General features: G+C 63.4%; 204 protein-coding genes, 3 tRNA genes and 1 riboswitch (2 of these 208 only partly in view). Of the genes, 147 read left to right on the forward strand and 60 right to left on the reverse strand.

Going from position 1 to position 230686, the window contains the following annotated elements:
* On the reverse strand, positions 1-225 hold the 5' portion of the coding sequence (locus AYX22_RS07615) for an acyl-CoA carboxylase subunit beta (protein WP_207596893.1). It extends 1359 nt beyond the left edge of the window; the window shows 225 of its 1584 coding nt (coding positions 1-225); its start codon is at positions 223-225; its stop codon lies off the left edge, out of view.
* Positions 226-437: 212 nt separating this feature from the next.
* Here AYX22_RS07615 and AYX22_RS07620 point away from each other — a divergent pair, with 212 nt between their 5' ends.
* From AYX22_RS07620 to AYX22_RS07710, 19 genes are all read left to right on the forward strand, one after another.
* A complete protein-coding gene (locus tag AYX22_RS07620; protein ID WP_207596894.1) occupies positions 438-1316 on the forward strand; it encodes an NAD(P)-dependent oxidoreductase in 879 nt (292 codons plus the stop codon).
* A gap of 67 nt (positions 1317-1383) precedes the next feature.
* Positions 1384-2307: a biotin--[acetyl-CoA-carboxylase] ligase gene (locus AYX22_RS07625; protein ID WP_207596895.1), complete on the forward strand. Its 924-nt coding sequence runs from the start codon at positions 1384-1386 to the stop codon at positions 2305-2307.
* On the forward strand, positions 2300-2893 hold the full coding sequence (locus tag AYX22_RS07630; RefSeq protein WP_207596896.1) for a PH domain-containing protein: 594 nt from the start codon (positions 2300-2302) through the stop codon (positions 2891-2893). Before AYX22_RS07625 ends, AYX22_RS07630 begins: the two co-directional genes overlap by 8 nt.
* Positions 2883-4061 carry an adenylate/guanylate cyclase domain-containing protein gene (locus tag AYX22_RS07635; RefSeq protein WP_207596897.1) on the forward strand — a complete coding sequence of 393 codons (1179 nt, stop codon included), beginning with the start codon at positions 2883-2885 and terminating at the stop codon, positions 4059-4061. The genes AYX22_RS07630 and AYX22_RS07635 overlap by 11 nt, the downstream gene beginning before the upstream one ends.
* Before the next feature lie 266 nt (positions 4062-4327).
* Positions 4328-10444: an Ig-like domain-containing protein gene (locus AYX22_RS07640; protein ID WP_207596898.1), complete on the forward strand. Its 6117-nt coding sequence runs from the start codon at positions 4328-4330 to the stop codon at positions 10442-10444.
* Positions 10445-10601: 157 nt separating this feature from the next.
* Positions 10602-16802 (forward strand): Ig-like domain-containing protein, encoded by a 6201-nt coding sequence (locus AYX22_RS07645; protein WP_242703563.1) that lies wholly within the window; start codon positions 10602-10604, stop codon positions 16800-16802.
* Positions 16803-16859: 57 nt separating this feature from the next.
* A complete protein-coding gene (locus tag AYX22_RS07650; RefSeq protein ID WP_207596900.1) occupies positions 16860-17831 on the forward strand; it encodes a MoxR family ATPase in 972 nt (323 codons plus the stop codon).
* Positions 17832-17903: 72 nt separating this feature from the next.
* Positions 17904-19307: a DUF58 domain-containing protein gene (locus AYX22_RS07655; RefSeq protein ID WP_207596901.1), complete on the forward strand. Its 1404-nt coding sequence runs from the start codon at positions 17904-17906 to the stop codon at positions 19305-19307.
* Positions 19304-21799 (forward strand): transglutaminase domain-containing protein, encoded by a 2496-nt coding sequence (locus tag AYX22_RS07660; RefSeq protein WP_207596902.1) that lies wholly within the window; start codon positions 19304-19306, stop codon positions 21797-21799. The genes AYX22_RS07655 and AYX22_RS07660 overlap by 4 nt, the downstream gene beginning before the upstream one ends.
* On the forward strand, positions 21792-23378 hold the full coding sequence (locus AYX22_RS07665) for an RDD family protein (RefSeq protein ID WP_207596903.1): 1587 nt from the start codon (positions 21792-21794) through the stop codon (positions 23376-23378). The genes AYX22_RS07660 and AYX22_RS07665 overlap by 8 nt, the downstream gene beginning before the upstream one ends.
* Positions 23375-24301 carry a protein phosphatase 2C domain-containing protein gene (locus tag AYX22_RS07670; RefSeq protein WP_207596904.1) on the forward strand — a complete coding sequence of 309 codons (927 nt, stop codon included), beginning with the start codon at positions 23375-23377 and terminating at the stop codon, positions 24299-24301. The genes AYX22_RS07665 and AYX22_RS07670 overlap by 4 nt, the downstream gene beginning before the upstream one ends.
* A complete protein-coding gene (locus AYX22_RS07675) occupies positions 24288-26297 on the forward strand; it encodes an FHA domain-containing protein (protein WP_207596905.1) in 2010 nt (669 codons plus the stop codon). The genes AYX22_RS07670 and AYX22_RS07675 overlap by 14 nt, the downstream gene beginning before the upstream one ends.
* Positions 26294-27997, forward strand: coding sequence for a serine/threonine-protein kinase (locus AYX22_RS07680; protein WP_207596906.1), 1704 nt, complete (start codon positions 26294-26296; stop codon positions 27995-27997). Before AYX22_RS07675 ends, AYX22_RS07680 begins: the two co-directional genes overlap by 4 nt.
* Positions 27998-28042: 45 nt before the next feature.
* The gene (locus tag AYX22_RS07685; protein ID WP_026541428.1) at positions 28043-28747 is read left to right on the forward strand and encodes a hypothetical protein; all 705 of its coding nucleotides are present in this window, start codon (positions 28043-28045) and stop codon (positions 28745-28747) included.
* Positions 28744-33198, forward strand: coding sequence for an FtsK/SpoIIIE domain-containing protein (locus AYX22_RS07690; RefSeq protein ID WP_207596907.1), 4455 nt, complete (start codon positions 28744-28746; stop codon positions 33196-33198). The genes AYX22_RS07685 and AYX22_RS07690 overlap by 4 nt, the downstream gene beginning before the upstream one ends.
* 96 nt (positions 33199-33294) lie before the next feature.
* Positions 33295-33903, forward strand: coding sequence for a hypothetical protein (locus AYX22_RS07695; protein WP_207596908.1), 609 nt, complete (start codon positions 33295-33297; stop codon positions 33901-33903).
* 42 nt (positions 33904-33945) lie between these two features.
* The gene (ligA, locus tag AYX22_RS07700; protein WP_207596909.1) at positions 33946-36240 is read left to right on the forward strand and encodes an NAD-dependent DNA ligase LigA; all 2295 of its coding nucleotides are present in this window, start codon (positions 33946-33948) and stop codon (positions 36238-36240) included.
* Positions 36237-37061, forward strand: a complete 825-nt coding sequence (locus tag AYX22_RS07705; RefSeq protein ID WP_207596910.1) for an inositol monophosphatase family protein — start codon at positions 36237-36239, stop codon at positions 37059-37061. Before ligA ends, AYX22_RS07705 begins: the two co-directional genes overlap by 4 nt.
* A gap of 10 nt (positions 37062-37071) precedes the next feature.
* Complete coding sequence (locus AYX22_RS07710) at positions 37072-38280, forward strand: AAA family ATPase (protein WP_207596911.1); 1209 nt, start codon at positions 37072-37074, stop codon at positions 38278-38280.
* Positions 38281-38308: 28 nt separating this feature from the next.
* On the opposite strand, the gene AYX22_RS07715 is transcribed toward AYX22_RS07710, so the two are convergent.
* Complete coding sequence (locus tag AYX22_RS07715; protein ID WP_207596912.1) at positions 38309-39676, reverse strand: LLM class flavin-dependent oxidoreductase; 1368 nt, start codon at positions 39674-39676, stop codon at positions 38309-38311.
* A 296-nt stretch (positions 39677-39972) separates the two neighbouring features.
* Between AYX22_RS07715 and AYX22_RS07720 the strand changes: the two genes are divergently transcribed.
* Complete coding sequence (locus tag AYX22_RS07720; protein WP_207596913.1) at positions 39973-40485, forward strand: GNAT family N-acetyltransferase; 513 nt, start codon at positions 39973-39975, stop codon at positions 40483-40485.
* A gap of 56 nt (positions 40486-40541) precedes the next feature.
* The gene (locus AYX22_RS07725; RefSeq protein WP_207596914.1) at positions 40542-40922 is read left to right on the forward strand and encodes a RidA family protein; all 381 of its coding nucleotides are present in this window, start codon (positions 40542-40544) and stop codon (positions 40920-40922) included.
* Positions 40923-40992: 70 nt separating this feature from the next.
* Here AYX22_RS07725 and AYX22_RS07730 read toward each other — a convergent pair whose 3' ends face one another.
* Together AYX22_RS07730 and AYX22_RS07735 are read right to left on the reverse strand one after the other, a co-directional pair.
* Positions 40993-41652 (reverse strand): response regulator, encoded by a 660-nt coding sequence (locus tag AYX22_RS07730; protein WP_207596915.1) that lies wholly within the window; start codon positions 41650-41652, stop codon positions 40993-40995.
* Positions 41645-43345, reverse strand: coding sequence for an ATP-binding protein (locus AYX22_RS07735; RefSeq protein ID WP_207596916.1), 1701 nt, complete (start codon positions 43343-43345; stop codon positions 41645-41647). The genes AYX22_RS07730 and AYX22_RS07735 overlap by 8 nt, the downstream gene beginning before the upstream one ends.
* 156 nt (positions 43346-43501) lie before the next feature.
* On the opposite strand from AYX22_RS07735, the gene AYX22_RS07740 reads away from it, so the two are divergent.
* The 5 genes from AYX22_RS07740 to AYX22_RS07760 all read left to right on the forward strand — a co-directional run bounded on the left by AYX22_RS07740 (position 43502) and on the right by AYX22_RS07760 (position 49245).
* Positions 43502-45004 (forward strand): CitMHS family transporter, encoded by a 1503-nt coding sequence (locus AYX22_RS07740; RefSeq protein WP_207596917.1) that lies wholly within the window; start codon positions 43502-43504, stop codon positions 45002-45004.
* A 238-nt stretch (positions 45005-45242) separates the two neighbouring features.
* Positions 45243-45539 (forward strand): Asp-tRNA(Asn)/Glu-tRNA(Gln) amidotransferase subunit GatC, encoded by a 297-nt coding sequence (gene gatC / locus AYX22_RS07745; RefSeq protein ID WP_017199363.1) that lies wholly within the window; start codon positions 45243-45245, stop codon positions 45537-45539.
* A 5-nt stretch (positions 45540-45544) separates the two neighbouring features.
* Positions 45545-47107 carry an Asp-tRNA(Asn)/Glu-tRNA(Gln) amidotransferase subunit GatA gene (gene gatA / locus AYX22_RS07750; protein ID WP_207596918.1) on the forward strand — a complete coding sequence of 521 codons (1563 nt, stop codon included), beginning with the start codon at positions 45545-45547 and terminating at the stop codon, positions 47105-47107.
* Positions 47107-48615, forward strand: a complete 1509-nt coding sequence (gene gatB / locus AYX22_RS07755) for an Asp-tRNA(Asn)/Glu-tRNA(Gln) amidotransferase subunit GatB (protein ID WP_207596919.1) — start codon at positions 47107-47109, stop codon at positions 48613-48615. Before gatA ends, gatB begins: the two co-directional genes overlap by 1 nt.
* A 75-nt stretch (positions 48616-48690) precedes the next feature.
* On the forward strand, positions 48691-49245 hold the full coding sequence (locus AYX22_RS07760; RefSeq protein ID WP_207596920.1) for a DUF5666 domain-containing protein: 555 nt from the start codon (positions 48691-48693) through the stop codon (positions 49243-49245).
* Here AYX22_RS07760 and AYX22_RS07765 read toward each other — a convergent pair whose 3' ends face one another.
* Positions 49246-50241, reverse strand: a complete 996-nt coding sequence (locus AYX22_RS07765) for a formylglycine-generating enzyme family protein (protein ID WP_207597513.1) — start codon at positions 50239-50241, stop codon at positions 49246-49248.
* 292 nt (positions 50242-50533) lie between these two features.
* Between AYX22_RS07765 and AYX22_RS07770 the strand changes: the two genes are divergently transcribed.
* The 5 genes from AYX22_RS07770 to AYX22_RS07790 all read left to right on the forward strand — a co-directional run bounded on the left by AYX22_RS07770 (position 50534) and on the right by AYX22_RS07790 (position 56588).
* On the forward strand, positions 50534-51568 hold the full coding sequence (locus tag AYX22_RS07770) for an ABC transporter permease subunit (protein ID WP_207596921.1): 1035 nt from the start codon (positions 50534-50536) through the stop codon (positions 51566-51568).
* Positions 51569-51610: 42 nt separating this feature from the next.
* The gene (locus AYX22_RS07775) at positions 51611-52534 is read left to right on the forward strand and encodes a carbohydrate ABC transporter permease (protein WP_207596922.1); all 924 of its coding nucleotides are present in this window, start codon (positions 51611-51613) and stop codon (positions 52532-52534) included.
* 75 nt (positions 52535-52609) lie between these two features.
* The gene (locus tag AYX22_RS07780) at positions 52610-54268 is read left to right on the forward strand and encodes a sugar ABC transporter substrate-binding protein (RefSeq protein WP_207596923.1); all 1659 of its coding nucleotides are present in this window, start codon (positions 52610-52612) and stop codon (positions 54266-54268) included.
* Between the two features lie 56 nt (positions 54269-54324).
* Positions 54325-55377: a LacI family DNA-binding transcriptional regulator gene (locus tag AYX22_RS07785; protein ID WP_207596924.1), complete on the forward strand. Its 1053-nt coding sequence runs from the start codon at positions 54325-54327 to the stop codon at positions 55375-55377.
* Between the two features lie 17 nt (positions 55378-55394).
* Positions 55395-56588: a Gfo/Idh/MocA family oxidoreductase gene (locus AYX22_RS07790; RefSeq protein ID WP_207596925.1), complete on the forward strand. Its 1194-nt coding sequence runs from the start codon at positions 55395-55397 to the stop codon at positions 56586-56588.
* Between the two features lie 24 nt (positions 56589-56612).
* Here AYX22_RS07790 and AYX22_RS07795 read toward each other — a convergent pair whose 3' ends face one another.
* Complete coding sequence (locus tag AYX22_RS07795; RefSeq protein ID WP_207596926.1) at positions 56613-57551, reverse strand: LysR family transcriptional regulator; 939 nt, start codon at positions 57549-57551, stop codon at positions 56613-56615.
* A 107-nt stretch (positions 57552-57658) separates the two neighbouring features.
* Between AYX22_RS07795 and tdh the strand changes: the two genes are divergently transcribed.
* Both tdh and AYX22_RS07805 read left to right on the forward strand, forming a co-directional pair.
* Positions 57659-58705, forward strand: coding sequence for an L-threonine 3-dehydrogenase (gene tdh / locus AYX22_RS07800; RefSeq protein WP_207596927.1), 1047 nt, complete (start codon positions 57659-57661; stop codon positions 58703-58705).
* A gap of 47 nt (positions 58706-58752) precedes the next feature.
* The gene (locus AYX22_RS07805) at positions 58753-59946 is read left to right on the forward strand and encodes a glycine C-acetyltransferase (RefSeq protein ID WP_207596928.1); all 1194 of its coding nucleotides are present in this window, start codon (positions 58753-58755) and stop codon (positions 59944-59946) included.
* Positions 59947-60087: 141 nt separating this feature from the next.
* On the opposite strand, the gene AYX22_RS07810 is transcribed toward AYX22_RS07805, so the two are convergent.
* Positions 60088-60804, reverse strand: coding sequence for an AAA family ATPase (locus AYX22_RS07810; protein ID WP_207596929.1), 717 nt, complete (start codon positions 60802-60804; stop codon positions 60088-60090).
* Between the two features lie 165 nt (positions 60805-60969).
* Between AYX22_RS07810 and AYX22_RS07815 the strand changes: the two genes are divergently transcribed.
* Positions 60970-62067 carry an FAD-dependent oxidoreductase gene (locus tag AYX22_RS07815; protein WP_207596930.1) on the forward strand — a complete coding sequence of 366 codons (1098 nt, stop codon included), beginning with the start codon at positions 60970-60972 and terminating at the stop codon, positions 62065-62067.
* Positions 62068-62087: 20 nt separating this feature from the next.
* Entirely contained in the window at positions 62088-63317 is a 1230-nt protein-coding gene (gene hutI / locus AYX22_RS07820) for an imidazolonepropionase (RefSeq protein WP_207597514.1), read from the forward strand.
* A gap of 63 nt (positions 63318-63380) precedes the next feature.
* Here hutI and AYX22_RS07825 read toward each other — a convergent pair whose 3' ends face one another.
* Entirely contained in the window at positions 63381-67787 is a 4407-nt protein-coding gene (locus tag AYX22_RS07825; protein WP_207596931.1) for an endo-alpha-N-acetylgalactosaminidase family protein, read from the reverse strand.
* Positions 67788-68061: 274 nt separating this feature from the next.
* Between AYX22_RS07825 and AYX22_RS07830 the strand changes: the two genes are divergently transcribed.
* The 5 genes from AYX22_RS07830 to AYX22_RS07850 are packed head-to-tail and all read left to right on the forward strand — an operon-like array spanning position 68062 to position 72541.
* Positions 68062-68979, forward strand: coding sequence for an SIS domain-containing protein (locus AYX22_RS07830; RefSeq protein WP_207596932.1), 918 nt, complete (start codon positions 68062-68064; stop codon positions 68977-68979).
* Positions 68980-68988: 9 nt separating this feature from the next.
* Positions 68989-69924, forward strand: coding sequence for an ROK family protein (locus AYX22_RS07835; RefSeq protein ID WP_207596933.1), 936 nt, complete (start codon positions 68989-68991; stop codon positions 69922-69924).
* Complete coding sequence (locus tag AYX22_RS07840; RefSeq protein WP_207596934.1) at positions 69921-70889, forward strand: hexose kinase; 969 nt, start codon at positions 69921-69923, stop codon at positions 70887-70889. The genes AYX22_RS07835 and AYX22_RS07840 overlap by 4 nt, the downstream gene beginning before the upstream one ends.
* A complete protein-coding gene (locus tag AYX22_RS07845; protein ID WP_207596935.1) occupies positions 70871-71725 on the forward strand; it encodes a class II fructose-bisphosphate aldolase in 855 nt (284 codons plus the stop codon). Before AYX22_RS07840 ends, AYX22_RS07845 begins: the two co-directional genes overlap by 19 nt.
* A gap of 24 nt (positions 71726-71749) precedes the next feature.
* Entirely contained in the window at positions 71750-72541 is a 792-nt protein-coding gene (locus tag AYX22_RS07850) for a DeoR/GlpR family DNA-binding transcription regulator (RefSeq protein WP_089594303.1), read from the forward strand.
* A 24-nt stretch (positions 72542-72565) separates the two neighbouring features.
* On the opposite strand, the gene AYX22_RS07855 is transcribed toward AYX22_RS07850, so the two are convergent.
* A complete protein-coding gene (locus AYX22_RS07855; protein ID WP_242703564.1) occupies positions 72566-73246 on the reverse strand; it encodes a histidine phosphatase family protein in 681 nt (226 codons plus the stop codon).
* 23 nt (positions 73247-73269) lie between these two features.
* Between AYX22_RS07855 and AYX22_RS07860 the strand changes: the two genes are divergently transcribed.
* On the forward strand, positions 73270-74043 hold the full coding sequence (locus tag AYX22_RS07860) for a type II CAAX endopeptidase family protein (protein WP_207596936.1): 774 nt from the start codon (positions 73270-73272) through the stop codon (positions 74041-74043).
* A gap of 120 nt (positions 74044-74163) precedes the next feature.
* On the opposite strand, the gene AYX22_RS07865 is transcribed toward AYX22_RS07860, so the two are convergent.
* Positions 74164-74802 carry a VOC family protein gene (locus AYX22_RS07865; RefSeq protein ID WP_089594306.1) on the reverse strand — a complete coding sequence of 213 codons (639 nt, stop codon included), beginning with the start codon at positions 74800-74802 and terminating at the stop codon, positions 74164-74166.
* Positions 74803-75027: 225 nt separating this feature from the next.
* Between AYX22_RS07865 and AYX22_RS07870 the strand changes: the two genes are divergently transcribed.
* Positions 75028-76344: a bifunctional o-acetylhomoserine/o-acetylserine sulfhydrylase gene (locus AYX22_RS07870; protein ID WP_207597516.1), complete on the forward strand. Its 1317-nt coding sequence runs from the start codon at positions 75028-75030 to the stop codon at positions 76342-76344.
* Between the two features lie 182 nt (positions 76345-76526).
* A riboswitch (SAM riboswitch) is annotated at positions 76527-76643 on the forward strand.
* Between the two features lie 15 nt (positions 76644-76658).
* Positions 76659-77780, forward strand: a complete 1122-nt coding sequence (locus tag AYX22_RS07875; protein ID WP_207596937.1) for a homoserine O-acetyltransferase — start codon at positions 76659-76661, stop codon at positions 77778-77780.
* Between the two features lie 61 nt (positions 77781-77841).
* Here AYX22_RS07875 and AYX22_RS07880 read toward each other — a convergent pair whose 3' ends face one another.
* From AYX22_RS07880 to AYX22_RS07890, 3 genes are all read right to left on the reverse strand, one after another.
* The gene (locus AYX22_RS07880; RefSeq protein WP_207596938.1) at positions 77842-78249 is read right to left on the reverse strand and encodes a hypothetical protein; all 408 of its coding nucleotides are present in this window, start codon (positions 78247-78249) and stop codon (positions 77842-77844) included.
* Between the two features lie 75 nt (positions 78250-78324).
* Positions 78325-79512 (reverse strand): winged helix DNA-binding domain-containing protein, encoded by a 1188-nt coding sequence (locus AYX22_RS07885; RefSeq protein WP_207596939.1) that lies wholly within the window; start codon positions 79510-79512, stop codon positions 78325-78327.
* Positions 79513-79546: 34 nt separating this feature from the next.
* Positions 79547-80389, reverse strand: a complete 843-nt coding sequence (locus AYX22_RS07890) for an SGNH/GDSL hydrolase family protein (protein WP_207596940.1) — start codon at positions 80387-80389, stop codon at positions 79547-79549.
* A gap of 70 nt (positions 80390-80459) precedes the next feature.
* On the opposite strand from AYX22_RS07890, the gene AYX22_RS07895 reads away from it, so the two are divergent.
* Complete coding sequence (locus AYX22_RS07895; RefSeq protein WP_207596941.1) at positions 80460-81110, forward strand: phospholipase; 651 nt, start codon at positions 80460-80462, stop codon at positions 81108-81110.
* 11 nt (positions 81111-81121) lie between these two features.
* On the opposite strand, the gene AYX22_RS07900 is transcribed toward AYX22_RS07895, so the two are convergent.
* Positions 81122-81349 carry an RNA-binding S4 domain-containing protein gene (locus tag AYX22_RS07900; protein WP_207596942.1) on the reverse strand — a complete coding sequence of 76 codons (228 nt, stop codon included), beginning with the start codon at positions 81347-81349 and terminating at the stop codon, positions 81122-81124.
* 23 nt (positions 81350-81372) lie between these two features.
* Between AYX22_RS07900 and AYX22_RS07905 the strand changes: the two genes are divergently transcribed.
* The 9 genes from AYX22_RS07905 (at position 81373) to AYX22_RS07945 (ending at position 91463) form a co-directional block, all read left to right on the forward strand.
* Entirely contained in the window at positions 81373-82377 is a 1005-nt protein-coding gene (locus AYX22_RS07905) for a DMT family transporter (RefSeq protein WP_207596943.1), read from the forward strand.
* Positions 82378-82517: 140 nt separating this feature from the next.
* The gene (locus AYX22_RS07910) at positions 82518-83903 is read left to right on the forward strand and encodes a glycine--tRNA ligase (RefSeq protein ID WP_207596944.1); all 1386 of its coding nucleotides are present in this window, start codon (positions 82518-82520) and stop codon (positions 83901-83903) included.
* A gap of 2 nt (positions 83904-83905) precedes the next feature.
* Positions 83906-84868: a GNAT family N-acetyltransferase gene (locus AYX22_RS07915; RefSeq protein ID WP_207596945.1), complete on the forward strand. Its 963-nt coding sequence runs from the start codon at positions 83906-83908 to the stop codon at positions 84866-84868.
* A gap of 128 nt (positions 84869-84996) precedes the next feature.
* Positions 84997-86514 carry a YibE/F family protein gene (locus AYX22_RS07920; protein WP_207596946.1) on the forward strand — a complete coding sequence of 506 codons (1518 nt, stop codon included), beginning with the start codon at positions 84997-84999 and terminating at the stop codon, positions 86512-86514.
* 122 nt (positions 86515-86636) lie between these two features.
* Positions 86637-87818: a tRNA dihydrouridine synthase DusB gene (gene dusB, locus AYX22_RS07925; RefSeq protein WP_014921229.1), complete on the forward strand. Its 1182-nt coding sequence runs from the start codon at positions 86637-86639 to the stop codon at positions 87816-87818.
* A 64-nt stretch (positions 87819-87882) separates the two neighbouring features.
* A complete protein-coding gene (locus AYX22_RS07930) occupies positions 87883-89199 on the forward strand; it encodes a deoxyguanosinetriphosphate triphosphohydrolase (RefSeq protein WP_207596947.1) in 1317 nt (438 codons plus the stop codon).
* 59 nt (positions 89200-89258) lie between these two features.
* Entirely contained in the window at positions 89259-91148 is a 1890-nt protein-coding gene (gene dnaG / locus AYX22_RS07935) for a DNA primase (RefSeq protein WP_207596948.1), read from the forward strand.
* A 53-nt stretch (positions 91149-91201) separates the two neighbouring features.
* Positions 91202-91274, forward strand: a tRNA-Asn gene (locus AYX22_RS07940).
* 116 nt (positions 91275-91390) lie between these two features.
* Positions 91391-91463 (forward strand) — tRNA-Asn (locus AYX22_RS07945).
* A gap of 48 nt (positions 91464-91511) precedes the next feature.
* Here AYX22_RS07945 and AYX22_RS07950 read toward each other — a convergent pair.
* The 5 genes from AYX22_RS07950 to AYX22_RS07970 form a co-directional block, all read right to left on the reverse strand.
* Positions 91512-91919 (reverse strand): hypothetical protein, encoded by a 408-nt coding sequence (locus AYX22_RS07950; RefSeq protein WP_207596949.1) that lies wholly within the window; start codon positions 91917-91919, stop codon positions 91512-91514.
* A gap of 44 nt (positions 91920-91963) precedes the next feature.
* Positions 91964-93247, reverse strand: coding sequence for an alpha/beta hydrolase-fold protein (locus tag AYX22_RS07955; protein ID WP_207596950.1), 1284 nt, complete (start codon positions 93245-93247; stop codon positions 91964-91966).
* A 22-nt stretch (positions 93248-93269) separates the two neighbouring features.
* Entirely contained in the window at positions 93270-95768 is a 2499-nt protein-coding gene (locus AYX22_RS07960; protein WP_207596951.1) for a phosphatidylglycerol lysyltransferase domain-containing protein, read from the reverse strand.
* Between the two features lie 125 nt (positions 95769-95893).
* Positions 95894-96073, reverse strand: coding sequence for a glycine zipper domain-containing protein (locus tag AYX22_RS07965; RefSeq protein WP_207596952.1), 180 nt, complete (start codon positions 96071-96073; stop codon positions 95894-95896).
* 23 nt (positions 96074-96096) lie between these two features.
* Positions 96097-97326 (reverse strand): multidrug effflux MFS transporter, encoded by a 1230-nt coding sequence (locus AYX22_RS07970; protein ID WP_207596953.1) that lies wholly within the window; start codon positions 97324-97326, stop codon positions 96097-96099.
* Positions 97327-97501: 175 nt separating this feature from the next.
* Here AYX22_RS07970 and AYX22_RS07975 point away from each other — a divergent pair, with 175 nt between their 5' ends.
* The 6 genes from AYX22_RS07975 (at position 97502) to AYX22_RS08000 (ending at position 102715) form a co-directional block, all read left to right on the forward strand.
* Positions 97502-98350 carry a phage holin family protein gene (locus AYX22_RS07975; RefSeq protein ID WP_207596954.1) on the forward strand — a complete coding sequence of 283 codons (849 nt, stop codon included), beginning with the start codon at positions 97502-97504 and terminating at the stop codon, positions 98348-98350.
* Positions 98351-98398: 48 nt separating this feature from the next.
* A complete protein-coding gene (locus AYX22_RS07980; protein WP_207596955.1) occupies positions 98399-99022 on the forward strand; it encodes a CDP-alcohol phosphatidyltransferase family protein in 624 nt (207 codons plus the stop codon).
* On the forward strand, positions 99022-99927 hold the full coding sequence (locus AYX22_RS07985; protein WP_207596956.1) for a DMT family transporter: 906 nt from the start codon (positions 99022-99024) through the stop codon (positions 99925-99927). Before AYX22_RS07980 ends, AYX22_RS07985 begins: the two co-directional genes overlap by 1 nt.
* A 109-nt stretch (positions 99928-100036) precedes the next feature.
* Positions 100037-101233, forward strand: a complete 1197-nt coding sequence (locus AYX22_RS07990) for a glycosyltransferase (protein WP_207596957.1) — start codon at positions 100037-100039, stop codon at positions 101231-101233.
* 83 nt (positions 101234-101316) lie between these two features.
* Positions 101317-101390, forward strand: a tRNA-Ile gene (locus AYX22_RS07995).
* Positions 101391-101524: 134 nt separating this feature from the next.
* Positions 101525-102715: an acyl-CoA dehydrogenase family protein gene (locus AYX22_RS08000; protein ID WP_207596958.1), complete on the forward strand. Its 1191-nt coding sequence runs from the start codon at positions 101525-101527 to the stop codon at positions 102713-102715.
* Between the two features lie 41 nt (positions 102716-102756).
* On the opposite strand, the gene AYX22_RS08005 is transcribed toward AYX22_RS08000, so the two are convergent.
* A complete protein-coding gene (locus AYX22_RS08005; RefSeq protein WP_242703620.1) occupies positions 102757-103221 on the reverse strand; it encodes a M23 family metallopeptidase in 465 nt (154 codons plus the stop codon).
* 452 nt (positions 103222-103673) lie between these two features.
* Here AYX22_RS08005 and rpsB point away from each other — a divergent pair, with 452 nt between their 5' ends.
* The 6 genes from rpsB to AYX22_RS08035 all read left to right on the forward strand — a co-directional run bounded on the left by rpsB (position 103674) and on the right by AYX22_RS08035 (position 108561).
* Positions 103674-104546: a 30S ribosomal protein S2 gene (gene rpsB, locus AYX22_RS08010; RefSeq protein WP_207596960.1), complete on the forward strand. Its 873-nt coding sequence runs from the start codon at positions 103674-103676 to the stop codon at positions 104544-104546.
* Between the two features lie 120 nt (positions 104547-104666).
* Positions 104667-105503, forward strand: coding sequence for a translation elongation factor Ts (gene tsf, locus AYX22_RS08015; RefSeq protein WP_026541489.1), 837 nt, complete (start codon positions 104667-104669; stop codon positions 105501-105503).
* A gap of 120 nt (positions 105504-105623) precedes the next feature.
* Positions 105624-106361, forward strand: a complete 738-nt coding sequence (gene pyrH, locus AYX22_RS08020; protein WP_207596961.1) for a UMP kinase — start codon at positions 105624-105626, stop codon at positions 106359-106361.
* Between the two features lie 102 nt (positions 106362-106463).
* Positions 106464-107021 carry a ribosome recycling factor gene (gene frr, locus AYX22_RS08025; RefSeq protein ID WP_207596962.1) on the forward strand — a complete coding sequence of 186 codons (558 nt, stop codon included), beginning with the start codon at positions 106464-106466 and terminating at the stop codon, positions 107019-107021.
* Positions 107021-107956, forward strand: a complete 936-nt coding sequence (locus tag AYX22_RS08030) for a phosphatidate cytidylyltransferase (protein WP_089594331.1) — start codon at positions 107021-107023, stop codon at positions 107954-107956. Before frr ends, AYX22_RS08030 begins: the two co-directional genes overlap by 1 nt.
* A gap of 20 nt (positions 107957-107976) precedes the next feature.
* Entirely contained in the window at positions 107977-108561 is a 585-nt protein-coding gene (locus AYX22_RS08035) for a DivIVA domain-containing protein (RefSeq protein WP_089594332.1), read from the forward strand.
* Positions 108562-108585: 24 nt separating this feature from the next.
* Here AYX22_RS08035 and AYX22_RS08040 read toward each other — a convergent pair whose 3' ends face one another.
* Genes AYX22_RS08040 through AYX22_RS08060 form a run of 5 tightly spaced genes read right to left on the reverse strand, consistent with a single transcriptional unit; the run spans position 108586 to position 113089 of the window.
* Entirely contained in the window at positions 108586-109278 is a 693-nt protein-coding gene (locus AYX22_RS08040) for a hypothetical protein (RefSeq protein WP_207596963.1), read from the reverse strand.
* A gap of 45 nt (positions 109279-109323) precedes the next feature.
* A complete protein-coding gene (locus tag AYX22_RS08045; RefSeq protein ID WP_207596964.1) occupies positions 109324-110790 on the reverse strand; it encodes a cation acetate symporter in 1467 nt (488 codons plus the stop codon).
* The gene (locus AYX22_RS08050) at positions 110787-111149 is read right to left on the reverse strand and encodes a hypothetical protein (RefSeq protein ID WP_207596965.1); all 363 of its coding nucleotides are present in this window, start codon (positions 111147-111149) and stop codon (positions 110787-110789) included. Before AYX22_RS08050 ends, AYX22_RS08045 begins: the two co-directional genes overlap by 4 nt.
* On the reverse strand, positions 111146-111865 hold the full coding sequence (locus AYX22_RS08055; RefSeq protein ID WP_207596966.1) for a LytTR family DNA-binding domain-containing protein: 720 nt from the start codon (positions 111863-111865) through the stop codon (positions 111146-111148). Before AYX22_RS08055 ends, AYX22_RS08050 begins: the two co-directional genes overlap by 4 nt.
* Before the next feature lie 21 nt (positions 111866-111886).
* On the reverse strand, positions 111887-113089 hold the full coding sequence (locus tag AYX22_RS08060; RefSeq protein ID WP_207596967.1) for a histidine kinase: 1203 nt from the start codon (positions 113087-113089) through the stop codon (positions 111887-111889).
* A 207-nt stretch (positions 113090-113296) separates the two neighbouring features.
* Here AYX22_RS08060 and AYX22_RS08065 point away from each other — a divergent pair, with 207 nt between their 5' ends.
* Positions 113297-113677 (forward strand): DUF485 domain-containing protein, encoded by a 381-nt coding sequence (locus AYX22_RS08065; RefSeq protein WP_207596968.1) that lies wholly within the window; start codon positions 113297-113299, stop codon positions 113675-113677.
* Positions 113674-115293 (forward strand): sodium/solute symporter, encoded by a 1620-nt coding sequence (locus AYX22_RS08070; RefSeq protein WP_172322137.1) that lies wholly within the window; start codon positions 113674-113676, stop codon positions 115291-115293. The genes AYX22_RS08065 and AYX22_RS08070 overlap by 4 nt, the downstream gene beginning before the upstream one ends.
* Before the next feature lie 85 nt (positions 115294-115378).
* On the opposite strand, the gene AYX22_RS08075 is transcribed toward AYX22_RS08070, so the two are convergent.
* The 5 genes from AYX22_RS08075 to AYX22_RS08095 form a co-directional block, all read right to left on the reverse strand.
* The gene (locus AYX22_RS08075) at positions 115379-116398 is read right to left on the reverse strand and encodes a PHP domain-containing protein (RefSeq protein WP_207596969.1); all 1020 of its coding nucleotides are present in this window, start codon (positions 116396-116398) and stop codon (positions 115379-115381) included.
* A gap of 76 nt (positions 116399-116474) precedes the next feature.
* A complete protein-coding gene (locus tag AYX22_RS08080; RefSeq protein WP_207596970.1) occupies positions 116475-117080 on the reverse strand; it encodes a hypothetical protein in 606 nt (201 codons plus the stop codon).
* Positions 117081-117124: 44 nt separating this feature from the next.
* The gene (locus AYX22_RS08085; protein ID WP_207596971.1) at positions 117125-117532 is read right to left on the reverse strand and encodes a DUF4383 domain-containing protein; all 408 of its coding nucleotides are present in this window, start codon (positions 117530-117532) and stop codon (positions 117125-117127) included.
* Between the two features lie 128 nt (positions 117533-117660).
* On the reverse strand, positions 117661-118368 hold the full coding sequence (locus tag AYX22_RS08090; protein ID WP_242703565.1) for a hypothetical protein: 708 nt from the start codon (positions 118366-118368) through the stop codon (positions 117661-117663).
* A 147-nt stretch (positions 118369-118515) separates the two neighbouring features.
* Positions 118516-118986 carry an Lrp/AsnC family transcriptional regulator gene (locus AYX22_RS08095; RefSeq protein WP_207596972.1) on the reverse strand — a complete coding sequence of 157 codons (471 nt, stop codon included), beginning with the start codon at positions 118984-118986 and terminating at the stop codon, positions 118516-118518.
* A 195-nt stretch (positions 118987-119181) separates the two neighbouring features.
* Between AYX22_RS08095 and pdhA the strand changes: the two genes are divergently transcribed.
* The 3 genes from pdhA to AYX22_RS08110 are packed head-to-tail and all read left to right on the forward strand — an operon-like array spanning position 119182 to position 122797.
* Entirely contained in the window at positions 119182-120351 is a 1170-nt protein-coding gene (gene pdhA, locus AYX22_RS08100) for a pyruvate dehydrogenase (acetyl-transferring) E1 component subunit alpha (protein WP_207596973.1), read from the forward strand.
* Positions 120351-121361 carry an alpha-ketoacid dehydrogenase subunit beta gene (locus AYX22_RS08105; RefSeq protein WP_207596974.1) on the forward strand — a complete coding sequence of 337 codons (1011 nt, stop codon included), beginning with the start codon at positions 120351-120353 and terminating at the stop codon, positions 121359-121361. Before pdhA ends, AYX22_RS08105 begins: the two co-directional genes overlap by 1 nt.
* Positions 121358-122797, forward strand: coding sequence for a dihydrolipoamide acetyltransferase family protein (locus AYX22_RS08110; RefSeq protein WP_207596975.1), 1440 nt, complete (start codon positions 121358-121360; stop codon positions 122795-122797). Before AYX22_RS08105 ends, AYX22_RS08110 begins: the two co-directional genes overlap by 4 nt.
* Positions 122798-122892: 95 nt before the next feature.
* Here AYX22_RS08110 and AYX22_RS08115 read toward each other — a convergent pair whose 3' ends face one another.
* The 3 genes from AYX22_RS08115 to AYX22_RS08125 form a co-directional block, all read right to left on the reverse strand.
* Entirely contained in the window at positions 122893-123765 is an 873-nt protein-coding gene (locus AYX22_RS08115; RefSeq protein WP_207596976.1) for an NAD(P)-dependent oxidoreductase, read from the reverse strand.
* A 421-nt stretch (positions 123766-124186) separates the two neighbouring features.
* Positions 124187-126277 carry an HNH endonuclease signature motif containing protein gene (locus AYX22_RS08120; protein ID WP_207596977.1) on the reverse strand — a complete coding sequence of 697 codons (2091 nt, stop codon included), beginning with the start codon at positions 126275-126277 and terminating at the stop codon, positions 124187-124189.
* Between the two features lie 79 nt (positions 126278-126356).
* Positions 126357-126989, reverse strand: coding sequence for a TetR/AcrR family transcriptional regulator (locus AYX22_RS08125; protein ID WP_207596978.1), 633 nt, complete (start codon positions 126987-126989; stop codon positions 126357-126359).
* A gap of 140 nt (positions 126990-127129) precedes the next feature.
* Between AYX22_RS08125 and AYX22_RS08130 the strand changes: the two genes are divergently transcribed.
* From AYX22_RS08130 to AYX22_RS08160, 7 genes are all read left to right on the forward strand, one after another.
* On the forward strand, positions 127130-128740 hold the full coding sequence (locus AYX22_RS08130; protein WP_207596979.1) for a carboxyl transferase domain-containing protein: 1611 nt from the start codon (positions 127130-127132) through the stop codon (positions 128738-128740).
* Positions 128741-128742: 2 nt separating this feature from the next.
* Positions 128743-130917 (forward strand): biotin carboxylase N-terminal domain-containing protein, encoded by a 2175-nt coding sequence (locus AYX22_RS08135; RefSeq protein ID WP_207596980.1) that lies wholly within the window; start codon positions 128743-128745, stop codon positions 130915-130917.
* Positions 130914-132077: an acyl-CoA dehydrogenase family protein gene (locus AYX22_RS08140; RefSeq protein ID WP_207596981.1), complete on the forward strand. Its 1164-nt coding sequence runs from the start codon at positions 130914-130916 to the stop codon at positions 132075-132077. Before AYX22_RS08135 ends, AYX22_RS08140 begins: the two co-directional genes overlap by 4 nt.
* A 20-nt stretch (positions 132078-132097) precedes the next feature.
* Complete coding sequence (locus AYX22_RS08145; protein ID WP_207596982.1) at positions 132098-132916, forward strand: CoA transferase subunit A; 819 nt, start codon at positions 132098-132100, stop codon at positions 132914-132916.
* Complete coding sequence (locus tag AYX22_RS08150; RefSeq protein ID WP_242703566.1) at positions 132913-133665, forward strand: CoA transferase subunit B; 753 nt, start codon at positions 132913-132915, stop codon at positions 133663-133665. Before AYX22_RS08145 ends, AYX22_RS08150 begins: the two co-directional genes overlap by 4 nt.
* Positions 133662-134147 carry a MaoC family dehydratase gene (locus tag AYX22_RS08155; protein ID WP_207596983.1) on the forward strand — a complete coding sequence of 162 codons (486 nt, stop codon included), beginning with the start codon at positions 133662-133664 and terminating at the stop codon, positions 134145-134147. Before AYX22_RS08150 ends, AYX22_RS08155 begins: the two co-directional genes overlap by 4 nt.
* 112 nt (positions 134148-134259) lie before the next feature.
* Positions 134260-135129 carry a CoA ester lyase gene (locus AYX22_RS08160; protein ID WP_207596984.1) on the forward strand — a complete coding sequence of 290 codons (870 nt, stop codon included), beginning with the start codon at positions 134260-134262 and terminating at the stop codon, positions 135127-135129.
* 79 nt (positions 135130-135208) lie between these two features.
* Here AYX22_RS08160 and AYX22_RS08165 read toward each other — a convergent pair whose 3' ends face one another.
* The 6 genes from AYX22_RS08165 to AYX22_RS08190 all read right to left on the reverse strand — a co-directional run bounded on the left by AYX22_RS08165 (position 135209) and on the right by AYX22_RS08190 (position 141444).
* On the reverse strand, positions 135209-136348 hold the full coding sequence (locus AYX22_RS08165; protein ID WP_207596985.1) for a Gfo/Idh/MocA family oxidoreductase: 1140 nt from the start codon (positions 136346-136348) through the stop codon (positions 135209-135211).
* Positions 136333-137034: a ThuA domain-containing protein gene (locus AYX22_RS08170; protein ID WP_207596986.1), complete on the reverse strand. Its 702-nt coding sequence runs from the start codon at positions 137032-137034 to the stop codon at positions 136333-136335. The genes AYX22_RS08165 and AYX22_RS08170 overlap by 16 nt, the downstream gene beginning before the upstream one ends.
* A 9-nt stretch (positions 137035-137043) precedes the next feature.
* A complete protein-coding gene (locus AYX22_RS08175; RefSeq protein ID WP_207596987.1) occupies positions 137044-138264 on the reverse strand; it encodes a Gfo/Idh/MocA family oxidoreductase in 1221 nt (406 codons plus the stop codon).
* 30 nt (positions 138265-138294) lie between these two features.
* Positions 138295-139194, reverse strand: a complete 900-nt coding sequence (locus AYX22_RS08180) for a carbohydrate ABC transporter permease (RefSeq protein WP_207596988.1) — start codon at positions 139192-139194, stop codon at positions 138295-138297.
* A complete protein-coding gene (locus tag AYX22_RS08185) occupies positions 139194-140012 on the reverse strand; it encodes a sugar ABC transporter permease (protein WP_242703621.1) in 819 nt (272 codons plus the stop codon). Before AYX22_RS08185 ends, AYX22_RS08180 begins: the two co-directional genes overlap by 1 nt.
* A gap of 112 nt (positions 140013-140124) precedes the next feature.
* Positions 140125-141444: an extracellular solute-binding protein gene (locus AYX22_RS08190; protein ID WP_207596990.1), complete on the reverse strand. Its 1320-nt coding sequence runs from the start codon at positions 141442-141444 to the stop codon at positions 140125-140127.
* A 282-nt stretch (positions 141445-141726) separates the two neighbouring features.
* On the opposite strand from AYX22_RS08190, the gene AYX22_RS08195 reads away from it, so the two are divergent.
* Positions 141727-142794 (forward strand): LacI family DNA-binding transcriptional regulator, encoded by a 1068-nt coding sequence (locus tag AYX22_RS08195; RefSeq protein WP_207596991.1) that lies wholly within the window; start codon positions 141727-141729, stop codon positions 142792-142794.
* Here the strand turns inward: AYX22_RS08195 and AYX22_RS08200 are convergent.
* Positions 142765-144225 carry a lipase maturation factor family protein gene (locus AYX22_RS08200; RefSeq protein WP_207596992.1) on the reverse strand — a complete coding sequence of 487 codons (1461 nt, stop codon included), beginning with the start codon at positions 144223-144225 and terminating at the stop codon, positions 142765-142767. The two genes, AYX22_RS08195 and AYX22_RS08200, sit on opposite strands and share 30 nt — an antisense overlap.
* A 105-nt stretch (positions 144226-144330) precedes the next feature.
* Here AYX22_RS08200 and dxr point away from each other — a divergent pair, with 105 nt between their 5' ends.
* The 8 genes from dxr to AYX22_RS08240 all read left to right on the forward strand — a co-directional run bounded on the left by dxr (position 144331) and on the right by AYX22_RS08240 (position 153103).
* Positions 144331-145515, forward strand: a complete 1185-nt coding sequence (gene dxr / locus AYX22_RS08205; protein WP_207596993.1) for a 1-deoxy-D-xylulose-5-phosphate reductoisomerase — start codon at positions 144331-144333, stop codon at positions 145513-145515.
* Between the two features lie 32 nt (positions 145516-145547).
* A complete protein-coding gene (locus AYX22_RS08210; protein WP_207596994.1) occupies positions 145548-146879 on the forward strand; it encodes a site-2 protease family protein in 1332 nt (443 codons plus the stop codon).
* 63 nt (positions 146880-146942) lie between these two features.
* Positions 146943-147236: a YciI family protein gene (locus tag AYX22_RS08215; protein WP_207596995.1), complete on the forward strand. Its 294-nt coding sequence runs from the start codon at positions 146943-146945 to the stop codon at positions 147234-147236.
* 47 nt (positions 147237-147283) lie between these two features.
* Entirely contained in the window at positions 147284-148450 is a 1167-nt protein-coding gene (gene ispG, locus AYX22_RS08220) for a flavodoxin-dependent (E)-4-hydroxy-3-methylbut-2-enyl-diphosphate synthase (RefSeq protein ID WP_024820317.1), read from the forward strand.
* A complete protein-coding gene (locus AYX22_RS08225; protein ID WP_207597519.1) occupies positions 148413-149291 on the forward strand; it encodes a DUF4081 domain-containing GNAT family N-acetyltransferase in 879 nt (292 codons plus the stop codon). The genes ispG and AYX22_RS08225 overlap by 38 nt, the downstream gene beginning before the upstream one ends.
* Positions 149292-149365: 74 nt before the next feature.
* Positions 149366-150097 carry a hypothetical protein gene (locus tag AYX22_RS08230; protein WP_207596996.1) on the forward strand — a complete coding sequence of 244 codons (732 nt, stop codon included), beginning with the start codon at positions 149366-149368 and terminating at the stop codon, positions 150095-150097.
* A 400-nt stretch (positions 150098-150497) separates the two neighbouring features.
* On the forward strand, positions 150498-152309 hold the full coding sequence (locus tag AYX22_RS08235; protein WP_207596997.1) for a proline--tRNA ligase: 1812 nt from the start codon (positions 150498-150500) through the stop codon (positions 152307-152309).
* A complete protein-coding gene (locus AYX22_RS08240; protein ID WP_207596998.1) occupies positions 152306-153103 on the forward strand; it encodes a TSUP family transporter in 798 nt (265 codons plus the stop codon). The genes AYX22_RS08235 and AYX22_RS08240 overlap by 4 nt, the downstream gene beginning before the upstream one ends.
* Before the next feature lie 14 nt (positions 153104-153117).
* Here the strand turns inward: AYX22_RS08240 and AYX22_RS08245 are convergent, their stop codons facing one another.
* Genes AYX22_RS08245 through AYX22_RS08260 form a run of 4 tightly spaced genes read right to left on the reverse strand, consistent with a single transcriptional unit; the run spans position 153118 to position 156898 of the window.
* Positions 153118-153894: an aspartate dehydrogenase domain-containing protein gene (locus AYX22_RS08245; protein WP_207596999.1), complete on the reverse strand. Its 777-nt coding sequence runs from the start codon at positions 153892-153894 to the stop codon at positions 153118-153120.
* Positions 153895-153897: 3 nt separating this feature from the next.
* A complete protein-coding gene (locus AYX22_RS08250; RefSeq protein WP_242703567.1) occupies positions 153898-154920 on the reverse strand; it encodes an aminoglycoside phosphotransferase family protein in 1023 nt (340 codons plus the stop codon).
* Positions 154921-154954: 34 nt separating this feature from the next.
* Positions 154955-155683: a VIT family protein gene (locus AYX22_RS08255; protein WP_207597000.1), complete on the reverse strand. Its 729-nt coding sequence runs from the start codon at positions 155681-155683 to the stop codon at positions 154955-154957.
* 51 nt (positions 155684-155734) lie between these two features.
* Positions 155735-156898 (reverse strand): DUF4439 domain-containing protein, encoded by a 1164-nt coding sequence (locus tag AYX22_RS08260; RefSeq protein ID WP_242703568.1) that lies wholly within the window; start codon positions 156896-156898, stop codon positions 155735-155737.
* 105 nt (positions 156899-157003) lie between these two features.
* On the opposite strand from AYX22_RS08260, the gene rimP reads away from it, so the two are divergent.
* From rimP to AYX22_RS08290, 6 genes are all read left to right on the forward strand, one after another.
* Complete coding sequence (gene rimP, locus AYX22_RS08265) at positions 157004-157615, forward strand: ribosome maturation factor RimP (protein ID WP_089594373.1); 612 nt, start codon at positions 157004-157006, stop codon at positions 157613-157615.
* Positions 157615-158595: a transcription termination factor NusA gene (nusA, locus tag AYX22_RS08270; RefSeq protein ID WP_089594374.1), complete on the forward strand. Its 981-nt coding sequence runs from the start codon at positions 157615-157617 to the stop codon at positions 158593-158595. Before rimP ends, nusA begins: the two co-directional genes overlap by 1 nt.
* A 196-nt stretch (positions 158596-158791) precedes the next feature.
* On the forward strand, positions 158792-159133 hold the full coding sequence (locus AYX22_RS08275; RefSeq protein ID WP_242703569.1) for a YlxR family protein: 342 nt from the start codon (positions 158792-158794) through the stop codon (positions 159131-159133).
* Between the two features lie 152 nt (positions 159134-159285).
* Positions 159286-162153 (forward strand): translation initiation factor IF-2, encoded by a 2868-nt coding sequence (infB, locus tag AYX22_RS08280; RefSeq protein ID WP_207597003.1) that lies wholly within the window; start codon positions 159286-159288, stop codon positions 162151-162153.
* A gap of 78 nt (positions 162154-162231) precedes the next feature.
* Positions 162232-162735, forward strand: coding sequence for a 30S ribosome-binding factor RbfA (gene rbfA, locus AYX22_RS08285; RefSeq protein ID WP_207597004.1), 504 nt, complete (start codon positions 162232-162234; stop codon positions 162733-162735).
* 85 nt (positions 162736-162820) lie between these two features.
* Positions 162821-163303: a nucleoside deaminase gene (locus AYX22_RS08290; protein ID WP_207597005.1), complete on the forward strand. Its 483-nt coding sequence runs from the start codon at positions 162821-162823 to the stop codon at positions 163301-163303.
* Between the two features lie 46 nt (positions 163304-163349).
* Here the strand turns inward: AYX22_RS08290 and AYX22_RS08295 are convergent, their stop codons facing one another.
* Positions 163350-164504: a pyridoxal phosphate-dependent aminotransferase gene (locus tag AYX22_RS08295; protein ID WP_207597006.1), complete on the reverse strand. Its 1155-nt coding sequence runs from the start codon at positions 164502-164504 to the stop codon at positions 163350-163352.
* Positions 164505-164538: 34 nt separating this feature from the next.
* On the opposite strand from AYX22_RS08295, the gene truB reads away from it, so the two are divergent.
* The 8 genes from truB to AYX22_RS08335 all read left to right on the forward strand — a co-directional run bounded on the left by truB (position 164539) and on the right by AYX22_RS08335 (position 172238).
* Entirely contained in the window at positions 164539-165468 is a 930-nt protein-coding gene (truB, locus tag AYX22_RS08300; protein ID WP_207597007.1) for a tRNA pseudouridine(55) synthase TruB, read from the forward strand.
* A gap of 2 nt (positions 165469-165470) precedes the next feature.
* Positions 165471-165824: a hypothetical protein gene (locus AYX22_RS08305; protein ID WP_089594379.1), complete on the forward strand. Its 354-nt coding sequence runs from the start codon at positions 165471-165473 to the stop codon at positions 165822-165824.
* Positions 165825-165826: 2 nt separating this feature from the next.
* On the forward strand, positions 165827-166273 hold the full coding sequence (locus AYX22_RS08310; protein WP_207597008.1) for a hypothetical protein: 447 nt from the start codon (positions 165827-165829) through the stop codon (positions 166271-166273).
* Between the two features lie 88 nt (positions 166274-166361).
* Positions 166362-167345, forward strand: coding sequence for a bifunctional riboflavin kinase/FAD synthetase (locus AYX22_RS08315; RefSeq protein WP_207597009.1), 984 nt, complete (start codon positions 166362-166364; stop codon positions 167343-167345).
* 159 nt (positions 167346-167504) lie between these two features.
* Entirely contained in the window at positions 167505-167774 is a 270-nt protein-coding gene (rpsO, locus tag AYX22_RS08320; protein WP_089594382.1) for a 30S ribosomal protein S15, read from the forward strand.
* A gap of 238 nt (positions 167775-168012) precedes the next feature.
* Positions 168013-170265: a polyribonucleotide nucleotidyltransferase gene (locus tag AYX22_RS08325; protein ID WP_207597010.1), complete on the forward strand. Its 2253-nt coding sequence runs from the start codon at positions 168013-168015 to the stop codon at positions 170263-170265.
* Between the two features lie 89 nt (positions 170266-170354).
* On the forward strand, positions 170355-171698 hold the full coding sequence (locus tag AYX22_RS08330; protein ID WP_207597011.1) for a pitrilysin family protein: 1344 nt from the start codon (positions 170355-170357) through the stop codon (positions 171696-171698).
* A 78-nt stretch (positions 171699-171776) separates the two neighbouring features.
* Positions 171777-172238 (forward strand): DUF1579 family protein, encoded by a 462-nt coding sequence (locus AYX22_RS08335; protein ID WP_207597521.1) that lies wholly within the window; start codon positions 171777-171779, stop codon positions 172236-172238.
* Positions 172239-172241: 3 nt separating this feature from the next.
* On the opposite strand, the gene AYX22_RS08340 is transcribed toward AYX22_RS08335, so the two are convergent.
* Complete coding sequence (locus tag AYX22_RS08340; protein WP_089594386.1) at positions 172242-172508, reverse strand: MoaD/ThiS family protein; 267 nt, start codon at positions 172506-172508, stop codon at positions 172242-172244.
* A gap of 4 nt (positions 172509-172512) precedes the next feature.
* Positions 172513-173652, reverse strand: coding sequence for a GTP 3',8-cyclase MoaA (gene moaA, locus AYX22_RS08345; protein WP_207597012.1), 1140 nt, complete (start codon positions 173650-173652; stop codon positions 172513-172515).
* A 134-nt stretch (positions 173653-173786) separates the two neighbouring features.
* Between moaA and AYX22_RS08350 the strand changes: the two genes are divergently transcribed.
* From AYX22_RS08350 to AYX22_RS08390, 9 genes are read left to right on the forward strand one after another with little or no spacing between them, the layout of a single operon-like run.
* Positions 173787-174554 (forward strand): response regulator transcription factor, encoded by a 768-nt coding sequence (locus tag AYX22_RS08350; protein WP_207597013.1) that lies wholly within the window; start codon positions 173787-173789, stop codon positions 174552-174554.
* Positions 174541-175761 (forward strand): HAMP domain-containing sensor histidine kinase, encoded by a 1221-nt coding sequence (locus AYX22_RS08355; protein WP_207597014.1) that lies wholly within the window; start codon positions 174541-174543, stop codon positions 175759-175761. Before AYX22_RS08350 ends, AYX22_RS08355 begins: the two co-directional genes overlap by 14 nt.
* Positions 175758-177365 carry a molybdopterin-dependent oxidoreductase gene (locus tag AYX22_RS08360; protein WP_207597015.1) on the forward strand — a complete coding sequence of 536 codons (1608 nt, stop codon included), beginning with the start codon at positions 175758-175760 and terminating at the stop codon, positions 177363-177365. The genes AYX22_RS08355 and AYX22_RS08360 overlap by 4 nt, the downstream gene beginning before the upstream one ends.
* A gap of 58 nt (positions 177366-177423) precedes the next feature.
* Entirely contained in the window at positions 177424-178650 is a 1227-nt protein-coding gene (gene glp, locus AYX22_RS08365) for a gephyrin-like molybdotransferase Glp (protein ID WP_242703570.1), read from the forward strand.
* Complete coding sequence (gene moaC, locus AYX22_RS08370) at positions 178638-179174, forward strand: cyclic pyranopterin monophosphate synthase MoaC (RefSeq protein ID WP_207597017.1); 537 nt, start codon at positions 178638-178640, stop codon at positions 179172-179174. Before glp ends, moaC begins: the two co-directional genes overlap by 13 nt.
* Complete coding sequence (locus AYX22_RS08375; RefSeq protein WP_207597018.1) at positions 179171-179668, forward strand: MogA/MoaB family molybdenum cofactor biosynthesis protein; 498 nt, start codon at positions 179171-179173, stop codon at positions 179666-179668. Before moaC ends, AYX22_RS08375 begins: the two co-directional genes overlap by 4 nt.
* Entirely contained in the window at positions 179658-180113 is a 456-nt protein-coding gene (locus tag AYX22_RS08380; RefSeq protein ID WP_207597019.1) for a molybdenum cofactor biosynthesis protein MoaE, read from the forward strand. Before AYX22_RS08375 ends, AYX22_RS08380 begins: the two co-directional genes overlap by 11 nt.
* 51 nt (positions 180114-180164) lie before the next feature.
* Positions 180165-180923: a 4-hydroxy-tetrahydrodipicolinate reductase gene (gene dapB, locus AYX22_RS08385; protein ID WP_207597020.1), complete on the forward strand. Its 759-nt coding sequence runs from the start codon at positions 180165-180167 to the stop codon at positions 180921-180923.
* Between the two features lie 4 nt (positions 180924-180927).
* Positions 180928-181416, forward strand: a complete 489-nt coding sequence (locus tag AYX22_RS08390) for a hypothetical protein (RefSeq protein ID WP_207597021.1) — start codon at positions 180928-180930, stop codon at positions 181414-181416.
* Here AYX22_RS08390 and AYX22_RS08395 read toward each other — a convergent pair.
* On the reverse strand, positions 181392-182627 hold the full coding sequence (locus AYX22_RS08395; RefSeq protein ID WP_207597022.1) for a heparan-alpha-glucosaminide N-acetyltransferase domain-containing protein: 1236 nt from the start codon (positions 182625-182627) through the stop codon (positions 181392-181394). The two genes, AYX22_RS08390 and AYX22_RS08395, sit on opposite strands and share 25 nt — an antisense overlap.
* Before the next feature lie 89 nt (positions 182628-182716).
* Between AYX22_RS08395 and AYX22_RS08400 the strand changes: the two genes are divergently transcribed.
* The 8 genes from AYX22_RS08400 to AYX22_RS08435 all read left to right on the forward strand — a co-directional run bounded on the left by AYX22_RS08400 (position 182717) and on the right by AYX22_RS08435 (position 191453).
* Complete coding sequence (locus AYX22_RS08400; RefSeq protein ID WP_207597023.1) at positions 182717-183052, forward strand: hypothetical protein; 336 nt, start codon at positions 182717-182719, stop codon at positions 183050-183052.
* A 96-nt stretch (positions 183053-183148) separates the two neighbouring features.
* On the forward strand, positions 183149-184105 hold the full coding sequence (locus tag AYX22_RS08405; RefSeq protein ID WP_242703571.1) for a carbon-nitrogen hydrolase family protein: 957 nt from the start codon (positions 183149-183151) through the stop codon (positions 184103-184105).
* 58 nt (positions 184106-184163) lie between these two features.
* Entirely contained in the window at positions 184164-185075 is a 912-nt protein-coding gene (gene dapA, locus AYX22_RS08410; RefSeq protein ID WP_089594395.1) for a 4-hydroxy-tetrahydrodipicolinate synthase, read from the forward strand.
* A gap of 27 nt (positions 185076-185102) precedes the next feature.
* Positions 185103-186794 (forward strand): ribonuclease J, encoded by a 1692-nt coding sequence (locus AYX22_RS08415; RefSeq protein WP_207597024.1) that lies wholly within the window; start codon positions 185103-185105, stop codon positions 186792-186794.
* Positions 186795-186869: 75 nt separating this feature from the next.
* On the forward strand, positions 186870-189731 hold the full coding sequence (locus AYX22_RS08420) for a DNA translocase FtsK (RefSeq protein WP_207597025.1): 2862 nt from the start codon (positions 186870-186872) through the stop codon (positions 189729-189731).
* Between the two features lie 38 nt (positions 189732-189769).
* Positions 189770-190372 carry a CDP-diacylglycerol--glycerol-3-phosphate 3-phosphatidyltransferase gene (gene pgsA, locus AYX22_RS08425; RefSeq protein ID WP_207597026.1) on the forward strand — a complete coding sequence of 201 codons (603 nt, stop codon included), beginning with the start codon at positions 189770-189772 and terminating at the stop codon, positions 190370-190372.
* Positions 190369-190881 carry a nicotinamide-nucleotide amidohydrolase family protein gene (locus AYX22_RS08430; protein ID WP_207597027.1) on the forward strand — a complete coding sequence of 171 codons (513 nt, stop codon included), beginning with the start codon at positions 190369-190371 and terminating at the stop codon, positions 190879-190881. Before pgsA ends, AYX22_RS08430 begins: the two co-directional genes overlap by 4 nt.
* A gap of 137 nt (positions 190882-191018) precedes the next feature.
* Positions 191019-191453 (forward strand): helix-turn-helix transcriptional regulator, encoded by a 435-nt coding sequence (locus AYX22_RS08435; protein WP_024820363.1) that lies wholly within the window; start codon positions 191019-191021, stop codon positions 191451-191453.
* 90 nt (positions 191454-191543) lie between these two features.
* Here AYX22_RS08435 and AYX22_RS08440 read toward each other — a convergent pair whose 3' ends face one another.
* Positions 191544-192095, reverse strand: coding sequence for a MarR family transcriptional regulator (locus tag AYX22_RS08440; protein ID WP_207597028.1), 552 nt, complete (start codon positions 192093-192095; stop codon positions 191544-191546).
* Between the two features lie 41 nt (positions 192096-192136).
* Here AYX22_RS08440 and AYX22_RS08445 point away from each other — a divergent pair, with 41 nt between their 5' ends.
* From AYX22_RS08445 to dapF, 6 genes are all read left to right on the forward strand, one after another.
* Complete coding sequence (locus AYX22_RS08445; protein ID WP_207597029.1) at positions 192137-192361, forward strand: DUF3046 domain-containing protein; 225 nt, start codon at positions 192137-192139, stop codon at positions 192359-192361.
* 248 nt (positions 192362-192609) lie between these two features.
* Positions 192610-193650, forward strand: coding sequence for a recombinase RecA (gene recA, locus AYX22_RS08450; RefSeq protein ID WP_089594401.1), 1041 nt, complete (start codon positions 192610-192612; stop codon positions 193648-193650).
* Positions 193640-194182, forward strand: a complete 543-nt coding sequence (locus AYX22_RS08455) for a regulatory protein RecX (protein WP_207597030.1) — start codon at positions 193640-193642, stop codon at positions 194180-194182. Before recA ends, AYX22_RS08455 begins: the two co-directional genes overlap by 11 nt.
* The gene (gene miaB / locus AYX22_RS08460; RefSeq protein ID WP_207597031.1) at positions 194182-195711 is read left to right on the forward strand and encodes a tRNA (N6-isopentenyl adenosine(37)-C2)-methylthiotransferase MiaB; all 1530 of its coding nucleotides are present in this window, start codon (positions 194182-194184) and stop codon (positions 195709-195711) included. The genes AYX22_RS08455 and miaB overlap by 1 nt, the downstream gene beginning before the upstream one ends.
* An 18-nt stretch (positions 195712-195729) precedes the next feature.
* Positions 195730-196656, forward strand: coding sequence for a tRNA (adenosine(37)-N6)-dimethylallyltransferase MiaA (miaA, locus tag AYX22_RS08465; protein ID WP_207597032.1), 927 nt, complete (start codon positions 195730-195732; stop codon positions 196654-196656).
* Between the two features lie 37 nt (positions 196657-196693).
* Complete coding sequence (gene dapF / locus AYX22_RS08470; RefSeq protein WP_207597033.1) at positions 196694-197662, forward strand: diaminopimelate epimerase; 969 nt, start codon at positions 196694-196696, stop codon at positions 197660-197662.
* Here dapF and AYX22_RS08475 read toward each other — a convergent pair.
* Entirely contained in the window at positions 197643-198257 is a 615-nt protein-coding gene (locus AYX22_RS08475) for a methyltransferase (protein ID WP_207597034.1), read from the reverse strand. The genes dapF and AYX22_RS08475 overlap by 20 nt on opposite strands.
* Positions 198258-198774: 517 nt before the next feature.
* Here AYX22_RS08475 and hflX point away from each other — a divergent pair.
* Positions 198775-200337, forward strand: a complete 1563-nt coding sequence (gene hflX, locus AYX22_RS08480; protein ID WP_207597035.1) for a GTPase HflX — start codon at positions 198775-198777, stop codon at positions 200335-200337.
* On the forward strand, positions 200330-202390 hold the full coding sequence (locus tag AYX22_RS08485) for an ATP-dependent DNA helicase (protein WP_207597523.1): 2061 nt from the start codon (positions 200330-200332) through the stop codon (positions 202388-202390). The genes hflX and AYX22_RS08485 overlap by 8 nt, the downstream gene beginning before the upstream one ends.
* On the opposite strand, the gene lexA is transcribed toward AYX22_RS08485, so the two are convergent.
* Positions 202387-203130, reverse strand: coding sequence for a transcriptional repressor LexA (gene lexA, locus AYX22_RS08490; protein ID WP_207597036.1), 744 nt, complete (start codon positions 203128-203130; stop codon positions 202387-202389). The genes AYX22_RS08485 and lexA overlap by 4 nt on opposite strands.
* Before the next feature lie 345 nt (positions 203131-203475).
* Here lexA and AYX22_RS08495 point away from each other — a divergent pair, with 345 nt between their 5' ends.
* From AYX22_RS08495 to AYX22_RS08535, 9 genes are all read left to right on the forward strand, one after another.
* On the forward strand, positions 203476-203835 hold the full coding sequence (locus AYX22_RS08495; protein WP_207597037.1) for a LysM peptidoglycan-binding domain-containing protein: 360 nt from the start codon (positions 203476-203478) through the stop codon (positions 203833-203835).
* Between the two features lie 78 nt (positions 203836-203913).
* The gene (locus AYX22_RS08500) at positions 203914-205032 is read left to right on the forward strand and encodes a histidinol-phosphate transaminase (protein ID WP_207597038.1); all 1119 of its coding nucleotides are present in this window, start codon (positions 203914-203916) and stop codon (positions 205030-205032) included.
* 46 nt (positions 205033-205078) lie between these two features.
* Positions 205079-205705, forward strand: a complete 627-nt coding sequence (gene hisB, locus AYX22_RS08505; protein WP_089594411.1) for an imidazoleglycerol-phosphate dehydratase HisB — start codon at positions 205079-205081, stop codon at positions 205703-205705.
* On the forward strand, positions 205702-206454 hold the full coding sequence (gene hisH, locus AYX22_RS08510; protein ID WP_207597039.1) for an imidazole glycerol phosphate synthase subunit HisH: 753 nt from the start codon (positions 205702-205704) through the stop codon (positions 206452-206454). The genes hisB and hisH overlap by 4 nt, the downstream gene beginning before the upstream one ends.
* Entirely contained in the window at positions 206455-206613 is a 159-nt protein-coding gene (locus AYX22_RS08515) for a hypothetical protein (RefSeq protein WP_198318392.1), read from the forward strand.
* 47 nt (positions 206614-206660) lie between these two features.
* Positions 206661-207404 carry a bifunctional 1-(5-phosphoribosyl)-5-((5-phosphoribosylamino)methylideneamino)imidazole-4-carboxamide isomerase/phosphoribosylanthranilate isomerase PriA gene (priA, locus tag AYX22_RS08520; protein ID WP_207597040.1) on the forward strand — a complete coding sequence of 248 codons (744 nt, stop codon included), beginning with the start codon at positions 206661-206663 and terminating at the stop codon, positions 207402-207404.
* The gene (locus AYX22_RS08525; RefSeq protein WP_207597041.1) at positions 207404-208324 is read left to right on the forward strand and encodes an SseB family protein; all 921 of its coding nucleotides are present in this window, start codon (positions 207404-207406) and stop codon (positions 208322-208324) included. Before priA ends, AYX22_RS08525 begins: the two co-directional genes overlap by 1 nt.
* Before the next feature lie 49 nt (positions 208325-208373).
* Positions 208374-209678 carry an MFS transporter gene (locus AYX22_RS08530; RefSeq protein WP_207597042.1) on the forward strand — a complete coding sequence of 435 codons (1305 nt, stop codon included), beginning with the start codon at positions 208374-208376 and terminating at the stop codon, positions 209676-209678.
* Positions 209679-210155: 477 nt separating this feature from the next.
* Positions 210156-211352: an IS30 family transposase gene (locus tag AYX22_RS08535; RefSeq protein ID WP_207597452.1), complete on the forward strand. Its 1197-nt coding sequence runs from the start codon at positions 210156-210158 to the stop codon at positions 211350-211352.
* Positions 211353-211430: 78 nt separating this feature from the next.
* Here AYX22_RS08535 and AYX22_RS08540 read toward each other — a convergent pair whose 3' ends face one another.
* Positions 211431-211832, reverse strand: a complete 402-nt coding sequence (locus AYX22_RS08540; protein ID WP_089597300.1) for a DUF1844 domain-containing protein — start codon at positions 211830-211832, stop codon at positions 211431-211433.
* A 392-nt stretch (positions 211833-212224) separates the two neighbouring features.
* On the opposite strand from AYX22_RS08540, the gene infC reads away from it, so the two are divergent.
* From infC to AYX22_RS08560, 4 genes are all read left to right on the forward strand, one after another.
* Complete coding sequence (infC, locus tag AYX22_RS08545) at positions 212225-213265, forward strand: translation initiation factor IF-3 (protein WP_242703572.1); 1041 nt, start codon at positions 212225-212227, stop codon at positions 213263-213265.
* A 121-nt stretch (positions 213266-213386) separates the two neighbouring features.
* Positions 213387-213581: a 50S ribosomal protein L35 gene (rpmI, locus tag AYX22_RS08550; RefSeq protein WP_011774324.1), complete on the forward strand. Its 195-nt coding sequence runs from the start codon at positions 213387-213389 to the stop codon at positions 213579-213581.
* Between the two features lie 119 nt (positions 213582-213700).
* Positions 213701-214375, forward strand: a complete 675-nt coding sequence (gene rplT, locus AYX22_RS08555) for a 50S ribosomal protein L20 (protein ID WP_207597043.1) — start codon at positions 213701-213703, stop codon at positions 214373-214375.
* A gap of 26 nt (positions 214376-214401) precedes the next feature.
* Complete coding sequence (locus AYX22_RS08560) at positions 214402-215328, forward strand: RNA methyltransferase (RefSeq protein WP_207597044.1); 927 nt, start codon at positions 214402-214404, stop codon at positions 215326-215328.
* A 27-nt stretch (positions 215329-215355) separates the two neighbouring features.
* Here AYX22_RS08560 and AYX22_RS08565 read toward each other — a convergent pair whose 3' ends face one another.
* A complete protein-coding gene (locus tag AYX22_RS08565; protein WP_207597045.1) occupies positions 215356-216564 on the reverse strand; it encodes an MFS transporter in 1209 nt (402 codons plus the stop codon).
* Between the two features lie 133 nt (positions 216565-216697).
* Here AYX22_RS08565 and AYX22_RS08570 point away from each other — a divergent pair, with 133 nt between their 5' ends.
* The gene (locus AYX22_RS08570) at positions 216698-217132 is read left to right on the forward strand and encodes a (deoxy)nucleoside triphosphate pyrophosphohydrolase (protein WP_207597046.1); all 435 of its coding nucleotides are present in this window, start codon (positions 216698-216700) and stop codon (positions 217130-217132) included.
* Positions 217133-217142: 10 nt separating this feature from the next.
* Here AYX22_RS08570 and AYX22_RS08575 read toward each other — a convergent pair whose 3' ends face one another.
* A complete protein-coding gene (locus tag AYX22_RS08575) occupies positions 217143-218231 on the reverse strand; it encodes an Rv2578c family radical SAM protein (protein ID WP_207597047.1) in 1089 nt (362 codons plus the stop codon).
* A gap of 92 nt (positions 218232-218323) precedes the next feature.
* Between AYX22_RS08575 and pcp the strand changes: the two genes are divergently transcribed.
* On the forward strand, positions 218324-218965 hold the full coding sequence (pcp, locus tag AYX22_RS08580; protein ID WP_207597048.1) for a pyroglutamyl-peptidase I: 642 nt from the start codon (positions 218324-218326) through the stop codon (positions 218963-218965).
* Here pcp and AYX22_RS08585 read toward each other — a convergent pair.
* Together AYX22_RS08585 and AYX22_RS08590 are read right to left on the reverse strand one after the other, a co-directional pair.
* Entirely contained in the window at positions 218962-219591 is a 630-nt protein-coding gene (locus AYX22_RS08585; RefSeq protein ID WP_207597049.1) for an SIMPL domain-containing protein, read from the reverse strand. The genes pcp and AYX22_RS08585 overlap by 4 nt on opposite strands.
* Positions 219592-219593: 2 nt before the next feature.
* The gene (locus AYX22_RS08590; RefSeq protein WP_207597050.1) at positions 219594-220037 is read right to left on the reverse strand and encodes a hypothetical protein; all 444 of its coding nucleotides are present in this window, start codon (positions 220035-220037) and stop codon (positions 219594-219596) included.
* Positions 220038-220138: 101 nt separating this feature from the next.
* Between AYX22_RS08590 and AYX22_RS08595 the strand changes: the two genes are divergently transcribed.
* From AYX22_RS08595 to AYX22_RS08610, 4 genes are all read left to right on the forward strand, one after another.
* Entirely contained in the window at positions 220139-221092 is a 954-nt protein-coding gene (locus AYX22_RS08595; protein WP_207597051.1) for a hypothetical protein, read from the forward strand.
* A gap of 192 nt (positions 221093-221284) precedes the next feature.
* A complete protein-coding gene (pheS, locus tag AYX22_RS08600) occupies positions 221285-222346 on the forward strand; it encodes a phenylalanine--tRNA ligase subunit alpha (protein WP_207597052.1) in 1062 nt (353 codons plus the stop codon).
* Positions 222347-222348: 2 nt separating this feature from the next.
* Positions 222349-224892, forward strand: a complete 2544-nt coding sequence (pheT, locus tag AYX22_RS08605) for a phenylalanine--tRNA ligase subunit beta (RefSeq protein WP_207597053.1) — start codon at positions 222349-222351, stop codon at positions 224890-224892.
* 185 nt (positions 224893-225077) lie between these two features.
* Complete coding sequence (locus AYX22_RS08610) at positions 225078-225944, forward strand: serine protease (RefSeq protein ID WP_207597054.1); 867 nt, start codon at positions 225078-225080, stop codon at positions 225942-225944.
* Between the two features lie 293 nt (positions 225945-226237).
* Here the strand turns inward: AYX22_RS08610 and AYX22_RS08615 are convergent, their stop codons facing one another.
* Both AYX22_RS08615 and AYX22_RS08620 read right to left on the reverse strand, forming a co-directional pair.
* Positions 226238-226627: a hypothetical protein gene (locus AYX22_RS08615; protein WP_207597055.1), complete on the reverse strand. Its 390-nt coding sequence runs from the start codon at positions 226625-226627 to the stop codon at positions 226238-226240.
* A gap of 33 nt (positions 226628-226660) precedes the next feature.
* On the reverse strand, positions 226661-227053 hold the full coding sequence (locus AYX22_RS08620; protein ID WP_207597056.1) for a hypothetical protein: 393 nt from the start codon (positions 227051-227053) through the stop codon (positions 226661-226663).
* 560 nt (positions 227054-227613) lie between these two features.
* Between AYX22_RS08620 and AYX22_RS08625 the strand changes: the two genes are divergently transcribed.
* The 3 genes from AYX22_RS08625 (at position 227614) to AYX22_RS08635 (ending at position 229127) form a co-directional block, all read left to right on the forward strand.
* Positions 227614-227892, forward strand: a complete 279-nt coding sequence (locus AYX22_RS08625; protein ID WP_207597057.1) for a hypothetical protein — start codon at positions 227614-227616, stop codon at positions 227890-227892.
* Entirely contained in the window at positions 227893-228123 is a 231-nt protein-coding gene (locus AYX22_RS08630; protein WP_207597058.1) for a hypothetical protein, read from the forward strand. It begins immediately after the preceding gene.
* 350 nt (positions 228124-228473) lie between these two features.
* Positions 228474-229127, forward strand: coding sequence for a 4'-phosphopantetheinyl transferase superfamily protein (locus AYX22_RS08635; protein ID WP_242703573.1), 654 nt, complete (start codon positions 228474-228476; stop codon positions 229125-229127).
* On the opposite strand, the gene AYX22_RS08640 is transcribed toward AYX22_RS08635, so the two are convergent.
* Both AYX22_RS08640 and AYX22_RS08645 read right to left on the reverse strand, forming a co-directional pair.
* Positions 229124-230467, reverse strand: a complete 1344-nt coding sequence (locus AYX22_RS08640) for a M1 family metallopeptidase (protein WP_207597059.1) — start codon at positions 230465-230467, stop codon at positions 229124-229126. The two genes, AYX22_RS08635 and AYX22_RS08640, sit on opposite strands and share 4 nt — an antisense overlap.
* Positions 230468-230479: 12 nt before the next feature.
* Positions 230480-230686, reverse strand: the 3' end of a protein-coding gene (locus tag AYX22_RS08645) for a Pls/PosA family non-ribosomal peptide synthetase (protein WP_207597526.1). Its footprint extends 3708 nt past the window's final position; the window shows 207 of its 3915 coding nt (coding positions 3709-3915); its start codon lies off the right edge, out of view — the gene reads right to left on this strand; the stop codon is at positions 230480-230482.

The following is a 230686-nucleotide window of genomic DNA, read 5'->3' on the forward strand; positions in this document are numbered from 1 at the left end:
CTTCTTCTTCTCCATGCCGAAGGCAGTGGAGCGGTGGACTGCCAGGGCGTCGAACTCGACGAACGAGCCCGGATCAACCAAGAGGTCAATGCGTTCGCGGGCCGTGTTCTTGCCCCGTGCGTGCTGCTTCTCAATCGCTTCCGGGCCGGAAGGTTGCTCTGCACGGGCCTGGCGGTCGCGGAAGTCGGCAATCTTTCCCGCTGTCGTTGTCAGATCGTGGCTCATCAAGTGTCTCCGGCTCTGTAGCTGATTTTCGCTGGCGCAGTTCGGTGTTGGTCCCGAAGCTTAAGTAGCTTCCGTACAAAGAACAGGCCCCGCAGGCCAGTCTAGTGACGCCTTTGCCGCGAACCGCTGTAGAAACCCTACAATTTTCCGCGTCCAAGCCAAAGCCATCGCTATGTTACCCGTCAGTAACATAGTTGCGTTAGAGTGTCCCCATGACTTCAAGCAACGACGCTTCCCGCGCACTTGCGCCGGCGCAGACTCCCTACGTGGCCACCGGTTCGCTCAAGGGCCGGACCATCCTCATGTCCGGCGGCAGCCGGGGCATCGGCTTGGCCATAGCCGCCCGCGCAGCCCGCGATGGCGCCAACATTGTGCTCATGGCCAAGACCGGCGATCCCCATCCCAAGCTCGAGGGGACTGTCTTCACCGCCGCTGAACAACTGGTCGCGGCCGGTGGCCAAGCGCTGCCGCTGGTCGGGGACGTTCGCAATGACGACGACGTCGCCGCAGCGGTCGCCGCCGCCGTCGAGCGTTTCGGAGGGATCGACGTCGTGGTTAACAACGCCTCGGCGATCGACCTGTCCCGCACCGACGCCGTAGACATGAAGCGCTACGACCTCATGCAGGACATCAACGTCCGTGGAACGTTCCTGCTCTCCAAGCTGGCGCTTCCTGCGTTGAGGGAATCCAGCGACGCCCACATCCTCACACTGTCTCCGCCGCTGAACCTGGACCCCAAATGGGCCGGCATGCATCTGGCCTACACCATGGCCAAATACGGGATGAGCCTCACCACGCTGGGGCTGGCGGAAGAGTTGAAGGACGACGGCGTTTCGGTCAATTCGCTCTGGCCGTGCACCCTGATCGATACCGCCGCCATCCGGAACATGCCCGGCGGGCAGCAAATCGTCCAGGCCGCACGCGGCCCGGAAATCATGGCCGACGCCGCGCATGCCGTCCTGACGGGTGCGGGGGCAACGGGCAATTTCTTCACCGATGAAGAAGTCCTGCGCGCGGCTGGTGTGTCAGACTTTTCGCCGTACAGCCTGGGTGCGCCCGAAGACCGCCTGGTTCCGGACATTTTTCTCTAGGCGGATTCCCAGCCGCTTTCCTGCTCACGGGCCATCCCTGGACGCCGCAACTGGATAGGATTCAGCTATGGATGCCGAACAGCCAGAGAGCAGCGAACCCCACATCCCGACCAGCGGTCCGGAGCGGGCTGCCTTGGATCGTGAAGCATTGCTGCAGCCGGACTTCCTTTCAGCCACGGGCATTTCGCAACTGACCATCGTCGAGTCCACAGGGTCCACCAACCAGGACTTGGTGCGGGCTGTCACCGTTGAGCCCAAAAAGTGGGCCGACCTCGCCGTTCTGACAGCTGAGCACCAGACGGCTGCGCGTGGTCGGTTGGACCGGCACTGGGAATCGCCCGAGCGATCGGCTGTCTCCGTGTCAATAGTGCTTCGTCCCGTCACGGCAGAAGGCATGCCGGTACCAACGCAGAGCTATTCCTGGCTGTCCCTGCTAGCTGCCGTTGCCCTGCGGGAGGCATTGCAGGAAACCGCCGGTGTGACAGCAGACATCAAGTGGCCCAATGACGTCTTGGTCAACGGGCGCAAAATCGCTGGGATCCTAGCCCAGATGACAGCCGTGGGCGATGGCTCTGTTCCCGCCGTCATCCTCGGCGTGGGCCTCAACGTCACGCTGGCCGAGGAAGAGCTGCCGGTCACGACGGCCACGTCGCTGGCTCTGGAAGGGGCCACGACGACGGACCGCACCGCGCTGCTGAAGAGCTACCTTTCGCGCTTCGCCCGGCTCTACCGCAGCTTCTGCAATTCCGAGGGGGACCCGGCCGCAGGATTGGCGGGAGGACCTTCCCTGCACAAGCGGGTTGAGTCCGCCATGGTGACCTTGGGGCGGGAAGTGCGGGCGCACCTGCCTGGCGATCACGAACTGGTGGGACATGCCTCGCGGTTGGACGAGCACGGCTCGTTGCTGGTGGTGGACCATGGGGGCAGGGAACACGTGGTGACAGCTGGTGACGTGGTGCACTTGCGCGCCACGGAAAGTGGTTATGCGTAAAGAGTTGCTTCCGGGGGAGCAGGTCATCACCATCACACGTCAACAGGCCCGATCCCTCTTCTTCCCGGTGCTGGCATTCCTCATTGCTCCGGCTCTGACGGGATATGCCTGCGCTTGGATTGTCAAAGGCAATGCCCAGCGCCTTGCTCCGTTCATTACAGTGGAATGGACGCCGTGGCTGATGGGTGTCAGTGTGGGACTCGCAGCCTGGCTGTTGATTGGTTACAGCATTCGTCGGGTGATGCGCTGGCATTCCATCCGGTACATCCTGACCAGCAGGCGGATACTTGCCAAATACGGAATGTTTCGACGCCGCGACTGGCAGGTATCGCTCATGGCGGTCCGCAATGTGGGCGTTCATCAAAGCCTGCTCCAACGGACATTGCACTCCGGGAATATATCCTTGGATACCGGGCACTCCGGAACGGCCATCCTGGCGGATGTTCCGGACGTCGCGAAGTTCCGGGGATTCATTCTTGACGCGATGGACGAACTCCCGCAAGGTGAGGTTTTTGAGGGCCAAGTATTGACGGACTATGACCAGTTGCCATGGGAGCTGAGAGAAGGTGGAAGAGATGAGCGTTGAGGATCAGCAGTCCGGCGAGGACTTGGACCAGGAGTTCGACGCCGTCCCCGAACCTTCAGTCGACGAGGACACCGATTCGGGGCCTGCTCCGGTTGCGGTGCAGGCTGGACCACCCACCGGTGTAATGTCCGCCGAGCGCCTGGCTATCAAAGCATTGGAATCAAAGCTGCTGGGCGGCGAACGAAAGCTCCGTCGTCGTGAAGTAGCCGCAGGGGCAGGCGTATCCATTCTGTCCGCCCGCAAAATCTGGCGTGCCCTGGGATTCCCGAACTTCGGCGACGAAGACGTTGCCTTTACGGAACGGGATCAAGCGGCACTGTCCACCATCCTGGACCTTGTCCGGGCCGGCGTCCTGACCGAGGAAGCGGCCATCTCCGTCACCCGGTCCATCGGGCAGATGACGGATCGCATGGTGGTTTGGCAGATCGAAGCCTTGGTGGAAGACATGGTGTCTGAGCAGGGGATTCCGGATGCTGTGGCCCGTAAGCAACTGGTAGGTCAGTTGCCCGGCCTGGTGGACTCGCTCGAAGAGATCCTGGTCTACTCCTATCGCCGTCAACTCAACGCAGGTGTGCAACGCCTGGCGGTTCGCGCGGAAGCCGGGCTGCAGGCCAGTGAAGAAGGCCGCGAGGGCGACGAAGACGATTCGCCGTTGCCCTTGGCACGGGCCGTGGGTTTCGCCGACCTCGTCTCCTACACCAGCCTTTCGCGTCGGATGAACGAAAAGACGCTCGCCCAGTTGGTGCAGCGCTTTGAGAACAAGTGCGCCGAAATTATTTCCGTGGGTGGCGGCCGGTTGGTCAAGACCGTGGGCGACGAAGTCCTCTACATCGCCGAGACACCCGCGGCCGGGGCCGAGATTTCCCTGGCGTTGGCGCAGGCCTTCACCGAAGACGAAATTCTGCCGCAATGCCGAGTCTCCATGGTCTGGGGCCGCATCCTGTCCAGGCTGGGCGACATCTATGGACCCACCGTCAACCTGGCTGCCCGGCTGACAACCCTTGCCCAGCCTGGAACCGTCTTGGTGGATGCCATGACAGCCGCTGCTCTGGGGCAGGATGACAGGTTCGTCCTGGTTCCGCAGAAATCGGAGAACGTCCGTGGCTTCGGTGAAATCCATCCCGTGATGCTGGCCCGTGGCCGCGGCAAGGGACTGGTGCTGGACTAGTCGCCTGTTGACGGCCCGCCTTCCAAAGCGCACGCTCTCTCACGTCCCTCGGGCTTGAGCCGAACGCTCGCTCACTTTCCTGAAGAAAGTGAGCGAGCGTTCGGCTTTAAGGGCTGTTATGTGAGAGAGCGTGGTGGATGCGATTCATGTCACGACTTAGCTAATCGATGGAGTAACCCGGTATGCTGTGCGTTGAATGTGTCGTGTTTCGCCGTGGGGGTCGGCGCCGGCTGCTTCGTGCTGCCTGAACTGTGGGGGAATATGGGATGGCTCTGTCTGATGGGTCCGGAAAACGCCGTGCCAATAACAGCCGGCGTAAGGTCATCGCAGCCACTGCCTTCACTGCGGCAGCGGCCGTCCTAATCACAGGTGCCATCCTCTATCCAGGGTTCAAGACCACCGAGGTGGAACTGAACGACGGCGGCGTCTGGGTGGTCAGTAAGACCAAGAATGCGGCCGGTCGCCTGAACTACCCCTCCAAATCGCTGGATGGGGCAGTGACTCCGGCCAGCACCAACTTCGACATCCTTCAGCAGGCCGGCGACATCTTCATCGATGACGCAGATGGCGGGACCATCAACCCTGTCAGCGCCGCCAACATGCGCCTGGGCGGCGACCAAAAACTTCCGGGCTCCGCGGAAGTGAGCTTCGGCAACAAAGTACTGGCTGTCACTGACCCGTCCCAGGGCAAGGTCTGGGCTGTTTCGCCCACCTCCATTGGCGGTTTCAGCGACGAATCGGAACCCTTGTTCGAGCAGTCACCCGGTGTTGTCTCGGTGGTGGGCGTTGACGACACCATCCACACACTGGACCCGAAAACAGGAACACTGACGGCAACAAAGGTGGATCTCGACGGTAAGGCCGTGGATTCCCGGGTCCGGAGCGATGACGCTTTGAAGGCCGACGGCGAAGTCCAGCTGGCAACTGTGGGCGACAAAGCCGTGGTACTCAACGCGGCCACGGGCGACATCGTGCTGCCCGGGGGCAACAAAGTACACCTGGACGACGCCAGGGAAGCCAAATTGCAACAGAGCGGCCCGGAGGCCGATTTTATTGCCATCGCCACACCGAAGGCATTGCTCCTGCAACCCCTGGACGGCGGGACCGCCAAGACGGTCCAAGCGGACGGTCAGGGCATTCCGGCCGCGCCGGTCCATCTGGGATCCTGCACGTACGCAGCGTGGTCCGGTGCCAACAAATACGTCCGGGAATGCACCAACGAGGCAGATAACAAACGGTCCGACGTTCCCAAGGCGAGTGCGTCGCCGTCGTACGTTTTCCGTGTCAACCGCGATCTTGTGGTGCTGAACGACGTCAACTCAGGCAACGTCTGGATGGTCAACCAGAACATGCAGTTGGTCAACAACTGGGACGACGTCATCCCGCCCCAGCAGACCTCGGACGACGCCGACAAGGACTCCGCGGACGAAGTCCAGCAGACAGTCCTTCCGGACCGCAGCAAACCCAACACCGTGCCGGTGGCCAAACCCGATGCCTTCGGGGTCAGGGCCGGAAAGACCACTGTCTTGCCCGTGCTGGACAACGACGCCGATGCCGACGGCGATGTCCTCACGGTCAGCACCAGCGAGCCACTGAAGTCCGGCGCCTTGTCCGCCGTCTACGGTGGCACCGGCTTCCAGATCGCAGTCCCCGCCGGAACCACGGGCTCCGAAACGTTCAAGTACTCGGTGGAAGACGGCCGTGGCGGTACAGGCGGCGCGGACGTCGACCTGCGGGTTGTGCCCGCGGCGGAAAACAACGCCCCCCAACCCAAACCCAACCGGAACAACGCCTTGGTGGTCCAGTCCGGGAAGATCGCCAGCCAGTTTGTCCTCACCGATTGGCTGGACCCCGACGGCGATGACATCTTTGCCGTCGCCGTCTCCAGCAGCGATCCAGCGGACCAAGTCCGGATCAGGCCGGACGGCTTGCTCACCTTCCAGGACGCAGGGGCTGGCCCGGGCCGTAAAACCCTGACCGTCAGTGTCTCGGACGGGTCCCTGACCACCCAAGGGCAGATCAGCGTTGACGTCCGTGCTCCGGGTGCGCTGCCGCCCATCGCGAATGCGGATCACGTGGTTGCGGTGGCGGGCCAGGATACGGTGATCGCGCCGCTCAAGAATGACACCGACCCGCAGGGCGGGACGCTAAGACTTGCGCAGGCACAGCCGGACGCGCAGTCGACCGCCGTGGTGGGTCCGGACCAGCAGACGTTTACTTTCAACTCGACCTCGGTGGGTCCCCACTATGTGACGTACATGGTGACCAACGGACCGGCGAGTGCCCAGCAACTGGTGCGGGTGGACGTCGTGTCCGGAAACAGCGACGGCGCACCGGTGGCGGTCCGCGATATTGCCCTCCTGCCCAGTGGCGGCAGCACCGTGGTTGACGTGTTGGGCAACGACTCAGACCCCAGTGGGGGCGTCCGGGTGGTCCAATCGGTCACGGCGGCCGACGGGCTCCCGGTATCGGTCGCGGTCCTTGACCACTCGGTCGTCAAAATCACCGACATCCGGGCCCAGGGACAGTTGTCGTTGAAATACACGATCTCCAACGGCAAGGCCTCGGCCACAGGGGATATTTCTGTCCAGGTTGTGCCGGCGCCCACCAAACTTCAGGCACCGCAGGCCAAGCCGGACGAGGTCTCCGTGCGTGCCGGCGACGTCGTGACCATCCCGGTCCTGGAGAACGACACGGACCCCAACGGCGGAGAGCTCACACTGGACCCCGTCCTGGCACAGCAGCCCGACGAGGCCGCGGGCAGGATCTTTGTTGCGGGGAACACCCTGCGCTACATCGCAGGCCAGGAACCCACCACCGTTTATGCCATCTACAAGGTCAGCAATGCCTCGGGCCAAACTGACTCGCAGCAAGTCACCATCCGCATCCGAGCCCGCGATGACGCCACCAACACCAGGCCAGAGCCGCGGAATCTGACAGCCCGCGTGGTTGCGGGGATGACGGTTAGAATCCCTGTTCCCCTGGATGGTATCGATGCCGATGGCGACTCGGTGCAGCTGATGGGCATCGATAAAGCTCCCCAACTGGGGACAGCCATCCTGCGGGACGGATATTTGGAGTTCACGGCCGGGGGTACGTCCGCCGGTACTGACACTTTCAGCTACCGGGTGCGGGACCGTATTGGTGCGGAGAACACCGGCACGGTGATCGTGGGCATTGCGCCGGCCGAAGCCGACAACCAGAAGCCCATTGCGGTGGACGACGTCATTGATGTCCGGCCCGGACGACGGGTCGCGGTGAACGCACTGAAAAACGACTCAGACCCCGACGGCGACCCCATCGCTTTGGTGTCGGCGTTCGAGGCCAAACCGGAACTGCAGGTTGAAGCCGCCGCAGGAAAGGTGGTCCTCACGGCGCCGGGTGCGGCCGGCACGGACAGCATCAGCTACCGGATCCAGGACGACAAGAAGGCAGAAGCTGCCGCGGTCATCCGCGTCCAGACCAGCCCGACCGCGCCGCTCCATGCCCCCGTGGCAGTGGACGACCGGATCACGTTGGCCGAGACCCTGGGTAAAACTGCGGTTGACGTTCCGGTGGTGAAGAACGATTCCGATCCCGACGGCGTGGCGGAGGACCTCACCATTTCCCTGCCGGACGGGAACCCGAATGTGCGCGTAGGGACAGCCGGCAACGTAGTGGTGACACTCCTGCCCGAAGATCAGTTGATTCCCTATACCGTCACGGACATCGATGGGCAGTCAGCCACCGCGGTCATGTGGATTCCAGGCCAGGGCCTCCAGTACCCCACGCTTTCCACCACTGAGATCGTGGAGGTCACCGCGGGGGAGGAAGTTACTCTGGCCCTTCAGGATCACGTCAAGGTCAGGGACGGCCGTCAACCCCGCATAACGGTGGCGGACAAGATCCGTGTCCTTGGCGGTGACTCCACCAACGTTATTGCTGGTGATGGTACGGCGTTGAGGTATGCGGCCCAGCCTGAGTATGTGGGGCCCGGGTCCATCACCTTCGAAGTGACTGACGGCAGTGGTCCGGACGATGCCGAGGGCTTGAAGTCCACTCTGACCATCCAGACCAAGGTGCTCCCGAACCCCAACGCCAATCACGCCCCCACCTTCAGCGGAGCTGCGATTGAAGCGCCAAAGGGGGACACTACCGAACTGGACCTGGCCAACCTTGCCGCGGACGTTGATGAGCAGGACCAAGGCAAGCTCACGTTCAGCGTGGACGGTGACCTGCCCGGCGGTTTCGACGCGCGGGTGGAGGGTACGGTCCTGAAAATCACCCCCGGGGGTTCACTCAACCCCGGCGCCCGCGGGACCGTGCCGCTCAAGGTGACCGATGGCCGCTCGGAGCCTGCGAAGGCAGCCGTCACCGTTTCCGTAGTCTCATCGAACCGACCCAAACCGGCAGCAAACGATGATGTCCTCGACAAGGCCAACGCCGGCAAGTCCGAAACCATCAATGTGCTGGGCAACGACTTCAACCCCTTCAGCGAACCCTTGACGGTGCTTTCGGCCGTGGTGGAGACCGGATCCGCATCAGGCGAGCCTGCCATAGGAGGCGACTCCATCACGGTGACGCCCGCCGACGGCTTCAAGGGGGTCCTGGTAGTCAGGTACACCATCAAGGACAAGACCGATGATCCCAGCCGGCAAGCCGTGGGTCGTGTCCGCATCACGGTGCGGGACAAGCCCGATGCTCCTTCGGCCCCGGTTGCTACGGACGTCCGCAGTAAAACTGCCGTCCTCAAGTGGGCGCCGCCGTCGGACAATGGCGCAGCCATCACCAAGTACACGGTGACAGCGGCCGGGTTCCAGCAGGAATGCCCCACGACGACGTGTACGTTGACTGGACTGACCAACAACGTCAAGTATGTCTTCACCGTGGTTGCCACCAATGAGGTAGGCGAATCCCAGCCCTCAGTGCCCTCCAACGAGATCACTCCGGATGAGAAGCCATCGCCCCCGGACGTCCCCACGGTCCAAGCCGGCGATAAGGACCTGGCCATCACCTGGACTCCCGCCAAGACCGAAGGTTCCCCGGTAAAGCACTACAACCTGGAGATCTCTCCGCCGCCCGCCAACGGCATTGCCGTCAAGAACGAGGTCACTGGCCTCAGCTACACCTGGCCAGGCCTGACCAACGGTGTGAAATACAAGGTCCGTGCCCAGGCTGTCAATGACCTAGGCCCGTCGGATTGGGGGCTGTACTCCGCAGAGGACCATCCTGCCGGTATCCCCGCAACACCGGCGCCGCCCAGCACCACAGTGGTGTCCGCCGTTGGTTCGCAGAACCAGCTCCGCGTCGACTGGGCCGAGCCTGGCATCAACGGCGACCCCATCAAGAATTACTACGTCACCATGAGCGGCGGCAGCGGAACCACCCAGACTCAGACCATTCCGGGGAATGTCCGAACAGCCACCTTCAAGGTTTCCACCAACGAGTCGGCGTACACGTTCACAGTTCAGGCTGAGAACAAGGCAGGAAAGAGCCTGGTCAGCGCGGCCTCACCTCCGCGCAGGGCCACGGGAAAGCTGGGCACTGTTCAAAACGTCAGTGCCACGCCGGCCAACACCGGTGCCGCCGGTGGTCAGCTCACCATCAATTTCTCTGCGCTCGGCGACACCCAGCGCAACGGCTCCAAGGCCAACGAAGTCAGCTATACCTACTCCGCAGGCGGACGCTCCGGTGCCATCCAGCCCGGGCAGACCGTAGGCGGCTTCGCCAACGGCCAGGCGACCACTGTGACAGTGAGGGCACATTCGACGGTGGCGCCCAGTTCGGATGCCGCTGCCGCGCCATCCGCCACACCATTTGGTGCGCCGGGTACGCCGTCGGCGTCGGGTTCCAACGGGGCCGTGAACCAGAAATCTGTGACCTTCAACTGGTCTTCCCCGTCAACCGCTACGAACGATGTGAAGACCACGAAGATCCGCATCGACAACGGCGGCTGGGAGACCGTGGGCGCCTCGGGCAGCCGGACCATCAACACTGCCGGGTGGGAAGAGTCCCACAGCATCACTGTGCAGACGTTCAACTCGCTCGGCACGGGCGGCGGCCTAGCGTCGGCCAGCGCCAAGTCGGGACGCCAGGGGGAGTGGACCACCACCATGAACCCGGGAGCGGTTGTGCGGTCGTGCAGCTTTACAGCAGGAGGGGCCAACTACGATCCGAACAGGAAAACGTGTGACGGGCAAAGCAACAACACCCCGCCATGGATGGCTTCCGCCGATCAAGGCCCCATTGTGGTGCGTTGTTACATCGACCAAACAGATAACTGGACCGGTATGCACCGCTGGTGGCGGATCGAATCAGGCTCCTACCGCAACGTGGGCCGGTACATCATCGCAGGTCACACCCACCTTCCAGACCCCGCAGGCATCGGAGCGCCCCCGTGCTGAACATGACAAAACCACGGGACGGGGCACTTCTCCCCATCGCGCGCCCAGTGCTTAAGGCCGTAGTCTGTCAAAGCCAATGGATAGCCCGGTCTCGGGTGTCCTCAATTGGCCGTGGGGTGCGTGGGATAGTCTTAGGGACTGAAAATTCCGCCGCCGTATGGGGGTACTGCGGAATGCACGGCTGCCGGCATGTGTCGGTTGGCCCGGAAGTCGCTGGGGGGCGGCTGAACATCAAAGGAATTTTGGGGCTGTGAGAAATTTCTTCGGCAAGCTGGGGCTGACAAGGCGTCAAGACAAGAAGTTCATAGCGGGAACTGCTGCCACCGCGGCGGGCGCGTTGTTGATCACCGGGGCTGTACTTTACCCGGGCTTCAAGACCACGGAGGTGGACTTGAACGACGGCGGCGTATGGGTTGTGAGCAAAACCAAGAACGCTGTGGGGCGGTTGAACTACCCGTCGCGCGTTCTTGATGGGGCCGTAACTCCCGCCACCACCACTTTCGATGTCCTGCAGCATGACGGCAACGTTTTTGTCGACGACGAATCCGGTTCCACCATCAACCAGGTCTCTGCCGCGAACCTGAAGCTCGGCGGCGACAAGCAACTGCCGTCGTCGTCGCAAGTCAGCTATGGTTCCACCGTCCTTTCGGTGACCGATCCCGCCCGTGGCAAGGTGTGGGCGCTGTCTCCCTCCACGGTCAACGGCTTCGATGAAGAAGGTACCGAGCCTGTCCTGACCGGGGACCAAGGCATGGTCTCCGCAGTAGGCGCCGATAACCGCATCTACACAGCGGATCCGGGCAAGGGCGAGATCACCGTTACCACGGTGGACGCCAATGGTGAACGGACAGACTCGCAGGTCACCAAAGTGGATGAGCTCAAGGGGGCCGGCGACCTTCAGATTGCCGTCGTCGGTGATAAGCCCGTAGTCCTCGACGCCGGCTCAGGAAACCTGTTCCTGCCCGGCGGACGCAAGCTCCAGCTGCAGGATGCACGGGAAGCCAAGCTGCAGCAGAGTGGCGAGGACAGCAGCTTTGTTGCCGTTGCCACCCGCAAAGCCCTCTTGAAGCAGCCCTTGGACGGATCCACCGCTGCAACACTCAATGCCGACGGAGAAGGCGTCCCCGCAGCACCGGTGCAGGTGAGCAAGTGCGTTCACGCTGCCTGGTCCGGAGCCAACAAGTACGTCCGAGACTGCGAGAACGACGCCGACGACAAGAAGAATGACGTCCCCAAGGCCAGTGCCTCGCCCAGTTACGTTTTCCGCGTCAACCGCGACCTCGTAGTCCTCAACGATGTGAATTCCGGCAGCGTGTGGCTGGTCAACCAGAACATGCAGCTCGTCAACAACTGGGACGATGTTGTCCCGCCCAAGAACCAGTCCGACGACCAGGACCAGGAGTCCGCGGACAACAACACCATCAACGTCCTGCCGGACCGCACCAAGCCCAACCGTGCGCCTGAAACCAAACCGGACGAGTTCGGTGTCCGGCCGGGCCGGACCTCCATCCTCAGCATCCTGGACAATGATTCAGACCCCGACGGCGATGTCCTCACCGCTGCGGTAGGCGCCAACGGGCCAAAATCCGGGGCGCTGGAGAACATCTACGGTGGCTCAGCGTTCCAGATCAAGGTCCCCGCTGACGCCAAGCCGGGAACGGAAACCTTCGACTACAACGCCTCGGACGGACGCGGTTTGTCCGCCGGTGGACAGGTCACGCTGCGCGTCGTGGCTCCGGAGGAAAACAAGCCTCCCTTCTTCAAACGCGGCGAGCCCACCACCATGCTGGTGGAGCAGGGCAAGTCCGTCAGTCAGAACATCCTGACCGACTGGATGGATCCCGACGGCGACGACCTCGTCCTCCTGGACGCCAAGACGGACAACGACCAGGACCAGGTCAAGGTCCGTCGCGACGGCCTGCTCACGTACCAGGACTCTGGTGCAGCACCGGGCAAGAAGAACGTCACCATCACGGTGTGGGACGGCCGGGCCACCACGACGGGCCGGATCGTTGTCAACGTGCAGCCCCCGGGCGCCTTGGCGCCGGTGGTCAACGCCGACCACGTCACGGCCGTGGTTGGCCAGGACCTGGTCATTGCGCCCCTCAAGAACGACGTCGACCCCAATGGCGGTGCCCTCCGGGTAGCGCACGTCGAGGCTGCCGGACCGGCAGAGCTGGGTCCAGTGACCGACGGCGGTACGTTCACCTTCCGGAGCACCACACCGGGCCCGATCTACTTGACGTACATCGCCAGCAACGGGCCCCAAAGCAGCCAAGGCTTGATCCGTGTTGACGTCGAGTCCGGCAAGGACGCTGGAGCGCCCGTTGCGGTTCACGACGTCGCACTGCTCCCTGTGGGCGGCAGTGTGCTGGTGGATCCCTTGGCCAACGACTCCGATCCTTCCGGCGGCGTGCTGGTCCTCCAGTCCGTCACCGTCCCCGACGGCTCGTCAGCTTCGGTCAGCGTGATCGACCACAGCGTCCTGCGCGTTACCGATGTGCTCGGCGCGAAAGAGCCGTTCGTGTTCAGTTACACCATGTCCAACGGCCGCGGCTCGGCCACAGGCACCGTTGGCGTCGTTCCGGTGCCGGCCCCCGCCGTCGTCGAGGCCCCCCAGCCGAAACCCGACGAAGTCAACGTCCGCGTCAACGACGTCGTGACCATTCCGGTCCTGGACAACGACACGCACCCGCAAGGTGAAGAGCTCTCTGTCGATCCTGTCCTGGCACAGAGCGTCCCTGAAGAAGACGGTAAGGCCTTTATCTCCGAGAAGACCCTGCGCTTCATCGCCGGACCCACACCCAAGACCGTGCGTGCCATCTACAACGCGGTGGACCCCCAGGGCCAGAAGAGCGCAGCGGCCGTCACCATCCACATCCTGCCGCTGGAAGGCGCGCAGAACTCCCGTCCGCAGCCGCAGAACCTGACCGCGCGCGTGGTCGCCGGCGGCAGCGTCCGGATCCCGGTGCCGCTGGACGGCATCGACCCCGACGGCGACTCGGTCCAGCTCACCGGCATCGACAGCACGCCCACCATGGGAACCGCGACGGCGGGAAGCAGCTTCATCGATTTCGTCGCCGCCGGCGATGGCGCAGGAACCGACACGTTCCGCTACAAGGTGATTGACCGCCAAGGAGCGGTCAACACCGGAACGGTGACCGTCGGCGTCGCACCCCGTGGTGAAGACAACCAGAAGCCTGCCCCGGTAGACGACGAAGTGCAGGTCCGTCCTGGGCGTCAGATCGCCGTGGATGCCACCGCCAACGACACCGATCCCGACGGCGACATCATCCGCATCCTGACGGACAGCATCGAAGCCGACGCTGGCCTCGAAGCCCAGGTCAGCAAGACCAGCGGCCGCGTCCTGGTCACCGCTCCGGCCGCCGAGGGTACGGTCAACGTCCGTTACTCCGTGGCTGACGACAGGGACGCCGTGGGCCAGGCCAGCATCAGGGTGAACGTCAAGAACGACATTCCGCTGCAAGCTCCCATCGCCCGCGATGACCGCGTTACATCAGCCCAGACGCTGGGCAAGACCGCCGTCGACGTTCCGGTCCTCAAGAACGACGAGGATCCGGACGGCGTGGGGGAGAACCTCAAGGTCACCACAGGCTTGGAAACGGCTCGTCCGGGTTCTGAAGGCAACGTGGTGGTGGACCTCACCGAGCAGCCGCAGCTGGTGCCTTACACCGTTGAGGATGTAGACGGCCAGAAGTCCACGGCCATCATCTGGGTGCCGGGTATCGGGCAGCAGGTTCCGACGCTCGCCAAGGATGAAGTGGTGGAGATGGTTTCTGGCCAGTCCGTCACCGTGAACCTGGCCGAATGGGTCAAGGTCCGCGAGGGTAAGTCGCCGCGGCTCACCCAGGCGGACCGCATCAAACTCATCGGTGCCGACGGCAGCGACCCCGTAGCGGGCAATGGAACGGCCCTGAAGTACACGGCCGGCGCTGAATACGTTGGTCCCGGCTCCATCAGCTTCGAAGTCACTGATGGAAGCGGACCCGACGACCCCAACGGCTTGAAGTCGACACTGAGCATCCGCACCAAGGTGCTGCCGGATCCGAACAAGAACAACCCGCCGGTGCTGCTGGGCAGCGACGTGGACGTTCCCAAGGGTGACTCGGCCAGCCTGGACCTGGAAAAGCTCGCATCCGATCCCGATTCCGACGACGTCCAGAACATGAAGTATGAGTTGGCCGGAGCAGCACCGGGTGGATTCAGGGTGAGCATCGATGGCAAGACCCTGAAGGTCTCCGCCGAAGACTCGGTGCAGATCGGCCAGGGCGGCACGGTCCAGGTGAAAGCGAAGGACCCGCGGGGTCTTGAAGCGGTCGCGACGTACAAACTGTCACTGACGGCATCCAACCGACCCAAACCGGTGGCCAACGACGACCTTGAACCGGATGCGAAATCCGGGAATTCCGTGACGGTCAATGCGTTGGCGAACGACTCCAACCCGTTCCCGGATACGCCGCTGAAGATCATCTCGGCGGTCACTGAGACGGGCGAAGGCACAGCAGAGGTCAACGGCGGTAACGTGACCGTCACGCCGTCGTCGGGTTTCACCGGGACCATGGTTGTTGCCTACGTAGTGGGCGACAAGACGGGTGAAACCTCACGTTATGCCACGGCCCGTATCCGACTCACCGTCAAGGACAAGCCGGCCGCGCCCACCACGCCTCTGGCTCAAAGCGTGGGCGACCAGACAGCGTTGCTGACATGGAACGCGCCGGCAGATCGTGGCTCACCGATCACCAAGTACACGGTGTACGGAGAGAACGGCTTTAAGCAGGACTGCCCTGCGAACACGTGCACATTGACCGGGTTGACCAACAACGTGAAGTACCACTTTGCTGTCACCGCCACCAATGCGATCAATGAATCCGAGCGTTCTCCGGTTTCCGCCGAGGTCCGTCCGGATGTCAAGCCTGATACCCCGGTTGCTCCCACACTGAAGTTTGGTGACAAGCAACTTTCGGTTGCCTGGGTTCCCCCGGCCAGCAAGGGCTCGCCCATCAAGTCCTACGACCTTGAGATCTCGCCGGCTCCGGCCGGGCAGAATCCCCAGATCCAGAACCTCACTGGCAACAGCCATGTCTGGTCCGGACTGACTAACGGCGTGGCCTACAAGGTCCGCGTCCTGGCCCGGAACGATGCCAAGGAGCCGTCCGAGTGGAGCCCCTACTCGGCGGCGGAAACTCCTGCTGGTGTGCCGGCGACGCCTGCTGCGCCTTCCGTAGCCGGCGCTGGGTCGGTGGGTGACCAGAGCCAGCTGCAGGTCAGCTGGGCCGCGCCAAACAACAACGGCGACGCCGTGTCCGCCTACACGTTGACCACGTACCGGGGCGGGGCCGTAGTGACCACGCAGTCGGTCGGGGCGACCTCGCAAAACGTCACGGTTGCCAACAGTGAAGCCGACTACACCTTTACTGTCTCGGCAACGAACAAGGCCGGCGTCAGCGGTGTCAGCCAGCAGTCAGCGGCTATCCGCGCGGCAGGAAAGCCAGGCATCGTCGCTGCGCCCACAGCAGCCCTGATGGAGACCAACGCGGCCGGTGGCAAGATCCGCGTGGCCTTCAACCCGCTGTCACAGAAGGAACGCAACGGGGCCAACGCCAACGAGATCAGCTACCGGTATGCCCTGACGTCCGGCGCCGGCAGCGGAGCGATCCCCGCCGGCGGTGGCGTTATCGCGGCACCGAACGGCCAGGACACGGCTGTGGTGGTGTGGGCAGTATCCTCACGAAACCCCACACCTGGCGACAGGAGTGCCGCATCAAACACCGTCAATCCCTACGGTGTGGCGGCTGCCCCTAGCGTTACCGGCAGCAAGAGCAGCGGCGTCGGCGACAAGACAGTGTCCTGGACGTGGAACCAGCCCAACGGCAACGGCAGGCCCGTCACCGGCTACCAGTACAGCCTCGATAACGGCGGGTGGACAGACACAACGCAGAGAAGTTTCTCTACGACCGTGGGCTTCAGCGAAACAAAAACGTTGAGAGTCCGTGCCATCAGTGGTGGCCAGGCCGGCAACATCGGCAGCGACACCTCCCGGAGCGGATCTGCGCCGCCGCCCCCGGACCCGCCGGCATCAGAGATACAGGTGGACGCCAGCAGCGTGCGGACATGCCCCGGTAAGCCCGGTCAGACGGACAGCTACACACCTGGCAGTCCCGCGAAATGTGGTGTGGGCTGGGTAGAACGCTCCTGGGGCAGGATCACCATCAACTGCACCAAGGACATCTATAACAACGGCACGCCGTGGTACCGGCTCCAGGGTTCCCCGAAGGACGGCTGGTTCGTGAAGTCCACGACAGTGGACCTCTACGGGCCGCGCCCCGGCGGCTGCTAGTCCCATGGCAACAACAACGTCAAACCCCTACCGATACATGAGGAACAGGATTAACCGATGACCATGACAAGCGAGCAGGCCGCGTGGTTTGCAGAAACGTTCGAGAAGCTCGTGGCCAATGTGGGCAAGGCGGTGCTCGGCAAGGAGCACGTCATCCGGCTGACCTTCACGGCGATGTTGGCCGAGGGACATATCCTGTTTGAAGATGCACCGGGCACGGGTAAGACCTCGTTGGCCCGCGCCCTGGCTGCAACAGTCCAGGGTTCGCACAACCGTATCCAGTTCACGCCTGACCTCCTGCCGTCGGACGTGACGGGTGTGACCATCTATGACCAGAAGACCCAGAAGTTTGAATTCCACAAGGGCCCGGTGTTCAACAACATCGTCCTGGCTGATGAAATCAACCGTGCGTCGCCGAAGACCCAGTCCGCGTTGCTGGAAGTCATGGAAGAATCCCGGGTGACCGTGGATGGAACCACCTATGAGGCAGGCCGGCCGTTCATGGTGTTGGCAACCCAGAACCCGATCGAGCAGGCGGGCACGTACCGCCTGCCGGAAGCACAGCTGGACCGCTTCCTGATCAAGACGTCCATCGGCTACCCGGACCACGCCTCAACGGTGCGGTTGCTGGGCGGGGCCAACCTCAAGGACCGGTCCAAGGAGCTCACGGCGCTCATCACCACCCAGGCCGTGGCCGATATGGCAGACCTTGCGGCCACCACCCACGTGGATACGGCTGTGCTGGAGTACATCTCACGCTTGTGCGAGGAAACCCGTAACGCCTCCGAGACCCGCCTTGGTGTTTCCGTGCGTGGTGCACTTGCCATGGTTCGTGCCGCCAAGGTGTGGGCCGCGGGCCAAGGCCGCAACTTCGTGCTCCCGGACGACATTAAGGAACTGGCACCTGTGGTGTGGACCCACCGTCTGGTCATGGATCCTGAGGCGGAATTCTCCGGTGCAACACCGGACGTTGTCCTCACCCGCGTCCTGGCGGATGTCGCCGCCCCGCAGCAACGCGCCACCGCTTAGTCCGCGGCACCGCACGAGCCAGACCGGCTCATCGCACCCCACCTGCTCCCCAGCTCAAACAAAGGCCTCCACATGTCCTCCAGCACACCCCTGACCAGGGCTGCTGACTCGTTCAAACGCGCAACGGCCGCTGTGAGCGGCAAGATTCGCGACGCCCGTTCACCCCGCAACGAACCAGGGAACCGCCCCGGCCGCAACGGGAAACCGGGCAAGCCCAGTTCCTTGCACCCGGCCGCCGTGTGGGCCGAAGCCGCGGGAACAGCCGGCGAGTTCCTCTCACCTGCTTGGCGCAACGTCCGGGCAGTGTGGCTGAAGTTCGTGTGGCCGGTCCTCGCCGTGGTGAGCCTGCTGGGCTGGGTGGTCCTCGCTGCTGCCATCGGGCTCTGGTGGGCAGGGCAGGCCTGGGGCTGGCAGGAAGCGAAGTCCGCGGCGATGGTTGCTTTCCTGCTGTTTGTCCTGGCCATTGCGTTCATTGTGGGCCGCTCGGCGTACGGCGTGGTCCTGGACCTCGCCCGCACGCGGGTAGCTGTGGGCGACGACGCTGTAGGCAGCATTGCCGTGTCCAACGTCTCCACCAGGCCGTTGTTGCCCGCAGCACTGGAGCTTCCGGTGGGCTCCAACACCGCCGTTTTCCACCTGCCGCGCATGAAGCCGGCGCAGGTGCACGAGGACCTCTTCACCATTCCAACGGCCCGGCGCGCTGTGATCGTGGTTGGTCCGGTTCGCTCGGTCCGCGCCGACCCCCTCCACCTTCTCCGCCGCCGCGTGATGTGGACCGAACCTGTGGACCTCTTTGTCCATCCCCGCACGGTGTCCTTGGGCAGCTCGGCCGCGGGCTTCATCCGCGACCTTGAAGGCATGCCCACCACTGAGTTGTCCAGCGCCGACGTCTCTTTCCATGCCCTGCGTGACTATGTTCCGGGGGACGATCGCCGCCACATCCACTGGAAGACTACAGCCCGGACCAACAAGCTCATGGTCCGCCAGTTCGAGGAAACCCGCCGTGCACACCTGGCCATTGCGCTCTCCATCAACACTGACGAATACGACTCCGAACCGGAGTTCGAAATGGCCATCTCAGTAGCGGCATCCATTGGCCGCCAGGCCATCAGCGAACAGCGCGATTTGGACGTCCTGACTCAAAAGGGACCACTCCGCTGTGAAACCGGCCGCAACCTGCTGGACGACGCCACAAGGATTGTCGGGGCGCCGATGCGGAAGAACGCCGTCGACCTCGCCAGGAACCTGTCCGACGCTGTCCCGAACGCCTCCGTGGTGTTCTTCGTCGTGGGCAGTCACGTCACCGCAACCCAGCTCCGTACTTGTGCCGCATCCGTGCCCCCTGGCGTTCGCAGCCTGGCAGTGCGGGTCCAACCCGGCGCGGCGCCGACGAGGGCCAACATCGCTGACCTGACGGTCCTCACTGTCGGCGACCTTGACGATCTGGCCATTGTTCTTCGAAAGGCGGCAGCATGAGCACCGCACCGAATCTCCGTGTGCGTCCCCGTGCCGCGAAAGGATCCAGGTCAACAGGCCGCGCCAACCGCGCGGGCGGAGGGTCGATCTTTGCGGACGGCCGCCCGCTGTGGCACTTCGCCGTGGACTGCGGCGCCTTGGTGGTGTTGCTGTTCCTGGGAGTCCTCGGATTCAGCCTGAGTTTCGGGGGAGACCCCCACTATCTGATCGCCGGCCTGGGCGGTGTGCTCCTTGGACTGGGTATCGCGGTCCTGAACGCCCATCTTCGCCTGGGCCTGCTGATTACTGCCGCCGTGGCCTTCGGTGCCTACATGCTGTTTGGCTCCGCCCTCGCCGTTCCTGATTCAGCGGTCTTCGGCGTCCTTCCCAGCCTCGATTCGTTGCGGACACTGCTGCTGGGCGTGGTGTTTGCCTGGAAGGACATGCTGACGGTCGGCGTTCCCGTGGGCACTGCCAACGGCATGCTCATCGTGCCGTTCCTCAGCTCGCTGCTGACCGCCTTGGCCGCTGGCCTGCTGACCTGGCGGCTGAAGAGCCCGTACTGGCCTTTGCTGCCTGTGTTGGTGTTGTTCGTAACGGGTATCGCCTTCAGCACCAGCGCCGGCTTCCTCAATGTGGAGCGCGGCGTCTCCCTCACCATTGTCTCGATCGTGTGGGCGACGTTCCGCCGCGATGTCCTTCGGCAGCGGAGCACCAAGACTGTCTCGGCCAACAGGCCGGATTCCGACGCCGGTGCAGCGCGCCGCGGCCAGCTCCGCCGGTTGGGGACTGCTGCAGCCGTGATCGCCGTCGCCGTCGGCGTCACCGCCATCGCGTCGCCGATTGTCACCGCCAGCGACGACCGGAAGGTGCTGCGCAACACGATCGTCCCGCCGTTCGATCCCCGCGACTACATCACTCCTTTGGCGAGCTTCCGGAACTTCGTCAAGGACGAAAAGGACAGCACGCTGTTCACGGTTAAGGGCTTGCCGAAGGACGCTCGTGTGCGCCTGGCCGCCCTGGATGCCTTCAACGGCCTGAACTACACCATGGATCCCAACAGCTCCGGGAACTTCAGCAAGGTGGGAGACGCCCGCTCCCTCAATACGCTGGCTGACACCGGGAGCCCCGTCAAGGGCACCAACTACACGCTGGACATCACCATCGAGGACTACCAGGGGTACTTCGTTCCGGGCGGCCGGCACACCACCGGCATGAGTTTCGCGGACACGTCCGGTGCGGCGTCGGGTCTATACTTCAACGCCGGCACGGACACCGCAGTCACCACCAAGGGCCTGTCCAAAGGCGAGAACTACACGGTCCAGGTCTCCGACCCCGGCACCTTGGAGCACGGCCAGCTGACGCAGTACGACTTCGCGAAGCTGACGCTGCCGGAGGCCCAGGAGGTGCCGCCGATCATTGCCTCGCAGGCCAATGAACTGTCCGCCGATGCGCCAACGGCCATTGACCGTGTGCGGCAGATCGAAGCGCATTTCCAGAAGAGCGGTGCTTTCAGCAACGGCCTGGTGACGGAAGGACAGCTTCCCAGCCTCCCCGGCCACAGCGCCGCACGTGTACGCAACATGCTCTCCGCCAAGCAGATGCTGGGCGACGACGAACAATACGCCGTCTCCATGTCCCTCATGCTCCGGCACCTCGGCATCCCGTCGCGCATCGTGATGGGCTTCTACCCGGATCCCAAGAGCCCCGAAAACGGTGCGGGCGACATCAAGATCACGGGCAAGGACGTCCACGCCTGGGTTGAGGTGGCCTTCGACCGCGTCGGTTGGGTTGCGTTCGATCCCACCCCGCCCAAGGACAACGTGCCCATCCCGCCGGACCCGGAGAACAAGTCCAAGCCCAAGCCACAGGTGCTGCAGCCGCCGCCCCCGCCGCAGGAACCCGCGGACCTGCCGCCGGACTCCACACCGGATGCCCTGGACGCTGACGAGAAGAAAAACAACCCCTGGCTCTTCTGGGGCCCGTTGTTGGCAGCCATCGGTGTCGCGCTGATCCCGTTGGGGATACTCGCCTTGCCGCTGCTGCTCATCCTTCTGTTGAAAGCGCGACGCCGGAAGGCACGTTTCCGTGACGGCCATCCTGCCCAGCGGGTCGGCGGTGGGTGGAACGAAGTGATCAGCCTTGCCACCGACATGGGCGCCTCGATCAACACCAAGTCAACGCGGCGTGAATCGGCCACCGTTATCGCGGAGGCGTTCCCGAACGCCGGCGGCACCACCACGATGCTTGCCCACCGCGCAGACGCCGCCGTCTTTGGCGCCGGCCAGCCAAGCGAGGACGAGGTCAAGCACTATTGGGAGATCGTCGATTCGTCCTTGACCGACATCACGGGAAGCGTCGGTTTCTGGAAGCGGCAGCAGGCCCGGTTCTCGCCGCGGTCCTTGCTGTCCGATGGGCGGGCTGCCCTCCGGCGCCGGGATCAGGCGACCACCGATCCCTCGACGCGCCGTCGCTTCACCTTGCCGTTCAAGAAGGACACTACGAATGAATAATGAGGCCGAACTTTGCCCGGCCTGCAGGCATGCGGTCCTTCCAGGGGCCACGTTCTGCACGCAGTGCGGATCGCCGTTGAGCAACCGTGGAGCCCGCAAGGAAGGGAACATCAACCACGCCCAAAAGGCGGCTTTGGAGTTCGCGACCCGGCAGGGCATGCCCGATCCCGGTAGTATCTCGGTAGTGTCGGCGCCGGCGTCGCCGACGCACCCGGCGCCTCCGGGAACCACCACGGCGCCGGACCGTATCACTGGGCCAGGGGGAGGGACCACCATGACCACCAAGCTCCACTTGGTGCCCGCGTCTGCAGGCAGGAGGCTTGGCGCGGCTGTGCTGGACTGGCTTGGCCCCATTGCAGTCCTGGCCACCACTTTCGCCATCGGCATCGCAGGCATCACGCAAACCCGCAAAAACGGCTTCATTGTCTATGACACGGGCCTGTTGGTCCTCCTGGGCAGCATCGGCCTGGGTGTGACGGTGGTCTACATTTTTGTGCTGCTTGCACTCGAAGCCAAGTCCGGCAACACCATCGGCAATCAGCTCATGGGAATCCGCAGCTCCGATGCCGAGGGCTACGCCCCCGGTGCCGGTGCCGTTTTTGTACGGGGCATCATCACCGGCGGCGTACTGCTCCTCGGCGGAATCACCTCGGTGGTTCTTTCTGCCCTTGGCCTGATTACCCTGGTGCTGTGGATCGGGCTTCCACTGCTGCTCCTGGGTGTTGTGTGGGCCGTCCTCGTGGTGGTCTCCAATGCCTGGGACAAGGACGGCAAGCTCCGCGGCTGGCAGGACAAGGCCGCGAAGTCTTTGGTGTTCGACGTCAACGCAGGACGCAATCCCGTGGCCACGGGTGGCATCCAGGGCCCCTACAGTTTCGCGCCGATGGATCTCCCGCCCGTGCAACCGGTGGCTTCTCCAGTCCCCTCCGGCGCAACGACTGGTGCCAGGGGATCCGGTGTCGCTCAGGCTGCTGCCGCTTCCTCTGCGGCCACTCCGTCCGGTTTCGGGCAGTCCGCACCTGCGCCGGTGACTCCAGTGGTGCCCGCAGCCCAGCAGCCCTCACATGACCCCAACCAGTGGCGTCCGCCGTCGGCGCCACGGCCTGCGACGGCTGCACAACAGCTGCCTCCCGTGACGCCGCAACCCCACGTTATCCAGCAACCGTCCGCGCCGCTTACCGGCTTTGCCGGCCACCCCGACGACGACGTGGAGCGCACCCAGATGCGCCCCGGCACTGCGCGGGCACAAGCGGTCCTGCGGATCCGGATTGATGACGGCCAGGACGTCCAACTCGGCGGCTCGGTCCTGCTGGGGAGGAACCCGGCTGCGCAGCCCGGGGAAGCGGTAGAGCAACTTTTGCCGGTTGCCGATCCCGGCCGGTCCATCTCCAAAACCCACCTGCATCTGAGGGTGGATGGCGATGGCGTCTGGGTCACCGACCGAAACTCCACCAACGGCAGTGCCGTCACCACGCCCGACGGTCTCCAGACGCGGCTCCATCCGGGCCAGGCAGTCTTGGTCCGTCCCGGTTCCACCGTTCACTTCGGGGACCGTTCCTTCCACCTAGGACAAGCATGAATTCACAGCCGGCCACCCCTGCCAATGCCGAAGCCGGCGCTCCTGCAGGCGGGTCTTCCTTTGGCCTGAGTTACGGGTACGGGACGGACCGCGGACTGCGCCGTGAACTGAACGAGGATTCGTTCATCGCTGCAGACCCCGTCTTTGCGGTAGCAGACGGCATGGGCGGACATGAGGCCGGTGAAATTGCCAGCGGCATGTGTGTCCGGGCCCTGGGCAGTGCCCCCGAACTTGCAGCTGGCGTGCGTACCGCATCTGCAGCCGACTTGCAGGCCTGCCTGTTGAGGGCTGACGCAGCCATCCGCAACGCCACGGGAGCCCGCGCCGGAACCACGCTGTCCGGCGTGGTGGTGGTGGAACAGATGGGCCTGCCCTATTGGCTGGTGATGAACATCGGAGATTCCAGGACGTACCGCCTCAGCCAAGGGGAGTTCACGCAGGTCAGCGTGGACCACTCCGAGGTGCAGGAACTGGTGGATTCCGGGGACATCACCGCAGAGCAGGCAACGGTTCATCCCCGCCGCCACGTAGTGACCCGTGCCTTGGGCACCGGCGATGAGACCGAGGCCGATTTCTGGTTGCTTCCCATCCAGGAAGGTGACCGGATCATGGTCTGCTCCGACGGTCTCAATGGTGAGCTGGGCGACGACCACATGTTCCGCATCCTCAGCACCGTCGCCCATCCGCAGGATGCCGTGGATGCTCTGATCCAGGCTGCCTTGCGAAGCGGCGGCCGGGACAACGTCACCGTCATCGTGGTGGACGCCAAGAACGTCATGAACGACGCCGGCATCGCCACCACTGCGCCCCGTCCAGAGGTTGATTCCGAGGTTGAAGAGGACACCCTTCCACGGGCCTGGGTTAATGGCGCGGACGAGGTATCCGCAGCTGACCAGGAGGAAGGCGTCGATGGCAAGCAGTAACCTTTCGCTGACCCGCTACCAGCAAGGCGACTGGTTTGGCGTTGTGCGGAACGGGACCGTGGTTCTCCTTGGCCCGGATACACCGCATGCGCTGATCGACGCTGTCTGGGAGTTGCTGGCATCGGCTCCCGAGGCCCACGAGGTCCTTCACGAGGTGACGGATGCCTTTGGTGTTTCGTTGAGCCGGATCCCTCCGTTCGGGATCATTGACGCCAAGGACGCGCTCCGCGTGTTCCTCCGTGGTGATCTCGAATTGCTGGTCCAGGTGGAATCGGGCACCGAACAGCTCACAGGCCGTGACGTCACCACATGGACAGAACGCAGGCTCGCGGGCGCATCCTCCTACAGCCTTCGGATCGGGGGCGGTTCCGCCTCCGGCATGCCGTTGAACAGCCTGCCCCTGACGGAGGGCGTGGTGCTGTTGTCAGTTCTCGAAGCTGAACCCGGCCAACCCGGCCGCGATGTGGGGCCGGCGATCCATGCAGCAGCCGTTCCTTTGGAGGAGCCGGCAAACGACGGAAAAAACCAGCACCCTGTCCCGGACAAGGTTTCCGACGAAACCATGATCGGCTACACCGAAGCGGACCTTGGCCTGACCATCGCACCCGGCCACTTGGGGCTGGGGCAGGAATCAAATCCTGGCGATGAACCTGCCAGTGAACCTGCGGCGGATGGGCGTGCCGGAGAACCTGCTTCCCGACAAGCCTCTGCCGACGAAACCTCCCATGGCGAAACAGCCACCGCCGAGCCCGTCGTCGCCGAAACCGCCACCGCCCAGCCCGCCGCCGGCCCGCCTTCGGAGGATGGAGCTGCTTCACCGGCACGTGTTTTGGCAGGGGAGACCGCTCAAGAACCAGTCGCGACGGACGGCCTCGAAGTGGCCGGTGAACCCGTCCACACCAGCACCACTGATCCTTTGGTCCCCACGTTGGAAAACACCACCAACTACGATCACCTGTGGGATAAGACGGTGATGCGCACCATCGAAGATGCCGCCGTACGGGTGGATGACGACTCCGACGACCACGATGCCCCGGTGTCCAAGACGCCGGGTGCTCCGGTGGCCCCTGCGCCCATGCCTGCAGCACCTGCTGCAGAACCGCAGGATCCGCTATCGTCAGTTCCGGCGCAAGTGACCCCAGCACCGGCAGAGCAGCCTTCGGCAGAGCAACCTTCGGCAGGGCAACCTGCGGCTGTGCAACTCCCTTCCGACCAGGGAACGGGTCTGATTGATTCCGTACCCTGGCTGCGGACCGGTCCTGCCGCGTCGGATGCAGGCAGTGCCGCCCCCGCGTCTTCAAGCCTGCCCGCTGCTCCGGCCATCGGGTCCGCGCCGTCGCCAGGCCCGGCCCAGTCACAGCCCACTGCGGGCCCTGCCCCGCAGCTTCCGGGCGGCTGGCCACCTGCACCGCCCGCAGGCGTCGTCGACGAAGATGCGGACCATGACGGCCAGACCATCATGAAAAGCAGCCTGGCTGCAGGGAATGACGATGCGGCCAAACCGGCACCGGCTGCCCTGGACGCTGCGGTTGCCAATGGGCCAAGCGTGCTGGCACGGGTGTGTTCGCAGGGGCACGCGAATCCACCTACGTATCCGCAGTGTTCTGTCTGTGGCACGGCACTGTCCGGGGATGCCGAGCAGGTCCAGCGGCCGCGACTTGGCCGCATGCGCCTTTCCACGGGCGAGTTGATCGATCTTGACCAGTCGCTGATCGTTGGACGGCAACCTTCCGTTTCCCGTGTCCAAGGTGGCACCATGCCCAAGTTGGTGCAGGTGGAGAGTCCCGGAGGGGACATTTCCCGCTCCCACGTCGAGGTCAGGCTGGAGGGCTGGCACGTCATGTTGTGCGACCTGAAGGCAACCAACGGAACAGTGTTGATCAGGGAAGGCCAGGCCCCCCGCCGCCTTGCCCAAAACGAAATGGCCATTCTGCTGGACGGCGATATCGCCGAGCTGGGTGACGACATTTCATTGCGTTTCGAGGAGATTCTTTGAGTTCCAAGAGGCCCCCCGCGCCGCCTCCACCCATTCCGGGATTCCAGTATGTGAGCCTGCTGGGCTCCGGCGGATTCTCGGATGTTTACCTGTATGAGCAAGACCGGCCGCGCCGTAAAGTGGCCGTCAAAGTGCTGCTGTCAGACCTGAAGACTGAGGGCGCACGCCGACGCTTCGAGTCCGAAGCGAACCTGATGGCGCAATTGTCATCGCACCCGTACATCGTGACGATCTTCGAAGCCGAGATTACGGAGAGCGGCCACTCCTACCTCGCCATGGAGTACTGCTCCCGGCCAAGCCTTGATGTGCGGTACCGCCGTCAGCGCTTCAGCGTGGACGAGGTCCTGGCCGTCGGCATCCAGGTGGCGTCCGCCGTCGAGACCGCGCACCGGGCCGGCATCGTCCACCGGGACATCAAACCGGCCAACATCCTGGTCACCGACTACAACCGTCCCGCACTGACGGACTTTGGTATCTCCGGCACCATTGGCGCCGACACCGAGGACGACGCCGGCATGTCCATTCCGTGGTCGCCGCCCGAGCAGTTCCGGGGTGGCGCGGTGGACGGGGTTCCCGTTGACATCTGGGCGTTGGGAGCCACGCTCTACACCCTCCTGGCAGGCCGTTCGCCCTTCGTCTTGCCCGGGCAGGACAATTCCCAGCGCGAGCTGATTTCGCGCATCACCAACTCGCCCCTTCCCAGGCTTGGGCGGGCGGACGTACCGGAGTCCCTGGAACTCGTCCTGGCCACCGCCATGGCAAAGTCTCCAGGGTCCCGCTACTCGTCTGCGCATGCTTTTGCCCTGGCGCTCCAGCGGATCCAGACAGAGTTGAACCTGTCCCAGACACCGTTTGAAGTGCTTGAAGAACCCGGGCACGGCGACGACCAGCATCCGGACGACAACTTCGAGGAAACCCGGGTCCGGAGCATTGCTGCGATTGATCCCGACGCTTCCGGGACAGCCACCACGGGATCGGCGCCCACCTTCCCCGCCCGGACCTTCCCGTCCACGGTTCCCGGCGCCACGCAAGCTCCTGCACACGTTTCCCCGCCACAAACGCATAAGGGCGCCGCCCAGCAAACCCCACCGCAATTTCACGCGCCGGTCCGGGATCAAAGCGCGGTGGAGGCACCCGAGGTCGCGGAATCCACGGTCCTTCGAGGCTGGCAGGCTTCGCCGGCTGCGGTGGATGTTGATGCAACGGTCAGCCGCTCCGCTGCGTCCGCAGGGGCATCGGCAACGGAAGATAACGTCCAGGCAGCCGACCACAGCAAGCGCAACCTGTGGCTCGCCGCCACCGGGGCGGCAGTGCTGGTGGTCGCCGTCGTGGTGGGCATGGTCCTGGGTTCGTCGGCACAACCCAAAGTTGCCCCGACGGAAACAGCCAGCAAGGCCCCGGCCGATGCCTTGGACAGTGGCAGCGTCCCGGACGTCGAGGCACTGGCCGCGGCGCGGGATACCAAGGACCCGAATATCATCGTTTTTTCCTGGAAGAACCCGCAGCCTAAAGAGGGCGATACCTACAAGTGGCGCACCAAATCGGCCAAGGCTGACGGCGCCTATGAGACAACGCAGACGGAGAAGGCCTTCGTTTCAGGCTTTGGCGAACCGCCCATTTGCGTGCAGGTCATCATTGTCCGGTCGGACGGCAGCGCGTCGCCTGAGGGGCCGGGCTCCATCGCTTGCCTGGACGGGTAGCCGGCATATGACACTTACTTACCGCCGACTGAGGAGGCACAGATCATGGGGGATCTAGCAATAGATTTCTGTGGGGAATGGTACGAACCATCCGACGAAGACGTCTTTGACATTGGTCGCGAAGGTGACCTGGAGGTCGACGACAACCCGTATCTGCACCGACGCTTCCTGCAGATCGCCCGTTACGACGGCATGTGGTGGCTCAGCAACGTGGGCAGCATGTTGTCTGCCACCATCGCCGATGGTTCCGGCGGCATGCAGGCCTGGCTTGCGCCGGGTGCAAGGATCCCGTTGGTCTTCAGCCACACCAACGTGATCTTCACTGCCGGGCCCACAACGTATGAATTCGCCGTCCATTTGAAGACGCCGTCGTTCCGGCATGAGGCCCGCGAAGAGGACCAGGCGGGGGACACCACCATTGGCCCCGTGGTCTTCACGGACTCACAGAAGGCCCTGATCGTGGCCTTGGCTGAGCCCATGCTGCGCCGCGAAGGCACTGGCTTCAGCGCCATTCCCTCCTCAGCAGAGGCTGCGAAGCGGCTGGGTTGGGCCCTGACACGGTTCAACCGCAAGCTGGACAACGTGTGCGACAAACTGGACCGCGTTGGAGTCGTTGGTTTGCGCGGTGGCGCAGGGAAACTCGCCACCAACCGCCGCGCCCGCCTGGTGGAGCACGCGGTGACCTCGCATCTGGTGACCCCGGCTGATTTGCACCTCCTTGAAAAAATGACTGGAGTCGACGAAGGATGAAGTTTCGCCTGACCTTGCGGCGTGATCCTGCCGAAGCAAAGGACCTCGCCGTGACGGTGGATGGTCGCGCCACCGTGGCGGACATAGCCACCGAACTCTGGGTCGCCGACCCCGTACGCAAGGGGACCGAACCGCCGTCGAACCTGTCCATCAGCGTGGACGAAGCGTTCGTTGGCGGTGGCCTGTCCGGACACGTGCTCCGCCCCACCGACAACTTGCTGGAGTCCGGGTTGCGGCCCGGATCCAAGGTCTCGCTCGCGCAGGTCAGCGAACAGTTTGCCTCGAACGGCCACGCCAACGGCACCAACAGGGGACCGGCAGCGGCGACGTTGCGCGTCATGTCAGGGCCCGACGTCGGGCGCGAGTTTTCGCTGCCTTTCGGCACCAGCTACATCGGCCGGGACAGGGACGCCGACATCAGGCTTTCCGACCCGCTGACGTCCAAGCGCCATGCCCGCGTCACGGTGGGCGAGACGGTGGAGATCGTGGATACGAACTCTGCCAACGGGCTGCTCATGGACGGCTTGCCCGTCACGCGGGCAACACTGCAATCCTCGGACACGGTTACGTTGGGCGATACCACTGTAGGAGTGGTGGCGTTGTCCCGGAACCACAGTGGTGGCCCGTCATCGCCCTTGGTGGACTTCAACCGGTCACCGCGGGTCCTGCCGAGGTTCGAGTCACCCAAGCGGGTGCCGCCGGCCGGTCCCAAGCGCCCCGAGCACCAGCCGTTCCCCTACATCATGCTGGTGGCGCCGCTGCTGATGGGCGGCGTGCTTTTTGCCGTCACCCAGAACCTGCTCTCTGTCCTCTTCATGGCCATGATGCCGCTGTTCATCGTGGGGCATTACGTAGACCACAAGATGCAGAGCAAGCGCCAGGCCAAGGAAGGCCACAAGCAGTTCAAGGCCGCCATGCTGGCTTTCCGCGAGGACATCGACCGGCAGCAGAACATCGAGCGCGCCGTCAGGCTCCAGGAAGCGCCTTCGGTCAGCGATACCGTGGACGCGATCTACAAACTTGGCCCCTTGCTGTGGACCAACCGTCCCGAGCACCAGCACTTCCTGGGCGTCCGTTTCGGGCTGGGCTCCGCGCCGTCGCGCATCCCCTTTGACGAGCCAAGCGCCAACGAAACCGAACCGCAGTACATGCGGGAAATCCAGGAATGCCTTCAGCAGGTCCGGGTGATCGAGGGCGTGCCCATTGTTTCCCAACTGCGGACCTCCGGATCGTTCGGCGTGGCGGGGGACCGCAGCGTGGTGGACGATGTTGCCCGCGGGATGGTGCTTCAACTGGTAGGCCTCCACTCGCCTGCAGAAGTGGTCCTGACCTCGCTGACCTCGGCGCGCTCCCGTGAACGTTGGGACTGGCTGCAATGGCTTCCGCATGTCGGTTCAGGCCACAGCCCGCTGTCCGGTGACCACCTCGCCGCAGGCCCTGGCGCCGGTGCTGCCTTGTTGTCCCGCTTGGAAAGCCTCGTGGAAGAGCGCGAGTCCATGGCCAAGGAGCCAGGGCCGCAGCATCGCCCCGGGCTCAAGAACGAGCACGAAGAAATCCCAGCCCCCGTTGTGCCCGCTGTCCTGGTGATCGTGGAAGACGATGCTCCCGTGGACCGTGGACGCCTCACGCGCCTGGTGGAGCGCGGCCCTGACCATGGCGTGCACGTCATGTGGGTAGCAGCCAACGTGCAGTCCCTCCCTGCAGCGTGCCGGGACTTCCTCTCCGTTGACGGCGATCACGGCACCACAACAGGCCAGGTCCGCCTGGGCAGGCACACCTATCCTGTGAGCTGCGAAAGCCTCGATGCGGACCTTGCTACGCAACTGGCCCGCATGATGTCGCCGTTGGTGGACGTCGGAAACCCGCTCGACGACGACTCCGACCTCCCGCGCGCCGTGTCCTACGCCACGTTGATCGGCAAGGAACTGATGGACAACCCGCAGGCCGTTGCTGAACGTTGGCAGGAGAACAATTCTGTCCACGCCACCGCCGTGCCCAACCGCAAGGACAACGGCAGCCTCCGCGCGCTGGTTGGTTCCAAAGGCGTGGAGCCGTTCTACCTCGATCTCAAGAACGAAGGTCCGCACGCACTGGTGGGCGGAACCACCGGCGCCGGCAAGTCAGAATTCCTCCAGTCCTGGGTGATGGGCATGGCCGCGGCCTACAGCCCGGACCGTGTCAGCTTCCTTTTCGTGGACTATAAGGGCGGCGCAGCATTCGCGGACTGCCTCCACCTGCCCCACACCGTGGGACTGGTGACGGACTTGTCCCCGCACCTTGTCCGCCGTGCACTGACCTCCCTGCGCGCTGAACTGCACTACCGGGAACGGCTCCTGAACCGCAAGAAGGCCAAGGACCTGCTGGCGTTGCAACGTGAAGCCGATCCCGAGGCACCGCCGTACCTGATCATCATCGTGGACGAATTCGCGGCACTGGCTACGGAAGTTCCGGAGTTCGTGGACGGCGTGGTGGACGTCGCTGCCCGTGGCCGTTCCCTGGGCCTGCACCTGATCCTGGCCACCCAGCGGCCTGCCGGCGTCATCAAGGACAACCTGCGTGCCAACACCAACCTCCGTGTCGCTTTGCGCATGGCTGATGAAGTGGATGCCGTGGACATTCTTGGTGTTCCCACTGCCGCCTATTTTGATCCCTCCATCCCGGGCCGTGGCGCCGCGAAGACCGGCCCCGGGCGGATCCAGGGCTTCCAGACCGGATATGCCGGTGGCTGGACCACCGAGAAACCGCAACGTCCGCGGATCGACATCGTGGAGATGGCCTTCGGCTCCGGGCCCACCTGGGAACCGCCGTTGGTGGCCCAAGTGGAGGAAGAACCCGCAGGGCCGAACGACATCGCCCGGATGACGGAAAACATCATCCGTGCCGCGGACGTCCTCTCGATCGAGCCTCCCCGGAAACCGTGGCTTAACGAACTGGCCACCACGTACGACTTCTCCAAGCTCCCGAACCCGCGCACGGATGAGCGGCTCCTGCTGGGCGTCGCAGACGATCCCGCCCACCAGGACCAGCCCACCGTGTTCTACGAACCGGACAAGGACGGCAACATGGCCGTCTACGGCACGGGCGGATCCGGAAAGTCGGCTGCGTTGCGCAGTATCGCCATCGCTGCAGCCGTCACACCCCGCGGTGGCCCGGTGCATATTTACGGCATCGACTGTGGTTCCTCCGGACTGAAGATGCTGGACGGACTCCCGCACGTTGGTGAAATCATCAATGGAGACGACGTTGAACGCGTTGGCCGCCTGCTGCGCTGGCTCAAGGAAGTAGCCGACGACCGTGCTGCCCGGTTCGCCGAGGTCAGGGCCTCCACGATCGTGGAATACCGGCAGTTGGCCAACAGGCCGGACGAGAAGCGCATCTTCATCCTGGTCGATGGCATGTCCTCTTTCCGGGAAGGATACGAGTACAGCAAGCTGTCCGCGCTCTGGGACATCTTCCTGACGCTGGCCACCGACGGACGTCCCTTGGGCATCCACCTGGTAGTCAGCGGTGACCGCACCAACTCTGTTCCGGCGTCGCTTCTTGCTTCCATCCAGAAGCGGTTGGTCCTGCGCCTCAGCTCCGAAGACGACTACATGACCTTGGACGTCCCCAAAGATGTCCTCAACGCCGCATCCCCTCCCGGGCGCGGATTGCTGGATGGTCTTGAAGTCCAGCTCGCCGTCCTGGGTGGCAACTCGAACCTGGCACTGCAAGCACGCGAAGTTGCCAAGCTCAGCCAGGCCATGGTCCGTCAAGGACTGGAGCAGGCACCGCAAATCCAGCGCCTCCCGGAGTTGGTGGACCTGGACATCCTGCCCACCGGCGCTCCGGACAATCCCGTTATTGGTGTCGACGACGAGACACTGGGTTCGGCGGCCATCGCTGCCAAGGGCTCGCTCCTCCTCGCTGGCCCTCCGGGTGCCGGACGGACGGTCGCGCTGGTGACCCTGGCGTACGCCTTGCGTCGCTCCAATCCGCGGACAGACCTGATCTACATCGGCTCGCGCCGGTCCGCCGTGGCGTCGCTGAACATCTGGAGCCGCTCGTTGGTGGGTCCGGATGAAGTGTCCGACGTCGTGGATGACCTGATCGACAAGGCCTCGGACAACCCGGGCAGCATGGCCATTTTCATCGAGGGCCTGACCGAGTTCACGGACACCTTGGCTGAATCGGGGGTCGGCCGCCTGGTCACGGCGGCCATCAAGGCCGATCAATGGGTGGTGGGCGAATCTGAAACATCCACCTGGTCCCAGGCCTGGTCCTTGGCACAGCCGTTCAAGTCCGGGCGCCGTGGGCTGTTGCTCAACCCGGGAGACGTGGAAGGCGACAGCCTGCTCAACACCTCCCTCGGCAGGATCAGCACCGACTTCATTCCCGGCCGCGGATACATTGTTGGACGCGGCAAAGTACGCAAACTGCAGATCGCCATGCCGCCGGAGAACCGAAGCTAGGATTTGCCGCAGCGCGGGGGATATAGGAGGATTTCACAAAACACCCGAACTTCTTGAAAACCGGTGGCACCCCAACGCCCCGGCTGAGGTTACTTCATGCGACACTCCGTTGTCCCTGCCGTTCTTCTGACCGCTGGTCTGCTGTTGGCGCCAGCTGCCGCCGTCCACGCTGCTCCATGCGACGGGAAGTTATCCTGCGCACCCAGTGAGGGAGTCCAGGACCCCTTGCCGACGCAGCCTGCGCTGGCCCCGGAACCGGACAAGAGGCCCACGCCCAAACCGGAACCGACCCGTGTCCGCGAGACACAGAAGGCACCTGCACCTGCACCAGCCGCTCCCGAGCCGCCTGTCCAGGCACCACAGCCCGTAGTGACGCAGTTCGTTACCGTGGCGCCCCGGGTGACCAGTCCGGCGTCGGGCCCGTCCGAACCCGCGCCCACGCCCGAGGCGACCGTGGCGTCTGCAACGCCGTCGGCCTCGCCTTCTGCGACACCCAGCTCAGCCAGCCCCAGCCCGTCCAAGTCGTCCAACTGGAACACCCCCGTGGACAAGGGCAAGGAGACGCAGGCCGCCGCCATGGCCAGCACGTCCATCTCCGGCCCCAACGTGCTGGGCCTCTTCGGTATCCTGGGTGCCGTTCTCCTGGTGGGCCTGGGCGGCCTGGCGTTCGCCCTGTGGAGCAAGAACCGGCTCTCTTCGCACTAGCCGCGCCGCATAAATGTCGTTGGCTTGCGGCAAGATAGACGTGTGAGCACACCAGAAACTGCGAATCCGGTAGAAACCACAGGTGAACAGGCGGCTGCAACCGTCGTGGAAGCAGAGGGGACCCCACCTTCGGAGTCCTTGCGCGATGAGTACGAGCAACTGGCCGATCTCGTCCGCAAATACCGGTATGCCTATTACCAGGAAGACTCACCTACGGTATCCGACGCCGAGTTTGATGAACTGTACCGGCGCCTGGAGGAGATGGAAGCCCTCCACCCGGAGCTTGTCTCGAACGATTCCCCCACGCAGGAAGTGGGCGGCGAGGTCTCCTCGGCATTCGCTGCCGTGGAGCACCTGCAACGCATGTACAGCCTGGATGACGTTTTCTCCCTGGACGAGCTTGAGGCCTGGGTGCGGAAGGCGGAAGCTTCGGTGGCCAAGCTCGGAGACTCCGTTCCGCCCATTGCCTGGCTGACAGAGTTGAAGATCGACGGCCTCGCTGTGAACCTCCTCTACCGCGACGGCAAGCTCGTCCGTGCGGCCACGCGCGGCGATGGCACAACTGGTGAAGACATCACCCACAACGTCCTGACCATCAAGGAAATCCCACGCGAACTCACCGGATCCGGGTATCCCTCTGAGGTCGAAATCAGGGGTGAGGTATTTATCCCCTCCAAGGCCTTCGTTGAGTTCAACGAAACCCTCGTCGCCGCCGGCAAAGCACCGCTCGCCAACCCGCGCAATGCTGCCGCTGGCTCGCTGCGACAAAAGGATCCTGCGGAAACCGCCAAGCGGCCCCTGAGCATGTACGTCCACGGCATCGGCGCCCGCGAAGGATTGGAAGCCAAGAGCCAGTCCGAAACGTACAAGCTTCTTGAAGCCTGGGGGCTGCCCACCAGTCCGTACCTCAAGGTCCTGGACTCGTTTGACGAGGTCCTTGAGTTCATTGGGCACTACGGCGAGCACCGGCACGACCTCGCACATGAGATCGACGGCATTGTGGTCAAGATCGACGACTTCGCCACCCAACGGGCCCTCGGTTACACCTCCCGGGTTCCGAGGTGGGCTGCTGCGTACAAATACCCTCCCGAGGAAGTCCACACCAAGCTCCTGGACATTGCCGTCAACGTAGGCCGTACCGGCCGGGTGACTCCGTTCGGATTGATGGAACCAGTAAAAGTGGCCGGCTCCACGGTGGGCATGGCGACGCTGCACAACCAGGACGTGGTCAAGGCCAAGGGCGTCATGATCGGTGACATCGTGATCCTTCGAAAAGCCGGCGATGTCATCCCCGAAATCGTGGGCCCTGTACTGGCCCTGCGTGACAAACAGGATCCACCGGTCCGGGAATTCGTGATGCCCACCGAATGCCCGTCGTGCGGCACCCCGCTTGCGCCGGCGAAGGACGGCGACGTCGACATCCGTTGCCCCAATGCGAAGTCGTGCCCGTCGCAACTGCGTGAGCGCGTGTTCCACCTCGCGGGCCGTGGTGCATTCGATATTGAGGCGTTGGGGTGGGAAGCGGCCATAGCGCTCACGCAGCCCGCGGAGCCGGAGATCCCGCCGCTGACCAGTGAGGCGGGCCTGTTCAGCCTGACCCGCGAGGACCTGGCCGATGTCCTGATCCGCAGGGAGAAGCGTTCCAAGGGTGTGGGCACGGGCGAGTATGAGCTGGTTCCGTACTTCTATACCAAGGGCACGGCCAAGTCCCCCTCCAAGCCAACGGCCACCACCGAGAAACTGTTTGTGGAGTTGGAGAAAGCCAAGAAGCAGCCGCTCTGGCGTGTTTTGGTAGCGCTCTCCATCAGGCATGTGGGCCCCACCGCTTCGCGGGCTCTGGCTACCGCCTTCGGCAGCATGGACGCCATCCGGAACGCCACGGAGGAGCAAATGGCCCATGTGGATGGTGTGGGCCCCACCATTGCAGTGGCACTCCAAGAGTGGTTCGCCGTGGACTGGCACAACGAGATCGTGGACAGCTGGGCAGCGGCCGGTGTGCGGATGGAAGACGAGCGGGACACGTCCGTGCCGCGCACCCTTGAAGGGCTCACCATCGTTGTTACCGGTACTTTGCCCAACTTCAGCCGGGACGAAGCCAAGGAAGCCATCATCATTCGTGGCGGGAAGGCGTCTGGTTCCGTTTCCAAGAAGACCAGCTACCTGGTGGCCGGCGAAAGCGCCGGCACCAAGCTGGACAAGGCGGAGCAGCTGGGTGTTCCCGTGCTGGACGAAGATGGTTTCCGTGAGCTGCTTGCCAACGGGCCCGCGGCTGCGGCAGACGAGCCTGCGGACAACGAAACGGGGCAGGGCGACGCCACGGAAGCAGTCTCCGAATGACGGAGGTGAACGGGCTCCTGGCAGTAGCCAAACGTGCCGCTGCGGCGGGTGCTGCTGTGCTCGCGCAGCGGTCCGTCAGCGGCACAGGCGGCGATGGCCTCGACACCACCAACAAGGGTGAGGACGGCGACTGGGTCACGGCCTTTGATGTCGCGGCTGAGAATGCCGTCCGCGAAGCCATCCTTGCAGAGCGGCCCCACGACACCATCACTGGCGAGGAGCACGGCACCACCAGGCCGGACATGCCTTCTGGATACCGCTGGTCCATTGACCCCTTGGACGGGACCACCAACTTCATCCGAAACATCGCCTACTACGCCACCTCTGTGGCCGTAGCCGACTCCGACGGCGTATGGCTGGCCGGGGTGGTCCACGCACCTGCCCTGGGTCGCGTCTACTCGGCCGCCCGTGGACAAGGAGCCTGGTTGGAGGTCGGTGGAGAGACCACCCGCTTGGCAGGTCCTGTCCAGGGACGAAGGGGACTCATCCTGGCTACGGGATTCAGCTACGATCCCGCTACCCGCGCAGACCAGTCTGCCGGCCTCGCTGAGCTTATGGACGGTTTTGCCGACGTCCGGCGCCTGGGTTCTGCGGCCTTGGATCTCTGTTTGGTGGCCGACGGTACTTTTGACGCTTACGGCGAGCGTGGCCTGAACGAGCACGATTTCTCTGCCGGTGCGCTGATCGCCGAAGAGGCGGGCTGCTGGGTGCGCAGACCACGGTTGGAGAGCCCTTTGAACGGTGGGCCAAGCACCGAAGACCGTTTGGCGGCCTGGATGTGCGCCGGCGCCTTGGAACTGTCCGGCAAGTTTCCTTTGTGACCACCAATCCGTGATCAAAACCCTCGCCATCGCCAACTACCGATCCATCCGGGACCTCGCCATGGAGTTGCATGGCCTGGACATCGTGACCGGTGCCAACGGCAGCGGAAAGTCCTCGCTGTACCGGGCGCTTCGGCTGTTGGCAGAGTGTGCCGGGGGCGACTCCGGCAACGTGGTGGGTTCGCTTGCCCGCGACGGCGGTTTGCCCTCCACACTGTGGGCAGGCCCGGAGTCCATCAGCAAGGCCATGCGCAGTGGTGACGTGCCTGTCCAGGGAACGGTACGGCGTGAGTCCGTAAGCCTGAAGCTGGGTTACTCCGGGGACGATTTTGGATACTTGGTGGACCTGGGGATGCCAACGCCCGGCGGTGCCGGATTCGACCAGGAAACCGGCAGGCCCCGGCCCTCCGCCTTCAGCTTGGATCCCGAAATAAAACGGGAGCAGATCTTCTCCGGCCCTGTAGCACGGCCAGGCTCACTGTTGGTCGACCGGAAGGGAAGCCTGGCCAAGCTGCGCGGACCCGGCAGCGAGTGGACAGAGTTATCCAGGCGGCTGGACACTTTCCAGAGCATGCTGACGGAGGTTTCGGACCAGGACAGGGCGCCGGAGGTTCTGCGGGTTCGTGACTCGGTCCGTTCATGGCGGTTCTACGATCACTTCCGCACGGATGCCGACGCTCCCGCCCGCCAGGCGCAGCTCGGAACCCGCACACCCGTGCTTCATCACAGCGGCAAGGATCTTGCGGCTGCTCTGCAAACACTGCGCGAGGTGGGCTTCGAGCGGCAGTTGGATGCCGCCGTCGGCCATGCCTTTCCCGGAAGCCGCTTGGAGATTGCCGTCAACGACGGCCGGTTCAGCGTGGAACTCAGTCAGCCCGGCATGTTGCGGCCCATGAAGGCCGCAGAGCTCTCGGACGGAACCCTGCGGTTCCTGTTGCTGACCGCGGCGTTGCTGACCCCGCGGCCCCCCGAGCTCATGGTCCTCAACGAACCCGAGACCAGCCTCCACGTTGACCTGATGCCGGCACTGGCCGGACTGATTGTCCAGGCCAGTGCCAACAGCCAGATGATCGTGGTAACCCACTCGGAAGCGTTGCTCAAGGCGCTGCGCGAGAGCGGTGCCGCCCACGAGCATGAGCTCTACAAGGACCTCGGCGAGACCCGGATCGAGGGTCTGGGATCGCTGGAAGGTCCCTCGTGGAGCTGGCCCAAGCGCTGAGGGCCGCCCGCGTGACGCGGCATGGGTCCTAGAACGCTGATCCGATGGACGTGAGCTGCTGCGCCGCGGAGCCTGCGAAGCGGTTCTCCGGCCGGGCCAGTCCGTAGTGTCCGCGGAGCGTGGACTCGGTGTACTCCGTACGGAACAGCCCGCGCTGCTGGAGGATCGGTACTACGTGGTCCACGAACACCTCCAGTCCTGAGGGGAGGACCGGCGGCATGATGTTGAAGCCATCCGCGGCGCCGGCAAAGAACCAGTCCTGGATGGCGTCAGCAACCTGTTCAGGTGTTCCGGAGAAGGTACGGTGCCCGCGTCCTCCACCCAGCCGGCCGATCAGCTGGCGAACGGTGAGCTGCTCCCGGCGGGCCAGCTCCACGATCAGCGTGTAGCGGCTCTTGGCACCCTCAATGTCGTCCTCGGACGGCAGGTCGGCAGGGAGTTGGCGGTCCAGGGGGAGGTCCTCAGGCTTCAGGCGCAACGTCTTGGCCAGTTGCTCCCGGGCGTATTCGGGCTTGATGAGCTCGTCCAGTTCACGCTCAAGCTTGAGGGCTTCGGCTTCAGTGGATCCGATGACCGGGACGATCCCCGGCAGGATCTTGATGCCTTCCGGGTTGCGGCCCACCGCTGCGGTGCGTGACTTCAGGTCAGAGTAGAAGGCTTGGGCGTCGGCCAGGGTCTGGTGGGCGGTGAAGACGGCTTCGGCATACTGCGCCGCCAGCTTCTTGCCGTCTTCGGAAGAGCCGGCCTGGACGATCAGCGGGTGGCCCTGGGGTGAACGGGGAACATTGAGGGGGCCACGAACGCGGAAGTGTTTCCCCTCGTGCTCGATGACCCGGATCTTGTTGTCATCGCCCCAGACGCCCTCGGCCTTGTCCGCGAGGATGGCGTCATCTTCCCAGCTGTCCCAGAGTTTCTGTGCCACCTCGATGAACTCAGCGGCCCGCTCGTACCGGACGGCATGGGCCGGCTGGTCATCCACACCGAAGTTGCGCGCGGCGTCCGGTCCCGCCGTCGTGACGACGTTCCAGCCTGCACGTCCACCACTGACCCAGTCCACCGAAGCGAAACGGCGCGCAAGGTTGAAGGGGTCGTTGTAGGTGGTGGAGGCGGTCGCGATCAGGCCGATCCTTTGTGTTGCGGCAGCGATGGCCGTCAGCAGCACGGTTGGTTCCAGTTTTCCGGCAGGACGGCGGCCCACCTCGCCAAAGAGGACGGGGGAGTCAGCGAAGAAGATGGAATCGAGCTTTCCGCGTTCGGCCGTGCGGGCCAGGTGCTGGTAGTGCTCCACTTTGGTAGAGGCAAGGGGGTCGCTTTCGGGCAGGCGCCATGATGCTTCGTGGTGCCCTGTGCTCATCAGGAACGCGTTGAGGTGCAATGTGCGGTCTGGCGGGGTCATGGTTTCTCCTCGGGTCAGGACAGTTGGGGCCGGTGTGTGGCAACTCAAGCACGGGTCCAAAGCCCTCCGCCAGCGTTTCGACATGTCCCCGCAACAGCACGAAACCGGGGTTCACGGCAGGCAACGCGGCTCCATCCGACGCCACGGGAGGCAACACAAAAGCAGCCCAGCAGTTGTCCACCCGATCAACAAAGCACGGGCCGCCGTCGTCGTGTGTTCCGTTCGTGACTGATAGTTCCATCACGGAAAGGCCCTTTTGGCGTCTTTGGTGCGACCGGCACGACTACCATTGGTAGGTGCTTTCGCCGATTACCGTCCGTCCCGCCCTGCCCGAAGACTACGACGCCGTTGCCCGCATTACGCAGGACTCCTACGTCACTGCGGGGTACTACGGCGACGCCGACCACCCGTACCTGCAGAAGCTCCAGGATGTGGCAGGCCGTGCGGAGCACGCCGACATCCTTGTGGCAGAGCGCAACGGCGAGGTGATCGGTTCGGTCACCGCGGCTCCTGCGGGCGGCGGCTTCTCGGACATCGGCCTGGAGGATGAGCTGGAACTGCGGACCCTCGTGGTGGATCCGGCTGTGCAGCGCTCCGGTGCCGGCCGCGCCCTGGTGCAGGCCGTCGTCGATCAGGCCAAGGCCATGGACGGCATCAAGGCCGTTTCGCTGACCACCGGCGCGACGTGGGAAAGTGCCAACGCCCTGTATGCACGCACCGGCTTTGACCGCGCGCCGCACCGCGACTGGTTCGTTCCCGGCACCGACATAAAGCTGTTCGTTTACCGGCTGGACCTCCCGCAGTCATAAAGTTTCCTTCGTAAACGCCGGTCACCGGACCGTGCGAAACGACAGGAAGGCGCGGCATGCGCAAGACATTCGGCACGGGTTCGGTCTGGGAGCAGACCCTTGGATACTCCCGCGCAGTCCAGGTGGACAACACCCTCTTCATTTCTGCGACGGCAGCCAGTGGGCCCGATGGCATTGTTGGCGAAGACTTCTACTCGCAGACCAAGTACATTCTCGAAAAGCTCGGCACCGTTCTGGAAGAAGCCGGGTTCTCCTACGAGGACGTTGTGCAGTCCAAGCTGTACCTGACGGACATCAGCAAATGGGAAGATGCCGGCCGTGCGCATGGTGAGGTCTTCGGCGAGATCCGCCCCACGCTTGCCCTGGTCCACGTCCTGCCGTTCCTCGATCCCGCGATGCTGGTGGAGATCGAGCTCGTGGCGCAGAAGAGCGCGTAACGCACCCAACTGAGTCGCATTAGTGGTTGTTCTGAATGCTCAGAACAACCACTAATGCCAGCTGGTTGGGCTAGCTCGGGACGCCGTAACGGTGTTCCGGCCGGCCCGTGGTCCCGTAGCGCAGTTGGATTTCGACGGCGCCATCGTCCGCGAGCGAGGACAGGTACCGTTGCGCCGTGGCCCGGGAAACGCCAACGCGTTCCGCCACCTCGGCAGCTGAATACTGCTCGCCAGGGATCAACGATTCCAGGACCGCCGCTTCGGTCGCCGAGCGGGGTTTGGCGGCCGGCGTGACGTCACCGGGAATCAGGGAGCGCTTTGCGCGTTCAATGGTGGTCTGGTCCACGGCGCTCTGCTGGCCCAAAATCCTCCGGTACCTGGCGTAGGACCGGAGTTGCTGGGACAGGGACTCGGCCGTGAAGGGTTTGAGCATGTACCCCAGCGCGCCGCGACGCAGGGCAACCTTGATGGACTGCGCATCCGAGGCTGCGGTGAGCATCACGGCGTCGACGTCCAACTGGCCCAGCAGGTCCAAGCCGGAGCCATCCGGCAGGTACACGTCCAGCAGCACCAGGTCCGGGCGGAGGCTGTGGATCGCCTGCAGCGCTTGGGACACGGAGCCCGCCGGCGCCAAGGCCATGAAGCCGGCCACGGAATCCACATAGGCAGCGTGGAGCCTTGCCACGTGGAAGTCGTCATCCACGATCAGCACCCTCAAATCCTCAGCCACTGCTGTCCTCCCTCAAGGTAGAGTCGGCACCTGCATCCACAGTGCCGGAAAAGTCCATGACACCGGGGATGGTTGCCATGAACACCGCCCCCGGACCGCCATGGCTGCCGGGCTCCAGAACGCGGACGTCGCCGCTGCGCCTTCGCGCCAGCTGCCGCACCAACGCCAACCCCAAACCTTGTCCAGCCCCCGAGCGTACCGGTTGTTCCGACGTCGTAAATCCTTCTGCGAAGACCTCTTCGGGTTCAAGGCTCCCCAAACCGTCGCCCGAGTCTCCCACCACGATATGCAAGGTGCCGCCCGTTGTGGTGGCGTCGTCCAGCAGTTCAACCTCCACCCAGCGGTCCGCGGCGGACCCGGCGACGGCGGCACTCACCGCGTTGTCGATCAGGTTGCCGAGCACCGTGGTCACGTCCTGGGGATCGGCCACGTGCCCGCGGACCAATGTTTCGGGCCCGACGCGGAGGGCCACGCCGCGCTCCGAAGCCTCCACGCCCTTGGCGCCAACGAACGCCTGCAAGTACGGGTCCTGCAGGAGTTCAGCCTGCTCCACCGGGAACTTCAACGGGCCCGTTGCGGAGATCCGGGCCAAGTATGCCTTGGCCGATTCGTACTGGCCGATGCTCATGAAACCCGCGATCGTGTGGAGCTGGTTGGCGAACTCGTGGCGCTGGGCGCGGAGGGCTGTGGACATGGTACCCACGGCGTCGAGTTGGCGGGTGAGTTGCTGCAATTCCGTTCGATCACGCAGCATGACCACCCAGCCAAGGTCCTCCTTGCGATGCCAGGCCTTGCGTGCACTCACCACCAGAACGCGCCCACCTGCAACAATCTCCACGGCCTCCGCATCACGTGCCGCGGGCTGCGTGAGCTGCTTGAGTTGCTCGGGAACGGCGGCGGACGCCCAGTCCTGCCCGGTGGCATCGGGCATGTCCAGGAGCCTGGCGGCTGCTGCGTTGAACACGGAGATGCGCCCGTCCGCCGCGATACCGATCACGCCGTCATCCACGCCTTGGAGTACCGCTACCTGGTCGTGGACGAGGGTGCTGATTTCTTCGGGCTCAAGACCGAGGGTGAGCCGCTGCAGCCTGCGGCGGAGCAAGAACGACGCCAGGACGCCGGCAAGCAATGCTCCGCCAGCAGTGAGGGCAATGGGTACGATGTCGCGGGCCAGGCTGTTGCCAAGAGACTCCACGGAGTAGCCCACGCTGACTTCGCCCACGATTGCGCCGGGCGTTTCCGGCGAGTACACCGGCACCTTGGCCCCGGCCGATGGTCCCAACGTTCCGGTGTTGCGGGTAGTGATTTCCTCACCGCCCAATGCCACCGAGGGGTCCGTGCTGACGCGTTCACCCAGCCGCGCCGTCTCCGGGTGGGCCAGCCTGAGGCCGGTTTCGTCCGTGATGACCACGAACAAGGCGCCGGTGCGCGCCCGTACCGCCTCGGCAGCTTCTTGCAGGGGCCCGACGGCGAGTACTTCCGAGGGAGGCGTTCCCTCTTCCCTGCTGATGAGCTGCACGTTGGTCCTGATATCCGGATCCGCCGCGACCGTCCTGGCAAGGGTGAGGGCTTGGTGCTCGGCTTCGGTGCCGATCCGTTCGTACACCAGCCAGGCATGGACTGTTCCGCTGAGCAGGACCACCAGCAGGACAACCCCCAGTTGTAGGAGGAGGGTCTGGGTGGAAAACCGCATGATCCATTGAATCACTGAGCACAATGCGCAAAACGTTCGCAACGAGCAGTATTCCCAACAATTCCCGGAAACCCCCCGCCGTGATCGGCGCCACCCTATCGTCTGTAGTGCGCATCACACCGACGTGGCGCCATTCACAGTAGTAAGGAGCCGGCCGTGCTGGTTTTGCTTGGATTCGCAATGATTGCGGTATTCATGGTCCTGATCATGACCAAAAAATTGACGCCAGTACTGGCGCTGATCATCGTCCCCACCGTCTTCGGCCTTTTCGCCGGGGCGGGCCTCGGCATTGGCGACATGGTGATGGACTCGATGAAGTCCATGACATCCACGGCCGCGCTCCTCATGTTCGCCATCATCTACTTCGGCCTGATGATCGACGTCGGACTGTTCGACCCCCTGGTGAAGTTCATCCTGCGCAAGCTGGGCAACGACCCCGCCAAGGTTGTCCTCGGCACCGCGATCCTCGCCGCAGCAGTCTCCCTGGACGGGGACGGCTCCACCACCTTCATCCTCACTACTGCCGCCATGCTCCCGGTGTACCTGCGGCTCAAGATGAGCCCCGTGGTCCTCACCTGCGTGGCGGGCCTGGCCAACGGCACCATGAACATCCTGCCGTGGGGCGGGCCCACCGCCCGCGCTGCGACCGCCCTGAACCTTGATGTCAACGACGTCTTCGTCCCCATGGTTCCGTCCCTCATCGTTGGCCTCATCGTTGTCCTGGTCTTCGCCTGGCTGCTGGGCCTGCAGGAACGCAACCGCCTCCGCACCACTGCGCCCGAAATTTGGAGCGACGTCGCCGATCCTTCTGAAGCGTTCGACGGCGGCGCCGGCCGCGGCGGTTCCGTCGCCGCAGGTTCGGGCCTGGGTGCAGGCTTCGGCGCCGGCCGTTTCGGATTTGGCCGCAACGGTTCAACCGCAGGTAAGCCGGGAACCGGCGGAGGTTCCGGCGTCGCGGTCCTCGAAGACCCTGCCACGCTGGTGGACGATCACGACACCGCCATGGCGGACACCGCGCTGGACCCCAACCGCTCCACCCTGCGTCCCAAGCTGTTCTGGTTCAACCTGGGCTTGACCGTCGCCGTGATGGTGGTCCTGGTGGCCAACATCGTTCCGCTGCCGTTCGTGTTCATGGTGGGATCCGCGATCGCCCTGCTGGTCAACTTTCCCAAGGTCAAAGACCAAGGCGCCCAGCTGATCGCCCACGCACCGTCCATCGTCGCCGTCGTCAGCATGGTCATGGCCGCCGCCGTCCTCACAGGCGTCCTCAACGGCACCGGCATGGTCAAGGCTATGTCCGAGTGGCTGGTCCAGATCATCCCCGCGGACATGGGTCCGTTCATGGCGATCATCACCGGACTGCTCAGCATCCCCATGACCTTCTTCATGAGCAATGACGCCTTCTACTTCGGTGTCCTTCCGGTCCTCTCCGAAACGGCCGCGCACTATGGCGTCGATGCAGTGGACATGGCCCGTGCCTCCATCACCGGGCAGCCCTTCCACCTGCAGAGCCCCTTGGTGCCGGCTATCCTCCTCCTGGTGTCCCTCGCCAAGGTAGACCTGGGTGACCACCACAAGAAGGTCCTCTGGCGCACGGCAGTGGTCTCAGTCGTCATGCTGGCAGTCGGAGTCGTGACCGGAGCCATCGGCATCGGCTGACCCGCTGTTCCCAGCGCAACCGTCTGCACCTGAGGTGCAAGACCGGGCCAGACATCCTCCGCGTGCTGCTCCTTCGTCGCTTTGACGCACGCATCCGGATGCCTGGCCCGGTCTGCGTAGGAGGCCCACCGGCCGAAGGCGACAACCCCCACCGAGCGGGCCGCAGCCCGCGTACGGCGGCGCACCCAAGCCAAGTAGACTGGTTCCGAAAACCATTTGAACTTTGCAGGGGAGATCCATGGCTGCGATCAACCGTGACGACGTCGCGCATCTTGCGCGTCTGGCTCACATTGAAATGAGTGCCGAAGAACTGGACAGGATGGCTGTTGAGCTTGCTGTCATCGTGGATTCGGTGAAGAGCGTGAGCGAAGCTGCGGGGGAGGATGTCCCGGCGACGTCGCACCCGATTCCGTTGACCAATGTGTTCCGTGAGGACGTTGTGGGCCACACGTTCACGGCTGAGCAGGCATTGTCCGGCGCTCCGGATGCTTACGAGAACCGTTTCAAGGTCCCGGCAATCCTGGATGAGGACTAATCACTATGACTGAATCGAAGAACGAGCTCATCCGCCACTCCGCTGCCGATCTCGCTGCGAAGCTGGCTGCCCGTGAGGTGACCGCCGTCGAGGTGACGCAGGCGCACCTTGACCGCATCGCCCTTGTTGATGGCGGAGCCGACGGTATCCACGCATTTTTGCACGTTAACACCGAAGAGGCTTTGGCTGTCGCAGCCGAGGTTGACGCCGCCCGTGCCGCCGGCGGTGCCGCTGCCGCGGAGCTGCACGCCCTCGCTGGTGTGCCGATTGCCGTCAAGGACCTCATCGTCACGATTGGCCAGCCGACGACGGCTGGTTCGAAGATCCTCGAGGGTTGGCACAGCCCGTATGACGCCACCGTGGTGAAGAAGCTGCGCGCGGCGAAGATGCCCATCCTGGGTAAGACCAACCTGGATGAATTCGCCATGGGTTCCTCCACGGAGCACTCGGCGTACGGCCCCACCCGCAACCCGTGGGACCTGGACCGCATTCCCGGCGGTTCGGGCGGTGGCTCCGCGGCCGCCGTCGCCGCTTTCGAAGCGCCGCTGGCGCTCGGCACCGATACTGGTGGCTCGATCCGCCAGCCGGGTGCCGTCACCGGAACTGTGGGCGTGAAGCCGACGTACGGTGCTGTTTCCCGTTATGGTGCCATTGCCATGGCGTCATCCCTGGACCAGATCGGCCCGGTTTCCCGTACGGTTCTGGACTCGGCGTTGCTGCAGGAAGTCATCGGCGGCCACGACCCCTATGACTCCACGTCGCTGACCGATCCGTTCAACGATCTTGTTGCTGCTGCCCGCGTGGGCAATGTTGCGGGCATGAAGATCGGCATCGTCAAGGAACTTCACGGCGAGGGCTACCAGGCAGGCGTCGAGAACCGGTTCAACGAGTCCCTTCAGCTGCTGAAGGATGCCGGTGCTGAAATCGTTGAGGTTTCCTGCCCCAACCTGAAGTACGCCCTGGGCGCTTACTACCTGATCATGCCGTCCGAGGTGTCCAGCAACCTGGCCAAGTTCGACGGTGTCCGCTTCGGCATGCGAGTGCTGCCCAAGGATGGTCCGATGACCATCGAGCGCGTCATGGGGGCTACCCGTGCCGCAGGCTTCGGTGACGAAGTGAAGCGCCGTATCATCCTCGGCACTTACGCTTTGAGCGCCGGTTACTACGACGCTTACTACGGCTCCGCACAGAAGGTCCGTACGCTGATCCAGCGTGACTTCGACGCAGCTTTTGCGAAGGCCGATGTCCTGATCTCGCCCACGGCGCCCACCACGGCGTTCAAGCTGGGGGAGAAGCTGGATGATCCCCTGGCGATGTACCTGAACGACGTCGCCACCATCCCCGCCAACCTCGCTGGCATCCCGGGGTTGTCCCTGCCGGGTGGCCTGGCTGACGAAGACGGCCTGCCTGTTGGCATCCAGCTGCTGGCTCCTGCCCGCCAGGATGCCCGCCTGTACCGCGTTGGTGCGGTCCTCGAATCCATGCTCGAAGAGAAGTGGGGCGGTCCGATGCTTGCCCAGGCGCCTGCTCTCGGTGCAGTATCCAACACCGCCGGAGGTTCCAACTAATGTCCGTCGACGCAACCCTGAGCTTCGAAGAGGCCATGGAGAAGTACGATCCCGTCCTGGGGTTTGAGGTCCACGTGGAACTCAACACCAAGACCAAGATGTTCTCCTCCGCACCGAATGTCTTCGGAGACGAGCCGAACACCAATGTCAACGAGGTTGACCTGGGCCTGCCCGGCGTCCTGCCGGTGGTGAACAAGACGGCTGTGGAGTCCTCCATCAAGATCGGCCTTGCTTTGAACTGCAAGATCGCCGAGTCCTGCCGCTTCGCCCGGAAGAACTACTTCTACCCGGACACCCCCAAGAACTTCCAGACTTCCCAGTACGACGAACCGATCGCCTACGACGGTTACCTCGACATCGAGCTTGAGGACGGCACGGTCTTCCGCGTGGAAATCGAACGCGCCCACATGGAGGAAGATGCCGGCAAGCTGACCCACATGGGTGGCGCGGCAGGCCGCATCCAGGGTGCCGACTACTCGCTGGTGGACTACAACCGTTCCGGTGTGCCGCTGGTGGAAATTGTCACCAAGCCCATCGAGGGCGCGGGCAGCCGTGCACCCGAGCTGGCCAAGGCATACGTTGCTGCTGTTCGCGAGATCGTGAAGAACCTTGGTGTTTCCGATGCCAAGATGGAGCGCGGCAATGTCCGCTGCGACGCCAACGTTTCCTTGCGCCCGCATGGCCGGGAACGCTTCGGTATCCGTTCGGAAACCAAGAACGTAAACTCGCTGCGCGCCGTCGAGCACGCTGTCCGCTACGAGATCCAGCGCCACGCTGCCGTCCTGGACTCCGGCGAGCCGGTCATCCAGGAGACGCGCCACTGGCATGAGGACACGCGTTCGACGACGTCCGGCCGGCCCAAGTCCGACGCCGACGATTACCGCTATTTCCCGGAGCCGGACCTGGTTCCCGTCGTCGCTTCCCGCGAGTGGGTGGAGGAACTCCGTGCCACCCTTCCCGAGCCGCCGGCCGAGCGTCGCAAGCGCCTCAAGGAGGCCTGGGGCTACTCGGACCTGGAATTCCGCGATGTGGTGAACGCCGGTGTCATGGACTCCATCGAGGAAACCATCGCTGCTGGTGCATCCGCAGATGTTGCCCGTAAGTGGTGGATGGGTGAGATCGTTGGCCGCGCCAAGGTTGCCGACGTCGATCCTTCCGAGCTCGGTGTCACGCCGCAGGTCATCGTGGAGCTGAACAAGCTGGTAGAAGACGGCAAGATCAACAACAAGATGGCTACCCAGGTCCTGGACGGCGTCCTCGCCGGCGAAGGAACCCCGGCGGAGATCGTGGAGAAGCGTGGCCTTGCGGTGGTGTCCGACGACGGTCCCCTTCTGGAAGCCATCGACGCAGCACTGGCAGCACAGCCGGACGTCGCGGAGAAGATCCGAGGCGGCAAGGTTCAAGCGATCGGTGCGATTGTTGGCGGCGTCATGAAGGCCACCCGCGGCCAGGCCGACGCTGGACGAGTCCGTGAACTCATCCTGGAGAAGCTCGGCGTCGAGGGCTGACACCCGTTTTTCCCATCAAAGTAGGCCGCAGTTTTTGCTGCGGCCTACTTTGCTTTTTGGGCGCACAATGGATGCATGGCCACACTCTCACCGGGCCTTCGGAAGGCCGTCCTTGCCGGCGGGATCGCCGTCACCCTGACAGGTGGCGGGGCCGCCGCTGTCTGGGCAGGCACGCAAGCCAGCCCCCCGCCGTCGAGCGCTTTTCCGTCCAACAGCCCTTCCGCGTCCGCGAACGCCAAGTCCACTGAAGGCCGCGGCCAGGCAATTCATGGCGAGCACGTGGTGAAGCAGCGGGACGGGACGTACCGCACGGTGGTCACGCAGACCGGAACCATCGAAGCGGCCAGTGATTCAGAGGTGACCGTGAAGAGCGACGACGGCTTCACACAGCGCTACGCAATCACCGCGGACACCCGGATCTCCATGGTTCCTGCTGTTCCCGGGCCCAGGAACGGCAGGGGTAAGCCATTCCTGCCCACAGCTGCAGCAGCGGACCTCAAGGCCGGCGATACGGTGCGCATCAGCGGTACTCGGGAGGGCGATACGGTGACCGCCACGAGGGTATTGGCAGGCCAACTGCCGGCCGGCCTCAAGGGTGGGCCCGGGCACAAGGGCCACGGCCCCAAATAGTTACGCGGCTACAGTCCTGAAGCCCAGATTGCCGCTGGCTGAGTCCGGGGTGTTCGAGCTCCGCGCTGCCAGGCGATACCGGTTGCAGTAGGACTCGTGGCAGAGGTATGAGCCACCGCGCATCACCCTGCCCCGGCCGATGGTGGGCCCCTGCGGGTCCTCGACCGTTCCCTGCGCCAGGCAGGTTTTGTAGTACTTGGGCAGGAACCAGTCGCTGCACCATTCCCACACATTCCCGCTGGTTTGGTAGAGCCCGTAACCGTTGGGGCTGAAGGACCTGGCGGGTGCGGTGGTGAGGTAGCCGTCGTCTTCGGTGTTGCGGGACGGGAAATCGCCTTGCCAGATGTTGCAATTGTGTGCGGCGGTGCCTGATGGGTTGTTGTGGAGCTCGTCGCCCCACGGGTATCGCCGTCCCGGCACCCCGCCGCGGGCCGCGTATTCCCATTCGGCTTCCGTCGGCAGTCGTCGGCCGGCCCATTCGCAGTACGCGAGGGCGTCGTTGTGCGACACGTGGGTCACCGGGTGGTCCGGGATGTTTTCCCAGTTCGAGAGGGGCCCGGCCGGGTGCGCCCAGTCGGCGCCGCGGACGTTAAGCCACCACGGGACGTTGTTGACCCGGTTGAGAATGTCATGCGGACTGGCTTTCACGGCGAGGTGGAACACCGCTGATGTACCAAAGATCTCCGACTCGGTGCGGTGGCCGGTGGCGTCGATAAACTGTGCGAACTCCTGGTTGGTCACTGTTGTGGCGCTGATCCGGAATGGTGAGATGGCGACCTCGTGCAGCGGTGATTCGCCGTCGCCTTCATAGCCCTCGTTGAAACGATCGCCCATGGTGAACGTCCCGCCGGGGATGTCGACGTCGTTGGTCTGGTGCATATGGTTGGTCCCGGGTGTGCCGCTGGTCGGGTGTCCGCCCACCGCGCGCAGGGGGAGCGCCAGCCCCGGCGTCGAGTGTTCCCGGGCGCCGGCACCCGGGCTGCAGCAGTCTGCCATGTCCACCTTCTGTCTATAAACCAACTGCTTGTACTTTAGCGGGGTCCGGTGGCCTGCCACACGCTCCTTCCCAAACCCCACGGGTGGACCACTTTCCGCTGCGCACTCCGGCGTCACACCCCGACTCCACGCAAACCCGCGGCCTTCCCGAAGTGACGAAATGTGATTTCTGCACTCAGTTTCGATCATGATCTTGCAAAAAGAGATGCGGGTCACTTATGGTTTGTTAAACGGTTAACGAGCGTGGCTTGGATCACATTGGTGGTTCCGGCTCGGCACTTGAGGAGACACCATGAACTCGACGACGGAACAGGCTCCGGCATTGCCCGAAGCCCGCCGGGTCGCGGCGCCGGCACGGGGGAGCGCCCCTGGGGTCGGATCAAAGAAGCGGAAACGGAGCAAGCCTCCGCAGCAGAGCTTCCGGTCCCGCCTGCGACGCGACAAGCAGATGCTGCTCATGATGGTCCCGGGTGTGGCCTTCCTGCTGCTCTTCTTCTACATCCCCATCCTGGGCAACGTCATCGCGTTCCAGGACTACCAGCCGTACTTGGGCATCGGCGACAGCTTGTGGGTTGGCTGGCAGAACTTCGTGGATCTGTTCGGGAATCCGGATTTCATCCATGCGTTCTGGAACACCCTGTATCTGGCCGCCTGGCAGTTGGTCTTCCTTTTCCCGGTGCCGCTGGTGCTGGCGCTGATTGTTGATTCACTCATCAGCACGCGGGTCCGTCGCATCTTCCAGAGCATCGCCTACCTGCCGCACTTCCTTTCCTGGGTGCTTGTCATCGCGTTCTTCCAGCAGATGTTGGGCGGCGCTGGTTTCGTCAACAACCTGCTGAGGGACTGGGGCATGGATCCCATTCCCTTCATGACCAACCCGGAAACCTTCCCCGTCATGGTGGTCGTCCAGATGATCTGGAAAGACGCCGGCTGGGCAATGATCATCTTCCTGGCAGCCCTGGCAAGCATCGACGCTTCGCTCTACGAAGCTGCGGCGGCTGATGGCGCCGGGCGCTGGCGCCGGATGTGGCACATCACCCTTCCCGGGTTGAGGCCCGTGATCGTGCTCCTGTTGATCCTGCGCATCGGCGACATCCTCTCTGTCGGATTTGAACAGTTCATCCTCCAGCGCGACGCTGTGGGCGCCGGGGCGGCAGAAGTGCTGGACACCTTCACCTACTACACCGGCGTAGTAGGAGGCGGCTGGAGCTCAGGTGCTGCAGCCGGCCTCGCCAAGGGCGTGGTCAGCGCGCTGCTGATCTATGGCGCCAACAAACTTGCCCACCGCTTCGGCGAAGACGGAATCTTCGCAAAACAAGTGCGCTGACAGCCACGCTGACCCGCGCGCCTGCCGCACAAGGAGAACCCCATGGCAACAACACTTTTCACCAGGAAACCCCGGGAGCTTAGCTACAACCCCAAGCGCCCGGTGTGGAAGGAGAAGCCTTCCGCCCTATACCAAACGATCAAAGCGATAGTCCTGGTCGTCTTCAGCTTGTCCATCCTCACGCCCATCCTGCTGGTGGTGTCGACATCCCTCGCTGACACCGAACAACTGGTGAAGGCAGGCGGTTTCGTCCTCTGGCCCGAGCGTCCCACGCTGGAGGCCTACGCCACTATCTTCAAAGGGCCCATGGTGCTGCAATCGCTCGGCGTCAGCATGCTGGTCACCGCGGTGGGCACCATCCTGGCCCTGTTCGTGACCATCACCATGGCCTACGCCACCAGCCGCACCGTGCTCTTTGGCCGTCCCGTGATTCTCGCTGTGCTGTTTACGCTCCTGTTTGCGCCTGGCCTGATCCCGTCGTTCCTGATGATCCGTCAACTCGGGCTGCTCGATTCTTTGTGGTCGCTGATCCTCCCGGGCATCTTTGGAGCCTTCAACTTTGTGGTGATGCGATCGTTCTTCATGAACATCCCGGGCGAACTGATCGAAAGCGCCAGGATCGATGGCGCCAACGACTGGCAAATTCTGTGGCGCATCGTGATGCCACTGTCCAAAGCAGTGATCGCCGTCGTCGGACTGTTCTACGCCGTCGGGTTCTGGAACTCCTTCTTCAACGCCCTGCTCTACATCAACGACCACAGCAAGTGGCCCATCCAATTGCTGCTCCGCAACTTCGTGGTCCAGGGCAGTGGCGCGGCGGACCAACTGGGAATCACCACCACTCCGCCGCCGCAGTCCATCCAAATGGCCGTCGTTGTCGTGGCATTGGTCCCGATCCTGATGGTCTACCCGTTCCTCCAGAAGCACTTTGCCAAGGGCGTCATCACCGGCGCAGTCAAGGGCTAGCTCCCTCCCAGGATCCAGAAAAACCCAACGCACTCAAACCTCAGAGAAAAGCAAGTAACCAGAAAGGGTTATGCCATGACAAGCACTACCTCCCAGGCTGGATTCAGCCGCCGCGGTTTCCTTGGCCTCGCTGGCTTGGCCGTGACCGCCGCAGGCTTGTCCGCATGCGGTGGTGGCGGAACCGCGAGCAACGGTGGCGCCGCTGCCTCCGCGTCGGTCAAGTTGCCCACGTACAAGGAATTCACCGGCGTCACCCCGGACATCGCGGGCAACGCCAAAGGCCTCCAAGCCGGCTACTTCAAGCTGCCCACCGCTGTGCAGTCCGTGAAGACGCCGCCGCTCAAGGGCAAGGTGACCGGCCTGACCGAAACCTTCGACACTATGAGCCCCGGCCTGAAGGACAACCCCTTCTGGCAGAGGCTCAATGCCAAGCTCGGCGGGGACCTGGAGCTCCAGATCGCCGAAGACATCGGAGACGGCTACCCGGCCAAATTCGCCACCGTTCTGGCCAGCAACGATCTCCCCGACATGATGTGGGTTCCACCAAACCAGGGCATCCCCAACGTGGGCCCCATGCTGGAGGCCAAGTTCCAGGACCTGACGCCGTACCTCTCCGGTGACGCCGTGCTGGAGTACCCCAACCTGGCTGCACTGAAGCCCGATTCCTGGAAGACCGCCGTCGTGAACGGCAAGATCTGGGGAGCTCCCATCCCCAGTACCCCGTTCGGCCAGGTGTACCTGGGCAACCACGACATGTGGTCCAAGGTTGGCGGATTTGAAGCTTCCAGCGCCGAGGAATTCCTGGAGAAGGCCAAGGAGCTGACCCGTCCCGGCGACCAGCAATATGCGCTGGAGCCGGCCTACATCAACGCCCTTCATATGGTCACGGAGTGGTTTGGCGCCCCCAACAGCTGGGCCGTCAACAAGGACCGCACCCTGACCCACCTGTATGAAACCGACGAATACCTGGCCGGTGTGGAGTTCACTGCCAAGATGTTCGCAGCGGGCGTCTTCTACCCGGACTCCAAGGCCACGGACATCCGCTCCCGCGTGGCAAACGGCAGTGTGGCCGCGCAGGTTGTGGTGGGCCCGCACGATATCCGCAGCTACCGTGCCCTGAACAAGACTGCCCGGTTTGATGTCCTCATTCCCTTCAGTGCCGACGGCAAGGTCAAGCCGGTGTACGACATGGGCTACGGCACGGTGGGTTTCACGCCGTTCAAGAAGGCCGAAGAGGGCAAGATCCGTGAACTGCTGGCGCTCATCAACTACCTGTCGGCGCCCTTTGGAACGGTGGAGTACCTGCAGAAGAACTTTGGTGAACTCGGCGAGGACTACACCATCGACGCCTCCGGGAACCCGGCGCGCACCGAAACGGGAACCACCAACGCACCAGGCCTGGTTTCGGCGTTGAACATCATGTCCAGTCCGGAGAACGTCATCTTCAACCCGGGATTCGACGACGACACCCGGTACGTCAGCCAGCAGGAGGAGAAGCTCCTTGAATTCGCGTGGCGCAACCCCACCAACGGTTCCTATTCGGACACCAACGCCAAGGTGGGAGCGAAGATCACCAAGCAGCTTCGCGACAAGGTGGTGGACATCATCACCGGCCGCGCCAAGATCGATGAGCTCAAGGATGTCGTCAAGCGCTGGAAGAGCGAAGGCGGCGACAAGATGCGCGATGAGTACCAGGCCGCGTTGGACCCCAACGCTCCGGTGTTCAGAAGCTAGCCTCAAACCAACAACGAACCAACGCGCCAAGACAGAGAAGATCAGCAGGGGGAACCATGGCAAAAGCAAGCACCACCGGAGTCCGGCCCACCATCCGCATGGTGGCCGAGCTGGCGGGAGTGTCCACGGCCACGGTTTCCTACGTGCTGTCCGGCCGTCGCGGTGACGGCGGACCGGGAGTTTCGGATCCGACGGCGGAAAAGGTCAAGGCGGCTGCGGAGCGGTTGGGATACCGCCCCAACCAAGCGGCCCGGGCCATCCGGACGGGCCGCACCAACACCGTGATTCTGTCGCTGACCATGCTGTCCGATCCATGGTCCCTGTCCGTGATCGAGGCCGTGCAAAAGGCGGCCGGTCCTTTGGGAATCACACCGATGATCCTTGGAGACGCCGACTGGGTCAAAGTGCTCGGCACGCACAACGCCGATGCGGTGTTCGTTGACGCCGTCCGTCCTGACCAGCGGGACGCGCTGCGCAAGTTGGCCGAACATGGAACCACGCTGGTGGTCTTTGATGAAGAGGTGGAAGCGGAGGGCTTCGATGTCATCCGCTCCATCGCCGGGCCGGGCTGCCGCATGGCCGTGGAGCACCTGCTCCACGGCCACCGCCAGATCGCGTGCCTGACACCGGCAACCGCCGCAGGCACCTCCGGTGGGACCCGATACCGGGCGTACTCCGACGCCCTGGCCAACGCCGGCATTCCGGAGCGGGACGATTACGTGGGACTGTTCGATGGCACCAGCGCTGGGGCCTACGCTGCGGCAACCCGGGTGCTCAGCATGGCGGACCGGCCCACTGCCATCTATGCCACCACGGATTACGCAGCCGTCGCCGCTATCAATGCTGCCCAGCGTTTGGGTCTTTCCGTGGGCACCGATGTGGACATCATCGGTGTGGGCAACACCGTGGAGGGTGAACGGATGTCCCCCTCTCTCAGCACCGTAGGTCCCGTGGATTTCTTCGACAAGCTGGCCCGGCTGCTTCTGCGGCGGGCAACTGGCCCTGCTGACACCACCACAGCAGAGGAACCCGACGTCCTGGACTTCCCGTGGCACTTGTTCGTGCGTGAATCGGCGCCGCACCGCAGCGCCGCAACCAGACTTTACTAAGAAACAGAAGAAGGAAATTGCACACCATGGAAAAGGATTTGAAGGTTGGCATCGTAGGTTTCGGCCTGCGTTCAGGGCTATGGAAACACGCCCACAAGCCAGGCCAGGGCTCTGAGGTCACCATTGTCTGCGACCTCAGCGAACGAGGCCGGGCAGATGCTGCGGACCGGATCCCCACCGCCCGCGTCACCGGGGATCTGGAAGAACTCCTGAGCAGTGGGATTGACGCCGTCCTGGTCCTGACCCCCGATAACCAGCACGCCGCCGTCGCGGTCCGTACGCTCAAGGCGGGCATCCCCACTTTCTGTGAGAAGCCGCTGGACATCACCATTGACGCTGCGGACCGGATTTTGGCAACGGCCTACGAAACCGGCACGCGCTTGTACGTGGGCCACAACATGCGGCACATGCCCGTTGTAGTACAGATGCGCCAACTCATCGAGGACGGCAGGATCGGCGAGGTCAAGGCGGTCTGGTGCCGCCACTTCGTGGGCCACGGTGGTGACTACTACTTCAAGGATTGGCATGCACAACGGGCCAACGTCACCTCACTGCTGCTCCAAAAAGGTGCCCACGACATCGACGTGATCCACTGGCTTGCCGGGGGCTACACCAAGAGGGTTGCCGCCGTCGGCGACCTCGCGGTCTACGGCGACGTCGCGAACCGCAGCAACAACGCCGGAAAGCGCATGGGTGATTGGTTCTCCATGGACAACTGGCCGCCCACAGAGCAGAAGGACCTGGCTGAAGTGATCGACGTCGAGGACATCTCCATGATGAACATGGTGCTGGACAACGGCGTGCTCGCCTCCTACCAGCAGTGCCACTTCACCCCTGACTACTGGCGCAACTACACCGTCATCGGCACCAAGGGCCGCATCGAAAACCTCGGCGACGGACCCGGCGAGACCATTAACGTGTGGACCAGCCGGTCATCCGGCTACGCGGCACCGGACGAGGTCATAACCATCCAGGACGGCGAAGGCGGCCACGGTGGCGCGGATCCCCGTTTGATCGAGGAGTTCCTGCGGTTCGCTTCCCAAGGCGGCCAAACACAGACCAGTCCCATTGCGGCCCGGCAGGCGGTCGTGGCGGGCATCCTTGCCGCGGAATCACTCCGCGGTGACGGCTCTGCGCGCGAGGTTCCGGAGCTCCCCGCCGAGCTGGTGGAGTACTTCGACGCCGGCCAGCCCTCCCTGGTCCGCGACTGACCGACCGCGGTCAGCCCGCTTGGGTCAGCCCGGGCCGGAGAGCTCCACAAGCTCGGTCATGACGGTTTGAAGTGACTCGCAAACCGTCATGACCGATTTCCGTTTGAGTGTCTCCGGCCTGGCCAGGATGTCGATCTTGCGCACCGAATTCACGCCGGACAGCGGACGCAGCACCACTCCGGCATCCAACACGCGGCGTGCAGTGAACCTCGGCAACAGCCCGATCGCCCCGCCCGCGGAAACCAACGCCGCGACGGTCGAATAATCGTTGATCCGGTGCAGCACCTCGGCCGGTCTGCCGCTCACGGCAACGACGGCGGCCAACACGTCCGCGGGGGAGTAGCCGTCGCGGCTGGTCACCCAGGATTCACCCACGACGTCGGATGGCTCCAGTTCCGGCCGGACCGCCAGGGGATGGTCCGCCGGGAGAGCGATGTCCAAGGGCTCGTCTGCGAGTGGAATCACCGCTACCTTGTCCTCCGGCCACTGCGGGCTGTTGTCCATCCGGTGTGCCAACACGAGGTCGTACCGCGCGGCCAACCCCGGGAAATCCTCCTGTGCCACATCCTCATCGGACAGTCGCAGGCGCGGCGACTTCCCGCCGTCGGACGCTGTTCCGGACGCCAGCAGCGCCGCCAACGGCGCGAACAGAGCCTGCCCGGCGCTGTGGAACGCACTCACGCTGACCGGCGCGTCCGGAGCATCGTGGTAGGCGCCGATTGCTGCCCGCGCATCTGCCATGGCGTTCACGACGGCGGCACCGGCCTCGGCGAGGACGCGGCCGGCGTCCGTCAGCACCAAGGCCCTGCCTTCTTTGCGCGTCAAGGGCACGTCCACCGATTTCTGCAGCAGGGCGAGCTGCTGGGAAACAGCCGATGGAGTGACCATGAGCGTCTCGGCCACCGCTTTGACACTGCCGAGGTCGCCGAGCTCACGAAGCATCTGCAACTGGTGTATTTCCATTAGCAAATTCTAAATCGTTGATTGAGAAGAACCTAGTTGTGCTAAATCGTTGACGGGGCTCTAATGGACTCAGCAGCAGCGAAGCAGCCCCGGCAGTGAGGAATCCCATGAAGGCTCTCTACAAATCCGGACCCCACGCAGGGTTCGAACTCGTCGAACGTCCTGAGCCCGAAGCGGGCCCCAGCGACGTCAAGATCCGTGTGATGACCACCGGTATCTGCGGCACCGACCTGCACATCCAGAGCTGGGACGCCTGGGCCCAGAGCATCATCGAAGCGCCGCTGATCGCCGGCCACGAGTTCTATGGCGAAGTAGTGGAAATCGGCGAAGACGTCCGCGACGTCAAAGTAGGGGACCGGGTCTCCGGCGAAGGCCATGTGGTCTGCGGAATCTGCCGCAACTGCCGCGCCGGCCGCCGCCAGATGTGCATCCATACCGTCTCCGTCGGCGTGCAGCGCGATGGTGCCTTTGCTGAATACGTCGTCATTCCGGAAACCAACGTCTGGGTTCACCATGATGAATCCGTCACCCCGGAACTCGGTGCCATCTTCGATCCCTTCGGCAACGCCGTCCACACTGCGCTGAGCTTCCCGCTGGTCGGCGAAGATGTGCTGATTACCGGTGCCGGTCCCATTGGGCTCATGGCCATCGCCGTCGCCCGCCATGCCGGCGCCCGCAAGATCGCCATCACGGACGTCTCTGCTCCGCGACTGGAACTGGCCCGCCGGATGGGCGTTGACCTGGCCGTCGACGTCTCCAAGATGCGCGTCCGCGATGCCCAGCAGGAACTGGGGATGCGCGAAGGGTTTGATATTGGCCTGGAAATGTCGGGACACCCCACCGCGCTGCCTGAGATGATCGACAACATGAACCACGGCGGCCGCATCGCCATGCTCGGTCTCCCCAGCCAATCCATCGACATCGACTGGGGCAAGGTCGTCACGCACATGCTTACGCTCAAGGGCATTTACGGCCGCGAGATGTTTGAGACCTGGTACGCCATGAGCGCCATGCTGTCCTCCAACCCCGTGCTGCACCGCAACATCTCCGCGGTAGTCACCGACAAGCTCTCTGCCAAGGACTGGGAGAAGGGCTTCGAAATCGCCCGCAACGGCACCGGCGGCAAAGTGGTCCTCGACTGGACTGAACTGTAGCTGAACCTGAACTGCACCCGGCCCCCTCACCTTTAGGAGCACCCCTTATGTACTCAGCCATCAAAGACCAGCTGCAAGGCGAATTGGACGAGATCCGCAACGCTGGCCTCTTCAAGACCGAACGCCACATCGACTCCCCGCAGGCCAGCCACATCGCCGCAGGCCAGCTCGGCGAGCCCGCCAACAAAGTCCTGAACTTCTGCGCCAACAACTACCTGGGCCTGGCTGACCACCCGGACATCATCGCTGCAGCAAAGACCGCCATGGACGAGCGCGGCTTCGGCATGGCGTCTGTGCGGTTCATCTGCGGAACCCAGGACCTGCACCTGGAACTGGAGACTCGTGTCTCGAAGTTCCTGGGGACCGAAGACACCATCCTGTTCTCCAGCTGCTTCGACGCCAACGGCGGTGTGTTCGAGTCGCTCTTTGGCCCCGAAGACGCCATCATCTCGGACTCCCTGAACCACGCCTCCATCATTGACGGCATCCGCCTGAGCAAGGCCAAGCGCTTCCGCTATGCCAACCAGGACATGGCGGACCTCGAGGCAAAGCTGGTCGAAGCCGAAGGGGCCCGTCGGAAGATCATCGTTACCGACGGTGTGTTCTCCATGGACGGGTACCTCGCACCGCTCGAGGCCATTTGCGACCTCGCCGACAAGCACGACGCCTTGGTCATGGTGGACGACTCCCACGCTGTCGGTTTCATGGGACCCACCGGTGCAGGCACCCCCGAGCACGCCGGCGTCTCCGAGCGTGTGGACATCTACACCGGCACCTTCGGTAAGGCCCTCGGCGGTGCTTCGGGCGGTTACGTTTCCGGCCGCGGCGAGATTGTGGCCATGCTCCGCCAGAAGGCGCGCCCGTACCTGTTCTCCAACTCGCTTGCCCCGGCCATCGTTGCGGCCACCATCAAGGCGATCGAACTGGTCCAGGAATCCGGCGAACTCCGTACCCGACTGTTCCAGAACGCTGCACTGTTCCGCCGCCGCATGAGCGAGGAAGGCTTCGATCTCCTGGACGGCGAGCACGCCATCATCCCCGTCATGTTCGGTGACGCCGTGGTTGCTGCCAAGGTAGCCGACGAGATGCTCAACAACGGCGTCTTCGTCACGGCCTTCAGTTTCCCCGTAGTGCCGAAGGGCGTGGCCCGGATCCGCGTGCAGCTGTCCGCTGCGCACAGCGCGGACGACGTCGAAGCGTGTGTTCAGGCGTTCGTCAAGAGTCGCGCCGCGGTCGCCTAAGACCGATGCTCTCTCACGTCCCGCGGGTTTCGGGCCGACGCTCTCTCACGTCCCTCGGGTTTAAGACCGACGCTCTCTCATGTCCCTCGGGTTTAAGACCGACGCTCTCTCACTTTCTTCACGAAGTGCGAGAGCGTCGGCCTATAGGTGCCGAAGGTATCGTTCCGGGGCGTCCAAGAATGATCGCCAGCTGGTGACCAGGTCCAAGTCGGCCCATTGCCTGGGACGTAAGCCCCACTGCCCGACTTCAAGTATTTGGGCGCCCGGAAGGGCGGCAAGCAGGGGCGAGTGCGTAGACATAATGACTTGGGACTTGCCTCCAACCAACAACTCCTTGAGAACTGACAGCAGGCTGAGGCAACCATTGAAGGACAAAGCTGACTCCGGCTCATCCAGTACCCATAGTCCGGGCCCGCGGAACCGGTCAACAGCGAGCTCAAGGAACGATTCGCCATGTGACATGTCGTGGAAGGGCAAGTCGCCGAACGTGCTGGGGTTCTTCTCCAGATAGGTGAAAAAACCATGCATGGTCTCAGCACGGAGGAAGTAACCACGCCTGCTGCTGCCGGCGTTGCGGATGAGTTGCAGGTGGTTTCCCAGCTCGGATTCCGTAGACCTTGTGGTGTGACGGGCTCCCGTTGATCCGCCCTCCGGGGACAAACCGTAGGCCAAGGCGATGGCCTCCACAACTGTTGACTTACCAGAACCGTTTTCGCCCACGAGGATGGTTGCAGGAGGCAGATCCAGACCTTGTTCCAGAAGCTGGGTTACCGGAGGCAGGCTGGCTGGCCACTTGTGGCGGTCCAGTGCATTGGCGGGATCTTCCATCACCCGCCGAATGGGATGGTTGCGGTGCATGCCGTCATTGTTGCAGTCCTGGCAGACGTTAAGGCCACAAGTACCGGCGCGCATCACAAACGCGGGATGTGAGAGAGGGTTGCGTTGAAGGGTGCGGGATGTGAGAGAGGGTTGCGTTGAAGGGCGCGGGATGTGAGAGAGCATCGGTTCTGACAGGATGGAGCCATGGCTTCGAATTATGACGTGGTAATCGTAGGCGGCGGCATCGGGGGACTGTCCTTGGCTGCGGCCCTCGCGGGCAAGTGCACGGTTGCACTTGTTGAGGCCGAGCAGTCCTTGGCCTTCCACACGTCGTCACGTTCAGCCCGGCAACTTATCCCCAGTTACGGTCCGGCAGTCGTGCAGGAGCTGACCATTCGAACCCTGGAAATGTTGGCAGCGCGCGATGCCCAGGCTGACGAACCCATCCTCACGCCACGCGGTTTCATGCTGGTAGGCGACGAAGAAACAGTCCACGCCGAGGCCAGCGGCAACATGCATGCCATCACCCACGACGAAGCCATGCGACTTTGCCCGGTGCTCGACCCCGACTCATTTACAGCCGCAGGACTGGATAACGGCTCCTTCGGCTGCAACGCTCCGCTCCTGCTTGAGGAACACCGCCGCACAGCGGAAGCTGCGGGAGTGGACATCATCACTGGAGCCAAGGTCCATTCCGTCCAACGATTGGGGAGCGGCTGGCAGGTGGGCGCGGGAACCGAAGGGTTCCAGTCCGGCGTCGTGGTTAACGCGGCAGGCGCGTGGGCGGACGAGCTGGCCGTCATCAGCGGGGTGGAGAAGCTGGGACTGCAGCCGTACCGACGGACGGCTGCCATCGTCAATGTTGATAGCCCCTTGACGCCGGAAACACCCATGGTGTGTGCCGCTGACGACACGTTCTATTTCCGCGCCGAGGGCAACCAGGTGCTGATTTCGCCGTCTGAATCTGTGCCGAGCGGAGCCGAGGACGCCAAGCCCTACGCGGGTGATGTGGAGGCCTTGATCAGCAAACTCAACACCGTGACCTCCTTGGGAATCCATTCAGTGGACCGGGCATGGACTGGCCTCCGGACAGAAGCTGCGGACGGGATACCAGTGGTGGGCTTCGACGCCGAAGCGCCGGGCTTCTTCTGGCTCGCAGGGCAAGGCGGCTACGGCTTCCAGACTTCGTCCGCCATCGCGGAGCTGGCAGCCGCGCTGATCCTGGGCACGGTAGTTGACGACAGTCCGGAATCCCGGACAGCGGAGCAGCTGGCGGCCGTGCGCTGGTCCATCCGGCGCTGAACAATAGGGACATGAGCGGAATCAGGAACGGGAACAGCGGCAGCACTGTCATCACCAACATCGGGGAACTGATGACCCAGGACCTTGAACACAGGGTCCTGAAGAACGCCGCGTTGGTCATTGAAGGAGAACGGATTTCCTGGATCGGCGCTGCCAAAGACGCTCCCGCTGCTGACGAAATGATCGACGTCGAAGGCCGCGCCGTCCTGCCGGGCTGGGTGGATTCTCATTCCCATCTTGTTTTCGCAGGGGACCGCACTGCCGAGTTCGAAGCCCGCATGGCCGGGGAAAGCTACAGCGCAGGCGGGATCGCGGTCACCACGGGCGCTACGCGCAGCGTCAGCGATGACGAACTCACCCGCCTCGTCCGGGATCGCGTGGCCGAGGCAGTCTCACAAGGGACCACGTACCTGGAGAGCAAGACCGGCTACGGGTTGGACGTCGAGAACGAGGCCCGCAGTGCCCGCATCGCCGCAGCCGAAGTGGACGAGGTCACCTTCCTGGGCGCGCACCTGGTCCCGAAGGGCTCCGATCCCGAGGAGTACACGGACCTGGTGTGTGGGCCCATGCTCGACGCCGTCCTCCCGCACGTTCGCTGGGCCGACGTCTTCTGCGAGCGGGGCGCGTTCACGGAGGACCAGTCCCGTCGGGTCCTGACTGCAGCGCGCGCGGCCGGTCTGGGCTTGAGGGTCCACGGCAACCAGTTGGGCGAGGGGCCAGGTGTTGCCCTGGCCGTAGAGTTCGCCGCAGCGAGTGTTGACCATGTCAACTACTTGTCGGACAAAGACATCCGGGACCTCGCGGGAACCTGGGCGGGCTGGGACCCGGCAACCGGAACGGGCACCAGGGGCACTGTTGCAACCTGCCTTCCCGCCTGCGACCTCTCCACCCGTCAGCCCCTGGCACCAGGCCGTGAATTGATCGACGCCGGCGTGCAGATCGCGCTGGCTGCCAACTGCAATCCGGGGACCTCATACACCAGCTCCATGGCCTTCTGCGTCACCACTGCTGTGTTGCAGATGCACTTGAGCGTCCACGAAGCGGTCCGGGCTGCGACGTACGGCGGCGCGTTGGCTTTGGGCCGGGAGTCAGGGAACGACGTCGACGGCGAACGGGCGGTGGGTTCGCTCGCCGTCGGACATCGGGCAGACTTGCACCTGCTCAAGGCGCCGTCGGCCACGCACCTGGCTTACCGACCGGGGATCCCGCTGACTCATTCCGTGTGGCGGGCCGGCGTACGGGCCGTGTAAGCAACGCACAGAGGGGCGGTGTTCCGGTAGGAACACCGCCCCTCTTCGTGGGGGATGAAGGGACTACGCGCAGCTGAACTTCGCGTCGGCCCAGTCGGCCCAGTCATCGCCGGCGTCGTCGCCGTTCTTGTCAGCGATCAGCTCGACGTTGCGGACACCGGTGATGTCCACGGTGAGGGGGAGCGCGGCGGAGTCTGCGCTCAGGACAGGGGTCCGCAACAGTTCGCGCCCATCGCCCTTGACAATAAACACCACGGAACCGTGCAGGCCCTTGTTGAGCTTGGCGTCGTCCACTCCCACCACGGCGGTGAAGGCGTCGCACTTGGCCTCCGTGGCGATGCTGATCTTCGAGTCGGCATGGACGCCGATGCCCTTGGAGTACACGACGCCGTCCAGCCGCAGCGCGGGTCCATCGCCGGCGTTCTGCTCACCGTTGGCCCGGTCCCGTTCTGCAGGTCCCCAGCCGTTGGTACTGCCGATCCAGGGCAGGTCGGAAGCGAAGACGGTGCCCGACAACACCGGCGCCGGGGGCTGCTGGGAGGTTGAGGAACAGGTGAACCTGGCATCTGCCCAGTCAGCGTGGTCGTTGCCGTTGGAGTCGCCGGCGTCGTTGGCCACCAGTTCCACGTACTGGGCGCCGGTGACGTCCACAGTGAGTGGCAGGGGAGCGCTCGCAGCGCCCAGAACCGGTGTGGTCACCTTGGTGGTCCCATCAGCCACCACGGAGAACTTCACGCTTCCCCGCGTCGGTTGGGCGTCGTCGATGCCCACGGTCGCGGTGAAGGCGGTGCAGTAGCCGCCCAGGTAGTAGCGGACGGTACCGTTGGCGTGGGCTCCCAAGCCTTTGGCATAGACCGTCCCGTTCAGGGTCAGCGGAGTGCCGTCACCGGCTCCGGTTCCACCATTGGACTGGTCCTTTTCCACGGGACCCCAGCCATTGGTGGCGCTGACCCACGGGTGGTCGCTGGCGAACACGGTGGCCTGCGGAGGCTTGGGCAGCGTTCGGACGGCCGTGGTGGTGCTGATGGTGCGGCTGCCTGCGGGCTGCGAGGTCGTGCTGTAGTTGGCCGTCGCCGTGATGGGGTAGTCGCCGTCAGCCGAAGCCGGCGCGGTGACCTTCCACGTGGTGGTCAAGGTGCCCCCGGCGGGCAGCGTCGAGGCCGTTGCGGGCGTGGATGGTGTTGCCGTCCACCCCTCGGGCAGTTTCAGCGACACGGTCAGATCATTGATGGCTGCCGGTTCATCGGAAACAAACGTGGTGACGAAGTCCTGGGCCTTGCCCTGCTGGACCACATCGCCCTGGAGCGCCGCCGAGAGCTGCGCGCAGGCCGGGACGGATTCGGACGCGCCGAGATCCTCCACCAGGAAGTTGTCCAGGGTGAAGTCCGAACCATTGGCACTGCCCGTGCGCTGCAGTCCCACAAAGTAGTCTCCGCAGAATCCGGTATCCAGGGTCTGCTCGAACCGTGTGGTGGACGTCGCGGCCTCGACCGCCTGGCTGCCCGTCACTGCGGGTCCGGCTTGGGAGTCGTAGCCGGAAACCCAGGCGTATTGGCCGTCCTTGGAGTTTTGGTAGTCGAAGGAAATCTTGTACTTGTGGCCCGCCTGGAACGGAACTGTTGCCTCCGTGGTCCGGTACACCATGCCCGGTCCGCCGTCGGGTGCGCGGTTTTCGTCGTGCGCGATCAGCGACCAGGTTCCGTCCAGTACTTCGTCGATCACGTTGGTGTGCCAGCCCTTTTGGGTGAAGGGTTCGTTACGTTCGGTGATGTGCGTGCGCGGGTCCGTGGAGCCGCCGGCATCGCCCTTCACGAAGGGTCCCCAGCCTTGGTCCACGTTTTCGAAGTCCTCGCTGAGCACGCCGGTAGTGGCCACCCTGGCGGTTTTCACCGCCCGGAAGTCGTCGACGCGCACTGTTGCGTCGCCGTCGGCCGCTGTGACGGTGACCTTGGCCTTGGTGTTCTTGTGGGGAACGTCCACCACAACGCGGATGCGCTGGAAGGCTGTCCCGTGTTTCTCGTCGCCGGCCACGAAATTCTCTGCGTTGGAAGAATCAATGGTGACGCTTTCGGTCTTGCCGCTGATGTCCACGGAGAGTGTGGTGGGACGGGTCCTGCCGGGCTGGATTTCCACCCAGGCGCTCACTGATTGGGTTCCGGCGTCCAGCTTCACTTCCTGGCTGATGGACGACGGCGTTGCCCCCAATTCGGCGAAGCGGCGGCCCTTGTCATCGCGGACCTGCGTGACGGTACCGGCGGGGTTCCATGGGGAGAGGTCTGCGCTGTTGAAGCCGGGATCGTTGAAGGCCGTTCCTTCGCCGAAGTTGGCCTTCTTGGGCAGCTCAGCCTTGTTGTTCTTTGGAGCCAGGACATAGGGCTGTTTGGCGTCGGCTATCAGGGCAACCTGTCCGTTGACCACGGGGACGTCGGCGACCTTCACGCGGCCGTTGTCCGTCAGTTTGAAGAGCTCCAAGGAGCCGGCCCTGGCGAACTCCTGGGTGAGCGTCCACGTGGTGGCGCCACCGGCAGGGTTGTAGTGGTAGAGCTTGTCTGCCGTGCCGTTTTCCTTGGAGGACCACGGGAGCAAGTAGGTTCCACCCTGCAGGACGGAAATGCCGCCTACGGTGATGTTGCGTTCTGCAGCCGTGTTTCCGGTGACGGACACGCCATCGGCGAGTTCGATCCGGTCGGCCGTCCACTTGGTGATCTGGTGGTGCTGCAGGAATTTGGCAGGCACGTTGGCCGTCCACACGTTCTCGCTGAACGCATTGAAGTCGTTCTGCCCGGTCCAGCCTTCGAACTCCACGATATGGCTCACCCCGAGCTTGGGATCTGGGTTCCAGACGTCCGACTGGGTGTTGTTGATGAAACGCAGGATCTGGGAGTTGATGCCCTTGTTGGTGGAACCGCCGTACTTCTCATCGTTGGCCCAATGGGACCAGGTGTTGTTCCGGGAGAGGTGGTCTGCCCATTCGGAGCCCACCCGGAAGCCGTTCTTGACCAGTTCCTGCTGCAGGCGCTCGGCGAGCCAACCGAACTCGTAGTAGACGTCCACGTACACGAAGTCCAGGTTCTTGTCCGTGGCTTCGCGTAGTTCCTTGATGCGCTGGGCGAGCTTGCCGGAATTAATGTCCGCACGCTGGTTCATATAGTAGGACTGGTCCAGCCAGTTCCATCCCAGGCCCTTGTCTGCGCGCAACAGGTCCTCGCTGAAGGACTTGGCTTCCGGATAGATCTCCGTGGCATTGATGTGGACGCCGAAACTGGCGTTCCAGTCCTTGCCTTCCTTCACCAGCGTGTTGAGGTCCTCCAGTCCGCCAGCACGGGTGTTGAAGTTGTTGCCGTAGTCCGTGTTGGCGGAGTCGTGCCCCTCGCTGGTGTAGCCCTTGAGCATGGCCACCTGCCCCAGTCCGTCGGTGGCCAGGGCGATGCGCTTGACGTCATCCAGGGTCCTCAGGAACGGGTGGGTTGCCTGCGAAGCAAAGTTGAACGGGATGTGCGTGATCACGTTGTCCGGCGTTTGTTCGGCCTTATTGGGGCTGACCTGGATGGACCTCATGGCGATCGCCGCGTCCTGCCAGTCCACGCCGCCGTCGGCATTGGCATCGCTGGTGATGGCCACCCGGGTCCACGGAAGTTCCTCGGTGGTCGCGGAGCCTTCTGCACGGTACAGCCACTGGCCGCTGGCGATACCCATGGATACGCCGCCGGCTCCGTCGCTGACGGCTTGGCGCCAGAAGCGCCCGCGGTCCTTCGCGCCCGGACCCGACGACGTGTCGTACAGGGCATTGGACTCCACAGCGGCGCCCAAGGTGGCGGTATTTGCCAGTGCGTAGGCGGAGCTCTTGGCGGTGGCGTCGAGGGGAGTCGCCGGGGTGATGGGCGTGAATTCGTCACCGGTGACGCTGCGGTCCACGGACAGGTTCGCAGTGGAGACCTGGGCCCCGGGCTGGGTGGATCCGACGGTCACCAGGTTCAGCCGGGGGAGTTGCAAGGTCTTGACCTGATGATCAGCGGAGTCCCTGATCTCTGTGACATTGAAAGAGACCACGTTCTTCTTGACCGAGAGCCGGGCCTTGATGAGGGTATTGCCGAATTCCGGGACGGTCAGCACGTACTCGCGGGCGTCGTCTCCGGAGCCGGTGGAGGAACCGGTCACCGTGTATTCCACGCCATTGAGCATGATGGTGCTGAGCCGGGTGACGGTGCCGTCCAAGCGCGCCCTGGTGGCGGCATCGATGTAGCCGAGGACCTGCGGGAAGGTGGTGGAGACCTCCACTCCCAGTTGGCCGGAGGTGATGACGGCAGCATCGGTAGCATCGGCGATGTCTGCTTGCGGGACGATTGGGGCGAAAGGGGAGTATGGGGCTGCGGTGGCAGGCTGAAGTGCCATGAGGCCGAGCGAGGATGAGGCGACGACGCAGGCCAAACTCAGCGATGCGAGGCGTCTGGTGGATGACAAGCGGGGCATTATGCTCCTTCTTGATTTTTCCGTGCGAATAACGATCATGTTCTTGCGGACTGTCTAAGACTGCTCCACAGGACAGAAGTTGACAAGAGTTAACAGCTAGTTAACTTAAAAGCACATCCCGGCACACGCTTTCCGCGGTCCGGCGTACATTCCGGCCGTGCGCACTTGGTGAGCGGAGTTCCCCCGCGAATGATCCTTGTGAGATCGAAAATGATCGTTTAGTGTTTCTATAGATCAGAAAACGTCATTAAGCTGAGCGGGAGCGGAACACACGATGAGCGAGAACACACTGGGCGCCTTCATGGAGGAAGAGCTGGTTTCCCAGCCCGACGTATGGCAGCGGGCTGTTGAGCAAGCCCGTGCCGAGGACGTGCTTCCGGCTGACGGAAAGCGCGTCGCCGTGATCGGTTGCGGGACCTCCTGGTTCATGGCGCAGAGCTACGCGGCCGCCCGCGAATCCGCCGGGAAGGGCGTCACCGATGCCTTCGCCGCGTCCGAAGCTTTCCTTAACAGCAACAGCGCCGATCGCCAGTACGACGCCGTTGTGGCCATTACGCGGTCAGGCACCACCACTGAGGTACTCGAGATCCTGGCCGAGCTTCAGGGGATCGTCCCCACCGTGGCAATCATCGGTGACACCACCTCCCCGATCATCGAACTGGCAGATGCCGTGATCGGACTGCAGTACGCCGACGAGCGTTCGGTAGTTCAGACCCGTTTTGCCACCACAGCGCTGGTGTACCTGCTGACCAGCCTTGACATCGATGTGCAGCAGGCCATCGATGATGCCCGCGACGCCGTGAGCGCGCCGGTCCCGCAGGAACTCCTGGACGCCGAGCAGTTCACCTTCCTCGGCACTGGATGGACGGTTGGACTGGCACACGAGGCAGGCCTGAAAATGCGGGAGGCAGTACAGGGCTGGACAGAGTCCTACCCCGCCATGGAGTACCGGCACGGTCCCATCTCCATCGCAGCTCCGGGCCGCGTCACTTGGCTGTTCGGTGCCCAGCCTGAAGGGCTGGACGGCGACATGGCCGTTACCGGCGCCCTCTACATCCACACCGACAAGCACCCGTTGGCTGAGCTGGCCAGGGTTCACAAGGTCACCTTGGAGCGTGCGCGCGTCCGTGGCCTGAATCCGGATCTGCCCCGCAACCTGACGCGCTCCGTCATTCTCGACGCCTCCGCCTAGGCTTCGGTCATGGTTCTCGGAGCCGCAGAATCACCGGTCCTCTCCTTCGATGTTGGCGGGACTGACATCAAGGCCGGCTTGGTGGATGCCCGGGGGACAGTCCTGGGCATGCGCCGGGTTCCTACACCATTGGATCCTGCCCGTCCCGGCGAGGCGGTCCTGGACAGGCTGGCCCAACTCAAAACCGAGTTGGCTGCCGAATTCCCGGACGTCCCCGCCAAAGCGGCCGGCATCATCGTCCCGGGCATCGTGGACTCCGTGGCCGGCGTCGGTGTCTACTCTGCCAATCTCGGCTGGCGTAATTTCCCTTTCACGGCCGAAGCCGAAAAGCGCCTGGGGATTCCGGTGGCGTTTGATCATGATGTCCGGTCCGCTGCCGCTGTGGAACACACCTTTGGTGGTTCCAAAGAGTTCAAGGACGTTGTGGTGATGGTGGTGGGGACCGGCATCGCCGCAGCCGTTTTCTCCGGTGGCAAGGCGCTCACCGCTGGCGGCTTCGCCGGTGAGCTTGGCCATGCCCAGGTCCCGGACCCCGACGCCGGACCTGGCTCCCCGGGTTCCACCATCCTGGAAGCAGTCGGTTCGGCCGGTGCCATCGCCAAGCGTTACTACAAGGCGTCCGGGAACAGGGTGAACGGTGCCCGCGGAGTCTTGCTCAGGGCCGGAGATGGCGATGAACTGGCCGCGCGCATCTGGGCCGATGCCGTGGATGCCCTCGCCTTTACCATCTGCCAGTGCGTCAACATCGTGGGAACCGAAGCGGTGGTTATCGGCGGTGGCCTGGCTGAAGCCGGTGACGACCTGCTGGAACCCCTCCGGGCCAAGGTGGACGGCATCCTTGACTTCCAACGACGCCCACAGCTGATCCGGGCCGAACTGGGGCAAGACGCCGGCCTGCTGGGTGCAGCCCTGAATGCGCGGGCACTCCTGGGAGCAGCACAATGAAGCGAGCCAACGTGAACCGCATCATCACCGTCACCGCCAATCCGGCCATCGACATGACCTATGCCGTGCAGGGAATCACCGAGGGCGCCAGCCACCGTGTGCCCACCCCTCTGAGCCGGGCCGGCGGCAAGGGCATCAACGTTGCCCGTGTGACACACCAGCTGGGCTACCCTGTCCTGGCCATCGCACCCACCGGCGGCGCCGCCGGGCAGACCCTTGCAGCTGAGCTCTGGACCAGCGGCGTTCCCCACACCCTGGTAGGAGTCGCTGCCGAGACCCGCCGCAGCATCGCCCTGGTCGACACGGTCGCCGGCGAAACGTCCATCTTCAACGAGGAAGGCCAGGCGCTCCTGCCGGACGACTGGCGCTCACTCAGGATTGCGGTGGTTGAGGCCGTCAGCGGAAACCGAAACCTGCCGGCCTCCGTCCTGGTCGGTTCGGGAAGCCTGCCGCCGGGTGCTCCAGGAGATTTCTACCCGGAACTGGTGCGCCTGGCCCACGATGCCGGCATTCCGGCCATCATCGATACCTCCGGCCCCGGAATCATCGCCGCAGCCAAAGCGGGTGCGGACATCCTCAAACCGAATCACCACGAGTTGGCCGAAGCGACCGGGGAGTCCAGCCTTGAAGCAGCCGCGCTCGCCCTGATCGACATGGGCGCCCGGACGGTACTCGTCAGTGCCGGCGCGGACGGCATGCTCGCCTTTGATCACGCCGCTCCCGGTGGCTACTGGAGCGCGCGCCTGCCTGAAGCGCTGAGCGGCAACCCCACAGGGGCGGGCGACGCCGGTGTGGCGGCTGCCGCCGTCGCACTCGCCGAAGGCATCACGGAACCACGCGAAATACTCCGCCGGGCCACCGCGTGGTCCGCCGCTGCCGTGCTCATGCCGGCCGCCGGCGAAATTTCACCGCGGTACCAGGAACTTCAAGACCAACTGATCGTGACATGGAAGGAGACCCGGTGACCCTGGTCAACACACGGGAACTCATGGACAGGGCCGCGGCTTCCGGCACAGGCCAAGGCGCGTTCAACATCATCCACATCGAAACAGCCGAGGGCCTGGTGGCCGGCGCCGAAGCGGCAGGTGTTCCGTTGATCCTGCAGATCTCCGAGAACTGCGCCAAGTACCACGGCGGGCTCGAACCGATTGCGTCAGCCGCCCTGGCGATCGCCCGCTCCGCCGCCGTCCCGGTGGCACTGCACCTGGACCATGCGGAGTCCGAGGACCTCGCTCTGGCTGCGGTCGACCTTGGATTCGGCTCCGTCATGTACGACGGCGCGCATTTGCCGTACGAGTGGAACGTCGAAGTCACCCAACGTGTCGCCGCCTACGCCCACCAGCGCGGTGTCTACGTGGAGGCCGAGCTCGGGAAAGTGGGAGGCAAAGACGGTGCCCATGCCCCGGGCGTCCGGACCGACCCCGTCGAGGCCCAGGATTTCGTTGAGGCCACCGGTGTGGACGCGCTCGCCGTGGCCGTTGGTTCCTCCCACGCCATGACCGAACGAAGCGCTTCACTGGACCTCCACCTGATCACTCGCCTGAAGTCCGCGGTCGGAAAACCGTTGGTCCTTCACGGCTCCTCAGGCGTCACAGATGAGATGCTCGTAGCCGCTATCGGCGCGGGTATGACTAAAATCAACGTATCCACACATTTGAACGGGTTCTTTACCCGCGCCGTCCGTGAGTACCTCGATGCCAACCCTGCCGTGGTGGATTCCCGGAAGTACCTCAAGGCCGGCCGGGATGCCCTTGTGCTGGAGTCCGCACGTATGCTGACGCTGTTCGCCAAAGCGAAATAGCTCCGAACCCGCGAAAGGCTCGTCATGACGCGCACCGATCGGCTGACTGCCATCCTCGATCTCCTGGCCGAGTCCGGCCATGTGGAAGTCGAGGACATCGTGACGCGTCTGGGCGTGTCACCGGCCACGGCCCGTCGAGACCTGGACAGCCTCGCCAAGCAGAGGTTGCTCAGCCGGACCCGGGGTGGGGCCACCACCGGATCGGTGGCTTATGACCTCCCGGGCCGCTACAACCGTGACGACCACGCCCAAGCCAAGCAGGATATTGCCCAGGCTGCGTCCGCGCTGATCCGCCCCGGTGCTGTGATAGGCCTCAGCGGTGGCACCACCAACACCGCTCTGGCCCAGTTGCTCTCCACCCGCGAGGACCTCAACGCCCCGTCCAACAGGCCCACGCTGACGGTGGTGACCAACGCCATCAACATTGCCTCGCAACTGGCGGTCCGGCCCAACATCAAGATCATGGTCACCGGTGGCATCCTGAATCCGCGCTCCTACGAGCTCGTGGGTCCCTACACGGATGTCATCATGCAGAAAGTTGCTTTGGACATTGCGTTCATCGGCGTCAATGGCGTGGACCCGGACCTCGGTCCTACCATCACCGACGAGGGCGAGGCCATGGTCAACACTGTGATGGCACGGCGCGCCACGGAGTCCTACGTGGTGGCTGACTCCTCCAAAGTGGGCCGCCGCTCCTTCGCAGCCATGGCGGGCTACGACTTCAGGCACCTCATCACCGATGCCGGAATCAGCGCAGAGGACAAGGCTGCCTTCGAAGCCAAGGGCACGGAAGTCATCGTCGCATCAGCCGGCTAGCCACCGGCAAGCCGGGTGCGTTGCCTAAAACCGCATTCTGGGTGCGTGCAGCACCGAATCGTCAACATCCCTGGGCACCCACTGGCTGAACGGTGAATCGAGGCTGTACTGGCCGTCGTCGTTCCTGACCAGTGTGCGCAACTCAGCGTTGTCCGGGTTGTTGAGGGATTCGAAGTATTCAACCGTCCAATGGAACCAGCGCATGCAGAACAGCCGCATGGTCAGTCCGTGCGTCACCAGGAGAGCGTTCGGCGCGTAGGTGGGCTTTTGCCAATGGCGGTAGAGCGTCTCCATGAAGGACGACACGCGGTCGTACACATCGGAACCCGATTCGCCCTCGCGGAACCGGTAGAAGAAGTGGCCGTAGAGATTGCGGAGCTCCTTTTGATCCTCGATCTCCCCGGCAATCTGGAAGTTGGCCCAGTCCTGCTCGCGAAGCCTGGGTTCCTCAATGACGCGTTCTATCAACGAGCCCAGATTCAACGCCTCCAAGGTCTGGTAGGCCCTCAAATACGGTGAGACGTAGACGCAGACCTGTTGCCCGTCGAGCCTGCGGCGAAGGTCTTCACCGGCAATGCGGGCTTGCTCCACACCGAGTTCCGTGAGGGGGATCCGGTAGTCCGGCACACGGTTGTAGATGGACGTGTCGGCGTTTGCGGCGGACTGGCCATGCCGGATCATGAAAATTCTTGCTGGGGCACCCATCCCACCAAGCATAGGGTGGGTACATGTTCCTTGCTTCCCGCCGACGGCTGCGCGCCGAAGTACTTATTGTGCTGGGCCTGTCCCTGGGCCAGTCGGCCGTCTATTCCGTGGTGCAACTTCTGGACAAGATGACGCGGGCTCCCTTGGCCGACGCCACCTCAACCCTGAACCGGTCCCAAAGCACCCGCGAGTACTTTGACCTTACCTACCAACTGTTGGACATCGTCTTCGCCCTGGTGCCTGTGGCTCTGGTGTTCTACTTCCTCTCCGCGCATATCCAGGCAAACCGCGACGGCGACAACGGCTCGGCGTTCGCCCGGCTCGGCTTCAACTTCGCCCGGCCGGGCAAGGACCTGCTCCACGGTGTGGGCCTTGCTGCCGTGATCGGAATTCCGTCTCTGGGCCTCTACGCCGCCGGCCGGGCCCTCGGCATCACCACGGCGATTGTTCCCAGCGGTCTGGACGCCTACTGGTGGACCGTGCCAGTGCTCATCCTCTCTGCCATGCGGCATGCGGTCGTGGAAGAAGTGATCGTGGTGGGGTACCTCATGGACCGTTTCGGCAAATTCGGTTGGAGCATGCCCGTGGCCATTGTGGTCAGCGCGGTCCTGCGGGGGAGTTACCACCTGTACCAAGGTTTTGGGCCGTTCATCGGCAACGTGGTCATGGGTCTGGTGTTCGCGTGGATCTATACCAGGACCAAGCGGGTGATGCCCTTGGTGATTGCCCACGCATTGCTGGACATCGTGGCGTTTGTGGGTTTCAGCCTGTTCGGCAAAGCGATCGGCCTGGGGTAGGACGCTTAAAAATATCCGGCCGCCATCGGTGGGTGACGTCATTGGCACCCGCTGATGGCGGCCGAAGTTTTACCGGACAGGGATGACCGGTGCCGGGACGTGCCCGGATGGACGGGGCGGTCAGATGGTGACTGCTCCTGAGGCGGTTTCGAAAGTTACTGACATGATTCCCGGAGTGCCGTGCGGTGCCATCCACTGGACAGCAACGTCCTCAAGCGGCTTTTCCACCGGTTCTCCGAGCCATTCGGTGACGCGTTCCGCCGAGCCCGCAATGGTGAGGCTGGACATCTTGACGTCGCTTTCGTAGATCCTGGACGGGTGCAGTGACGGGTCGCCCTCCCACTTGAGCAAGTACGGGACCTGGGGATCTGCGATCAGCCCCAGGATGCCGATCTGCTGCCACACCAGTTCGCGGCCGTCAGGGAACTTGCGGTTGCCCGGAACAGCGGAGCGGCCAAGGCGGTCCTCAAACGGTGCCAGGTCATCAACAGCGACGCACCAGCCCATCCAGCCACCACCGGCGGCCGAGCGGGCACGAACTGCCTGGCCAAAGGGTGCTTTGTCGGAAGCGGGGTGGTCCAGGACCTCCACCACTTCCAGGTACTTGTTATCCGCAAGGGGAATGATCATGTTCCGGGTACCGAAGCGCGGGTGCACTCCGCCCCGGACAGCGTCCACTCCCAGTGCCGCGGAAATTCGTTCGGTAGTGGCCAGAAGGCCATCTCGTTCACAGGCGTAAGAGACGTGATCCATGCGCATGGCTTCATCTTGGCACTTTGTGATCGGGGTCTCAGCTAAGTCAAGCCTAACTAAGGTGGGATGTGCATAACCGGTGCCGTACCGCGTCATGCGGCGACGCTGAAAGACCGAAAGATTCCACCGGCGTCACAAAGCTGTCCAAGGCTCCGGACACTTCCTAGACTGGCCCCAGCTCACATGCAGCACGTTTCCACAGAACCCATGCGCCACGAACAGGAGAACTCCATGTCCCAAGGATGGTCTTTCGAAACCCGCCAGATCCACGCAGGCCAGGAGCCTGACTCTGCCACGGGAGCACGGGCACTGCCGATCTACCAGACCACGTCCTTTGTGTTCCCCAGCGCCGAGAGCGCAGCCAACCGGTTTGCCCTGGCCGAGCTCGCGCCCATCTACACGCGGATCGGCAACCCGACGCAGGATGCCGTGGAGCAGCGGATCGCGAGCCTCGAAGGCGGCTTGGGCGCCCTCCTGCTGAGCTCCGGCCAGGCTGCGGAGACCTTCGCCATCCTCAACATCGCGGAGGCCGGCGACCACATCGTGGCCAGCCCCAGCCTGTATGGCGGTACGTACAACCTGCTGGCGCACACCCTGAAGAAGTTCGGCATCTCGGTGACCTTCGTGGAGGACCCGGACAACCTGGAGCAGTGGCGTGATGCCGTCCAGCCGAACACCAAACTGTTCTTCGGCGAGGTTGTTTCCAACCCGCGCCAGGACGTACTGGACATCGAGGGCGTCGCCCGCACCGCCCACGAGGCCGGCGTGCCACTCATCGTCGACAACACACTGTCCACTCCCTACCTCATCCGTCCCATCGAGTGGGGCGCCGATATCGTGGTCCACTCCGCCACCAAGTACCTCGGTGGCCACGGTTCCGCGATCGCCGGCGTGATCGTGGACTCAGGCAACTTCGACTTCGGCAAGGACCCGGAGCGCTTCCCGGGTTTCAACACCCCGGACCCCAGCTACAACGGTTTGGTCTACGCCCGGGATCTTGGCAAGGATGGGGCGCTCGGCGCCAACCTCTCCTACGTCCTGAAGGCACGCGTCCAGCTTCTTCGCGACCTCGGTTCCGCTGTGTCCCCGTTCAACGCCTTCCTGATTGCCCAGGGACTGGAGACGCTGAGCCTGCGCGTCGAGCGTCACGTAGCCAACGCCACCAAAGTGGCCCAGTGGCTGGAAGCCCACGACGACGTCGAATCGGTTGCCTACGCGGGTCTGCCGTCCAGTCCGTGGTACGACCGTGGCCGGAAGTATGGTCCGCAAGGCACCGGCGCCATTGTTGCGTTCAACATCAAAGGTGGCGTTGAAGCGGGCAAGCGCTTCGTGGACGGACTGGAACTGCACTCGCATGTGGCCAACATCGGCGATGTCCGCTCGCTGGTCATTCACCCGGCGTCCACTACGCACAGCCAGCTGACAATTGAACAGCAGCTGGCGGCCGGTGTTAACCCCGGCCTGGTTCGCTTGTCCGTGGGAATTGAGCACGTGGATGACATCATCGCCGACCTCGAAGCCGGATTCCGGGCCGCCAAGGGAGCCTGAATCCGGACCTGGACAATACGGCGCGACCACGCCCGCCACCTTCCGGGAGGCCGCCCGGACCGACGATTATTCGCCGGGCGGCGTCCCGGAGTGCTGCTTCGTGAACGAAAACGCCCTAAAGCGTCACACTGATGTCACATTCTTCGCCATACCCGCCCTGTATTTCCTAGACTCTTCGTATAGGTCATGAGTGCCAGCGCATAGCCCCGGCTTGCTGGCCGGCAACCCTCCTCCGCGGTGGGGTGCCCCGGGTGAAGACCTGGCCTGTTCGCACCCAAGGCGACGGGCAAGCGCGAGTTTAAGGTGTCAAAGGAATGACCATCACTGCTGCAGCCCTTCCAAAATCCGGAGAAGAAGACGGAACCGTCAAGTACGCCGCCATTGGGCCGCTGGACCTTGAAGCCGGTGGATTCCTTCCCGACGTCGTCCTCGCTTATGAGACCTGGGGGCAGCTGAACGCCGATGCCTCCAATGCCGTGCTCATCCAGCATGCCCTCACGGGCAGCACACACGTAGCCCGGGGAACTACGGACGAAGAAGGATGGTGGGAGCAGTTGGTAGGCCCCGGTGCCACCATCGACACCACCAGGTTCTTTGTCATCTCCATCAACATCGTGGGTGGCTGCTACGGCAGCACTGGACCGTCCTCGGAGGCGCCGGACGGCCGTCCTTGGGGCTCCCGGTTCCCCTTGGTCACCCTGCGCGACAGCACCGAGGCGGAGGCGCGCCTGGCCGAAGCCCTGGGAATCGAGGCCTGGCATGCCGTGCTGGGCGGTTCCATGGGTGGCGCCCGGGCGTTGGAGTGGGCAGTGACCTTCCCGGAGCGGGTGAAACGCTGTGCCGTGATATCCGTGGGTGCCTACAGCACGGCCGAGCAGATCGCCTTTGCGCAGGCCCAAACCCTGGCCATCCGTCAGGACCCGAATTTCAACAACGGCGACTACTACGGTGGCACTGCCCCTGAACACGGGCTCGCCTTGGCCCGGCGCATCGCCCACATCACCTACCGCTCCGCACTGGAGTTGGACTTCCGCTTTGGCCGTGAAGCCCAGCACCGGGAGACACCTCTTGCCGCTGCGGTCCTGGGGGAGCGTGGCCGCTATCAGGTGGAGAGCTACCTGGACCACCAGGGAACAAAGCTCGTCCGACGATTTGACGCCAACAGCTACATCGCCCTCACCGAAGCCCTGATGTCCCACGACGTCGCACGCGGCCGTGGATCGCTGGAGGCAGCCTTGTCGCGTACCACTGCGGAGTTCTTCGTTGCGGCGGTGGACAGCGACAGGTTGTATTTCCCGGCGCAATCCCGGGAATTGGCGGCAGCCTTGCCGGGTGATGTTCCGGTTCATATCATTGAGGCGCCGATCGGCCACGACGGGTTCCTGACGGAAATCGGCCAGCTCTCAGCACAGCTCCGCGGAGCCTTCTTCGCCTAAGTTGAGTGGCCGTTGCAGGACAGTTGAGTAGCGGCTGCAGGACGCCGGGTTGGCCGCCAGGCTAGCCGTTCATGATGTCGCCGCGCTGCTTCATGTAGTCCTCCATGGCGATCTCCCCGTTGCTGAATTTTGCGTCCAGCTCTGCCAGCTTGCGGGCGCGGTAGCCTTGCGGCTCCGATCCGTTGGTGGCCGGGAAAGGCGTGGGGGAGGAAGTGTTCGACGGCGGCCCGGGCTGCGGCGCGTCATCCACAGGGCGGATGACGGTCGGTTCAGACGGATAGCCGGGGTAGTTCTGCGGCGGGTAATTCTGTGCAGGGTAACCGGGGCCGGGCAGGTTCTGCTGCGGGGGATAACCGGGGCTGCGGAAGGTTCCGTTCTGGATCCGGCGCGCGCGGGATCGGTTGTACATGCGGATTCCGAGCGGAATCAGCCACGAGCAGACGATGATCCAGAAGATCAGATTGTTCACAGTGCAGGCCTCCTAGGTCGTATCCCAGCTTAGCCCGGTCGCACGGCGTGAACTCCGGCGCCTGCAGCGAGGACTTCAGAGGAGGCGGGCCTCCATGCCCAGGAACTGCCCATAGCGTTCCACTTCGGCGTCGAGGGCCATCTGTTCGGGAGGGCTTGTGGGCCGGTTCATGCGGACATCCAGGTGGCAGGCTCCGCCGGAGAACCCATGGCGCCACCATCCGGCCAACCTGCCATCCATCAGGACCACGTGCATGGGCCCGTTGTCTTCGGGGAAGTACGGTGCTGTCCCACCCAGATAGTGCCGGGACTGCGAATAGCCCATGACGTATTCGTCGTAGCACTGGATGAGGTCGATGCGGGGGAGTCCTGCGTCAGGCAGACGCGAAGGGCCCCCGGGGTTGGTGAGCTCGACGGCATCTTCCGGGGCCAGGTAAAACTCCAGGCCGTCCATGGCGAGTGATGCCAGGGCGCCCGGCGATAGCTTGCCAGCCACGTGGATGCCCAGCTTTACGTCCTTCATGGTCAGCCCGGACCACGCGGCGCAGTCCTTGATAGTGGCGGGTCCGCGGCTGCCGAAGTATCGGAGAACCAGCGTGCCCAGGGCCTCTTCACGGTCCTCCCCGGTCAACGGCGTACGGACGAAACCCGGCACACGCTCCTCGAAGAGGGCATACGTCTGTTTCAGGGCGCCCCCGGACGAGCGCACGGGGGAACCGCTCACGAGGATGCGACTGACCTCGGCGTGCATGAGGTGGTAGATAAACCCCAGGCCCTTGCTGGGTAAGCCGGCCTGTCCCAGGACTTCAGCCAGCTCTTCGCGCGTCTTGTGGGCCCCGTCGGCGACTGCTGAGGCCAGGATCCGGCCACTGAGTGCGGACGTTTTTTCATCCACCCCTGTTTGGCGGTACATGCCTTTGTTTCCCTGATGCAGCCGGTCCGCGGAGAGTCCCATCAGCCAGCCGAGGTCGTCCCGGTGCACAAAATGCCACGTGGGCCGCAGGATGTGCGTCCGCAGGATGGTTCCATCGGCAACGGCTTGTTCCACATCGGAGGATGTGGAAGCGGATGTCCTTTGTGCAAGGGTCCACCGCGCATACGGAAATTCCTGGGACTGGACTGCCAACAGGTTGCGGACCACGTCTCCGGCGGTCCCGGACAAAGGAGCCCGCAGTTGCTGCCGTCGCAGTCGCAGGCGCCGGACCCTCTCCGCGAAGAGGTCCGCCTTATCCGCCACTGTGGCCACCCGAAAGTCCGGCCCCATGAAACCCTGCTGGCACCATCACCTGAACGTCGCCCTAGCTCCGCGGCAGCAAGGTGCCGCTGGGGCCGAAGACAGGACCCGGCGTCGGACGCTTTGGCGTGATGCCGTCACCGGAGGACTGGTGCCGGAGCCTTCGGATAACCCACGGGACAAAGTACTCGCGCGCCCAGACGAGATCCGAGGAGCGGGCCTCACGCCAGGTCCGCGGAGGCAGCGGCTTGGGCATCAGTGGTTCAAGGGTGTGCTGGACGTTGAGGGAGTCCAGGACCATCATGGCGATGGTGTGGTGTCCCAGGGGCGAGAAGTGCAGGCGGTCTGCATCCCACATTTGGTGATCTGCCAGCTGCCGCAAAGACCACATGTCCGCTATCACGGCGTCGTGGCGTGCAGCCACTGTCCTGAGGTTCTCGTTGTAGATGGCCACTTTTCCACGGATGCGCCCCAGCACCGAGGCGGCGGTGTCGGGGCCGTTGAAAAGCACCACGGTGGCGCCGCCGGAACCCAGCTCGCCAACCGCGGCATCGAGTTTTTCGGCCAGCAGGTCGGGGTCGCCGCCGGGCCGGATGAGGTCGTTGCCGCCGGCTGAAATGGACACGAGGTCAGGCTGCAGCTCGAGGCAGGGCCCCACTTGTTCATCGATGATCTGCTGGAGCAGCCGGCCCCGGATGGCGAGGTTGGCGTAGGCGAAGTCGTCCTGGCCACGGCCCAGTTCCTCGGCAACCCGGTCCGCCCAGCCGCGGTGGCCGCCGGGGTTCATCGGCTCGGGATCGCCGATCCCTTCGGTGAACGAGTCACCCAGTGCCACGTAACGGCTCCACGGGTGTCTCTGAACAGGATCGTCGGGTTTCAACAAATGGTTGTTCTCACTCACGTTCATATCCTGCCCCCTGACGGCAAACCTACGCCACCGTAGGTTGTTACTGGCGGGTAACTGCAAGAATGGATCCATGACTGAAGCCCCCGCCTTCCCCGCGCCCGTTGTCCTGTGGTCCCACGAAGAAGCTGAGCGTGCCGGCAAACCCCTCTTGGTCCTGCTGCATGGGTACGGCTCCAACGAGGACGATCTCTTCAGCCTGGCCGGACTGCTCCCTGACGGATTTGTGGTGGCGGCCCTCCGGGCACCGATGCCCATGGGACCTGGCTTCACGTGGTTCCCGCTCACGGCCTCCATCGACTACTCCTTGGATGCCGTGAAACTGGCGGCCGAGTACGCCCTTGAGTGGCTGGACACGGTCAAGGCCAATCACTCTTCGGTCACCCTGCTCGGCTTCTCCATGGGTATGGCCATGGCGACCACCATGGTCCGCTACCGTCCCGCGGACTTTGCCGCCGTCGTCGGGCTTTCAGGCTTTGTGATCGACGCCGATGGCGACGCCGCGTTCAAGGACGACGAGCTGGACGGATCGATGCCGATGTTCTGGGGCCGTGACCAGCAGGATCCTGTCATTACGCCGGACAAGATCGACTACACCATGGGCTGGGTCCGCAAGCACGTGGACCTGACCAAGGTCCTGTACACGGGCATGTGGCACGGCATCAACCAGCAGGAAATCGGGCACGTAGGGGAGTTCCTTACCCACAAGGTCCTCGCCCCCTAAGGGGCGTTGTTTCAGGCGGCAGCGATCCGCACGGTCTGGCCGTTGACCGTCACAGTGTCCCCCACGTGGAGTTGGCGGCCGCGGCGGTCGTCGATCTCGCCGTTGACCTTGACCAAGCCGTTCTTGATGAGCTCAGCGGCCTCAACTCCGTCCTCCACAAGGTTGGCAAGCTTCAGCAGCTGGCCCAGGCGGATCATGTCGTCGCGGATGGTGATGTCTTCGATTTCCGGAGTGCTCATACAGCAATGATGCCTGAAGTAGTGTGGTGACGGTGCCGCAGCCTTCTCCCCGTCCCGTCCTTCCGCTCGCCGTTGGCCTCCCTGTCGCAGTAGCAACAGGGCTGGTCATCCCGCTCCAGGGAAGGATCAACGGGGCCCTCGGCGCCACACTCGACGACGGCATCGCCGCAGCAGTGGTGAGCTTCACCACTGGCCTTCTGCTGATAACGGCCATTTCACTGGCAACGCCCAAGGGCAGGGCAGGCCTCCAACGCATCATCCCTGCAGTCCGGAACCGAAGTTTTCCGCGCTTCTACGTCATGGCCGGGGCCATCGGTGCGCTGTTCGTTTTTGCCCAGTCGTTCACGGTCGCGCTGTTGGGTGTAGCGCTGTTTACCGTCGCCGCCGTGACGGGACAGACCCTCAGCGGTCTGCTCGTGGACCGCATGGGCATTGGCCCGGGCGGTAAACGCTCCATCACAGGCGTCCGCGTCATCGGCAGTGTCCTGACCGTAGCCGCCGTCGCCTGGGCGGTTTCACCCCGCTTCGGCGGCGACGCCGACATTGCCTCGCTGGTGCTGCCGGTCCTCCTGCCGCTGGCGGCCGGATTCTTCATGAGCTTCCAGCAGGCCATGAACGGAACGGCCACCGTCCACTACGGAACACCCATCGCAGCCACCTTGGTCAACTTCATTGCGGGGTCGGCCATTCTCTGGATCGCCTGGCTTATCAAGCTGGCCGTCGCCGGACCCGGCAACCCGCTTCCCTCCGAGTGGTGGTACTACCTCGGCGGTCCCATGGGCTGCCTGTTCATCGGTTTGGCAGCGCTCTTGGTCCGCAGCCTGGGCGTGCTGATCACGGGCTTGGGCATGATCGCCGGCCAGTTGGTGGGGTCGTTGGTGCTCGACGTCGTGATCCCCAGTCCCGGTGCGGTAGTCGCCTTGCCCACGGTGCTGGGCACGATTCTCACGCTGGCCGCGATCATCGTGGCCACGCTGCCGTGGCCCAAAGGCTCCTTTGCACGGAGGGGCCCTGCCAAAGGCCGGTAGGGTAGAAGGCAGGTAGATTCAAGTATCTTTGAGTACTTGTCCATACCTTCCCCAGCACCCCGCCGGACAACCTCGTCCGGGATCCGGGGCCACCACCGCGGACCGCACCCAGCGGCCCTGTAGAACAAATGGAGTTACCCATGGCAGCAAAATCCGTCCTTGACCAGGTCATTTCCCTCTCCAAGCGGAGGGGCTTTGTCTTCCAGGCCGGTGAAATCTATGGTGGCTCGCGTTCCGCCTGGGATTACGGTCCCCTCGGTGCTGAACTGAAGGAAAACATCAAGCGCCAGTGGTGGCAGAGCATGGTCCGCGGCCGCGAGGACGTTGTCGGCCTGGATTCATCCGTCATCCTTCCCCGCCAGGTATGGGAAGCATCCGGCCACGTGGAGGTCTTCTCCGACCCCCTGGTGGAGTGCCTTTCCTGCCATAAGCGCTACCGCGCAGACCACCTCGAAGAAGAGTACGAGGAAAAGAAGGGCCGTCCGGCAGAAAACGGCCTGGCGGACATCGTCTGCGCCAACTGCGGTACCCGCGGCCAATGGACTGAACCCCAGGAATTCTCCGGCCTCCTGAAGACCTTCCTCGGCCCGGTGGCCAGCGAGGAAGGCATGCACTACCTGCGTCCGGAAACCGCCCAGGGCATCTTCGTGAACTTCAACAACGTGCTCACCACGTCCCGGAAGAAACCGCCGTTCGGCATTGGCCAGATCGGCAAGTCCTTCCGCAACGAAATCACGCCGGGCAACTTCATTTTCCGTACGCGCGAATTCGAACAGATGGAGATGGAATTCTTCGTCGAGCCCGGCACCGACGTTGAGTGGCACCAGTACTGGATGAAGGAACGCATGTCCTGGTACACGGACCTTGGCATCCGCGAGGACAACCTCCGCTTCTTCGAACACCCGCTGGAGAAGCTCAGCCACTACTCCAAGGGCACCACGGACATCGAATACCGCTTCGGTTTCCAAGGCTCCGAGTGGGGCGAGCTCGAAGGCATCGCCAACCGCACCGATTTTGACCTGTCAACGCACGCCAAGGCATCCGGCACGGACCTGAGCTACTTCAACCAGGCCACCAACGAGCGCTACACCCCGTACGTGATCGAGCCCGCGGCAGGCCTGACCCGCTCCTTCATGGCCTTCCTGATCGATGCCTACACCGAGGACGAGGCACCCAATGCCAAGGGCGGCGTCGACGTCCGTACCGTCCTGAAGCTGGATCCGCGCCTTGCGCCGGTCAAGGCTGCCGTGCTGCCGTTGAGCCGCAACGAGGACCTGTCCCCGAAGGCCAAGGCGCTGGGTGCCCAGCTGCGCAAGAACTGGAACATCGACTTCGACGACGCCGGTGCGATCGGCCGCCGCTACCGTCGCCAGGATGAAATCGGTACGCCGTTCTGCATCACCGTGGACTTCGACACCCTGGAAGACCAGGCCGTCACCATCCGTGAACGCGACACCATGAGCCAGGAACGTGTGTCCCTGGACAAGGTTGAGGGCTACCTTGCAGCACGCCTGATCGGCGCCTAGCCATGGCTCTGGAGTATCGCGAATGGAAGGAGGGCGACGACCTCGCCCTCCTGGAAATCTGGGGCGGCCCGGAGACCCTTCCCGCTGAGCAGTTCCGTGCGGCCCTGGCGCCGTCCAGCAACCACCCTTGGCGCCGCTGCATCGTGGCCGAAGACGTGGTGGACGGGGTACGGATCCCTGTGGCCGCCGGCGTGGTTCACGAGGCATCCCTGCACCCCGAACGGCTCTGGGCGTATATCGAGGTTGCCAGGGACCACAGGCGTGAAGGTGTGGGCGCCACCCTGCTGACCATGCTTCGCCGCGAAGCCGGGAATTCGCCGTCGGGCGTTTCCAAGCTGCGCAGCAAGGTGGAGCCGGACACAGCCGGTGCGGCGTTCGCCGCGGCAGCGGGACTTGCGCCCATCCAGCGGTCGCAACTGGTGGTGGTGGAGCCGGAGCCCCTGTCCTTGCCGCGGTTCGGTGACGGTTCCGAGGAAGCCGCGTCCGAGCGAGTGGAGGACCTGGCGACAGGTTCGGTTGAGTTGAGTGACGTTGTGGGCAAGTACTACTCGCACGTCCACCAATGGGACAGCCCCGGGGAGCTCAGCATCGCCACAGTGCAGCGGTTGTTCCTGCATGACCTGACCGGAGCCCATGGCGCGATCGTGCTGCGCGCGCCCAAAGCCAGTGCCTTTGGCCAAGGCGTTCCAGCAACCCGCAAGGGCAAAATCCAGGCCTTCGCCATCAGCTACGCCCAGGGCAACCCGGACGAACCGTCGGATGTCTTCCTGGGGCATGACCCCCAGCTGTCAGCCGACGACGCAGCCGCGGCGGTACGTGATCTCTTGGCGCTCATCGCTTACCAGCACCCGGTACTGCTGGAAGTGGACGAATCCATGACGGCCCTTCGGACGGTTCTGGAGCCACTGCTGGGATCGGGCAAGGCCCATGTGCGCGGCGCGGATACGTTGATCGTCAGCGACTGAGCAGTGTTGATCGGCTGGATCCCGTGCTGCCTGCATTCTGCGGGCGGCACGGGATCTTGTGCTTTATGGCTGAACTCTGCAGTGGGCCTGGTCCCGCGTAGGGTTAAGGGCATGAGGTTTTGCTGCTGATGGGCCACGGTCACTCCCACGGACATTCTGAAAGTTCCGAGCCAACACCGCAGGCCCTTGCCTCGCGAAAGAGGGCCAACTGGATTCTGGCGGCCATACTGGTTCCGCTGGGCGTCCTGACGCTCGTGGCCATGATGGTCATGTGGCCTTCCGGAAGCCGGGAGGGAATCACATTCTCGAGCCCCTACCAGGCTGCCCCGGGTGTTACCTTCGATACCGGGCGGATCCAGAGCGTCGTGGTGGAAAGCTGCACGCAAACGGGCCAAACTGACACGGGACAGCCCAACACGGGACAGCCCAGCACTGGCCAACCCGACTCCAACCAGGGTGGGCAGGCCGGCGGTTCCCAGTGCACCTTCGCCTTCACGGAGCCGGACAAGGGCGGGGACGTGGTCAAGGTGGTCATCAACCCTGATGTGGCAATGTCCCACGGTGTGGACGTGGGGGATTCCATCAGGTACCTGAACCTTTCAGCAGTCCAAGGCGCCAACGCGGGCAGCGGCGCTCCGGCCTTCGTCTTCGTCGACTTCGTCCGCAGCATTCCCATCGCCCTCCTGGCCGTCTTGTACGCAGCGGTGGTCATAGCTGTGGCACGCTGGCGTGGTTTCCGGGCGCTGCTTGGCTTGGTGGGCGCCTATTTCGTCCTGGTGAGCTTCATCCTGCCGGGTCTGGTGGAAGGCAAGCCACCGCTGCTTTTGGCGTTGGTGGGGTCCACGGTGATCATGATCGGGGTCCTGTACTTCGCGCACGGATTCTCGGCGCGAACATCCACGGCATTGCTGGGCACCATTTTTGGGCTCAGCATTACCGCGCTGTTGGCGGCCTGGGCTACGGACGCCGCCAACCTGGCGGGTGTGGGAAACCACGATGCCTCCACTTTGGTGAACATGTCACCCCAGATCTCCATCTCCGGGATCATCCTCTGCGGCCTCATCATTTCCGGCCTTGGCGTGCTCAACGACGTCACCATCACCCAGTCATCTGCCGTGTGGGAATTGTATGAACTGGCGCCCAACACCACGGCCCGGAAACTGTTCACCTCGGCCATGAGGATCGGTCGGGACCATATCGCCTCCACGGTGTACACCATCGCTTTTGCCTATGCGGGCGCCGCCCTGCCGATCCTCATCATCGTGATGCTGTACGACCGCCCGCTGGCCGAAGCCCTGACCAGCGCCGAGCTGTCCGAGGAAGTCATCCGGACCCTGGTGGGATCCATCGGCCTGGTCCTCGCGATCCCCGTCACCACACTGATCGCTGTCCTGGTGGTCAAGGCCACCGGTATGAAGCGCCTCGCCGCCGCTGGTGGGCCGTCAGTGACTGCCGACGAGCTGAACGATACCGGTGCGCTGGCAGCAGCCGCCGCCGTCGTGGGTTCGGCCCCCCACGACAAGCAAAAGACGCAGGAAGCGCACGACGCCGGTACGGGCCAGGGCGCTTCCGGCCGTCCGGCGCGTCCAGGGAGCCGCCGCGCCCAGCGGGAAGCGGAGCGGCATGGCAGGGACGAAACAAGGTAGCGCGTGATCGTGCCGGTCTTTGCTCCGCCCGCTGGACTGCGCGGAGATTGGCGAACACGGTGTATTGCCCAACTATGTGGCGGGATTCCGGCCGATTTGCCTCGCTTTGCAACAATGGATAGGTGACTGTAGTAGCAACGCCCCCCGCACCAAAGCTCGAGCTCCCGCCCTTGAAGCTCGGCGGGATCACCGTGGACACCCCGGTGATCCTTGCCCCCATGGCGGGCATCACCAACTCGGCCTTCCGCAGGCTCTGCCGTGAATACGGCGGCGGCATGTACGTGGCCGAGATGGTCACTTCCCGTGCCCTGGTGGAACGGACGCCGGAATCGTTGCGCATCATCTCCCACGATGAGGACGAGAAAGTCCGTTCCGTGCAGCTCTACGGTGTGGATCCGGTGACGGTGGGTGCCGCGGTTCGAATGCTCGTGGAAGAAGACCGTGCGGATCACATCGACCTGAACTTCGGCTGCCCCGTACCCAAGGTCACCCGGCGCGGTGGCGGCTCGGCGCTCCCGTGGAAGATCGATCTCTTTACGTCCATCGTGCAGACGGCGGTCAAGGAAGCGTCCAAGGGCGGAATCCCGCTGACCATTAAGATGCGCAAGGGTATCGACGAAGACCATTTGACGTACCTCGACGCGGGCCGCATCGCCCGCGACGCAGGCGTGGCCGCCGTCGCCCTTCATGGACGCACGGCCGCCCAGTTCTACTCCGGGCAGGCCGACTGGTCCGCCATCGCACGTCTTCGCGAAGCGCTTCCGGATATCCCCGTGTTGGGCAACGGCGACATCTGGTCCGCTGAGGATGCGGTCCGCATGGTGCGGGAAACGGGTGTGGACGGCGTCGTGGTTGGCCGCGGTTGCCAGGGCCGTCCGTGGTTGTTCGGGGACCTGCAGGCAGCTTTCGAAGGCAGTGACCAGCGGCACCGCCCCGGACTCCGGGAAGTGGCTGAGGGGGTTTACCGGCACGCCGAGCTCATGGTGGAGACCTTCGGCAACGACGAATACAAGGCGCTTCGCGAAATCCGCAAGCACATGGCCTGGTACTTCAAGGGCTACGTGGTGGGCGGCGAGCTCCGCGCCAAACTGGCTACGGTCCCCACCCTCGAGGTGCTGCGCGAATACCTCGATGAACTGGACATGGACTCGCCCTACCCGGGTGTCGATTCAGAAGGTCCCCGGGGCCGCGCCGGCTCGCCCAAGAAGCCGGCCTTGCCGAAAGACTGGCTGGTGAGCCGTCAGCTGAACGCTGAACAGAGCGCGGATATCTCGGCTGCGGAGCTGGACGTTTCGGGCGGCTAGCCTCACACGTGTAAGACTGACTCAAGAAGCTCCACACCCCGGCGCTTGAAGGAGGCAGATACCCATGGGAACCGAAGCGATACTTGGCCACGACGGGACGGCCCACGATTTTGTGCTGGCCATCCCCGGTTACGCCGAGGCAGATTCCGCGCGGTGGGTTGAAGAGCCGCGCAAGAGCAACTATCGCTCCGATTTTGAACGGGACCGCGCCAGGGTCCTGCACTCTTCGGCCCTGCGCAGGCTCGGTGCAAAAACACAGGTTGTTGCCCCGGACACTGATGACTTTGTCCGGACCAGGCTGACCCACAGCTTGGAAGTGGCCCAGGTGGGCCGTGAACTGGGACGTTCCCTTGGCTGCGATCCGGACGTGGTGGACACCGCATGCCTGAGCCACGACCTCGGCCACCCGCCCTTCGGCCACAACGGCGAGTCCGCGCTGAATGAAGTGGCGCACACCATTGGTGGATTCGAAGGCAACGCCCAAACACTGCGCCTGCTGACCCGGCTCGAACCCAAAGTGCTCGCCGAGGACGGACGGCCGGCAGGGCTCAACCTGACCCGCGCCAGTCTCGATGCTGCGTCCAAATACCCGTGGTCCGCCGTCGACGCTCCCGTCATCCATGGCCACCGCACCAGCAAGTTCGGCGCCTACGAGGACGATCTTCCGGTCTTTGAATGGCTGCGCGAGGGTGCCCCCGGGAACCGGTCCTGCATCGAGGCCCAGGTGATGGACCTGGCGGACGACATTTCCTACTCGGTCCACGACGTCGAGGACGCGATCGTAGCGGGTCATTTCCAGCTCAAATGGATGGACAACCCGGACCATCGGGCGCGCGTGGTGGGTTACACCAAACAGTGGTACCTGCCGCACAACGACCCCGCCGAAATCGACGCCGCCCTGGCTCGGCTGGAAGCCACCGAGGTCTGGGTCCGCGAGGCGGATGGCAGCCGTAAATCGATGGCTGCCCTGAAGGATATGACCAGCCAGTTGATCGGCCGGTTCTGCCAAAGCGCCATGGAAACCACGCGGGCGCACTTTGGCCCGGCCAACCTGACCCGCTATGACGCAGAGCTCATGGTTCCTGAGGACACCGTTACCGAAATCGCGGTGCTCAAGGGTCTGGCCACCACGTTTGTCATCTCCACCGACCACCGCCAGCCCGTTTACGAACGCCAGCGCGAAGTGCTGCACGCGCTCGTGGGTGTTTTGAACGCCTCCGGCGACCGCCATCTGGAGCCAATGTTCGCCGCGGACTGGCGTGACGCCGCCGACGACGGTGCCCGGTTGCGCGTAGTGATCGACCAGGTCGCTTCGCTGACGGATGTCTCCGCGCTGGCCGTGTACGAACGCCTCGTGGGCAGTCTTCCATCCCTCTGGTAACTCCGGAGCCGCAGACGTTAACGGCGGGGTCATTGGGGGCAAGCGACTAGGATGGTGACGTGGCTGGCCTGATCAAACGTGAAGATATCGACGAAGTACGCCAGCGCACGGATATCAAGGAAGTCGTTGACGGTTACGTCACCCTCAAGGGCGCCGGGCTGGGCAGCTTCAAGGGCTTGTGCCCCTTCCACGACGAACGCTCGCCCTCCTTCACTGTTCGCCCGCAAGTGGGCAGGTACCACTGCTTCGGCTGCGGGGAGGACGGGGATGCCATCTCCTTCGTCCAGAAGATGGACCACAGCTCCTTCCACGAAGCTGTTGAGAAGCTGGCCGCCAGGATCGGCTACGAGCTGCGTTACGAGGACGGCGGCACCGGGCCCAGCCGCGAGGAAGTGGGAAAGCGCCAGCGCCTGCTGGACGCTCACAAGATCGCCGACGAGTTCTTCCGCGCCCAGCTGCTGACCCCCGGCGCGGCCGAAGGGCGCAACTTCCTCGATGGACGCGGCTTCGACCGCGCCGCTGCCGAGCATTTTGGCGTGGGCTATGCCCCCCAAGGCTGGGACTCGTTGCTCAAGCACCTCCGCGGGCGCGGGTTCACGGATGCTGAATTGAAACTCACCGGGATGTTCTCCGAAGGAAACCGGGGCATCTATGACCGCTTCCGGGGGAGGCTCATCTGGCCCATCCGCGACATCGCCGGGGACACGATCGGATTCGGCGCCCGCAAGCTCTACGAGGACGATCAAGGCCCCAAGTACCTGAACACTCCGGAGACCACGCTCTACAAAAAGTCACAGGTCCTCTACGGGATCGACATCGCCAAGCGGAACATCGCCAAGGAACGGCAACTGGTGGTGGTGGAAGGGTACACGGACGTCATGGCCTGCCATCTGGCAGGAGTCACGACGGCGGTGGCCACCTGCGGTACTGCGTTCGGCACCGAACACATCAAGGTGGCCCGGCGGCTGCTTTCGGACGACGGCAGCGGCGGTGAGGTCATCTTCACCTTCGACGGCGACGCCGCAGGACAGAAAGCCGCCCTGAGGGCCTTCGAGGAAGACCAGCGCTTCACTGCCCAGACGTACGTCGCCGTGGAGCCCTCCGGCGCGGATCCTTGCGATCTTCGCCAGCTCAAGGGCGACGCCGCGGTGCGCGACCTCATCGGTACCCGAAAGCCCCTCTTTGAGTTCGCCATCCGGGCCACGCTTCGCCGGCACAACCTGGACACGGTGGAAGGCCGTGTGGCGGCACTGCGCGAGGCCGCCCCAGTGGTGGCGCAAATCAGGGACTCCGCCACGAGGCCCGGCTACACGCGCAACCTGGCCGGCTGGCTGGGTATGCCTATCGAGGAAGTCAGCAGCTACGTTGGGGCGGCCGCCAAGCGCGCCGCATCCGGTGGCAATGCGTCAGCTCCGGCCGGTCCGGGCGGGCAATCGGCCGCCGCAGCCCCGCCGTCGGGCAGTCCTGTCTTCCAACGGCCCGATCCCAGGGACCCCATTGCGGGTATGGAACGCCAGGCATTGGAAGTTGTCCTCCAGGAGCCGGGGGTGTTGGGCGGGGGCGCCTGGGAGCGTTTCGAGGCCTCGCACTTCGCCACCCCTGCGTATGCGGCGGTCCACACGGCCGTGCGGGCTGCCGGACTTGCCCACTCGGCTGATCCGGTGGCGTGGGTGGAGCAGGTCCGCCAGGAAGTTCCCGAGCCTTTGCGGCCCTTGGTGTCCGAGTTGGCAGTGACACCCTTGCCCGCCAGTACACCGGAGGCCATGCAGCGGTACTGCCGCGATATCCTGGCCCGCCTCTTCGAGCTGCAGATCACCCGTATCAAGGCAGACAAGATGGGCCAGCTGCAACGCCTGGATGCGGGAGCCAATCCGGAAGAATTCCAGCGGCTGAACCGTGAGTTGATGGTGTTGGAAATGGAGCGCCGATCCTTGCGATCGGACGGGTGAGAACCTCGATTTCGTTTTCCGGCGGGCCCCTGTTAAGCTAGTAACCGCTTCATTCCTCCGTAGCTCAATTGGCAGAGCATTCGACTGTTAATCGAAGGGTTACTGGTTCAAGTCCAGTCGGAGGAGCGCACAATACCCCCGTTCCGAGCTTTCGGAGCGGGGGTATTTTTATACCCCTCAGGGGTATCCGGAGTCGATTTCGCATTCCGGTAGAACCTTTGCTAAAGTCATAACCGCTTCATTCCTCCGTAGCTCAATTGGCAGAGCATTCGACTGTTAATCGAAGGGTTACTGGTTCAAGTCCAGTCGGAGGAGCATAAGAACCCCGCATCGGCGTCACGCCGGTGCGGGGTTCGTCTTTTCCTAGACGAAATCCATCTCCACTTGCAGGAACCGGGCGGCCTCGGCAACAGCTGCAAGGAACGAATCCTGCTCAGTGGGCGGGGTCCTGGGTTCGCGCGGATGCCACTCGTGCGGGGCTGAATAGACGCGGGTGAATCCGCCACCGGGCGGGGCATAGAAGATTCCGAATCGCTGGACCGGCCACTCAGGGGAAGTCTCCGGCGCAACCAGCAGGGCGGCGTCGGCCTGGGGGTTGTACCACTGGGCGATGGGCCGGCGGCGGTCATCCGTGAAGAGGCCCGCGGCGTAAAGGGCGGCCGACTGCGGGCTGGTCACCGAGCACAGACGGTCCCACCACAGCGGCAGGATGCGTTCATCCCGACGCTGCCACGGTGCCGGAAGCGGCTGCAGCTCTTGCCCATGTGGCACACCCCAACTTTATCGCCGGTTCGGGGCCTGCAACAGGGGGAGCCCTAGCGGGAGAGCCCCAGCCGGGGATACAGCACCTCGAAGCCTTTGGCCAGGCCCGCATTGAGGGCCAGTCCCACGTGGCCGCCGTTGGGGACCTCGTAATAGGTCACCGTCATGCCCGCCGCCTGTGCAGCGGCGGAGACAGCTTTCGCCGCGGCTACATACGTCACGTCGTCGGATCCGACAGTGAAGACGGCTGTCGTATCAGGGAACTGCTTGCCCTTCATGATGTTGATGGGCTTCTGGGCGTCGTAGTCGGCCTGGTTGCCGCCGAAGATGGTTGCGAGGTTGCCTGCGGGGTCCTCGGCTCCCGGGAACTCTTCGCCGGAGATGTCCACCACGTTGCCCCACATTTTCGGGTACTTAACGGCGAAGGAGATGGCGCACTGGCCGCCGTTGGAGTAACCGGCGATGGTCCAATGCTCCCGGTCCGGGAGGATGGTGAGGTTGGCTTTGGCCCAGTTCACTACGTCCTCATTGATGTACTTCTCTACGTTGCCGTACTTGGTGGTGTCCAAACAGAGGGTGTCGTTCTCATCCGGGCCGATCTGGTCAGCCACGATCGCAATCGGCGCCAGGCCGTTGTTCTTCGCCGCGAAGTCATCCAGTGCCGCCGAGACGTACTGGGGGTCGGGTAGGCCTGGTTGGCCCATCATGAGGACGAACAGGGGAAGCCGGGGAGGATTGTCCGTCAGGGCCGCGGGAGGCAGGTAGATGCCGGCGGGCCTGGCCTCAAATCCGGAGGCCGTCGGCGGTATCACCTGGGTGCCCACCTTGCCCTTGGATGGCATGGTGGCCGGGGGTTTCCAGCTTTGCCACAGTGGTCCTGCCGGTATGGAGGCGTCCGGGTTGGGCTTGTTCAACTGGATGGCGCCTTCGGTGGAAATCCCCAGGGCCGAGCCCAAGGTCTTGTTCAGCCCGAACTCGGTGTTGATGCCCAGCCCCGCGACGAGGACAAAAACGGGGATGGAGACTGCAGCCACCACTTTCCGCCAAGCACGGCTGTGGCGGAAGCTGACCACCGACAGTCCCAGCGCGGCGAAGCAGGAGATGGCCCAGAACCATACGCGGGGAGTCAGGCCAACATGGAAGACGTCCATGACGTCCTCGATGATCCACACCGTCAGCCACCCCAGCAGGGCAGCGGAAACAATGGCAATGATCGCGGTCAGCGCCCACCGGGCTGACGGCCTGAGGAAAAGCACCAGAAAGAACACGACGCCGATCGCCCCGGCAATGGTCATGACTACAGGGCCGCTGATCTCAAGTTTCAGGAGGTCGTCCATGGCTGGGAACACCGCCTGCCCCTCATGCTGCGGGCTCCCTGGCGACCATTTGCCGCAGGAGGCCGGCACTCTGCGCGGGGGAGAGGCCCGGCAGGTAGGCAGAACCAACAGCGATACCAATGGATGGCAAGGCCAAGGGGTCCTGGTAGTACATGTACAGGGTCCGGTGCTCGGGCTGGAACCGTGACTTGAAGGCTGCCAGGGACTTGAATCCGTACATCGGCTCCAGGGCATTGCCGAGCAGCGCCAGGACGCGGTCCAGGGAGCTTCGGTCCCCTTCGGCGCCGTCAGCCCCGGCGTTGGCCAAGGGCGAGCCGGACAGCGAGATTTGCGGGACTTCTTCCTTGAAGTGGGTCACGGCCGAGGCGATCAGGAATTCCATGACGCCCTTGAACCCGGTGGTGCGTCTTCGCATGAAATCCAAAGTCCATCCCGAGATGACGCCGTTGCGGAACACGGGCAACCAACTCGTGACTCCATGGACCAAGCCCTCATCGTCCACGGCCACGCAACAGAGGACTTCGGGATCTTTCAGCTCATTGAGGCCTCCCAGGGTGAATCCCATTTCCGGCAGGGCTTTGTCCGCGACCCACTCCTCGGAGATCTCTGGAAGTTGGGCCCTGACTCCCGGCGGCATCCCCTGGTAGGGATACCAGTGGTCCTTGATGGACAACTTCTCTGCTCGGTTCAGGGCGGTGCGCACGTTCTGCCATTCCTTGCCCTTGAAGGTCATGGCCTGGACGTTCAAAAGGGTTTCTTCCGCCACTTCCAGCTTGCGGAATCCCCGTGGTTCGAGAGGGGCGTCGAGCTCTTCGGTGGCCGAATAAAAGCATGGGATGAGTCCCAGGCCGGCGCAGTGCTTCAGGAACCCCGTGGCTGCATCCGCGTGGTGCTCTTCAGCCCCGAAGGGGCCCGCAACCGTCAACGCCACGCCGTTGTGCACCTGATAGGCGACGCCGGCCTTCCGGTCCGGCGTGAACCAGTACTGGTTGTTGTCCCACAACGCCATCCAGGACAGGGTGCCGCCACCATCATGGAGCAACTCGCGGGTGTGGCCGAGGTCTGCGGCCGGATCGGTGGCCAGCATCCTGAACCGTCGGAAGTTGTTCAGGACCAGTACCAGGATGCAAAGCCAGATGATGTCCCCGCCAAGCCCGTACACCACCGTGCTCAACAGGCCTTGGGGGAGGGCCACCACAAAGGGGACAGGGAAAGGAACCAGGATGTGGGTCAGCTGCCCCGCAAGGTCCCACAGCGTGGAACGTCCCGGGTTGCCTTCGACAAACCAGAACGCCACATAGAGAACAATCGCGGCGACGGCCAGGATCAGGGAGGTCCTGCCCAGGACCCGGTATCCGGCGTCGCTGGACTCCACCCGGAACTTGTGGCGGTTGGCCAACAGCAAGGCCACGATGATCACCGGTGCTAGGACCGCCGGGACTGCATAAAGCAGGAGGTAGCCGAAATCGTCATCGCCCAGGGCGACGTCCGGATCAGTGATGTACTGGATGATCGACAGGACCGTCACCGCTGCCAGGTACGCCTGGATCACGAGTGTCAGGCGGTAGGCGAGCCGGCGGCCACGGCGGAGACCCTCGGCGCAAACCAGCAGCAGGAGGACCGGAATCAGCGTCAGAATGGCTGCGCCGAAGCTCTGAACACCCACGATGCTTTGCAGCGTGACGCAATTGGTGTCGTTGTTACAGGCTTCCTTGACTTCGTCGGCGTCGGGACTGGCCTGGAGCATCACCTCGGAAACGACCGAGAGTGGCCCGATTTCCCACGTGCCGGTGAGTTGTGTGAGCAAAGGTCCTACTGCGAAGACACCCACCACCGTGCCCACCAGGAAGCGCGTCTCGCGGAGAGATGAAGAATGCAATGATCCTGCCCGGCGCCGGAGGACCAGCGACTGGACGGCCCAGCCGGCCAGTATGCCGATTACCGCTCCAGCCAGTGCCTGGAGTGTTTGGGCGACGCCGACGAACAGGGCGAACATCAGCGTGGCGGCCAGCAACCACGTCCGCAGTCTCCGTCGCCACAGCGCGTCAAGTGCCGCCGTCGCGCATCCCAAAGTGGCGGCAGCGCCGCCGTAGGCTCCCACAACGTATTCGCCGCCCAGGAAACTCAGCCACTGGTCGCTGGCGTCGGTCCCGAAAGCAACCAGCGCCACCAGAACCAGGGCACTGAGGGCTGAGCCCGCAATGAAGGCAACGAGGGCGAGCCACTGGCCCATGACCCGCTCGGCGATGCCCACGCCCACCAGGATCGCGGCCGTGCAGGCAAGGTAGTCCAAGAGGGAAGAAGCAAAGAACGCCGACGTGAAAATCGACCACCATGGCCCTGGCTCCACGGCCAATCCCAGACCTACTTGGTCCAGCAACGCCTCGCTGGGCCCATTCAACAGGCTCCCTGTCGCAGCCCCCAGGATCCACAGCAGTACTGCCAGGCCCAGTGCCAGGGGCAGCCGGCGCACCGTGGCCAAGCCGCGGATACCGCCCCGCAATCCACCAGCCGCGCTCATGTGATGTCCCCTTCACCGGTCCGGCACCGGTTAGCCCGGCTGGCCACCATTCTGCCTTGCGGGACGCTGTAAGGGGAGAGGTTGGACAGTCCCGACGGCGGCGGGCCGCGTTTGGTTCGGTGGGCCTAGTCCCGTTTCCAGGGGCCGGGGTTCACCCGGTAAAGGATGGCGGCGCCAATCACGGCACCGAGAATCGCGCCGAACAGGGCACTTCCTGCGGCACGGCCGATGAGCGCGCCGGCAGTGGCGCCAAGCAGGGCGCCGAGAAAGAGGCCCCTGCCGTTGCGGTGCGGTTTCCTGGTCATGGTGTCAGCCTACGGGTGGTTTCCTAATGGATGGAGGGCACGGTGCGGGGCCGGACCACAATCCAGAGTGCGGCGATGGCCCCCGTGATGCACACCGCCATGACGGAGCCCATGGGAACAGCGGAACTGACGCCCAGCCAACCCACTACCGGCGGGACAATTCCGGCCATCATGAACTGTGATGCCCCGAGGAGGGACGCAGCGGTGCCTGCCTGGGCGCCGTGATTGGCGAGTGACAGGACCTGGACGCAGGGGAACATGAACCCGGTGGCACAGATATAGAACCACAACGGAATGAGGATGCCCCAGAGGCCGGCGTGCAAGAGGTCAAGCACCACGATGAGGAGGGCAGCGAAGAGCATGAACAATGTTGCCCCGGCAACAATCCACTGCGGGGCCACCCGCCTGATCAAGCGTGAACTGATCTGTACACCCGCAACAATGCCCAGCGAATTGATGCCGAACAGGAGCCCGTATTGCTGCGGCGAGAATCCGTAGACGTCCTGGAACAGGAAAGTGGACGCGGAAAGGTAAGCGAACAAACCACCGAAGTTCAGGCTTCCCACCAGCACCATGCCCACGAAGATCCGGTCCGTAAGGACCGATTTGTAGCGCTGTCCCACCGTGATGGTGGATTTGCCGCGCTGGGCTGCGGGCAGCGTCTCCCGGATGAAGAAGATGGAGGCAAGGATCACCAGCAGCCCGTAGGCGGCCAGGAAGTAGAAAATACCGGGCCATGGGAAGACCAACAGCAACTGGGATCCGATAACGGGGGCAAGGATGGGAGCCAGGCCGTTGACCAGTGACATCCTCGAAAACATGCGGACCATGGAATAGCCGTGGAAGAGGTCCCTGACCATGGCCATGGCCACTACACCGCCGCCTGCGGCGCCGATGCCCATGAGGACGCGGAACAGGGACAGCATCCCGATGTCTGTTGCCAGCGCTGCACCGAACGAGGAACCGATGTGGAGGGCGGTGGCCAGTATCAGCGGAAGCCGGCGCCCCACTTTGTCGCTGAAGGGACCCACCACCAGTTGGCCAAGCCCGAAGCCTACGGTGGTTCCCGTCAGGGTGAGCTGGATGGCCGCAGCCGAAACGTCGAAACTCTCCTCCAGCGCCGGGAACGCCGGGAGGTAAAGGTCGATCGTGAAGGGACCCAGCGCAGTCAGTGCACCCAGCAGGAGAATGTAGACAAGTTTTTCGCGTCGGCTCAGGGAGTCGCCCGGAGCAATGGGAGAGGTCACGATCATCTATCCTATGGCCCGGATCATATTTATTGGGCGTATGACGGGCGCGCCGCAGTGTGGCCCCGAAAGTTCAGCAGGAACCTGAATGATAGCTTTGAGAACAGGTGTCCGCGGTGAGAGATTTCAGTCCGCGTTCGCCCCAACACGATGCCCAGAGGAAAGCAGTTAGGCGGAACCCATGAGTGGACGTCACACCGGCCGGACCAGTCAAGGACCTGCCATTCGTACTTTGCCGAAGACCCTCAAGCTCGTTGCACGGTTGGCCCCACGGCAAATCAACGACGAAATTGCCTTGGCCAAGGTGGAACTCAAACGCAAGGCCACCCAGGTTGGAATAGCCGGCGCCTTCTTTGGCGTGGCCCTTGCCTTCCTTGCGCTGTTGGTGATCGCCCTCGTTGTTGCCGCCATTCTGGGGCTGGCAACCATCATGCCGGGATGGCTCGCGGCGCTGATCGTCGCAGCGTTCTTCTTGGTGATCGTGGCCATTGCATCCCTGATTGGAATCGCCAAGTTCAAGAAGGCCATGCCCCTGGTGCCCGAGGACACCATCCGGGGCATCAAGCACGATCTTGGAATTGCCAAAGAGGGCTCTGCCTTCGATGAGTCCATCCTCGATCCCAACTCGCCCGCTGCCAAGGCGGCCAAGGCCGAGAAGGAAGCTGCAGCGGAGAAGGCCAAGGCAGAGAAGGCTGCGAAGGAAGCCGCCAAGGAAGCGGACGCCGTCAAGGCACCCACGGAAGCGGAGCTTCGCTCGCGCCTGAAGAAGCGCCGCGAACACCTGACGGGGGTCCGCGACGAGCTCGGCGAGCAGTTGGACGTCAAGAAGCAGGGGCAGGCCCTGCTGAACAGTGCCGGCGGAAAGTTCCAGGAGGGTAGGGAGTTCGCTGCGGCGAAGTTTGCCGACCTCGGAGACGCCGTCCCCGAAAGCCTCACCGAACGGCTCGCCGCCCGGTGGAAGGACCTGGCCGCTTTTGCCACTGCTGCCGTGGTCTTCGTTGTTGCCCTGCGGAAGCTGCTGAAAAAGTAGGCAGAAATCCGCAGCACCAAACATTGACAACGAGGAAGGGGGACACACGTGAAATTGATCGGTGCTGGTTCGAACCCTGACCGGCCGCAGGTTGACCACGACCTCATCTTCACTGTCCCCAACATCCTCACGGTCCTCCGCTTCATGGGGGTCCCGCTGTTCGTGTGGCTCGTTTTGTCGGAGCAGGAGTACGGCTTCGCGGTCCTGGTACTTGTGATCATGGGCAGCACCGACTGGGTTGATGGCTACATCGCCAGGCGGTTCGACCAGACCTCCAAGCTGGGCCGCATCCTGGATCCCATGGCCGATCGGGCCGCGCTGCTGGCCGTTGCCTTCACGTTGGCGATTGCCGGCGTCGTGCAGTGGTGGTACCTGGCCGCGCTGCTGGTTCCGGACGCCATCCTGGCCATTGCTTCATTGATCTACTTCCGCAGCCACCCGGACCTTCCAGTGAGCGTCATTGGGAAAATCCGCACGGCGCTGTTGCTGCTCGGCACTCCGTTGCTTGTCCTCTCCAAATTGCCCATCCCGTTCACTGAGGTCTACTTCGTTGCCGCCTGGACGTTTCTGGGCTTCGGGCTGCTGGGACACTGGATTGCGGCCTACAACTATTTCTGGGCCATCTTGCGTAAGGGAAAAGAACTGAAAAACGACGACGGCGGACACGGCTGATGGTCTGGTTGGCGGTTTTCCTTGCGGTCCTTGGTGCCTTCTTCCTCGCCATAGGCGCCCAACGGCAGGGCAGCGCAGTCAAAGCCGACACCGGTGGCCTGGCGCTGAGCTCCAACGGTTTCCTGAGGCTGCTGCGGAATCCCCGCTGGATGCTCGGGCTGCTGTTCCTTACCCTCGGAATGGGGATGAACGCCATCGCCCTGGTTTCTGCACCGCTCACCGTGGTGCAGCCCATTGGTGCCATTGCGCTGGTGATCACCACGGTGGTCAATGCCAAGGACCAGGGTCTGAGCATTAACCGTGCAACTGTGGTGGCCATCAGCGCATGTGTCACGGGCTCGGCATTGTTCGTGTTGCTGGCCGTCTTCGTCACGCAGGAGAACCATCACGTCACCAGCGAGGACGAGCTGACCATTGTTCTCCTTCTCGCTCTGGCCGTGGGAATCTTCGGAACTTTGGCCGTGCTGTTCAAACACCGCATGAGTGCCTTCGTCTACATCCTGGGTGCTGGTGTCCTGTTCGGCTTTGTTGCCGTCCTGACCCGCATCATCGGCAAGCACCTGCTGGATCCCAACGGGTTGTTCCTGCTCAACGTCCAGTGGTACACCCTCATAGCCATCGTGGCCGCCGGGGGATTGGGATCCTGGTTCGTGCAAAGTGCCTACTCCGGCGGCCCACCGGACCTCGTCATCGCCGGTTTGACCGTTATTGACCCGATGGTGGGCATCGCCATCGGCATCGTGATCCTCGGTGAGCTTCGTCCCGATGTCCACGCCGTGATGGCTATCGCCATGGCTGTGGCCGCAACGCTTGCTATCGTGGGAGTTATTGCCCTGAGCCGGCACCATCCGGAAGTCACCAAACGCAAGAAGGACGCAAAGGCGGCTGCCGCCAAGAAGGCCTAGGGCATAGCTGTACCTTGCGCCGCCGCTGCACGCGGACCGGCAACCCGGCGACACCGCAGTATTGCCACAAGCAGTGCTGTCCGCACCGTGAACATCAGGAGTTCTCCACGTGACCATTCCCGACACCAACAAGCCCCTCACTCTTCTGATTGCTGCGGACACTTACCCGCCGCATGTCAACGGTGCCGCGCAGTTTGGCTACCGCCTGGCCAAGGGAATGACGGCACGAGGACACAACGTCCACGTGTTGGCCTGCCGTCCGGACACGGGCAAGAGCTTCACGGAGTTCCGCGACGAAGCCACTGTTCACCGGCTCCGTTCCCATGGCGTTTTCACCCATGAGTACTTCCGCATTTGCTTCCCTTGGGAGATCAAGAAGGAAATCAGCCTGCTGTTCGACAAAGTCCAGCCGGATGTCGTCCACATCCAAAGCCATTACATGATTGGCGAGCACGTTCTGTACGAGGCCGTTAAGCGTGGCATCCGTGTTATTGCCACCAACCACTTCATGCCGGAAAACCTGAATCCCTTCCTGCCGTTCCCCCAGTGGTTCAAGGACATCGTTGGCCGCATCTCCTGGAAGGACATGGGCAAGGTGATGAGCCAGGCCGATGTGGTCACCACGCCTACGCCCCTCGCTGCCAAGGCCATGCACCAACACGCGTTCCTGCGTAAGGTCCTGCCGCTCTCCAACGGCATTGACTCCTCGGCTTACGAACTCCAGCCTGGTGAGACCATCGAGCCGCACGCCCACCCTACGGTGCTGTTTGCCGGACGTCTTGCCGAAGAAAAGCATGTGAACGTCCTGATCGATGCCGTGGCCAAGACGTCCCCGGCGTTGAATGTCCACCTGGAGATTGTGGGGGGCGGCGAAGTCCGTCCCGCCCTTGAGGCGCAGGTAGCAAAGCTGGGGCTGGGGGACAGGGTCAGGTTCCTGGGACTCGCCAGCGACGAAGATTTGCGCGAGGCCTACATCAAGGCCGACATTTTCTGCATGCCCGGAACAGCTGAGCTCCAGTCGCTGGTGACCCTGGAAGCCATGTCTGCTTCCACTCCGGTGCTGTTGGCCAATGCCATGGCCTTGCCGCATCTGGTCCGTGATGGTGAGAACGGCTATCTCTTCACGCCGAACAACAGCGATGAACTGGCAGCCAAAATCACCAAGCTGGTGGAGCTTCCCAAGCATGAGCTGGAAGCCATGGGCAAGTTGAGCCGCGAGATGGTGGAGCCCCACAGTATCAACGGCACGCTCCAGACGTTCGAGGACCTCTACCGTGGGGCTTCCTACGAGGACAAGGTGGTGTGACAAAAGCACTCCCCGGCACCTATTAGAATTGCTGGAGTGCTTTGCCCGGAACTGCCGCTTTGCGGGGGTTTTCCGGGCTTCACGGGGCTATAGCTCAGCTGGTTAGAGCGCGGGACTCATAATCCTAAGGTCCTCGGTTCAAGTCCGAGTAGCCCTACATTTGACGCAGGAGCTGTGGCCGACAATCCATGATTGTCGGCCACAGCTCTTTTGCGTTCCCCCTTGGTTGCGGTAAGTTACTCATCAGTAACTTAGTCTTGGTCGCAGGTGACCACCCTTGAAGGAGCGAACATGTCCAACGCCGCATTCGACGCCACCAACCTTCCTTATGCCGACGGCGACTTCTATGCCTTTGAGCAGATGCTGACAGGCAAAGAGCAGGACCGCCTGGCCGAGGTCCGCGAATTCCTGGCCCGTGAGGTCAAGCCCATTGCCGTGGATTGCTGGAACCGTGGGGAGTTCCCCATGGACCTCATTCCCAAGCTCGGCGAACTGGACCTTGTCAGCCCTGTCCGCCGTCAGGGGTACTCCAATCTGTTCGCCGGAATGCTCCATGCCGAGGTGACCCGGGCGGATGCTTCCATTGCTACCTTCATGGGTGTCCACGACGGCTTGTTCACCGGCTCCATCGAAGCCCTCGCTTCCCAGGAGCAGAAGGATGCCTGGCTTCCGGATATCTATTCGCTCAAGAAGATCGGAGCTTTCGGCCTCACTGAACCGTTGGGTGGCTCCGATGTTGCCGGCGGCACCAGGACCACGGCAAAGCGCGACGGCGACACCTGGATCCTCAACGGTGCCAAGCGGTGGATCGGCAACGCTACTTTCTCCGACTGGGTAGTGATCTATGCCAAGGACGTGGCCGACAACCAGGTAAAGGCGTTTTTGGTGGACACCGCGCTGCCAGGCTTCTCCGCGACCAAGATCGAGAACAAGATCTCCCTTCGTACGGTCCAGAACGCGGACATCGTTCTGGATAACGTTGTGGTGCCGGACTTCTTCAAACTTGCCAACGGCAACAGCTTCCGGGACACCAACAAGGTCCTCAAGGTCACGCGTTTGGCTGTCGCGTGGCAGGCGGTGGGGCTTCAGATGGCAGCTTTCGACGTCGCCCGGAGCTACGCCGTGGAGCGTCAGCAGTTCGGACGGCCGCTGGCCGCGTTCCAGTTGGTGCAGAACCAGTTGGTCCAGATCCTCGGGAACACCGTTGCTTCCATGGGCATGATGGTCCGTCTGGCCCAACTCGAAGACGCAGGAGTCGCCAAGGATGAGCAGTCAGCCTTGGCCAAGGCGTTCACCACCGCACGCATGCGCGAAAGTGTCGCCCTGGGCCGCAGCATCCTGGGTGGCAACGGGATCGTCACGGACTACGGGATGGCCAAGATCTTCTCCGATGCCGAGGCCATTTACTCTTACGAGGGCACGCACGAGATCAACACGCTGGTCACCGGCCGGGCCATTACGGGCGTTTCGGCCATCGTCTAGATGGTCCGCTGACCAGGGTGCTGTCCCGGCGGGGTGGGGGCTCAGGAAAGCGGGAGCAGGATGGACGGGCGCAGGTCCGCTACGAAGCTCAGCGGGTTGAGATAGTCCCCGCCCCGGCGAACACCCCAATGCAGGCACGGACTGAGGCCGCAATGTCCGGGTTCCACGATCCCTATGACCTGGCCCTTACGGACAACGTCGCCGGCTTTGAGTTCGCTGGTCACGGGTTCGAAGCTGCTTTTGAGGCCATCGCCGTGGTCGAGGGTCAGTACCGGTCGATCCACCACTACGCCGGCAAAGGTCACCATGCCGTCCGACGGCGCGGTGACCTTTCCGCCGTCGGACGCTGGTCCGACATCCACACCCCGATGGCCGCTCAGCCACGGTTTGTCCGGGGGATCGAAGATCCGAAGCACGTCAGGTTTGGGGGAGAGCGGCCAGCTCCACCGGGCGGAGGCAGGATCCGGTGCGGCCGGCCCGGATGCGCCAAGTCCGCCCGCGCTCATCGCCACGGCAGCCAGGAGGGTCGTCAAGGACTTCGTAAGGGTCATGGATCAAGCCTTCCGGGGAGCCCGCGGCGGGTCGATCCCCGGTCGTTCGTATGTGGACAACGGGCTGCGGCCGCGGTCAAACAGGTGGGGCTGCTGTAGTACACTTGGTGGAGCAGTTTGCTGTGCCCTCAAGCTTGTTCAGGAACATGTCTCATTCAGATATGTGGGGGTCCCAGGCTGACTACGCGTATCCAGCCCTCCACCAGCGAAGCCACGTGGCTTCAGGCTGCGGAAGATTGTGCCTCTTGCGGTCCGGACAAGCCTTTGGCTTCACTCCGGATGAGAAGTGCAATGGATGCCAGGAGCCGCGCCCATCCGGGCAAAGGCTAAACAACCGTCAACTATTGGCAGGGTAAGAGCAGTCCCATGGGCTCTCTCATGAATGACCTGCCGGAAGGAGCGTCGGCATGCCCGTCGTAACTATGCGCCAGCTGCTTGACAGCGGCGTCCACTTTGGACACCAGACCCGTCGTTGGAACCCGAAGATGAAGCGCTTCATCTTCACGGAGCGCAACGGCATCTACATCATTGACCTCCAGCAGTCGCTGTCCTACATCGACCGCGCCTACGAGTTCGTCAAGGCTACTGTCGCCCACGGCGGCACCGTCCTGTTCGTCGGCACCAAGAAGCAGGCTCAGGAAGCAATTGCCGAGCAGGCTACCCGTGTTGGCCAGCCGTACGTCAACCAGCGTTGGTTGGGCGGTATGCTCACCAACTTCCAGACCGTCGCCAAGCGCATCCAGCGCATGAAGGAACTCGAAGAGATCAACTTCGACGACGTCGCAGGCTCGGCTTACACCAAGAAGGAGCTCCTGCTCCTCAAGCGCGAACTCACCAAGCTGGAATCCAACCTCGGTGGTATCCGCAACCTGACCAAGGCTCCCTCGGTTCTGTGGGTTGTTGACACCAAGAAGGAACACCTTGCTGTTGACGAAGCCAAGAAGCTGAACATCCCGGTTGTTGCCATCCTGGACACCAACTGCGATCCCGACGAAGTTGACTTCCCGATCCCGGGTAACGACGACGCCATCCGCTCCGTCAACCTGCTGACCCGCGTTGTTGCCGACGCTGTCGCTGAGGGCCTCATCGCCCGCAACCAGCGCGCAACCGGCACCACCGAGGCTCCGGAAGAGCCGCTGGCTGAATGGGAGCGCGAGCTCCTCGAAGGCAGCAAGGCCGAAGAAGCAGCGGCAGCCGAGGCTCCGGCAGCAGAAGCTCCCGCAGCAGAAGCTCCCGAAGCAACTGAAGCTGCAGCCGGCGAAGCCGAAGCAGCCAAGTAAATCTGGACCTTCCCTGATGCCGCAAACAGCATCGGGGGCAACTGACAGGATGGCAGCTCACATGGTGGGCGGCCGTCCTGTCAGTCCGTAAACACACAAATTCTAGACAGAGGGGTTCACATGGCGAACTACACTGCTGCTGACATCAAGGCCCTGCGCGAGCGCACCGGCGCCGGCATGATGGACGTCAAGAAGGCTCTTGACGAAGCCAACGGTGACGCCGAGAAGGCCATCGAGATCATCCGCATCAAGGGCCTCAAGGGCGCTACCAAGCGTGAAGGCCGTTCGACCGCTGAGGGCCTGGTTGCTGCCAAGGTCAACGGCGGCGTTGGCGTAATGATCGAGGTCAACTGCGAGACTGACTTCGTTGCCAAGGCTGACAAGTTCATCCAGCTGGCTGACAAGGTCCTCAACGTTGCAGTCGAGTCCGGCGCAGCCGATCTCGAGACCCTGCTGGCTACCGAGGTTGACGGCAAGCCCTTGTCCGAGGTTGTTGTCGAAGAGGGCGCTGTCCTCGGCGAAAAGGTTGTCGTCCGTCGTATCTCCCGCGTTGAGGGAACCACGGTTGACGCTTACCTGCACAAGACTTCCAAGGACCTTCCGGCCCAGGTCGGCGTCCTGTTCGCTGTTGACGGTGAAGGCGAAGCCGCTGCCACCGCCGCACATGACATCGCTGTCCACGTTGCAGCCATGGCTCCGAACTACCTGACCCGCGACGACGTTCCGGCCGAACTGGTCGAGTCCGAGCGCCGTATCGCCGAAGAGACCGCCAAGGCTGAAGGTAAGCCCGAAGCTGCTCTTTCGAAGATCGTTGAAGGCCGCGTGACGGGCTTCTACAAGGGCGAAGTTCTGGTTGACCAGGCATTCGCCAAGGATTCCAAGAAGACCGTTGCACAGGTCCTCGAAGAAGCCGGCGTCAAGGCAACCGCAGTAACCCGTTTCCGCGTAGGAAACTAGTAATTCATGAAAAGGGGTGGTCACTTCGGTGGCCGCCCCTTTTTCATGCACCCGTCCGGGTAGTACCTGCGCGGACCCACAGCACGATAATCTAGCCAGAGTCCACCAACGGGAGGCACCATGGAAACCGTCAACACTGCAATCCAGCCCGAGAAGACCCGCCGACGTGTACTTCTGAAACTTTCCGGCGAGGTCATCGGCGGAGGCAAGCTCGGCGTCGATCCTGAGACCGTCCGGGCCATCGCCAAGCAGATCGCGGCAGCCGTGTCCGACGTCGAAGTTGCGATCGTCGTAGGCGGCGGCAACTTCTTCCGCGGCGCAGAGCTGTCCCAGAGCGGTATGGACCGTTCCCGCGCCGACTACATGGGCATGCTCGGCACGGTCATGAACTGTCTGGCCCTGCAGGACTTTCTGGAGCAGGCAGGCGTTGAAACCCGCGTCCAGAGCGCCATCACCATGGGCCAGGTTGCCGAGGCCTACATTCCCCGCCGTGCCATCCGCCACATGGAGAAGGGCCGCGTTGTCATCTTCGGTGCAGGCGCCGGACTGCCCTACTTCTCCACTGATACCGTAGCGGCCCAGCGTGCCCTCGAAGTCCATGCTGACGTGGTCCTCATGGCCAAGAGCGGTGTGGATGGCGTCTACACTGCCGATCCCAAGAAGGACCCCACAGCCGAGAAGCTGGATGTCCTCAGCTACGACGACGCCCTGCGCCGGGACATCCGCGTCATGGACCAGACGGCCATGACCATGTGCAAGGACAACAAACTGTCCATGGTGGTCTTCGGCATGGAAGGTGAGGGCAACGTTACCCGTGCCATCCTCGGCGAAACGCTGGGAACCCTGGTTACTCCCTAGCTGGGGCTAGGATATTTCTAGGACCTTCCGCCTTTCACGGCGGATCTTTACTGTGCACTGCGGCCTGCATGAGGGCAGCAACTTATTTCTGAGGAGAAACCCGTGATCGAAGAGACCTTGCTCGAAGCCGGCGAAAAGATGGACAAGGCGGTTGAGGTAGCCAAGGACGATTTCGCTACGATCCGTACGGGTCGGGCGAACCCCGGTCTCTACAACAAGGTAATTGTCGAGTACTACGGCACCCCCACGCCGCTCCAGCAGTTGGCTTCCTTCGGTGTTCCCGATGCCCGGACCATCCTCATCACGCCCTACGACAAAACCGCTCTGCGCGACATTGAGAAGGCGTTGAGCGATTCCGAGGTTGGTGCCAACCCATCGAACGACGGCAACGTCATCCGCATCACCATTCCTGAGCTCACCAAGGAACGCCGCAAGGAGTACGTCAAGATTGTCAAGGGCAAGGGTGAAGACGCCAAGGTCTCCATCCGCAGCATCCGCCGCAAGGCAAAGGACGCGCTGGACAAGCTCGTCAAGGACGGCGAAGCCGGTGAAGATGAGGGTGCCCGCGCTGAGAAGGAGCTCGACGCCCTGACCAAGCAGCACGTTGACAGCATCGACGAGCTGCTCAAGCGCAAGGAAGCCGAGCTGCTCGAGGTCTGATGAACCAGGCTGAGCCGGCACCCGCTGGACGGGTCCCGACACGCGATACCCCTCAGCGCGCCAGGCGCGTACGGACGAACCCCACGCCAAAGGCCGGCCGGAACCTTCCGGCGGCCATCGGCGTCGGCCTTTCCATGCTTCTGGCGGTTTTGGGCGGATTGCTTTTCCTCCCCTTGGGATTCGTCCTGCTCACCACGGCTTTTGCTGTGTTGGGTGTGTGGGAAGTTTTCCGGGCCCTCGAAGCCCAGGGCACCAGGATGCCGATCATCCCCGTGATGGTTGGCAGCCTGGTGATGCCGGTATCGGCCTATTTTGGCGGCCTGGAAGGTTTGCTGTTCACCATGACGGCGAGTTCCGTGGCCGTCTTGCTCTGGCGTTCCATCGAGAGCGCCGCTGGAGCGCCGCGGAGCGTCTTCGCCGGTGTGTTCACCCTGGCGTGGATTCCTTTCCTCATCAGCTTCGCGTCGCTGTCCTTGCACACCACCAGCGGCCCCACTCCTGTGGGCTTTTGGCCGGATGGGATCCCCGAAGGTGCATGGCAGATTGCGTCCATGCTGCTGTTGGTCGTTTCCAATGACACGTTTGGGTACATCGTTGGGGCGTCCTTCGGGAAGCATCCGATGGCTCCAAAAATCAGTCCCAAAAAGTCGTGGGAGGGTTTCGCCGGGTCGGTGGGTGGAGCCATGCTGATTGGCGTCCTGGCCTGCATCTTCCTCCTCGACAAGCCCTGGTGGGTGGGCTTGCTCCTGGCCGTTGGCATGGTGGCCGCAGCTACGGCAGGCGACCTTGCCGAGTCCATGGTCAAACGTGAATTGGGGGTCAAGGACATGAGCAGTATCCTGCCCGGCCACGGTGGCGTCATGGACCGCCTGGACTCCATTGTGTTCGCGGCCCCTGTAGCCTATGTTCTGTTCGCGCTGCTCAGCGGCGTCTGACAATCAACGAAGGAAAATTAGTGTCCGTGGATATTCGACGCCAGATTCCCGCAACGTTCGATCGCGTGGAGCGCAGCAAGTACGGCTATAACGCCAAACAAGTTGACGAGTTCCTCCAGCGAGCCAGGACGTCGTTCGAGAACCCCGTGGGTACCGCTGACCAGGTGGCCAGCGTGGACGTGCGGGACGTGGCCTTTGATCCCGTCAAAGGCGGGTACGACGCCCACAGCGTGGACGCCGCCTTGGACCGGCTCGAGGATGCGTTTGCACGCCGCGAGCGTGACGACCTGATCAGCCAGCAGGGCGAAGAAGCCTGGTTGCGCCAGATCGGCAAACTCTCCGGCATCCTGCGGGGCCGGCTTCACCGGCCCGATGGCGAGCGGTTCCGTCGACCTTCCAGCAGGCGGGCGCGCAGCTACAACATCCAGGACGTGGACGCACTGTGTGCTGAACTGGTGGGATACCTTGAACACGACCAGGTCCTGAGCGTGGACACTGTCCGCCGGGCCGTGTTCCGGGCGGCCAAGGGCGATGAAGGCTACGAAGAAGCCCAGGTGGACGCGTTCCTGGCCCGCGCCGTGGAGCTCATGGCGGCTATCGACTAATCCACACCCTGCTCATCGGGCGGGCTAATGGGTGCTGGGGGAAACAGGCGGGTGGTTCTTCCACACTGCCAGGTAGCGTCTGTGGCCGCGGACCAGTGATGTGCCGAAGAAGGCCAGGGCGACCAGAACGGCGACGGGGACTGCCACCACTGGGGGAAGCCCGGCAGTCAGCAGTGCCGATCCCAGCAGGAGGGCGATCAAGGCTGAGTTGACGAAGCCCATGAAGACCATGCTGCTGCCAGCGACCTGGCTGAAGTCCGTCCGAACGCCCAGGAAGTAGTATGTCCTTTTAGCGCCTTCTTCGTCATCGTGGGCGCCGGCCATGAGGTACGGCCCTATGCCGGGATCCATGTCGACGTAGGCCGCCCGCAAGCGGTTCATCGCCAGGACGTACATCAGGTCCTCCATGCCCACACTCATGACGCGGACGTGAGTGAGCAGGCCAACCACAAGGTCGATACTGAGGACGGTCAGCGCGAAAGCCCTGAAGGCATCTGAAAACTGTGTGGCGTTACCCACCAGCGCCACACTCAACAGGCTTGCCGAAGTGAAGGTCAGGAACATGCTGATGCGTGTGAGGACTTCGCCCTGGGTGGTACTGCGTGAGGCGAGCAGGCTCCAGTGCTCGGTGGCCAGCAATTGAGCGCGGACACTCGGTGACAACTCCGTCGGTCTTGCCGGCGGCTCTGGGCTTGAGGCGCCCGGTTCCTCGGACATGGCGTCATTGTCCACCCTGGCTGCTGCGCGGACAACAGGCCGGGCCTAGCGCTCGGTGACCACCGGCCGCTCCGGAACGTGCAGCCGCGACATGACGCGGTTCACAGACCCAGGCACACGGCTTTTCGTTGCAAGGGAAACGACCACCGTCACCGCGAACGCTGCCGGGACGCTCCACGCTGCCGGCTGGGCAAGCCACGCGGGCGCGTTGCCTGATCCCATGAGCGTACCCATCACCATGGCACCACCACAGAGCAGTGCACCGGTCAGCATTCCGGCAATCGCACCGGCGTCGGTCAGGCCGCGCCACCAGATTCCCAGGAGCAGGACCGGGCAGATGGTCGAGGCTGTGAACGCGAAGACCAAGCCAACGCTCCCGGCCAGGGCCAGGCTGTCGGTCATTAAGGCAAAGCCCAAAGGAACGACGGCGGCCAGCACCGCTGCGAGGCGGAAGCCCCTGACGCTTCCGCCGAAGAGGTCCTGGCTGATGACGCCTGACAGCGAAACGACCAACCCCGAGGTGGTGGACAGGAAGGCGGCGAAGGCTCCGGCTACGACGAGGGCGGAGAGAAGGTCTCCGGCGGTGCCCCCTATCAGCTTGCCGGGGAGCAGGAGGACCAAGGCGTCGGCCTGGCCGGACTGTGCGAGTTCGGGCGCGAACATTCGTCCCACCGCGCCGGATGCGGTGGGAAAAAGATAAAAGACGGAGAGCAGGCCCAGCACAATGAGTGTGGTTCTCCGGGCGGATTGCCCGTCCGGGTTGGTGTAGAACCGCACCAGGACATGGGGCAGGCCCAGCGTTCCGAAGAGCAACGCCACCAACAGGGAAATGTGCTGGTACGCGCCGGCGGAGGGCTGGCCGGTGGGGTTGATGGGAAGCGGCGCCTGGGGTCCGGTGCCGTTACCAGCCAGCACCAGCAGCACGAAGACCACCGGAACTGCCAGGGCAGTCAGTTTCAGCCAATATTGGAAGGCCTGCACAAACGTGATGGAACGCATGCCACCTGCCACTACCGTGAGGCACACGACCACAACAACCGCCGTCGAGCCTACCCACGACGGCAGGCCTGTGGTGATGCGGATGGTGAGCGCCGCCCCGTGGAGTTGCGGGACGATGTACAGCCAGCCAACGGCTACCACCACCAGGCTGGTCACGCGGCGGACCAGAGCGGAATCCAGACGGGCTTCGGTGAAGTCGGGAATGGTGTAGGCACCTGAGCGACGCAGAGGAGCGGCGACAAAGAGCAGCAGCATCAAGTAACCGGCGGTGTAGCCCACCGGGAACCAGAGTGCGTCCGTTCCCGAGAGCAGGATCAGTCCGGCGACGCCAAGAAAGCTGGCGGCAGACAGGTACTCACCGCCGATTGCAGAGGCATTCCACCAGGGCGGGACGGTTCTCGAAGCCACGTAGAAGTCGCCGGTTGTCCGCGAGATGCGCAGACCGTAGAAGCCGATGACTGCCGTCGCCAGTGACACGGCAAGGAACGCAAACAGGCCCACAGCCGGGTTCATTTGTCCTCCACCAGATCCCTGTAGCGGGCCTCGTTGCGGGCCGCCGCGCGGTTGTATAGCCAGGCGCTCAAGCCAATCACCGGATAGATGCCGGCGCCCAGCACCATCCAGTCCAGCGGGATGCCGAATATCCTTGTTTCTGCCACGCCAGGCCCGTACACGAGGAACAGTGCGATCACCACGAGGATGATCAGGAAGCAACATGCCACCACCAGCGCCAGGCGCAACTGCGAGCGGATCAGGGACCGGATGAAAAGTTTGCCTGCGTCGGAGTCTTCGGCGACCTCGCGCGGGTAGGGCAGCCGCCCGGGAGCCGCTGTGGCCGGCTGGCGGGGTGCCGTCACACGGACGCGGGTCATCCCTGCGGCCGGATGCGCGTGGACTGCAGTTTGTCCCGGACGGAAGGCAGGTGGCGTCGGCTGATGGGCAATTCAGCTCCGGCCACGGCGACGCTGGGACCCGTTGCAGCCAGCTTGAGGTGCTGGACGTGGTTCAGGGCGATCAGGTACGAGCGGTGGATCCGGATGAAGCCTGCCTCTGCCCACTTCTGTTCAAGGTCGCTGAGGGGAACCCTGATGAGATAGCTGGCTTCGGCTGTGTGCAACCTCGCGTAATCGCCCTGGGCCTGGACGTAGGTGACATCGTCCCGGCGGATCATGCGGGTGGTGCTGCCGAGGTCCACGGTAATCATTTCCGGCGCAGGGGTGCCTTCCCTGATCAGGTCGCTGATCCGGTCCACGGAACGGGACAACCGTTCTGCGCGCAGCGGCTTGAGCAGGTAGTCGATCGCGGCGAGGTCGAAAGCTTCCAGTGCGCACTCTTCATCAGCGGTGACAAAAACGACGGCGGGTGGATGGCTGCTGCGGGAAATGGCCCGTGCGATGTCCAGGCCGGACAATGCCGGCATGTGGATATCGAGGAACACGGCGTCGACAGACTCCGTTTCCAGGGTCCGCAGCGCCTCAGCACCGGAGGAGGCCCGGTGGATGGCGCCAATCCGTTCATCCCGTCCCAGCAGGAAGGCAAGCTCCTCCACGGCGGGAAGTTCGTCATCAGCGACGAGCACGTTGATCATGTTTAAAGACTAACCGTCGCCTCAGGCGTCATGGCCGGGCTGGGATTTCGGCACCCGCATGGTGATCAGGGTTCCTTCCCCGGGAGCAGTGTCGATGACCAGTCCGTGCTCGTCCCCGTACACCTGGCGCAAGCGGGCATCCACGTTGCGCAGGCCCACATGGATTCCATCCGTGTGCCCGGCGAGCACTGACCGAAGGTGGTCGGGGTCCATGCCCACGCCGTCGTCTTCGATGGTTACTTCAGCGAAAGCACCGGAATCGTTGGCGCAGATGGTGATATGGCCCGGGCCCTCCTTGGCCTCCAGCCCGTGCCGGACTGCGTTCTCGACCAAAGGTTGCAGGCTGAGGAACGGGATGACCGTACTGAGGACCTCGGGGGCGATCCTCAGGCTCACCTGGACGCGTTCGCCGAAGCGTGCCCGTTCCAGCAGGAGATAACGGTCGATGCAGCGCAGTTCCTCGGCCAAAGTGGTGAAGTCGCCGTGGCGCCGGAAGGAGTACCGGGTGAAGTCGGCGAACTCCACCACCAACTCACGGGCCCGGGCGGGGTCGGTGTTGATGAACGAGGCAATGGCATTGAGGGAGTTGTAGATGAAATGCGGGCTGATTTGGGCACGCAGCGCCCTGACCTCAGCCTCCATCAGCAAGGTCCGGGAGGCTTCGAGTTCCGTCAGTTCCAGCTGGGCGGCTATCCAGTCGGCCACCTCGCTGGTGGCCCTCACCAGCCCGGCACCTGCCGCCGGTGCCAGGGCTGCCACGGAGCCGACCACCCTGGAACCGGAGCGGATAGGAGCGATCACGGCACTGAAATCATGGTTTCCATGCTCGGCCTTGGCAGTGGTCCGATGCCCGGCGTGCGGCACCACCGCGGTTCGGCCAGTGGCCAGGACCTCGGCCGCAAGACGCATCAGCGACGGTCTGAGTTCCTCGGCTGTACCGTCCCACGCGAGCACAGAACCGGTGTCCGTGATGGCCAAGGCATCGCAGCCCAGCAGTACGCGCAGTTGCTTGCTCGCTTTCGCTGCACCGGCCGGTTGGAGGCCGCCACGGAGATGCTGCCCGGCCCGGGAGGCCGCGTGCAAAGTGTTGTAAGTGGCGCGTTCAGCGTCGGTGCCCAGGTCCCGGAAGGAACGCATGACCTTGAGCCCAACACCCACGACGACGGCGATGGCCAGCACGATCACGGCGATGGCAGCGGCGGTGAACAGCGGTGAGTCGGGCATAAGGCCAGCGTAGCCGGATGCTCCTGAACCTCGCCCCGATTCCACGGAACGTGGTGCACATTCCACCGTTTGGCGCAGCACCGCAACCGTTGAGCGATGGCAGGGCGCGATGCTCTGGAACAGGCACCGCGCGGCGTTCGATAGTGATTGCAGTCACATTGGCAGGCGTGTGGAGCTGGTGTGGACACATCACAATCAGGAGGAACCATGGGTAATGAGGCCCAACCCCAGGACGAAAAAGCGTCCGTGGACTTCCAGGAAGTTCAACAGACGGAACGGTTCAAGACACTGCGCAAGCGGCACCGCAGCTTTGTCTTCCCGATGGCAGTCGTATTCCTGCTCTGGTATTTCGCATATGTTCTCTTGGCCGACTACGCGGTGGGCTTCATGTCCATCAAGGTATGGGGCAACATCAACGTCGGGCTGATCCTCGGCCTGCTGCAGTTCGTCACTACCTTCGGCATCACGGCATGGTACGTGAGCTACTCCAACAGGAAGCTGGACCCCATCGCTGCTGAAATCCGCCATGAGATCGAGGGACACGAATTTGATAAGGACGGCAAAGTGATCAGCGGGGGAGTCAAATGAACACCATGGTCCCGGCAGCAGTCAACGTCGAAGCGCTGAAAGACACCACCCTGCTCAACATGGGCATTTTCGCCCTCTTCGTCGCGGTCACCATGGTGATCGTCTTCCGGGCCAGCCGGAACAACAAGACCGCAGCAGATTACTACGCAGCAGGCCGATCCTTCACTGGTTCGCAGAACGGCACGGCCATCGCCGGAGACTACCTGTCGGCGGCATCCTTCCTCGGCATTACCGGCGCCATCGCCATCAACGGCTACGACGGGTTCCTGTACTCCATCGGCTTCCTTGTCGCCTGGCTCGTGGCTTTGCTCCTGGTGGCTGAACTGCTCCGCAACACCGGCAAGTTCACCATGGCTGACGTTCTGTCCTTCCGCTTGCGTCAGCGCCCTGTCCGAATTGCGGCTGCCCTCTCCACCTTGGCCGTGTGCTTCTTCTACCTCCTCGCCCAGATGGCAGGAGCAGGCAGCCTCATTTCGCTCCTGCTGGGCATCAGCGACTGGGGCGGCCAGGCCTTGGTGATCATCGTCGTCGGCGCCTTGATGATCATGTACGTACTCATCGGTGGCATGAAGGGCACCACCTGGGTCCAGATCATCAAAGCCATCCTGCTCATTGCCGGTGCAGGGGTCATGACAGCAATGGTGCTTGCAATCTACGGTTTCAACCTGTCCAGCCTGCTGGGCTCTGCCGCTGAAGCGGCCAACAACCCGGCAATCCTGAACCCCGGGCTGCAGTATGGAAAGACCGAAACGTCCAAGCTCGACTTCATGTCTCTGGGCCTTGCCCTGGTCCTGGGCACAGCCGCATTGCCGCACGTGCTGATGCGCTTCTACACTGTCCCGACAGCCAAGGAAGCCCGCAAATCCGTGGTCTGGGCGATCTGGCTGATAGGCCTGTTCTACCTCTTCACCCTGGTGCTGGGCTACGGTGCCGCAGCCCTGGTGGGGGCGGAAACCATCAAGTCCGCACCCGGCGGCGTCAACTCCGCCGCACCTCTGCTGGCCTTCCACCTTGGCGGCCCTCTGCTCCTGGGCTTCATTTCGGCGGTTGCCTTCGCTACCATCCTGGCGGTGGTGGCTGGTCTGACCATCACGGCGGCTGCATCCTTCGCCCACGACATCTACGCAAACGTCATTGCCAAAGGCAAAGCGGATGCCATCACCGAGGTGAAGGTGGCCCGTCGGACGGTACTGGTGATCGGCGTGCTTGCCATCCTGGGCGGCATCTTTGCCAACGGACAGAACGTAGCCTTCCTGGTGGCGCTCGCCTTCGCAGTTGCAGCCTCGGCGAACCTGCCCACCATCGTCTACTCCCTGTTCTGGAAGAAGTTCACCACCCAGGGCGCAGTCTGGAGCATGTATGGCGGTTTGGCTGCAGCCATCCTGCTCATCACGTTCTCACCCGTGGTTTCGGGCGCCAAGACGTCCATGATCCCCGGAGCGAACTTCGCCCTGTTCCCGCTGAGCAACCCGGGCATTGTGTCCATCCCGTTGGCCTTCTTCCTGGGATGGCTCGGAACCGTTCTGGACAAGCGGCGCGAAGATCCGGCCAAGCAGGCGGAGATGGAAGTGCGCTCGCTGACCGGCGTCGGTGCCGAGAAGGCGGTAGACCACTAGCGCCGGCTCAAACAAATCAGTAACCCAAAAAGAAGGCTCCTCCTGCGAACAACGCGCAGGAGGAGCCTTCTTCTATAGGCTGAGCCTACTTCTTCAGGCTGAGCCACTCCGTAAGTTGTTCCAGCGGCCAGGTAGTGACAATCCGTTCCGTTGGGACCCCCAGGGCTTCGGCGCGTTCGGCACCGTACTGCAGGAAGTCGAGTTGGCCAGGAGCATGGGCATCACTGTCGATGCTGAACAGGCAGCCGGCGTCCAGAGCCATTGTGATGAGGTTGTCCGGTGGGTCCTGACGCTCGGGACGGGAGTTGATTTCGACGGCGACACCCCACTCCGCGCACTCCTTGAAGACTTTCGCGGCATCGAACTCGGACTCGGGCCGCGTACCCCGTGATCCCTGGACGAGGCGTCCGGTGCAATGCCCCAGCACGTTGGTGTGGGGATCGGTGATGCCGCCCAACATCCGCGTGGTCATGGTCTTCTTGTCTGACCGGAGTTTGGAGTGGACGCTGGCCACCACCACGTCCAGTTGGCCCAGCATGTGCGGAGTCTGGTCCAGGGTTCCGTCTTCGAGGATGTCCACTTCAATGCCCTTGAGCAGGCGGAAGCCATCCTGGGATGAGTTGATTCCCTCCACGACGCCGAGCTGCTTCTCAAGCCGCTCCACGCTCAGTCCATTGGCAATGGTGAGATTGGGGGAGTGGTCGGTAAGGGCAAGATATTCACGGCCGAGGGTCCGTGCCGCTGCCACCATGGATTCAATGGGGGAGCCGCCGTCGGACCAGTTGCTGTGGCTGTGGAGATCGCCGCGCAGTGCTGCCCGGAGCGTGTCCCCTCCGGATGCCAACGATTCGGTGCCCCGTTGGCGCAGGTCCGCAAGGTATTCGGGGATCCGCCCTTCGAGGGCCTGGGTGATGACTTCGGCGCTGCGGTTGCCGACCCCTTTGAGACTGGTGATCCGCCCGGTGCCCACAAGCTTGGCCAACTCTTCGGGCGAAAGCTGCCGCACGGCGTCGGCCGCTTTCCGGAAGGCCTGGACCTTGAAGGTGGGGGCCTGGCTGCGTTCAAGCCAGAAAGAGATTTCGTCGAGCGCCTCTATGGGATCCATGGCTCCATGATCCACGAACCAGGCGCACCATCAACAGTGGGCAGTGTCAATGGTGCGCCGGTCCGGTCGCCGTCAGCTAGTGGTGGCGACCCGGGTCCAGGGCGGGATTGGAGCCCTGGCCGTTTTCTCCGTGCGGGGCTTGGCCGTGCTCGCCATGCGGGACAGCGTGCTGTCCTGCCATTGAGGCGGCCAGTCCTGGTGTTGCAACTGAAGCAACAACGACGGCGGCTCCGAACGCGGCTGCCAGAAGCCGCCCGGTCCTTGGCTGGCCGTGGGCGCCGCCGTCGTTGGTCTTGTGCTGCCGCCTCAGCCAGCCGGCTCCGGCAAGAGCCATGAGCGTCAGGCCGAGGGCGGCAAAGTGGCTCACGTCCAGTGAGCGCAGGGAACTGATCCCGGCAACTGTGACTGCGAGGTGAGCAGCTGCCGTAACAGCGAGGACAGGAAGAGCGAACCGTGCCATGACCAGGGAGTTGCGGTGCAGCCCCCGCAGGGACCAGGCCAAAAAGGCAAGGCCCGCCGCGAGGGTCGCCACGCCGGCTGCCACCATCCCGGGTGTCGCTGACGCTGTTCCAGTGAGATATCCGGCGGCAAGGGAAAGCTCAACCATCCCGGCGGCCATCGCTGCGAAGTAAACAAACAGGAGGGTCGCTGCGTTCAGTGTGGGGTGGTGTCTGCGTTCCATGGCTCTTGCCGTCCTTTCGCTGCTTTACTCGGTGATCAGGCGGATCAGGCGCGGGCGGAAGCTACGGTTGCCTTGTCCTGGGACAGGGCAACACCCAGCAGGACCACGGCGCTGGCGAGGTGCAGAACATTGTCTGCGCCATTGAGGGCGATGATGTTCAGGGACGAACCCACCAGGAAGAGTCCGAGGATACCCACCAGGAGGTACACGCCGCCTACGGCCGTGTTGACGGATTTGGACAGCGTGACGCTGTTCATACCGGCGTAAAGAAGGGCAGCGCCGATGGCCAGGTGGATGATGTTGTGAAGCGGGTTCACGGCGAAGATGATGAGGTTGGCGCCCTCGGTGGCGAAGAAGCCGATTCCCGAGGTGACAAAGAATCCGAGCACGCCTACCAAGAGGTAGACGGCTCCGAAGATGGTGGCGATCAGGCGATTGGGCGAAGTACGCATGGTCCGAACCTTCCGGTGATGGCCGGATATCCCGGCCGTCCTGCTGAGCCCCGGGTGGGGCTCTCAAGCAGTGATTCGGACCATAAGCGCAGGTGGATGGGTGGTGTAAGGGAAATTCTTTCCGGCGGTTAGGGCCGGAGGCGGATGCTGCTCATCTTGAGGTCGTTGCTGCCCTCGAAGACGTAGTGGAGATCAATGGTCTTGCCGTCGCATTGCAAGGCACCGGAGAGATCGGCTTTGTTGTTGCCGTTGTTGTTGTTGACGTTCACCGAGTTGTAGTTCGGCTTGCACGAGCTATCCAGTTCCAGGCTGGCAATGCCGTCCATGAACGACTGCTTGTCCAGCTCATCCTTCAGGGGCTGGCTCAGGTAGTTGTCGTAGGCCTGCTCGGTTTGGCCGGAGACCACCAAATTGGTGAATTCGTCCGCCAAGGACCTGGCCTTGGACGTTGCATTGCCCACCAGATTGACCAGCAGCAGCACGCCCACCACCGCCAGCACGATCACTCCGGCGACGATGCTGAGGACGATCCACAAAACCTTCCTGCTCTTCCGGGCCGGTGGCTGGCCGAATTGGCCCGGAGGGTACTGTCCGGACTGGGATTGGCCCTGCGGATAAGGGTTCTGGGCGTACGGCTCCTGGCCGGCGGCTGCGTACTGGGGGCCGCCGTATTGGGGCCCTCCGGCTTGGGGCCCTCCGGCTTGGGGAGCAGCGGACGACGGCGGCTGTTGCCACTGCGGCGCGCCGCCGGTCTGAGGGGGGTACCCGGGCCCGGGCGGCACCGGCGGCGGGTTCTGGCCCGGGTAGTTGGGTTCGGGTTGTTGCGGGTTGCTCACGGTAGTGCCCCTTTCGGCAGCCTTCGGCAGCGCCACCACATGGCCGGGGACCTCTGGCCGGTCCCCGGTACGTCCTCTTGCATCCAATCGCATGCGGGTTCGACGGGCAAGTACCGGGCTGCCAATAACCGCAGGTGGGGAGGGAGTTCAGTCCCCGGAGCGCCTTCCAAGGAGCGGCTGGACGCGGTACGGGATCATCTCACGCATTGCCAGTGCTGTGTCGGTCCGTTCCACCCCTTCGCAGCCGAGGATTTTTCCATTGATGCGGTAGAGGTCCTCCGCGTCCAAGGCGACAACACGCAACAGCAGGTCCGCCGATCCTGTGAGGCCGAAGCCTTCAAGGATTTCCGGAATGTCTGCCAGGTCCTGAGCCAAGGAGGCGAGCTTTTGCTGTTGGACGTGGACCGTGATGAATGCAGTCAACGGATAGCCGAGCGCAACCGGGTTGATCCTTCGTTCAAAGGAGAGGAAGGCGTGCTTCTTCTCCAGCTGGGCCATGCGCGCTTGCACCGTATTGCGGGACAGGCCCAGCCTTTGGGCCAGCGCCACCACTGTCCCGCGGGGGTCCTTTGCCATCGCAGAAAGGAGCCGGGTGTCAGTGCCATCCAGGGGTTGCATAATGCGCAAGATTAGCACGGTGTGCTCAAGCGAAACAGGGCAGAATGCTCAATTTTCAGAAGGGTAGTTGTACCTGATGCGCGTTGTGAGTAGGGTCACAATTAACTTCGGCGAAGGTGCCGGAGGGCCGGTCTGCGGCAGGATCACAAGTCCAGTCAGCGCCGACGAAAACGAGCCGGAAGGTTGCGATCACCTGTGTTGACGGATCAGGCGGGCAAGGGAGTGCATCACGACACTCCGGGCCCTGGACATAGTGCACAAATTCCCCTGAGGACTGGCGGCAATCTGCTCCAGTTGGTCTCGCCGGAAGGCGAACGGATCAGCCATCCCGAATTCGATGTCTGGGTGAAGGACGTCGGAGATGAGCAGTTGTGTTCCTTGTACGAGGACATGACAGTTATCCGCCGCATCGATGCCGAAGCGACGGCGCTCCAACGTCAGGGCGAACTGGCATTGTGGCCACCGCTCCTGGGCCAGGAGGCGTCGCAGATCGGCTCCAGCCGCTCCCTGCGCGATGACGACTTCGTCTTCCCCAGCTACCGCGAAAGCGGCGTAGCCTACGTTCGTGGAGCCCACCTCTCCGAGATTGCCAGGGTGTGGCGGGGCAATGCTTCCTATGGCTGGGACCCGCAGCGCATCAACCTGGCGACGCCCCAGATCATCATCGGATCCCAGAGCCTGCACGCCACCGGCTACGCCATGGGCGTGCAGTTGGATGGAGCCAACACTGCGGTCCTCGCCTACTTCGGCGATGGCGCCACAAGTGAAGGCGACGTGAACGAGGCCATGGTGTTCGCCGCCAGCTACCAGGCTCCCGTGGTCTTCTTCTGCCAGAACAACCATTGGGCCATTTCAGAACCTGTGCGGGTACAGTCGCACGTGCAATTGGCCGACAGGCCCACTGGATTCGGAATTCCCAGCATGCGGGTTGACGGAAACGATGTCCTCGCTGTCATGGCTGCCACGCGGGTCGCCCTGGACCGGGCACGCAATGGCGGCGGACCCACCTTTATCGAGGCCGTCACTTACCGTATGGGTCCGCACACCACTGCCGACGACCCCACCCGGTACCGCGACCCGATCGAACTCGAAGACTGGGCCGCCAAGGATCCCATCCTGCGGCTGCGCAAGCTCCTGGAGGCCAAAGGCCTCCTCACCGAGGACGTCGAGGCCCGCGTCAAAAGTAAGGCTGACGCGGTAGCAGCCGAGCTCCGTTCCAGCTGTATCGAGATGCCGGACCCGCAGCCGTTGGACGTCTTCAACCACGTCTACAGCACGCCCCATTCCTGGATTGAACGCCAGAAGGACCATTACTCGCGCTACCTGAACAGCTTCAACCAGCCAGTCGAGGAAGGTGCACTCTGATGTCGAAGCTCACGTTTGCCCGCGCCATCAACGCCGGCCTCCGGAAGTCGCTCGAAAACGATCCCAAAGTGGTCCTGATGGGTGAGGATATTGGCGCGCTCGGTGGTGTTTTCCGCGTCACCGACGGACTTCAGAAAGACTTTGGAAAGCACCGGGTCATCGATTCCCCCCTGGCTGAGTCAGGCATTATCGGCACCGCGGTGGGTCTGGCCTACCGCGGCTACCGTCCCGTGTGCGAGATCCAGTTTGATGGCTTCATCTACCCTGCGTTTGACCAGATTGTCAGCCAGGTCGCCAAGATGCACTACCGCACCCAGGGGCGGGTCAAGATGCCCATCACCATCCGCGTTCCCTTCGGGGGTGGCATCGGCTCGCCGGAACACCATTCAGAGTCGCCCGAGGCCTACTTCACCCATACATCCGGACTCCGGGTTGTGGCAGTGTCCAATCCGCAGGATGCCTACACCATGATCCAGCAGGCGATCGCCTCAGATGATCCCGTCCTCTACTTTGAACCCAAGCGTCGCTATCACGACAAGGGTGATGTGGACGAAACCATCGACCTCTCCACGGCACTTCCGTTGGACAGAGCCGCCGTGGTGAATGCCGGTTCTGACGTGACACTTGTTGCCTACGGTCCGCTGGTGAAGACAGCAAAGGACGCCGCGATGGCAGCGGCTGACGAAGGCCTGTCCGTGGAAGTCATCGACCTCCGGTCACTGGCCCCCGTGGACTACCCCGTGGTGGAAGCATCTGTCCGCAAGACGGGCCGCTTGGTGATCACCCACGAGGCCGGCCAGTCCGGCGGCTTGGGTGCGGAGATCGCCGCCAGCATCACTGAACGGTGCTTCCATTACCTGGAGTCCGCTCCCGTCCGCATCACCGGCTTCGATGTGCCCTACCCTTACTCGAAGCTGGAGATGCACCATCTGCCGGATCTGGACAGGATTCTCGACGGCGTTGACCGCGCCTTGGGCCGCCCCAACTCGCTGAGTGGACTGGAAGGATGACCGCCACCATGATCAAGGAATTCAGGCTGCCGGACCTTGGTGAAGGCCTCACAGAATCGGAAATCCTGAGCTGGAAGGTGGCTGTGGGGGACACTGTCACGCTGAACCAGGTGATCGCCGAGGTGGAAACCGCCAAGGCCGTTGTGGAGTTGCCCTCTCCCTTCGCAGGAGTGGTTGCTGAACTTCATGAGCAGCCTGGCACGGTGGTGGAGGTCGGCAAGCCGATCGTTTCGTTTGAGGTCGACGACGCCGGGTCTCCCACTGGGGGTGGCGCGCCGGCTGCTGGCAACGGGTCCGCCGGTGAGCGGACCGCCGTCGAAAGCGCTGCCAACGGCTCGCTGGCAAATGCCGGCACTGAAGCGGTGGGGGCCCCGGCGAAACGTGAGCCGAACCTGGTGGGGTACGGCGCCGTCGTCGAACATTCCGGCCGTCCGACACGGCGCGCCCGGGGGCAGGTACGGGACATCAAGGTCCCAACGCCGGAAACCCCGGAGGAGCCGGTAACTCCGGCGGCGCCAGCAATCGTCGCGCCCACAGCGGCACGTCGTGCAGAAGAAGGAAGCCCTGAGCGACCCCGTTCCACTCCGCCCGTGCGAAAGCTGGCCCGTGACCTGGGGATCAACCTGGAATTGGTTCGCGGCACCGGGCCGGACGGACTTATTACCCGCGAGGATGTCCAGAACTTCACGGGTACCGAGGCGCCGGTCGAGGTGTCCGCTGCACCAGCGCAGGGCGAACGGGAAACTCGTACTCCCATCAAGGGTGTCCGCAAGTTCACTGCCGCCGCCATGGTGCAGAGTGCCTTCACCGCGCCGCATGTGACGGAGTTCCTGACCGTCGACGTCACGGCGACCATGGAGTTGTTGGCCCGGCTCAAAGGCAGCCGCACGTTCGAAGGCTACAAGCTGACACCGCTGACCATCGCGGCCAAGGCGGTCCTGGTAGCGCTGGGCAACAACCCGTCGCTGAATTCACGCTGGGATGAGGCGAGCCAGGAGATCGTCCAGTTCAATTACGTGAACATGGGCATCGCTGCGGCAACGCCTCGTGGCCTGACGGTACCCAATATCAAGGACGCTGACCGGCTGACACTGCGTGAGCTGTCCACGGCGCTCACTGAACTGACCGATACTGCCCGGGCGGGCAAGACGTCCCCAGCGGACTTGTCCGGCGGGACCATCTCCATCACCAACATCGGTGTGTTTGGGATCGACGCCGGCACCCCCATCCTGAACCCTGGCGAGGCCGCTATCGTGGCACTTGGTGCTGTGCGGAAGGCGCCATGGGTGGTGAATGACAAACTCGCCGTCCGGCAGGTCATGTCCCTCAGCCTGTCGTTCGATCACCGCCTGGTCGATGGCGAACAAGGGTCCCGGTTCCTTGCCGACTTGGGCGCCATCCTTGAAGATCCCGCCATGGTCATGACCATGATCTAGCGTTAACTGAAGCTGCGCCGGCCCATCCTCTTACGAGTGCTTGCAGGAAACTGCGGTTAGGGGGTGGGCCGTCGCGCGTCAGCGGGCAGGTGGTGTCAATCCTCGGTGGGGGTTGTCCGGTTGGAGTGGACATTGCGCCAACTGTGTTCCGGCTTAAAACCCAGGAGCCTGCGCGCCTTGTCGATGGACAGCATGGTTTCGTGCTCGCCCAGTTCCTTGAGGACCTCGACGCCGGGGAAGACTTCCGCGGCCAAATCGGCGCTGCTTCGGCTCATCACGGTATCAGCGGCGGCAATGATGAACGTCTCAAAACCCGGCACGCCATGTTCCAGGGCCTTGACCACTGCCAGTGCACCGTCGCGGGCGTCGATGTAGCCCCAGAGGTTCCACTTCCGAAGGTTTGCGTCAGAGTCGAACGACGGGAAGGCGTCGTAGTCCTCGGGGTCCATGACGTTGGAGAAACGCAGCGCCGTGATGCTGAGTTCCGGATCCCATCGCGTGAGCTGGACGGCCATCTGCTCCTCGAGATGCTTGACCAGCGAGTAGGTGCTTTCCGGCCGGGCCGCGTACTCCTCGTCCACGGGAATGTAGGGAGGAGCGATGTCGAAGGGAAGTCCCAGTACCGTCTCGCTGGAGGCATAGACCACCTTCTTGATGCCGGCCCGCCGGGCAGCTTGGAACACGTTATAGGTGGACACCATATTGTTCTCGAAAATTGTTGCGTCGGGGGCAAGGCCTGGTGCGGGAATGGCGGCCAGGTGGACAATTGCGTCCAAACCGTGGTGCTGGTCGTCCAGGCCCAGGATGACATCCAGGACCTGCCCGTAATGACGGAGATCCACGTTGACGTAGCCCTTGCCACGGGTCCCGGCGCGGTCAATGTTGAGTACCTGGTGGCCATCCTGCGTGAGTCGCCGGACTACGCTCCTACCCAGTTTTCCGCTTCCGCCCGTGACGGCAATCCTCATGGTGTGCTCCTCGATAGTGGCTGGTCCCTGACCCTGTCGCCTTGTTGATTCAGCTGCTTCGTTGAGTCAGCAAGGTCCGGGTTTCAGCCTAGGCGGCGAGGCGGCAGAAAACAGCCTCTCAGGCTGGCCCTGAGAGTCCTAGGAAGACACGAACGACCCAGGGCATACGAGTACAACGAAACGGGTTGCCGCTCGCTCAGGTTGCCGCTCGATCAGGAGCTTTGCCGGGCAGCTTCTTTTGCCCTGGGATTCCTCTGACCTTCGCAGCCGGAGCCGGACGCGCCCAGCATCAGGCGCCGTCCAGCATCAGGCCCTCCCCGACCGCGCACCGTTTTATCGGACTGTCGCCCTGTTATTCGGACGGTGCTGGGCGTGACCCGGCGTCACCGGTTTGGCGTGTTGTTGTTCTGCGGACGCTTTCCTATGTTCTGTGGGGTGTGTGGTGGTGGTTGCGTCGGGGTGTTTGGTGTGGGTCGATGTGGGGTGGGGGGATGAACCAGGGGATGCCGGTTTTGATGTCGATGCGCCATTGTTCTTTGTGGATGAGGTGGTGGTGGTGGCTGCAGAGCAGGGTGCCGTTGTCTGTTGAGGTGGTGCCGCCGTGGGACCAGTAGGTGGTGTGGTGGGCTTCGCACCAGGGTGCGGGCATGGTGCAGTCGGGGAAGGCGCATCCTTGGTCGCGGGCGGTGATGGCTTTGCGGATGTGGGGTGGGAAGATCCGGGTGGTGCGGCCGATGTCCAGGATGCGGGAGTCGCTGCCGAGCACGACGGGGAGGATGTCGGCGTCGCAGGCGATTTTGCGGATGGTGTTCGGGTGCATCGGGCCGGTGAAGGTCGCGGTGCCAGTCCCTACCCCGGCCCCTGTCCCTATCCCAGCCACTGGCGCTGCCCCAGCCCCGGTCCCTAGCCCAGCCCCAGTCCCTATCCGAGTCCCTGTTCGGGTGCCGTGCTGGTTCGGGGCGGTGCCGGTGCCGGGGTTGTGGTGGTGGTTGTGGACTTGTTCGAGGAGTTCTTGGTATCCGATGGTGACGGTGAGTTGGGGTGGGAGGCCGCCGTTGGCGGGTAGTTTTTCGGTGCGCATGGCGAGGCTGCAGGCGCTGGTGAGGCCGTTGAGGAGTTTCTGTGGGCGGCTGCGCCGGTCGAGGTCCGGGCTGGTGCCTGTGCCTGGGCCGTTGTGTGGGTTGTTGTGTGGGTTGTTGTGTGGGGTGTCCCCGGTTTCGGTGTTTTCCGTGGTGCCGGTGCCGGGGGTGGTGAGGCGGGGGTTGGTGGCGACGTTCATGGCGGTGGTGAGGATTTCGTATTGTTCGTCGGTGGCGAAGATTTCGAGGTGGTGGAGGCCGTGGCGGCGTTGGCGGCGGAGGAACACGCCTTGGAGTTGGCGGAGGATTTCTTCGGTGGGTTCGGGGCCGTCGTGGTCGATGGCGTCGATCCAGCGTTTGGCCATTGTGGTGACGAAGTCCGGGTCGGTCTCGACCGCGGTGGTGGTGAGGGCGTGTTCCATCCGGGTGAGGGTGTCCTCGTCGGTGAGGTTCCGGACTTTGTCCAGGGCGGTGCTGATGATCGAGGCCGAACGGGAAGGCACCAGTGCGGAACCAACCGCTTGGGAGAGGATTGCGTGGCGGGCCGGGATGTTCTGCCCGGTGATCCCGGTTTGGGGGAGGACGTCCGGGGCGAGGGCGAGCCTGCGCTTGGCTTCTGCGATGCCGATCCGCAACCGTGCGCGCAGGAACTGGGCCGCGTTCCGGTACCCGTCATCCAGAACACTGGCCTGGGCGTCCGATGCCCAACGTGCTGATCCTGTTTCACCATCGGTCGCCGCAGCGGTGGCGGTTCCCGTCCTGCCATGGGAAGCTCCGCTCTGGGAAGCCGCGCTCTGCGAAGCCGCGCTCTGGGAAGCCGCGCTCTGCGAAGCTGCCGCGGTGTCGGTGCCTGGCTCTGGTTCGGTCCAGCCGGTCCGCCATTGCGGTGCTGCTGCCGAGGACCCCGGACCGGCCTGTAGGGCTTCGGTCCGGGTCCGTTCCACAGCCTGCGCCGCGACCACCTGCAAGTACTCCACCGACCGGGCGATCTCCTCGACCTCGCCGGCAAAATCCGCTGCTTCAACGAACCCAAACAGCCGGGTTTTATGAAGGACGGATTGGCGGAGGGATGTCAGGATTGCACCGGCCTGCGCAAGTGGTACGTCTACGACGTCGGGAGAGGGTTGGCCCGCATCGACGAAGCCAGCCGCGCGCTTAATGTCCGCAACCGGAACTACACGCAAGCCCGGAGCAACGTCTGGGGAGCTCAGGCCGCCAGCGTAGCCCGACTCCGAGGACCGCGCCATCGGACTCAGACCGAGAAGCAGCCCAGTGCCGCTGGACGTATCCGCATCCTGGCCTACCGCCGTCGTGAGCTTGAATGCCGGGACCCGGGCAGGACCGTTAAGAGATGTGAGGGCTCTTTGACGAAGCAGCGCATGGCCGCGGGGCGAGCCTGCCCGCCTTGCCAATACCTGCCCGATTGCTCCCATGAATCAAGCATGTCAGGGGGGTCCGACATTATTAGCCAGCAATTGAGGACGGTCCGAGCCGCCCAAGAAAACAAGACAGTTATGCCGAGGTGAGAGCAGCCAACGCCATCTGTTCCAGGATGGGCCTGGCTGACTTGGCGGCAATTTTCCTGCCGTGGTGGCGCACCGAGTGGGGTGTGGAGTTGATCAAGCCAAAGGCTGCGTGCGCCCGGACGCGGAGGCCGGGGATATCGGCGTCGGTATGGATGCGTGCAAGGACGTCCACCCACGTTTCAACGTAACTCCGCTGGAGGGACCTGACTTCCGCTTGGTCGGCGTCGCTGAGACTTCCAAAGTCGCGGTCCTGGACGCGGATGACGTCGGGATTGCTGAGTGCGAAATCAACCTGGAACTGGATCAGGCCGTTCAGTGCGGTCAGGGGATCGTCCGACTCTGACACCACCCGTGTTCCACCATCCAGCAAGTCCCGGCTGACGCTGAGGAGTAGTTCGCCGAGGACCGCTTGTTTGCCGGGAAAGTGCCGGTAGACGGCGGGTCCACTGACGCCCGCTGCGGCGCCGAGATCCTCAAGCGATACGCGGGTAAATCCGTTCTCCGCAAAAAGTCCCGCGGCAGCGGACAACAACGCCAATCGTCGGACTTCCTTGGCCTGCCCACGTTGCGTGGCGGCGGCACGGGTGCCGTTGTTGCTTGCTTCCGGACCTCCGGTCACTTTTCCTCCTTGGCGCCAGAGCGGACCCGATACTCGCTGGATCGGCTGTGCTGGACATCACAGTTAATAAAGACTAACCTAAATTTCAGTTACGCGGCACTAACCGAAATGGCCTGTGGCCGGGAATGGAACAGGGGTCAATGGAGACAATTGCCAGCCTGATGGGAACCGCCGGCGGTACCTTTGAAGCCAACCAGGAGGCGCAACTGGCCTTGGTGGCAGAACTGAAGGACCGCTTGGCGACGGCGGCCCTCGGCGGTCCGGCCACGTCGCGTGAGCGGCACATCGCCCGGGGAAAACTTCTCCCGCGCGAACGCATCGACTACTTGCTGGATGACGGCAGCCCGTTCCTTGAGATTGCACCCTTGGCTGCCAATGGCATGTACAACGACGATTCCCCGGGCGCCGGGGTCATTGCCGGCATCGGACTGGTCCATGGACGCCATGTCCTGGTGATCTCCAACGACGCCACAGTCAAGGGCGGCACCTACTATCCCATGACGGTGAAAAAGCACCTGCGTGCCCAGGAAATCGCGTTGGAGAACAAGCTCCCGTGCATCTACCTCGTGGATTCCGGCGGAGCCTTCCTGCCCAAGCAGGACGAGGTCTTCCCCGACAAGGAGCACTTCGGCCGGATCTTCTATAACCAGGCCAAGATGTCCGCGGCCAAGATCCCGCAGATTGCATCGGTCATGGGGTCCTGCACGGCCGGCGGCGCCTATGTACCCGCCATGAGCGATGAGACCGTTATTGTCCGGAACCAGGGCACCATCTTCCTGGGTGGTCCGCCCCTGGTTAAGGCAGCGATTGGCGAGATCGTCACGGCCGAGGAACTAGGCGGCGGCGACGTCCATTCAAGGATCTCCGGGGTCACCGACCACCTGGCCGAGAACGACCAACACGCCCTGGAGATTGTTCGGGACATCGTGGCCACGTTACCGAAGCCGGCACAGCCGGCATGGGACATGTCCGACGTCGTCCTGCCGCCCGTCGTCGATCCTTCCGGGATATACGGTGTGGTTCCCACGGACGTCAACGCCCAGTACGACGTCCGCGAAGTCATCGCGAGGCTCGTGGACGCTTCCGAATTCCACGAGTTCAAAAAGAACTACGGCACCACCCTGGTGACCGGATTTGCGCACCTCCACGGGCATCCCGTCGGCATTGTGGCCAACAACGGCGTCCTCTTCAGCGAATCCTCGCTCAAAGGCGCCCACTTCATCGAGCTCTGCGATCAGCGCGGCATCCCGCTGATCTTCCTGCAGAACCTCTCCGGCTTCATGGTGGGCAAGGACTACGAGCAAGGCGGCATCGCCAAGAACGGCGCCAAAATGGTCACCGCAGTGGCTACAGCCCGGGTACCCAAGCTGACGGTGGTCATCGGTGGTTCCTTCGGCGCGGGCAACTATTCCATGTGCGGCCGCGCGTATTCGCCGCGGTTCCTTTGGATGTGGCCGGCCGCGAGGATCTCCGTGATGGGCGGAAATCAAGCATCGAGCGTCCTGGCAACGGTCAAAAGGGATCAGTACGAGGCCTCCGGCCAGGAATGGTCTGCTGAGGATGAGGAAGCCTTCAAAGCCCCCATCAAGCAGCAATACGAAGAACAAGGAAGCCCCTATTACTCCACCGCAAGGCTGTGGGACGACGGCATCATCGACCCCGCTGACACTCGGCGCGTCCTGGGGATGGCCCTGGACGTTGTCTCCCGCCAACAACTGCCCGAGACCTCCTTCGGTCTCTTCAGGATGTGACCATGACGCTGCCCACAACAACCACAGCCCCACCCGCCCCGGCCGTCGCTGCCCGAACCTTCAGCGCCGTCCTCGTTGCCAACCGCGGAGAGATCGCCTGCCGCGTCATCCAGACACTGAGGGAGATGGGCATCCGCTCCGTCGCCGTGTACTCGGACGCTGACAAGGATGCCAGGCATGTGGCCCTCGCCGATACCGCCGTCGCCATCGGTGGCACGGCACCAGCCGAAAGCTACTTGAAGATCGACGCCATCATCGACGCGTGCCGCCGCACCGGAGCTGAAGCGGTCCACCCGGGCTACGGGTTCTTGTCGGAGAATGTAGAGTTCGCCAAGGCCCTGGATGCCGCAGGAATCACGTTCATTGGGCCGGGCATCAATGCCATTGACGTCATGGGCGACAAAATCCGTTCCAAGAACCACGTGATGACCTACGGCGTCCCCTGCGTTCCCGGCATCGCGCAACCAGGTCTTACCGACCAGGAACTGATCGACGCTGCAGCGGCGGTAGGTTTCCCCCTGCTGATCAAACCGTCCGCGGGTGGTGGCGGCAAGGGCATGCATGTGGTGGAACGGGCTGAGGACATGGCATCCACGCTCGTCACTGCGAGGCGTGTGGCAGCATCCGCTTTTGGCGACGACACCCTCTTCCTGGAACGGCTCATCAGCACGCCCCGCCACATCGAGGTCCAGGTGCTGGCAGACAACCACGGAAATGTGATCCACCTCGGCGAGCGCGAGTGCTCACTCCAGCGACGCCACCAGAAGGTCATCGAAGAAGCGCCGTCGGCCCTTTTTGAGTCACTGCCCGACGGTGTGGAGCAACGGGCCCGCATTGGCGAGGCGGCCTGCAACGCGGCACGTTCGGTCAACTACAGCGGTGCCGGTACTGTCGAATTCCTGGTGTCCGACGAGCACCCCGATGAGTTCTTTTTCATGGAGATGAACACCCGCCTGCAGGTGGAGCATCCCGTTACTGAGATGGTCACCGGCATCGACCTCGTTGAATGGCAGGTGAGGATCGCCGCCGGTGAGGTGCTCACTGTGGCGCAGTCCGACGTCGTTCTTCAAGGCCACGCCGTGGAGGCGCGTGTTTACGCCGAGGTGCCGGAGCGGAACTTCATGCCATCGATGGGGCGGATCGTGGCGCTCGCAGAGCACGGTCCCTCGGATGCAACCGTTTCGGGCCATCAAACGGCGCAGGCAAACGTTCGGATTGATTCCGCCATGCGCGACAACCTGGAGATCACGGGGGACTACGATCCCATGCTGGCCAAGGTCATCGCATGGGGTGGGGACAGGACGGCGGCGCTGGATACCCTTGACGCTGCCCTGGGCCGTTACACGCTGCTTGGGGTGGATACCAACGTGGAGTATCTGCGGTTGCTGATCAACGATTCCGAGGTCCGCGCCGGGCAGTTGGATACCGGATTGATCGAGCGCAAACTTCCGTCGATGTCCTTCCGGCACGCCGGTTCCGACGAACTGATTGCTGCCGCGCTCACGCTGTGGCTGGAGCGCACGGGATCGACGCCGGCGGGGGATGCCTGGGCAACACCGGACTCCTGGCGTGTTGGTGCCCGGGGTGCCTGGACCGCTACGTTGGGGATTCCCGGAGGCGGCGTTGCCACGGTGTCCGTCACCGAAGTGGGCGGCAACGTGACGGCAAGCATCGACGGCGGGCAGCCGGTCAACGTCCGGGTAGCGGACCGCTGCGTGGACGGGATTGTTCTGGAGTTCGACGGCGGCCTTGTCACCTACGCGGTTGGCGTGGACCCCCGCGGGCAGGACAGCGTCAGCGGGCTGGGCCGTGTCCACGAAATCTACCTCGGCAACGATGGCTGGTCCTGCAGGCTCGAGGTCCTGAACCGTGCCGAGCGCCTGCGGCGGATGCTTGCAGGGATCCAGCGCGATGAAGGGGCAGCGGACCCCGAAGTGCGCTCGCCGATGCCCGGAACGGTGGTGTCGGTGTCAGTAGCCGATGGCGAGACGGTGGAAGAAGGCCAGGTGCTCCTGGCCGTCGAGGCCATGAAGATGGAGCATCACCTGGTGGCGTCCGTTGCTGGCACCGTCCACCTCACCAGCAAACCCGGCGACCTGGTCAAGGCCGACCAGGTGCTCGCCACCATTCATGTGGACGCAGAGACCACAAGCACAGACAAGGAAATCCAGCCATGAGCACTTTTGAACTCAATGAGGAGTACCAGGACCTCAGCGACTCCGTCCGCGAGTTCGCCGACGAGGTTGTCGCACCCGTGTCCGCCAAGCATGACGAAGAGCACAGCTTTCCCTACGAGGTTGTAAAGCAGATGGGGGAGATGGGCTTGTTCGGGCTGCCTTTCCCTGAGGAATTCGGCGGAATGGGCGGCGACTACTTCGCCCTGGCACTGGCACTGGAACAGCTGGGCCGCGTTGACCAGTCGGTAGCCATCACCCTGGAAGCCGGGGTTTCCTTGGGCGCCATGCCGGTCTACCGCTTCGGTACGGATGCACAGAAAGAAGAATGGCTGCCGCAGTTGGCGTCGGGACGATCCTTGGCCGGGTTCGGCTTGACCGAGCGCGAAGCAGGGTCGGATGCCGGCGGCACCAAAACCAACGCCCACCTGGAAAGCGGCGAGTGGGTTATCAACGGCAACAAGGAGTTCATCACCAACTCCGGCACGGACATCACCACCTTGGTGACGGTCACGGCAGTCACGGGCCAGAAACAAAACTCGGATGGCAGCACCAAGAAGGAGATCTCCACCATCCTGGTGCCAACGGACACTCCCGGGTTCAGGGCGGAAAAGCCCTACAACAAGGTGGGCTGGAACGCTTCCGATACGCATCCGCTCACGCTGGACAATGTCCACGTTCCTGAAGCCAACCTTCTGGGCGAGCGCGGCCGGGGCTATGCCAACTTCCTTTCCATCCTTGACGAGGGCCGTATCGCCATCGCAGCACTGGCTACCGGCGCAGCCCAGGGGTGTGTGGACCTGTCCGTGAAGTACGCCAAGGAACGCAGTGCCTTCGGACAGAACATCGGTAAGTACCAGGCCATCCAGTTCAAGATCGCCCGGATGCAGGCCAGGGCCCACACCGCCCGCCTTGCCTACTACGATGCCGCCTCCCGGATGCTGGCAGGGAAGCCGTTCAAGACCGAAGCGGCCATCGCTAAGATGGTCGCAGGCGAGGCAGCCATGGACAACGCGCGGGACGCCACCCAGGTGTTCGGCGGCTATGGTTTCATCAACGAATTCACGGTGGCACGTCATTACCGCGATTCCAAGATCCTTGAAATCGGCGAAGGCACCACCGAGGTTCAGTTGATGCTGATCGCACGCGAGCTGGGTCTGTAACCGTACGGGAAGGATCAAGGATGATTGACAAGGTTGTTGCCAGCGCCGCGGAAGCGGTGAAGGACATCCCCGACGGGGCCTCCCTGGCTGTGGGAGGGTTCGGCCTCTGCGGTATTCCCGTCTCCCTGATCGAGGCCCTGCACAGCCAAGGCACCACTGGTCTTGAGACTGTCAGCAACAACTGCGGCGTGGACGATTGGGGCCTGGGCATTCTCCTGAAGGACGGTCGCATCCGCCGCACCATCAGCTCGTACGTGGGGGAGAACAAGGAATTTGCCCGGCAGTACCTGGCGGGGGAGTTGGAAGTAGTCCTCACCCCGCAGGGGACTTTGGCGGAGAAGCTCCGCGCCGGTGGCGCCGGCATCCCGGCCTTTTACACCAAGGCCGGCGTGGGAACCCAGGTGTCGGAGGGTGGGCTTCCGCAAAAGTACGACGCCGAAGGGAACGTTGCGCTGGCGTCGTCCCCTAAGGAGGTCCGCACCTTCAATGACGCCGACTACGTCCTGGAGGAGTCCCTGACGCCGGATTTCGGCTTGGTCCATGCGTGGAAGGGTGACCGGCACGGCAACCTGGTGTTCCATGCAACGGCCATGAATTTCAACCCGCTCTGTGCCATGGCGGCAAAAACCACCATTGCCGAAGTGGAGGAACTGGTGGAACCTGGCGAGCTTGACCCTGAGCATATTCATACGCCGGGAATCTTCGTCCAGCGGGTGGTGCTGGCGACCTCCAGCGAGAAGCGGATAGAAAAGCGGACCGTGGCGCTGACTCCCGGAGCGGGCCCAAACCAAACGGGCATGGGACAGGCGGGCGCAAGCCAGACAGGAACGGACCGATGACCGACAACACGTTCCACGACATCCCACCCCGTCCGGAAGCCGTCCGGCACGAGTACCGTCGCGCCGACGTCGAACATCACGAGGCCAAAGGCTGGACCCGCAACGAACTGGCCGCCCGCGTAGCCAAGGAGCTCACCAACGGCCAATATGTGAACCTGGGAATCGGGATGCCCACCCTGATCCCCAATTACATCCCAGATGGTGTGGAGGTCATCCTTCACTCCGAGAATGGGATCCTGGGCGTCGGTCCTTACCCTGCCGAGGACAAAATTGATCCGGACCTCATCAACGCGGGCAAGGAAACGGTCACCACGAATGCGGGGGCCGCGTTCTTCGATTCGGCGGCGTCCTTCGGCATGATCCGCGGCGGGCACGTGGACGTCGCTGTGCTGGGTGCCATGGAGGTGGCTGCCAACGGGGACCTCGCCAACTGGATGGTTCCCGGCAAGATGGTAAAGGGCATGGGTGGCGCCATGGACCTGGTGTTCGGTGCCAAGAAGGTCATCGTCATGATGGAGCACGTGGACCGCAGCGGCCGACCGAAAATTGTTCAGGACTGCACGCTGCCCTTGACGGGTAGAGGGTGCGTAGACCGGATCATCACCGACCTGGCCGTCATCGACGTCGTCAAGGACCAAGGGGACCCGCGACTGGTCCTTCGCGAACTGGCCCCCAACGTCACTCTTGAGGACGTCCTCGCAGCAACCGGAGCCGACCTGTTCGAGGAAGACCAGGAGCTCACCGTATGACCCGGGTTGTTGAGCAGCGGGGGCTGTACTTCGACGAACTCGAAGAGGGCGTGGTCTACGCCCATAAGCCAGGGCGGACCGTCACTGAAGCGGACAATGTCCTGTTCACCACCATGACCATGAATACCCAGGCGCTGCACTTGGACGCGGCGTGGAGCTCAACCCAGCCCTTTGGGCAGCGGCTCATGAATTCCATGTTCACCTTATCCACCATGGTGGGGCAGTCGGTGGCCCAGCTGACCCAGGGCACCATCATCGCGCAGCTGGGGCTGACCGATGTCACTTTTCCGCACCCGCTGTATCACGGAGATACCCTGTACACGGAAACGGTGATCACGGGAAAAAGGTTGTCGACCTCCCGACCCGGCCAAGGCGTGGTGACCATGCAGCACACCGGCCGTAACCAGGATGGGGCGGTGGTGGCGCTGGCCACCCGGACATGCCTGATGTGGACGAAGGAAGCGCACACAACGCAATCCTGAAACACAGCGCAATCCTGAAACACAGCGCAATCCTGAAACACGGCGCAGTTTTGAAACACAGCGCCTTGGAACCGCTCCAGTCCCTTGCCAGAACTACAAGCTAGGAATCCGCATGCCCTCTCCCGACTCCCCGTCTCCCTCAGCAGCGGTTCTGCCGTTCACCATGGGGCCGGCACTCCTGTTCTGTCCAGCCGACCGGCCGGAGCGTTTCAGGAAGGCTGCCGAGCGGTCCGATGCCGTGATCCTGGACCTCGAAGATGCGGTGGCTCCGACGGACAAACCCCGGGCCCGCGAGGCGATTCTTGAGCAGTTGGGTGACGGCCAGCTGGATCCGGGCAGCACTATTGTCCGGGTTAACCCTGTGGGAACGCCTGAGTTCGAGCTCGATCTCCAGACCCTGGCGAAGACGCCCTACCGGACGGTCATGCTGGCCAAGGCGGAAAGCGCCGGGCAACTCAAAGCCCTGGCCGGCTACCAGGTCATTGCGCTCTGCGAGACAGCGGCGGGCATCGTCAATGCCTCCTCCATTGCGGCCGAGCCGAACGCCGTGGGACTGATGTGGGGTGCTGAGGATCTGTTGGCTTCCCTGGGCGGGCTCTCCAGCCGGAACGACGACGGCGGGTACCGGGCTGTCGCGCTGCACTCACGGTCCGCGGTCCTGCTTGCCGCAAAAGCTGCCGGCAAGGAAGCCATCGACTCCGTCTACGTGAACATCCCGGATCTTGAAGGGTTGTTGGCAGAATCCCACGACGCCGTAGCCAGCGGTTTCGGCGCCAAGGCCTGCATCCACCCCAACCAGGTGGCCGTAGTGCGTGAGGCCTATGCTCCCTCCGCGGAAGTGGTGGCCGAAGCCACCGAGCTCCTGGACGCAGCGGAAGCGGCAGGTACGGGGGTGTTCCAGTTCAAGGGCAAGATGATCGACGGGCCCATCCTCAAGCATGCCCAAGCGACACTCCGCAGGGCCGGGCGCCCCGCGGGATGACAGTTAATGCCCATGTCGAATGCCCACGTTCGGCATTCGACACGGGCATTAACTGTTGTCCCGGCGGGCGGTAAGTGCGCTAGACGCGTACCGCCGTCGACAGGGCTGTCAGTGCAACAGCGGCGGGCCGTGCCGCCTGGCTCTTGATGGATACCGCCTTCCCGTTTTTGGCGGATTCAAGCACCGATTCCATGACCTCCAGCGCGTGGAAGGCCAGTTGCCCGCCCGCGCGTGGTTCCTGGCCCGCAGGGGTCGCTGCGAGGTCGGCGATTCCGAAGCCACGGCCCGAGTCCACGTAGCCGGCCGAAACGGGGAGCGTTTCCCAGTCCTCGGCACCCAGCGCGAAAAGCTGTACATCGCCGTCGAAGTGGTTGGGGTCCGGGACGATCAGCGACCCCTTTTCCCCGTGGATCTCGATGTTGGGGCTCTTGGTCTTGACAGCGTCGAAGCTCATGAACAGGGTGGACAGAGCACCGGATGCATGGACCAGGACGCCGGTGACATGCGAGTCAATGTCCACCGGCACCGTCTGACCCTGCCGTGGGCCCGAACCGATGGTGCGTTCGTTCCGGGTATGGCTGGCAGCCCCCACCACCGACACCACGGGACCCAACAGTGTGACCAAGGCCGAGACGTAGTACGGTCCCATGTCCAGCAGGGGACCACCCCCGGGCTGGTAATAGAAGTCGGGGTTGGGATGCCAGCGCTCGTGCCCGGGGGTAGCCATGGTGGCCGTGGCGGAAACGGGCGCTCCGATCAGGCCGTCGTCGATTGCCTTGCGGGCGGTCTGGATTCCCGTGCCCAGCACAGTGTCAGGGGCACAGCCCACAATAACTCCGGCCGCCGCAGCAGCGGCCAGGACGTCCCGGGCCTCCGCCGTGGTGGCAGCCAGTGGCTTTTCGCCGTAAACGGATTTGCCGGCGGCGATGGCTCTGAGTGCGATGTCTGCATGGGCCGCAGGGATGGTCAGGTTCAGGACCAGATCCACGTCATCGGCGGCGAGGAGTCCGTCGACGGTCAGTGCCCGGACGCCCTCGTAGGAGTCGGCGACGGCCTCCGCCCTGGCCGGGTCCAGGTCTGCTACGGCCACGAGGTTGATGGAATCGAGCCGGCGGAAGTTGGTCAGGTACTGGGCGATGATGGCGCCACAGCCAATGACTCCAACGTTGAGCGGACCCTCGGTGCCCAACTCCTTGGCAAGGTCTACCGGGACGCCCACAGCATGCCCCTTTCAATGATGGTACGGACGTTGCTGTCCTGGAGGATTTCCACGCGGTGGCCGGGAGTGCAGACGAAGATCCTGCCCTCACCCCACTGACGGGTCCAGATGGCAGGCGAGGTGACCTCACGGTTCCACGGATCCCATTCCCGCACCTTTTGCGTGGTGGTGGCCAGAACGTCAATGTAGTCGTCGGACAGGACCCAGTACTGCTCCGTGACGAGGTCGAAGTCGCTGATACCCTGCGTGATGGGGTGATCGGCCGCAGCGGGCAACATGTTCACGGTGTAAGGGACGTAGTTATCCGACTGCTCGCCGATCCGCTGGTCCGCGTGCTTGCCGGGGTGGCAGGCAAACTGGCCGCCAATCAGGTGCAGGTAGTCCGAGTTGTTGCGGTAGGAATCCGCGATGCCCCCGTGCCAGCCGGCAAGGCCCGTGCCGTTTTCGACTGCCGCGCGAAGACCCTCGAATTCGTGCTTCTCGATGGTCGTCATGGTCATGCATTGCACTATGAGGTCCACGCCCGCCATGTACTCGGAGTCGGCATAGATCTTCGGGGATTCTTCCACCCGGACGTCGTAGCCATTGTCCTTGAGGAAGGGGATGAACAGTTCGGTGGCCTCCACCGGTTGGTGGCCGTCCCAACCGCCTCGAACCACCAACGCTGTCTTGTTTTCGCGTGTCATGTTTTCCTTTCAGACTTTCTGCCAGCGGCTTGAGTTGTCCGCGCTCGCCTCGACGGCGGCCAGAACCTTTTGCACCTGCAAAGCGTCAGCGAACGACGGCGACGGCTGCTCGCCTGCGCCGATGGCGGTCACGAGGTCCACCACCTGATGCGTGAAGCCGTGCTCGTACCCCAGTCCATGGCCGGTGGGCCACCAGTTGCCCACATAAGGGTGGGAAGGCTCGGTGACCATGATTTTTCGGAAGCCCGCGTCAGGTTCCAAGGCGGCATCGTAGAACTGGAGCGAGTTCATGTCCTCGAAATCGAAGGCCAGAGACCCCTTGGTGCCGTTCAGCTCCAGGCGCATGGCGTTCTTGCGGCCCAAGGCAAACCGGGTAGCCTCGAAGATGCCGATGGGGCCGGAGCTGCCGTTGAAGCGTGAGCTGGCGTCAGCGCCGTCGTCGTGGGTGGCCTCGAAGCGGGCGGTGAACAGCGCCGCGTCGTCCACCGTTACCGGTCCTCGAGGACCATCTGCGCCGCCGTGGCCACCAAGCCCCACAAAGTCTCCGCCCACCGGGCGTTCCTTGACGAATGTCTCCAGCAAGGCCGAGACGCCGCTGATGTTCAGGCCGGTGATCCATTGCGCGGCGTCAATGCTGTGCGCCCCGATGTCGCCCAGTGATCCGGAGCCGGATTTGGACTTGTCCATCCGCCAGGTCAGCGGCGCGTCTGCGTCGCTGAGCCAGTCCTGCAGATACTGTGCGCGGACGTGGCGGATGCTGCCCAGCCGGCCATCGTCCACCATCCGCTTGGCCAGCGCCAGGGCAGGCGTGCGGCGGTAGCTGAAGCCGCACGTGGAGAGAACCCCACGTCCGACTGCCGCCTGGGCCACTGCCGTCATCTTCTCCGCTTCCTCCACTGAATTGGCCAACGGCTTCTCGCAGAGGACATGCTTTCCCGCTTCAAGAGCGGCGATGGCGATCTCCGCGTGGGTATTGCCAGGCGTGCAGATATCGATGAGGTCGATGTCTTCGCGCTCTATCAGGCGACGCCAGTCAGTTTCGGTTGAGTCCCAACCAAATTTGCTGGCTGCTGCCCGGACACCGGCTTCGTTGCGGCCGGCCACGGCAGCCAATTCAGGTCTCAGCGGCAAGTCGAAGAAGCGCGGCGCGGTCCGCCAGGCGTGGGAGTGGGCGGCTCCCATGAATGAGTAGCCCACCATGCCTACCCGCAAGGGCTGTGGCTGTGTCATGTGTGGTCCCTTTCTCCTGGCAGCAGCCAGTTATTTGCTGAAGCCGGCGGTCAGGCCACTGAGCAATTGGCGCCGTGCAACGACGTAAATCACCAGCAGTGGGAGCGTAGCCAGGACAACCGAGGCGAGCACCGCAGGAATGTTGACGCTGAACTCACCTTGGAACGTCCAGAGCGATAACGGCAGAACGCGGGTGTCCGGGCTTTGGGTCAAGATCAGCGGGAACAGGAATCCGTTCCATACATGCAGTGCGTTGTAGATGCCAACCGTGATGACAGCGGGCTTGGTCATCGGCAATGCCAGGCGCCACATCATGGCCCAGTCGGAGCAGCCGTCCAGCCGCATCGACTCAAAAAGTTCGTTGGGCACGTCCCTCATGAAGTTGGAGAGAATCAGCACGGAAATGGGGATGGCAAAGGCAATCGAGGGCAGGATGAGTGCCAGCAAAGTGTCGTACATGTGGGCTTTGGTGATCATCCAGTAGATCGGGATGATCGTGGCATGCAGGGGAATGGCCAGGCCCAGGAGGAACACGTTGTTGGTCCAACTCAGGAACTTCCCCTTGCCGCGCACAATGGCGTACGCCGCCATGAAGGAGACAAAGAGGGCTGGAACCACGCTGCCCACCGTTACGATCAGGCTGTTGGTGAAGTACTTGGCGAACTCGTTCTCCACGACCAGCTTGTAGTTATCCAGCGTTGGTTCCGCCGGGGGCATCAGCGGATTGGAGGTGAAGAAGCCTGCTTGGTTCTTCAAGCTGGTGATCACTACGTAGTACACAGGCACAATAATGACCGCGAGCCAGAGCCAGCCCCCCAGTCCTCCGAGGAAGTTGGGCCGCGAGCGGCCCATTTTCTGCGGACGACGGCGGTCGGCCGCCGGTTCGGGCAGCGTTGCCGGTGCTGTGGGGAGTTGTGTGGTGGAAGCCATTACGCACCTTCCAATTGGCTGGCGTTGCGGTTCTTGCCGCCGAGTCGTTGAAGGAACAGTGCCAGGGCCAGTCCGATGACCACCAGGATCACTCCCAGCGCGCTCGCTGCGCCCATGTCGTTCGCTTTGAAGCCAGTGAGGTACATGTGCAGCGGCAACAGCCTGGTTGAATAGCCGGGGCCGCCCGCGGTCAGCACGAACACCAGGTCGAAGTACGCCAGGGATCCCACCACCATGAGGGTGGAGGAGGTGATGATGGTGTACTTCAGCTGGGGGAGCGTGATGTTGAGGAACTGCTGTACGCGGCCGGCGCCGTCGATCTGCGCGGCTTCATAGAGGGAGGCGGGGATCTGTCGGACGCCGCCTTGGTAGATCAGGGTGTGGAACGGAACGAACTGCCACGCGATGACGAAGACCACCACGAACAGGACCAGATCCGAGTTGCCCAGCCAGTCCTGCGCCAGGAACGGCAAACCCAAGCCGGGGCCGAGGCCGAAGTTCGGGTCCAGCAGGGCCTTGAAGGCAATGGCCACAGCGGCCGAGGAGAGCAACAGCGGAACGAAGTACAGGACGGCCAACGCGGCACGGTACTTCTGGTTTGCTGCGGTGAAGACGCCTAACAAGAGACTGATGGGTGCCTGGACAATGAAGGAGAAGAACATGATCTTGGCGGTGACGAGCAAGGCGTTGCCCGTCACGGGATCTGCCAGGACGGTGTTCCAGCTGGACAGGCCGTCGAGCTTGATCTCGCCCAGGCCATCCCAGCGGGTGAAGCTCAGGAACAGGACTCCCAGGAGCGGGAGGATGGCGAACAGCATGAAGAACGCGAGCGCCGGGGCGGCCAGCCACCCCGACGGACCCTTCTCGAGGGTCGGTCGGGACAGCTGTGCCCGGGCGGTCCGGCGGTGCGCAGTAGTGGACGACACCGGGCTACTTTCCGATCGTTGCGTTCATGGTGGAAGCGAACTGTTCCGGGGTGATCTTCTTCAGGAAGATCTGGTCCAGGTTGGCCAGCATGGCATCGCCTTGCGCGGGGCTGAGTGCCTGGTCCCAGGACAGGGTGAAGTCCGGTGCATCCTTGGCCATTCCATACACGTAGCTCAGGAAGTCCTTGTCAGGGGATGCCGCCAGCTTGTCTTCAATACCGGTGACCACGGGTACGGCTCCTGAGTCGATGAGGCTTTGGACGTTCTCATCGGTGAACATTCCGTCCTTGACGTACTCAAGGGCCGTTTTCTTCTGTTCTTCGGTGGCTTTGGAGGAGACTGACCAGAAGTTGGTGGGGTTGCCCACGACGTTGGCCGGGTCGCCCTTGCCGCCCTCTACGGTGGGGAAGGGGGCGTATCCGAGCTTGCCGCTGGTGACGAAGTCCGCTGCGTCCTTTTTCATGCCTTGGTAGATCCAGCTGCCCTGCAGGATCATGGCGGCCTTGCCGGTGTAGAGCAGGGCCTGGTCGGCGTTGCTGTCCGCGGCAATGGAGGAGAAGCCGTTGATGAAGCCGCCGGCGTCCACCAGTTCCTGGATCTTGGTCAATGCCTCAATGACAGCTGGGTCGGACCAGGCATTCGGCGTGTTGGACGCGATCTTGGCGAAGACTTCGGGGCCGCCGATGCGGTCTACCAGGTATTCGAGCCACATGAGGTCCGGCCATTTGGACTGCCCACCCAAGGAGAAGGGTGCCACGCCTGCGGCCTTGAACTTGGGGACCAGGGCCATGAGTTCGTCCCAGGTCTTGGGTGCCTCCGCGCCGATCTTGTCGAAGACTTCCTTGTTGTAGTACAGAACTACGGGCTGCACTTTGTTGTTGGGGAGGGCGTAGGTCTTGCCGTCGACCACGCCGCTTTCCAGGATGGAGGGAAGGTAGCGGTTCTGGACTTCCGGGTTTTCCTTGAGGAATCCCGTGAGGTCGTCCACCTGTCCGGCGTCAACGTAGGACTTCAGGACACCGCCTCCCCAGCCATAGACCAACGTGGGACCCTGTCCGGCGCCGACGGCCGTGCGCACCTTGGTCTTGTAGGCATCGTTGGCGAAGAAGTCGAGCTTGATGGAGGAATCGGGGTGTGTTTTGTTCCAGGAGTCCACGGAGGCTTGGAACACCGGCTGGTCACCGCCGGTGAGCCCCCACATGGTGGCCGAATCCGCGGAGACTCCGGTTCCGGCAGGGCCCGAGGAGCCGCAGGCTGCGAGCGAGATCGACAAGACGGCTGCCGAGACCGCCATTCCGGCGGTGCGCAACTTCAGATTATTCATGTGCTGTTTCCATTCGTCCTACGGGCTCGACGCTGATGGCCCGGCTGCTCGTACAAAGCCGCACTCTGCGGGGGAGGGATCACCTGTGATCACCAGTACCCTGAAAGCTTTTTCGAAATGTTTCGAAGGTCCTTTCGGAAGTGCCCACCTAACTTAGCCGTGAGCCACGTCACCGTCAAGGGTCAATTTCCAAGAGATATTGGAGGCACGCGAGCCATATTGACGGGCGGGCCGACGACGATGCACACTGTCTGCAACCGAAACTTTTCGAAAGCGAAAACTGTGAGCCCCGACGATCGACCCTCCAAGCTGACCCTCTCTGCCGTCGCGCAGGAGGTGGGAGTCTCTGTGCCTACTGTCTCCAAGGTGGTCAACGGTCGCGGGGATGTGGCCCAGGCAACCCGGGCCCGCGTGCTGGCGGCACTGCAGCGCACAGGCTATAAATCTCCCCTCCAGCGCAAAAGCAATCCGGTGCAGCGGACTGTCGAAGCGGTTTTTGATTCCCTCAATTCGGCCTACAACATGGAAGTCCTCAAGGGGATCATGGAGCAGGCAAACGTCTCCGACATGGAAGTGATCCTGTCCGTGACCGGTCTCCAGGCGGCGCCTCCGCTGGGGCCGGAAGAACGGGCCCAACGCATGGTCGATGAAGGCCGCAGCGGGATGATCGTGGTGACCTCAGCCTTTGGCGCAGCCCACTTGGAGGCCTTCCAAAGGCGTCAAATTCCCATTGTGGTGATCGACCCCCTCAACCCGCCGCCGGCCGACCTGTTCAGTGTGGGCGCCAGCAACTGGGCCGGTGGCAAAGCCGCCGCGACACACCTCCTGGAGCTGGGGCACCGGCGGATCGCGTACATCGGCGGCCCAGCCACCGCCGAATGCAGCCAGGCCAGGCTGCACGGTTACATGGCCGCGCTCATGGCCGCAGGCATAACGGTGGAACACGAATACGTATCGGCAGGCCCGTTCCGCCCCGAGACCGGGGCCGCAGCCTTCAAGTCCCTGTTGGCGCTGGAGGATCCGCCCACGGCAGTCTTCGCCGGCAGCGACAGCATCGCCATGGGGGTGCTGGCCGAGGCACGTAGGCAGGACGTGCGGATTCCCGAGGAAATCAGCCTGGTGGGGTTCGACGGTACCTACCAAGCTGAAGAATCCACGCCGCCCCTCACTTCCGTGAGCCAGCCGCTTCAGGAGATCGGGCGATCGGCGTTGAACTTCATCCTGCGCCAGATGCAGGGCGAAGACATCGACTCCCGGCGCGTGGAACTCGCAACCCACCTGGTGGTCCGGGAATCAACGGCACCCCCCGTGGACCTGGCCTCACGAAAGAAAGCGGCGTCGCGGGTTTAGCCCCACCGGTCCAATGGCGTCATACAGCCAGACCCGTACCCAGCGTTCGCCGGTCTCACGGAACTCCGCACGGCTGGCGAACCGGTACAGATAGCTGCGTGCGCGCACCCAACGGGGGCGTTCGCCGTCGAACGGGTCATGGCGAAGCAGCCCCAACGTGGGCTTGTCTGCCTCCAACAGCTTGTCCAGGAAGGCGTAGAACCAGTCTTCGTGGACAGTCCGCAGCGGCAGGAACCACATCAGCCAATCCAGGCGTAGATGGTACGGCGCCCACTGCCGCGGGAGCCGCCGCACCTCGCCGGGCTTGCCCTTGAAGCCGTACTCACGCCAGTGCTCATCGGCGGCGTCCGGCTCCTCGGCCAGTGTGCCTTCAACCACGATCTCGATCCGCTGCTTGGTGACGGTCCCGAACGCCCCATAGGCGTTGACCAGACGCCAACGGTTGAAGCTGGCATTCATCAGCTGCCGGCTGGAGAAGAGGTTCAGGAGCGGCTGGTAGCTCAACGCCAGCAACACCACAGTCACGAGCACGACGACGGCGAGCCACCACACCGGGGTATCGGCGCCAGGGTGCCAGTCCAGCGGGATGAACGGAAAGACCGCGTGGGCGAGGGGGTCGCTGACGGCCGCGAAGGCAAGGATGATCGCCGCCCAGTTCAACCAGGCAAAATTCCCGGTGCCTACCAGCCATAGCTGGGTCGCGATGATGATGCCTGCCGCAATGCCGGCCAGGGGCTGTGGCGCGAAGAGGAAAAACGGCACCACCAGCTGTGCGAAATGGTTGCCCGCCACTTCCACTTTATGCAGCGGACGCGGCAGGAGATGGGCTTGCCTGCTGAGCGGGCCCGGCATGGGCTGTGTCTCATGGTGGTAGAACATGGCCGTCATGTCGCGCCACTCGCGGCCGCCCCGGATCTTGATCATGCCCGCCCCGAACTCAAGCCGGAAAACCAGCCACACAATGAGGATCAGGATGGTGGTGGGCGGGGGAGTCTGGTCCGAGCCGAGGAAGGCCACGGTAAACCCGGCCTCGAGAAGCAGGATCTCCCAGCCGAAGCCGTAGAACGTCTGGCCGACATTGACGATCGACATGTAGAGGAACCACAGGATCAGAAATGCCAGCATGGGCAGCCATGGAGGGCCCGTTTGGGGGAGACCGATCACGAGCAAGGCAGCGACGCCGATCCCCGTCCAGCACACCCACCCCAGGAGCGCATCGGAGTAATACCAGCGGAAGAGGGTGGGCCTGGCCAGTCTGCGGGCCATGTCCAGGAACGCCGGTACCGGCAGCAGCCCGCGCTCGCCGAGGAGTGCAGGGAACTGGTTCATGGTGGAAAGAAAGGCAACCAGATACAGCGCAGCCGTGCCGCGCTGCAACACTTGCCGGGCGAACTCATAGTCCCGCGCATCAAACCAGGACAGCCACTCCACCTTTCCACCGTACGCGCGGGCTGTGGATGGTCAAGCGATGCAGGTTTTCCCAGTATCGTCCCTGCTCCGTTCGCCGCTCGCGTTACTGGCTGGGATACTTGGAGAATGCAGCCGCGCAAGATCGTCATCCTCGGGTCCACCGGTTCCATCGGCACACAAGCGATTGACGTCGTCGATGCTGCCCCGCACCGTTTTGAGGTGGTGGCGCTCAGCGCAGGTGGAGGGAACCTGGAACTCATCGCCCGGCAGGCGGTCCACACCCAAGCGCAGGCTGTGGGCATAGCCCAGGGAGATCCCGCGGTTTTGCGGCAACTGATTGACGCGGCGGCCTCGGCTGCGGGGGTGCCCCATTGTGCGCCGGAGATCTTCGTCGGCCCGGATGCCTCCACCCGGATCGCAGCCATCGAGTGTGACGTCGTCCTCAATGGCATCACCGGTTCCATTGGCTTGGCACCTACCTTGGCCGCGCTCAGCACCGGCGCAACGCTGGCACTGGCCAATAAGGAATCACTGATCGTGGGTGGTGCCCTGGTCAAGGCCGCGGCCCGGCCGGGGCAGATAGTGCCCGTTGACTCTGAGCACTCCGCCATTGCCCAGTGTTTGCGGTCCGGGACCGAGCAGGAAGTGGAGAAGTTGATCCTGACCGCATCCGGCGGTCCCTTCCGCGGGCGCACACGCGATCAGCTTCACGGGGTTACGCCGCAGGAAGCGCTGGCCCACCCCACCTGGGACATGGGCCTGATGGTCACCACCAACTCCGCCAGCCTGGTCAACAAGGGCCTGGAAGTCATTGAGGCACACTTGTTGTTCGATGTTCCCCTGGACAGGATCGAGGTGGTGGTCCACCCTCAGTCGGTGGTTCACTCCATGGTCCAGTTTGTGGACGGGTCCATCATTGCCCAGGCGTCACCCCCGGACATGCGCCTGCCTATCGCGCTGGGGCTGGGATGGCCGGACCGCGTCCCGCGTGCTGCCAAGCCCTGCGACTGGACCAAGGCCACCAGTTGGACGTTCGAGCCCTTGGACACCGTGGCATTCCCCGCCGTGGACCTGGCCAAAGACGCCGCCAAACAAGGCAGCACCTTCCCGGCGGTGTTCAACGCCGCCAATGAGGAAGCCGTCCAGGCCTTCCACGCCGGGCGCATCCGCTTCACGGACATCGTGGATACCGTGGAGTCCGTCCTCAGTGAACATTCAGGCTCCTCCGAGCTAACGGTGGAGTCCGTGCTGGATGCTGAGAAGTGGGCACGCGCCCGCACCCTTGATCGTTTAGCCAGCAGCGCCCTGTAGCTCAGAACCCTTATGGAAGCAGTCCCACCGGCATGAGTCCCGTCCTTCTCTTCATTCTCGGAGTCGTCTTCGTCGCCATCGGCGTCGCCGTTTCCATCGCGCTTCACGAGGTAGGCCACCTGGTGCCGGCGAAGCTCTTCAAAGTCCGCGTCACCAAGTACATGATCGGCTTTGGCCCCACCCTCTGGTCCAGGAAGAAGGGCGAGACGGAGTACGGATTCAAAGCCCTTCCACTGGGCGGATACGTCTCCATGATCGGCATGTACCCACCCAATAAGGTGGACGGCGCTGTCCGCCCTTCCAGCACCGGGATGTTTCAAACGCTGGCCACAGAAGCGCGCTCCATGGCGCACGAAGAAGTAGGGCCGGGGGACGAAAACCGCGTCTTCTACAAATTGCCCGTGTGGAAAAAGATCATTGTCATGCTCGGTGGCCCTGCCATGAACATGATCATCGGGTTGATCCTGTTGGCCGTCCTGGTCATGGGCTTCGGCACGGCGCAGGCGACCACCACCATCGCAGACGTTTCCAAATGCCAGGTCGCCGCGGGCGAAACCGTGGATCCGGATTCAGCGGACTGCAAGCCCACACCGGCAGCAGCTGCGGGGCTCCAGCCGAACGACACCATCACGTCCTTTGACGGAAAGACCGTCACGAGTTGGGACGAACTGACCGGCTGGATCCGTGCCTCGGCAGGCAAGGATGTGGCCATCACCGTGCAGCGCAACGGTTCTCCTGTGGAGACCACCGTGACCCCTGTGCTCTCGTCCCGTCCCGTGGTGGGCTCCGATGGGCGCCAGGCGCAGGACGCCAACGGTGTTCTGCAGTACCAGGAGGTCGGCTTCCTCGGGATCGGCGCCCAAAGCGCCTTGGTTCCCCAACCGGCGTCGGCCGTTCTCCCCATGGCGGGGGAGAACATCAAACAAATTTCCGGTGTGATCTTCAACCTGCCGGCCAGGGTAGCCGGGGTGGCGAAAGCAGCCTTCAGCGAGGAACCCCGGGATCCGAACGGTCCCATCAGCGTAGTGGGCGTTGGCCGCGTGGCCGGCGAAGTCGCGGCCATGGAACAGGTTCCCATGCAGGCCCGCATCGGAACCCTGGTGGGGCTGCTTGCAGGGCTGAACTTCGCGTTGGCCATCTTCAACCTCATCCCCTTGCTTCCCCTCGATGGCGGCCATGTGGCAGGGGCTTTGTACGAGGGCGCACGGCGTCAAGTGGCCAGGTTGAGGGGCAAACCGGATCCGGGTTCGTTCGACATTGCGAAACTGTTGCCGCTGACCTATGTGGTGGCTGCGCTGCTGATGGCCATGGGCGCCCTGCTGATCTATGCGGACATCGTGAAGCCCGTCAACATCTTCGGCTGAGCCATGAACATTTTCGGCAGAACATGAATATTTCCGGCGGAGCAGGCGGGATAGGCTAGCACCATGACTGTTTTCGCTGTTGAGTACGTATACGTCGCCGACTCCGGTGCCCTCCGCGACGAAGCCCGCCCCGCACACCGTGCCTGGCTGGGCGAACTGGCCGAGGAAGGCAAGCTCCTTGCCAGCGGCCCGTACGGTGACGGCGCCGGTGCCCTCCTGATCTTCAAGTCCGCAGATGAAACCGGGCTCAACGACCTCCTCAAGCAGGATCCCTTTGCCGAAGCAGGCGTGATTGCCGGCATCCGCACCACCGAATGGGCCCCCATCATCGGGGTCCTGGCGGCCCACGCGTCCTAGCCGGGCGTTCTCCACCACAACGATCCACCCCAATCCAAGGAGTCCACGTGACCTCGGTCAGCCTGGGAATGCCAGCAGCCCCACCCCCCGTACTTGCCCCGCGCCGTAAGACACGGCAGATCAAGGTTGGGTCCGTTGGTGTTGGTTCTGATTCGCCCATCAGCGTTCAGTCCATGACCACGACGCCCACCACGGATATCAACGCCACTCTTCAGCAGATTGCCGAACTCACGGCGTCCGGCTGCGACATCGTGCGTGTTGCGTGTCCTTCGGCGGACGACGCCGAAGCGCTTCCCATCATCGCCCGCAAGTCCCAGATCCCCGTGATCGCCGATATCCACTTCCAGCCCAAGTACGTTTTCGCGGCCATTGAGGCCGGATGCGCGGCTGTTCGTGTGAACCCGGGCAACATCCGTAAGTTCGATGACCAGGTCAAGGAAATCGCGGCAGCGGCCCGGGACCACGGCACGTCCATCCGGATCGGCGTCAATGCCGGTTCCCTGGAGCCGGGCATCATGAAGAAGTACGGCAAGGCGACACCCGAAGCCCTGGTGGAGTCCGCCGTGTGGGAAGCGTCCCTGTTCGAGGAACACGGCTTCCACGACTTCAAGATCTCCGTCAAGCACAACGACCCCGTGATCATGGTGGCCGCATACGAAATGCTGGCTGAGCAGGGCGACTGGCCCTTGCACCTCGGTGTGACCGAGGCCGGGCCGGCATTCCAGGGCACCATCAAGTCGGCAACGGCGTTCGGTGCGCTTCTGTCCCGCGGCATCGGTGACACCATTCGTGTTTCCCTTTCGGCTCCGCCGGTGGAGGAAATCAAGGTGGGCAACCAGATCCTGCAATCCCTGAACCTGCGCCCCCGCAAGCTGGAAATCGTCTCCTGCCCGTCCTGTGGCCGTGCGCAGGTTGATGTTTACACGCTGGCGGAGCAGGTAACGGCCGGGCTGGAAGGCATGGAGATTCCCCTGCGTGTCGCCGTCATGGGCTGCGTCGTCAACGGACCCGGTGAGGCCCGTGAAGCAGACCTCGGCGTGGCCTCCGGAAACGGCAAGGGCCAGATTTTCGTGAAGGGCGAAGTCATCAAGACTGTGCCTGAGAGCGAAATTGTTGAGACACTGATCGAAGAGGCCATGCGCATCGCCGAAGAGATGGGGGAGGCCGATGGCGAAGATGCTGTCAAGGGTAGCCCCGTGGTTAGCGTCTCGTAACGAGAACGGCTTGGGAGTCAGGGTGCTCGGCAAAGCCGACACCCTGGCTCTGCGCGCGCTGGCCAGCGAAGACGTGGTGGCCAATGTCTTCATCCTGTCCCACTTGGACAGCACGGGGACGGCTGCGCCCACCAGCGGTGGTGCCAGTATTTTTGGAGTGTTCCACGATCAAACGCTCCTGGGTGCCTGCTGGGCCGGGGCCAACCTCGTTCCTGTGCAACTTGATCCTGCATTGGCAGGCTATGCAGCAACGGCGGCACACCAAACCGGACGCCGTTACGCTTCAATTTTTGGCCCCGCCGACACCGTGCTGGCCCTCTACTCGCGTTTTGAACAACTGGGCCACGCCGCCCACGAGATCCGGTCCCGCCAGCCCCTCCTGACCATCTCCGGTGGACCTGCCATCGGTGCCAATCCTGCCCTGACCTTTGGCGCCATGGAGGATTTTGACCGCATCCTTCCGGCCTGCGCGGCCATGTTCGAGGAAGAAGTTGGCTATTCTCCCTTCCTCGGAGGCCAGGAGTTCTACAGCAGGCGGGTAGCCGGCCTGATCCGGCAGGGACATTCCCTGGTCCACATTGACGCCGGAGGCACGGTGGTCTTCAAAGCTGAACTCGGTGCCGTCACGGCGGATGTGACCCAGGTCCAGGGTGTATGGATGAATCCGGAACTCCGGGGACGCGGCCAGAGCGCCGGCTACATGGCCGCCGTCGTGAATCTCTCAAAGACCTTTGCCCCGGTGACCAGCCTGTACGTCAACGACTACAACGCCAAGGCCCGCGCCACCTACGAACGGGTAGGCTTCGAGCAAGTGGGCACGTTCGCCACGGTGCTTTTTTAGCCTCCGTCCGGGAACTTGTAGTCTTGTCCCGGTTGGCGCGCGCCAGCCATCACTCGAACTTTCTTGGGGAACAAATGAAGAAGAATGCGCTGCGCGGTTTTGCCGCGTCAGGACTTTTGGTCATGGGACTCACCGCGTGTGGCGGCGCCGGTACCTCTACGGATGCTGCATCTGCTCCGGCCAGTGAGACCCCGGCCCCTGCGCCCGCCCAGGCAAAGAAGTACACCACCCAGGAACTCACGGACCTGGTGAAGCAGATCAAGGCAGCCGATGGAACGGAACTGATGGTTTCTTCCGTCGACGACCTCGCTGGCCAGCAGGATCCCCTCAAGGATCTCCTGGGCTCCATGAACATTGAGCCGGCCGAGTGCAAGGACCTGGCCATGGCCGGCGCTTCGCAGCCGATCGAGGGCGCCACCGGCGCCAGCGGTGCAAAAATTGACCCTGCTTCCGGCGTCATTTCCAGTGTGACCCTGGCATCAGGTGTCTCCAGGGACGTGCTGGAGAACAACGTCAAGAGCAACGAAGACCAGATCACCACGTGCGCGAACATGACAATGTCCATGTCCGGCACCACCATGACCATGAAGACGGAAAAGTTCGACGGCATCGGTTCAGTACCCGGAACCTTGGGCATCAAGACCACCATGACCCTCCCTGACGGCCAGACCCAGTCAACCTTGATGGCCGCTGCCATTAAGGACGGCGTCCTCATCTCCGCCACAGCCTCGGGAAAGAACGCCGAAAGCGGCGGCGCAGCAGCTGCCGGGGCACTCATGGACCAGGCCGCAGCACTTATTAAGTAGCGTCTGCGCTGCAGCCGCGCGGCATGCCACCCACGCTTGAAAATGTGTCCGCGATCACATAGGTTCTTCCCAAGCCGTGTCGTTGGGGTGCGGGTGGTATCGGGGGGACTCATGATCAAGACCTTGACCGGCGTCGCTGGCGTCCACACCATCCGTGAGCTCGGCAGTGCCCCATGCTTCCCAGCCGCAGATGATCCCGTTCCGCTGGAGGGAACGGCGATCTAGTCCCAGGACAGAGTCTGCGGCCGGCCGGCCGCTGAGCCACGCCATCGCAGGATGACCAGCCCTTTGGGGCCAGGGGCTTCCACACGCGACGGCGTGGCTCTTCTGTGTGTGGGCACCCGGTAGATTAGTAGACAGTTGTTTTTGCCACACCTGCCATAGAAACGGATACGTACCCGTGGTCCTTCGCCTTTCCCAGTTATTCCTGCGCACCCTGCGTGAAGATCCCGTTGACGCTGAGGTCGCCAGCCACAAGCTCCTGGTCCGCGCCGGCTACATCCGCCGCGCAGCACCCGGCATCTATACGTGGCTGCCGCTGGGACTGAGTGTCCTGCGCAAGGTAGAAGAGATCATCCGTCAGGAAATGTCGGCCATCGGCGCCCAGGAAGTCCACTTCCCGGCGCTGCTGCCCCGCGAGCCCTACGAGGCCACCAACCGCTGGACCGAATACGGCGAAGGCCTGTTCCGCCTCCAGGACCGTAAGGGCGCGGACTATCTTCTTGCCCCCACGCACGAGGAAATGTTCACGCTCCTGGTGAAGGACCTGTACTCCTCGTACAAGGACCTGCCGCTGAGCCTCTACCAGATCCAGAACAAGTACCGCGATGAAGCACGCCCCCGGGCCGGCCTCCTCCGTGGCCGTGAGTTCATCATGAAGGACTCGTACTCCTTCGACATTGACGACGCCGGTTTGGATGCCAGCTACGCCGCCCACCGCGCCGCCTACCTGAAAATCTTTGAGCGCCTCGGCCTCGAAGTCATCCCCGTTGCTGCCACCGCCGGTGCCATGGGTGGCTCCAAGAGCGAGGAATTCCTTTTCCCCACCGAGATCGGCGAGGACACGTTCGTGCGCTCGGCGGGTGGCTACTACGCCAACGTCGAGGCCGTGACCACCGTTGTCCCGGAGGAGATCGATTTCACCAACGCACCGGCCGCCCAGGTCCTGGACACCCCGAACACTCCCACCATTGATACCTTGGTGGCCGCAGCCAACCAGTTGGCTCCGCGCAGCGAGGCTGACGGCGGCGCCTGGACTGCCGCTGACACGCTCAAGAACGTTGTCCTTGCCGTGACCCTGCCAACGGGTGAGCGCCAGATCGTGGTGATCGGTGTCCCCGGCGACCGCGGAGTGGACCTCAAGCGCGTGGAAGCCAACATCGGCTCACACCTGCCGATTGCCGGCGAGATCGGCCTCGAGGCTGCCAACGAAGAGGACCTCAAGAAGCTGCCGTGGCTGGTTAAGGGCTACATCGGCCCCGGCCTGTCCCTGGACCAGCCTCTGCTGGGCCTTGAGGGCTCGTCCAAAGTGCTGTTCCTGGTGGATCCCCGTGTCGTCTCCGGTACCAGCTGGGTTACAGGCGCCAACGCCGAGGGCAAGCATGTCTTTGGGCTGGTCGCCGGCCGCGACTTCACGTGGGATGGCGTCATTGAAAGCACCGAAGTGCGTGCAGGCGACCCCGCCCCGGATGGATCCGGTCCGCTGGAGACCGCCCGCGGCATCGAAATGGGCCACATCTTCCAGCTCGGCCGCAAGTATGCCGCGGCCTTGGACTTGAAGGTGCTGGACCAGAACGGCAAGCAGCAGGTTGTCACCATGGGCTCCTACGGCGTTGGTGTTACGCGCGCAGTGGCCGCCTTGGCTGAAGCAAACCATGACGACCGCGGCCTCGTCTGGCCGCGCTCAGTGGCTCCGGCAGATGTCCATGTGGTGGCCGTAGGCCGTGGCGATGAAATCTTCGAGGCTGCTGAAAAGCTCTCCGCTGAGCTTGAAGCTGCCGGCCTGGACGTTATTTTCGACGACCGTCCGAAGGTTTCTCCCGGTGTAAAGTTCGGCGATGCCGAGCTGGTTGGCGTGCCCACCATCCTGGCCGTTGGCCGGGGACTTGTAGACGGTGTGGTGGAAGTCAAGGATCGCCGCAGCGGCGAAGCCGAGAACGTTGCGGTGGACAAAGCCGTGGACTACGTGGTCAACTCCGTACGAAACCGGTGATTTCCGGCTTCGAATCAATCCAGCTCACCACTCTCATCCTGATTGTGGTGGCTGGATTCGCCGCCGGTTGGGTGGACGCTGTTGTAGGGGGCGGGGGACTGATCCAGCTTCCCGCCCTGCTGCTGGTTCCCGGCATCACGCCGGTGCAGGCCTTGGCCACCAACAAGATGGGGTCCATTTTCGGCACCACCACCAGCGCCGTGACGTATTACCGGCGCGTGGGACCCGATCTCAAAACAGCCGTGCCCATGGCGGTCATCGCGTTGGCGGGGAGCTTCGGTGGGGCCATCCTGGCCGCTTCGCTGCCTGCCAGTGTGTTCAAGCCGATCATCGTGGTGGCATTGATCGCCGTCGCCATTTTCACTGCCTTGCGCCCCCGCGCCGGAGAGTTGACTGCCCTCCGCCACGACGGCCACAAGCACTACGTGGTGGCATGCCTCATAGGCGCCGTCATTGGCTTCTATGACGGTCTGATCGGCCCTGGCACCGGCTCTTTCCTGGTGATCGCCCTGGTTTCGGCCATGGGTTACGCGTTCCTGGAAGCCAGCGCCAAGGCGAAGATCGTCAATATGGCCACCAACGCCGGCGCCCTGATCTTTTTCCTTCCCCACGGCTCCCTGCTGTGGGGCGTAGGGCTGGTCCTGGGCCTGGCCAATATGGCCGGCGGCTATCTTGGTGCACGCACCGCCGTAGCCAAGGGGAGCAGTTTTGTACGCGTTGTCTTCCTGATCGTAGTTGCGGCGTTGATCATCAAGCTCGGCGTCGACGTCTGGAATGAGAACTTCGCGGCCTGATTCCCACGCAGGCGTCAGATGAAACTGCCGCTGGCATTGGCCAGCGATTTCAGACCGCGGACGACGGCGTGAGGCACCAACGCGCTGGAGGCTGGGTTACCGGGGGATGCCTCATTGGTGACGCAGAGATCGAACGTACCCAGGCTGGTCTCCGCCACCACGTGGTGGGATGTCTGGCCGGCGCCCGGATCTGCGATGAGCACAGCCTCCACCACGTCCCAGTTGCCAGCGGCCAAGGCAAGCGCGGACACCACGTTGGTGGATTTAGGGAAGGCCTTGATCAAGTCCGCAGGGCCGCCCCGCAGAAGCTCCATGGGCCGGGTCGCGGCGAGCAGCCGTTCTTTGGTTTCCCCGTCCATCCACGGCTGGACCAGGGCGGCGGGCAGTTTTCGCGACTCCAGGGTGATGCGGTGAATGGTGCCGCCGGCGGAGGCGGCTGTGATCGCGTCCAGTCCGCCCAAGGCGCCGGTGGTGAGGAACGTCCGGCCTGGACCGTCGTCGAGCAGTTTCGTCCGCAGGGACTGGTCGCACAAGGCGCCTATCGAGGTGACCAGCAGGTCCGTGCCTGCCGCTACGGTACGGGGGCCGAATTCCGCGACGGCGGCGACGCCGGCGCACTCCACCACGACATCCGCCACTTCCAAGGCGTCGTCGAAGCTGAACCCTGCCCCGGCCTTGCCGTGCGGCACAACTCCGGCGAGCCTGGCGCCAGGGACTGTCCCGGCGTCGAGCAGTTCCACGATCCTCGAGCCGATGGCCCCGGACCCGATCAGGGCTACGGTGAGTGTCATCGCCTAGTGCGCCGTAGCGCCGGGATCGGGGATCTCATGGACCCGTGGAAGGCCATCAAGTGTCCGGCCCGCAAGAGTGCTGGCAACCCACAAAGAACGCGCTAAGTCTCCGCCGTGACCGGGAGTCCCCGCGTACCAAAGAGCATTGTCCACCTCGCGGGCAATGCTCCATTGCCGGGCAGCCTCGGGATCGAGCCCCGCGGCGACGCTGAAATCGTGGCAACGCTCCCGCAACGCAGCCTCCGGGGCCGTTCGGGAGAGGTCATGGATCCGGTTCCACAAAACCGGCGCCACAGCGAACTCGGCCTCACCAATCTGTGGTTGCGGATCGATGGCCAGGTAGTCGCCACGGAGCTGCCGGTTGCCACTGGGGACAGCAAGGATGTTCATGAAGTGGAGGTCCGTGTGAACCAGGACATCCCTCCCCGAGCGGCGTCCCACGGCGCCACGCGTCTGGCATACTTCCAGCGCCGCTTCCAGCAGCCACCTGGGAAATGGCCGGTCCAGGCGTTCCCACTCCGCCGGCAGCTCATCGCTCCATCGCTCGGCAGTTGCGGCAATGTGCTCCAAGGCCCGCCACTCCAGGCGCTCGTCAGGTTGGATGGAGAGCCGGCGCAGGACGGCGCCCCAGGCGTCCCTCGCGTGATCCATGGGGGCGTCCTGGAGCCAGCGGGAGGCCTCCAGCCGTTCAAGGAGCATGGTGCAACTGGGAGCATCCGCTGCCAGCAGGCGGACCGCGCCGTGACCATCCCACAGTGCCAGGGCGTGGCGCTCCACCTGGGCTTCGTCGTGCGGGTAGGCGATCTTCAGCGCGGACGGGGCGCCGTTCTGGAGGACCGGCACCACCAGCGCTCCATGGCCGTTCCATGGTTCGGTGCCGGGTGCCAGGTCAACTGAGAGCTGCCACCGGTCCAGGGCGTCGGAGATAAGTCCCGGAAGGCTGGCCAGCCAGTCGCGTCCCGCGGAGTCGCGGTTGTACCGGGCGTGGAGGTCGCCCGGAATGGGAATCATCGCGTGAAGGGTCACGCGATCAGCCTAACTCTGAGGGAAGCCGGAGCCCCTAGAAAACGCCGCTGGCACCCAAGAGCGTTCCCAGGGAGAACGTGGCAGCCAGGGCCAACGCGCCGCCCAGCACCACCCGGAAGGCCGCACGGAACCGGGAAGCGCCACCGATCCAGGCGCCAACAGCTCCGGTGATCGCCAAGGCAAGCAGGACCGCCACGAAGGTCAGCGGTACCCGGAGCTCCGGGGGAGGCAGGAGGATGGCCAGCATGGGCAGTATGGCCCCCAAAGTGAACGCCACAGCGGAGGCGAACGCCGCATTCCACGGGCTCACAATGTCGTCCTCGTGGATGTTCAGCTCCGCAGAGAGATGGGCGGCCAGGGCATCGTGCTCCGTGAGCTCCTCGGCAACCGCCCGGGCAGTCCTGGCACTGAGTCCCTTGGACTCGTAGATGGCCGCCAGCTCGTTGAGTTCGTCCTCGGGTTGCTGGGCCAGTTCGAGGCGTTCCTTCTCGATCAGCGCCTTCTGGGTGTCGCTCTGGCTGCTGACGGAGACATATTCACCCAAGGCCATGGAAATGGCGCCACCCACCAGGCCCGCGGTACCGGCGGCAAGGATGCTGCCGGTGCTGGTGGTGGCACCTGCCACGCCCACCACGATCGCAGCAACGGACACAATCCCGTCATTGGCGCCCAGGACCCCGGCCCGCAACCAGTTCAACCGGTGGGCCAAGTCATCCCGGTGGGGTTCGTTCTCGTGCACGGTGGCAGTGTCTGGGGAAGCCATGATCCAAGCCAAGCACCGGGGGAGGGTCTTGACCAGCATGGCTAGGCTGGCCTATCCGGCGGGAGGAGGCGCGGACCCCTTCATGGTGGACCCGGTGGATGGTGTGGTGGAGGCGGAGCCGGACGCTGGACCCGTCGCTGAACCGCCCGCTGAACCGGGCGTCGGCAGCGGCGGCAACTCCCCGGCGTCGAGCGTCAGACCTGGCAGGGCAGGCACGTCCGCACCCCACGCCAGGCTCCTGCGGGCAGCGGCAAGGAGGCCGTCCACCGCCCATGCCCGCGTCCCACCCGTGGACAGGGCAACCAAGTCCCCCATTACCGGAAGAGCCGACGATTCCATCGCAGCCAGGGCAGCGGCGGGGTCCTGCGCGAACTGTTCCGGAAGACGGTATCCGGCTTCGCTGGCAGGTACGTCCCCGCAGTTGGCCCGGGTCAGCGCCTCCACCTGCTGGAGCAGCAGTTCGTGGGCTGCAAGGCCCTTGGCCGCGGTGCCGGCGGAAGCAGTGTCCAGCCGTTTGAGCGCCACCTGGTACGCGTAGACCGCTTCCTGATGTATGCGGACCGTAGCTGCCAAGGATGCGTCAGCTGCCAAGGATGCGTCGGTGGTGGCGGACGTTGGCTCGGGCGTGGGGCTGACCGAAGGGCACGGTGCCGTCGGCGGCGTGGCGGCAGCTATTGGGGTCTTGGATGCCGCGGCATCCTTCGGGATCGGCAACTGCCACGCACCAGCCAGCTTTTCGGCCCCCAGCACTTGGGCGGATCCCACGGCGGCGAGGAGCCGGGCGATGCCGCCGTCGGCCTCGTAGGCGTCTGCCAGGCGCTGGGTTCCGCTTGCGGACAAAGCGGCAACAAAGGCGGAACGCGTGGTGCCGTCTGCTCTGCCGGCAGTGGTCGCGGTGGCGGAGGGAGTTGCTTCGGATGGAACCAGGAGGGCGCGAGCCTGCGTTGTCAGCAAAGTCACAGCGTCCTTGAGTGCGGTCTGGTCAGCACCCTGGCCGGCGGACGAAGACAGGGTGGCGGCCGATTCGCGAAGTTGCAGAGTGTCCTCCAGCGCACCCGCACGGGCGGCTTCGGAGAAGGGGACGGGCGGGGGAGTGCCGGAATCACGCGGAATAAGCACTATTCCGGTCCCTGCGACGAGCAATGCCACCACGGTAACCAGCAGGGCGCGGCCCCAGGGTGGTGTTCGTTGTTTTTCGCTTGTCTGCCCGCTCACAACAGACCATGGTGTCACGTGCGTGGCAAAGTCCGTGCACCATGTTCCCGGGAAAATCGTTAGGCTAGTAGTCACAACAACATCTATCGGGAGGCGGCGGGCAACGTGAGTGACTCGGAAGCCACGACTTCAACACACCGTTCTGAATCCAACTCAACGGCCACCATCCACAACCCGGAAGAGAGCAGGCTTAAGGCGCTGCTTGAACCGGCTGTCCTTGCCAGCAGGCTCTACCTCGAGGATGTTTCCATCCACGTTGCCGGTTCACACCGCACGGTCCACGTCGTCGTGGACCTGCCGCAGGAGGAGACCGGCGGTGTCAGCCTTGACGCCATTGCGGATGTCTCACGCGGGCTGTCCGATATCCTGGACAACGATCCCCATGACGACGGACGTCCGTATGACCTTGAGGTTTCTTCGCCGGGCGTCAGCCGCCCCTTGACCGAACCGCGCCACTGGCACCGGGCCCGGGGCCGCATGGTCCGGGTCAACGTGATCCAGGGGGACAATCTCCTGGGCCGCATCGCCTCGGTGGAGGATGACGGCGTGACGTTGATCCCCGAACACGAGGTCAAGAAGGGCATGAAGCCCAAGCAAGGCGACCCCATCACTATTCCTTTCGACAGGATCCGCCAAGGAAAAGTCGAGATTGAATTCAGCCACCTCCACGAGGCTGCGCTGGCAGACGAGCACAACGGACCTTCTGAGGAGGCCTAATGGATATTGACATGAGCGCACTGAGACTCCTGGAGCGTGAGCGTGAAATCCCGCTGGATCTCCTGATTCCCACCATCGAGCAAGCCCTGTTGGTGGCGTACCACAAGACGCCCGGCGCCTTCGAGAAGGCCCGCGCGGAATTGGACCGCAAGAGCGGCCACGTGACCATCTGGGCCACCGAGATTGACGACGACGGCGAGCCCATCGGCGAGTTTGAGGACACCCCGGCCGGCTTTGGCCGCATCGCAGCCAGCACGGCCCGCCAGATCATCCTCCAGCGTCTCCGCGACGTGGAGGATGACAACGTGCTGGGTGAGTTCAAGGGCCGTGAAGGCGAACTCGTTGCCGGCATGATCCAGCAGGGCAACAACCCGCACATGATCCAGGTCAACCTGGGAGCCGTTGAGGCACTGCTGCCGCCGCCCGAGCAGGTTCCCGGTGAGAAGTACCTCCACGGAAGCCGACTGCGCGCTTTCGTGGTCGATGTCCACCGTGGCGCCAAAGGTCCTTCCATCACGCTGTCCCGTTCGCACCCCGGACTGGTCCGCAAGCTGTTCGAAATGGAAGTTCCGGAAATCGCCGACCACTCCGTGGAGATCGTGGCGCTTGCCCGCGAAGCAGGCCACCGCACCAAGATCGCCGTCAAGGCCAACACTCCCGGCATCAACGCCAAGGGTGCCTGCATCGGTGAAATGGGTTCGCGTGTCCGGGCAGTCATGACTGAACTGAACGACGAAAAGATCGACATCGTCGACTTCAGTGATGACCCGGCAACCTTCATTGCCAACTCCTTGTCGCCCTCCAGGGTGAATTCCGTCACAATCACGGACGAGTCAACCCGCTCGGCCCGAGTGGTGGTTCCCGATTACCAGCTTTCGCTGGCCATCGGCAAGGAAGGCCAGAACGCCCGGCTCGCCGCAAAGCTGACTGGCTGGCGGATCGATATCGTCTCCGACGCCGCTCCGGCAAAGGTCGACTAGCGGTTCAACCGGCGGCTGATGCCGCCGGTTCCGCGCCGCGCTTGGGCGTCCCTGGTTTCGGTAGTGCGGGGCCGGGGGGCTAGACTAGATGGAACCGGGCTTACGTCCGGTATCCGCGCGCTTTGGCGTGCCTCAGCTGCGTGTGCAGGACCGGGGCCCGTCGGGCGCCAGTAACGTAAGGCAGGTTGGACACGTCGTGGCTGAACTGCCTGAACACGGCCAGGGGCCTGTTCGCACGTGCATCGGATGCCGGAAGCAAGGCTCCCGGTCCGAGCTTGTCCGGCTGGTCGCCCAAGGCAGCGGTTCGTCCGCCGTCCTGGTGGATGTCCGACGCCGGATGGCCGGCAGGGGTGCGTGGCTGCACCCCAGCGAAAAGTGCTTGGCATTGGCGATCAAGCGGCGCGCTTTCGGAAGGGCCCTTGCGGGCGCTGCCGAAACGGACGCCGTCGAACGTTACCTGATGCAGGGCACGCCACTTGTGGAGGCCCAGGCCACCACAGGAAAACCGTCCAAACCTGAAAGCGGGTCAGAAAACTGATGGAAACCCGATGAGTTCCCAGCGATGAGTGCGTAACGATGACAACTTTGTTGCGCTCTGCAATGGGCCTTTCATTCGCGCAAGCGGCGAAGGCCCGCAGTAAGAAGTAGACGGTTCGTGCCTGGCTCGGTGCGGACCGAGACAGGAGAAATGTGGCCAAGGTCCGCGTACATGAGCTCGCCAAAGAGCTCGGTATTACTTCCAAAGATGCAGTAACCAAACTGCAGGAATTGGGCGAATTCGTTCGCTCCGCCTCGTCAACCATCGAGGCCCCAGTCGTGAAGAAACTTCGCGACGCCTACCCGGGTGCCGGCGCTGCCAAGGCCGCCGCTCCCGCTGCCGCTCCCGCGGCAACCCGTCCCGCAGCATCCCGTCCGGCAGCACCGGCTCCGGGCCCCGCAGCACCGAAGGCTCCGGCCCCGGCACCTGCAGCCCCCGCTCCGGCAGCTTCGGCTCCGGCAGCACCGGCGGCTCCCGCTCCGGCAGCACCCGCGGCTCCTGCCGCGTCCACCCCGGTGTCGGCCAAGCCCGGCGCCCGTCCTGCTCCCAAGGCAGAGACGCCGGCTCCGGCACGTCAAGGTGGCCAGGCTCCCCGTCCCGGCGGTCCCCGTCCGGGCAACAACCCGTTTGCTACCTCCCAGGGCATGCCCCGGGGCCGTGGTGGCGACGGAGATCGTCCGCCCCGTCCGGGTAACAACCCGTTTGCACCGTCCCAGGGCATGCCCCGGGGCGAACGCCGCAACGATGGCGAACGCCCCGGTGGTCCCCGTCCCGCTGCCGGCGCAGGCGGTCCCCGTCCTGCAGCAGGCACCGGTGGTCCCCGTCCGGGCGCTCCGCGTCCGGGTGCACCCCGTCCGGGCGCTCCGCGTCCCGCTGGCGGTCCCGGTGCCGGAAACCGTCCTACTCCGGGCATGATGCCCAACCGCACTGAGCGTCCGGCTCCCGGTGGCGCAGGCCGTCCGGGTGGCGCAGGCCGTCCCGGTGGCGGCCCCGGTCGTCCCGGTGGCGCGCCCGGTGCAGGTACCGGTGGCGGCGCTCCCGCCGGCGGTGGCTTCGGCAAGGGTGGCCGCGGCCGCGGTGGCACCCAGGGTGCCTTCGGCAAGGGTGGCGCCGGTCGTGGCAAGCAGCGTAAGTCGAAGCGTGCAAAGCGCCAGGAACTGGAGCAGATGAGTGCTCCGTCGCTGGGCGGCGTATCGGTACCCCGCGGTGATGGCGAAACCATCATCCGGCTTCGTCGTGGCTCGTCCATCACGGACTTTGCCGAGAAGATTGATGCGAACCCCGCATCGCTGGTGACCGTGCTGTTCCACCTCGGTGAAATGGCAACGGCTACGCAGTCCCTCGACGAAGACACCTTTGGCCTGCTTGGCGCCGAACTTGGCTACAAGCTCCAGGTTGTTTCCCCCGAGGATGAAGAGCGCGAGCTGCTGGATCAGTTCGACATCAACATCCAGGATGAACTCGACGCCGAAGGCGACGACGTTCTCGAGGCCCGCGCCCCGGTTGTCACCGTCATGGGTCACGTTGACCACGGTAAGACCCGCCTGTTGGATGCCATCCGCAACTCGAACGTTGTGGCCGGCGAGCACGGTGGCATCACCCAGCACATCGGTGCCTACCAGATCAGCCACGTCCACGAGGGCACTGCCCGCGACATCACCTTCATTGACACCCCCGGTCACGAGGCCTTCACGGCCATGCGTGCACGTGGTGCCAAGGTCACCGATATCGCCATCCTGGTTGTCGCAGCCGACGACGGCGTGATGCCGCAGACGGTGGAAGCGCTCAACCACGCCCAGGCAGCCAATGTGCCGATCGTCGTCGCGGTGAACAAGATCGACAAGGAAGGCGCCAACCCTGACAAGGTCAAGGGCCAGCTGACCGAGTACGGCTTGGTTCCGGAAGAGTACGGTGGCGACACTATGTTCGTTGAGGTCTCTGCACGCCAGAACCTCAATATTGACGAACTGATCGACGCCGTCCTGCTCACGGCCGATGCGGCACTGGATCTGCGCGCCAACCCGGACAAGGACGCTCGAGGCATTGCCATCGAAGCGAACCTGGACAAGGGCCGCGGTGCTGTTGCTACCGTCCTGGTCCAGTCCGGAACCTTGGCCGTGGGCGACACGATCGTGGCCGGTACGGCTCACGGCCGCGTCCGTGCCATGTTCGACGAGAACGGCGAGGCACTCGATGTCGCACTGCCGTCCCGTCCGGTGCAGGTCCTCGGCCTGTCCAACGTGCCGCGTGCAGGTGACACCTTCCTGGTGACCCCTGACGAGCGTACGGCCCGCCAGATCGCTGAGAAGCGTGAAGCTGCCGACCGCAACGCCGCACTGGCCAAGCGTCGCAAGCGCATCAGCCTGGAGGACTTCGACCAGGCCGTTGCAGAAGGCAAGATCGACACCCTCAACCTCATCCTCAAGGGTGACGTTTCCGGTGCCGTGGAAGCCCTCGAAGACGCCTTGCTCAAGATCGACGTCGGAGATGACGACGTTCAGCTGCGTGTCATTCACCGCGGTGTGGGTGCCATCACGCAGAACGACGTCAACCTCGCTACGGTGGACAACGCCATCATCATCGGCTTCAACGTCAAGCCGGCCGAGCGCGTTGCTGAACTTGCTGACCGTGAAGGCGTGGACATGCGCTTCTACTCGGTCATCTACGCAGCAATCGATGACATTGAGATGGCTCTCAAGGGCATGCTCAAGCCGGAGTACGAAGAAGTCCAGCTCGGCACTGCCGAGGTCCGCGAAGTCTTCCGTTCCTCCAAGTTCGGCAACATCGCAGGCTCGATCGTCCGCACGGGCATCATCCGCCGTAACAGCAAGGCACGTGTCAGCCGCGACGGCAAGGTCATCGGTGACAACCTCACCGTTGAGACGCTCAAGCGCTTCAAGGATGACGCCACCGAAGTCCGTACCGACTTCGAGTGTGGTATCGGTCTTGGCTCCTTCAACGACATCACTGAAGGCGACATCATCGAGACCTTCGAAATGCGCGAAAAGCCGCGCGTCTAGGTTCCGTTTGGAACGGGTCCGTCGGGTAGCCCCGGCGGACCCGTTCCGTCCCCGTTTCTAACTTTCCAGGAGGAAGTCATGGCTGATCCCGCACGCGCTGCCAAGCTGGCACAGCGGATTAAGGTCGTCGTCGCTGAGGCCCTCGGTCGTCGGGTCAAAGATCCGCGTGTCGAGTCCATCACGGTCACCGACGCCCGCGTCACCAACGACCTTCAGCACGCCACCATCTACTACACCGTCTTCGGTGACGAGGTAGCCCACGCAGATGCTGCCCGCGCCTTGGAGAAGGCCAAGGGTGTGCTTCGGCAGGAAGTTGGCCGCAACATCACCGTCCGGCTTACCCCGACGCTCGAGTTTGTTGCGGACCAAATCCCCGTCAACGCCTCGAACCTTGAGGAGTTGCTGCGCGAAGCCAAGCGTCGCGATGCCGAGGTAGCCGCTTTGGCTGCCAGTGCCAAGCACGCCGGCGAGGCCGACCCCTACAAGGGCGATGCCCCTGAGGACATCGACGAGGACGACTTCGACGAAGAGGACACTGATCTCTCCGGAGATCAAGAACTCGACGAAGACGCCAACCGCTAAGAGCCTCAGCGTTTTTGTACACCCAATGCCCCTAAGACAGCGTTTTAGGGGCATTGGCTGTACTCAGACTCGTTAGGATCAGAGCATGTCGGCGCACACTGCTCAGCAACGTGATGAATATCTGAACCGTGCCATCCACCTGGCGGTGCAGAACGTTTCCGACGGCGGCGGTCCTTTCGGCGCCGTTGTGGTCACCCCGGACGGGACTGTCCATGAAGGTGTCAACAGGGTCACCCGCGACCATGACCCCACAGCCCATGCAGAAGTCGTGGCGATCCGCCGGGCCGCTTCCGCGGCGCAACGGTTCGACCTCACGGGATCGGTTCTCTACGCCAGTTGTGAGCCGTGCCCCTTGTGTTTATCGGCCGCGCTCTGGGCCAGGATCGGCCATGTCTACTTCGCGGCGGACAGGCATGGTGCCGCCCGGGCTGGGTTTGATGACGCCGTGTTCTACGAATATTTCGCCGGTGCCAGGCCTGGGCTGCTGCCGGTAGAGCACGCTGCATTGCCCGCGTCAGGTGACCCCTTCGAGGCCTGGCTCAACCACTCCCGCCGGACCGCCTACTGAGGCCGGACGGCCTGCGGAGGCGCCCGCATCCTGGAGTCCCCGGCAACTAGACCTTGGCTGGGAGCCGGCTGACGCCGTCGAGCAGGTCCTGCTGCCCACCACAGAGGGCAATCCTGATCCATCCTTCACCGATTGAGCCGAATGCCGTTCCCGGCGCGAAGGACACACCGGCATCAGCGAGGAACTTTCGCACCCAGGTGCGGACATCCCCGTTGGTGACATGGGAGACGTCGGCCCACAAATAGAACGCCCCCTGTGCTCCCAAATACGGAATTCCCTTCCCCGACAACACCGCTGAGGCCGCATCCCGGTTGCTCCGGTAGTGGTCGCGGGCGTGGGAAACATAGTCCTGCGGCCCCGTGAGTGCGGCCAAGGCGGCGTACTGGGAAGGTGATGCGACGCAGGACACGATCGATTCCATGACGTTGTTCATCTTCTGCTCCAGTCCTGGAGGGCAGATCAAGGCACCGATGCGCAGGCCTGTGAGGCCGTAGGTCTTGGACAGCGTCAGGGAGGTGAAAACGCGGGCTTCACCGGGAACGTCGCTGTCGTAGCGGGCCGGGCTGACATGTGGCACATCGAACGTGAAGGCCTCATAGCACTCGTCCGAAATGATCCAGAGGTCATGCCGCACTGCCAGCTCCACGAGATGGCGCGTGGCGTCTTCACTGATGACCGCGCCCAAAGGGTTGGAGGGGGAGTTCAACATCAGCACCTTGGTCCGTGGTGTGATGAGTGCTTCAATGTCCTCGATGTGGGGCTGGAAGTCGTTCTTGGGGTACAGCGGGTACTGGACCGGCACTGCGTGCAGGAGGCGGCTGGTCATGGCGAACGTGGGGTACCCGGGGTTGGGAATGAGGATCTCGTCGCCCGGAGCGAGCAGGAGGCTCATGGCGAAGTGCAGGCCCTGCTGCGCGCCGTCCACCACATAGACCCGCTCCGCGCCGATCTGCACGTGCTGCTGTTCGCGGAAGCGCGCTGCGAAGGCTTCACGGAGCGCGGGAATCCCGGCGTTCGGTGTGTAATTGGTCTCATCCCGGTCCAGGCAGGCAATGCCGGCGTCCAGGACGTGCCGCGGCAGTGCAAAGCCCGGCTCGCCGATGCTGAGGACGATCGCTCCGGGGGTTGCCCAGGCGGCTTCGGTGATTTCCCGGATCTGGTTCACGGGGACGTCGCGGACATGTGTGGCAAGCTCAGGCATGGGAGCCATCCTAGCCACCCATATACTGGTAAGCGTGCTTTCTGGACTGGTAATCGTTGACAAACCGCAGGGATGGACCAGCCATGATGTGGTTGGCCGGATGCGGCGGCTGGCAGGTACCCGGAAAGTGGGGCATGCGGGAACGCTGGATCCCATGGCCACCGGCGTGCTGGTACTCGGCATCAACAAGGCCACGCGCCTGTTGACCTACATCGTGGGCACTTCCAAGACCTACACCGCCACCATCAGGTTGGGCGAAACCACCATCACCGATGACGCTGAGGGCGAAGTCACAGAATCCCGCACGGCCGCGGAGGTCACCGATGACGCCATCGCCGCCGGGGTTGCCGCGCTGACAGGACTCATCCAGCAGGTTCCCAGCAGCGTCAGCGCCATCAAAGTCAACGGCGAACGTTCCTACGCCCGCGTCCGCTCCGGCGAGGAAGTCAAGCTCGCCGCCCGCCCGGTCACCATTCACCGCTTTGATGTCCACTCCATAACCAGGATCGACGGCGGCAGGGTAGTTGACGTTGATGTCACCGTGGAATGTTCTTCCGGCACGTACATCAGGGCGTTGGCCCGCGACCTCGGCAACGGGCTGGGCGTCGGGGGGCACCTCACTGCCCTGCGCAGGACCCAGGTAGGTCCGTACACCCTTGACCAGGCCCGTACCTTGGAGGAGCTGGCAGAAGAACTCAACGTCCTGGAGATGTCCTTGGCGGCCAGGGCCCTCATGCCCAACCGGGAGCTCAGCGAAGAAGAAACCACGGAGATCTCCTTTGGCCGCCGTATTGCTGCCGGCCCCGGGGCAGGTACGTCCACGGCCGCTACGGCAGAGAACCCCGCAGCCGCGTTCGCGCCGTCGGGTGAGCTGGTAGCACTGCTGGCGGACGCCGGCAGCTTTGCGAAGCCGGTGTTGGTCTTCGCTCCGGGAACTGGGTCCGGAACCGGGCAGGGGCAATAACCATGGACGGATATTTTTATGCCATCCTGATCGTCGGATTGGTGTCCACCATCATGTGCCTCGTGGCAGGCCTGATGAAGAAAGCCCCGAACGATCCCACCATCTTCTCCGTGCTCGCCGTTGAACTGGTCCTCCTGGTGTATCTGGTGGGTTCGATCGTTCGTGTGGCCATGGGTGAGCAGATTGCCGGTGAGGCCTGGGAATTCTGGGGGTACCTGGTCACGGCCCTGATGATCCCGTTGGGTGCTGTTTACTGGGCCATCCTTGAACGAACCCGCTGGAGCAACTTTGTCCTGGCCGCAGTGGGGGTCACCGTGCTCGTTATGGGTGCCCGCATGAACCAGATCTGGTACTGACCTTGAAGGAAGAACACGACGTGACTGGAACCGAGACCAACCCGGCAAACCCGCAGCAGAAGGACACCCGCAATACTGGTCCGGGCCGCCTGCTGATCGCGGTCTATGCGGTCTTCGCATTGTCGGCAACGGCGCGTGCGGGCTACCAGATCGCCACCAAGTTTGCCGAAGCTCCCTTGGCGCACATCCTTTCTGCCTTCGCCGCCGTTGTGTACATCGTGGCCACCATTTCGTTGGCCAAGCCCGGCCGCACCTGGTTCAAGGTTTCCCTTGCGGCGGTGCTGACGGAACTTGTGGGTGTGCTGGTGGTGGGGGCCATCAGCCTGTTCGATCCCGTCGCCTTCCCGCACGACACCGTCTGGTCGCTGTTCGGACGCGGTTACGGATTCGTCCCCTTGGTCCTGCCGGTCCTCGGGCTCCTGTGGCTCAACAAACGCAGACCGTCCTGAGCCAGCTGCCCTGGCGGGTAACCTTAGAATGTTCCGGCGCCGGAAGGTTGCCGGGCGGAACGAATATCTGCAGTAAAAGGCGAGGTTGATGGTCCACATCTGGAACGATCCCACTGAAGTCCCCAGGGACTTCGGAGCTACTGTCGTCACCATCGGAAACTTTGACGGTGTCCATCGCGGACACCAGCATGTCCTGGCGCAACTGACTGATACCGCCAAGCGGCACAACATCCCATCGGTAGCAGTGACCTTTGATCCCCACCCCGCCCAGGTCCACAGGCCGGATTCTGCCCCGGAATTGATCATGGGGCTCCAAGACAAGCTGGAAGCCCTGGCGGACACCGGCGTCGATGCCGTACTGGTCATGAAGTACACCCTGGACCTGGCGGCCATGACGCCGCTGGAGTTTGTGCGCGAGGTCCTCTTGGACGGGCTGCACGCCGCTCACCTGGTGGTGGGCCATGACCTCCGTTTCGGCGCGGGCAATGCCGGCGATGTCCTCACCATGCAGGAGCTGGGGGACCAGCTCGGTTTCAGTGTTCAGGTAGTTAATGAGTACGGCGCGGGAGGCTTCCCGGTCCACGATGACGGCGATACCGACCGCCGCTGTTCCTCCACCTGGGTGCGGGAAGCTTTGTCTGAGGGAGACGTCGTGACTGCCGCCGCGGTATTGGGCCGGCCCCACCGCATGCGCGGGGAAGTCGTCCATGGCGCCGCCCGTGGCCGTGACCTCGGATTCCCCACCGCCAACCTTTCCCACGATTCCACGGGCTATGTTCCTGCGGACGGAATTTATGCCGGCTGGTTGATCGACCAGTCCGGAACCCGGTGGCCCGCTGCGATTTCCGTGGGTTCCAACCCCACGTTCGATGGCGTCAGCCGTCAGGTGGAAGCCCATGTGATCGATCGTCCCGAGGAAAATGTGGAGGACTTCGACCTCTACGACCAAACCGTAGCCGTTGAATTCACCCAGCGCCTCCGGGGCATGGTGGCGTACCGGGGACCCGAGGCATTGGTTGAGCAAATGTGCCTGGATGTCGCCCAGGCGCACGAGCTCCTGGGCCAGAGCTAGGCGCATTTCGACAACACTGCCGGCCTGCCGGTAAACTGATGAGTGGATCCGGCTGCAGTCCGTGGCGGCTGGACCTGTTTTTGTGTGCGGTGACGCACCAAAGGCAACCCGTCAGCGAGGCGCTGGACCGGGAGGCACGGCACAACTCTAGGAGTTCACGTGGCACTTGAAGCCGCTGTAAAGCAGTCCATCATCAAGGAATACGCAACCTCTGAAGGCGACACCGGTTCGCCCGAGGTACAGGTTGCAGTCCTGACCCAGCGGATCAAGGATCTGACTGAGCACATGAAGGAGCACAAGCACGACTTCCACACCCAGCGCGGTCTGCTGGCCATGGTTGGTCGTCGCAAGCGCATGCTTTCCTACCTGAAGAACACCGACATCGCCCGCTACCGTGCGCTCATCGAGCGCCTCGGCCTGCGTCGCTAGTCTGACTTTAGGGACGGCCCGGTCCCTCGTGGAACGGGCCGTCTTCTTCACCAACAACTAAAAACAGGAATCAACCGCATCGCGCATTCGCGGTCCTCGGTAGTGATTCCCGGGAACAATCGGTGACGATTGCCCCGTGGATCTCGATCGATGACCGGGTGTCGTACAGGCCAGGAATAAAGAAGAGGCCTGGGTTGATGCGGCGGACTTCCGCTAACAGAAACGGAGGTGACTCTCTATGGAGGGTCCCGAAATCCAGTTCTCCGAAGCCATTATCGACAACGGTCGTTTCGGCAAGCGAGTCATTCGCTTCGAAACCGGCCGCCTTGCCAAGCAGGCAGCCGGCGCTTCGATGGTCTACATCGACGAAGACACCGCCTTGCTGTCCGCAACCACCGCAGGCAAGCAGCCGCGCGAAGGTTTCGACTTCTTCCCGCTGACGGTTGACGTTGAAGAGCGCATGTATGCTGCCGGCCGTATCCCGGGCTCGTTCTTCCGTCGCGAAGGCCGCCCGTCCACCGAAGCCATCCTGGCCTGCCGCCTCATGGACCGTCCGCTGCGCCCGGCCTTCGTCAAGGGCCTGCGCAACGAAGTCCAGATCGTGGTCACCGTCCTGGCGATCAACCCCGATGAGCTCTACGACGTCGTCGCCATCAACGCATCTTCGATGTCCACGCAGCTGTCCGGCCTCCCGTTCTCCGGGCCGATCGGTGGCGTCCGCGTCGCCCTCATCGCTGACGAACAGGGTTCGCAGTGGGTTGCTTTCCCCAAGCACTCCCAGCTTGAGAACGCTGTGTTCAACATGGTTGTAGCCGGCCGCATCACGGGTGACGACGTCGCCATCATGATGGTTGAAGCCGAAGCCACGGACAACTCCTGGAACCTCATCAAGGAACAGGGCGCCACAGCCCCCACCGAAGAGGTTGTCTCCGAGGGCCTCGAGGCTGCAAAGCCGTTCATCAAGGCACTCTGTGAAGCACAGGCGGACCTGGCTGCACGCGCGGCCAAGCCCACCGTCGAGTTCCCCGTGTTCCTGGACTACCAGGACGATGTTTACGCCGCTGTTGAGGCCGCTGCTGCCGACAAGCTGGCTGCCGTCTTCCAGATCGCTGACAAGCAGGACCGCGACACCGCCTCTGACGAACTCAAGGACGAAGTCCTGGGTGCGCTTGCCGGTAACTTCGAAGGCCGCGAGAAGGAACTGTCCGCAGCTTTCCGCTCGGTCACCAAGCAGGTTGTGCGCCAGCGCATCCTCAAGGACCAGATCCGCATCGACGGCCGTGGCCTGACGGACATCCGCCAGCTCACCGCCGAGGTAGAGGTTCTGCCCCGCGTCCACGGTTCGGCCATCTTCGAGCGCGGCGAGACCCAGATCATGGGTGTCACCACACTGAACATGCTCAAGATGGAGCAGCAGATCGACTCGTTGTCGCCGGTAACGCGCAAGCGCTACATGCACAACTACAACTTCCCGCCGTACTCCACCGGTGAGACCGGCCGCGTCGGTTCCCCGAAGCGCCGCGAAATCGGCCACGGTGCTCTTGCAGAGCGCGCCCTGGTTCCGGTTCTGCCGACGCGTGAAGAGTTCCCCTACGCCATCCGCCAGGTATCCGAGGCCCTCAGCTCCAACGGCTCGACGTCCATGGGCTCTGTCTGCGCTTCGACGCTTTCCATGCTCAACGCCGGTGTGCCGTTGAAGGCAGCAGTTGCCGGTATCGCCATGGGCCTGGTTTCCGACCAGGTTGACGGCCAGACCCGCTATGCAGCGCTGACCGACATCCTCGGCGCCGAAGACGCTTTCGGCGACATGGACTTCAAGGTTGCCGGTACGTCCGAGTTCGTCACGGCCATCCAGCTGGACACCAAGCTCGACGGCATCCCCGCTTCCGTGCTGGCAGCAGCACTGAAGCAGGCCCGCGAAGCCCGCCTCCACATCCTCGAGGTCATCAACGCAGCGATCGACACCCCGGATGAGCTCTCCGAGTTCGCTCCGCGCGTCATCGCCGTCAAGATCCCCGTGGACAAGATCGGCGAGGTCATTGGCCCCAAGGGCAAGATGATCAACCAGATCCAGGAAGACACGGGCGCGGACATCTCCATCGAGGATGACGGCACGGTCTACATCGGCGCTACCAACGGTCCGTCTGCCGATGCAGCACGTTCCGCCATCAACGCCATCGCCAACCCGCAGGTCCCGGAAATCGGTGAGCGCTACTTGGGCACGGTCGTCAAGACCACCACCTTCGGCGCCTTCGTTTCCTTGACCCCGGGCAAGGACGGCCTGCTGCACATCTCCGAGCTCCGCAAGCTGGCCAACGGCAAGCGCGTGGACAACGTTGATGACGTAGTCTCCGTGGGCCAGAAGGTCCAGGTCGAGATCACCAAGATCGATGACCGCGGCAAGCTTTCCCTCTCCCCGGTTGTTGCCGAGGAAGACGGCGCAGCTGCCGAGGACGCTCCGGCTGAGGCCGCTGAAGAGTCCGCAGAGTAGTCTGTAAGCAGTACACCCGGCGGGGCCGGTGGGCTTGTAAAAGCTCCACCGGCCCTTCCGGCCTTAACCCGAAAACCTGAAAGGCCTTGATGACTGTCGTACCCCTGCCGCTGGAGCAGACTCTTCCCGGCGGCGAATTGATCCATGGTGCCGAGGGCGGTTCCGTCGTACGGCGCTCGGTCCTTCCCGGCGGCGTGCGCGTCCTGACCGAGGCAATGCCCGGCCAGCGTTCGGCCACCATAGGGTTCTGGGTGGCAGTGGGTTCGCGCGATGAAGCGGACGGCCAGCACGGTTCCACGCACTTCCTTGAGCATTTGCTGTTCAAAGGCACCAAGCGCCGCACCGCTTTGGAGATCGCGTCGGCTTTTGACGAGGTGGGCGGCGAATCAAACGCTGCCACCGCGAAGGAAAGCACCTGTTACTTTGCCAGGGTCCTGGACACAGACCTGCCCATGGCCATCGATGTCATTGCCGACATGATCACCGGCGCCGTCCTGGATCCTGCTGAACTGGAGCAGGAGCGCGATGTCATCCTTGAGGAAATCGCCATGGACAGCGATGACCCGACGGATGTGGCCCACGAGAAATTCGTGGAGGCCGTCCTCGGCAACCACCCCCTGGCCCGTCCCATTGGTGGAACCCCTGACGCCATCAAGGCTGTGGCAAGGGACGCGGTCTGGGAACACTACCAGCGCTATTACCGCCCGGAGGAACTGGTCATCACCGCTGCCGGCGGCTTGGACCACGACGTCGTCTGTGACCTTGTCCTCGATGCCCTGACGGCCGCGGGCTGGAAGCTCGACACCCAGGCAGCCCCGGTCAACCGCCGCGGTACCGATCGCGCCGTCATCAGCGGAACGTCCGGCCTCCATGTGGTCAAGCGCCCCGTGGAGCAAGCCAACATCATCATGGGCTGCCCCACGATCGTGGCAACCGATGACCGACGATTCGTTATGAGCGTGCTCAACGCTGTCCTGGGTGGCGGCATGTCCTCCAGGCTGTTCCAGGAAATCCGCGAGAAGAGGGGCCTGGTCTACTCCACGTACTCCTTCACCGCGGCTTACGCTGACGCCGGTTATTTCGGAATGTACGCAGGCTGCACGCCGTCCAAGGTCCGCCAGGTACTGGACCTCCTGGGCGTCGAGCTGGAGAAGCTTGCCAAGGAGGGCATCACAGAAGAAGAACTCCGTAAAGCCGTAGGCCAACTCAGTGGGGGAATCGTCCTGGCCCTGGAAGATACGGGATCACGGATGTCCCGGCTGGGCCGGGCAGAGTTGGTTTCCGGAGAATTCCAGGACATCGACGAAACCCTTGCCCGGATCCAGGCCGTCACGGTGGAAGAAGTGCAGGACCTGGCCCGCGAACTCGCAGCTGCACCGCGAACCATTACCGTGGTGGGTCCTTTCGAGGAAACCGAGACTTTCGGACTCTAGGCCTCTGGACGCACGCACTGTCAACAGGGCAGCATGATCACACGGTGATGATGCTGCCCTGACGACTTTGGAGACATGATGGATCTGCCCTCGAGCGGCCAGGCCGCGGAGCTGTTGCAGGACTTCATCGGTCACTGGCGGGGCATCACGGAGATTGCCGCGTCGCCGTGGGGGAGTGCCCGGACGGCTGAAGCGGAAGTGGTTTTCACCAAGGCCGCCGGCGGGTATGCCGTCGTCCAGAGCTACCGGCACCGCGAGGCGGACGGCACGCACTTCGAAGGGCATGGCATGTTCACTGTGGACCGGGATCACGGGGACACTCTTTGGTACTACGTAGACAGCCTGGGGAGGTCGCCGGCCAGCCCGGTCAGGGGAGCGTGGAATGCAGGCACCCTGACATTGGATAGGAGGACTGCCGACGGCGTTGCCCGGCACACCTTCCGCGTCGAGGACGGGGTCCTGGTGCACACGGCCGATCTACGGCTGGAAGGAACACCGGACTACAGTCCGTTGCTGAGGAGCTTCTTCCGTAAGGCCTGAGCCTCAGCCTCCGGCGAACGGCGGCAGGACATCGATGACGTCCTGGGCTCCCAGCGGCGCTGAACGGTCCCGCACAGCTACCTCGTTGCGCAGGAAACTGCTCCGTGCCACGATCCGGTCCAGCGTCGGGGTGCCTTCGGGAGGCAGCGGACGTTCGACGGCGAGTGCGGCTTCCAGCAACGCTTCCAGGCTGGTGCCTTCCGGGAGGACGTGACGTTCTTCTTCGACACCGGCCGCCGCGCGTGCGGCAGCGAAGTAGCGGACAAGCAAGGTTTCAGCCTCCGATTGCGCTCATGCTGCGGTCCGGCTGGACAAAGTCCGCTGCGCCGAGACCTGTGTGGTCCATGCCGTGGGCTTTAGGTTTGACCCACATGGCGTCTTGCCACCGCGATGCCAGTTCGTGATCCGTGGCCCCGCCGCGAAGCAGGCCCAGGAGGTCGAATTCTTCGTGGGAGAAGAGGCAACTCATGATCTTGCCCTCGGCCGTGATGCGGGTTCGGCGGCAGTCGGCGCAGAACGGTTCGGTGACCGAGGCGATAATGCCGACTGTACCGAGGACTGGGCCCGCAGCTTCACCGGAAGCCGTGTCCCGGCGTCGTACTTCAAATCGTTCGGCCGGGGCGCCGTCCCGTTCGCGGGGGTCGTGCGCCAGCACAAAGTCGCGGGAGAGCAATTCCCGGATCTCGGCGGCAGTGATCATGTTGCGACGGGTCCACCCGTGATCGGCGTCCAGCGGCATTTGTTCGATGAAGCGAAGCTCGTAGCCGCGGCCCAAGGCCCAGGCGAGCAAGTCCGGCGATTCGGCGTCGTTGATCCCGCGCATCAGCACGGCATTCAACTTGACCGGCCCAAGGCCGGCCGCCCAAGCGGCATCAACGCCGGCCAGGACGCGATCCAGGAACGGCCGGCGCGTGAGTTTGGTAAAGGTTTCCTCGTGCAGGGAATCGAGCGAGACATTGATGCGGGTGAGGCCCGCAGCCTTCAGCGCCGCCGCCTTTTTGTCCAGGCCAACACCGTTGGTGGTCATGGAGATCGGGAGGTCCGGGTGGTCGCTGCGGATGCCGGAAATGATGTCCACCAGGTCGGCGCGGACCAAGGGTTCGCCGCCGGTGAGGCGCAGTTCCCGCACGCCCAAGGCGTTGACCCCGATCCGGACGATCCGGACAATTTCGTCCCTGGTCATCACGGCTTGTTTCGAGAGCCATTCCAACCCCTCGGCCGGCATGCAGTATGTACAGCGCAGGTTGCATTTGTCCGTCAGGGACAGCCGCATGTCCGTAGCCCGCCGGCCATAGCGGTCCCACAGGCCCGCAGGCGTTCCTGCCGGGCGCGGCGGCGGTACCGCGATGCCACTTTCCTTGCTGCCCGCGGGGCCACCCGGAGGGGGCACCGGCATTCCCAGCTGAACACTCATAAATTCAGGCTACGCCACCGTGGCAGGATCAGTGACACCGATTACAGTCATACAGTTCTTACGGATTGCATACGCTTGCGCCGCGGATGCCTGAATCACGTGCCGGGGACCGCCGGCAAACCTATGCTGAAAGCGTGACCACACCTACGGCATCATCAGCGGAACCAGGGAATCGCCGCATCCTCCTGGTGGAAGACGAACAGACCATCGCCGATGTGGTCCGCGACTACCTGCTGCAAGCGGGCTTTCAGGTAGACATGGCGGGTGACGGATTTACCGCCCTTCAGGTGGCAGCGGACCGCAAACCCGACCTGGTGATCCTGGACCGCATGCTGCCTGGTTTGGACGGCGTGGAGGTGTGCCGCCGGCTCCGCCAGACCATGAGTGTACCGGTGATCATGGTTACGGCTTTGGGCACCGAAGATGACCGGATCCTCGGCCTGGAGATGGGCGCTGACGATTACGTGACCAAGCCCTTCTCACCGCGCGAGCTGGTGCTCCGGGTGAAATCGGTGCTCAGGCGAAGCATCAAGGAGTTCACGCCGGAACCACCAGTGGAAGCCGCGGGTCTCGAACTCGATCCTGCGTCCCGGACAGTAACGCATCACGGAGTTCCGTTGGCCTTGACGGTGCGCGAATTCGATCTCCTGGCTTTCATGATGCGGCGGCCACGCCAGGTTTTCAGCCGCGAGGAACTCATCAAGGCCGTCTGGGGCTGGGACTTCGGCGATCTCTCAACAGTCACAGTGCACGTGCGTCGCCTGCGGGAAAAGATTGAAGCCAACCCCACCAAGCCTGAGTTGCTCAAGACGGTCTGGGGTGTGGGGTACCGCTTCGATTCCGCCTCCGGCAACGCGCCGGAGCACTCCGGCGGCGGGGAGCGTGGCCATGGAGGGCAGTGAGCTGTGGACCATCCTGGCTTGGGTCTTGTTCTGGGCCGTCCTCATCGGCGCCGCAACCTTGTTCAGCCTGCGACTGCTGCGTCGGGCGTCGGTCCTGGCACAGATCTGCCTGGTGGTCGTCGCTACGGTTGCGGTCCTGGTGGCCGGCATGGTCAGTGCGTTCAATGCCATGTTCATCTCTGCCAGGGACCTGGAAGTCATGTGGTACATCCTCGCCGTGGCATCAGCAGTAGCTGTTGCCTTGTCACTCATGCTGGGCGGGGGCGTGTCACGTAACGCTGCCCGGTTGGTGGTTGCCGCGCGGCGCCTTGGCCGGGGGGAGACCTTGGACCACGCCGGGGAGGGGCGGGGCAGTGCTCCCGCCATGACGTCCGAACTTGCCGAACTGGCCAAGGAACTTGAGGCCAGCAGCCGCAGCCTCGCCGAGTCACGGGAACGTGAAGCCGCCATTGAGACGGCCCGGCGGGAATTGGTGTCGTGGATATCGCATGATCTCCGGACCCCCTTGGCCAGCATGCGCGCCATGACCGAGGCACTTGAAGACGGTATGGCGTCCGATGTGCCGGGCTATTACCGGAAGATCATCGGACAGACGGAGCAGATGACCGCCATGGTCAATGATCTCCTGGAGTTGTCCAAGATCCAGGCCGGCACTCTCCGTCTCCGTGCTGAACCACTGGACCTTTACGATCTTGTCAGCGATGCGTTGTCCGATCTCGCACCTTTGGCCGCTCAACGCGGCATCACGCTCGACGGCGGCGGCGACCGTGAGTGCATGGCCGTCGCCGATGGCCCCAGCCTCGCCCGGGCTGTGCGGAACATCCTCCTCAACGCCATTATCTACAGCCGGCCGGACACTGAGGTCCACGTCAGCGTCGGACGCGACGGGCTGGGGCACCACGGCGGAAATGCAGTGGTCGCAGTGCAGGACCAGTGTGGTGGCATCCGCAACGAGGACCTACCGCATCTGTTCGAGACGGGCTGGCAGAAAGACCCCGCCCGGGGCACCACTGATGGACTGCAGGGCAGATACAGTGGCGCGGGCATCGGACTGAGCATGGTGGCCGGCATCGTCAAGGCCCACGGCGGATCAGTCACTGTGGAAAACGTCGACGGCGGCTGTCGCTTTGCGTTGTCCCTTCCGGCGGGATCCGTCCCGGCCACGTCCGGGATTTCAGCCGACGAACGCGCGGGAGGCGCATCATGAGTACGCACAAAAGTGTGGACAGGCCGGAAACCCGCGCCTCCACCCGGTCACGCGGCCGGCTCAGCCTACGTCGGTGGCCTGCCGCGGCAGGTGTAGCGTCGGGCGGTGCTGGGATTGCTGCCGGCGAACTGACCGCAGGCCTGCTGAGCCCGTTGGTTTCCCCTGTCACGGCCCTGGGCGGAGCTGTGATTGATGCAGTGCCCCCCGGAGTGAAGGACCTGGCCGTGCAGTTGTTCGGCACAGCGGACAAGATCGTGTTGATTGCATCCATCGGTCTCGTCGCGGGATTGTTGGCCGCGCTGGCCGGCGTTCTGGAGCATCGCCGCGCCGGCTGGGGACTGGCGCTGGCCGGGGTGGCCGGAGCAGCTGGACTGACCGCCGTCGTCACGCGTGCCCAAGCAAGCCCGCAGGCGGCCTTGGCCCCGATCGTCGCTGCGGTCGTCACGATGCTGCTGTTGCGCACCCTCATCCGGCGGCTCGTCACGTGGGCACCCGAGGCAGCAAATCAGGAACTTCAAGGGCATGATCCCGCACCCCTGGCACGGCGGAGTTTCCTCAACGCCCTCGCTGGCACCTCCCTCGCCGCCGTCGTGGCCGGAACCGTCACTGCGGTCCTCACCCGGGCCACGGCCGTGGCGTCAGGTTTCCGCAGTTCCATGACGCTCCCGGAACCCGTGATCCCACCGCAGGCAATACCCGCCGGCGCCTCGCTTCCCGTGGACGGCATCAGCCCCCTGGTGACCCCCAACTCCGATTTCTACAGAATCGATACGGCACTGACGGTACCGGCCATCGACCCGCCGGCGTGGAGGCTGAAGGTCACCGGATTGGTGGACCGGGAGATCGAGATCGACTTTGCCACGCTCCTCGCCAAACCCATGATCGAACGGCATGTCACCATCGCCTGCGTATCCAACAACGTCGGCGGCGACCTCATAGGCAATGCGCTCTGGCTGGGCTGGCCCATCCGCGAACTCCTTGCCATGGCCGGTCCCAAAGCCGGCGCAGACATGGTGCTGTCCACCAGCAACGACGGGTGGACGGCCAGCACACCTTTGGAGGCCCTCACCGACGACCGCGACGCACTGTTGGCCGTCGGCATGAACGGCGAACCGCTCCCGCTGGAACACGGCTTCCCGGTGCGGATGATCGTGCCAGGGCTGTACGGATTTGTCTCCGCCACCAAATGGCTCACCGAACTGAAAGTCACCCGCTTCGCCGACGACACCGCGTACTGGACCCCCAGGGGCTGGAGCGACCACGGACCCATCAAGACGCAGTCACGCATCGACGTTCCCCGCAGCGGCAGGACGGTCCAGCCGGGCACAGTGCAGTTCGGAGGTGTGGCCTGGGCCCAGCACCGGGGCATCAGCCGCGTTGAGCTCCGCGTCAACCGCGGACCCTGGAAGCAGGCCACTCTTGCGAGCGGGATTTCCACGGACACCTGGTATCAATGGCAACTGGGCCTCGATCTCACCCCCGGGGATTACGAAGTGCAGGTCCGGGCCACCGATACCACCGGCCAGCCGCAGACCGAGGAAAAGGCACCCGTGGCTCCGGATGGCGCCACGGGCTATCACACCATCAGCGTCAAGGTGGGCTAAGGCCCTAGTCTGGGTACGTCCGGAGAAATTCCGGAAGCCAGTGTGTCACAACAGGAGGTTGTCCGTGCCCAGATCAGTTGCAACCCATCGCCAGGCAGTGGTGGAACTGCTGGCCGGCACTGCCACCACCAAGGGAAACCACCGCGTGCCGTTGCTCGACGCACTGGGAAAGCCGCTCGCCGTCGATGTCCATGCGCCGCTCTCGCTGCCGCCATTCGCCAACTCCCAGATGGACGGCTTTGCCGTCCGGTCACATGACATTCCCGACGACGGCGGGCAGCTCCGGGTGGCAGCTCCCGTCCCGGCAGGTGCGACACCAACAGCGCTGAAGGCCGGCTACGCCGCCCCCATCATGACCGGAGCCATGATTCCAGAGGGCGCCGACGCCGTCGTACCCATCGAGAAAGCGAGCCCCAGTACCTTTCCAGACCCCACCACCATGGATGCCGTCGTCAACCTTCCCGCGGTGGCTCCCGGTGCTTATGTGCGGAACAGCGGCAGCGACATCCACAGGGGAGCCCTGGCCCTGGCAGCAGGCACCCTGCTGGGACCGGCCCAGCTTGGCCTGCTGGCAGCCATGGGCCTGTCAACAGTTGAGGTCCCTGAACCTCTGCGTGTCCTCCTGGTCACCACGGGAGACGAGGTAGTGGAACCAGGGGAAGAACTCAAGCCCGGCAAGATCTTCGACTCCAACGGAACGCTGCTTGAAGCGTCCATGCGCCAGGCAAACCTGGACGTTGTTCGTACGGGCATCTCGGACGACGACCCTGCACACCTCCTGGCCGTCCTTCACCATCACACCCGGGAATCGGACCGTCCCGTGGATGTCATTGTCACCACCGGGGGAGTAAGCAAGGGCGCCTACGAGGTGGTGCGCCAGGCGATGGCCGGCCAGCCCGTTGATTTCCTCCCCGTTGCAATGCAGCCGGGCGGGCCGCAGGGCCTGGGAACCTTCAACGGCATTCCCTTCCTCGGATTTCCCGGCAACCCTGTCAGCTGCCTCGTCTCCTTTGAGATGTTCCTCCGGCCCGCCCTGTCGGAGGTTATGGGAACTCCGGCTCCACGACCCGTACGGACTGTACGCCTTGCCGAACCCCTGACCTCTCCCGAGGGCAAACACCAGGTCCGGCGTGGCTCGGTGGCCGGGGACGGCATGCTCCGTATGGAAGGCGGCGCCGGCTCACACCTGGTGCACGCCCTTGCCCGTGCCAACGCGTTGGTCCAGATCCCAGGCAACGTCACGGAACTCACCGCAGGAGCCGAAGTGGAAGTATGGATGCTGTGAATGAAACTCCCGGGACAACAGAACACGGCGGCGGCCTGACGCACCTACGGCACGACGGCACTGCGCAGATGGTGGATGTCTCCGCGAAGGCAGTGACCACCCGCGAAGCCACCGCCACGGCAACCGTCCGGACAACCCCGGACGTGATGGCCCTTTTGGGTGCCGGTGAGCTGCCCAAAGGCGACGCGCTCGCCGTGGCACGGGTAGCAGGCATCATGGCGGCAAAGAAGACGCCGGAGCTGATCCCGTTGTGCCATCCGCTGCCTATTTCCAAGGTCACCGTGGATTTCCATTTGGGCGCCCGCTCGGTGGACATCCTGGCAACCGTCAAGACCAAGGGCGTGACCGGCGTTGAAATGGAAGCCCTGACGGCGGCATCGGTAGCGGCACTGAGTATCTACGACATGATCAAGGCCGTGGACAAGCATGCCGTGCTGACCGACATCCGCGTGCTGGCCAAGACTGGCGGCAAGAGTGGCGACTGGGACGTCTCAGGGGAACCGGTCCAGGAGGCCGGCGAATGAGTGCTTGCGAGCCGAACAGCCTTCGGAAGGCCGGCGTCGTGATTGCCTCCACCCGGGCTGCTGCCGGAATCTACGCTGATGAGACGGGGCCCATCATCCTCGATTGGCTCAATGAGCACGGTTTTGAGACGTTCCCCACCATGGTGGTGCCGGACGGGGAGCCAGTGGGAGCTGCCCTCAGGGCGCTCCTGACCCAGGACCCCGCGGTCATCATCACCAGCGGCGGAACGGGCCTGAGCCCGGATGACAAGACGCCGGAGATGACCTTGCCGCTCTTGGACCGCGAAATTCCCGGCATCATGGAAGCAATCCGGCGCGCAGGCGCCGCGAAGACGCCCATGGCCATGCTGAGCCGCGGCCACGCTGGAGCTGCGGGAACGACGTTCATCATCAATCTGCCGGGATCCCCAAAGGGCGTTATGGATGGATTGGCTGTCCTGGACCCAGTGATCGGGCACTTGTGCGAACAAATGGAAGGTAGCCATGGGCACTGAAACAGATTTCGAAGTAGTCAGCGCTGTCCTCAGCGCGGAACCCATCTCGGTGGACCAAGCCATCGCGGCGGTCGAATCGGACAGCGCCGGGGCTGTGGTCAGCTTCAGCGGCGTGGTCCGGAACCACGATTCCGGCAAGGCTGTGGACCGGCTCAGTTACAGCGCCCATCCCACGGCGCACCAGGTCATGTCCGACGTCGTGGCCCAATTGGTGGCTGAGCATTCAGGCGAAGCCGACCAACCCGTCCGCATCTGGGCCGCGCACCGCATCGGGATGCTGGAGATCGGTGACCCGGCCCTTGTCTGTGCCGTCGCGGCGGCCCACCGGGGACAGGCGTTTGCCGTCTGTTCCGAGCTGGTGGACAGGGTCAAAGCGCAGGTTCCCATTTGGAAGGAACAGTTCTTCACCGACGGCACCGTCGAGTGGGTTGGCGCGGGGGAGTAAGCCTGAGTCACGGTTCCTGCCGGGCCCCGGCCCGGCGGTAGGGTTAACGGCATGACCGAACAACTTGCTGTTGCAGTGCTGGGCGCCCACGGGCGCATGGGAATTGAAGCCGTGAAAGCTGTGGAAGCAGCCGATGACATGAAGCTTGTAGCCGCCCTGGGTCGCGGCGATTCCCTGGAAACCCTGCTCGACGCCGGCGCACAGTACGTTGTTGACCTCACGGTCCCGGACACCACAGAGACCAACGTCCGGTTTGCCGTAGAGCATGGCATCCATGCTGTTGTCGGTACCACTGGTTGGAATGCCGACAGGCTGGAGTCCCTCCGTGCATTGCTGGAGCAGAAGCCGGACACCGGCGTGCTGATCGCCCCGAACTTTGCCCTGGGGTCCGTGCTGGCCTCCGCTTTCGCGGCCAAAGCCTCACAGTATTTTGAGTCCGTCGAGATCATCGAGCTGCACCACCCGAACAAGGTGGACGCACCATCCGGCACGGCGGTGCGTACGGCGCAGCTGATCGCTGATGCACGGCAGGCAGCCGGAGTTCCGGCAAGCCCGGACGCCACTGAAACGTCGTTGGACGGAGCCAGGGGCTGTGACGTGGAGGGTGTCCGCGTCCACAGTGTGCGGCTCCGCGGTTTGGTCGCCCACCAGGAGGTCCTTTTCGGCGGTCCGGGTGAGCAGTTGACGTTGCGCCATGACTCCTTCGACCGGGCTTCCTTTATGCCTGGTGTCCTGCTGGGATTGCGTAAAGTCTCAACGCACCCCGGCCTCACGGTTGGCCTGGACGGCTACCTGGACCTGGGACTCTAGGTCCATGGGCAATTTCTGGACTTCCTTGAAGAAGAACCGCACCAAGATCTGGGTCGGCGCCATCACCCTGCTGTTGGTGCTCTACCTGGTGGTGTCCGTCCAACGCTCGTTCCTCCTCCTCGGTGACCCGAACCTGGTAGCGAAGGGCATTGGAGCGGCCTATCTGGTCCTGCCCATCGTCGGAGCGTGGGCGCTCATCCGCGAGCTCCTGTTTGGCGCCCGCACCGAGCAGATGGCCAAGGTCCTGGAAGCCGAAGGCGGTTTGCCCGAGGACACCCTGCCCCGAACGCCCGGCGGGCGGATTGTCCGGGCGGCCGCGGATGCGGAGTTCGAGAAGTACCGGGCCGAGGCCGAGGCGGCGCCGGAGGATTGGCGTTCCTGGTTCCGGTTGAGTTGCGCCTATGACGCCTCGGGGGACCGCAAGCGCGCCAGGGCATCAATGCGCGACGCCGTGAAGCTGTTCCGCTCTCAGCCCACCGCTGCGGGACGGTAGCTGCCCAGCTTCGACGCCGTATGGGCAACCCACTCCAGCGGTCCGCGGCGCCGGAGCAAGGCGAAACACACGCCGATTGCCACTGCACACAGTGCCTGGGTCCAGTACATGCCCCCTTCTGTCCACCCTGCGGGCAGTGGCTGGTTGGTGAACCCCGAAACCACCCATACATGGGCCGAATAGAGGCTGAGCGTCATGGCTCCGGGCCCGCTGAGCACTATCAGGATATTGACCTTGATACGGTCGGCCACGGTACCCAGCAGCAGGAAGAAACCCACCACTGCGGCAGCCGTTCCGCTGGTGTGCAGCAGGTCCAGCGTGGTCCCTGCATGGGGGGATGCTGTGGCCAACCACCACCACGAACCGGTCTGCTCCAGCCCGGTCAGATTAACCTGGAGCATGCTTTCCAGCGGGTACCCGCGGGTGCCGGGAAGTGCCTCCAGCGCGGCCCGGCCGCCCCATGCTTCCAGGGCAAGGAACCCTCCCAGCTTTGCCGCAGCAGCCACAGTGGTTCCGCCGATTAGGAGCAGGAACTGCACCTTCGCGGTCGTGAGCGCCAACCTGCCGAGCACCAGTCCGATCAGCAGATATGAGATCCACTGGAACACCGGGTAGTAACCAGTGAAGAAGAGGTCTGCGAGGAGGCGTGCCGGCGTCCCCAGGTCCTCGCCGTTGGGGTTGTGACCCAGTTGCAGGGGAGGTGCGGCGTCCAACAGCAAGGGCCGGACCAGGTAAGCCAGCAGCGGAGACAACAGCACCCAGCCCGCCGCCCAGAAACACAGTGCCTTGACCCGAAGGCCAAGGAATGGCAGGACGCAAAGGAAAAGCACGGCGTAATGCACCAGGATGACGGCGACATTGACGTCCAGCCCTCCCAAAGTGAGGCCGACCACCGCAATGACCAAGGCTCGCATGGCGACCCCGCCTCTCGCGGCCCGGAGATCGTTGCCTTTGCGAGGTTCCTGCCGACCCGTACTCAGCGCCAATCCAATGCCGGCAAGGACAGCGAAGAGTGCAGCAGACCGCCCCGAAAATACCAATCCCACGAAGGTCGGCTCCCACGCCGGGGAGGGCCCGAACGTCGGTAGGAGGTGCGTGGACATCATGCCAAGCAACGCTGCACCCCTGGCAGCGTCGATCCCAGTGAGCCGGGAGGAGACCTGGCCGCCGTCGCGCGCTTTCCGCGGGGGCGCAGTCTCTTGCGAAGTCATGCTGCGATCGTCTCACAGCCAACTGTGAGCCGGGCCGACGGCAGAGCCCAGGTCTTGTCTTCGAATATATGTTCGAATAACATGGCAGGATGAACGATGTCCCCACGCCACCCGAAGGTCTCGCCGGACCCATGAAAGCAATGAGCCCCGGCGTCGTCGACTTCCTCTTCAGGCAACTCGTGGCGGGCGAACCCCCTGAAGACACCCAGTGGCGCCGCGAAGGAACAGTGCTGGCCGAGCAGCCGCCCGGAGCTGAACTTGCCCGGCGGCTATCCGAGGCGGACCTGGATTCCCTGACGCCGTTGGAACTGTTCGAGTACGTTCGCGCTTCCCAGCGCCTGGTCACCTGGGCTGAACACCTCAAGGAGCGGGCCGTGGCGCACTATTGCGCGGATCAACCTGCGCGGACGCCTGGGCCGTCCTAGCCAGTCGGGGTCTGACTGGAGTGAGAGGGCCCCATGGCTCCACGCCCCGGCCTGTCCTGCAACATCCCGAGGTTGCCTCCGGAATAGGATGGGCTGGTGATTCCGACGCCCCCGCAAGTCCCCACCCAAAGGCCGGCCCGTCCCCTGGATGCCACATCCGTGGAGAGCCCGTTTGGTGGTACCGCGCCCGCAGGGGCCGGGTTCGTTGAAGCAAGGCCTCACCCAGGGGAAGAACCGCATGACCCGGCAGTGCTTCGCGCGGCCGTTGTTCAATATGAAGCGCTGCTGTCAGGCGTCGGGGGAGCGGCCGTGGAGGCAAACGTCGCGGCCCATGTGAGGCTGGTGGCGGAGGCTTGCAACCGTGGCGCACGTTTGGTGCTTTTTCCTGAACTCTCCTTGACCGGGTATGAACTCACTGCATTCAAAGTCCCCGCCGGAGCAGGACAGCCTTCGCCGGGCAGTCAGCCTTCGCCGTGGTTAACCGAAGGCGACCCGCGGCTCCACCCCCTCCAGGATGTCTGTGCCCGCACCAGGACGGTGGCCGTCGTCGGGGCAGGCTGGCGGGAGGCGGATCAGACGCCCAGGTTGGCCTCGCTTATCGTCGGCTGTGACGGATCGGTGAAACCTGTCTTCAAAACTCATCTGCATGGGCCGGAGCGGGAGCTTTTTGTCCCTGGAAGCGGTCCGGCGGTGCTTGATGTCGACGGATGGCGGGTTGCCTTTGCGGTCTGTGCTGACGCCGCGCATCCTGCCCACGCCGGTGCCGCGGCGGAAGCGGAGGCCGATGTGTATGCAGTCTCTGCGCTGTACACGCGGGGCGAGGAACTCAGGCTCGGACTGCATTTGGGCGCCCGTTCCATGGACCACCGGATGTTTGGATTATTGGCGAACCTTGGAGGAGAAACGCCCTTGGGCCCCTCCTGCGGTCTCAGTGGAGCGTGGGGTCCAGACGGTGCTGCCCTGGTCCGGGTGGCGGGCACCGGGACGGAAGTCGCCATGGTGTCGTTGGACTGGTCCCGTCTTGACGCCTACAGATCCTCAACCGGGGCATGAGGACCATCACGCGGAACCCATTCTTGTAACAAGCCCGCGACAGGGTAACGTTTTTCTTATGTCTGACTTGCGCGCCCACACTCCCGCCCTTGGTACCCTCCTGACCGCGATGGTCACCCCGTTCACCGAGGACGGCAAGGTGGACTACGACCAAGCCGCTGTACTGGCAGAGAAGCTTGTCCAGGATGGTTGCGATGGGCTCGTTGTTACCGGCACCACCGGAGAGACCTCAACCCTCACGGACGACGAAAACCTTGGTATGTTCCGGGCGGTCAAAGAAGCCGTCGGCGGCAAGGCTGCCATCATTGCCGGAACCGGCACCAACGACACCGCACACTCGGTGCACCTTTCCCAGCGGGCTGCCGAGGTTGGCGTGGATGGTCTCCTGATCGTCACGCCCTACTACAACAAGCCCAGCCAGGCAGGCGTCCGGGCGCACTTCGAGACCATTGCCTCGTCAACGGATCTGCCCGTCATGCTCTACGACATCCCAGGCCGCTCCTCCATTGCGATTGCTCCTGAGACCATGATCGGCCTGGCCAAGCACCAGAACATCGTGGCGGTCAAGGACGCCAAGGCAGATTTTGCCGCCGCTACCCGGGTCATGGCTGAGACTGACCTGGTTTTCTATTCCGGTGATGACGGATTGACCCTCCAGTGGATGGCGCTCGGCGCCGTCGGCCTGGTGGGCGTCACCACCCACGTGGCCACGCGTCGCTTCCGCGAGCTGATCGACGCTGTTAACGCCAGCGACCTCGCCACTGCGAGGGCCATCAACTTTGAACTGGAACCCGTCATTCGCGCAACCATGACGCGGGTCCAAGGCGCAGTAGCCGCCAAGCAGATTCTCAAGTGGCAGGGAGTCCTGCCCAACTCGGTTGTCCGTTTGCCCCTCGTGGAGCCGGACGCAGCCGAGATCGACATCATCCGCGGGGATTTGGCGGAAGCCGGTATGGACTTCAACGTCTAGGCCGGTTCCGCCGGAAAGAAGCACAATATGACCCAAACCGCCCTTCCCGGACTGGTTACGCCGCCGAAACTGCCGAAAGGCACGCTGCGGATTGTTCCGCTCGGTGGCCTGGGAGAGATCGGCCGCAACATGGCCGTCTTCGAAATCGACGGCAAGCTGCTGGTCGTTGACTGTGGCGTGCTCTTCCCTGAAGAGACCCAGCCCGGCGTAGACCTCATCCTGCCCGATTTCTCCTACATCGAAGACAGGCTGCAGGACGTAGTTGGCGTCGTGCTGACGCACGGTCACGAGGACCACATCGGTGCGGTTCCCTACCTGTTGCGCCTTAAAGCCGATATTCCACTGATCGGGTCCCAGCTCACCCTGGCCCTGGTGGAAGCAAAGCTCCAGGAACACCGGATCAAGCCGTACACCCTCACCGTCACCGAGGGCCAAGTGGAGCAATTCGGCCCGTTCGAGTGCGAGTTCATTGCCGTGAACCACTCCATCCCTGATGCCCTGGCCGTTTTCATCCGGACCGAGGGTGGCACGGTCCTGCACACCGGCGACTTCAAGATGGACCAGTTGCCGCTGGATGGCCGCATCACCGACCTCCGTCACTTCGCCCGGTTGGGCGAAGAGGGCGTGGACCTGTTCATGGCCGACTCCACCAACGCGGACGTCCCTGGGTTCACCACGGCCGAAAAGGAAATTGGTCCCACTTTGGACCGCCTGTTCGGCCAAGCGAAGAAGCGCCTCATCGTCGCGTCGTTCTCGTCCCATGTTCACCGTGTCCAGCAGGTCCTTGATGCCGCAGAGAAGCATGGCCGCAAGGTCGCTTTCGTTGGACGCTCCATGGTGCGCAACATGGCCATCGCCGCCAAACTGGGGTATCTCGATGTGCCGGCCGGGATTTTGGTGGACATCAAGAACATCGACAACATGCCCGATGACCGCGTGGTCCTGATGTCCACCGGTTCCCAGGGCGAGCCGATGGCTGCCCTGTCCCGGATGGCCAACGGCGACCACCGCGTAGTGGTTGGACCCGGCGACACCGTCATTCTGGCCTCCAGCCTGATTCCCGGCAACGAGAATGCCGTGTTCCGCATCATCAACGGACTCCTCAAACTCGGCGCGGACGTAATCCATAAGGGCACTGCGAAGGTCCACGTCTCCGGGCACGCAGCGGCAGGGGAGCTCCTGTACTGCTACAACATCCTTGAGCCGCTCAACGCCATGCCTGTGCACGGCGAAACCCGTCACCTTATTGCCAATGGCAACATCGCGCGGGAATCCGGTGTTCCGTCCGAGGGCATCATCCTGAGCGACAACGGCACAGTGATCGACCTGAAGGACCACAAAGCAAACATTGTTGGCCAAGTAGAGGTCGGATTCGTCTACGTGGACGGTTCCAGCGTGGGTGAGATCACCGACGCCGACTTGAAGGACCGTCGCATCCTCGGGGACGAGGGCTTCATTTCCATCATTACGGTCATCAACCGCACTACCGGCAAGATCGTGTCGGGACCGGAAATCCATGCCCGTGGTGTTGCTGAGGATGATTCGGTCTTCGACGAGATCATCCCCAAGATCAACGCCGCACTGGAAGACGCTGTGCTTAATCACGCAGACCATACCAACCATCAGCTGCAGCAGGTGGTGCGCAGGATCATCGGCACGTGGGTCAACCGCAAGCTCCGCCGCCGTCCCATGATCATTCCGGTGGTCCTTGAGGCATAGCCCCACGGCAACATGCACACCCAAGGGGGCCTGAAATCCGCGGATTTCAGGCCCCCTTGGGGTACCGTGGCAGTTATGGCGACCCGTACTACCTCCACGCCACGAGGCAGCTCCAGCAGTAAATCCGGCGGCACAGGCCGGAGCGCAGCCACATCCAAAACCAGCGCCGCCGCAGGCAAGAGCGGGCGTGGAAGCACTGCCCGCACCAAGCAGGCGGCCGCCGTCGAGCCCCAGGCTCCGCTGCCCCTGCGTATGCTTTCAGGTTTTTGGCAGGGGATCGGCCATGTGGTCGGTGCCGGCGTCCGCCGCATTGGGTACGACGTCAGCGACCTCGATCCCGCGGATCGCCGTGACGGCGCAGCCCTTTTCAACCTGGTGTTGGGCATCGCGATTGCCACTTTCGCCTGGTGGGGCCTGACGGGGTGGCTCCCGGACGTCGTCTACAGCGTGGTCAACGGGACGTTTGGCTGGATGACCCTGATCCTGCCTTTCATGCTTTTTGTTTGTGCCTTCCGGTTGTTCCGGAAACCCCAGGACGGCCGCGGCAACAACCGTGTGGGCATTGGCTTTATGATCATGACCCTGGCTGGATCGGGTTTGGCCCACGTCATTGGCGGCCTGCCCACCGTGGCCGATGGGTTCGATGGCCTGCGCAGGGCAGGCGGCATGCTGGGATTCCTCGCCGCCGCCCCCCTGGCCGCAATCCACGGTGCAGTACCGGTGGTCCTCTACAGCTTGTTGGCCTTCGTCTCTTTCCTGATCGTCACTGCAACCCCGTTCGGCGCCATTCCCTCCCGCATCCGGGGTGCCTATGAGCACCTTATGGGTGTGGACCTCATGGACGGTTCCGGCAAGGACGCCCACGACCGCAGCTACCTCTACGAAAACGACGCACCGGCCAAGCCCAAGAAGAAGCGCATGCGCTTCTTCGGCAAGGATGAGGAGCCCGAGGCAGGCCTGGAGGGCTACGTCGGGGACGAAGCTTTCGAACATGCAATAGTCGACGACGACGCTCCCGCCTCGCCGGAACCGCGCGTTCCGCCGGGGGTGCGCCGCCCAACCCAGGCGGAGATCGCCGTCGGGAAGATCAAGGCAGCCCAGGGCTTGGGGGCGGCACCCGGCATTGACAACCCCACCGAAGCCATTCCGGTCATCAGTCCTGCCATGACCGTGCCAGCGCCCACCGTTGCCCAGGTCCCCGCGAAGCCTGCCGGTGCGCCGCTGCCGCAAACGCCGATTCCACAACGCACGGAGCAGTTGTCCCTCGCCGGGGACGTCACCTACACCCTGCCGGCCTCCGACTACCTGACGCCGGGCTCCATTCCGAAGGAGCGCACAGAGGCCAATGACGCCGTCGTCGCCGCCTTGACGGACACCTTGACACAATTCAACGTGGACGCAGCCGTGACTGGCTTCAGCCGTGGTCCCACCGTGACGCGCTACGAGATCGAGCTGTCTCCCGGTACCAAGGTGGAGCGCGTTACCGCGCTGTCGAAGAATATTTCCTACGCGGTCGCATCGAGCGATGTCCGCATCCTGAGCCCCATCCCCGGCAAATCGGCCATCGGTATCGAGATTCCCAACACGGACCGCGAAACGGTTTCGCTGGGCGACGTTCTGCGGAGCCAGAACGCCCGCCGGACAGACCACCCCATGGTCATGGGTGTTGGCAAGGACGTCGAGGGCGGCTACGTGGTGGCCAACCTGGCAAAGATGCCCCACCTGCTGGTGGCTGGGGCCACTGGTGCCGGTAAGTCGAGCTTCGTGAACTCCATGATCACCTCCATCCTCATGCGTGCCACCCCGGATGAAGTCCGCATGGTCATGGTGGACCCCAAGCGCGTGGAGCTCACCGCGTACGAAGGCGTCCCGCACCTCATCACGCCCATCATCACCAATCCCAAAAAGGCCGCGGAGGCCCTGCAATGGGTGGTCCGGGAGATGGACGCCCGCTACGACGACCTCGCCAACTACGGTTACAAACACATCGACGACTTCAACAAGGCTGTCCGTGCCGGCAAAGTGGTGCCGCCCGTGGACTCCAAACGGATCATCAAGCCCTACCCTTACCTTCTGGTGATCGTGGATGAACTCGCCGACCTCATGATGGTGGCCCCGCGCGACGTCGAAGACTCGATTGTCCGCATCACCCAGCTCGCCCGTGCTGCCGGTATCCACCTGGTCCTGGCCACCCAGCGCCCGTCCGTGGATGTCGTCACTGGCCTGATCAAGGCGAACGTGCCGTCCCGCATGGCCTTCGCAACCTCGTCCGTGACGGACTCCCGTGTTGTGCTGGACCAGCCTGGGGCGGAGAAGCTTATTGGCCAGGGTGATGCGCTTTTCCTGCCGATGGGTGCGTCGAAGGCTATGCGTGTCCAGGGTGCCTGGGTGACGGAATCCGAGATCCACAAGGTTGTGGAGCACGTCAAGGGACAGCTCCAGGCTGTTTACCGCGACGACGTTGCTGCCGAAGCCCCCAAGAAGCAGATCGACGACGACATTGGAGACGACCTCGAGGTCTTGTTGCAGGCCACCGAGTTGGTGGTGACCACCCAATTCGGCTCCACGTCGATGTTGCAGCGCAAGCTCCGGGTGGGCTTCGCCAAGGCCGGGCGGCTTATGGACCTCCTCGAATCCCGCGGAGTGGTGGGTCCCTCGGAAGGCTCGAAGGCCCGCGATGTCCTGGTCAAGCCGGACGACCTCGCGGCCGTCCTGGCAGCGATGAAGGGCCAGGAATCACCCGCTGCACCCGACGCCCACACGGCGGCCCTGAGCGACAACGCGAACTCGAACATCGCCGTCGGCGGTTATGCGGAGGACCTCGTGCAGGCAGACCTGGACAACCGGACGCAGGCCATTGAGTACCACGACGGCGCTGACGGCCCCGATGACGACGACGAAGGCGGCGAGGACGCCTGGTCGTTGACGGGGCGCTAGCTTCAAAGGCGTCAGCCCAAAGACGGTAGCCTAGAGGGGTGACTACAGCCGAGGGTGATAACGCGACGTCCAGCAATTCCGATGTCTGGAACCTGCCCAACATCCTCACCATGCTTCGGATCGTCCTGGTTCCGTTTTTTGTGTGGTTCCTGCTCGCCGACAACGGCGAATACGGCCTGTGGCGCTGGGCAGCGGTGGTGGCCTTCGCGGTCGCCATCTACACGGACAAGCTCGACGGCGACATCGCCAGGGCGCGCGGCCTCATCACCAATTTCGGCAAGATCGCCGATCCCATTGCCGACAAATTGCTGATCGGCTCCGCGCTGGTGCTCCTGTCCATCCTGGGGGAACTGCCGTGGTGGGTCACCATCCTCATCCTCGTCCGCGAGTGGGGGATTACGGCCCTTCGGTTCGTCGTGATCCGGTACGGCGTCATGCCGGCTTCCAGGGGCGGAAAGCTGAAGACGGTGGTACAAACCGTCGCCATCTTCCTTTACATCCTTCCCCTCAAAGCGATCGCTCCATGGCTGGGCGACGTTGCCTTCTGGGTCATGATGCTGGCACTTGCCATCACCCTGTGGACCGGCGTCGAATACGTCATCCAAGCCCTCAAGCTGCGGGCGGCGGGGCGTAGGGCATGACGTCCGGGAACGCCGGCACCGCCGCGGCAGAGACGTCGACGGCGGTGGTCGCCGCAGCGATCGCAAAGAACCAAACGGTCGCCACGGCCGAGTCGCTGACCGCTGGAATGGTAGCGGCCACCCTGGCAAATACTCCTGGCGCTTCGGGGATGCTTCAGGGCGGAGTTGTTGCGTACCAAAATTCCGTCAAGGCCGGCGTCCTGGGCGTTCCGGAACAGCTGCTTGCCGACGTCGGGTCCGTTGACGGTGCTGTTGCGGAAGCCATGGCCGAGGGTGCGCGGCGCTCTTGCGGTGCCAGCATTGGAGTATCCACTACCGGAGTGGCCGGACCTGATCCCCATGATGGCAAAGCCGTCGGAACAGTGTTCGTTGGAATCGCTGCCGATGCCGGAACCAAAGCCTTCGAATTCAGCTTCACGGGGGACCGCCGGTCGATTCGCGAGCAGGCCTGCGAGGCGGCCCTGGCGCGTCTGCTTGCCGCGCTGGAAGGGGATGGTTACCGTTCGTAAAGTAGCCGGGAACAAAAACTGATTGCCAATAGTTGTGTCATTGAGTCGCTTCGGAAGAGCCGGGGCGCCTAGGATGTAGAAACCAACCCGGTCCGCCCACCAGCGAACCGGATGACTGAGGGAGCAAGGCGATACAGATGGTAAAGCAGCCCGTATCCGTAAACGGCGTTGTCCGCTGGAAGGATGTGGGCTTGGCTGATCAGACACAGAGCGAACAGAAGGAGCGCAAAATGGTTGTACTACGCCACGAGATCGGTGATGTACTGCGCGATGTCCGCCAGCGTCAGGGCCGTACCCTCCGCGAGGTTTCGCACAGCGCCCGCGTCTCACTTGGTTACTTGAGTGAAGTTGAACGCGGCCAGAAGGAGGCTTCTTCCGAGCTCCTGTCCTCCATTTGCACAGCCCTGGATGTTCCGTTGTCCCACATGCTCCGCGAAGTCAGCGACCGTGTGGCCGTTGCTGAGGGTGTGGCCGTGCCGGACACCGTTCCGCAGGAATTCTCCCAGCGTTACGGTCGCGATCTGGACCTCACGGACGACTTCCCGCAGGGAATGCTCTCCGGAGCCCGGTAACCGTTCCACCAGAAGTGGGAGAAGGTCCCCAGCCATCGGCTGGGGACCTTCTTTTGGTCTTCGGTGGTATGGCCTGAGGCGCCTGGCGGATCAGGCGTCGGCTGGCTTGGTGGGGTCGGCAGCACTGTCCGGTTCCCGCAGGGTCACGTCCTTGAGGACGCCGTCGCCGTAGATCGCATTGAGCCGGCCCATGTAGTCGGCCAGGGTCTGGACGTCCTCAAGCGGCCATTCGCCCAGGCGTTCGCGGAATACCTGCCGCCGGGCATCCTGGACCTGGTGCATCTTGTCCTCGCCCTTGTCCGTCAGGCGTATGGATTGTGCCCTTCCGTCCTGCGGGTCCGCTTCCTTGTAGACCAGGCCAATGCTCTCCAGGAAGGCGATCTGCCGGCTCACGGAGGGCTTGCCAACGCCTATGCACGTGGCGAGGTCGGTCAGCCTGATCGGACCTTCCCTCCGGATGACGGTCAGCAGCCCGTAGGCGGCCGGTTCCATGTCCGGGTGGACCTGGCGCGACAACTGATGGGAGATTGACCGGGCACGGCGCCAGAGCAGGCTCAGCTGGTGTTCCACCTGCTGGAGGGCGTCGTCTACGGCGTCGCCTGGCACGGCCTGACCGGGCGTGCTCTGGAGAGGATTGCTCATGGCAACCATTCTAGAGTCCGGCTCCGTGAGAGACTCTATCCGTGAGGGCAAGTGACTTTTGGCGATTGATGGACGATGAGTTCGGGGCAGGCTATTCCCGTGTCCTCGCCGGCTCCTTGGTACTCGCAGGCGTGGGCGGGCGGACTGCCGTTGAGGCACTGGCCTCCGGATACCATCCCCGCGAGGTGTGGTTGGCTGTATGCGAAGTCCAGGATGTTCCGGCCGAACGCAGGCTGGGGCGGGACATTAAACCGGCCTCCAGCTGAGGTCCGCGCCGCTGCCTCGACAGCAGACACGCCGGTCCATTGTTCGAATATCTGTTCGGATGGGGATATGCTCCTGTGAGAGGAAAATTGATCCCGAAGGCCGCATTTCCGAGCATCCGGATTACCCGGTTGTCCACATAGCCGGATTCGGCTCATAAAAATGTCAGCACGTCGTAATAGCGTCTGACATGACAGGAAAGCGGCTCTTAGGGCCACTCCACAGCGAGAAAGCATCAGAGGTGTGAACCATGGCGGCAACCCCGGATCGTGAAAAGGCGCTTGAAGCAGCGCTTGCCCAGATCGACAAGCAGTTCGGCAAAGGATCCATCATGCGCCTGGGTGATGACACCCGGGCTCCCATCGAGGTCATCCCTACCGGCTCCATTGCCTTGGACATCGCCCTTGGCATTGGCGGGCTGCCCCGTGGCCGTGTAGTGGAAATCTACGGACCGGAATCCTCGGGTAAGACAACCGTTGCGCTGCATGCGGTTGCCAGCGCCCAGCGCGCCGGCGGCATTGCGGCGTTCATCGACGCTGAGCACGCTCTGGACCCGGACTACGCGGCAAAGCTCGGAGTGGATACGGATGCACTCTTGGTCTCGCAGCCGGATACCGGGGAGCAGGCTTTGGAGATCATGGACATGTTGGTGGGTTCCGGCTCCCTGGACATCGTCGTCATCGACTCCGTGGCCGCGCTGGTACCCCGTGCTGAAATCGAAGGCGAAATGGGCGACTCCCACGTGGGTCTGCAGGCCCGCCTGATGAGCCAGGCCCTGCGTAAGATCACCGGCAGGCTCAGCCAGACCAAGACCACAGCCATCTTCATCAACCAGCTGCGTGAGAAGATCGGCGTCTTCTTCGGTTCCCCGGAAACCACCACCGGTGGTAAGGCCCTGAAGTTCTACGCTTCGGTGCGCATCGATGTCCGTCGTATCCAGACCTTGAAGGAAGGTGCGGACTCCGTAGGTAACCGCACCAAGGCCAAGATCGTCAAGAACAAGATGGCACCGCCCTTCAAGATTGCTGAGTTCGACATTATTTACGGCCAGGGCATCTCCCGTGAGGGCGGCATCATTGATATGGGTGTCGAGCACGGCATCATCAAGAAATCGGGCTCGTGGTTCACCTATGATGGCGATCAGCTGGGCCAAGGCATGGAGAACTCGCGGCGTTTCCTCCGGGATAACCCTGAGCTCGCCCAGGAGCTGGAGCGCCTGATCAAGGAAAAGCTTGGCGTTGGCGTCAAGCCGGAGGAAGACTCCCCAAAGCTGAAGGCCGTTGACGGTTAGGAGAGGGCCGGATCCGGAGTCGTCCGTATCCGCCGATCCCGAGCCTGATCCCGAGTCCGTGGCGCGTGCCATCGTCCTGAGGCAGCTGACGATGGCGCCGCGGAGCCGGCTCCAGCTGTCCCGCAAGCTCGCGGAACGCAACGTGCCCGAGGATGTGGCCGAGGCCGTCCTGGACCGGTTTGAAGAGGTTCAGCTGATTGATGATGCTGAGTTCGCGAGAATGTGGGTCCGCAGCCGTTCGCAGAGCAAGAAGCTCGCCAAAGGCGCACTTCGTCGCGAACTGACGGAGAAGGGCATTGAGCTGGACGCAGCCGAAGATGCCCTGTCACAGCTCAGTGATCAGGATGAAGAGTTGGCTGCCCGTGAGCTTGTTCAACGCAAGCTGCGTCCCGGCGTCGATCTGGCTGATCGCGCGGAACGGGACAAGTACACCCGGCGTCTGGCGTCGATGCTGGCACGGAAGGGCTACGCCCCCTCCATGGCCTTCAGGATCGTCGGCGAGGTGCTGGCAGAAGCCGGTACCCTTGAGTAGTGAGTTTGACCATTCCTTCCCCAACAGTTCCCGCCACTCCTCCGGCTGAGCCCAGGACCTATCAGGTCCGCACGTTCGGCTGCCAGATGAACGTCCATGATTCAGAGCGCATGGCGGGACTCCTGGAGGACGCAGGTTACGTGCCTGCGGACGGTGAACTGGCTGACGTGGTGGTCTTCAACACCTGCGCTGTTCGGGAGAATGCGGACAACAAGCTCTACGGCAATCTCGGCCAACTCCGGCAGGTCAAGGCAGCGAACCCCGGCATGCAGATAGCTGTAGGTGGCTGCCTGGCCCAGAAGGACCGCGAAACCATCGTCAAGAAGGCGCCGTGGGTTGACGCCGTGTTTGGTACCCATAATGTTGGCGCCCTGCCGGCGCTGCTGGACCGTGCCCGGCACAACAATGAAGCACAACTTGAGATCCTCGAGTCTTTGGATGTCTTCCCGTCAACTCTTCCCACTAAACGGGATTCTGTTTATGCGGGGTGGGTTTCCATCTCCGTGGGCTGCAACAACACCTGCACGTTCTGCATTGTGCCTTCGCTCCGCGGCAAGGAAAAGGACCGACGCCCCGGAGAAATCCTCGCCGAGATCCAAGCCCTCGTGGATGATGGCGCTGTTGAAGTGACTCTCCTCGGCCAGAACGTCAACTCGTACGGCGTGGAGTTCGGGGATCGTCAGGCTTTCTCCAAACTCCTTCGGGCGTGCGGTGAAATCGAGGGCTTGGAGCGCGTCCGCTTCACCAGCCCGCACCCCGCAGCCTTTACCGATGACGTCATCGAGGCCATGGCTGAGACGCCCAACATCATGCCGCAATTGCACATGCCCTTGCAGTCCGGCTCAGACAAAATCCTCAAAGACATGCGGCGTTCCTACCGATCCAGCCGGTTCCTCGGAATTTTGGACAAGGTTCGCGATCGGATTCCCAACGCAGCCATCACCACGGACATTATTGTCGGGTTCCCAGACGAAACTGAAGAGGATTTCCAGGCGACCCTGGATGTCGTGGAGAAGTCCCGTTTCGCCTCAGCCTTCACCTTCCAATACTCCAAACGGCCCGGCACGCCGGCCGCCGAGTTGCCTGACCAGCTTCCGAAAGCGGTGGTGCAGGAGCGTTTCGAAAGGCTGACAGCCCTCCAGGACCGCATTGCCGCTGAGGAGAACGCCAAACAGCTGGGCAGGACGGTTGAAGTGCTGGTGACGGCCCAGTCAGGGCGTAAAGCCGAGGAAACCCACCGCTTATCCGGTCGGTCCAAGGATCAGCGCCTGGTGCACTTCTCCGTGCCGTCCGGCGCAGATACTCCCCGTCCCGGTGACTTTGTGACGGTCACCATCACGGAGGCTGCTGCTTTCCACCTTGTGGCGGATCCGGCCACCGCTGGCGACTATGTGCTGCGCCGGTCCCGTGCCGGCGATGCCTGGGATCGTTCCCAAGCTGAGTCCTGCGGCGTCCCTGCTCCGGGTTCGGGCTCGACCAAGGCCGGGGTGTCCCTGGGCATGCCGTCCTTGCCGGCTCGCCGCGCCTGACGTCGGACCAGGAACCCTGTGCCTACCTACACCAAGGACGCTTCCCTGCCCGTCATTGCAGTGGTTGGCCCCACTGGTTCCGGCAAGTCGGACCTGGGTGTCAACCTTGCCCTCGCCCTGAACGGTGAGGTCATCAACGCGGATGCCCTGCAGTTCTATCGCGGGATGGACATCGGAACAGCCAAGATCAGCGAGGAAGAGCGCAAGGGCGTTCCCCATCACTTGCTGGACACCATGGATGTCACCCAGGAGGCAAGTGTTGCGGACTTCCAGGCGGACTGCCGTAGAGCCATTGGGGAAATCCGTTCACGCGGAAAACGCCCTATCCTGGTGGGGGGATCCGGTCTGTACGTCCGCGCCGCGCTGGACGTCCTGGAGTTCCCCGGCACCGACCCAGTCATCCGTAAGGCCCTGGAAGAAGAGTATGACGCGCACGGCCTCGCGCCGCTGCGAACCCGTCTTGAGTACGTCGATCCCGTGTCGGCAGCCCGTGTAGGTGACGCGCGGCGGGTGATCCGGGCCCTTGAAGTGCACCAGCTCACCGGGCGGCCTTTCAGTTCGTTCATGCCGCAACGCGAGTACTTTCAGCCGGCAGTGCAGATCGGGCTGTCAGTGGACCGTGAGGTGCTGAGGGAACGGTTGGCCCTGAGGGTCCATCGGATGGTGGAGGCTGGTCTGCTTGAGGAGGTTGAACGGCTTGATGCTGCGGGGCTCAGGGAGGGCAAGACCGCGTCCCGTGCCTTGGGGTACGCGCAGTTCCTGAGGGTCCTGGACCGTCAAGCCGATGTTGCTGCCGCGTCAGAGGAAACCATCGTGGCTACCAGGCAGTTCGCCAGGCGTCAGCTCACCTGGTTCAGGGCTGACCCCCGGATCACCTGGCTTGACTGGCAGGATACCGACCTCGTGGCCAAGGCCGTCGCCACCGCTTCGAGCCGGCCGGCCTGATTTCTGGCCAAACCAGCGTGGAAGGTAGCCTAGTGGCATGGATGAAACCCCTGCAGTTCCCGCCCAGCAGTCCACAGCTGCCGGTGCTACCGTGACCGCCTCAAGCCTTGCTGGGCTGACGTTTTCCAAGGGCCATGGAACGGGCAACGACTTCGTCCTGATTGCCGACCCCGGCGATGCCCACGAGATCACCCCGGAGCAGGTTGCCCAATTATGCGACCGCCATGTAGGCATTGGAGGAGACGGTCTTATCCGCGCTGTCCCGTCGCGGTTCCTTCCGGAGGGTCGGGACCTTCTGGAGCAGGACCCGGACGCCGAGTGGTTCATGGATTACCGCAACGGCGATGGTTCCCTCTCGGAGATGTGCGGTAACGGCGTCCGCGTCTTCGTGCACTTCTTGATTGCGGAAAAACTGGTGGATCTTGGCCCGGGCGAAACCCTGACCATCGGCACCCGTGGCGGGGTCAAGAAAGTGGTCCGTACGGCCAACGGGTATGCCGTGGACATGGGCCCATGGGAGTTCATCTTCCCCAAGGAAGCCACCACCAAGGCAATGGACGCATTGGTCAGCGCTGACGGTCTGGAAGTAGCCCGTCCGGGCCTCTCAGTCAGCATGGGCAACCCCCACACTGTGGTTGCTTTGGCCGAACTCAAGGAGCTGTCGGCCACGCAATTGTTCAAGGCGCCGGTGGTCGATCCCAAGCCTGTCAACGGGACCAACGTTGAATTCGTTGTTCCGGCCGAACCGTTGGTTGAAGACGGCGTCGGCACCATCACCATGCGTGTCCATGAGCGCGGCGTGGGGGAGACCCAATCATGCGGCACAGGAGCCTGCGCGGCCGCCGTCGCCATCCGTCATTGGGCCGGCAACACCGCGCCGAACGATTGGCACGTTAAGGTGCCGGGCGGCGTCGTGGGTGTTAAGTTCTTCCCCGGTGCAGGTGGCCGCGAACATGTAGAGCTCAGCGGCCCGGCCGTGATCGTGGCTACTGGGACGCTTTCCTGACCCGGATGATCCTGAAGGACTTGGACGTGCTCTCCCGGCCCACCGTGTAGCTCTTGTCCAGCTCGCCGGCGAGCCACCGCTGGAGGGAGTCCGAGCCAAGGTTCTTTTGAACCACCAACCAGGCGTTTCCTCCCGGGGCCAGGCGCGGCAGCCACGTCAGCAGCAGGGTGTGCAGCTCGTCCTTGCCGATGCGGATAGGCGGGTTGGACCAGATGGTGTCGAACTCGACGGCGGCGTCTACCTCGTGCGGCAGGCTCGCCGTCACGTTGTCCAGACCCAGGGCAGCCGCGTTCTCATTGGTCAACGTGACACACCGCTCATTGACGTCCACGGCGTGCACCTTGGCGTGGGGGGCCATCAGCCCCAGCGTCAAGGCAATAGGACCCCAGCCGCAGCCGATGTCCAACAAGTTTCCCTGGGGTGAAGGCGGCGGAACTTCGGAGAAGAGTATGGCAGTGCCCTTGTCCACTCCGTCGGGACTGAAGATGCCGGAGGAGGTCTGCAAGTGGCGTGTGGCTCCAGCGAGTTCCACCGTGAGTGGCTTTCGGGTGAATGGTCCGGCCGGTTGGGCGGTGAAATAGTGTGCAGACTCCATAATTTGCCAGATTAGTTGGCTATCGGCGCCATGGGAAACTGCCCGCCCGAAGAGCTGGCTTGACATTGGATGATAGTGTGAAACGCATGTTCTTGATCTTCGAGTAAAAAGCCGCCACCCGCCTGAGCACTCAGGCGTCACTCGGCACCGCCCGCGATGCAGCCCGGTCCCTGGCAGTTCTGCCAAGCCCCGGTCTTTCCGCCAGGCAGGTCCCACCGGCACATCCGTTGACCCGCGTTCCCCGTCACGGATGTCTTGAAGATCACACTCCAGCCCAGCCCTCTGAACCGTCAGCATCCTGTGCGGTCCAGGTAAGCCGGCAGTGCAATCTCCAGATAGCCAGGAACCTCGACGCGGATCCCACCACGCCAGATCACAGCAGCCGCCGCCCACTCCACGGGCGGCCGTTCAGCACAGGAGGCCCTCTTTGGCCCATGCCCGTCAGCCCAGCGCGAATAGCGCCCCATTGAACAGCAAACAGCACTATTCTGGAATAGCCGAACAGTCTAAGGAGACCATGACCACCCAGAAGCATTCCGGATCCGATTCCGACGCCCAGGACATGAGTCCTGAACAAATCCAGGCCGTCATCGACCGGATTCTTTCCAAGGACGTACCTGCGCAAGCATCCGATAACGACGATGCCGGTGGTGTGTTCGGCAAGGCACAGGCCATTTCCACACTTGACCAGGAACACAGCATCTACGACGGCGACCAGGAAGACCTGGCCGAGCGTCGTGCACTGCGCCGTACGGCTGGCTTGTCCACGGAACTCGAAGACGTCACCGAGGTTGAATACCGGCAGCTGCGCCTTGAGCGCGTTGTCCTGGCCGGCCTCTGGACCGAGGGGACACTGGCCGACGCTGAAAATTCACTCCGCGAGCTCGCTGCCCTGGCAGAGACTGCCGGTTCGGAAGTCCTTGACGGTTTGGTGCAGCGGCGAACGAAGCCGGACCCAGGGACCTTCCTGGGGTCGGGCAAGGCCCAGGAGCTCAAGGACATCGTTGCCGCCACCGGTGCGGACACCGTAGTGGTGGATACCGAGTTGGCTCCTTCCCAACGCCGTGGCCTTGAGGACATTGTCAAGGTCAAGGTAGTAGACCGCACCACGCTGATCCTGGACATCTTCGCCCAGCACGCCAAGAGCCGTGAAGGCAAAGCCCAGGTTGAGCTTGCGCAGCTCGAGTACCTGCTCCCGCGCCTTCGTGGTTGGGGCGACTCCATGTCACGCCAGGCCGGTGGCCAGGTGGGTGGGGCTGGTGCCGGCATGGGTTCGCGTGGTCCTGGTGAAACCAAGATCGAACTGGACCGTCGTCGCATCCGCACCCGCATGGCCAAGCTTCGCCGTGAGATCGCCGCGATGAAGCCGGCGCGCGAGACCAAGCGCGCCAACCGCCGTCGTAATGCCGTTCCTTCCGTCGCAATCGCCGGATACACGAACGCCGGCAAGTCATCGCTCCTGAACCGCCTCACCGACGCTGGTGTGCTGGTGGAGAACGCCCTGTTCGCCACCTTGGATCCCACCGTCCGTAAAGCCCAAACGCCGGATGGCATCGGCTACACGTTGGCGGACACTGTGGGGTTTGTCCGTTCGTTGCCGACCCAGCTGATTGAAGCCTTCCGCTCCACCTTGGAAGAAGTGGCGGACGCAGACCTGATCCTGCACGTAGTGGACGCCTCGCATCCTGATCCCGAAGGCCAGATTGCTGCTGTCCGGGAGGTCTTCACAGAGGTGGATGCCCGCAAGGTGCCCGAGATCATCGTCCTGAACAAGGTTGATGTCGCGGATCCCTTCGTCGTTGAGCGCCTGAAGCAGAAGGAACCGCGTCATGCGGTTGTTTCTACACGCACTGGCCAAGGCATCGCCGAACTGCTGGAAGACATCAGCCGGTCCATTCCCCGCCCGGGGGTGCGCCTGGAGCTTCTCATTCCCTACGACCGCGGCGAAATGATCAGCAAGCTCCACAGCTCCGACTCGGAAATCCTCACCCTCGAGCACGAGGAAAACGGGACCCGTGTTGTTGTCATGGTCCGCGAAGGACTGGCAGCCGAACTGGAGCCGTTCGTCACCAATGGTTGAGAAGGTGGCGGCGGACGCCGTCGAGTCGTTGGGGGAGAAGACCACCCTCGAGTTGTTGGACCGGGCTGTTGCCGGCATGGGCGGTCAAAGCCGTACCGGGCAGCACGAGATGGCCAAGCATGTCACCAGGGCCATCGAGACCGGGGAGCACCTGCTGGTCCAGGCGGGAACGGGAACAGGTAAGTCCTTGGCGTACCTGATTCCATTGATCGCGCATTCGATGGACAGCGACAAACCGACTTTGGTGTCCACCGCCACCTTGGCACTCCAAACACAGATTGTTGGCCGCGACCTTCCCCGGCTGTTGGAGACCATCAACCCGGCCCTTGAACGCCCCGTCAACGTGGCGCTCGTCAAGGGCAGGGCCAACTACGTCTGCCGGCAAAAACTCGAAGGCGGGTTCCCCAGTGAGGAACCGTCCGAGGGTCAGCTGTTCTCCCTGGGCGAGGACACCAGTGTCCCGCACTTTGCGGCGTCCATGGGGGGACCGCAATCACAGCTGGGCAAGGAAGTGGTCCGGCTTCGCGAATGGGCCGAAAAGACCACTACCGGCGACCGTGACGAACTCATGCCCGGCGTCACGGACCGGGCTTGGCGGCAAGTCTCCGTGACGTCCATGGAGTGCCTCGGCGCGCAGAAGTGTCCCCTCGCCGAGGAGTGCTTCAGTGAGTTGGCCCGGTCCCGCGCAGGCGAAGCCGACGTCGTTGTCACCAACCATGCCATGCTGGCCGTCAGCGCCTTCGAGGGGCTGGCTGTGCTGCCCGAATACGACGTCGTGGTAGTGGATGAGGCCCATGAACTGCAGGACCGGGTGACGGGCGCGGTGTCAGGCCAGTTGTCCGTGGCCATGGTCCATGCGGCGGCGTCGAGCGCGCGCAAGCACACGGCCATCACGGTGGATGCCCTCAACGCGGCCGCCGATCGTTTGGATATGGCCATAGCGGGCGTGCCCAATGGTCTTCTGCCCAGTGGGCTCAATGACGAACAGCTCGACTGTTTGGACCAACTGAGGGAAGCCACACGCGCAGCATTGTCGGATTCGAAGACGGATTCTTCCAACGCGGTCGACGGCGGCAGGCAGCTGGCGCGTTCACGGCTCATGCTCATTCTGGAGCTGTGCGAGCGGATGCTCGCGGCCAAGGAGAACCGGGAAGTGGTGTGGTTTTCCCGCAACAGTACGTTCGATCCCCAGCAGGGATACTCGCAACCCGACGAGACCGCTCCGGCCCTGATCAACATTGCGCCCCTGAGTGTGGCGGGACGCCTGCGCGAAGGTCTCTTTGCCGGTCACACAGTGGTGCTGACTTCAGCTACCCTGGCCATCGGCTCGGCTTTCGAACCGGCTGCAGGTGGCCTTGGACTGATTGGCGATGGAGCGCCAAGCTGGACCGGGATCGATGTTGGCTCGCCCTTCGATTACCCCAAGCAGGGTGTGCTTTACGTGGCCAAGCACTTGCCCAAGCCTGGCCGTGGAACTTCGCCCGAGGCCCTGGATGAGTTGGAAGACCTCATCCGCGCTTCCGGTGGGGGAGCGCTGTGTCTTTTCTCGTCGCGGCGGGCGGCTGAGGAAGCCGCCGATGCCATGAGGCTTCGTCTCGACGTCAGTATTCTCTGTCAGGGTGAATCCACCATGGCCGCATTGGTGAAGCAGTTCGCCGACGAGCCCGATACCTGCCTCTTCGGCACGATGTCGCTGTGGCAGGGTGTGGATGTCCCCGGTGGTTCGTGCCGCCTTGTGGTCATAGACCGAATCCCGTTCCCGCGTCCGGATGACCCGTTGATGACTGCCCGCTCTCGTGCCGTGGCACAGTCGGGTGGAAACGGATTCATGGCCGTGTCAGCGACCCACGCCGCCATTCGTCTGGCCCAGGGGGCAGGCCGGCTCATCCGTTCCACCGGGGACAAAGGGGTTGTAGCGGTCCTGGACTCCCGGCTCTCAACAGAGCGCTATGGGGGCTTCCTCAGGGCAGCCCTGCCGCCGTTCTGGGCGACGACGGACCGAACCGTGGTTCGGGGCGTCCTGGAGCGTCTGGGCCCGGCCAAAGCCTCCTAGAGGGAACGCAGGACCGACACGACCTTGCCCATGATGGTGGCTTGGTCGCCGAGGATGGGTTCGTACTGGGTGTTCTGCGGAAGAAGCCAGGTGTGCCCATCGCGCTGGCGGAAGGTTTTGACGGTTGCTTCGTCGTCCAGCAGTGCTGCCACGATGTCTCCGTTGATGGCGTCGTTCTGCCGGCGGACAACTACCCAGTCGCCGTCGCAGATCGCGGCATCGATCATCGAGTCGCCGGCCACCTTCAGCATGAAGAGTTCGCCGTGCCCTACGAGTTGCCGGGGCAGGGCAAGCACGTCCTCCACGGTCTGGTCAGCAAGGATGGGGCCGCCGGCAGCGATCCGACCAACCAGCGGGACCATGGCAGTATCGCTGGCGCTGGCAAGCTCTGTGACGGCAAAGCCACCCGTGCTGCGGAGCGTAGTGGGTGCTTCCACTCCCGGAATGGTTCCGCCATCGAGGGTCAACGGCATGAGGACTTCCATGGCCCGGGGACGTTTGGGATCGCGGCGGAGATATCCAAGCTTCTCCAGCTGGGAGAGCTGGTGCGTCACGCTCGACAGGCTTGCCAGGCCCACGGTGTCTCCAATTTCGCGCATGCTGGGCGGATAACCGTTGTCATTGACGGACCGCTGGATGGTTTCCAGGATCTTCTTCTGACGGACAGTCAGGCTCTTGGGACTCTTTTGAGGCTGCTGGCTCCGCAGGGGTGCCCCGCCGCCGGTGGCTTTCGCTGCCATGTTCGCCAATGCCTTTCCATTCCGCCCGGAGTGAGCCCGGGGTCGTCGGGTCTACAAAAAATGTCAGACCCTCCTGTTCCACTGAAACAGTGCTGTTTCTTCACTCAAACGTAGGGCAGCCACAGGCGTTTATCAAACATTTGTTCTAGCGAGTCTCGACACCGTTCGTTGATAAGTGCTAAAAATGTCATAGCAAGGTTCGAATATGTGTTCTATAAACCTGATGCTGACGCCGGCTGTTCGAACGAAGTGTTCGAACTGACGGAGTTGGGCAGGGGAACACACAGAATTGGCAGCCATGTACCGGGACCCGGCGCACGGCAATAGCTCAGAAGGGCTCAGCTCATGTCCGCAATCACTACGTTCGCTGATTTCCGCACCACCCAGGCGCCTGCGCGTCTGCGCCTGACCCGACGGGGACGGATGGTCTTCTTCGGTATCCCGGCGATGCTGCTGGTGGCTGCGCTGCTGAGCCTGGCTGGATTTATCACGTCACCGGCCAAGGCTTCGGATTCCCAGGCGCAACTCCAACCGCCCGTCGCTGTCACTGTTACGGTTCAGCCGGGACAATCGCTGTGGGGCATCGCCGGAGCCGCTGCTCCTGAGCGGGATCCCCGCGACGTGATTGCGGAGATCATCCAGCTCAATGACCTCCGTGGCGGCCGTATCCAGCCGGGTCAGCAACTGTTCGTGCCCGCAAATTAGTACGTTGCATGCCCGCATGAGCCGGCCACCCGGCGTCACAGTTAGTCGGCAGTCCCGGCGGCCCCTTAAACTGTGGTGGTGAGTGACCAGCTTGAGCGACTTAACCGACTACCCCTTCGGACCAACCTGCGTGGACTGAGCCCTTACGGTGCTCCGCAGCTTGACGTCCCCATTTTGCTCAACGTCAACGAAAACACCCATGGCGTCCCGGCTGATGTGCAGGCAGCCATCACAGAAGCTGTTGCTGCTGCGGCCACGGGGCTCAACCGCTACCCGGACCGGGAGTTCACGGAACTTCGCCAGGCGCTGGCCGACTACCTTGGTCACAATCTTTCCCCGGACAACATCTGGGCAGCCAATGGCTCCAATGAGGTTCTGCAGCAGATCCTCCAAGCATTTGGCGGACCCGGCCGGAAAGCACTGGGATTCCCGCCCACGTATTCCATGTACCCGTTGCTGGCCAGCGGCACGGATACCGAATACGTCCGCGGAGTCAGGGCTGACGACTACGGCCTCGATGCTGCCTCCGCCGCTGCACAGGTCCGGGAGACAGGTGCCAACATCGTGTTCCTGTGTTCACCCAACAATCCCACGGGAACAGGTCTGGGGCTGGATGTCGTTGAGGCTGTTTATGAGGCAGGCGAAGCCAGCCAGGCAATAGTGATCGTGGACGAGGCTTACCACGAGTTCGCACACGACAATACCCCGAGCGCCCTGACCTTGTTGCCGGGACGCGAGCGTCTGATCGTTTCCCGCACCATGAGCAAGGCCTTTGCCCTTGCCGGTGCCCGACTGGGCTATATGGCTGCTGCTCCCGAGGTCACGGATGCCATCCGGCTGGTCCGGCTTCCGTACCACCTGTCCGCTGTTACCCAGGCAACCGCCCTGGCTGCGCTCAACCACCGGGAGGCCCTCATGGCCGACGTTGAGGACATTAAAGTCCAGCGCGACCGGATTGTGACCGAGCTCCTGCGCATGGGCTTGAAACCTGCGGAGTCGGACTCCAACTATGTCTTCTTCGGCGGACTCAAGGATCCTCACACGATCTGGCAGGGCCTGCTTGACGCCGGCGTGCTGATCCGCGATGTCGGGATTCCCGGCCACCTCAGGGTCACTGCTGGAACCGAACCGGAAACCACGGCCTTCCTCGAGGCGCTGGAAGCGCTGCTGGACGGCGGGGCGTCACAGCCCGCCTAAACTTGTCCATAGACCCAACCCACTCTTCGTGTATAAGGACGTCCCAATGAGCGAAACCGGCGCCACGCCGTCCGCTGCCCGCACCGCGCGCATGGAGCGCACCACCAGCGAATCCTCCGTCCTGGTGGAGATCAACCTGGACGGATCAGGTGTCTCGGACATCAGCACCTCGGTTCCGTTCTACGACCACATGCTGACGGCGCTGTGCAAGCACTCGTTGATTGACATGACCGTGAAGGCCACCGGCGATACCCACATCGACGCCCACCACACCGTTGAAGATGTTGCCATCACCTTTGGCGAGGTGCTGCGGACCGCTTTGGGCAACAAGGCGGGCATCCGCCGCTTCGGCGAAGCCACTGTTCCTCTGGATGAGGCCCTTGCCCACGCTGTGGTGGACGTTTCCGGCCGCCCGTACCTCGTTCACGGCGGAGAGCCGGCCGGCCAGGAGTACCACTTGATTGGTGGTCACTTCACTGGTTCATTGACCCGCCACGTTTTCGAGGCCATTACCCTGCACGCCGGGATTTGCCTGCACATGAACGTTCTCGCCGGCCGCGATCCCCACCACATCGTGGAAGCCCAATTCAAAGCCTTTGCCCGGGCACTCCGTGCTGCAGTGGAATCCGATCCCAGGGTCGAGGGCATCCCCTCCACCAAGGGGGCATTGTGAGCGGTCAGGTCCTGAAGGACGGGGCAGTCGCCGACACCATCGCTTCGGTCAAGCCCGAGTCCCCGGAAGGCAAGCCCACCGTCACGGTGCTCGACTATGGTTCGGGCAACGTACGTTCGGCTGTGAGGGCACTGGAGCGTGCCGGCGCCCATGTAGTGCTGAGCTCCAAGCCTGAAGACGTGCTTAACGCCGATGGCCTGGTGGTTCCCGGTGTCGGTGCTTTCGAGACCGTCATGAAGGAACTCAAGGCCGTGGATGGCATCCGGATGATCGGACGCCGGGTCGCCGGCGGCCGGCCTGTGCTGGCCATCTGTGTTGGTCTGCAGGTTCTGTTTGAAGCCGGTGTGGAACACGGCACCGAGTCCGAGGGCATGGCCGAGTGGCCTGGCAAGGTGGAGCTCCTGCCTGCTCCCGTCGTCCCGCACATGGGGTGGAACACCGTGGATGTCCCGGAAGGATCCAAGCTTTTTGCCGGCGTCGAGCAGGAGCGTTTCTATTTTGTGCACTCGTACGGTGTGCAGGAATGGAACTTCGACGTTGTGCAGCCCCGCATGGCCCCGCCGCAGGTGACGTGGTCCGAGCATGGCGCACGGTTCATTGCCGCCGTGGAAAATGGGCCGCTCTGCGCTACCCAGTTCCACCCGGAAAAGTCGGGGGACGCCGGGGCGCGCCTGTTGCGGAACTGGGTGGACGGCCTGAAAAAGACCCCTGCTCCAGCAGCGGAAACCTCCGGAAGCGGTGCCGCCTAGATGTGGTCTGTTGTCCTCATGGGCCTTGCCGGCGTGCTGGTGGGCGGCGGTATTTCCTTCCATCAGCAGAAGAAGCCCCGCTGGGTTTCCATCTCTTTCTACGTGCTGGCAGGGTTGTCCCTGCTGGCCGCCTACCTCCTGACGCTGCCCGGTAACTGAGCCGGTCACCAAGAACACGCGTCAAACCTCGAACTCCAAGGACCCACATGACCACCTCTGCCCAGCCTGTTCTGGAACTCCTGCCCGCCGTCGACATCGTTGACGGCCAGGCAGTCCGCCTCCTCCAAGGAGAGGCCGGCTCGGAGACCAGCTACGGAACGCCTTTGGAAGCAGCCCTGAACTGGCAGAATGCCGGTGCCGAATGGGTTCATATGGTGGACCTCGACGCCGCCTTCGGTCGCGGCAACAACGCGGACCTCATCAGTGAGGTAGTGAAGCAGCTGGACGTCAAGGTAGAGCTGTCCGGTGGCTTGCGCGATGACGAATCGTTGGAGCGCGCCTTGGGGCTGGGTGTCGCGCGGGTGAATCTTGGCACGGCAGCGCTCGAGAACCCCGAGTGGACCCGCAGGGCCATTGACCGCTTCGGTGACAAGATCGCCGTCGGACTTGACGTCCGGGGTACCACCCTTGCCGGCCGGGGCTGGACCAAGGAGGGTGGCGACCTTTGGGAAGTCCTGGCCCGTCTTGAGGATGCCGGCTGTGCGCGCTACGTCGTCACGGACGTCACCAAGGACGGAACCTTGCAGGGGCCCAACGTGGAACTGCTGCGGCAGATGGTGGAGAAGACCGGAAAGCCTGTTGTCGCCTCGGGAGGCATTTCCAGCCTTGAGGACCTCCGCGTCCTGCGTGAACTCGTGCCTCTGGGCGTAGAGGGTGCCATTGTGGGCAAGGCCCTCTATGCCGGTGCCTTCACGCTGCCCGAAGCCCTGGACGTTGCCGGTCGTCGCTGATGCCCCACGACGCCCAACACCCGCATGGTCACCAAGGCCACCTTGGTGCAGGCAGCCGGCACCTGCCGGGCCACATTGCCGCCGCCCTGGCCGGGGCCGGGGGAGCGACTGACTCTGCCGGGCAACCGTGGGCAGGCAGGAGCCTTAGTGGGGACGACGCCAGGATCCATAACTTTGAGGACGACGACGGAACGGCCGACGCCGGCTACGTCACCGCAATTTCCGCTTTGATCAACGGCACCGGAACCGAGGCCGATGTTGTCGCCTCGCTGGCTACTGCACGGGTGTTTGTTCCCGTTGTTGCGCAGTTGGCAGAGGAAGCCGTTGGTGTTGATGGGCTGCATGCTGACAAGCAGGCGGATATGGCATTGGTCACACTTAAGGCGCCTGATGGTCGCAAAGCCATGCCCGTCTTTACTTCGGCGGCTGCGCTGGAGGCTTGGCATGGGGAAGCCCGTCCCGTGGCGGCTTACGCGGCCCGCGCGGCTCTTTCCGCGGTCTCCGAGGGTGCGCAGTTGCTGGTGTTGGATCCAGGGTCGGACTTCACGTTCGTGGTCCGACGCCCGGCCATGTGGGCCCTCGCCCAACAGCGGGACTGGACGCCGTCATACCTTGATGATCAACTGGAGTCTGCTCTCGCTTCAACCGTGTCAGGTTTCCGGACCGTGCGCCGGCTGGAGACGCAGCCCGGCGCAGGCGTTGCGTCGTTGACGGCTGACGGGCGGACGGTGTCCGGCGGTGGCTCGGGTCCGGAGTTGCGGGTGGTGCTCTTCCTTGAAGATGGCCTCGACGCGGTGGCCGTGCAAACTCTGGTGGCGCAACTCAATGAGGCGTGGGCACGGATGGATTCCTTCGCTGAAGGCGTTGACTCCATTGAAGTGAAATTGCAGCGTGCGGCGCAGGAGCCTGGGCTGCACTAACGGCAGCCGGTTCCCCGGTCTGCCCCGGGGGAACAAGAGGATTTAGCCAGTGAATTTCGCTCTCTACAAGGAGATGCTGTCCATCCGCCCTGTCCGGCGCTTGCTGGTGGTGGGCATGATCGCCCGTATTCCGCATTCTGCTGCCGGCGTTCTCCTCACCCTGCATATCGTCCTGACCTTGGGCCAGGGCTACGCAGCCGCGGGTGCAGCAGCGGCCGTGATGACCATTGGCATCGCCTTGGGCGCGCCGTGGCGGGGCCGCAGGGTGGATATGGTGGGCCTGAGGAAGGCCCTGATCCCCTCGGTGGTCTCCGAGACTGTGATCTGGTCGATCGTCCCGCACGTATCTTATGAGTGGCTTCTGCCGTTGGTCTTTGTCGGCGGGCTATTCACCTTGCCGATCTTCAGTGTTGTACGTCAGTCACTGGGAGTCATGGTGGAGGGGGAACAGCGCCGGTCTGCGTTCGCCCTCGATTCCATCGCTACTGAACTCGTCTTCATGATAGGTCCGGCCGTTGGCGCCATTGTTGCCACAAGCGGCCACTCGGCGATAGGCCTGACTGCGGTAGGTATCTCGGTCTCCGTGGCTGGACTCTTCCTCATGTGGTTCAACCCGCCAACACGAAGCGAGGCGGCCTGCACGCCGGAGGAGTCCGCGGACCGGGCCGCAGCGGATCTAGCTGCCGCTGAAGCGGCCATGGTGGCCTCGGCGCCGGCTCATGTCCAGGAAGCGGCATCGGAAATGGCGTCCTCAACGTCGCGCAGTGCAGCCCTCCGAAGCCGTGTGGCCAGGAATTTCACGTGGTTCACCGCATCCGTGGCTGCCCTCTTCACGGTGGCGGCCGGTTCAGGTATGGTGCTCAGCGGCTCGGATGTGAGCATCGTCGGGTTGCTGGAACGTGGCGGGCACGAGAATGAAATTGGCATCGTGTTCTTCTTCTGGTGCGCCTCATCCGTGGTCGGCGGATTGATCTACGGCTCCATGAAGCGCTCCATTTCGCCCATGTTGCTGCTGCTGGGCATGGCCGCCCTGACCATCCCCATGGGATTTGCCCAGGACACCTGGACCCTGGCTTTCCTGTCACTCCTGCCGGGCCTGTTATGCGCACCCGTCCTGTCCGCGTCGTCGGAGAAGGTCGCCGACCTCGTGGACGAGGAACGCCGCGGCGAAGCAATGGGCTGGTACGGCTCTGCCCTGACGGCCGGCGTTGCGCTGGGCGCCCCTTTGGCCGGCGTTTTCATCGACGCCGTGGGTCCTTCAGCTGGATTCGCGGCCATCGGTTTGGCAGGCGTCGTGCTCTGTATTGCAGGCTTGGTCCTGACTTCCCTGCGTCGACGCGCGGCCCGCGTCTGACAACACGCCAAGCGGAAGAAAGCACGACGGCGGGTCGACCACATGGGCCGGTTCTAGCGGTCGTTGCAACACCCAGAATTTTTGGGAGTTGCAACGACCGTGTCGTCTTTAAAGAAGGTACCGGTAAACCGGCGGATGTACGCGCCTGAGCTAAGGACTCAGTTCTTTCAAGCCCTTGATCGTCTTGGCAGCGTCACTGCCGCAGCTTCGGAACTTGGACTGAATCGGGTGACTTGTTACCAGTGGTGCCGGAAGGCCGGCGTCCGGAACGAGAAGGTCGTCAGGACGCAGTACGCGCCAGAGCAGAAAGAAGAGTTCTTCACGGTCCTCCGGCGCGTGGAGAGCGTGACTCTGGCCGCTGCCGAACTTGGTTTGAACGTCAATACCTGCCACCGCTGGGCCTCGGAAGCGGGAATTGCCAGCAAAGCCCCAGGATCCGACCGGCGGGAAAAATTCCTCCGGCTGCGGAAGGTCGGAATGAGCCGAAGCGAAGCCATCACCGCCGTAGGTGTCAATCCTAAGACCGCCCGGGAGTGGGAACGCGGGATCAGGAAGTCTGGTGGGCGACGCATTTATCCGGATGGCCGGGTGGTCGATTACAAACGTGGTGTGACCACTAAGACCTCTTCCACCGGCACACCAGGAGTGGTGCCGGTGGAAGTATCAGCGTTAGAGAAACCTATTGACCCGCGATACCTCAATGTTCAGGAACGGGAATTGATCCGGGATCTGCAGGCAGCTGGCTCCTCGGTGAGGGCGATCGCCCGCACCATCGGCAGATCGCCTTCAACAGTCAGCCGGGAGCTGGCACGAAATACCGACCCCCTCCTGGGCTACTTGCCCCACGGAGCGCATCGCAAGGCAGCTACCCGGCGGAGGCGGCCCAAGTCCGCCAAACTGGCCATCGAGTCGGGCCTGCGCAACTACGTGAAAGACAAGTTGCTCCTACGCTGGTCTCCAGAGCAGATCAGCCACACCCTGGTCGAAGAATTCCCCGACAGACCGGAGATGCGCGTGAGCACCGAGACCATTTATCAGGCCCTCTACCTCCAGGCACGGGGCGGACTCAAACGCGAGGTCCAGGCAGCGCTACGCACCGGCCGGACCCGCCGGAAACCCCACCGCACGGACGAGCAGCGCACCCCCAGATTCGTCGACCCGATGATCATGATTTCCGAACGACCACCCGAGATCGAGGACCGCGCGGTGCCCGGCCATTGGGAGGGCGACCTCATCACCGGGGCCCTGAACCAGTCCGCGATCGCGACCTTAGTCGAGCGCACCACCCGATACGTGATGCTCGTCCACCTCCCGGGCGACCACACCGCCGAAACTGTCCGCGACGGCCTCATCAAAACAATGGCGACATTGCCGGCACACCTGCGAGGCTCCCTGACCTGGGACCAAGGCGCCGAAATGGCAGCCCACAAATCCTTCACCCTCGCCACCGACATGCAGGTCTATTTTTGCGACCCCGCCAGCCCCTGGCAACGCGGCTCAAACGAAAACACCAACGGCCTGCTACGCCAATACTTCCCCAAAGGCACCGACCTATCCGCCTACGGACCCGAAGACCTCGAACACGTCGCCCAGGAACTCAACGGCCGCCCACGCAAAACGCTCGGCTGGAAAACCCCAGCCGAGCGCCTACGTGATTTACTACTAACCACCTAACCAACAGGTGTTGCAACGACTCCTAGAAACCGCCCATGTGGTCGACCCGCCGTCGTTGAAATCTGTTGCAGTTGCCGGCTAGTTCACCGGACCGGTGAACTTTTCGCCGGGGCCCTTGCCTGGAGCATCGGGAATCAGTGATGCCTCGCGGAAGGCCAATTGCAGAGAGCGAAGCCCATCGCGCAACGGTCCGGCGTGCTGTGAGCCGATCTCCGGGGCGGCTGCTGAAACGAGGCCGGCAAGGGCTGTGATCAGCTTGCGGGCTTCGTCGAGATCCTTGAGGTCCTCGGCGTTGGGGTCATCCGCCAGGCCAACTTTCACGGCAGCTGCGCTCATCAAGTGAACGGCGCCAGTGGTGATGACTTCTACGGCCGGGACTTCAGCGATGTCGCGGATCTGCTGGGAAACCCCGGCATCAGCGGCAGGCGAAGCCGCGTTTTCGCTGTAGGAGTTGCGGGAATTGCTGTCTTCAGTGCTCATACTGGTAAGCTTGTCACAGACCGACTGGAAGTCGTTATTCACGGCCAACATCAGCAGTAATGCTCCCGCCACGTGCAATGTGCGCTTGGCGGGTTGTTTCTGTAGAATTGTCTTTCAGTTTGCAAGCGGAGTTCTCTCCCACCCGCGTCAGCCGTTCCCATCAGGGACATGATCCCTTTCGGGACAAGAGGTTGCCGGGTACCTGGTCGGACACGTGGGCGGCACAGCCACCCATAGTGCGTACTTCCCGCAAGGGGAGTGCAGCCGATCTTCGAGGCCTTCGATTGCACCAGCAATTGGGGGCCTTCTCTATTTGCCGGTGATATCACCACAACCACAGGAGCTTTAACATTAGCGAGCCAAGAATCAATGAGCGTATCCGCGTCCCCGAGGTGCGGTTGGTCGGCCCTGCCGGCGAACAGGTAGGAATTGTCCGCATCGAGGACGCCCTGCGTCTTGCTGCCGAATCCGATCTCGATCTCGTTGAAGTTGCCCCGCAGGCTAAGCCTCCTGTTTGCAAGTTGATGGACTTCGGCAAGTACAAGTACGAGGCTGCAGTCAAGGCCCGCGAAGCCCGCAAGAACCAGACCAACACGGTTCTGAAGGAAATTCGCTTCCGCCTCAAGATCGACAAGCACGACTACGAAACCAAGCGCGGCCACGCACTTCGCTTCCTCGGTGCCGGTGACAAGGTCAAGGCCATGATCCAGTTCCGCGGTCGTGAGCAGCAGCGTCCGGAGATGGGCATCCGCCTGCTCCAGAAGTTTGCCGAGGATGTTGCCGAGGTTGGCATCGTTGAGTCCAGCCCGCGCATTGATGGCCGCAACATGGTCATGGTGATCGGTCCGTTGAAGAACAAGGCTGAAGCGAAGGCAGAAGCCCGCCGTGCAGCCCAGCGTGCAGAAGCCAAGGCCCAGAATGAGGCCAAGGCGTCGGGACACGTGGACACCACTGGTGACCAGGCTCCGCTGACGCAGACCTTGGGTGACCTTCTTCCGGCCGGCCTGCTGGCTGGCAAAGACGAGACCACGCAGGAAACTGTGGAGGCTCCCGAGGCTGAAGCAGCCGTTGCCGAAGAGGCACCGGTTGTTGAAGAGGCCCCGGCAGTTGAAGAGGCAGTGGCAGTCGAGGAAGCTCCTGTTGCAGAGGAAGCTCCGGCGCCTGTTGTCGAAGAAGCACCCGTAGTCAAGGAAGCCCCGGCTCCCAAGGCTGAACCGGCCAAGGCAGCACCTTTAAAGGCTGCACCGGTTGAAAAGGCTCCGGCAGCGAAGGCTGCCCCGGCCGAAACACCGAAGCCTGTGGTTCCGGCCGCTCCGAAGCCCGCGGTTCCTGCGGCTCCGAAGCCCATGGCCAAGCCGGCAGCTCCTAAGCCGGCAGCTCGGCCCGCGGCCCCCAAAGCCGCGCCGAAGCCTGCTTCACGCAAGACCAACTAACTAGTTCAACGCCGCGGAGGCTCCGCCTCCACCGGCAAGCAACCAGCATGCCGGCCCTCGCAGGCCGGCTGCGCGAAAGAATCGCGGATTCGTCCGTGGATACGTAAGGAGATCGGTTCCCATGCCGAAGATGAAGACCCACAGCGGTGCTAAGAAGCGCTTCAAGCTGACCGGTACCGGCAAGCTGAAGCGTCAGCAGGCCAACCGCCGTCACTACCTGGAGCACAAGTCCTCCAGGCTGACCCGTCGCCTCGCCGGCGACAAGCTCGTCTTCAAGGGCGATGCCAAGGTCATCAAGAAGATGCTCGGCGTCTAAGTTCCAAGTTCTTTGGTTGCTGCCATCCGGCAGTTGCCGACTACACCAAAAGCCTTCTCAGGCCGGCCGGGTTTCCGGCAGTAGCAGCTTGGGATAAAGATTTCTGAAGGAGTACGCACGTGGCACGTGTGAAGCGGGCGGTAAACGCCCACAAGAAGCGCCGGGTTGTCCTCGAACGCGCCAAGGGTTACCGCGGTCAGCGTTCGCGCCTGTACCGCAAGGCCAAAGAGCAGCTGCTGCACTCGTTTGTGTACAGCTACGGTGACCGCCGTAAGAAGAAAGGTGACTTCCGTCGCCTCTGGATCCAGCGCATCAACGCTGCATCCCGCGCCAACGGCCTCACCTACAACCGTCTCATCCAGGGCCTGAAGGCCGCTGAGGTTGAGGTTGACCGCCGCATGCTGGCCGAACTGGCTGTCTCTGACGCCAACGCTTTCGCCGCTCTGGTGAACGTTGCCAAGGCTGCACTTCCGGCTGACACGTCGGCTCCGGCCGCCAAGGCCGTAGCTGCTCCGAAGGCTGCAAAGGTTGATCCGGCTGCCGCCACGGCAACGGCTGTCAAGGCTGTCGTCTCCGAGAAGCCCGCCATCGATGGCGCAGTTGCCGCTGATGGCGACGAGGCTCCGGAAGGCTACGCCATCAAGGGCAACGCCGAGTCCAAGAAGTACCACGTTCCGGGTTCCACCTGGTACAACACCACCGCTGCTGAATACTGGTTCTCCACCGTTGAAGCTGCAAAGGCTGCCGGCTTTGAGCCTGCAGGTGGCGAAGCACGCCAGCAGATCAAGAACTAGTCGCAACAGCCACTAAAGTTCTTTATATGAACGAAACCGGGCGCCCGCAAGACTTTTCGATGACCAACCCCCGAGCTGATCGGGTGAGGGATGTCGCCAAGCTTGCCGGGCGCCCGGCGCGTTTAAAACGCGGACGCTTCCTCGCAGAGGGTCCGCAGGCGGTACGCGAGGCGTTGAGCCTGCACCGTGAGCGCACCGCGGCGGGAGGTCCCGCCGTCGTGCATGAAGTTTTTGCCAGCGAAGCGTGCCTGGACCGTCTTCCGGAACTGGCAGACCTCGCGCAGGGAACGCCGCTCCGGCTTGCAAGCGACGAAGTTCTGGCCGCGATGGCGGACACGGTGAATCCGCAAGGAATCGTGGCCGTGTGCAGTTTTGTTGACGTCAGCTTGGAATCAGTGCTCGACGCCGGCCCGCGCCTGATCGCTGTTATGTGCCAGGTGCGGGACCCCGGCAACGCCGGCACGGTCCTTCGTGCAGCTGATGCGGCCGGTGCTGATGCCGTGATCCTGACGGGCTCGAGCGTGGACATCTACAATCCCAAGGCTGTCCGATCCACGGCCGGTTCCCTGTTCCACCTCCCAGTGGTGCTTGGAGCCGAGGTTGAGGATCTGGTGGAGCGCTGCAGGGAGCGCGGTATCGGCGTCCTTGCCGCGGACGGCTACGGGACCGTGAACCTGGACAAGCTCCAGGACGAAAATGCTGCCCGGAGGTTGGGGAATGATTCTGTAGCTTCTGTGTACGCTCTTGAGGCGCCTACGGCGTGGCTGTTCGGCAATGAGGCGCAGGGTTTGTCAGACGCCGAGCTGTCGCTCGCTGACCACCGCGTGGCTGTGCCCGTCTACGGATCGGCTGAGAGTTTGAATCTGGGCACAGCAGCCACTGTGTGCCTTTACGCCAGTGCACGCTCCCAGCAGGGTGCCACAACGCAGGCGCTGTACGAGGCCTGGGAATAGTTCCAGCGCCCGCACAGCATCGAGGGATTAGCTGGCAAGCGGTCGTTTGCGTTCCAGCAGGCCGCTGAGCAGGGCTACGCCCAGGCCCAGGATGGCCAGTACCGCCCCCACAAGGGCGGGCGCCACGTAGCCCCAGCCCCACGCGATTACGGTGCCGCCCAGGAAGGCTCCGAGGGCATTGGCGATATTCAGGGCCGAGTGGTTCAGCGAGGACGCCAGGGACGCGGCTCCCGGGGCAGCGTCCAGCAGGCGTGTCTGCAACGCCGGAGTCAGCATCGAACCGACGCCTCCCACAACGAACGCCATGATGAACGCTGCCCAGGCCCAGTGCGCTGCGATGGCGTAGACCACCAAGGCCACGGCGATTCCCGGCATTACCCAGTAGATGGTGCCCATGACGGATTTGTCGGCAATTCGCCCGCCCACGATGTTGCCCACCACCATGCCGAGGCCGTAGAGGGCCACGACAGCTGGAATGAGGCTCTCGGGGATTCCTGCCACAGATGTCATGGTGTGGGCGATGTATGTGTAGACGGCGAAGAACCCGCCGAAGCCGATGATGCCGATGAGCAGGGCCAGCCACACCTGCAGGCGCTTGAGGGCGCCGAGTTCACGACGGATGCTGGCATCGGGGTGGGCTGCTTCGAAGGGGACGAACTTCCACACCATGGCAACGGTCGCCAGTCCGATGGCACCAACAATGATGAAGAGCAGCCGCCAGCCAAAGGTTTGTCCAACCCAGGTGGCCAAGGGCACGCCGATGACGTTGGAAACTGTGAGGCCGGCCATCACCATGGAGATTGCCCACCCGCGCTTGGTTGGTGCAACGAGCCCGGCGGCGATGACGGCGGCCACGCCGAAGAAGGCTCCGTGCGGAAGGCCCGAGGCGAAGCGGGAGAGCAGCATGAAGCCGTAGTCCGGTGCGATGAAGGATGTCAGGTTCGCCAATGAAAGGAAGAGCATGAGTCCCAAGGCGAGGTGCTTCTTGGGGAGCTTGGCCCCGAATGCGGCGAAGATCGGTGCGCCGATGACCACGCCAAGGGCGTAGGCCGAAATCAGGTTTCCTGCCTCAGGTGTGCTGATGCCGAGTCCCTCCTCCACTTCCTTCAGGAGGCCCATCATGGCGAACTCGGTAGTACCTATGGCGAACCCGCCCATGGCCAACGCCAGGATGGCCAGGCCAAGGTGGCGCCTTGTTGCTTTAGCGTCGGTGGACGGGGACACAGTGGTAGTCATAAGCCTGTTTCTTGAGGGTGCCTTGTGGGCTGGGGAATGCGGAGAAAATCCGATAACAAGTTTAGTCCCGTGGCTTGTCGTTGACGCAGGAATGTGACGATGCCCATCAAGTGGCCGCCCCTAGACTGGGGGAGTGACTGCACTGATAAATGTTGTTGGCGCTGCGATCGTCGACTCCCTTGAAGTACCCACCCGCCTTCTTGCTGCGCGCCGCTCAGCACCACCGCAGTTTGCCGGTATGTGGGAATTTCCGGGGGGCAAGGTGGAGGCCGGCGAGACTGCAGAGGCCGCCCTGCATCGGGAACTGGCCGAGGAGCTTGGCATTGAGGTTCAGCTGGGACACGAGTTGGAGTCAGGTCAACCGGAAGGGTGGGTCCTCAACGATCGGGCCGCAATGCGGGTCTGGTTTGCGGAACTGACAGCTGGCGAGCCCGCTCCGCTGGAAGACCACGATGAACTGCGGTGGGTTTCGCTGAGGGGCGGTATTGAAGCTCTGAGCCTTCCTTGGATCCCGGCGGACTTCCCCATTGTCCGGGCTCTGCTTGACCGCGTAGTCGCACCTGCATAACAGGGCCGGCTCAGAAGAGCGGCTGCTGTCCTGGGAGTGTGCCTGCGCCCACCTCAGGGGCGGCGGACCCCTGCGCCGGGCGGGCGTTGCGGTGGCTGAATCCTGAAGTCCGGGTGTAGCCGTACTTCGCTTTGAAATGGGTGATCCGGCCGGTCAGCCAGGTGCTGTATTCCTTGGAAACGTAAGAGCCTTGGCCGTAGAGGCGGCGGTACTTGCCGACGAGTTCGGGGTGCTGGGCCGCCAGCCACTGCATATACCACTCCCGCGTTCCTGGCTTCAGGTAGAGGGCTCCGGCGGTGACGCCCGTGGCGCCGGCTTTGGCCAGTTCGCTGAACAACGAATCGAGGGCTTCGTCCGAGTCGGTCAGCCACGGCAGGATGGGCATCGCCATGACGCCGCAACCCAGTCCAGCATCCCGGAGCCGGGAAATCAGTTTGAGCCGTGCCCTGGGGGAGGGGGTACCGGGTTCCACCAGCTCGGCGAGATCTTCATTGGTCATGGCGAGCGAGATTCCGAGGTCCACGGGCACCATGGTGGCAGCGTGCTTAAGCAGTGGGATGTCCCGGGCCAGCAGGGTGCCCTTGGTCAGGATGGAGAAGGGTGTGCCCGAGTCCGCCAGCGCACGGATGATTCCGGGCATCAGGGCGTAACGGCCTTCGGCGCGTTGGTAGGGGTCGGTGTTGGTCCCCAAGGCCACTTGATGCCTTTTCCAGGAGGGTTTTGTGAGTTCCCTCCGGAGGACTTCGGCGGCGTTGATCTTCACCACCACCTGGGAATCGAAGTCACGCCCGGCGTCGAACTCCAAATAGGTATGGCTCTTGCGGGCAAAGCAGTAGACGCACGCGTGGCTGCAGCCGCGGTAAGGGTTCACCGTCCATTCGAACGGCATGGCAGAGCCCGAAGGCACCTTGTTGAGCACTGACTTTGCGGTGACCTCATGAAAGGTGACTCCGGAGAATTCGGGTGTTGAGATGGAACGCACCAGCCCGGCCAGCGGCAGCAACGCATCCATGGCCGGGGCAGGGCCTGGAACTGGAGAGCCGCCGTCGTCGGACGCCGGTCCACGCTTGGGTGACAGTGCTTGTGCGTCCCATCTCATGAACTCCATTCGAAGGTATGTTCGAATGAATGTCAAGGACCGCCGAGGTGAATTAAGGAAAGCCGAGGGCCAAGCGTTGCTAAGGTTGGCCCATGATTCTGCTGACTGGCTTCGAACCGTTTGGCCGGGACGATGTCAATCCTTCCTGGCATGCGGTGCGCCGCGCACGGGACATTCTGCGGGCTGAAGGCCTGGATGTCGAAGCCCGGGAGCTGCCGTGCGTCTTTGGTGACTCGGCCGCAGCACTCACCGAGGCAATGGCCACCACTAAGCCGGACCTTGTGATCTGTGTGGGATTGGCCGGCGGACGTGCACGGATATCCTTGGAACGGGTGGCCATCAACTGCGATGACGCACGGATCCCCGATAACAAGGGCCAGAAGCCTGTGGACGAGGAAGTAGTCCCCGGTGGCCCGGCAGCGTACTTCTCTACCCTGCCCATTAAGGCCGCGTTGCGGGACCTCCAGATTGCTGGAATCAAGGGCGAGGTTTCGCAGTCGGCAGGAACATACGTCTGCAACCACCTTTTCTACGCGTTGATGCATTTGCTCGCATCGACCCCAACCATCCGTGGCGGTTTCGTGCACATCCCTTATCTCCCGGAACAGGTGTCCCCGGAAAGCGGTACCCCGTCCATGCCCTTGGAATCCATGGCGGAGGGTCTTGCCGTCGTGGTACGGACGGCCCTACAGACGCAGGTGGACGCTGCCTTGGGTGCCGGCGCCATCCACTAGAGAAGCTCCCATTCCACAGTGACGCTGGCGGTGACGGAGGACTCTCCGGCTTCAACGGGCAGGGATTCAGCGGAAAAAGATGCCCTTACCATCCCGCCCAGAGGAATGGGTGCGCCATGGACGGGCTCTTGGGCAATGGATTTCACTTGCCCCAGCCGGGCAGAAGCCAGCGATGCGTACTGTTGGGCACGTGCCAGTGCGTCCAGCCAAGCCGCTTCCTGCGCCTGTGCGGTCACCGAGGTTGCATCGGCGAAGCCTTGCTCGATCCCATTGATCCTGATGTCGTCGCCACCGGCCGCCACTGCCGCGGCGATGGCTTCCGGTGCATCCGCGTGTGAGCGAATTCCCACCTGCAGCGTGGTGGACGCCACATACGCTGTGACCTTCTGGCCTTGGCCTTCCACCCACACCAGCTCGGCCCGAAGGTTCAGGCCGCTGGTCCGCAGGTCGACGTCCGTGACGCCGGCCTCCCGCAAACTGGCCGCGACAGCGCCGGCCGCCTTCCCGGCGTCGTCGTAGGCCTTGGTGGCAGTGTCCCGGCGTGTTTCCACGCCAAGCGTCAACGTGACCAGGTCCGGAACTGCTGTGGCGCTCGCAGTCCCCGTTACGGTGATGGTTCGCTTCATGCTTATGCCTCGATTCGATGGCCGGCAGGTCCGTCCGGCCGGTTGTGGTGGTCGATGTAGCCGCCCGCCGCGAGGCCGGCCTGGCGCTCGAAGAAGTTGCTCGAGCCCGGATTCCCGCTGCGCAGCATGGACCACGCGGCGGCGACGCCGTAGAGGGCAAGGAACGGAAGTCCCAGGCAGTAGGCGTACTGGGTGCTGTGCCGCTCCTCATGTCCCAAGAGCACGGGGTTCGTTCCGGCAACGCCATGGGGCGCCCGGTACAGGATCACGTTCCCCAGCGTGAATGCTCCGGCGTGGGGGAGTTTCCAGCCATACCCGGCTGCTATCAGGAGGCCGCGTGGCCCGCGGGTCAAGGTGCTTCGGGACGCAGCGGCTACCGCGAGTCCCAGTGGTGTAGACAGGTTTACGACGTTGGCGATCTGCCGCAGGCGTTGCGCGGGAGTCATGAAGCCATGCTAGACCCGTCGCGTATGGCACGGCATGAGCGGCAGGGATACGCTGTTCGAGCACTCATCGGTGCAGGGGAATGAATGGGGGAAGAAACGCGATGAACATTAAACGCGCCGTGGGCGTGGTGGGTGTCCTGCTTGCAGTCATGGTGGCTTTGACCGGCTGCGTCAAGCTGAACATGTCCGTCAAGGTGAACAACGAGAAAAGCGTGGACTACGAGGTTGTTTACGCGATCCAGAAGTCGGTACTGGGCGATAAGTCCTTTGAAGAATTCATGGAGTCAAACGGCAGCGGCAGTGGCAGCCAGGAGATGGACATCCCGGAGGGTGCCACCGTGGTGGACTACGAGGACGAAAAGTACAAGGGCAAGCGGATCACAGCCGCCAACCTTGACCCTGCGAAGCTCGCCGAGTCGTCCAGCTCCGAGAACCCTTTCGAACTGAAGAAGGAGGGTGACTTCTATGTCCTCTCCATGGGCGGCGTGACCGGGATGGACAGCAGCGATCCCCAGGCCTCCAGCATGGCAAAGTCAATGTTTGACGAAGCCACGGTCAAGTTCACGTTCCCCGGCAAGGTCGTCGAAGCAACAGGTGCGACCGTGGACGGCAACACTGCCACCTTCGACATGCTGACCATCAAAGAGACTGCGGTCCAGGCCAAGGCCGAAGCCAACGCCGGCGTTCCGATGTGGTTCATCTGGATCCTGGTGGCCGTCCTGGTGATCGCCGCTGGGTTGGTTCTCCTGTTCCTGCTGCTGCGCAGGAAGTCCGCGCAGCAAACGCCAGCGCTCGCAGGGGCTGCGCCGTACGGCCAGCCGGGTTACGCTCCCCAGCAGGACTCCTACCCCCGGCAGCCAACGCAGTCACCTCAAGCGGACTGGGCAGGGCAGGGTTACACTCCTGGGGCGCCGCCGGCTCAGACCGTACCGCCTGCCCAGGTCCCGCAGCCGCCTGCCCAGCAGTTCCCGACGCAGCAGCAGCCTGCGACGCCACCCGTCCAACGGAACGACGACGGCCAGTCGCCACCGCCGCCCATGGCACCGCCCGCTTAGGGCGGCGAGGAACTCCTGGCGATTTCCGCCGTCGTGCCGTTCATATGGCGGGACGCGTCTTGGTGGGTTAAATCCAGTCCATGACGTTCAACTAGACTGAAGGGTAGTGCCTGCCGTCCGCGGCGAGCACTGCCCTTTCGTTTTGCAGGCCTGCCTTGCCGGCCGCTCCCGACTCGTAGCTAAGAACAGTAGATGACTGACACTTTGCCAGGCGCTGCCATCCCGAATCCGCTGGATGAAGCCGCCATCACCGCCGCCGTCGAGGATGCCATCGCCGCAATTGCGGCTGCTTCCTCCCTTGATGAACTCAAGGCTGTCCGCCTCGCCCACACCGGCGAGAAGTCGCCACTGAGCCTCGCCAACCGTGAAATCGGTGGGCTCGCCAAGGAGCACAAGGCCGCCGCCGGCAAGCTCATGGGGTCCTCCCGCGGCCGCGTCAACCAGGCGCTCGCTGCCCGGACCGAGGTTCTCGAAGCCGAGAACGACGCCCGTATCCTGGTCGAAGAAACAGTGGATGTGACGGCCGCTCCGCGTCGTCGCCGGGCAGGTGCACGTCACCCGCTGTCCACGCTTCAGGACCGCGTCTCAGACATCTTCGTCGGCATGGGCTGGGAAATCGCTGAAGGCCCAGAGGTGGAGTCCGAGTGGTTCAACTTCGATGCGCTGAACTTCAAGCCGGACCACCCCGCCCGCGAAATGCAGGACACGTTCTTCGTGGAGCCCCCGGAAGCCCACCTGCTGATGCGCACCCACACGTCCCCGGTGCAGGTCCGTTCCATGCTGGAACGTGAAGTCCCCATCTACGTGCTGTGCCCCGGCAAGGTGTTCCGCACGGATGAGTTGGACGCCACGCACACGCCTGTCTTCCACCAGTTCGAGGGCCTGGCGATCGACAAGAACCTGAGCATGGCGGACCTGCGCGGCACGTTGGAGCACTTCGCCCGCCAGATGTTCGGTGACGAAGCCTCCATCCGCCTGCGCCCCAACTACTTCCCGTTCACGGAGCCTTCCGCGGAACTGGACATCTGGCACCCGGGTGCCAAGGGCGGTCCGCGCTGGATCGAGTGGGGTGGCTGCGGCATGGTCAACCCCAACGTCCTCCGTGCAGCGGGCATCGATCCGGACATCTATTCAGGTTTTGCCTTCGGCATGGGCATTGAGCGCACGCTCATGTTCCGCAACGAGGTCGGCGATATGCGCGACATGATCGAAGGCGACGTACGTTTCAGCGAGCACTTCGGGATGGAGATCTAACAGTGCGTATCCCACTTTCCTGGCTGCGTGAATTCGCGCAGGTTCCGGCCGATGCAACGGCCGAAGATGTCATGGCGGACCTGGTCAAGGTCGGCTTTGAAGAAGAAGAAGTCCACCGTCCCACGGACGAGCTCTCCGGGCCCATCGTCGTGGGCCAGGTCTTGAGCCTGGTCAAGGAGCCGCAGTCCAACGGCAAGACGATCAACTGGTGCCAGGTCCGCGTCGTTCCTGAAGGGCAGGAACAGACGCTCAATGGTGAGGGCATTGACCCTTCCGGAGTGCAGGGCATTATTTGCGGTGCCCACAACTTTGTTGAGGGCGACAAGGTCGTAGTTACCCTTCCCGGAGCTGTTCTGCCAGGAAACTTCAAGATCTCAGCCCGCAAGACCTACGGTCACCTGTCCGCGGGCATGATCGCTTCCGTCCGGGAACTGGGCATCGGCGACGACCACGACGGCATCCTGGTCCTCTCCCGCATCGGCCTCGATCCGGAAATCGGCACGGACGCCATGGAACTCCTTGGCCTCTATGACCAGGCTGCCGAAATCAACGTGACCCCTGACCGCGGCTACGCGTTCTCGATCCGGGGTGTCGCCCGCGAGTACGCGCACGCCACGGGAACCTCGTTCGTGGATCCTGCGTCCAAGGTGAGCGCGCCGGCAACCTTGCAGGGTGGCTACGGCGTCCAGCTCAACGACGACGCCCCGATTTACGGCAAGCCAGGCTGCGACCGCTTCGTGGCCCGCACCGTCCGTGGCGTTGACCCATCACGTCCCACACCGCCGTGGATGTCCGCGCGCCTTCGTCTGGCCGGCGTTCGTTCCATCTCGCTGCCGGTTGATATCTCCAACTACGTCATGCTTGAGCTGGGACAGCCCAACCACTGCTACGACCTCGACAAGCTCGCGGGAGACATCGTGGTGCGTCGTGCAGTGGCGGGGGAGAAGATCACCACCCTCGATGACAAGGAGCGCACGCTCGACGTCGAGGACCTGTTGATCACCGATGACTCGGGTGCCATTGGCATCGCCGGCGTGATGGGAGGAGCCCACACTGAGGTGTCGGATTCCACCACCAACATCCTGGTGGAAGCCGCGCACTTCGACGAAGTGTCGATTGCCCGCTCCCGCCGTCGCCACAAGCTGCCCTCCGAAGCCTCCAAGCGCTTCGAGCGCGGCGTTGACTGGCACGTTGCGAATATTGCTGCCCAGCGCGTGGTTGACCTCTTGGTTGAGCTTGCCGGTGGTACGGCAGATGAGACGGGGACCGACGTTGGAACCGCCCCTGATGCGGTCACCATTGAACTGCCGGCAGGGTTCGCCTCTGCCCGAATCGGCATCGACTTCACCGAAGAGCAGATCATCACGTCCCTTGAGGACCTTGGCGCTGTGGTTGAAAAAACTGCCGCCGGTTACAGGGTCACGGCTCCCAGCTGGCGCAATGACCTCGAAACCAAGGAAGACCTGTCCGAGGAAATCGCGCGCCTTGTCGGCTACGACAACATCCCCTCGACTCTTCCGGTGGCGCCTCCAGGCCGTGGCCTGAGCCGCAGCCAGCAGCAGAAGCGCCGGGTCGTCCAGGCCTTGGCTGATGCGGGGCTCACCGAGGTGTTGTCCTACCCGTTCGTCTCCAAGGCAGCCAACGACACCTTTGGCGTTGCTGCTGAAGGCGGTGCGCGTCCGGCGCTCAAGCTCGCCAACCCGATCAGTGAGGAACACGGCTACCTGCGGACGTCCATCCTGCCGGGCCTGATCGAGGTTGCCCGCCGGAACCACTCACGCGGCTTCCGTGACCTGGCTGTGTACGAGGCGGGTTCGGTCTTCCTGCCCGGTGACAAGCTCGGCACGGATTCCATCCCGCCGTTGGGCGTCAAGCCTTCCGATGAGGTTCTGGATGCGCTGTACGACGGCGTCCCGCCCCAGCCGCTGCACGTCGCAGCTGTCTTGACGGGCCATGATTCTCCGGCTGCCGCTACCCACACACCGCGCGTCTGGGACTGGGCGGACGCTGTTGACGTGGCACGCCTCATTGCAGATGTTTTGGGTGTCGAGCTGGTCGTCAGCCAGGGCAGCCACCAGGCATTCCACCCCGGCCGTGCAGCTCAACTGGCGCTGCGCAATGGCGACGTCGTGGGCTACGCAGGAGAGTTGCACCCCAAGCTCCTGGCGGCTCAGGACATGCCCGCACGCTCCGTGGCTCTGGAGGTCAACGTGGAAGCGTTGTTCGAAGCCGCTGCTGACGTAATTGTGGCCAAGCACATCTCCGGATTCCCCGTCGCCACGCAGGACGTCGCCTTGGTGGTTCCGCAGGATGTTGCGGCAGACCTGGTCCTCTCCGCGCTGCGTGAAGGTGCCGGCGAACTCCTCGAAGACGTGGCGCTGTTCGACGTCTACGCGGGTCCCGGCATCGAGGAGGGCAAGAAGTCGCTGGCTTTCGGCTTGCGTTTCCGTGCGGACGACCGCACCCTGACGGCGGATGAGGCTTCGGAGGCCCGAGCGGCTGCCGTTGCCGTTGCGGCCGAGCGCTTCGGAGCAGTCCAGCGCTAGCACTCCCTGTATCGAGTGAATCCCCGGGACCTGATGGTTCCGGGGATTTTCTTTTATTGAGATTGAGCTCCCAGCATCTTGACAGACTATTCATGCATGTATGACAGTTTTGTCATGCACATGTGAAGCATGTGTATCACATCCCTCGCACGGCTCTTCTCTGAGCCGTCCCTTGAAAGGTACCCATGAAGAAGCAGAACGTTGCTTTGCTTGTCGGAGCTGCAGTGATGGCTCTGACGTCCTCGCTTGGTGGAGCCGCAACCGCGTCAGAGTCGACGCCGCAGGCAGCCGCCGCCGAGGTTCAACCTGTATCGCACACGGTAGACCCTTCGCAGACGTCCGGTTCCGCTGCATCACCACTGGCTGACAAATACACGATTGCCGCACCGTCGAAGAACGGAGGGGCCTCCACCGACTCAGTGATCGGCGCTGACGGCCGTGTCCGCATCACCAACACCACAGCTGCGCCCAACCGCTCGATCGTTCAGATCGAGTTCAACGGCGGCTACATCTGCTCCGGTGCCTTGATTTCCGACGACACCGTTCTGACCGCAGGGCACTGCGTCCACGAAGGCGGCACTGGGTCAACGGCTGATTACTCCTGGGGCGTAAAAGTGGCTCCTGGTCGGAATGGATCAACCGATCCTTACGGTACGTGTGGCGCAACGCAGCTCTTGACGGACCAGCGCTGGATCGACTCTGCCAATACCAATGCTGATTGGGGCGTCATCAAGCTCGACTGCACCATCGGCAACACCACCGGCTGGCTCAATTACACCGGCACCACCGCAAGTCTGAATGGCACCAATGTGACCGTTCGGGGCTACCCCGGAGACAAGGCCTTCGGAACCATGTGGTCCATGACCGGTCCTATTGAGAGCACCACCACGGAAAAGGTCTACTACAAGATGGATACCTATGGCGGCCAGAGTGGTGCCCCCGTCTACAACAGCTCCAACACCATCATGGCCATCCACACCAACGGCGGCAGCTCCAACTCGGGCACCCGCATCACGCCCACACTGGCGAACTACCTGACGTCGGTAAAGTAGCGCAGTTGAGTTAAGACACACACAGTGTTCCCCGCAGCGTAATTGTGGCTGCGGGGAACACTTGCTTTGGCGAATAGGGGCCCGCCAGACACAAGCTGCAGTTTGCAGGGGCCATAGCGACAAAGGGGGGGTGGGTAGATTTAGGTGCAAATGTCCTCGTTTATGAGCACTTGCGACTATGCACGGACCACATCGGAAGGGCTGGAGTGCGGACAACCTCCAGAACGAAAGGAACGTAGGGGTCTAAGCACGCCGCGGTCGGCTACATACAGGCTCGTGAGACGCTCCGTAGCTTATAGCTGAGGGACGAAACCTGTGGTGCACACGTACTGCTCCGCGACACGACGGGCGAGGCGCGCTGGTTTTCTATCGGCTTCAACGTTCTCGGTGCCATCGACTACTGTGCCAAGGTCGCCCGTGTAGAGCTGGATAACCAAGCAATCTGGTCCAAAACCATTAGTCATGATGAGCTTGTTTGTGGTCGTTGATTGATCAAAGACCTTTACGCTGTACCCGCGGGATGCATAGAAATGCTCGACTTTCTGCCGAAGTGTCTCCCGCTCGGTGGCGCTGAGGGGTCCCATGGTCCGCGCACCAGCGAACGATTTGCCGTTTCCGGTTCCCTGGTAGTGGCAGTAGCCACCTGCCGGAACGTCCTCGTTCACCCAGTCACCAGCTGCCATCGCTTGGATCTCATCGAGGAGTCCGAAGAACTCCTACCGGAATTTGCCCTCGGGATCCGGCGCGCATCGAGTGTTGCCGCCGAGCGTGGTGCCGAAGCTGCTCGTTCCAAGGTGCATGGAGAACTTACCATCGCCAAACCCAGTGGTTGTCTGGTCTCGGTTTGCCCCCGAAGGCTGAGTTTGAACAACTCTTAGTCCTTCGGTCTCAAAGACTTCCTTTACCGTCTTATGTATTTCTTCAGCCTGATCCTGTGACATCACACCGTGCTTACTGTCAAAGCTGAATTGAGTCCCTTCAATGCCCTGAGGCAGATCGCAGACGTCCCCCGGTTCATCTGGTGCAACTTTCGTCCAGTCACCGGGGGCGAGGGCTTGGATTTCCGTGAAGATGTCGAGGTATTCCTTGCGGGCTTGTTCCGGATCCATGGTCTGCTCCGCGGTGCTCGTAGGTGGGTTGCTCAGGGGTGTCCCGCACCCTGCCAGGGTGAGAAGAATGATCGCCGTGGCGGGAAGAGCGCGCCAGTATCGGCTGCGGTGTGTGGTGGTCATCGTTTCGCATTCGTGAGTTGGTCGCCAAGGCCCAGGGCGATCCTGGCCTGGTTCTTACTTGACTCGGTTGTCCTGTCGAAGTATCCGGAGATGCCGTCCACGCCACCGGTTTGTCCGTCATGGGTTTTCGTTGGCAGGTCTTTGGGTCCATCCGGTCCTGTGGTGCCGTCCGTGCCGAAGGTGACGGCACCGAACCCGGAGTCGTCGGTGCTTTTCCGCTGCCAGCCGAGCCCATGCCCGACTTCAGCTACATGGTCCCAGTCGTAGCTTCCCCGGTAAACGGTGCCGCGGGGGTTCAGGTGGAGATCGTTCAGGAGGTCACGCTATCAGGGCTCCTTCGTCGCCAACGGGGATCTCTTCGTGCGCGGCGCGTGTGTGTGAGGGCGCTGCGCTTCTAGGATGGTGATACTACGAGAGCATTGGCGGGGGAGGGAAGCATGACGCTGGGTCTGGTCTTCATAGGGATCGGCCTGGTGTGGCTGCCGTTCAGGAAGTGGATCGCGCGTCGGCAGCGCTGGATCACCTCACAAATGCTGGGCCGAAAAGGGGAGCACGCTGAACCCGAACCTCACTATGAAGCCGACACGGAAGCAGATGAGGAGCGGGTCAGGGGCTTCGAGATGATCGGAGTGTTCTTCTGCTCAGTGCTGATCGTCGGGGGTCTGCTGATTGTGGTGCTGACGTTCATTTTCAGGCCCCCATGGGCAGGGCAGTAGATGGGCGATCCATTCCTGGGCATCGTCGGAGCCTTCCTCGTACTCAGCGGCCTGGTGCTGTATCTGATGCGCAACTTGATGGCACGATCCGGTGTTGATGGTTGGGCCTGGCTGCCTAAGGGCACGCAGTTCAAGACGTACGAGTACCAACTCGTTCTGTCGAAGGTAGCGGCTGCTATTCCGGCAATGGCAGGGTTGGTATTCCTGGGTGTCTTCTTGTGGCCAAGGTAGTGCGTCAGTTGAAGGGAGGGCAGGTTGACTGAGCCGACGGGTTCAGGCTCCGCGCCGAAGCCGTGGACCTGCGCAAGGAGATCGATGAAGGGGTCAAGCGCTGGCATGACCGCGCTGTTGCCGCAGGAGAGGAGCGGGTCCTTGCCCGGACTAAGGACGGCGACCTGCACAGTTATCGGTTCGATGAGATTACGTTCGTATATCCGGGGGTCGTTGCAGCCAACGGCTCGATGATGACCTTCACTTCCGTCCTAGCCTCTGCGACTGGCGCGCTGGGCTTTCTGTCAGTTGTTGGAGCAGTGCATAGCTGTTGCGACATTGGGCTGGGGACTTAGCCGTGAGAGGAGGGCATGATGCAGAATCCGGTGCTTGACCTGCGGAGGCTCGATGAGGCGCCCGGCGCAGGAGGCGCGCTTGAACTGCTCGGCCAGCTGGCCCTCGAGCGCGCCCTTCGCTACGCCAACCCCGCAGACCGTGAAGAGTTCATTGCAGGGCGGGTGGCCTTGCTGGACTTTGCCGCTGTGCTCCTCGAAGTGGATCCTGCCCGGCTCGTGCCCGACTATCACTGCCCGCAGTGCGGCCCCGGCCAGGACCATGGTCGCCCAGGGTTCATGCTCGACGGCGGCCCCGCACCTCTGGCGCTCAGTGCATCCCGGGCGTCGGGCTGGGTACTACTGGCCGGCGTCGTGCATGCTCCCGAAGAACTACGGCTGGGAGTGGATTTTGAATCGACTGGCAAAGCAACCTTCGAAGGCTTCGACGACGTCGCACTGACCGCAACCGAGAAACGCTTCCTGTCCACCATCCCGGATCAGGAGCGAGATAGTCAGCGCGCGCGCCTGTGGGCACGCAAAGAAGCGTGGCTGAAGATGACGGGGGAGGGCCTGAGGCGCAACCCCGCAGAGCTGGATGTGCTGGACCTGCCCGGCCTGCGGGATGTCACCGGCATCCAAGAAAACCGAAAACTGCCTGACGGTTTGGTTGCCGCCCTGGCACTGGGCTAGCGCGCTGGAGGCAGCGGCGGAAGCGCAGCCTCGTAGAGCCATGGCCGGAGAACCGACGCAGCATCAAAGCCCGGAATGAACGAATCCGCAGCCTCAATGAACGCCTCCGTCGACACTGAGCCATGCCGGTTGGTGGCAGTCCAGTGCTGCAGGAAACCAAAGAAGGCCTCGTCCCCAGCTGCCATCCGCACCGCGTGAACGGCAAGGGCGCCGCGCTTGTAGACGCGGTCGTCGAACATCAGCTCAGGGCCGGGGTCTCCGACCAGCAGATCCTGGGGCGCGGCGTCGAGCCTCTTCCATGCAGCCGTTGCCCGTGCAGCAACAGTCATGGTCCTGGATTCTTCGGACCACAACCACTCCGCGTAGCAGGCGAATCCTTCATGGAGCCAGATGTCTTTCCAGCTGCTCACGGTCAGCGAGTTGCCGAACCACTGGTGGGAAAGCTCGTGGGCGATCAGGCGCTGGGCGTCCCAGGACTCGCGCATGTGGTTTCGGCCGAAGATGGAGACGGTTTGGGCTTCCAACGGGATTTCCAGTTCGTCTTCAGTGACCACCGACGTGTAGTCCGTGAACGGATACGGTCCGAAGCAATCCTCGAAGGTGCGCATCATGTCCGGCTGGCGGCGCAGGCCTTGCAGAGCATCCACCGCCATCTCGGGCGTGACTGCTACGAACTGCGGCACCCGGTGATGGGTGTCGTCATTGTGCAGGGGAACCCTGACGTACCGGCCGATCTGAACGGTGGCGAGGTAGGTGGCCATGGGTTCAGCGTGTTCATAGACCCAGGTCTCCCTGCTCGACTTGCGGGAGTGGGAGATCAGCGTGCCGTTGCACACCGGCCGGTAGTTGTCGTCTGTGGTCACGGAGATAAGGAAGCTGGACTTGTAGCGTGGATGGTCATTGCAGGGGAACCAGGAGGCCGCACCGTTGGGCTGGCCGGCCACCAGTACGCCGTCGTTCAGTTCTTCCCACCCCACATCGCCCCAAAGCCCGCGGCGGGGCTGGGGGTTCCCGTCGTAGCGGATCTCCAAGGAGAACTGCTGGCCGGGCCTCAGCGGGGAGGCCGGGTTGAGCACCAGGTGTTCGGCCCTGTGGCTGAATTTCTGGAGCTTCTTGCCATCCAGCTGGACCTTGCTGGCCCGCAGGCCCACCAGGTCGAGGACAATCTGCGCCAGGGGTTTTAACGCCGTGCATCGCAGGACCGCCTTGCCGATCAGCTTGTTGCTGCCCAACCTGACGTCGAGATCCAACTCGTACCGGTCCACACGGTAGTTGCTGCTGCCGTGGTCCAGAGCATAGGGGTCAGCTTCGGTCGTGGGGGCGGTGATTGGTACGGTCATGATCCGTCCAATCTACTTGAGGCGCGGCGCTTGTGTTGACGGACCCACCCATGGGCTCACCGGGTTGCCCATCCAATACGTTCCGGCCGGCACTGTCTCACCCCGCATAACCAGCGACGCCGGACCAACAGTTCCGCCGTCGCCGATGCTGGCCGCGGGGAGGATGACGCCGTGCGGACCCATGGTGGCTCCGTTACCGAGCAGCACGGTGTCCAGGCT

The organism is Arthrobacter sp. D5-1, from assembly GCF_017357425.1.
Classification (GTDB): domain Bacteria; phylum Actinomycetota; class Actinomycetes; order Actinomycetales; family Micrococcaceae; genus Arthrobacter.

Excerpts from the sequence above, each read along its gene's own strand:
- AYX22_RS07620 (WP_207596894.1), top strand. The coding sequence starts at position 438 with ATGACTTCAAGCAACGACGCTTCCCGCGCACTTGCGCCGGCGCAGACT.
- AYX22_RS07625 (WP_207596895.1), top strand. The coding sequence starts at position 1,384 with ATGGATGCCGAACAGCCAGAGAGCAGCGAACCCCACATCCCGACCAGC.
- AYX22_RS07630 (WP_207596896.1), top strand. The coding sequence starts at position 2,300 with ATGCGTAAAGAGTTGCTTCCGGGGGAGCAGGTCATCACCATCACACGT.
- AYX22_RS07635 (WP_207596897.1), top strand. The coding sequence starts at position 2,883 with ATGAGCGTTGAGGATCAGCAGTCCGGCGAGGACTTGGACCAGGAGTTC.
- AYX22_RS07640 (WP_207596898.1), top strand. The coding sequence starts at position 4,328 with ATGGCTCTGTCTGATGGGTCCGGAAAACGCCGTGCCAATAACAGCCGG.
- AYX22_RS07645 (WP_242703563.1), top strand. The coding sequence starts at position 10,602 with ATGGGGGTACTGCGGAATGCACGGCTGCCGGCATGTGTCGGTTGGCCC.
- AYX22_RS07650 (WP_207596900.1), top strand. The coding sequence starts at position 16,860 with ATGACCATGACAAGCGAGCAGGCCGCGTGGTTTGCAGAAACGTTCGAG.
- AYX22_RS07655 (WP_207596901.1), top strand. The coding sequence starts at position 17,904 with ATGTCCTCCAGCACACCCCTGACCAGGGCTGCTGACTCGTTCAAACGC.
- AYX22_RS07660 (WP_207596902.1), top strand. The coding sequence starts at position 19,304 with ATGAGCACCGCACCGAATCTCCGTGTGCGTCCCCGTGCCGCGAAAGGA.
- AYX22_RS07665 (WP_207596903.1), top strand. The coding sequence starts at position 21,792 with ATGAATAATGAGGCCGAACTTTGCCCGGCCTGCAGGCATGCGGTCCTT.
- AYX22_RS07670 (WP_207596904.1), top strand. The coding sequence starts at position 23,375 with ATGAATTCACAGCCGGCCACCCCTGCCAATGCCGAAGCCGGCGCTCCT.
- AYX22_RS07675 (WP_207596905.1), top strand. The coding sequence starts at position 24,288 with ATGGCAAGCAGTAACCTTTCGCTGACCCGCTACCAGCAAGGCGACTGG.
- AYX22_RS07685 (WP_026541428.1), top strand. The coding sequence starts at position 28,043 with ATGGGGGATCTAGCAATAGATTTCTGTGGGGAATGGTACGAACCATCC.
- AYX22_RS07690 (WP_207596907.1), top strand. The coding sequence starts at position 28,744 with ATGAAGTTTCGCCTGACCTTGCGGCGTGATCCTGCCGAAGCAAAGGAC.
- AYX22_RS07695 (WP_207596908.1), top strand. The coding sequence starts at position 33,295 with ATGCGACACTCCGTTGTCCCTGCCGTTCTTCTGACCGCTGGTCTGCTG.
- AYX22_RS07705 (WP_207596910.1), top strand. The coding sequence starts at position 36,237 with ATGACGGAGGTGAACGGGCTCCTGGCAGTAGCCAAACGTGCCGCTGCG.
- AYX22_RS07715 (WP_207596912.1), bottom strand. The coding sequence starts at position 39,676 with ATGACCCCGCCAGACCGCACATTGCACCTCAACGCGTTCCTGATGAGC.
- AYX22_RS07725 (WP_207596914.1), top strand. The coding sequence starts at position 40,542 with ATGCGCAAGACATTCGGCACGGGTTCGGTCTGGGAGCAGACCCTTGGA.
- AYX22_RS07735 (WP_207596916.1), bottom strand. The coding sequence starts at position 43,345 with ATGCGGTTTTCCACCCAGACCCTCCTCCTACAACTGGGGGTTGTCCTG.
- gatC (WP_017199363.1), top strand. The coding sequence starts at position 45,243 with ATGGCTGCGATCAACCGTGACGACGTCGCGCATCTTGCGCGTCTGGCT.
- gatA (WP_207596918.1), top strand. The coding sequence starts at position 45,545 with ATGACTGAATCGAAGAACGAGCTCATCCGCCACTCCGCTGCCGATCTC.
- gatB (WP_207596919.1), top strand. The coding sequence starts at position 47,107 with ATGTCCGTCGACGCAACCCTGAGCTTCGAAGAGGCCATGGAGAAGTAC.
- AYX22_RS07760 (WP_207596920.1), top strand. The coding sequence starts at position 48,691 with ATGGCCACACTCTCACCGGGCCTTCGGAAGGCCGTCCTTGCCGGCGGG.
- AYX22_RS07765 (WP_207597513.1), bottom strand. The coding sequence starts at position 50,241 with ATGGCAGACTGCTGCAGCCCGGGTGCCGGCGCCCGGGAACACTCGACG.
- AYX22_RS07770 (WP_207596921.1), top strand. The coding sequence starts at position 50,534 with ATGAACTCGACGACGGAACAGGCTCCGGCATTGCCCGAAGCCCGCCGG.
- AYX22_RS07775 (WP_207596922.1), top strand. The coding sequence starts at position 51,611 with ATGGCAACAACACTTTTCACCAGGAAACCCCGGGAGCTTAGCTACAAC.
- AYX22_RS07780 (WP_207596923.1), top strand. The coding sequence starts at position 52,610 with ATGACAAGCACTACCTCCCAGGCTGGATTCAGCCGCCGCGGTTTCCTT.
- AYX22_RS07785 (WP_207596924.1), top strand. The coding sequence starts at position 54,325 with ATGGCAAAAGCAAGCACCACCGGAGTCCGGCCCACCATCCGCATGGTG.
- AYX22_RS07795 (WP_207596926.1), bottom strand. The coding sequence starts at position 57,551 with ATGGAAATACACCAGTTGCAGATGCTTCGTGAGCTCGGCGACCTCGGC.
- tdh (WP_207596927.1), top strand. The coding sequence starts at position 57,659 with ATGAAGGCTCTCTACAAATCCGGACCCCACGCAGGGTTCGAACTCGTC.
- AYX22_RS07805 (WP_207596928.1), top strand. The coding sequence starts at position 58,753 with ATGTACTCAGCCATCAAAGACCAGCTGCAAGGCGAATTGGACGAGATC.
- AYX22_RS07810 (WP_207596929.1), bottom strand. The coding sequence starts at position 60,804 with ATGCACCGCAACCATCCCATTCGGCGGGTGATGGAAGATCCCGCCAAT.
- AYX22_RS07815 (WP_207596930.1), top strand. The coding sequence starts at position 60,970 with ATGGCTTCGAATTATGACGTGGTAATCGTAGGCGGCGGCATCGGGGGA.
- AYX22_RS07825 (WP_207596931.1), bottom strand. The coding sequence starts at position 67,787 with ATGCCCCGCTTGTCATCCACCAGACGCCTCGCATCGCTGAGTTTGGCC.
- AYX22_RS07830 (WP_207596932.1), top strand. The coding sequence starts at position 68,062 with ATGAGCGAGAACACACTGGGCGCCTTCATGGAGGAAGAGCTGGTTTCC.
- AYX22_RS07835 (WP_207596933.1), top strand. The coding sequence starts at position 68,989 with ATGGTTCTCGGAGCCGCAGAATCACCGGTCCTCTCCTTCGATGTTGGC.
- AYX22_RS07840 (WP_207596934.1), top strand. The coding sequence starts at position 69,921 with ATGAAGCGAGCCAACGTGAACCGCATCATCACCGTCACCGCCAATCCG.
- AYX22_RS07845 (WP_207596935.1), top strand. The coding sequence starts at position 70,871 with ATGGAAGGAGACCCGGTGACCCTGGTCAACACACGGGAACTCATGGAC.
- AYX22_RS07850 (WP_089594303.1), top strand. The coding sequence starts at position 71,750 with ATGACGCGCACCGATCGGCTGACTGCCATCCTCGATCTCCTGGCCGAG.
- AYX22_RS07855 (WP_242703564.1), bottom strand. The coding sequence starts at position 73,246 with ATGGGTGCCCCAGCAAGAATTTTCATGATCCGGCATGGCCAGTCCGCC.
- AYX22_RS07860 (WP_207596936.1), top strand. The coding sequence starts at position 73,270 with ATGTTCCTTGCTTCCCGCCGACGGCTGCGCGCCGAAGTACTTATTGTG.
- AYX22_RS07865 (WP_089594306.1), bottom strand. The coding sequence starts at position 74,802 with ATGCGCATGGATCACGTCTCTTACGCCTGTGAACGAGATGGCCTTCTG.
- AYX22_RS07870 (WP_207597516.1), top strand. The coding sequence starts at position 75,028 with ATGTCCCAAGGATGGTCTTTCGAAACCCGCCAGATCCACGCAGGCCAG.
- AYX22_RS07875 (WP_207596937.1), top strand. The coding sequence starts at position 76,659 with ATGACCATCACTGCTGCAGCCCTTCCAAAATCCGGAGAAGAAGACGGA.
- AYX22_RS07885 (WP_207596939.1), bottom strand. The coding sequence starts at position 79,512 with ATGGGGCCGGACTTTCGGGTGGCCACAGTGGCGGATAAGGCGGACCTC.
- AYX22_RS07890 (WP_207596940.1), bottom strand. The coding sequence starts at position 80,389 with ATGAACGTGAGTGAGAACAACCATTTGTTGAAACCCGACGATCCTGTT.
- AYX22_RS07895 (WP_207596941.1), top strand. The coding sequence starts at position 80,460 with ATGACTGAAGCCCCCGCCTTCCCCGCGCCCGTTGTCCTGTGGTCCCAC.
- AYX22_RS07900 (WP_207596942.1), bottom strand. The coding sequence starts at position 81,349 with ATGAGCACTCCGGAAATCGAAGACATCACCATCCGCGACGACATGATC.
- AYX22_RS07910 (WP_207596944.1), top strand. The coding sequence starts at position 82,518 with ATGGCAGCAAAATCCGTCCTTGACCAGGTCATTTCCCTCTCCAAGCGG.
- AYX22_RS07915 (WP_207596945.1), top strand. The coding sequence starts at position 83,906 with ATGGCTCTGGAGTATCGCGAATGGAAGGAGGGCGACGACCTCGCCCTC.
- AYX22_RS07920 (WP_207596946.1), top strand. The coding sequence starts at position 84,997 with ATGGGCCACGGTCACTCCCACGGACATTCTGAAAGTTCCGAGCCAACA.
- AYX22_RS07930 (WP_207596947.1), top strand. The coding sequence starts at position 87,883 with ATGGGAACCGAAGCGATACTTGGCCACGACGGGACGGCCCACGATTTT.
- AYX22_RS07955 (WP_207596950.1), bottom strand. The coding sequence starts at position 93,247 with ATGGACGACCTCCTGAAACTTGAGATCAGCGGCCCTGTAGTCATGACC.
- AYX22_RS07960 (WP_207596951.1), bottom strand. The coding sequence starts at position 95,768 with ATGAGCGCGGCTGGTGGATTGCGGGGCGGTATCCGCGGCTTGGCCACG.
- AYX22_RS07965 (WP_207596952.1), bottom strand. The coding sequence starts at position 96,073 with ATGACCAGGAAACCGCACCGCAACGGCAGGGGCCTCTTTCTCGGCGCC.
- AYX22_RS07970 (WP_207596953.1), bottom strand. The coding sequence starts at position 97,326 with ATGATCGTGACCTCTCCCATTGCTCCGGGCGACTCCCTGAGCCGACGC.
- AYX22_RS07975 (WP_207596954.1), top strand. The coding sequence starts at position 97,502 with ATGAGTGGACGTCACACCGGCCGGACCAGTCAAGGACCTGCCATTCGT.
- AYX22_RS07985 (WP_207596956.1), top strand. The coding sequence starts at position 99,022 with ATGGTCTGGTTGGCGGTTTTCCTTGCGGTCCTTGGTGCCTTCTTCCTC.
- AYX22_RS08000 (WP_207596958.1), top strand. The coding sequence starts at position 101,525 with ATGTCCAACGCCGCATTCGACGCCACCAACCTTCCTTATGCCGACGGC.
- AYX22_RS08005 (WP_242703620.1), bottom strand. The coding sequence starts at position 103,221 with ATGAGCGCGGGCGGACTTGGCGCATCCGGGCCGGCCGCACCGGATCCT.
- rpsB (WP_207596960.1), top strand. The coding sequence starts at position 103,674 with ATGCCCGTCGTAACTATGCGCCAGCTGCTTGACAGCGGCGTCCACTTT.
- tsf (WP_026541489.1), top strand. The coding sequence starts at position 104,667 with ATGGCGAACTACACTGCTGCTGACATCAAGGCCCTGCGCGAGCGCACC.
- pyrH (WP_207596961.1), top strand. The coding sequence starts at position 105,624 with ATGGAAACCGTCAACACTGCAATCCAGCCCGAGAAGACCCGCCGACGT.
- AYX22_RS08030 (WP_089594331.1), top strand. The coding sequence starts at position 107,021 with ATGAACCAGGCTGAGCCGGCACCCGCTGGACGGGTCCCGACACGCGAT.
- AYX22_RS08040 (WP_207596963.1), bottom strand. The coding sequence starts at position 109,278 with ATGTCCGAGGAACCGGGCGCCTCAAGCCCAGAGCCGCCGGCAAGACCG.
- AYX22_RS08045 (WP_207596964.1), bottom strand. The coding sequence starts at position 110,790 with ATGAACCCGGCTGTGGGCCTGTTTGCGTTCCTTGCCGTGTCACTGGCG.
- AYX22_RS08050 (WP_207596965.1), bottom strand. The coding sequence starts at position 111,149 with ATGACCCGCGTCCGTGTGACGGCACCCCGCCAGCCGGCCACAGCGGCT.
- AYX22_RS08055 (WP_207596966.1), bottom strand. The coding sequence starts at position 111,865 with ATGATCAACGTGCTCGTCGCTGATGACGAACTTCCCGCCGTGGAGGAG.
- AYX22_RS08060 (WP_207596967.1), bottom strand. The coding sequence starts at position 113,089 with ATGCCCGACTCACCGCTGTTCACCGCCGCTGCCATCGCCGTGATCGTG.
- AYX22_RS08065 (WP_207596968.1), top strand. The coding sequence starts at position 113,297 with ATGGGTAATGAGGCCCAACCCCAGGACGAAAAAGCGTCCGTGGACTTC.
- AYX22_RS08070 (WP_172322137.1), top strand. The coding sequence starts at position 113,674 with ATGAACACCATGGTCCCGGCAGCAGTCAACGTCGAAGCGCTGAAAGAC.
- AYX22_RS08075 (WP_207596969.1), bottom strand. The coding sequence starts at position 116,398 with ATGGATCCCATAGAGGCGCTCGACGAAATCTCTTTCTGGCTTGAACGC.
- AYX22_RS08080 (WP_207596970.1), bottom strand. The coding sequence starts at position 117,080 with ATGGAACGCAGACACCACCCCACACTGAACGCAGCGACCCTCCTGTTT.
- AYX22_RS08085 (WP_207596971.1), bottom strand. The coding sequence starts at position 117,532 with ATGCGTACTTCGCCCAATCGCCTGATCGCCACCATCTTCGGAGCCGTC.
- AYX22_RS08095 (WP_207596972.1), bottom strand. The coding sequence starts at position 118,986 with ATGCAACCCCTGGATGGCACTGACACCCGGCTCCTTTCTGCGATGGCA.
- AYX22_RS08105 (WP_207596974.1), top strand. The coding sequence starts at position 120,351 with ATGTCGAAGCTCACGTTTGCCCGCGCCATCAACGCCGGCCTCCGGAAG.
- AYX22_RS08110 (WP_207596975.1), top strand. The coding sequence starts at position 121,358 with ATGACCGCCACCATGATCAAGGAATTCAGGCTGCCGGACCTTGGTGAA.
- AYX22_RS08115 (WP_207596976.1), bottom strand. The coding sequence starts at position 123,765 with ATGAGGATTGCCGTCACGGGCGGAAGCGGAAAACTGGGTAGGAGCGTA.
- AYX22_RS08120 (WP_207596977.1), bottom strand. The coding sequence starts at position 126,277 with ATGGGAGCAATCGGGCAGGTATTGGCAAGGCGGGCAGGCTCGCCCCGC.
- AYX22_RS08130 (WP_207596979.1), top strand. The coding sequence starts at position 127,130 with ATGGAGACAATTGCCAGCCTGATGGGAACCGCCGGCGGTACCTTTGAA.
- AYX22_RS08135 (WP_207596980.1), top strand. The coding sequence starts at position 128,743 with ATGACGCTGCCCACAACAACCACAGCCCCACCCGCCCCGGCCGTCGCT.
- AYX22_RS08140 (WP_207596981.1), top strand. The coding sequence starts at position 130,914 with ATGAGCACTTTTGAACTCAATGAGGAGTACCAGGACCTCAGCGACTCC.
- AYX22_RS08145 (WP_207596982.1), top strand. The coding sequence starts at position 132,098 with ATGATTGACAAGGTTGTTGCCAGCGCCGCGGAAGCGGTGAAGGACATC.
- AYX22_RS08150 (WP_242703566.1), top strand. The coding sequence starts at position 132,913 with ATGACCGACAACACGTTCCACGACATCCCACCCCGTCCGGAAGCCGTC.
- AYX22_RS08155 (WP_207596983.1), top strand. The coding sequence starts at position 133,662 with ATGACCCGGGTTGTTGAGCAGCGGGGGCTGTACTTCGACGAACTCGAA.
- AYX22_RS08160 (WP_207596984.1), top strand. The coding sequence starts at position 134,260 with ATGCCCTCTCCCGACTCCCCGTCTCCCTCAGCAGCGGTTCTGCCGTTC.
- AYX22_RS08170 (WP_207596986.1), bottom strand. The coding sequence starts at position 137,034 with ATGACACGCGAAAACAAGACAGCGTTGGTGGTTCGAGGCGGTTGGGAC.
- AYX22_RS08175 (WP_207596987.1), bottom strand. The coding sequence starts at position 138,264 with ATGACACAGCCACAGCCCTTGCGGGTAGGCATGGTGGGCTACTCATTC.
- AYX22_RS08180 (WP_207596988.1), bottom strand. The coding sequence starts at position 139,194 with ATGGCTTCCACCACACAACTCCCCACAGCACCGGCAACGCTGCCCGAA.
- AYX22_RS08185 (WP_242703621.1), bottom strand. The coding sequence starts at position 140,012 with ATGCTGTTCGCCATCCTCCCGCTCCTGGGAGTCCTGTTCCTGAGCTTC.
- AYX22_RS08190 (WP_207596990.1), bottom strand. The coding sequence starts at position 141,444 with ATGAATAATCTGAAGTTGCGCACCGCCGGAATGGCGGTCTCGGCAGCC.
- dxr (WP_207596993.1), top strand. The coding sequence starts at position 144,331 with ATGCAGCCGCGCAAGATCGTCATCCTCGGGTCCACCGGTTCCATCGGC.
- AYX22_RS08210 (WP_207596994.1), top strand. The coding sequence starts at position 145,548 with ATGAGTCCCGTCCTTCTCTTCATTCTCGGAGTCGTCTTCGTCGCCATC.
- AYX22_RS08215 (WP_207596995.1), top strand. The coding sequence starts at position 146,943 with ATGACTGTTTTCGCTGTTGAGTACGTATACGTCGCCGACTCCGGTGCC.
- AYX22_RS08225 (WP_207597519.1), top strand. The coding sequence starts at position 148,413 with ATGCTGTCAAGGGTAGCCCCGTGGTTAGCGTCTCGTAACGAGAACGGC.
- AYX22_RS08230 (WP_207596996.1), top strand. The coding sequence starts at position 149,366 with ATGAAGAAGAATGCGCTGCGCGGTTTTGCCGCGTCAGGACTTTTGGTC.
- AYX22_RS08245 (WP_207596999.1), bottom strand. The coding sequence starts at position 153,894 with ATGACACTCACCGTAGCCCTGATCGGGTCCGGGGCCATCGGCTCGAGG.
- AYX22_RS08255 (WP_207597000.1), bottom strand. The coding sequence starts at position 155,683 with ATGGCTTCCCCAGACACTGCCACCGTGCACGAGAACGAACCCCACCGG.
- nusA (WP_089594374.1), top strand. The coding sequence starts at position 157,615 with ATGGATATTGACATGAGCGCACTGAGACTCCTGGAGCGTGAGCGTGAA.
- rbfA (WP_207597004.1), top strand. The coding sequence starts at position 162,232 with ATGGCTGATCCCGCACGCGCTGCCAAGCTGGCACAGCGGATTAAGGTC.
- AYX22_RS08290 (WP_207597005.1), top strand. The coding sequence starts at position 162,821 with ATGTCGGCGCACACTGCTCAGCAACGTGATGAATATCTGAACCGTGCC.
- AYX22_RS08295 (WP_207597006.1), bottom strand. The coding sequence starts at position 164,504 with ATGCCTGAGCTTGCCACACATGTCCGCGACGTCCCCGTGAACCAGATC.
- AYX22_RS08305 (WP_089594379.1), top strand. The coding sequence starts at position 165,471 with ATGGACGGATATTTTTATGCCATCCTGATCGTCGGATTGGTGTCCACC.
- AYX22_RS08315 (WP_207597009.1), top strand. The coding sequence starts at position 166,362 with ATGGTCCACATCTGGAACGATCCCACTGAAGTCCCCAGGGACTTCGGA.
- AYX22_RS08325 (WP_207597010.1), top strand. The coding sequence starts at position 168,013 with ATGGAGGGTCCCGAAATCCAGTTCTCCGAAGCCATTATCGACAACGGT.
- AYX22_RS08330 (WP_207597011.1), top strand. The coding sequence starts at position 170,355 with ATGACTGTCGTACCCCTGCCGCTGGAGCAGACTCTTCCCGGCGGCGAA.
- AYX22_RS08335 (WP_207597521.1), top strand. The coding sequence starts at position 171,777 with ATGGATCTGCCCTCGAGCGGCCAGGCCGCGGAGCTGTTGCAGGACTTC.
- moaA (WP_207597012.1), bottom strand. The coding sequence starts at position 173,652 with ATGAGTGTTCAGCTGGGAATGCCGGTGCCCCCTCCGGGTGGCCCCGCG.
- AYX22_RS08355 (WP_207597014.1), top strand. The coding sequence starts at position 174,541 with ATGGAGGGCAGTGAGCTGTGGACCATCCTGGCTTGGGTCTTGTTCTGG.
- AYX22_RS08360 (WP_207597015.1), top strand. The coding sequence starts at position 175,758 with ATGAGTACGCACAAAAGTGTGGACAGGCCGGAAACCCGCGCCTCCACC.
- moaC (WP_207597017.1), top strand. The coding sequence starts at position 178,638 with ATGGATGCTGTGAATGAAACTCCCGGGACAACAGAACACGGCGGCGGC.
- AYX22_RS08375 (WP_207597018.1), top strand. The coding sequence starts at position 179,171 with ATGAGTGCTTGCGAGCCGAACAGCCTTCGGAAGGCCGGCGTCGTGATT.
- AYX22_RS08380 (WP_207597019.1), top strand. The coding sequence starts at position 179,658 with ATGGGCACTGAAACAGATTTCGAAGTAGTCAGCGCTGTCCTCAGCGCG.
- dapB (WP_207597020.1), top strand. The coding sequence starts at position 180,165 with ATGACCGAACAACTTGCTGTTGCAGTGCTGGGCGCCCACGGGCGCATG.
- AYX22_RS08390 (WP_207597021.1), top strand. The coding sequence starts at position 180,928 with ATGGGCAATTTCTGGACTTCCTTGAAGAAGAACCGCACCAAGATCTGG.
- AYX22_RS08395 (WP_207597022.1), bottom strand. The coding sequence starts at position 182,627 with ATGACTTCGCAAGAGACTGCGCCCCCGCGGAAAGCGCGCGACGGCGGC.
- AYX22_RS08400 (WP_207597023.1), top strand. The coding sequence starts at position 182,717 with ATGAACGATGTCCCCACGCCACCCGAAGGTCTCGCCGGACCCATGAAA.
- dapA (WP_089594395.1), top strand. The coding sequence starts at position 184,164 with ATGTCTGACTTGCGCGCCCACACTCCCGCCCTTGGTACCCTCCTGACC.
- AYX22_RS08415 (WP_207597024.1), top strand. The coding sequence starts at position 185,103 with ATGACCCAAACCGCCCTTCCCGGACTGGTTACGCCGCCGAAACTGCCG.
- AYX22_RS08420 (WP_207597025.1), top strand. The coding sequence starts at position 186,870 with ATGGCGACCCGTACTACCTCCACGCCACGAGGCAGCTCCAGCAGTAAA.
- AYX22_RS08430 (WP_207597027.1), top strand. The coding sequence starts at position 190,369 with ATGACGTCCGGGAACGCCGGCACCGCCGCGGCAGAGACGTCGACGGCG.
- AYX22_RS08435 (WP_024820363.1), top strand. The coding sequence starts at position 191,019 with ATGGTAAAGCAGCCCGTATCCGTAAACGGCGTTGTCCGCTGGAAGGAT.
- AYX22_RS08440 (WP_207597028.1), bottom strand. The coding sequence starts at position 192,095 with ATGAGCAATCCTCTCCAGAGCACGCCCGGTCAGGCCGTGCCAGGCGAC.
- recA (WP_089594401.1), top strand. The coding sequence starts at position 192,610 with ATGGCGGCAACCCCGGATCGTGAAAAGGCGCTTGAAGCAGCGCTTGCC.
- dapF (WP_207597033.1), top strand. The coding sequence starts at position 196,694 with ATGGATGAAACCCCTGCAGTTCCCGCCCAGCAGTCCACAGCTGCCGGT.
- AYX22_RS08475 (WP_207597034.1), bottom strand. The coding sequence starts at position 198,257 with ATGGAGTCTGCACACTATTTCACCGCCCAACCGGCCGGACCATTCACC.
- hflX (WP_207597035.1), top strand. The coding sequence starts at position 198,775 with ATGACCACCCAGAAGCATTCCGGATCCGATTCCGACGCCCAGGACATG.
- AYX22_RS08485 (WP_207597523.1), top strand. The coding sequence starts at position 200,330 with ATGGTTGAGAAGGTGGCGGCGGACGCCGTCGAGTCGTTGGGGGAGAAG.
- lexA (WP_207597036.1), bottom strand. The coding sequence starts at position 203,130 with ATGGCAGCGAAAGCCACCGGCGGCGGGGCACCCCTGCGGAGCCAGCAG.
- AYX22_RS08495 (WP_207597037.1), top strand. The coding sequence starts at position 203,476 with ATGTCCGCAATCACTACGTTCGCTGATTTCCGCACCACCCAGGCGCCT.
- hisB (WP_089594411.1), top strand. The coding sequence starts at position 205,079 with ATGAGCGAAACCGGCGCCACGCCGTCCGCTGCCCGCACCGCGCGCATG.
- AYX22_RS08515 (WP_198318392.1), top strand. The coding sequence starts at position 206,455 with ATGTGGTCTGTTGTCCTCATGGGCCTTGCCGGCGTGCTGGTGGGCGGC.
- priA (WP_207597040.1), top strand. The coding sequence starts at position 206,661 with ATGACCACCTCTGCCCAGCCTGTTCTGGAACTCCTGCCCGCCGTCGAC.
- AYX22_RS08525 (WP_207597041.1), top strand. The coding sequence starts at position 207,404 with ATGCCCCACGACGCCCAACACCCGCATGGTCACCAAGGCCACCTTGGT.
- AYX22_RS08535 (WP_207597452.1), top strand. The coding sequence starts at position 210,156 with ATGAGCCGAAGCGAAGCCATCACCGCCGTAGGTGTCAATCCTAAGACC.
- AYX22_RS08540 (WP_089597300.1), bottom strand. The coding sequence starts at position 211,832 with ATGAGCACTGAAGACAGCAATTCCCGCAACTCCTACAGCGAAAACGCG.
- rpmI (WP_011774324.1), top strand. The coding sequence starts at position 213,387 with ATGCCGAAGATGAAGACCCACAGCGGTGCTAAGAAGCGCTTCAAGCTG.
- AYX22_RS08560 (WP_207597044.1), top strand. The coding sequence starts at position 214,402 with ATGAACGAAACCGGGCGCCCGCAAGACTTTTCGATGACCAACCCCCGA.
- AYX22_RS08565 (WP_207597045.1), bottom strand. The coding sequence starts at position 216,564 with ATGACTACCACTGTGTCCCCGTCCACCGACGCTAAAGCAACAAGGCGC.
- AYX22_RS08575 (WP_207597047.1), bottom strand. The coding sequence starts at position 218,231 with ATGAGATGGGACGCACAAGCACTGTCACCCAAGCGTGGACCGGCGTCC.
- pcp (WP_207597048.1), top strand. The coding sequence starts at position 218,324 with ATGATTCTGCTGACTGGCTTCGAACCGTTTGGCCGGGACGATGTCAAT.
- AYX22_RS08585 (WP_207597049.1), bottom strand. The coding sequence starts at position 219,591 with ATGAAGCGAACCATCACCGTAACGGGGACTGCGAGCGCCACAGCAGTT.
- AYX22_RS08590 (WP_207597050.1), bottom strand. The coding sequence starts at position 220,037 with ATGACTCCCGCGCAACGCCTGCGGCAGATCGCCAACGTCGTAAACCTG.
- AYX22_RS08595 (WP_207597051.1), top strand. The coding sequence starts at position 220,139 with ATGAACATTAAACGCGCCGTGGGCGTGGTGGGTGTCCTGCTTGCAGTC.
- pheS (WP_207597052.1), top strand. The coding sequence starts at position 221,285 with ATGACTGACACTTTGCCAGGCGCTGCCATCCCGAATCCGCTGGATGAA.
- AYX22_RS08610 (WP_207597054.1), top strand. The coding sequence starts at position 225,078 with ATGAAGAAGCAGAACGTTGCTTTGCTTGTCGGAGCTGCAGTGATGGCT.
- AYX22_RS08615 (WP_207597055.1), bottom strand. The coding sequence starts at position 226,627 with ATGGCAGCTGGTGACTGGGTGAACGAGGACGTTCCGGCAGGTGGCTAC.
- AYX22_RS08620 (WP_207597056.1), bottom strand. The coding sequence starts at position 227,053 with ATGGATCCGGAACAAGCCCGCAAGGAATACCTCGACATCTTCACGGAA.
- AYX22_RS08625 (WP_207597057.1), top strand. The coding sequence starts at position 227,614 with ATGACGCTGGGTCTGGTCTTCATAGGGATCGGCCTGGTGTGGCTGCCG.
- AYX22_RS08630 (WP_207597058.1), top strand. The coding sequence starts at position 227,893 with ATGGGCGATCCATTCCTGGGCATCGTCGGAGCCTTCCTCGTACTCAGC.
- AYX22_RS08635 (WP_242703573.1), top strand. The coding sequence starts at position 228,474 with ATGATGCAGAATCCGGTGCTTGACCTGCGGAGGCTCGATGAGGCGCCC.
- AYX22_RS08640 (WP_207597059.1), bottom strand. The coding sequence starts at position 230,467 with ATGACCGTACCAATCACCGCCCCCACGACCGAAGCTGACCCCTATGCT.